This window comes from Xanthomonas sp. NCPPB 901, from assembly GCF_056725085.1.
Genome location: NZ_CM161511.1, coordinates 157,501 through 384,335, shown reverse-complemented (window position 1 = coordinate 384,335; position 226,835 = coordinate 157,501). Strand labels below are relative to the sequence as shown.

Sequence of the window (226,835 nt, the reverse complement as noted above, 5' to 3'; positions counted from 1 at the left end):
TGGCGTTCAATCCTGGCGGTTGAGCCGCGCAACATCACGCGCGTGCCCGGCAGCCGCCGGGCACGCAGCCAGCGTCCAGGCGCAACACGGCGCCGACCGCAACGCTTCGATCAAACCGGTCAGGACGTCGGGGTCATGCCCGCGCTGCGCACCGACGCGCCGAAGCGCCCCTTGCGCCAAGCCACCCAGGTCGCGATCGCGCCCACCACCGTACACACCAGCAGACCCGGCAGCGAAGCCTCCGGTCCGAACGCGCCACCGCTCAGCCATTCCGGCACCCCGGCGTGCGCCGTGCTGCGCGCGATCGCCGGCCCCATGTCGGTCCCCGACACCGCCGCGCCGAACAGATAGCCCTGGGTGAAGTTCCAGGCCGCATGCACACCGATGGAGACCCAGAGCCGGCCGGTGAGCACGTAGAAGGCGCCCAGCATGACGCCCGCCTCCACCGCGATGCACAGCGCGGCGAACACGCTCGCGTTCGGATTGCCGAGATGGGCCAGGCCAAACAGCGCCGCCGACAGCGCGAACGCCGGCCATGGCCCGAACGCGCGCCACAGCAGGCGCAACAGGATCGCACGCAGCATCAGCTCTTCGACCATGCCGGCCTGCAGCGCCTTGCCGAGCGCACCCCACGCCGGCGCGGGTCCGGTCCAGCGGATCGCGTACACGCCGAACGCCGCCATGAGCGCCATCACCGCCGCGAACATCGCCGCGCCCAGCAGCAGCCCCAAGGCCAATTGCGATGGCGCCGCGCGCCAGGCGAGTTCCGCTGGCCAGCGGCGCTCGCCCAGGCGGACCGCCACCGCGTAGAAGAGGGCGGCCGTCACTGCCGTGGCATACGGCGCGACGCGCTCCGCGCCCGTCGGCAACAGCCTGGCACACAGCACCGGTACCGCCGTCGCCACGACCACCATCAACGCCAGCAACGCGATCGCCCAGGCCACCGCCCTCAGCCAGCGCAGGCTGCCCGGCCGCAGGATGCACGCCTCGCCCAGTTCCAGCAGGCGCCTGGTGCCGGCAGCCGTCCTTGCTCGGGCATCGTGTGGGTCTGGGGACATGCATGGGCTCGCTGCGGAGGAAGCGTCAGCAAGACGGACACATCCGCTGCGCGCAGCGAGTGTGCATCACGCGCGCCGTCCCTGCGCGCGCCTCGGTCACGACGGCCGGGCAGCGCGCGGACCGTCCGCGCGCTGCCGCCTGCTCAACTGGAGATCGCCAACTGCTCCTGCCGGTAGCGGCGCACCGCCGCCAGCCACAACAGCGCGGCCAGGCCGAAGCCGGTCAACAGGTACACCGCCCAGATCTGCGGATCGATCGCCTCGCGGCGGATGATCTTCATCAGCATCTGGTTCTGCGCCAGGAACGGCACCGCGAACTGCCACAGCGTGGTCTTCAGCGGATACACCATCAACGCATAGCCGGGCAGCATCGGCAGCAGCATCAGCCAGGTCATGTGGCTCTGCGCCTCCTTCATGCTCTTGGCCGACGCCGCCAGGTAGGTCAGCAGCGAGGTGCCGATGAACAGCATCGGCAACAGCACGAACAGCATCTGCAGCATCGCCACGAAGCCGACGTTGAGCTGGCGGCCGATGCCGCTGGCCACCTGCGCGCTGAGCTTGAACGCGAGCAGGGTCAGCAGCAGCGACACCAGGCCGACCATGCAGGCCGCGGCGATCTTGCCGCTGACGATGGCGCTGCGCGAGGCCGGCGTGGCCAGCAGCGGCTCCAGCGATTGCCGCTCGCGTTCGCCGGCGGTGGCGTCGAGGATCAGGTAGGCGCCGCCGATGAACGAGGTGATGGTCAGCAGCACCGGCAGCAGCATCGCCAGCAACGCGCCGCGCTTGGCCTCGGGCGTGGCCAGGTCCTGCAACGCCACGTCCAGCGGCCGCGACACCTGCGAGTCGATGCCGCGCGCCAGCAGGCGCAAGGCGCCGACCTGCTGGCCGTACATGCTCAACGCGGCCTGCACCCGCTGGGTCGGGATGTCGGCATCGCGGCGGGTGCTGTCCTTGATGATCTCCACCAGCGCCGGGCGTCCTTCGTGCCAGGCGTTGGCGTAGTCCTCGTCGATCTTCAGCGCCAGGTCCACGTCCTGGCTGCGGATCGCCCCGGTCAGGTCCTTCGGCGGCGCGACCGCGTTCAGGCCCTGCGCGGCGAGGAAGGCGACCAGGTTCGGCGCGCGTTCGCGGCCGATCACCGGAATGTCCAGCGGCTTGTCGATCTGGGTGCGCACGCGGCTCTCGGCCAGCGCGCCCATGCCCAGGATCAGCGCCGGGTACAGCAGCGGGCCGAGCAGCAGGGCCAACGCCAGGGTGCGGCGATCGCGCGAGAGGTCGCGCAACTCCTTGCGCATCACGGTGAATACGGTACGGAGCAGGCTCATGCGTGCAGTCCCTCGTCGCTGCCGATCGCCTTGACGAAGGCGTCTTCCAGGTTGGATTCGCCGGTCAGGGCGCGCAGTTCGTCGGCGGTGCCGGCGGCCACCACCGTGCCCTTGGCGATGATGACGATGCGATCGCACAGCGCCGCCACCTCCTGCATGATGTGGCTGGAGAAGATCACGCAGCGTCCTTCCTCGCGCAGTTCGCGCAGGAACCCGCGCAGCGCCCGCGTGGTCATCACGTCCAGGCCGTTGGTGGGTTCGTCCAGGATCACGTTGCGCGGGTCGTGGACCAGCGCGCGGGCGATCGCGGTCTTGGTGCGCTGGCCCTGGCTGAAGCCCTCGGTCTGGCGGTCGAGGATGTCGTCCATGTCCAGCGCCTTCGACAGCAGCCGGGTGCGCTCGGCGATGCGCGCCGCCGACAGCCCGTGCAGCTCGCCGAAATAGGCGATGTTCTCGCGCGCGGTCAGCCGCTTGTACACGCCGCGCGCATCCGGCAGCACGCCCAGCGCGCGCCGCACCGCCATCGGGTCCTGACCCACGTCGACGCCGTCCACGCGCACCTGGCCCTGGTCCGGCGCCATCAGCGTGTACAGCATGCGCAAGGTGGTGGTCTTGCCGGCGCCGTTGGGGCCGAGCAGGCCGGTGATCTGGCCGTCGGCGGCCTGGAAGCTGACCCCTTGCACGGCCTGCACGGCGCCGGCGCGGGTCTTGAATGCCTTGTGCAGATTGTCGGCGACGATCATGCCTGCCCCTCCCTGTCGAACGCTGCGCAGCTCATGGTTCCCATCCGTTGAATGAAGTGAAGGCCGGCACGCCGCTCATCGCGTCCAGGCAGGTGGCATCGAGGTGCTTGGCATCGGCGGTTTCGAAGAACTGGCCGAGCAGCTTGGGCATGCAGCCCAGGGTCATGGTGCCGTGGCCCTGGCCGCGCACCACCAGGTGGCGGCCGTTGGGCAGGCCCTTCAGCACGCGCGCCGCATAGCGCGGCGGCGTCACCGGATCCAGCTGGCCGGAGGTCAACAACACCGGCAGGGTGGAGGTAAACGGCGCGGTGAAATCGGCCGGGCGGGTGCCGGTCGGCCACACCGGGCAGGCGGCGAAGAACATCTGCGCCACTTCCGGGCCGAGCAGCGTGTCGTGGGTTTGTGGCGCGCGATAGCGGTCGGCGTCCTCGGCGCAGATCACCGACCACTGCATGCCGCGGTTCATCTGCCCGTCCAACTGCCCGCCCATCATCCGCGCCAGCGACATCAGCGGCCCGTAGCGGCCGTTGGCGGCTTCGTCCAGCACCAGCGGCAGCAGCGATGCGGTCTGCGGCGCATAGGAGAACGAGAACGCCAGGCTGGTGACGGTATCGGCGGTGACCCGGTCGTGGCGGCTCTCGCCGCTGGCCGGATCGCGGTAGTCCACCTCCACCGGCGCCCGGCGCAGCCGCGCCACCACCGCGCGCAACTGCGCGCGGGTATCGATGGGAAAGCGCTTGGCGCAGGCCGGATCGGCCTTGCATTGCTCGGCCTGCAGCGCGATCGCATCCTCGAAGGTGGTGGCGAACTCGCCGCCGACCACCAGATCGTTCGGCGCCACCCCGTCGATGACCACGCTGCGCACGTGCGGCGCATAGCGGCGCGCGTACTGCTGGGCGACGCGGGTGCCGTAGGAGCCGCCGATCAGGTTGATCTTGTCCACGCCCAGCGCGGCGCGCACCGCATCCAGATCGCCGATCGCCTGGGTGGTGGTGTAGTAGCGCGGATCGGCGCGGCCCTGCAGCGACTGCGCGCAGCGCCGCGCGTAGTCGACCAGTTCGGCGGCGGTGGGCGCACGCGCCGGATCGGCCAGCGGCATCTCCTTGCCGTCCGGCCCCAGGCAGCTCAGCGGATTGGACTGGCCGGTGCCGCGCTGGTCGATCAGGAACACGTCGCGGCGCTTGCGGGTTTCGCGCAGCGCCATGTCGACGATGCTGGCGACCTGGGTGGCGGCCTGGCCGGGACCGCCGGCCAGGAAGAACACCGGGTCCGGGTCGCTGCCGCCCTCCCCGGTGATCGGCAGCCAGGCGATGTTGAGGTCGATCTTGCGGCCGTTCGGCGCCGCCGGATTCTCCGCCACCGCCATGCGCGTGCACTGCGCCGCGACGTTGTTGGAGGCGACCGGATTGGTCAGCGTGCACGGGTGGAAGCGCAGCGCGCCGTAGCTGCGCTCGGACGTCTGCGGCGCCGGTGCCTGGGCCGCCTGGCAGGCGGCGAGCAGCAGGGTGGCCGCCGCGATGGCGAACGGCCGGGAGGGGTGTCGCATGGTTCGCATCCTTGAGTTCATGGCTTGCAGAATGCCATGCCGGAACATGGCGTCGTCGGGGCCCGGTGGGGCGTGGAACGGCGTGCGCGCTTACTCGGCCTCGTCGAACAGGAACACCTGTTCGATGCTGTGCGCGAACAGCCGCGCGATACGGAACGCCAGCGGCAGGCTCGGATCGTACTTGCCGGTCTCCAGCGCATTGATGGTCTGCCGCGACACGCCCAGCCGCTCGCCCAGTTCGCCCTGCGACCAGCCGTGCGCCTCGCGCAGCTCGCGGATCCGGCTGTTCATTGGTAGCGGCGCGCGTTCGCGACCTTGACCACCCCATAGGTCATGCACAGCGCCGGGAACACCCACAGCATCGCCGCCGAAGCCGGCAACGCGATCACCTGCGCTGCCTGCAGGAAGCCGGCGGCCATGTAGCCGCCGCAGGTCAGGCCGGCGGCGATGGCGATGGACTCCAGCTCGATGCGCCGCTGCAGTTCGTCGGAGTCGCGCACGAAGCGCGCCACCGCGCGGATCACCAGCGCCAGCAGCACGGCCGGCAGCAGCGCGATGACCGCACGCAGCCACAGCGCGTCGACGCTGTCGAGCAGGCGCTGCCAGAGCAGCATCACCACCGCATAGGCCGCCATCGGCGGAGAGAACTCGCGGTAATAGCGCCGCGCCAGCGCCCGCGTGGCGCTGTCGCCCAGACTGCCCGGCGACCACCACAGCAGCACCGCCATGAACAGCCCGCCGATGCCGACGCCGATGCACACCCCACGCAGGTAGTCGCTGCCGCCGAGCGGGAGCCATGCGCCCGCCGCCAGCGCTGCCAGACTCACGCACAGCACCACGATCGCATTGCGCTTGCAGTTGCCCATGACCTGTCCCCGATGCTCGGCCTGTCCCCGATCCGTCGCCATTCCGGCGACCGCGCCCTGGCGCGTCGACCTTGCTCCTGTCAAGCACGCTTGACAGGAGAATGCGCGTCGCGTGCGTGTCTGTCAAGCGTCCTTTACAGGAGAACCGAAAGACACCGGCGGCCGATGCAATTGGCCCCTCCCCCACCGGGAGAGGGGTTGGGGTGAGGGTACGGGCGCGAAGCGCGCTTGGTGTTCGGGAGCTCGCGGCTTCGCCCTGGACGGACCCTTCACAGTAAAGCGGTCGCGACTGAAGCCGCTCCTGCGTACGCGGATGTCCGGCGCCGGTGGCGACCGCTACTTGCTGCTGACGTACTTCTCGCGGCGGATGTGCTGCACCGGCAGGCCGGCTTCCTTCAGCGCATCGAAGCAGGCATCGACCATGTTCGGATTGCCGCACAGGTAGGCGATGTCGCCCTCGGCCTGCGGCGCGAATTCGTCCAGGAACTGCTGCACGTAGCCATGCCGCACGTCGGCATGCGGCGCCTCCGGCAGCTCGCGCGAGAAGCACGGCACGAAGCGGAAACCCGGATGCGCCTCGGCGAAGGCGCGGAACTCGTCGCCGTACAGCAGCTCGGCCGGAGTCCGCGCGCCCAGCAGCAGCACCACCTCCACGCCACGCTCGGCCATCGCCGCTTCCAGCAGCGGCAGCATCGAGCGGTACGGGGTGACGCCGGTGCCGGTGGCGATCAGCAGGTAGCGACGGTTGGCGTCGCCCGGCTGCAGGCAGAAGCGCCCGTACGGGCCGCTGGCGCAGACCTGGCCGCCGATCTCCAGCGACTCGAACAAGGCCGTGGCGGCGCCGCCGGCGACGAAGCTGACCGCGATCTCGACCGTGGCATCGGCCGGCTGCGCCGGATCGTGGCGGGTGGCCAGCGAGTAGCTGCGCTTGGTGGCGGTGCCGTCGGCGTAGTGGAAGTGCACCTGCACGAACTGGCCGGGCACGAACGGCAGGGGTTGGCCGTCGTCGCGGACGAAACGGTAGTGGCCGACGGCCGGGGCCAGCATGTGGCGATCGACCAGCTTCAGCGGGAATTGGGCAGGCACGGAGATGCAACAGTCTGTGGCCGGGGGCGACCCCACGAGGTCTTCTATAATAGCGGCTGCACTTCTCCAGCGCCGTCGATGCGGCGCGAAGGCCCGCCTTGACTCCTGCATCCGCTCCTTCCCCGCAGACGCCGGCGCCCGCCCTGCGCGTGCGCGACCTGCGCAAGACCTACGACAACGGCGTACAAGCCCTGCACGGCGTGTCGCTGGACGTCCTGCCCGGCGACTTCTTCGCCCTGCTGGGCCCCAACGGCGCCGGCAAGTCCACCCTGATCGGCATCATCAGTTCGCTGGTCAACCTCAGCGCCGGCCAGGTCGAGGTGTTCGGCACCGACCTGAGCGCGCAGCGCAGCGCGGCCATGCGCCTGATCGGCCTGGTGCCGCAGGAAATCAACTTCAACCTGTTCGAGCAGCCCTTCGACATCCTGGTCAACTACGCCGGCTTCTACGGCATGCCGCGCGCCGAGGCCGAGCGCATGGCCGAGATCGAACTCAAGCGCGCGCACCTGTGGGAAAAAGCGCACGTGATGAGCCGCACCCTGTCCGGCGGCATGAAGCGGCGGCTGATGATCGCCCGCGCGATGATGACCCGGCCGCGCCTGCTGATCCTGGACGAACCCACCGCCGGCGTGGACATCGAGATCCGCCGCGACATGTGGCGCGTGCTGCGCGAGATCAACGCCGCCGGCACCACCATCATCCTCACCACGCACTACCTGGAGGAAGCGGAGAGCCTGTGCCGCAACCTGGCGATCATCGACCGCGGCCGCATCGTCGAGCAGGGCCCGATGCGCGCGTTGCTGGCCAAGCTGGACGTGGAAGGCTTCCTGCTGGACATCGACGGCGAGCTGCCGGCGCAGCTGCCGGCGATCGAGGGAACCACCCTGCTGGCGCAGGACGCGCATACCCTGGACCTGGACATGCCGCGGGCGATGGACCTCAACCGCGTGTTCGCCGCGCTGGGCGACGCCGGCATCCGCGTGCGCTCCATGCGCACCAAGAGCAATCGCCTGGAGGAACTGTTCGTGCGCCTCACCGGCGAGCACCGCGACGCCGCTGCGGCCACGACCGGCGCGGCCACGCCGTCCGCCACTCCCTGATGCCCCCACGGCGACGACCATGACCACCCAGACCGATACCAACCTCCCCGTTTCCGACACCACCCCCGCCCAGCGCAACTGGGTCGCGCTGGGCACCATCGTGCGCCGCGAGGTCAAGCGCATCCTGCGCATCTGGGGCCAGACCCTGGTGCCGCCGGCGATCACCATGACCCTGTACTTCCTGATCTTCGGCGGCCTGATCGGCTCGCGCGTGGGCGACATGGGCGGCTACAGCTACATGCAGTTCATCGTCCCCGGCCTGGTGATGATGAGCGTGATCCAGAACAGCTACGGCAACATCAGCTCCAGCTTCTTCGGCGCCAAGTTCGGCCGCCACGTCGAGGAACTGCTGGTCAGCCCCATGCCCAACTGGGTGATCCTGTGGGGCTACGTCGCCGGCGCGGTGCTGCGCGGGCTGATGGTCGGCGTGATCGTGCTGATCATCGCCATGTTCTTCACCCCGGTGCGCATCCCGCACCCGCTGGTGACGCTGACCACGGTGCTGCTGGGCGCGACCATCTTCTCCCTGGCCGGCTTCATCAACGCGGTCTACGCGAAGAAGTTCGACGACGTGGCGATCGTGCCGACCTTCATCCTGACCCCGCTGACCTACCTGGGCGGCGTGTTCTACTCGGTCAAGCTGCTGCCCGGCTGGGCCGAGGCCGCGACCCACGCCAACCCGATCTTCTACATGGTCAACGCCTTCCGCTACGGCCTGCTCGGCAGCAGCGACGTGCCGCTGTGGGTGGCCTACAGCCTGATGCTGGGCTTCGTGGCGGTGCTGGCGGCGCTGGCGCTGTGGTTGCTGCGGCGTGGGGTGGGGTTGCGGAGCTGATCCTGTTTGCTTCTTGAACGCCCCCCGCTAGCGCCCCCAAACGGGGTTGGGCGTTACGCATGGCATTGCTATCCTCCGGGCCACAGGGGTTTCACCGGCCCGCTCGCCGCGGGCCGCACGAGGAGCAAGGAATGAACCGATACACGGCAGTCATCGCGGCAGCAGTGCTGGCATGTGCCAGCGGCGGGGTTCACGCTCAGGACGACGGGATCGTCAATTTTGGCAAGATCGTCGGCGGCAACGCCGAGAACGGCAAGGCCTGCGGCGCCAGCCAGGCGCAGATCGATGCCTACAAGACCAAGCAGAAGCAGGTGATGCAGGGCATGTACGCACAGGTCAAGAATTTCGGCAGCGACTTCGACAACGGCTACAAGCAGGGCCAGCAAACCATGCAGAAGGCGCACGCCGCAGGCACCTACAAGCCTGACGCTGCGATCTGCAAGCAACTCTTGAGCGAGATGCGCTGAGCGCTCCCCGTCCGCACCCGAGACCCCCCGATGACCGCGATCACTCCCACGGCGCGCCGCGCCGCTCTCAGCGCCTGCCTGCTCCTGATTGCCGCCGCTGCCGGCTGCAAACGCACCGACCCGCAGCAGGCAACCGAAGTCCCCGCCCCGGCGGCGAGCGCCGCGACGCCAACCGCATCCGCGCCGGCGGCAGCGCCCGCCGCTGAAACGGCGCACCGCTTCGATGCCGCCAACATGCCTGTCTCCGAGACCCCGCTCGGCAGCTTTCCGTACCTCGGCCTGCCTGAAGGCTACGTCACCCAAAATGCGCCTGTTCGCAACGATTTCGATCGCGCGCCGTTCTGGACCGGCGACCGCGTCGAATGGGTGGAGGGCAAGGTCTATGCCGCCGCGCTCGGCACCGCCGAAGGCAAGCCTTTTTCGGGTGTGGAACTGAACCGCAATATCCAGACGCTGGTGGAATCGTTGGGCGGGCAGCGCATCGCCAGCGGACCGATTCCCGCCGATGCGGCCAAGGCCATCGGCGACAGCAAGGCGGCGGTAACCTATGTCGATGGCATCGGCGACATCTATAACGAGCCAACCGATACGTTCGTCATCCATCGCGCCGATCGCGACATCTGGATCCAAGTCTGCAGCGGCCCCAGCAGCGGTGGTCTTCTGATCGCCGAAACCAAGCCCTTCCAAGCCACCGCCAAGGTGCTGCCCGCAGACGCATTGCAGCAGCAACTGGCAAGTGCAGGCAAGGTCGCCATCCAGGTGAACTTCGCCTCGGATGCAGCCCAGATACTTCCGGACTCCAAGCCCCAACTGGAACAGGTCCTGCAGTTGCTCAAATCCGACAGCGGCTTGCGCCTGGCGGTCAATGGGCACACCGACAACAGCGGCGACGCAGCCCATAACAAGTCACTGTCCGAGGCGCGCGCTGGCGCCGTCGTGACCTACCTGACCGGCGCCGGCATCGCCGCCGATCGCCTGCATGCGGCAGGATTCGGCCAGGAACAGCCGATCGCGCCGAATACCACCGAGGAAGGCAAGGCGCGTAACCGGCGGGTCGAGTTGGTCAAGCTCTGAGCCACCGACAGGCGTGCCTGCGTACGCTTCTTTGTCCAGGGCTGCGTTGTAACGCCCGCTCTGCGCCACAACGGCGCTAACAGGATGGCGGTAGGCGGGCGCGTCGCAGCGGGCGTAGCGCCGCGGGCGCTGTTGCCGTCTGCACCGTCTTCCGCTGCAGTAAGACGGCGATCAGCCGACGTCCCTTCCTCGGCTAACTGACATCAACCACGACAGATTTTTGACTTAAACCACAGAAACTGTCATCTCCTTCAGTAAATGGCGCGCTGCGACACTTCGCAGCCGGACCTGTGTATCGGTGGTCGCGTGCCTGAGATTTGACAGATTATGTGATATGCACTCCATTTAGCGTCAATTTATTAACGCCATTTTTCTTGTAACGGCAATATCTTGACGCTACATTGGCGCCGTCCGCATCCGTTCTCGTTCGATGCATCCGCGGGCCAGAGATCAGCTTCATCTCTGTGAATGATTTCACTTACATCACCCACTCGCCACACGTTGCCGCGCGGGACGCATGTGTGCTGCCGGTCATCGGGCGAAAGAGCCAAGGAGAGGATTCAGATGAAGAACCATCGCCGTCACATCGGGTTTGGCCGCAAGCAGCTGGGTCAAGGCATGACCGAGTACATCATCATCACCGCCCTGATCGCGATCGCCGCGATTGCCGCTGTCACCTTCTTCGGCGGCACCGTTCGCAGCCAGGTCGCGGGCATGTCGAAGGAACTGGCGGGCCAGAGCGCCACGCAGTCGATCAACCGCGCCAAGAACCAGTCCAACAGCGCACAGCAGGAAGCTGACAAGACCAAGGGCATGGACGCGTACAACAACAAGTAATTCTGTTGTTGCCTGATGTCCTAGGTACCTGGGCAGTCACGCTGCCCAGGCCCTTCCTCTATTTTCCGACATGCCGGTGACGCCGCTGTAGGAAGTGCATTCGGCAAAGGAACTGCAGATGCGTGCAGCGATCGCGATTGCCAAATCACGTGTGCCGCCCCGCCTGGACGGGAAGCGCAGCATGGCCGGCCAGGCCATGGTGCTGGGGTTGGTCCTGATCCTCGTGCTATGCGTCGGCGCCATCGTGCTGTTCGACAGCGGGCAGTCGGTCAACAAGAAAGTCGAGCTCACCAACGCCGCCGATGCGGCCGCGTACAGCGTCGCGGTGCAGCAGGCGCGTGCGCTCAATTTCGCTGCCTACATGAATCGCGCGCGGGTGGCCAACGAAGTGGCGATCGCACAGACGATCAGCCTGTATTCGTGGATGAACCAGCTGCAGATGACCACGATCACGATGCGCGTCACCATGAATGTGTTGTCGCTGATCCCGTACGTCGGCGCGGTGTTCAGAGTGATCGCGACCGCCTTCCAGACAGCGGAAAACATCTTGAAAGGCATTCGAACTGCCTTTCAGCCGTTCGCACAAGGCATCATCGCCGTGCTTGACGAACTCAACGGCATCTTCGCCACGTCGGCGGCGTCGGTGATAGAAGGCGTGTCCCGTGTGGACGGCATGCTGATCGCAAGGGATGTCGTGCAACGAAACTCGGCAAATGCGAGCCTGGGGACAGTAGGCACAGGTGTGCTCGCCGAGCAGTTGCTCACCGCAGAAAGCAAGTTCCTCGATTTCAACAGGATTCCGCGCACGACCGGCACAGGCAGTGCGGCGCAGCGCAATGGTGCCGATCGCTTCCGCAATGTGGTGATGCAGTCGCGCGACGATTTCAGCAAGGACCGCGGCGATCGGGTGGGCATCGGGCTGATCAACTTCGAGAGCACAGGCGGCACCGACATGGTCGACTACAACCGCTGGGCGGCGCTGGACACCATGTCGATGGACGTCAAGATCTGGCCGATCGTGGACATCGATCTGCCGATGGGCTGGGGCGGTGCGCAAGCAGTCGACCGCTATCGCAACCAGCGCTTCCTCAACGGCTTCGGCAATGGTCAAGGCTGGTATTCCGACTGGGACAAGCGCCGCTACCGCCCCTACGGCGACAGCCTGCGCAAGAACCGCCTGGTCAGCCGCCTGGTCGAAGGCGATGCGAACGTCAGGGCCGCCAAGGGCCAGCACAAGAACGCTTTTTTCACCAGCTACAACGGCCTTCGCGACTATCACGACGTCAAGAAAAACATGGCCATGCGTCCATATTCCGGCAATGGCACCCAGATCTTCGACGAGAACGCCGGCCCGGTGTTCAGCGTGTACGCGGAAACCGAAATGCGCAACGCGCGCACCAGCGAGACCGTCGGCATCGGCAACGCCGCGGGGTCGCGTATGGCCATGCAGAACAAGGCGCAAAACGGCAAGCTGAGCGCACTGTCCTCGGCGCAGGTGTACTTCAACCGGCCGCCCAACTATGCATTGTTCCGCCGCGGCGACAACAAGGTCGAGTCGGGCAATCTGTTCAGTCCGTACTGGCAGGCGCGCCTGGTCGATACGCCGAACGCGATCAAGGCCGTCGTCGCAGGAACCGGTGCACTATGAGGTCGACGTTGCTCCGCTGCCGCAAGAGTGCCTTGGGGGCACTGCTCCTGACCTTGTGCAGCTGCAGCGCCACGGCGGTGGATGCCGACGGCGTGGAGGATACCCGCAGTTCGATGCCGCCGATCCACGTTCGGCAGACCGTGGAAATGACCCGCAATGGCGTCAACGAAGCGCGAGAGAACTACTTGGCGACGCTGCGCGACTGCCAGGCGGGCGGACTGCAAAGCCGTCCGCTGTCAGATCAGGACGTTGCACTGCTCGGCACGACCCGCTACGAACTCTGGTTCGATCGTGATACCGAGGTCGTCCGCGAGACCAGTTGGAACGTCGCAAACGACGGCGCCGGTGGCACCTGCCTGTTCCGGCTGGAGACGACCGGCAACCAGGAAACCACCACTGCCAGCCGCTACCAGCAGGTGGATCTGGCGACGGGCGAGAAAACCGACGAGGCGGCACCGCAGGACGCGCTGATCCGCACGCCGGTAGAGAAGAGCGCTCCCGCCGCGCTGTCCGACTTCCGAGGCCCGACCCAACGCAGCGTTGCCGGTCAGCCCTGCAACGAATGGGTCAAGCCGACCGGACTACGTCAGTGCGTCTGGTCGGCCGGAACGAAATGGGGATTCACCTCCGAGCCTCTGAACGACCATCGCCCCAACCGCGGCTTCATTGTCCTGGAACAAACACCCGGCGCCGATGCGGACTACAAGGTCACCACCCAGGTGATCAGCGTCGGCAAGGCATTCGACTCCGCCGCGCTCGAAGCACCGCGCGCATCGGGGAAGATCAACTAGGAGGGTCGCAAGCATGCGCCAGCGTCGACAACCGCGATTGCGCGGACGCCAGGACGGCCAGAGCCTCACCGAGGCGGCGGTGCTGTGCGCCGTCCTGGTTCCGCTGTTCCTGTTGATCCCGATCGTGGGCAAGTACATCCATTTGCGCCAGGCCACCCAGCAGGCGGCGCGCGCCGCCGCCTGGGAGGCCACAGTGGCGAAGGACTACACCCTGCCATCCGCCACGCGCATGCGCGACCTGACGGTGGACCGGCATTTCGGCAAGGCGGATACACCGATCGTGAGCCGCGCCAGCACCGGCGCTGCGCGCGATCGTGTCGACAACCCGCTGCTGAACACCTTCTCCAACCAACCGCTGCTGGAACGCGGCGACATCCGGGTCAACGCCTACAAGAACGAGCGGTCCTCCGGCATCCTCGATCGCCTCAGCAGTCTGATCAGCAAGATTCCCGGCAACTTCCCGCCGAACGACAAAGGGCTGGTGACGTCCAACCTGAGCGTCAGCGTGCAGGACCTCAAGCTCGCCAACGGCGGCAGTGCGGCGTTCCTGGAACCGTTCGACCAGCTTGGGCTGCGCATGCAGGGCAGCAACAGCCTGTTGACCGACCCCTGGAATGCAGCCGGACCGGGCACTGCCAAGAATCCGGCCAAGCGTTCCGTCATCGGTCAGGTACGCACGCTGGTACCCGGCTCTTACCTGAGCGACTCGGCGCAGCTGTTCGATCCACTCAAGATCATCCCGATCGTCGGCACCATCAGTCGATTCGAGCCGGGCTACATCGCCCCCGACGTTGTGCCCGTGGACAAGCTGGAACCCTATGCCCCGCCGCGCTGAGCCCGTGGTTCGCCTGATCCTGGCGCTGTTGGTCCTGCTGGCGCCGGCGGCCGCGTGCGCCGCGGAGTGGCCCGACGTGCCCGAGCCCGACGACGCGAAGAGCGAGTGGGTGTCCAAGCACATGATCTACAACGGTCTGCATATGCGCGCGTCGCGCTATACGAGCCAGCAGTCGCCGCAGCAGTTGATCGCCTTCTATTCGAAGCAGTGGCCCGGGCAGGTCACGGTCAACGACGTCGGCAGCAAGACCATTGTCGGCCACGCCCAGGGCGAGCATTACATCACCATCGAGCTCAACGGCGCCGGTACGGGCAGCGAAGCGCAGGTCGGCATCGTGCGCCTGCTCAAGGAGAAGCCGCGGACTGCGCCGGGTGCGGACTTCATGAAGCCGTCCGGCACCACGGTCGTCAACGACATCCAGTATCTGGACAACCCCGGACGTACGCTCGCGATGGAAAGCACGTTATCGCCGTATCAGAGCGAGGCCTTCTATCGCAATCGGCTACCGGCCGAAGGTTGGACGGCGCAATCCTCGGCGACGGCCTGTTCGATGATTTCCAACAGTTGCGTCAGCAGCTACAGCAAGGGCAAGCAGCAGATGACCCTGACCTTCAACCGCCGCGAGAAGGGCACCTCGATCGTGGTCAATCAGCTACAGCAATGAGGACGAACGCCGTGAGATCCGCCTTCCCGCCCTCCGCCCTGCAACAACGCGGCGCGGCCCTGATCGAGTACAGCATCGTCACCATGCTGGCGGTCATCGTGCTCGTGGCGCAGCCGAACATCATCCTGGAACTGATCGATTCGCTGCGCAAGGCGTACGCCAGCTTCACCTATGCGCTGTCGCTGGGGTGGCTATGAAGGCGCCTGCATTCAAGCCGAACCGCAACCTGCTGTTCATCGTGGTCGCCCTGGGCCTCGGCGCCCTGGCGGCCTTCGTCGCGGTGCGCTACGTCCAGAGCGCCGTGGCCGCGCGAACCAAGGATGTCGGCCAGACCGTCGCGGTGGCCGTGCCCAAATCCGACATGGCACCGGGGACGGTGGTCACCACGTCCGATCTGGCCGTCCGCGAGGTGCCTGCCGACCTGCAGCCCGCCGATGCGGTGACGCCGGAGAACGTGGACCAGTTCAGCGGTCGCATGCTGCGCGCGCCCGTCCGCCAGGGCGCTCCGCTGGGCGCCAGCGCGTTGGTGCCGCTGTACGACCAGTTCTCGCGCGTGATCAAGCCGGGCGCCGTCGGCTACACCCTACCCGTGGACGAAACCAACTCGATCTCCGGCATGATCGCGCCTGGCGACCATGTCGATATCCTGCTGACCGTTGAACAGGAAAACGCCGGCTCGCGCGTCATCCCGCTGCTGGAAAACATCAACGTCCTAGCGACCGGCAACCGTGTCGGCGACACGCCCGTACAGGAAGACCAGCAAGGTTTCTCCAACATCACCCTGGAACTGAGCCCGCAGCAGGCAGAGCGCCTGACGGTGGCGGCCAAGGCGGGGGCGATGCGAGTGATGCTGCGCCAGGTTGAGGACCGGAACTCGTTCGGCCTCAACGGCATGACCCAGAAAGAGTTGCTCGGCACCGCCAAGCCCGGCGGCAGCAGCGGCGTGGAATTCATCATCGGAGGCAAAGGCTGACGCATGCGCAGGACTACATGGAGTGTTTTTTTCCTTCCCATGCTCGCCGCAGCGACCATGACCATGAACAGCGACGTCCAGGCGCAGCAGCAATCCGGCCTCGTGCCGGTGCCGGTCAGGGTCGCGCCCGACACGAGAACGCAGCCGCAAGCGCAGGCCACGGGAAATCAGTCGCCGGTGCCGATGAACGGCAATTTCCCTGCGCCTGTCCCGAATCCTGCGTACCAGCGCGCCGCCGGCAACGCCGACGTCACACCGCTGCCCGAGCGCGCCCGCATCTATGCCGGCCAGGCCGCCGTGCACAGCCTTCCGCAGGCATTGAAGCGGGTGGCCGTCGGCAATGGCGAATTGGTCCAGGTGACCAATATCGGCAAGCGTGAGTTGGTCATCATCGGCCAGAAGCCAGGTGCGACCAGCGTGCATCTGTGGTTGCAGGATGGGCGCCAGATCGATGTACCGGTCGAAGTCATGGACGGCAATGCCAGCGCCACGGTGGAAACCATCCGCACGCTACTGGCCGACGTACCGAATCTGGGCGTGCATGCGGTCGCCGACCGCGTGGTGATCACCGGCCAGGACATCAATCCTGGCGTGGCTAAGCGCATCGAAGCACTGATGAAGCTGTATCCGAGCGTGCTCGACTTCACCTCCGCCGATCCGGTGGGGATGCGCCCGATGGTGCTGATGGACGTGAAGATCATGGAGTTCGACAGCAATGCCCTGGAAGAACTGGGCATCCAATGGGACAACGTGATCCAGGGCCCGGTCGGCGGACTGCTGAAGGACTTCACCACCAACGATTACTACCGGATCAATCCTTCGGGCACTCCGGCGGCGGGCGTGGTCCTGCCCAATCGCGTGCCCGGCACCCAAGCCTTCTTCGGTATCGCCACCCAGATCGGCTCGGCGATCAACCTGCTGATGAACAAGGGCAAGGCGTTCCTGCTGGCGTCGCCGCAACTCAGTGCGCGCAGCGGCGGCCAGGCCAAGTTCCTGGTCGGCGGCGAGGTGCCGATCCCGATCCCGCAGGGGTTCGGTCAAGTAACCGTGGATTTCAAGGAATACGGCATCAAGCTGGACATCGAGCCGCTGGTCAATGGCAACCAGGAGATCTCCACCCGTCTGCTGGCGGAAGTCAGCCGTGTCGATCCCACTGTCACCGTACAGGGCGTGCCTGGCTTCACCACCCGCCGTACCGAGTCCGAACTGAACGTCAAGGCGGGCCAGACCATCGTCGTTTCCGGCCTAATCGATTCCAGCGCGCAACAAGACGCCAAGAAGCTTCCCCTGCTGGGCGAGATTCCGATCCTGGGCAAGCTGTTCCGCTCCGACGGCTTCCGCGGCAACCGGACCGAACTGGTGATGTTCGTGACCCCGCGCATCCTCACCCCCGATTCGGCAGAGAACCAGGAAGGCCTGGAGCGCGGACGCCGCATCCAGGAGCGTGGCAGGGAAGCGATGCCCAAGCGCAGCAAGGACTACGTCCAGTAATCGTCCCGACTCGTAGACAGACGCCATGTTCAATATCCTGATCGACACACCCAACCGCGACCGCCGCCACGTCCGCTGCCTGCATCGCGAATGCGGTATCGGCCGCGGCGATGGCAATCTGGTCGTCCTGCAGGGCTGGAGCATTGCGCAGCAACATGCGGCGTTGAAACGCGAGGACACCGGCATCTTCATCGAGACGCTGGGCGGCCGCGCATCGGTGCTGGTCAACGGCGAAAAGGTGACCGGCAGCCGTGGCCCGCTGAGCAGCCGCGACCTGGTGCAGATCGGCGACTATCGCCTGCAAGTCGTCGGCGACGAGCCCGACGCGGCACCGGCCGCCAGGCAGGATGCCGGCGCCTTCAACGCGCCGGCGGCGCCGATCGAGGAGCACGTCGCCGCCGCAGCCAATCAGCCGATCGCCGAGCCGCAGCAGCAACTGGCGCGGCCGCAGGACCTGCCGCCGGACATCGCGGTCTACCGCGCGAAGGTCCATGCCGCGCTAGTCAAGCAGATGGATCTGCGACGCCTGGACGTGCGCAGCATGGGCGACGACACGCTGCGCGCGACCACGATCAGCCTGATCGACGACGTGCTGGAGCGGGAGTTCGCCGACCTGCCCAAGACCGTCAATCGTCGGCGCTTGGCCAAGGAGGTGCTGGACGAGGCGATCGGCCTGGGGCCGCTGGAGGACCTGATCGAGGACAACACGGTGACCGAAATCATGGTCAACGCCTACGACCAGATCTTCATCGAGCGCGCCGGCCGCATCGAGCAGTCCGCGGTGTGCTTCACCAGCGACCGCGCCGTGCTGTCGGCGATCGAACGCATCGTCACCCCGCTCGGCCGCCGCATCGACGAGAGCTCGCCGATGGTCGACGCGCGCCTGAAGGACGGCTCGCGCGTCAACGCGATCATTCCTCCGATCGCCCTGCGCGGGCCCAGCATCAGTATCCGTAAGTTCGCCAAGCGCAAGCTGGAAGGAAAGGATCTCATCGACTTCGGCTCGCTCAACGCGCCGATGCTGGAATTCCTCACGATGGCGGTGCGCGAGCGACGCAATATCGTCGTGACCGGCGGCACCGGCTCCGGCAAGACGACACTGCTGAACATCCTGTCCAACTTCATTCCCGACACCGACCGCATCGTCACCATCGAGGATGCAGCCGAGTTGAAGCTGGTCCAGCCGAACCTGGTCGCGTTGGAGGCGCGCCCGCCGAACATGGAAGGCAAGGGCCATATCTCCATTCGCGACCTGGTCCGCAATGCGCTGCGCATGCGTCCGGATCGCATCGTGGTCGGCGAGTGCCGCGGCGGCGAGGCGCTGGACATGTTGCAGGCGATGAACACCGGCCACGAAGGCTCGCTGACCACAGCGCACGCCAACAATCCGCGCGAAGCGCTGTCTCGCCTGGAAGTGATGGTGATGATGGCCGGCATGGAGCTGCCGATGACGGTGGTTCGCGAACAGATCGCCTCTGCCGTCGACCTGATCGTGCACCAGAAGCGCTTCCCTTGCGGATCACGCAAGGTCAGCCACATCACGGAAATCACCGGTGTGGAAAGCGGCACCATCCAGTTGCAGGATGTCTTCCTGTTCAAGGCCAGGTCCAATAGCGGCCGCGACGGCAAGGTCAGCGGAGAGTTCATGGCCACCGGCGCGGTGCCGGAGTTCTACGAAGAGCTCTCCGAGCGCGGCGTTCCGGTAGACCTGTCGATCTTCCGCAACGGCGGCCAGGGCAATGGATAACATCTGGCTGGTCGCCCTGCTCGCATTCAGTTGCGTCACTGTCTCCGGGCTGCTGCTGGTCCGGGCCAGTGCGAGCTTCATGCAGCGCTACCATGAGCGCTTCGTCGACCAGGCGCGGCTGAACCTGGCGGACATGTTCCTGTTCGTCGATCCGCAGATGCTCTTCGTCGCCAATGGCGTGCTGCTTCTGCTGATCCCGTTGTTGCTGTGGCTGATCAGCGGCAACCTGCTGCTGCCGATCGTGGCGGTGATCGTACTGGCGATCGCGCCACGCAAGGTCTATCTGTGGCTCAAGCAGCGCCGGCTCGATCAGATCCAGCAGCAGCTTCCGGACAGCCTGCTGATGATGTCCGGCAGCCTGCGCGCCGGTGTCGGTTTCAATCCTGCGCTGGAGGCACTGGCGCACGATGGGCAACCGCCGCTGGCGCAGGAACTGGCGCTGGTCCTGCGCGAACAGCACATGGGCGTGCGCACCGACGAAGCGCTGGAAAACTTCGCCAACCGCGTCCCCATCCCGGACGTGAAGCTGTTCGTCGCCGCCGTCGGCATCTCGCGCGAGGTCGGCGGCAATCTCGCCGAAAGCCTGTCCACCCTTGCCGAAACGCTGCGCCGCAAGCTGATCATGGAAGGCAAGGTCAAGGCGTTGACCGCGCAGGGTCGGTTGCAGGGCATCGTGATGGCCATGCTGCCGGCGGGACTGGTGGGGTTCCTGGTGCTGTTCTATCCGGAAACCATGAACCCGATGTTCCATACCCTGCTCGGCTGGTGCGTCATTGCCTTGATGTGCGTGCTCGAATACCTGGGCTACCGCATGTGCCGCAAGATCATGACGATCGACATATGAACTGGATGCTTGCCCTGGTCGCCCTGTTGGCCGTCACCGCCGTCGGTCTGGTGCTGTTCGCGTTGCGCGGCATATTGCAGGCGGTCCCGCAGGACGATCGCAACTATCAGGATCCCCTGCCGTCGGTCCTGCGACTGCTGTGGCCGCTGGTCACCGCCGCCACGCATGTGGTCGGGCCACGCCTAAAGTCCTCCCAGCTGGAGCGCGCCCATCGCAGCCTGCAATCGGCTGGGCAGGACTTCGTGCTGACGCCCGAAGAGCTCTACGGCACCCGCATCGTCGCGGCCGGCACCGTCAGTGCGGTATTCGCCGTTTTCGTGATGCTGCTCGGCAAGCTCAGCTTCGGCGCGCTGTGCATGTGTCTGTTGTTCGGCATTCCATTGGGCTGGATGTATCCGACCTTGTGGCTGGGCGAGCGGCGCAAACAGCGTAGCAAGCATGTCGTGCGCGACCTGCCGACCTTCCTGGATTTCATTACCATGGCGGTGGAGGCCGGCCTCAACATCACCGGCGCGATCGAGCAATCGGTGCAGAAGGGCCCGCCGGGTCCGTTGGCGCAGGAGTTTTCGCGCATGCTGCGCGATCTGCGGGCCGGCCTGCCGCGCGCCGAAGCGCTGCGGCGCATGGCCGACCGCATGGATATCTCGCAGATCTCCAATTTCACCAGTGCCCTGATTCAGGCCGACCGGGTCGGCGCCAGCCTCAGCGAGACCCTCCGCTCGCAGGCCATGCAACGCCGCGAAGAGCGCTTCCTGCGCGCAGAGAAACTGGCACTGGAAGCGCCGGTCAAGATGATGCTACCGCTGGTGCTGTTCTTCTTTCCGTTGATCTTCGTGGTGCTGGCGTACTTCATCTACCTGCAGATGAAGCAGCAGGGGATCCTGTGAAGTGCGGCACGCTCCGACGCGAAGGGCAGGTGCTGCTGCACAGCGTATGGCGCGCTGACACCTGGTGGCTGCGGCTGCGCGGCCTGCTTGGACGCGCACCGCTGCGGCCGGGGGAAGGCCTGCTGATCGAGCCGTGCAACAGCGTGCATACCCTGGCCATGACATACCCGCTCGATCTGCTGTTCTTCGATCGCGACGGCAACGTCTTGGACTGGCGCGAAGGCGTGCGCCCTTGGCGCGGCGCCCTGTGCCTGCGCGCCCACGCCACACTTGAACTGCCACCCGGTACGATGCAGGCGCTGCAGCCTGTGCGTGGCGAGCATCTGGTGTGGTGGCCGGCGGAATCGTCCATCGCGACCGGCATCGTCGCTCCTGCAGGAGAACGCTCATGATCGCATTGCGCTATTCACCGCAGCACCAACGCGGTCAATCCCTGATCGAATTCTGCGTCGTCGTCCCAACCTTCCTCTTCCTGGTCCTGGTGATCTTCCAGTTCGTGCTCATCTACCGGACCAAAAGCGTGCTGGACTATGCCGCCTTTCAAGCGGCCCGGGCCGGCGCCGTCAACGGGGCCAGAAAGAACGACATGGCAGATGCGCTGGCAGGCGGCTTGACGCCGCTGTTCGTGCAGTCCCCCGATGTCGCCAATGTGCTGGTGACCAAGCAGAAGATCCGCTACACCGAGGTGCAGTTATTTTCCAGGATCGAGGTCATTGCGCCGACCCGCGCCGCCTTCAATGAGTTCCGCGAACGCCAGTATGACGGCCACTATGCGCTTCCCAACGACAGCCTAGCGTTCCGCAACGCCAACGTCGGTGGCAGCCAGGTCAATGTGCAGGATGCCAACATCCTCAAGATCAAGGTCACCTACAACATGCCATTGATCGTCCCCTTCGTCGACCGCGTCATCGTCGGCCTGTCGGATTTGGTCAGCGGCGGCGAAAGCTACACGCCTGCCTCGATGCTGTTCGAAGAGCCGATCAGCGGCCATCGCCGTCTGCCCATCGAGTCCTATGCCGTGGTGCGCATGCAGTCCCCCATCTACGAAGCCGGCAATCTTGATCATTGAGCGGCCGCTCTCGGTCTTGCTGGCCAGCTTGCTGCTTGCGGCTTCAGCCGCCGCATCCGCGCAGGCGCAGGAAGACGCAGCGGAGCCGCTACAGGCGCGCCTGCAGGCGCGCGCCTACGGCGTCGGCCCGCTGGGCCCGAAGCAGGCGGGCGATGCGGTCCAGCTGGAGGTGCGCTTGCGTGGCGATGCCATCCGCATCGACTTCGTCGGCGCGCAGGCGCCCGATGCCTATCTGATCAACCCGGGGACGCGCGGCCGCGGCTGGCTTGTCAGCCAATCCGGCGACTATCGCCTGCCCGTCGCAGACGCCAGCGGCCCCTATTGGTACGATCCCGCCGATCCTTGTGCCAGGATCGGCGGGCGCTGCGCGCCGGCACCCGGCGAATTCATCGCCGGCCGTCTGGCTGCGGGATGGCGCTACGATGCTGCGCAAGGCCCGGACGGCACGACATCCGGTACGCTATGGCTCGATCGCAGCGGCCTGCTGCTTGGTTATCGCGGCAAGGTCGGCAACCGTCGCGAGGAGCGCAGCTTGCGCGTGGATGCGGTAAGTTTCGAGGCCGTTCCCGCCGAGGTCGTCACGCCCCCCGAGGGCTTGCGTACACCGGAAGCCTCCAGGCCGCTGCACTGAGCGCCTGTCCCCCTTCGCGATCCACATCTCATGCGTATCCTGATTCTCGGTGCCGGCGCGACCGGCGGTTATTTCGGCGGACGCCTGGCCCAGGCCGGGGTCGACGTCAGCTTCCTGGTGCGGCCGTCGCGGGCCGCGCGCCTGCAACGCGACGGCCTGCGCATCCGCAGTCCGCGCGGCGATGCGGCGATCGCGGTGACCACGCTCACCGCCGAGACGCTGCCTAGCGCCGCGCAGGCGCGGCCGTTCGATCTGGTGCTGCTCAGTTGCAAGGCCTACGACCTGGACAGCGCGCTGGACGCGGTGGCGCCGGCCGTGCACCACGGTACCAGCGTGTTGCCGATCCTCAACGGCCTGCGCCACTACCCGGTGCTGGATGCGCGCTTCGGCGCGGAGCGGGTGATCGGCGGGCTGTGCTTCATCAGCGCGGTGCTCGACGCCGACGGCGCGATCCAGCACCTGGCCAAGCCGGCCTCGCTGACCTTCGGCGAGCGCGACGGGCGCGGCGCCGACAGCGCGCGCGTGCGTGCCCTGGCCGACGCCTGCGCGCAGGCCGGCGTGGATCACCTGGCCGCGCCGCGGATCGCGCAGGAGCAATGGATCAAGTACACCTTCCTCACCGCGCTGGCTGCGGCCACCTGCCTGATGCGCGCGCCGATCGGGCGCATCGTCGCCAGCGACGACGGCGTGGCGCTGGTCCGCGGCCTGTACGCCGAATGCACCGCGGTGGCCGCGGCCGCCGGCGAAGCGGTGCCCGAGGCGGCGCAGGCCAGCGCGCTGCACCTGCTGACCCAGCCCGGCTCGCCGATGAAGGCCTCGATGCTGCGCGACCTGGAAGCCGGGCAACAGGTGGAAGCGCAGCAGATCGTCGGCGACATGCTGGCCCGCGCCCGCGCCGCCGGCCACGCGGCGCCGCTGCTGATGGCCGCGTACTGCCACCTGCAGGCGTATCAGGCCGGCCTCCCCGCACGCTGACGCGCATGGGGAGAGAGCGATGCGCGGTACGGGCGCGTCCGTCGCGCCCGCCGCGGCGGGCGGCGTGCGGGACCATCGTGCCCGCGTGCCGCCCCAAGGCCGCCACGCGTCTTCGCGCGCCGCTGACGCACTCCACGCCTATGCTCGCCCACCACACAGGGGCAAGCGACGGGCACGCGCATGGAAAAACTGTTCCGCGGCGGGCATTTCCTGATCATCGTAATGTTCCTGCTGTGCGCGGCGGGATTGATCTGCATGGCCGTGCTGGAGCTGTGGCACGGCCTGACCCCGGGCGGCGAACTGGTGGTGCGCGACCGCTTCAACGTGGTGCTGGAGGCGATCGGATTGCTCACCGTGGCGTTGGTGACCCTGGAGCTGGGCCAGACCATCTACGAGGAAGAGGTGCAGCGCGACGTCAAGGTCAGCGGACCGACCCGGGTGCGCCGCTACCTGTCGCGGTTCTTCGTGGTCATCGTCATCGCCCTGGCGATCGAGACCCTGGTGTCGATCTTCGAACTGATGCACGACGATCCGTCCAAGCTGCCCTACGCCGCGGCGGTCGGCCTGTGCGCGGCGCTGCTGCTGATCGCCTGGGGCGTGTTCGTCAAGCTCAACCGCAGTGCCGAGGAACTGGAGCCGGAAGCCATGGCCGAAGCCAAGCGCGAGGATGCGCAGGTCGATTGACGCGGGTGAGTGCCGCCCGGGCAGGCCGACTCACGTTACCCGAGTAGGAGCGGCATCAGCCGCGACGAATGACGCCCAACGCCGACTGACACCATCAGGCGTCGGGACTGAAGTCCCTCCCACACGAAAATCCCAACCCACTCCGTGCATCGGCCAGTAGGGTCGCGCAAAGGGTCGGCATGGCTGCCGTGCCATCAGCCGCGACGAGGTGCCCGGTCGCGACTGAAGCCGTTCCTACAAAAGATGCGGGCAGCGCCCGTTTTTACGACTCCCGACTCCCGAATCCCAACTCCTTCCCGAAACCCGCCGCGCCGACTTGCTCAGCCCGGCGTCGGCAAACGGAAGAACGTCCGCGCGGCGGCAGTGCTGGAAGCAGCGACCGTGGCCACGTCCTCGCCGCGATCGCGCGCCAGCTCCTCGACGATGTGCGCCAGGAACGCCGGTTCGTTGCGCCGGTCCTTGGGCGTGGGCTTGAGCGTGCGCGGCAGCAGGTACGGCGCGTCGGTCTCGATCATCAACCGGTTGGCGGGAATGTGCTTCACCAGCTCACGCAGGTGCGCGCCGCGGCGCTCGTCGCACAGCCAGCCGGTGATGCCGATGTACCAGTCGCGATCCAGGTAGTCGAACAGTTCCTCGCGGCTGCCGGTGAAGCAGTGCACCACCGCCGGCCCGAGCTTGCCGTCGAACTGGCGCATCAATGCCATGAAGTCGGCATGGGCGTCGCGCTGGTGCAGGAATAGCGGCTTGCCGGTATCCACCGCCAAATGCAGTTGCCGCTCGAACGCGCGGTGCTGTGCCGGGCGCGGCGAAAAGTCACGGAAATAATCCAGGCCGCACTCGCCCACCGCCACCACTTCGGCATGCAGGTGCAGCGCGCGCAGTTCGGCGTCGCACTCGGCGGTGTACTCCACCGCGTGGTGCGGATGCACGCCGGCGGTGGCGTACAGCACGCCCGGGTGCTGCTGCGCCAGCTGCAGCGCCAGCGGCGAGTGTTCGCGGCTGGCGCCGGTGACCACCAGCTGCGCGACGCCGGCGGCATGGGCGCGCTGCAGCACCGCGTCGCGGTCGCGGTCGAAGGACTCGTGGGTAAGGTTGGCGCCGATGTCGATCAGGGTCATGCGGTTGCGCGGAAATCCGTCGGGAACGCCGCCGATTGTACGGGCCACGCCCCTGCCGCCGCTCTACAGCGGCGCGGCGGCCCCGTATCCTTGGCCGATGACGTCCGCCGTGTTTCCGATCGATCCGTTGCTGCCGCAGATCCGCGACAGCCTCGCCGCCCATCCGCGCCTGGTGCTGGAAGCACCGCCCGGCGCCGGCAAGACCACCCAGGTGCCGCCGGCGCTGCTCGACGCGCCCTGGCTGCAGGGACGGCGCATCGTCATGCTGGAGCCGCGCCGGGTCGCCGCGCGCAGCGCCGCCACCTTCATGGCCCGGCAGCGCGGCGAAGCGCCGGGCGAGACCGTGGGCTACCGCATCCGCTTCGAGAACAAGGTGTCCGCGCGTACCCGCATCGAGGTGGTCACCGAGGGCATCCTGACCCGCATGCTGCAGGACGACCCGATGCTCGACGGAGTCGGCGCGCTGCTGTTCGACGAATTCCACGAGCGCCACCTGGCCGCGGACCTGGGCCTGGCCCTGGCCCTGGACGTGCAGGCGCAGGTGCGCGAGGACCTGCGCATCGTGGTGATGTCGGCGACGCTCGATGGCGAGCGGCTGGCGCAGTTCCTCGACGCACCGCGGCTGTCCAGCGCCGGGCGCAGCTTCCCGGTGGAGATCGCGCACTTCCCGGCGCGACGCGAGGAGTCGCTGGAAGCGCAGACCCGGCGCGCGGTCGAGCACGCGCTGCAGCAGCATCCAGGCGACCTGCTGGTGTTCCTGCCCGGGCAGCGCGAGATCGGGCGGGTGCAGGCGGCGCTGGAGGCGGCCGGTGTGGGCGGCGGCGCAGCGCCAGGAGACGGTGCATCGGGCCCGACCCCAGCAGACACCGCTTCCGGCGCACCCGCATCCGGCGCTGCGCGCCACCTTCTCCCGCGGGGAGAAGGGAGCGGGGTCGAGGTGTTGCCGCTGCATGGCGAGCTGCCGGTGGAGCAGCAGAGCAAGGTGCTGCAGCCCGATCCGCAGGGCCGGCGGCGGGTGGTGCTGGCGACCAATGTGGCCGAGTCCTCAGTGACGCTGCCCGGGGTGCGCGTGGTGATCGACGCCGGGTTGGCGCGCGAGCCGCACTACGATCCCAACAGCGGCTTCTCGCGACTGGACGTGGCCGCCATCGCCCAGGCCTCGGCCGACCAGCGCGCCGGGCGCGCCGGGCGCGTCGCCAGCGGCTGGGCCTATCGGCTGTGGCCGCAGTCGCAGCGCCTGGAGGCGCAGCGCCGCGCCGAGATCCTGCAGGTGGAACTGGCCGGGCTGGCACTGGAGCTGGCCGCCTGGGGCAGCGATGGCCTGCGCTTCGTCGATCCGCCGCCGCCCGGCGCGCTGGCCGCCGCCCGCGAGTTGCTGCAGCGGCTGGGCGCGCTCGGCGCGAACGGCACCATCACCGCCAGCGGCCGGCGCATGCTCGCGCTGGGTACCCATCCACGCCTGGCGGCGATGCTGCTGGCTGCCCACGATGCGCGCGCGCAAGCGCTGGCCTGCGACCTCGCCGCCCTGATCGAAGCGCGCGACCCGCTGCGCCAGGGTGGCGATGCGCTGGCCGCACGCTGGCGCGCCCTGGCCGCGTTCCGTCGCGGCCGCGTCCCGCACGACGCCAACCGCGGCGCGCTGGCGGCGATCGACGCGGCCGCCAGGCAGTGGCGGCGGCGCCTGCGCAGCGATGCCGCCGCGCCGGACAGCGTGGAGGCGCATGCGCTCGGCGATCTGCTGGCCCACGCCTTTCCCGACCGCATCGGCACCCGCCACCCCAGCGATCCGCTGCGCTACCAGTTGGCCAACGGCCGCAGCCTGCGTCTGTTCGAGCACAGCGACCTGCGCGGCGAGCCCTGGCTGGTCGCCACCGAACTGCGCCACGACGCCAAGGACGCGCTGCTGCTGCGCGCCGCGCCGGTGGACGAGACCTACCTGCGCGCACAGTTTCCGCAACGCTTCGTGCAGGACGACGTGGTGCGCTGGGACCCCGAGCGGCGCGCGCTCAGCGCGCTGCGCGAGACCCGCTTCGATCGCATCGTGCTCGACAGCCGCCCCGCTGGCCGGGTCGAGCCGGCGCAGGCGGCCGCGGCGCTCACCGAGGCGGTGCGCGAACTGGGGCTGCAGGCGCTGCCCTGGAGCGAGGGCCTGTCGCAGTGGCGCGCGCGGGTGGCCGGACTGCGCCAGTGGATGCCGGAACTGGACCTGCCGGACCTGGGCGACGCCGCGCTGCTGGACAGCCTCGACGACTGGCTGCGCCCGGCCTTCGCCGGCAAGACCCGGCTCGACGCGCTCGGCGAAGACGAGTTGGGCGAGGCGCTGAAGACGCGGCTGCCGTGGGACCGCCGCCAGGCCATCGACCGCCATGCACCGGTACGCATCGCCGTGCCCTCGGGCATGGAGCGGCGCATCGACTACAGCCTGGACCACGCCGGGCAGCCGCAGCCGCCGGTGCTGGCGGTCAAGCTGCAGGAACTGTTCGGCCTGGCCGATACGCCGCGCATCGCCGATGGCCGCGTGCCGCTGCTGCTGCATCTGCTCTCGCCGGGCGGACGGCCGCTGCAGGTCACCCAGGACCTGCGCAACTTCTGGTCCAGCACCTACCCGGAAGTGAAGAAGGAAATGAAGGGCCGCTACCCGCGCCACCCGTGGCCGGACGACCCCTGGACCGCCACCGCCAGCCACCGCGCCAAGCCGCGCGGCACCTAGGGCGTGCCATCGATCCCGCGCGGGCCGCGCGGTGATGGCGCGCGCCTGCGGCAGGGACCAGGCAGGCAGCGAACGCCCGTGCACGCCCGAGCGACAACGCGGCCATGGGTGTGCGCAAGCGGCCCGTCGGGTTGCGCCTGGCAGGCGCGCGCGCGGCCGGCGCCGCGGCTCGACCCGATAGCCGGTCGGGCACTGCGCCACGCACTGACGACGGTGCGCCCGGCACGCCCACCGCGGCGTGCCCGGGCCTGATGACGCAGCGCACGCGCACGGCCGGCATTCAGCCCGCAGACGAATCCGCGGCGCAGCGCTAACGCCCCGTATACGGTGCGCGGGCGACACTGCACTCCTTCATTCCTGCCAGAAGGGACGCCCATGAGCAAGCTGACCATCATCACCGACCGCGCCCTGGATCTCGCCAGCCACGCCGGCGACAGCCTCAAGCATCTCGGCCCGCAGGCGAACAAGTGGCTGCAGTCGGGCAAGGCGGTGAGCGCGCTCAAGGCCGGTGCCGCGCTGGGTGCGGTGAAGACCGGCACCAAGGTCGCGCGCTCCGCGGTGCGCCGTAACCCGGCCGTGGCCATCGCCGCCGCCGCGGTGGGCATCGGCCTGCTCGGCTATGCCATCTACCGCAAGCGCCAGCGCGACAAGGGCGCGCCGATCGAAGGCAATGCGCAGCGCATCGAAGCCGCCAGCAAGCGCGGCAACTCCGGTGCCCGCCGCAGCGCTGCCAGCACCCGCAGCACGCGCCGCAATGCGGCCGCGCAGGATGCCGCCACCGAAGAGTGAGATGCGCCGGCTGCCAGCGACGGCAGCCGCGGGGCAAGACGCAGCGACCGGGAGAGATCCCGGTCGCTTTTTTTATGGGCTGGCGGCACGTCGCTTCCCACGTAGGCGCGGTTTCACGGCACTTCCAGTAACTCCGGGACGCATCTTGTAGGAGCGGCTTCAGCCGCGACACGACGTTCCCGGTCAACCGTCGCGGCTGCAGCCGCTCCTACGCGCGCACGCCTGTGCATGCGCGCCAATGCACCTCGCACGCTACAGCGCGCGCCACGCGCCCGGCGCCAATCCGTCCAACCGGTGCGCGCCCATCGCCGCGCGCACCAGGCGCAGGGTCGGCAAGCCCACCGCCGCGGTCATCCGCCGCACCTGGCGGTTGCGGCCTTCGCGCAGCACCACCTGCAACCAGGCATCGGGCACGCGCTTGCGGAAGCGCACCGGCGGATCGCGCGGCCACAGCGCCGGCGCCGTCTCCAGCAGGCGCACCTCGGCCGGCGCGGTCGGGCCGTCGTTCAACAGCACGCCGTCGCGCAGGCGCTGCAACTGCTCCGCTTGCGGCGCGCCCTCCACCTGTACCCAGTAGGTCTTGGGCTGCTTGTGCCGCGGATCGGTGAGACGGTGCGCCAGCGCGCCGTCGTCGGTGAGCAGCAGCAGGCCTTCGCTGTCGTAGTCCAGGCGTCCGGCCGCGTATACGTCGGCGGGCAGGCCGAACTCGGCCAGGGTGCGCCGCGGCGGGTCGCTGCGATCGGTGAACTGGCACAGCACGTTGAAGGGCTTGTTGAAGGCGATCAGCATCGGCGGGAACGGCGGCGGGACCTGCGCCGCACGGCGCGGCGCGGGCATTGTCCCATGCGCCCGCGCCGCCCCGCCCGCGTGCCGGCTCAGCGCTTGACGAACTTCAGGGTCATTCGGTCGCTCTCGCCGATCGCCTGGTACTTGGCGGCGTCGGCGGCGTCGTGCTGGTTGCTCGGCGGCAGCGTCCACACGCCGCCCGGATAGTCCTTGGTATCGCGCGGATTGGCGTTGACCTCGCTCTTGCCGGCCAGCTTGAAGCCGGCCGCCTCGGCCATGGCGATCACCTGCGCCTGGCCGACATAGCCGCTCTTGTCGTCGGCCGGCACATCGGCCTTGGCGCGGTGTTCGACCACGCCGAGCACGCCGCCGGGCTTGAGCACCTGGTAGAAGCCCTTGAACATGCCCTCGGCCTGGCCGGCCATGCGCCAGTTGTGCACGTTGCGGAAGGTCAGCACCAGGTCGGCCGAGCCGGGCGGGCCGAACACCGGCGCGTTCGGCGCATACGCCACGATGCGCGCGCGGTCGTACTGCGCCGGCGCCGCAGCGAATTTCTGCTCCAGGCCGGCACGCGCCTTCTGCTGGTAGTCGCGGCCGCGGCCTTCCGGCACGGCCGCCGGATCGACCACCGCGGCGATGTACTGGCCGCGCTGGCGCAGGTACGGCGCCAGGATCTCCGCGTACCAGCCACTCCCCGGAGTGACCTCGATCACCGTCTGGGTCGGGGTGATGCCGAAGAACGCCAGGGTCTGGCCGGGATGGCGATAGGCGTCGCGCGCGACGTTGGCGCGATCGCGCCAGCTGCCGTCGACCGCCGCCTGCAGCGCCGCGTCGGGTGCCGGCAACGTGGCGGTGTCGGCGGGCTTGATCGCCTGTGCGGCGGGCGCGAGCAACGCGGTGACGACGGCCAGGGTGCAGGCGCAGGCGAGCGAGGTTCGAAGCGTCATGGAAGGCATCCGTAATAGGAAGTGGCGCGAGCCTAGCACGCACCCCGGCAAGGCCGGATGTTGCGCTCCCGTTAGCGCGAATCACGCCGACGGAACGCTGTTTTCGCGAGCATTGGCCGATCCGTCGATCCACCGCGACTATCCTTTCCTCTTTCCCCACAGTGGAGCGTTTTCCATGCTGCACACGCGCGAACTCGGCCGCTCCGGCCTGCATGCGGCACCGTTGGCGTTCGGCGGCAACGTGTTCGGCTGGAGCGCCGACGCCACGACCTCCTTCGCCCTGCTCGATGCCTTCGTCGAGGCCGGCTGCAACCTCATCGACACCGCCGACATCTACTCGGCCTGGGTGCCCGGCAACCATGGCGGCGAATCGGAAACGCTGATCGGGCAGTGGCTCAAGCGCAGCGGCAAGCGCGACAAGGTGCTGATCGCGACCAAGGTCGGCAAGTGGGCCGAACGTCCCGGCCTGTCCGCCGACAACATCGCCGCCGCCGCGGAGGACTCGCTGCAGCGCCTGCAGACCGACGTCATCGACCTGTACCAGGCGCACGAGGACGACGACGCGGTGCCGCTGGAAGCCTCGCTGGCGGCCTTCGGCCGGCTGATCGAACAAGGCAAGGTGCGCGCGATCGGCGCCTCCAATTACAGCGCCGCGCGCCTGTCCGAAGCGCTGAAAGTGTCCGCGCAATACGGCCTGCCCCGCTACGAGACGCTGCAGCCGGAGTACAACCTGTACGACCGTGCCGGCTACGAGGCCGAACTGGAGCCGCTGGTGCGCGAACAGGGCCTGGGCGTGCTGTGCTACTACGCGCTGGCCAGCGGCTTCCTCAGCGGCAAGTACCGCCGCACCGAAGACGCCGGCAAGAGCCAGGCGCGCGGCGCCAGTGTGGTCGCGCGCTACCTCAACGCGCGCGGCCTGCGCATCCTCGCCGCGCTCGACGACATCGCCGGCAAGCATGCCGCCACGCCGACCCAGGTGGCGCTGGCATGGTTGATGGCGCGGCCCGGCATCGTCGCGCCGATCGCCAGCGCAACCAGCCTGGAACAGCTGCAGGACCTGCTCGCCGCCGCACGCCTGCAGTTGTCCACCGAGGACATCGCGCAATTGAATACCGCAAGCGAGGAAACCGCATGACCGCTCCCACCCAGACCACCCGCATCGTGCTCGCCTCGCGCCCGCAAGGCGCGCCGGGCACGGACAACTTCCGCATCGAACAGGCGCCGCTGGCGCCGCCCGGCCCCGGCCAGGTGTTGCTGCGCAACCGCTGGCTGTCGCTGGACCCGTACATGCGCGGGCGCATGAGCGATGCGCCCTCCTACGCGCCGCCGGTGCAACTGGGCGAGACCATGGTCGGCAGCACCGTGGCCGAGGTGCTGCAATCCAATTCCCCCGACCACGCGCCGGGCGATCTGGTGCTGGTGCAGAACGGCGGCTGGCAAACCCATCTGGTCGTCGACGGCGCCGACCTGCGGCGCAAGCTCGACCCCGCCTCGCCGCTGCCGCCGAGCACCGCGCTCGGCGTGTACGGCATGCCCGGCTTCACCGCCTACGCCGGCCTGCACGAGATCGGCAAGCCGCAGCCGGGCGAAACCGTCGCGGTGGCCGCAGCCACCGGCCCGGTCGGCGCCACGGTGGCGCAGATCGCCAAGCTGCGCGGGGCGAAGGTGATCGCCATCGCCGGCGGCGCGGAGAAGTGCCGCTACCTGCGCGAGGAGCTGGGCGTGGACGTGGCCCTGGACCACCGCGCCGACGACTTCGCCGCGCAACTGCGCGCCGCCGCGACCGACGGCATCGACGTGTACTTCGAGAACGTCGGCGGCCACGTGTTCGATGCGGTGCTGCCGCTGCTCAACGATTTCGCGCGCGTGCCGGTCTGCGGCACCATCGCCACCTACAACGCCAACGGCGCGTTGCCGCCGGGGCCGGACCGGCTCCCGGCGCTGATGGGCCAGGTACTGCGCCAGCGCCTGACCCTGCGCGGCTTCATCGTCGGCGACTTCGTCAAGCTGTACCCGGAGTTCCTGCGCGAGATGGGCGCCTGGCTGGCCGACGGCCGCGTGCGCTACCGCGAACACGTCGTCGACGGGCTGGAGAACGCGCCGCAGGCCTTCATCGACATGCTGAGCGGCGGCAACTTCGGCAAGCTGGTGGTGCGGTTGGGCGACTGAGGCGGCAGGCCTGAGGCGGTGTCTTCGGTGAAGGACCTCCGATTCGACCCGCCGAATCCTCCTACGCGTACCGCACCCCAACTTCGGCGCGTCGCGGCTGAAGCCGCTCCCACACCTGCGGCACCGGCACTGTCGGAAGCTGACCTGTGGGAGGGACTTCAGTCCCGACGCGACGAATCCTCCCTCCCGTACCGCATTCCAACCTCCGCGCGTCGCGGCTGAAGCCGCTCCCACACGTGCGACACCGGCACTGTCGGGAGCTGACCTGTGGGAGGGACTTCAGTCCCGACGCGCCGAATCCTCCCTCTCGTACCGCCCTCAACCTCCGCGCGTCGCGGCCGAAGCCGCTCTCACACCTACGGCACCGGCACTGTCGGAAGCTGAGCTGTGGGAGGGACTTCAGTCCCGACGCGACGAATCCTCCCTCCCGTACCGCATTCCAACCTCCGCGCGTCGCGGCTGAAGCCGCTCCCATACGTGCGGCATCGGCACTGTCGGAAGCTGACCTGTGGGAGGGACTTCAGTCCCGACGCGACCAATCCTCCCTCTCGTACCGCATTCCAACCTCCGCGCGTCGCGGCTGAAGCCGCTCCCACACGTGCGGCACCGGCACTGTCGGGAGCTGACCTGTGGGAGGGACTTCAGTCCCGACGCGACCAATCCTCATGCTCGTACAGCATCCCAGTCCCGCACGTCGCGGCCGAAGCCCTCCTCCCTGTTTTTCATGGCGCAGGACGACGGTCCTCGCCACGGCATCGACGCCCGCGGATGCAGCCACTACCATCGGACGCATCGCCGCCGCCGCCGCTTCCATGTCCGACTCCCCGCGTCCCCCTCGCGCACGCCGCACCGCGCGCACCGCCACTGCCCCGACTCCGCCCGAGCGCGGCCTGGCCGCGGAACTGATGCGGCGCATCGGCGAATGCGAAGGCGACCCGAACTTCATGACCTCGCTGGCGCGCGGCCTGGCCGTGCTCAGCGCCTTCGGCCAGCACAGCCGCGACGTCAGCATGGCCCAGCTCAGCGCCGACACCGGCATCCCGCGTGCGGCGGTGCGACGCGTGCTCTACACCCTGGAGAAGCTGGGCTACGCCGGCACCCACGGCCGCGGCTACGTGCTGCTGCCGCGCGCGCTGGGCATCGGCAGCGGCTACCTGTCCACCGCCGCGCTGTCGGTGGCGGCGCAGCCGGTGCTGGACGCGCTGCGCGATACGCTGCACGAGTCCTGCTCGCTGGGCGTGCTCGACGGCGACGACCTGCTGTACGTGGCGCGCGCGGAGACGGTGCGGATCATGTCGATCGGCCTGCGCGCCGGCAGCCGCCTGCCGGCCTACTGCACCTCGATGGGCCGGGTGCTGCTGGCGGCGCAGCCGGGCGACACCTTGAACAGCTACCTGGAGCGCAACCCGCTGCGCCCGCGGACCGAGCGCACCGTCACCGACCGCGCGCAGTTCCAGGCCTTGCTCGAACGCGTGCAGCGCGACGGCTATGCGGTGGTGGACCAGGAACTGGAGATCGGCCTGCGCTCGGTGGCGGTGCCGGTGCGCAACCGCCAGGACCGCGTGGTGGCCGCGCTCAATGTCGGCAGCTCGGTGGCGCGGATGACCCTGGGCAGCCTGCAGGGCACGGTGTTGCCGGCGCTGCGGCAGGCGGCGCAGCGCCTGAGCCGGGTGCTGGACTGAGCGCCGCCGGCGCCGTACCGACCCGCCGCGTCGCCCACCAGAACAGCAGCGCCAGCAGGCTGACCGCCGCCCCCAGGCGGCACACGCCGGTCCACCCGGCCTGGGCATAGGTCGCGGTCGTGGCGATCGCGCCCAGTCCGCTGCCCACCGCTTAGAACAGCATGTACAGGCCGATCAGCCGGCCGTGCGCCTGCGGGTGGCCGCGCAGGATCATGCTCTGGCTGGTCACGTGCAGCGCCTGCCCGGCCAGGTCGAGCAGGACGATCCCCAACACCAGCGCGGCGAGCGACTGCTGCAGCCGCGACAGCGGCCACCAGGCCAGCACCAACAGCACCAGCGCTGCGGCGCTGGTGCGCTGGGCATGGCCGCGGTCGGCCCAGTGCCCGGCGCGCGCGGCCGCCAGCGCGCCGACCACGCCGGCCAGGCCGAACGCGCCGATGACGGTGTGCGGGAACGCATAGGGCGGCGCGCGCAACGGCAGCACCAGCGCGCTCCAGAAGATGTTGAACGCCGCGAACATCAACAGCGCCAGCACGCCGCGTACCTGCAGCACCCGCTCTTGCCGCAGCAGGGTCAGCATGGACGCGATCAGGCGCGCATAGCGCAGCGGCTGCGACGGCACCGGCAGCGCCGGCAACCAGCGCCACAGCGGCAGCGCGAGCGCCAGCATCAGCGCCGCGGCGCCGGCATAGACCCCGCGCCAGCCGGCCAGTTCGCTGACGCCGCCGGCGACCACCCGCGCCAGCAACAGGCCGATGAACACCCCGCCCTGCGCCGCGCCGACCACCCGTCCCTGCTCCTGCGGCGCCGCCGCGCTGGCCGCGTAGGCGATCAAGCGCCCTGGGTCATCGCCGTGCCCAGCATGCCGACCGCGAGCATGCCGACCAGCAAGGCCGGCGCCGACCGCGCCACGCTCACCGTCGCCAGTGCCGCCACCAACCCCAACGCCTGCATCGCCATCAGGCGGCGACGCTCCAGCAGGTCGCCCAGCGGCACCAGCAGCAACAGGGCCAGCGCGCAGCCCACCTGCGCGGCGCTGACCACCCCGCCCACCGCCGCCGGGCGGATGCCGAGATCCGCCGCCAGCGCGTCCAGCAACGGCTGCGCGTAGTACACGTTGGCCACGCTCAGGCCGCTGGCGACGGCGAACAGCCAGACCAGGCGACGCGGCATGCAGGGCGCAGCGGTGACGGATTGCATGATCGAAGGCTCGCCCGTTCCAGTTTCAAAACGAAACTTGTTTCAGGCTAGGTCGATAGGTTTTAAAATGCAACCACTTCCGCCGAGCGCCTACCAGGAACGCCGATGCCGCCCCGCCCCGCCATGCCCGCGTCGCCCTGCCCGGTGGCGCGCAGCGCCGACCTGATCGGCGACCGCTGGTCGCTGCTGATCGTGCGCGATGCCTTCGATGGGGTGCGCCGCTTCGGCGACTTCCAGCGCAGCCTGGGCATGGCGCGCAACATCCTGGCCGACCGGCTGCGCAAGCTGGTCGAGGCCGGCGTCCTGGAAACGCGCGAGGCCTCCGACGGCAGCGCCTACCGCGAGTACGCGCTGAGCGCCAAGGGCGAGGACCTGTTCGCGGTGGTGCTGGCGCTGCGGCAGTGGGGCGAACGGCATCTGTTCGAGCACGGCGAGCGCCATTCGGTGCTGATCGACACGCGCAACGGCAAGCCGGTCGCGCGCATGCTGCCGCGCGCCGCCGACGGCACGCGGCTGAGCCCGGCGGTCACCGTCGTGCGGAAGGTGCGCTGAGCGCGCGGGGCGCCCTAGGCGCCGCCTTCGGCGGCCTGCTCGGCCAGGATCGGCGCGGCCAGGGCGAAGGCGTGGTTGGCCGCGGGCACGCCGCAATAGATCGCCGCCTGCAGCAGCACTTCCTTGATCTCGTCGGCGCTGACGCCGTTGTTGCGCGCCGCGCGCACGTGCAGCTTGAATTCCTCGTCGTGGCCGCGCGCCACCATCATCGCCAGGGTCAGCAGCGAACGCGTATGCCGCGGCAGGCCCTCGCGGGTCCACACCGTGCCCCAGGCGGTGCGGGTGATGAACTCCTGGAACTCTTCGGTGAACGGGGTGCGCGCGGCCAGCGAGCGGTCGACATGGGCATCGCCGAGCACGGCGCGGCGCACCTGCAGGCCGGCGGCGTAGCGTTCGTTCTCGTCCATCGGGTCGACTCCTGAGTGTGGGAAAAGGCGGGCGCGGTTACTGCAGCAGGAAGCGCAGCAGCGCGTCGTTGAAGGCGTGCGGCGATTCGACGTTGCACAGGTGGCGCCCGTGCACCTCGGTGTAGCCGCCCTGCGCCACCTGGGTGGCGATGGCCTGCAGATCGGCCGGCGGGCACACCGGATCGTCGTGCCCGGCCACCGCCAGCACCGGCATGCGGATCTCGCCCAGGCGTTCGCGGAAGTCGGCCTCGGCCAGCGCCTGGCAGCAGCCGATGTAGGCCTGCGCGTCGGTGGCGCGGAAGCTGTCCAGGATCGCCTCGACCGCCGCCGGCTGCGCTTCGGCGAAGGCCGGGGTGAACCAGCGCGTGCGGGTGCCCTCGCACAGCGGCGCCAGGCCCGCGGCGCGGACCTGGTCGATGCGCGCCTGCCAGCTCTCGGCGCTGCCGATCCTGGCCGCGGTCGCGCACAGGGTCAGGCTGAGCAGGCGCTCGCCCGCGTGCAGGCCCAGCCATTGTCCGGTCAGCCCGCCGATCGACAGGCCGCAGAAATGGCTGCGCTCGATCGACAGCGCGTCCAGCAGCGCCAGCACGTCGCCGCCGAGATCGGCCATGGCGTACGGCGCCGGCGCGGCGGTGGAGGCGCCGTGGCCGCGGCGGTCGTAGCGCAGCACGCGGAAATGCGGCGCCAGCGCCGCGATCTGCGCGTCCCACATGTGCAGGTCGGTGCCGAGCGAATTGCACAGGGTCAGCCACGGACGGCCTTCGCTGCCGTCGATGCGGTAATGCAGACGATGCGTGGGCAGGTCGAGGATCGGCATGGGCGAGGCGCTCGCTGGAAAGGTGGAAGGGGCCGGCGCGGCACGGGACCGGGCGGCGCCGGCAAGTCTAGACCGGGTCGCCCGCGCTGCGGCAGACCGGCACCGCGCAGCGGCTCACGGATGCGCCTGCGCGGCGAGCACGCGCGCGATCCACACCGCGGCCATGCCGCGCCAGCTGTCGCCGGCGAACAGCGCGTCCAGGTCCGCAGGCGCCAGCACCGCGGTCACCTGCGGCTCCTCGGCCAGGACCGCGCGCAGGTGCTGCCGCGTAGCCAGCGCACGGCGCACCGCCGCCTCCACCAGCGCGTGCGCGGCGGCCTTGCCCAGCTGCGCGGCCAGGGTCACCGCCACGGCTTCCGCGTAGAGCAGACCGCCGTGGCTGTCCAGGTGCGCGGCCATGCGCGCGCGGTCCAGTTCCAGGCCCTCGATCAGCACGCGCACCTGCGCCAGGCTGCCGGCGCTCAGGCGCACCAGGTCCGGCAGGGTCTCCCATTCGGCATGCCAGCCGCCGACGGCACGTTCGTGCTCCTGCGGCAGCGCCGCGAACAGCGTCGCCAGCAGGCCCGGCGCGCGCGTGGCGGCGGCGATCGCGACCACGCAACCGACGGGATTGCGCTTGTGCGGCATCGCCGAGGAGCCGCCCTTGCCCGCTGCCGCTGGCTCGAACGCCTCGGCCACTTCCGACTGCATCAGCAGCGCGACGTCGCGGCCGATCTTGCCGAGGCTGCCGGCCAGCAGCGCGAACGCTGCACCGATCTCGCCGATGCGGTCGCGCGCCGCATGCCAGGGCAGCGCCGGCAGCGGCAGGCGCAGCTCCGCGGCCAGCGCCTCGGCCACGGCCAGGCCCTGCGACTGCAACGCGGCCAGGGTGCCGGCGGCGCCGCCGAACTGCAGCACCAGCGCATCCTCGCGCAGCGCCTGCAGGCGCCGACGACTGCGCTGCAGTGCGTCCAGCCAGCCGGCGGCCTTCAGCCCGAAGGTCACCGGCACCGCCTGCTGCAACAGGGTGCGTCCGGGAAGGCCGGTGTCGCGCTCGCGCTGCGCCAGTGCCGCCAGCGCCGCGCACAGCGCGTCCAGTTGCGCCTCCACATGGTCGAGCGCGGCGCGCAGCTGCAGCACCGCACCGCTGTCGATGATGTCCTGGCTGGTCGCGCCCCAGTGCACCCAGCGCGCAGCCGCGTCATCGGTGGCGGCGACCTGGGCGGTGAGCGCCTTGACCAGCGGGATCGCCGGATTGCCGGCCAGCGCGGTGGCGTCGGCGAGCGCGGGCACGTCGTAGCGCGCGGCCTCGCAGGCGGCGGCGATCGGTTCCGCGGCGCTGGCCGGGATCACCCCGCAACGCGCCTGCGCGCGTGCGAGCGCCGCTTCCACGTCGAGCATGGCCTGCAGACGCGCGCGGTCGTCGAACAGCGCGTCGACGGCCGGATCGCCGAACAGCGGACGCAACAGGGATTCGGAAACGCTCATCGGTTCGTACGCGGTGGGAAGATCACGCAGGGTAACCGCTGCGGCCTGTGCGCAATGTCTGCCGCACTCAGTAGCGGAAGAACACGGTCTCGTGCTCGCCCTGCATGCGCACATCCCATTGGTAGCGGTTGGGCGCCAGCGGTTGCGCGACCAGGGTGGCGCGGCGCTCGGCCGGCACCTGCGCCAGGATCGCGTCGCCGTCCAGGTCGTCGTCGCCGAAGTACAGCCGCGTCGGCGCGGCGCGCAGCAGGCCGCGCATGAACACCAGCACCACCAAGTGCGGCGCCTGCAGGCCCTTGGGCCCGGCGACGCGGCCGGGCTTGACCGTGCGGAAGGCGAAGCGGCCCTGCGCGTCGGTCGGCACCCGGCCCCAGCCGTGGAAGGCCGGATCGTGGTCGCCGCGGCGCGGATCGGCGGCATGGTCGTAGATGCCGGCAGCGTCGGCCTGCCAGATCTCCAGCAGCGCATCGCCGACCGGCGCGCCGTTGCCGTCGAACACGCTGCCGGCGATCTCCACGTGGGTGCCTTGCGCCTGCGCCGGTGCGATCTCGGTGCGGTACAGCGGTTCCAGCCCGATCCGGTAGTAGGGGCCGACCGTCTGCGAGGGGGTTGCCTGGAAACTCATCGCCTCACTCCCAAGGGGTCTGCTTGCGTCCGCGCAGGACGATGTCGAAACGGTAGCCCAGCGCGAACTCGTTGGCGGTGTTCTCCCAGTCGAACGCCGACACCATGCGCTCGCGCGCCTTGGGGTCCTCCACGCAGTTGAAGATCGGGTCGAACGCCAGCAGCGGATCGCCGGGGAAGTACATCTGCGTGACCAGGCGCTGGCCGATGCCGTCGCCGTGCAGCGAGAAATGGATGTGCGCCGGGCGCCAGGCGTTGTAGTGGTTGCGCCACGGATACGCGCCCGGCTTGATGGTGGTGAAGCGGTAACGGCCGTGATCGTCGGTCAGCACCTGGCCGGTACCGGTGAAGTTGGGATCCAGCGGCGCGTCGTGCTGGTCGCCGGCATGCAGGTAGCGGCCGGCGGCATTGCACTGCCAGACCTCGACCACGCTGTTGCGCACCGGCTTGCCGTTCTCGTCGAGCAGGCGCCCGCTGACGATGATGCGCTCGCCCAGCGGCGCGCCGGGAAAGCCGGCGGTGAGATCGGCGGCGTGCGCGCCCAGGGTGGTGCGGTCCAGGGTCGGGCCGGTCGCCTCGGACAGGGTCATCGGGATCGCGATCGGATCGCGGGTCGGGCCGCGCGCGCCGGTGGAGGCGTAAGGCGGATGCAGGTAGGCCGGTTGCGTGCCCGGATACGGGCGGCGATAGCCGAGCAGGGGATCGATGGGGGTGTCGTCGCGCATCGTGCGGTCTCGCTGGCTCCGCGCGGAGCCGGTTGGCTGGAAGAATGATGCAGGCGGGCGGGGCGCAGCGTCGATGGGGCGAGCGGCTACAGCCGCTCGATCGCCAGCGCCACGCCCTGGCCGACGCCGATGCACATGGTCGCAAGCCCGCGGCGGCCACCGCTGGCCTCGAGCTGGCGCAGCAAAGTCAGGACCAGGCGCGCGCCGCTCATGCCCAGCGGATGGCCGAGCGCGATCGCGCCGCCGTTGGCGTTGACGTGGGCGGCATCGTCGGCGACGCCCAGCTCGCGCAGGCAGGCCAGGCCCTGGGCGGCGAACGCCTCGTTGAGTTCGATCGCATCGAAGTCGCCGATGGACAGCCCCAGCCGCGCCAGCAGCTTGCGCGTGGCCGGCACCGGGCCGATGCCCATGTAGGCCGGCTCCACGCCGGCACTGGCCAAGCCCAGCACGCGCGCACGCGGGGTCAGGCCCAGCGCCTGCACCTGCTCGGCGTTGGCCAGCAGCAGGGCGGCGGCGCCGTCGTTGATGCCCGAGGCATTGCCGGCGGTGACCGTGCCGGGCTGGCGGAAGATCGGCTTGAGCCTGGCCAGGGCCTCCAGCGTGGTGTCGGCACGCGGATGCTCGTCGACGCGGACCTCGACGGTCTCGCCGCGCTTCCTGCCCGGGGCGGTCACCGGGGTGATCTCGCCGTCGAAGAAACCGGCGGCCTGCGCGGCGGCGGTGCGCTGCTGGCTGCGCAGCGCGAAGGCGTCCTGGTCTTCGCGCGAGATGCCGTAGCGCGCGGCCACGTTCTCGGCGGTCTCGCCCATCAGGTCCACGCCATAGCGCTGCTGCATCTTCGGATTGACGAAGCGCCAGCCCATGGTGGTGTCCTCGAGCTGCTGGTTGCGGGCGAAGGCGCTCTCCGCCTTGCCCATCACCCACGGCGCGCGCGACATCGACTCCACGCCGCCGGCGATGGCCAGGCCCAGTTCGCCGGCGCGCAGGCCGCGCGCGACCGTGCCGATGGCATCCAGGCCCGAACCGCACAGGCGGTTGACCGTGCTGCCCGGCACGCTGAACGGCAGGCCCGCCAGCAGCAGGCTCATGCGCGCGACGTTGCGGTTGTCCTCGCCGGCCTGGTTGGCGCAGCCCAGGTAGACGTCGTCGATGTGCGCAGGATCCAGTTGCGGATGCCGCGCCAGCAACGCCTGCAGCGGCACCGCGCCGAGATCGTCCGCACGCACCCCGGCCAGGGCGCCGCCGTAGCGGCCGATCGGCGTGCGGATGCCGTCGATGATGTAGGCCTCGTTCATGCCGCCTCCGTGGAATCGGCCAGGGTCAGCGCCAGCCCGGTGGCCTGGCGCAACTCGTCCAGGCTCACGCCCTCGACCAGTTCGAGCACGCGCGCGCCGTCCGGCCCCAGCGCGAACACGCCCAGGTCGGTGTACACGCGCGAGACGCAGCGCAACCCGGTCAGCGGGTAGCTGCACGCGCTCACCAGCTTGGGCTCGCCGCGCTTGGTCAGCAGTTCCATCATCACGTAGACCTGCTTGGCGCCGATCGCCAGGTCCATCGCGCCGCCGACCGCGGGGATGGCATCGGCCGCGCCGGTGCTCCAGTTGGCCAGGTCGCCGTGCACCGACACCTGGAACGCGCCGAGCACGCACACGTCCAGGCGCCCGCTGCGCATCATCGCGAACGAGTCGGCGTGGTGGAAATAGCAGCCGCCGGTCAGCAGCGTCACCGGCTGCTTGCCGGCGTTGATCAGGTCCAGGTCCTCCTGCCCCGGCGGCGGCGCCGGCCCCATGCCGAGCAGGCCGTTCTCGCTGTGCAGGAAGATCTCCTTGTCCGCCGGCAGGAAGTTGGCCACCGCGGTCGGCAGGCCGATGCCGAGGTTGACGTAGGCGCCCTCGGGGATGTCGCGCGCCACCCGCGCGGCCAGCGCGTTGCGGTCGATGCCGCGGCCGCTCAATGCGTGCATGCGTCCTCCTGCGTGGCGCTCACCGCCACCAGCCGTTGCACGAAGATGCCCGGGGTCACCACCGCTTCCGGGTCCAGCGCGCCCAGTTCCACCACCTTCTCCACCTGCACGATCGCGCAGGTCGCGGCCATCGCCATCAGCGGGCCGAAGTTGCGCGCGGTCTTGCGGTACACCAGGTTGCCCCAGCGGTCGCCATGGTGCGCCTTGATCAGCGCGAAATCGGCGCGGATCGGATACTCCAGCACGTAGTGGCGGCCGTCGATCTCGCGGGTCTCCTTGCCGGCGGCCAGCTCGGTGCCGTAGCCGGTGGGGGTGAAGATCGCGCCCAGGCCGTTGCCGGCGGCGTGGATGCGCGCGGCCAGGTTGCCCTGCGGCACCAGTTCCAGTTCCAGCTCGCCGGCGCGGTAGGCCGCGTCGAAGTGCTGCGAATCGCTCTGCCGCGGGAACGAGCACACGATCTTGCGCACGCGCTTGTGCTTGATCAGCGCGGCCAGCCCGGTCTCGCCGTTGCCGGCGTTGTTGTTGACGATGGTGAGCTCGCGCGCGCCCTGCGCGATCAGCGCGTCGATCAGCGCATCGGGCATGCCCGCGGTGCCGAAGCCGCCGATCATCACCGTGGCGCCATCGGGGATGTCGGCCACCGCGGCGGCGCACGAGGCCAGGGTCTTGTCGATCATCGGCGCCGCTCCGCCGTCGCCGGCCGGGGGCGCAGCGCACGGCGGCGCAGGCGCATTACGGGGTCTGCCACGACATCCTCCTCCAGGTCGCTCCGGGAGGCCACGTTAGGCCCGCTCCGGCGGGCGGTCAATCCGATTATCGGATGCACAGTTCGATAAACGAACAATTTAACGGCATGGCAACGGCATGCCGGTCCCGCCCTGTTGTATACATTCGCTCATCGCCCCACAGGGGGCGACGGCGTGAATGCGGTGTTAAGCCGCCGTCCGCCAGCAACACGCAAGGTTCTTCCCCAGCCTGTTGTATACACAATCGAGGTCGCCGCCATGCAGTCGTCCGCTCCGGCTTTTCCGCTCAATGCCTGGTACGCCATCGCCTGGGACCACGAGGTCAAGCACGCGCTGCTGCCGCGCAAGGTGTGCAACCTGGACATCGTGCTGTACCGCACCAGCAGCGGCCGCGTCGCCGCGCTCGAGGACGCCTGCTGGCACCGCCTGGTGCCGCTGTCGATGGGCCGGCTGCGCGGCGACGACGTGGTCTGCGGCTACCACGGCCTGGTCTACGACGCGAACGGGCGCTGCGTGCACATGCCCTCGCAGGACACCATCAATCCCTCCGCCTGCGTGCGCCGCTTCCCCACCGTGGAACGGCACCGCTACGTCTGGGTGTGGCCGGGCGATGCGGCGCTGGCCGATCCGGCGCTGGTGCCGGACCTGCACTGGAACGACGATCCGGCCTGGGCCGGCGACGGCCGCACCATCCACGTCAAGTGCGACTACCGGCTGGTGCTGGACAACCTGATGGACCTGACCCACGAGACCTTCGTGCACGGCTCCAGCATCGGCCAGGACGAGGTCGCCGAGGCGCCGTTCGACGTGGTCCACGGCGAACGCAGCACGGTGGTCTCGCGCTGGATGCTCGACATCGACCCGCCGCCGTTCTGGGCCTGGCAGATCGAACACGCGCACGGCTACCGCGGCAAGGTCGACCGCTGGCAGATCATCCGCTTCGAGGCGCCGTGCACCATCGCCATCGACGTCGGCGTGGCGGTGGCCGGCAGCGGCGCGCCGCAGGGCGACCGCTCGCGCGGAGTCAACGGCTACGTGCTCAACACCATCACCCCGGAAACCGACCGCACCTGCCACTACTTCTGGGCGTTCGCGCGCAACCACTCGCTGCACGAGCAATCGATCACCACGCGCCTGCGCGACGGCGTCACCGGCGTGTTCGGCGAGGACGAGCTGGTGCTGGAAGCGCAGCAGCGCGCCATCGACGCGCATCCGGACCACGTGTTCTACAACCTCAATGTCGATGCCGGCGGCATGTGGGCGCGGCGCCTGATCGAGCGCATGATCGCCGCCGAGCAGCGCAGCCAGGACCTGCACCTGCGCATGGTCGGATGAGCCGACGCCAGGTTCCGGGAGCCACCGCCATGTCCGCCGCGCATCCGTTCCGCTCCAGCGCCGCGCAGACCACCCGCGCCCTGCTGGAATTGCGCGAGCTGATCCTGGCCGGCGCGCTGCCCGCCGGCGAACGCCTGTCCGAGGTCGCCCTGGTGGAGCGCCTGGGCGCCTCGCGCACGCCGGTGCGCGCCGCCCTGCAGCGGCTGGCCGAGGAAGGCCTGGTGCAGCCGTTGCGCGGCGGCGGCTACGCGGTCCAGGCATTCGACGAGGCCGATGTGGACGACGCCATCGAATTGCGCGGCACCCTCGAGGGCCTGGCCGCGCGCCGCGCCGCCGAGCGCGGCGCCGAACCCGCCTTGCTGGCGCAGGCGCAGGCGCTGCTGGCGCGGATCGACGCGGTGCTGGCGACGCGGCCGCTGAGCGAGGACGCCTTCGCCGGCTACGTCGACTGCAACGCACAGCTGCACGCGCTGCTGTTCGAGATGGCCGGCAGCGCACTGCTGTCGCGCGAGTTCGCGCGGGTGACGCAGCTGCCGTTCGCCTCGCCCAGCAGCTTCGTGCTCGAGCGCGGCCAGGCCGCCACCGTGCTGTCGATCGCGCAGGACCAGCACCGCCAGGTGCTGGACGCGATCGTGCGCCGCGAAGGCGCGCGCGCCGAAGCGTTGATGCGCGAGCACGCGCGGCTGGCACAGCGCAACGCCCACCATGCCCTGCACGACCACAACGCGCTGGGACAGATCCCCGGCATCCGCCTGCTGCGGCGACACCCACCCGCCTGAGCGTCGCGGCCGCCCGCATCCTGCCTCCGCCTCCCCTTCCCGCCTGCCGGACCCCGCCATGCGCAAAGACACCCAGTGGACCACCGCCCGCGTCGTCGCCATCGCCACGCCCTGCCAGGACGTGCGCGAGATCGTGCTCGACCCGGGCAACGCCGGCCGCCCGTTCACCGTGGGCAGCCACCTCGGCGTGCGCGTGCGTATCGGCGACGCCTGGGACGAACGCTCCTATTCGCTGGTCGGCGAACCCGCGGCCGACGGCCACTACCGCATCGCGGTGCGCGCGGTGCCCGACAGCCGCGGCGGTTCGCGGGCGATGTGGGCGCTGGCGCCGGGCGCGGACCTGGAGATCTCCGCACCCAACAACCACTTCGCGCTGGACGAGACCGCCGAGCACATCGTCCTGGTCGCCGGCGGCATCGGCATCACCCCGATCCTGGGCATGGCGCAGCGGCTGGCGCGCGGACGCATTCCGTTCCGTCTGCTCTACGCCGGCCGCAGCCGCGCCAGCATGGCCTACCTGGACCACCTGCAGGAGCTGCTCGGCGAGCGCCTGCAGCTGTTCTGCCCGGAACATCTGGGCCAGCTCGACCTGGCCGCGCAGATCGCGCAGTGGCCGCGCAACGCCGACGTCTACGCCTGCGGCCCGCTGCCGCTGCTGGACGAACTGCGGCAGCGTTGGCGCGACGACGGCCGTGCCCGCGCGCGCCTGCACTTCGAGACCTTCGGCAACAGCGGCAGCGCGCCGGCGCAACCGTTCGTGGTGCAGGTGCCGGCGCTGGGCAAGACCGTGCAGGTCGCCGAGAACCAGTCGCTGCTGGATGCGCTGAGCGCGGCCGGCGTGGAGGTCATGGCCGATTGCCGCCGCGGCGAATGCGGCCTGTGCGTGGTCGAGGTGCTGGAGGCCGCCGCACCGCTGGACCATCGCGACGTGTTCCTCAGCGACGAACAACGCCACAGCAACCGCAAGCTGTGCGCCTGCGTCTCGCGCGCGCTCGGCGGCAGCCTCAGCATCGACACCGGCTACCGCGCCGACGCGTTCTGATCCGCACGCACGGCGCTGCACGCACGCACCGCCGGTGCCGCCCACAGCAGCGGGCGGCACCGGCGGGCGTGCAACGTCAACCGTGCGGCATCACTTGGTCGCCGCGTCCCAGTGCTCCTGGATCTTGCCGTTCTGGATGCGGAACATGTCGAACCAGGTGGTGGTGTAGGTCTTGCTGGCGTCCTTGGGATCGGGCAGCGTGCGCACCGACACCAGGGTCACGTAGTCGCCTTCGGCCAGGATCGCCACCAACGGCAACTGCACCCGCGGCTGGATCGGCGTCGGCTTGACGAAGGAGGTCAGGAACGCCAGGAACGCGTCGCGGCCGTTGGCCACGTTCGGGTTGTGCTGGATGTAGTCCTTGGCCATGTACAGCGGCGCATATTCGGTGTGTCCGGCTTCGAACACGATGCGCCAGAAATCGTAGACCAGCCGCTTGTTGGCGGTGGTGCGCCAGTCCTCGCCGTGCAGCAGCTGCGCATGGTCGGGATTGGCGGTGACCGCGGTCTGCGCGAACGCGGACGCGGCGGGAAGCGCAAGCAGCAGCGCCAGCAGACAGGCCTGAAAACGGATCTTCATGGAAGACGCTCCGATGGGGGAACAGGGGAATGCGCAATGACGATGCGCCGCCGCGATGCAAGGCAACGAGGGCACTTGCGCGGCTGCAGCGTAGCAACGCGCAGTGCCCGCGCGACGCAGGAAATCGCGAAAAACCGGCGGATTTACCGGCTTTCTTCCGGGTCTGGGAGAATCGCCACAGTTACCTCGACATCAGAAATGGCGCGGCAGCACGCACCTCAACGTGCGTGCACATGGCCTGGCGCAGCGACGCGCTGGCGAGCTGCCTCGTCGGCGATCGGCTCGCCCAATCGCCGTCATCGACAGCGACAATCGCTGGCGCTTCGATCGGGATTCGGGATTCGGGATTCGGGAGTCGGGATTGGGAAAAGCCGAAATGGGGACGATCAACGTTCGTAGAAAGATTGGGGCTCGGCTTTAGCGAATCCCCAATCCCGACTCCCCAATCCCCCTCCCTCAAACCGCCAACGGCAAACCCGCATAGTTCTCAGCGATGGTGGCGCGACCAGCGGCGCTGCCGAGCAGGTAGTCCAGCTCCGCATCGTGCAGGCGGCGGCTGAACGCGTCCTCGTCCGGGAAGCGATGCAGCATCGTGGTCATCCACCACGAGAAACGCTCGGCCTTCCACACGCGCTGCAGCGCCAACTCCGAATAGCGTTGCAGCGGTGCGTCGCTGCGCTCCTGCAGCGCCTGCGCGAACAGGTGCGCGAGCAGGCCGACGTCGCCGGCGGCCAGGTTCAGGCCCTTGGCGCCGGTCGGCGGCACGATGTGCGCGGCATCGCCGGCAAGGAACAGGCGGCCGTACTGCATGGGCTCGGCGACGTAGCTGCGCAGCGGCGCGATGCTCTTCTCCAGCGACGGGCCGGTGACCAGCGCCTGCGCCACGTCGTCGGGCAGGCGGCGGCGCAGTTCGTCCCAGAAGCGATCGTCCGACCAGTCCTCCACCCGCTCCTGCGCCGGCACCTGCACGTAGTAGCGGGTACGGGTGGGCGAGCGCATGCTGCACAGGGCGAAACCGCGCGCATGGCGCGCGTAGATCAGTTCGTCGGCCACCGGCGGGGTATCGGCCAGCACGCCCAGCCAGCCGAACGGATAGACCCGCTCGTACACGCGCAGCACCTCGGCCGGGATCGCGCGGCGGCTGACCCCGTGGAACCCGTCGCAGCCGACCACGTAGTCGCAGTCCAGCCGCCGCGCGGCGCCGTCCTGCACGAAACTCAGCCACGGCTGCGGCCCGTCGATGTCGTGCAACTGCACATCCTCGACCGAATAGAGCGTGGTCGCGCCGGCGGCCCGGCGCGCATCCATCAGGTCGCGGGTCACTTCGGTCTGGCCGTAGATGGTGACCGCGCGGCCGCCGCTGGCCGCACTCAGCGCGATGCGTTCGCGGCGCTGCTCCAGCGCCAGCTCGAAGCCATGGTGGACGATGCCCTCGCGCTGCATGCGCGCGCCGGCGCCGGCGGCGCACAGCAGGTCGGCGGTGCCCTGCTCCAGCACGCCGGCGCGGATCCGCGACAGCACGTGCTCCGGCGTCTGCCGCTCGACGATGACGGTGTCGATGCCGTGGCCGTGCAGCAACTGCCCGAGCAGCAGTCCGGCCGGGCCGGCGCCGACGATGGCGACCTGGGTACGCATGCATCCTCCGAAGGATGGAACCGATGCACAGTGTTCCGGCTGCGGTGCGTCGAGGACATGGATCATTGCGACCGATTCCGGTACTTTTCGCCGATGCCCCGTACCGCTTCAGCTGCCGTCACGTCACCGGTCACGGTCCCGGCCTTCCGCCTGTACGGCGAGACCGGCGATCGCGAGACGCCAGACCTGTTGCATTGGGAATCCATCGCCGCGCGCAGCCGCCTGCACGACTGGCACATCCGCCCGCACCGCCACGACGACCTGCTGCAATTGCTGTACCTGCAGCGCGGCAGCGCCGGTCTGCACTTGGACGGAACGCAGCAGCGCCTGCGCGGGCCGTGCCTGTTGCTGCTGCCGCCGCTGTGCGTGCACGGCTTCCGCTTCCAGCGCAACGTGCGCGGCCATATCGTGACCGTGTCGGCGCCGCTACGGCAGCGCCTGGCGGCGCAGTGGCCGAGCCTGGACGAAGCGCTGGCGCGGCCGGCGTGCCTGCCCGCGGGCGACCAGCACCCGATGCTGGACGCCTGCTTCGCCGCCATCGCCAGCGAACACGCGCAGCGCCGCCCCGGCCGCGAGCCGATGCTGCAGGCGCTAGCGACGCAGGTCTTGCTCTGGGCGGCGCGCGGCGCGCTGGCGCAGGCCCACGCCGATCCGCACGACGCCGATCGCGGCACGCGCCACCTGCGCGCCTACACCGCGCTGATCGACGCGCATTACCGCGAACACTGGCCGCTGGCCCGCTATGCGGACCGGCTCGGGCTGAGCCGCAGCCATCTCAACGCCCTGTGCCGGCGCCTGGCCGGCGCCTCGGCACTGGAACTGCTGCAGCGCCGGATCATGCTCGAAGCGCGGCGCAGCCTGGTCTACACCACGTTGACCGTGCAACAACTGGCCACGGTGCTGGGTTATGCGGATGCGGCGTATTTCAGCCGCTGCTTCCGCCGGCACGCCGGGTGTTCGCCGATCCAGTTCCGGCAGCGAAGCCAACAGAGCGGGAACCCGTCGTCGCAGGCGCGGTAGCGCACCTGCGGGAAAGGCTTCACTCTCTGCCCATTGGCTCGTACTGCACCTTCCATCTCCCCGCGTCGCGGCTGAAGCCGCTCCCACATCCGCAGCACCAGCACTGTCGGGGCACTGCACTGTGGGAGGGACTTCAGTCCCGACGCGCCGGCCCCGCCTCGCATCTTCATACCTCGCCGCGTCGCGGCTGAAGCCGCTCCCACATCTGCAGCACCCGCAATGTCGGGGCACTGACTGTGGGAGGGACTTCAGTCCCGACGCGCCGGCCCCGCTCCGCATCTTCATACCTCCCCGCGTCGCGGCTGAAGCCGCTCCCACATCCGCAGCACCCGCAATGTCGGGGGCACTGACTGTGGGAGGGACTTCAGTCCCGACGCGCCGGCCCCGCTCCGCATCTTCATACCTCGCCACGTCGCGGCTGAAGCCGCTCCCACATCCGCAGCACCAGCACTGTCAGGGCACTGACTGTGGGAGGGACTTCAGTCCCGACGCGCCGGCCCGCCCCGCATCTTCATACCTCGCCGCGTCGCGGCTGAAGCCGCTCCCACATCCGCAGCACCGGCACTGTCCGGGCACTGCACTGTGGGAGGGACTTCAGTCCCGACGCGCCGGCCCCGCTCCGCATCTTCATACCACCCCGCGTCGCGGCTGAAGCCGCTCCCACATCCGCAGCACCCGCAATGTCGGGGCACTGACTGTGGGAGGGACTTCAGTCCCGACGCGCCGGCCCCGCCTCGCATCTTCATACCTCCCCGCGTCGCGGCTGAAGCCGCTCCCACAATCCGCAGCACCAGCACTGTCAGGGCACTGCACTGTGGGAGGGACTTCAGTCCCGACGCGCCGGCCCCGCCTCGCATCTTCATACCTCGCCGCGTCGCGGCTGAAGCCGCTCCCACATCTACAGCACCAGCACTGTCGGGGCACTGCACTGTGGGAGGGACTTCAGTCCCGACGCGTTATCGATGGTCGGCCATTCCCGTGTCGGTCGTCGCGGCTTCAGCCGCGACCAGGGATTCCAACCCACACGCGAACCGGCCAAGCGCGATTCCTTTGCTTGATTCCTGTGCTGGTCGGCCAGACGCATCGCCGGGCGCCACACCGACGCCCGGCGAACCCACACTCAGAACGGATACTGCGGCGCGCTGTCCTGGATCGTCACCCATTGCCAGTGCGTGTACTGGCCCCAGTCGGCCGGGCCGCCCATGCTGGTGCCGTTGCCGGAGGCGCCGGTGCCGCCGAACGGGTTGGTGACTTCGTCGGCCACGGTCTGGTCGTTGATGTGCAGCAGGCCGGTGTGCAGACGTTCGCCCAGCGCCATCGCGCGGCCCACCGAGGCCGACAGGATGCCGGCCGACAGGCCGTACTCGGTCTGGTTGGCCAGCGCCACCGCCTCGTCGTCGCTGTCGAAGGCGATCACGTTGGCGACCGGGCCGAACACTTCCTCCTCGAACGCCGGCATGCCCGGCTGCACGTTCGACAGCACCGTGGCCGCGTAGAACAGGCCGTCGTGGGTGCCGCCGGCCTCGACCACGGCGCCCGCCGCCACCGAGGCATCGACCACCTCCTTGACGTGCTGCAGCTGGCGCTGGTCGATGATCGGGCCGAGCGCGACGTGCGCGGTGGCCGGGTCGCCGACCGGCAGATGCCGCGCCTTCTCCGCAAGGCGCCGGGTCAGTTCGGCGGCGATGCGGCGCTGGACCAGCACGCGGCCGGTAGCCATGCAGATCTGGCCCTGGTGGAAGTACGCGCCGAAGGCGATCGCCGACACCGCCTTGTCCAGGTCGGCATCGTCGAGCACGATCAGCGAATTCTTGCCGCCCAGCTCCAGCGCGGTCTTCTTCAGGTGCTTGCCGGCCAGCTCGCCGATGCGGCGGCCGGCGGCGGTGGAACCGGTGAACGCGATCATCGGCACGCCAGGCGCCTCGACCAGCGCCTGGCCGGCGTCCGCGCCGCCCGGCAGCACGTGCAGCAGGCCCTTCGGCAGGCCGGCCTGCTGCAGCACTTCGGCGATGACGAAGCCGCCAGCGTACGGCGTGCGCGGATCGGGCTTGAGCACCACCGCATTGCCGACCGCCAGCGCCGGCGCCACCGAGCGCAGCGACAGCACCAGCGGGAAGTTGAACGGCGAGATCACCCCGACCACGCCCAGCGGCAGGCGCCGCGCCAGGCTCAGCCGGCGCGGCGCGGTCGGCAGCACCTGGCCCTGCGCCTGCAGCGGCATCGCCGCGGCCTGCTGCAGCAGCACGATCGCCTCGCGCACCTCGTGCTCGCCCTTGGGTAGGATGCCGCCGGTCTCGCGGGCGATCAGCGCCGCGGCCGCGGCCGCGTGCTGCTGCAGCACCTGCGCGGCGCGATGGAACACCGCCGCGCGCTCGCGCGGCGGCGTGGCCGCCCAGGCGCGCTGCGCCTCGCGCGCCTGCGCCACCGCCGCGCTCACATCGGCCGCATTGGCCTGGCCGACGCGATGCAGCGGCGTGCCGCTGCCCGGTTCGATTACCTCGAGAACGCCGCCCTGGGCGGCGATCCACTCGCCATTGAAAATGCGCTCGCTCCAGGTGGACGCGGCGGCCAGGGGTTCGGTGCTGTGCATGCTGTGTACTCGCGTGGAAAGGAAAGAAGAGAGGGGCGCGCTCAGAGGGACGTGGCGGCCAGGCCGCCGTCCACCGGCAGGTTGACGCCGTTGATCCAGCGCGCCGCATCGGAGGCCAGGAACACCACCGCCTCGGCGACTTCGTCGGCATAGGCCGGACGCTTCATCTTGCCGGCGTCGGCCTGGACCCGCTCGGGCCCGAGCATGGTGACGAAATCGCCCAGGATCGGCGTGAACACCGGGCCCGGCGCGACGCTGTTGACGCGCACCGAATGCGCGGCGAACCAGTCGCGCGAGCGCAGCAGCGTCCACACGATCAGCGCCTCCTTGAAATACTGGTAGCACGTCGCCTGCGGCACCGGATGCGCCGCCAGCCAGTCGTGGCCGGCGGCGTAGCTGTCGGTGGCGGCCAGTTGCTTGTGCAGGTCCAGCCGTTGCGGCCACTCCGCGCCGAGGATCGAGGCGATGTTGATGATGCTGCCGCCGGGCACGATGCGCGGCAGCAGCGCCTGGCTGAGGTGGCGCAGGCCCAGGTAGTTGACCTTGGCCACCACGTCCACCGGTGCGGTGCCGGGCACGCCGGCGATGTTGGCCAGCGCATCGATGCGCTCGGGCAACTGCGCCACCAGCGCGTCGATCGAGGCCGGATCGCCCAGGTCGGCCTGGTGGAAGCCGTGCAGGGTCATGTTGACCGGCTGGCGATCGATGCCGATCACCGTGGCGCCGTGGAAGCGCGCCAGGCGCGCGACCTCGGCGCCGATGCCGGAGGCCACGCCGGTGACGAGGAGGGTCTTGTTGTGCAGGTTCATGGCAGCGCGTTTCCGTTGCGGGGTTGGGCGTCAGAAGACGTGGACGTATTGCAGGTTGACGTTGTCGCCGGAGGGCGCGTTCTTGACCTCCACCGGCATGTAGAAGTTGGCGTTGAAGATGTTCTTCTGGTCGATCCGCCACGACAGGCCCGGCCCCAGGTAGAACTGGGTCTGCTTGCTGTCGGCCACGCGCTGGCCGTTGGTGCGGTTGTCGCGCAGCTGCTTGAGGTAGTAGCCGTTGATGCCCAGGTGCAGGCCATTGACCACTTCCAGCGAGCTGGCGAAGTTGAGCCAGGCGGCGTCGCCGGCCTGGCCGTTGCGGAACACGAAGCCGTCGCCCTGCGGCACGTTGGAGGCCTTGTCGGCGCGGAAGTTGTAGATGTAGTTCAGGCGCCCGCTGATCTCCCAGCGCGGCGTGGGCAGGATGCTGAAGGCCCAGCTCGGCAGCACCGACCAGTAGCCCGCGCCCTGGTTGACGTCGCGGTTGCGGTCGAACTTGCCGATCGGCACCAGCGCATCCAGTTCGAAACGCTGCGAGAACACCGGGCGGCCGTCGCGGATCACCGGCGCCATCTGCAGGTACGGGCCGATGGTCAGGTCGCCCAGGCCGAGGCCGTTGTCGCGCAGCGCCACCGGGCTGTCGTACGCGAACGAGGTGTCCAGATCGACCAGCGCGGCCAGCGCGGTGATGCCGAGGGAGCCGCCGAACAACTTGTAGTCGCTGAGGTAGGCGACCTGGGTGACCCAGACCGAGGAACCGATGTGCGGATCGCGGAACACCGGCACGTCGTCGCCGTGCGCGTCCTTGATCGCATCGAAGTCGTAGCGGCGCAGGTACTGGATCGCGGTCCAGCCCGGATTGGGCTTGCTGAAGCCATCGAAGAAACTGGTCCCTCCGGTGTTGATGCCGGTCGGCAGGGTGGCGCTCTGCGGCACCGATTGCGCCGCGGCCGGCGCGACCCAGGCGATGGCCGACAGGGCGAGCAGGGACGCGCGGGCGCGGGCACGCGGCGACGACGGAACACGAAAACGGGCACGCTTCACGGGCAGGCACTCCAAGCAAAAGGGGAACGGCGGGGTGCGGGGGGACAGGAACGCGGACAGGCGCCGCCGTGCGCAGGGCGCGGCCACGCGGCGACGCGCGCGGTCAGCGGGACGCTGGCGGCGGGTCGGGAATCAGCAAGGAAAAAGGACGGACGGCAGGTGCCAGCCGCGCCGTGGGCGACCGCTACAGACGCTCGAGCGCGTCCACCTGGTCCAACCGGTCCAGCGCCTGCAGCAGCGCGCGTGCCGAGGTCGCCCCCAACGCGCCGCCGAGCTGCTGCTCCATGCGCACCACCTCGGCTTCGGCCTGCGCCAGCAGCGCCGTGCCGGGCGCGGTCAGGTGCAGGTGCTGCATGCGCCGATCCTGGCGCCCGCGCACCTGCCGCAGCAGTTTGCGCTTGACCAGGCGCGCCACGACGATGGCCAGGTTCGGCGGCGACACGCTCAGCACTTCGCCCAACTGGCGCTGATTGATGCCCGGGTTGGCGTCCACCAGCACCAGCAGCGAATACTCCACCGGTTTCAGCTCGAAGGCGCGCACGCACTCCTGGAACAGGCGCCGCACCTGCAGTTCGGTGCGGGTGATGCGGTAGCCGATCAGGCTGGTCAGGCGTCGCTGGTCCACGCTGTCCACCGTGTGCGGATCGGCGGGCAACGCGCTGCTGGACATCTCGGGACTGGGTTTCGAACTCACTGCGCTTCCTGCAAGGGGCTTCCTGCGAACAGGCCACGGCGGATGCGCGCGCATCCATCGGCGCCGGCCGGCAGCGCCGTCGCCGTTGCATTGTAGGGGCATGGCCGCGCATGGTCACAACGCCGCGTCCACGCGCCGCAGCAGCGCCCGGTACGGCGCGGACGCGCTCCACAGGCACAACGCGCCGAGCAGCGCCGCGCCCATGCACACCACGCCCAGCGACAAACCGACCTGGCGCTCGTCGCCGAGCACGTGATCGGTGCCCAGCGCCACCAGGTACGGGCCCAGGCCCAGCCCGATCAGGTTGACCAGCAGCAGGTAGATCGAGGTGACCTGGCCGCGCAGGCGGTTGGGGGTGACCGCCTGCAGGATCGCCGGCGCCAGCGCCACCGGCATGCCCAGCACGAACGTGGTCAGCGCGATCGCCGCCAGCGCCGGCCACGGCCCCGGCGCGACCGCGAACAGGGCGCTGCTGACCACCAGCAGCAAGGCCCCGACCAGCGAGATCTTCAGCGCCGCGTCGCGGTTGCCGCGCGCGGCCAGGCGGTCGGCGAGGAAGCCGCTGAACAGCATGCCGGCGATGCCGAAGGTGAGGATGATGATGCCGTAGGCCGGGCCGATCTCGCCCGGGGTCCACTGCCAGCGGCGGATGAAGGTGGCCGGCAGCCAGGCGGTGATGCCGAAGGTGATCATCGCGATCACGCCGTTGGCCAGGAACAGCGCCACGTACACCCGCGCGTTGTCGCGCAGATGGCTCAGGTCCGGGCGCACGCTGGGCACTGCCGCGGCCTGCTCGCGCCGCGCCGGCTCGCGCACCGTGGCCATCAGCGCGATCACCGCCAGCCCGGGCAGCGCGACCAGGATGAAGGCCGCCTGCCAGGGCCGGAAGCTGCCCAGCAACGGCAGCACCACCGTGCTCTCCTTGCTGGTGGCCGCGATCACCAGGCCGCCGACGATGAACGCCGCCGCCGAGCCGATGTAGACGCCGGAGGTGTAGACGCTCATCGCCCGCGCGCGCTTTTCCGGCGGGAAGTAGTCGGCCAGCATCGAGTACGCCGCCGGCGACAGCGAGGCCTCGCCGACGCCGACGAACACCCGCGCCATGAACAAGGTGAAGAAGCTGGTGACGTAGGCGCCGGCCGCGGTCGCCGCGATCCACACCACCACGCCCAGCACGATCAGGTTGCGGCGGTTGCGGCGGTCGGCGACGCGCCCCAGCATCACCCCGATCAGCGTATAGAACACCGCGAAGGCGAAGCCGTGGACCAGGCTGAAGGCCGAGTCGGACAACTGCAGGTCGCGCTTGATCGGCTGCACCAGCAGGCCCAGGATCTGCCGGTCGACGAAGGACAGGGTGTAGGCCAGCAACAGCACGAGCGTGACGTACCACGCATACAGCGGGCGGTACGGCGCAGGCGATAGCAGCGGATCGCGCATGGGAAGGCTCCGGCTCAGAAACGCAAGGTCAGGAAGGGGGCGATGTAGAAGTAGTCGCGGCCGCGGACCGCACCCTCGCGCAGGAACGGGCCGGCCTGGGTGTAGTGGGCGTACACGTCCAGGCTGGCGAAGGCGTTGAAGCGGTACTTCACCCACAGCACCGAGCGCGTGCCGATATCGCGCGCGTCGTTGGCGTCGCCCGGCTGCAGCACCCGCCAGCCGGCCGCGTAGACGCCGTCGTGCAGGCTCTGCCGCTGCAGCTTGAGCACGTACATGTCGATCCACAGCCGGTCGCTGGGACGCAGCACCAGTTCCGGGCCCACCGCACGCACGTTGCTGCTGATCATGCTGCCGTCGAACACCGAGGCGCGCGCGTACAGGCCGTTGAAGGTGTTCAGTTCGCCATCGCGCGGATCGCGGTCGCCGGAAGAGACCTCCATGCGCCAGCCCAGGCGCGGCGTCCACGCGGTCTTGGCGAAGGTGTAGCCGCCGAACAGCGTGCCCTGCCAGGCGCGCACGCGCTGGCCGGCGAAATGGCCGCGCTGGCCGATCAGTTCCAGGTCGTAGTCCCAGCCCTGCACGGCGCCGCTCAGCCGTGTGGACAGGGTGTGCCGATGCTCCTCGCCGACCACGCCGCCATAGCGGCGCCCGTCCTGCACGGTGTCCAGGTACAGGGTTTCCAGCAGCGCCGCCTTCGGCTGGCTGGGCGACAGCGGCACTTCGGCGTGCGCGCCCCACAGGCGCTGGTCGCGGTTGCTGCGGTCGTCGAAACTGCCGGTGCGGGTCAGCACCGGCCGCCCCCACAGCAGGCCGCCACTCCAGCGCGGCTGCCGGGTCAGCAGGCGCACCGCGTCGAACGGCATGCGCGAATTGGCCGGGTCGCGCGGGTCGAGCAGGCGCTGCCAGGCGTAGGCGATCTGCTGGCGACCGGCGCGCAGGCGCCAGGCAGGCTGCTGCTGTCCGTCGGACAGTTCGACGAAGCCCTGCGCCAGATCCAGCGGGTTACGGTCGGTGGCCTGCACCGGCCGCGTCTGCAGGCCGGCGACCCGGCTGTCGGCGAGTTCGCCGAACAGGCGCACGTAGGCCGAGGGCCGATAGTCGGCCCAAAGCCGCAGGCGCTGCTGCACGTAGCCGTGCGGATCGGTGGCGAAGCGGCCGAAGCCGGCATGCTCGCGGTAGTCGTACAGCGTGCGGCTCTCGCCGCCGAGGCTGAGCCAGCCGTCGCCGACCGGGATGTACTTCCACTTCTCCCAGCCCTCGCGCGGACGCTCGGCCAGCGCCGAATAGTCTTCCTGATCGGCCAGCAGCTTGCCCTGCGGGCCGTTGGGTTCGGCATCGGCCTGGGCGCAGCCGACGCTGCACAACACGGCCAGGCACACGGTACGTGGCGCACGAAGGGCGCGCGCATGAGACACAGTCATCGATTCCCTCCCAAGTCTCGAAGCCAGTGGTGCGAAGAAGCGCGATCCCGCTATTCGGTACCGCGGCCGGGCGGCCTGGTCATGACGGCGGCGCCGCGACCGCGCCCGGCGTGGTGCCGGCGTAGAGCTGTTCGACCAGCGCCGCACGGGCACGCAGCACGTTGCGCTGATTGATCGAACCCTTGTCGGTGATTTCGCCCGCTTCCAGGTTCGGCGGTTGTTCCAGCCACGCCGCGTGCGCGACATGGCTGGCACTGCCGGTGGCGCTGCGGTTGAGCGTGTCGAGCAGGCGCTGCAGCCAGGCGCGCACCGGGGGCGCCTGCAGGACCTGCGCCGCCCCGGCTTGCGCGGGCAGCCCCGCCAGCGCCTGCAGCGCGTCCAGCCGCGGGAACAGCAGCAGGCCGATGGCGTCGCGGTCGGCGCCGGTGACCACCACGTCCTGCACGTAGGCGGCGCCTTCCATCAGCACCCGCGTGCGCAACGGGCCGACGCTGACGAACACGCCGGAGGACAGCTTGAAGTCCTCGGCCAGGCGCCCGTCGAACAGCAGGCCGCGCTCGGGATGCTGCGGATCGATCGGCTTGAGCGCGTCGCCGGAGCGGTAGAAGCCTTCCTCGTCGAAGGCCTCGGCGCTCTGCTGCGGCGCGTTCCAGTAGCCGGGCATCACGTGCGGGCCGCGGAAGCGCGCTTCCAGCTTGTCGCCGACCGGCACCAGCTTGACCTCGCAGCCCGGCGCCGGCACGCCGACGTCGCCGGGCGTGTTGCTGGTGCCGTGGGTGAAGGTGCACGAGGGCGCGCACTCGGTCATGCCCAGGCCGGCAAGCATGCGGATGCGCTCGCCGCAATGCGCCTCGGCGATGCGCTCCAGGCGGTCCCAGACCTCCTGCGACAGCGCCGCGGCGGCGAAGAAGAACATGCGCATCCGCGACAGGAAGGTCTCGCGCAGCGCCGCATCCTGTTCCAGCGCCTGCGCCAGCTGCTCCCAGCCGCGCGGCACGCTCAGGTACACGGTGGGTGCGATCTCGCGCAGGTTGCGCAGGGTCTGCTCGAACAGCGCCGGGGTCGGCTTGCCGTCGTCGAGGTAGAAGCTGCCGCCGTTGTACAGGGCGATGCCGATGTTGTGGCTGCCGCCGAAGGTGTGGTTCCACGGCAGCCAGTCGACCAGCACCGGCGTCTCGCCGAGCACCGGGAAGGTCTGCAGCAGCATCTGCTGGTTCGCGCACAGCATGCGCTGGGTGGTGATCACCGCCTTGGGCAACAGGGTGGAGCCGGAGGTGAACAGGAACTTGGCGATGCTGTCCGGGCCGCAGGCGGCGAAGGCGGCATCCGCGGCGTCCAGCGCGCGCGGCGCCAACAGGTCCTCGAAGCGCAGGCAGGCGCGGTCGCCCAGCGCGCCGCGCACGCACACCGCCGGCACGTCGGCGGGAAACACCGCGGCGATGGCCGCGGCGAACGCGTCGCCGTCGCTGGCGAACAGCAGCCCGGGGCGCAGCACCTCGGCCACATGCCGCAGCTTGGCGAAGTCGCGCGACAGCAGCGCATAGCCCGGCGACACCGGGCAGTACGGAATGCCGGCGTACATCGCCGCGAACGCCAGCTGCAGGTGTTCCAGATCGTTGCCGGACAGGATCGCCAGCGGCCGCTGCGCCGACAGGCCCATGTCCAGCAGGTGCGCGGCGATGCGGCGGGTGCGCTCGAGCATCTGCGCGTAGCTCAGGCGCCGCCACTGCCCGTCCTCGTCGCGCTGCGCCACGAAGGTGGCATCGGGTGTGTGCAGCGCCCAGTGCTGCAGGCGTTGCAGCAGGTGCCTGGGCAGCGGCGCCAGGGGTTCGCGCGCGCGCAGGCGCAGCACGCCGTCGGCATCGCGGTGGACCTCGGTATCCGCGTGGCTCAGTCCGACAGGACGGTAGCACGCGGCGGTGGCAACGGACTCAGCGGCATTCATCGGAACCATCCGGAGAAGAGAGACGGCACGGCCAGCGGCAGCGCCGCCGCGGCCCCGCGGGGCCGCAGGCGACGCGCCGGGTCAGCGCTTGTAGGTCTGCAGACCGGGCTTGATGGTTTTGTCGTCCAGGAACTGCTTCAGGCCCTGTTGCCGGCCCTTCTCGGGATCGCGGTGATTGGACTGGTCGACCTTGGCGTACAGGTAGTCCTCGTTCTGCTCCCAGGTCAGTTCGCGGCAGCGCTTGAAGCCGTGCTTGGCGAAGCGCAGCACCACCGGGTTCTTCTGCTGCAGTTCCTGCGCCAGCTTGGTCACCTCGGCGCGCAGCTGCGCGCGCGGCACGCTGGCGTTGACCAGGCCCATCTGCGCCGCCTCGGGGCCGGTGAAGGTGCGTCCGGTCATGATGTAGAGCAGGGCGTTGCGGTGGCCCATGGTGTCGGCGACGGCCTTGCTGACCAGGTTGCCCGGGGGAATGCCCCAGTTGATCTCCGACAGGCCGAACACCGCCTCGTCGGCGGCGATGGCCAGGTCGCAGGCCACCAGCGGCGAGAACGCGCCGCCGAAGCACCAGCCGTTGACCGCGGCGATGGTCGGCTTGCTGTAGAAGCGCAGCAGGCGCCACTGCCACTGCGAACAGTCGCGGCGCATGCGCTCCTGCACGATCTCTTCCTTGCCGTCGGTCTCGCGGAAGTATTCCTTCAGGTCCATGCCGGCCGACCAGGATTCGCCGGCGCCGGTCAGCACCAGCACTTCGGCGCTGCTGTCCAGTTCCAGGGTCTCCAGCACGTCGATCATCTCGCGGTTGAGCGTGGGGCTCATCGCGTTGCGCTTGTCCGGGCGGTTCAGGGTGACCCAGGCGATGCCTGCGTCGATCTCGACTTGGACGGTCTGCCAGCGGTCTTGGTAGCTGCTCATGGATAGGCCTGCATGGGGAGGGGGAGGAGTGGATCACTTATGTCTGACAATAGTTATAGATCATCACCATTTCGGCGCAAGCTGCAGTGCAGCATGGCGCGGCGCGGTGGCGGGACCGTGTCGGCATGCCCGTGGGGCGGCGCCGCGGCAACCGCGAGACCACGATCCGCGGGGCGTCGAGAAGGGTGCAGGCCATCCCATGACGCCAGATCCGCGGAGGTGTCTGCGCGTGACTTCACGCGCGGCGAACGCAATCCTCACGGCCGGCGTTCAGTCCCGGGTTAGCATCCGGGCCACAGGGGATCGTCGACACCGGGGTGATGTCATGCACACCGTCTCCGCGCTTGACCAACCGACCCGCGCTCGCGCCAGCATCGATCTGGACGCCGAGATGGCGTACTGGCGGCAGGCCCATGCCGAGGGCCGCCTCGGCCACCAGGGTTTCGCCGACTACGCGCAGTTGCTGAAGATCGGCTACGACGTCTATCTGGCCTACCCGCGCGCCAACGAGGCGCAGCTGTATCGGGTACTGCAGGACGCCTACCACCAGTGCGCGCCGATGCTGTCGGTGCCATGGGACGAGGCGCGCTGGCTGGTCCGGCATGCCTGGCAGCACCTGGCGCATTCGAGCCGGCGTCACTGAGGGACAGGTCTTGCGGCGCGCGGCGCCACTCCCTTAGGAGCGGCTTCAACCGCGACCGAGCGTTCCCGGTGAAGCCCGTCGCGGCTGAAGCCGCTCCTGCAGCGAGGGCTTCCGTAGTGACGGGATGTGCGTGCAAGACGCCGTCTGTTGGCGCAGCGCGCGACAACCGGACAGCGCGGCGTCGCGCGTGCGCGGCACCTGCGCTGCACGCGCAACGGTTGCACGCCTCATGCGTGCTGCGCTCAACGCGTCGGCGGCGGCGAAGCGCTGCGCTCCTTCGCTGTCAGGCGGCCATGGAACGCGTTCGAGCCCTTGCCCGGCGCGGTCGCCGCCTGGCCCTCGCTGTGCTTGAGACGCTGCTTGCGCTGTTCGACCAGGCGGCTGGCCAGGGCCACGCGACGCCCGATCACCATGTCGGTCAGCCAGTCGATCAGGTAGCGCGTGTAGGCGGCCTGATGCGCCTTGTCGGTCAGCGCGTGATCGGCGCCGGCGATCGTGCGCGTGGTCAACGAGCGCGCGAGGGAGAACGCCGCCGCGTAGTTGCGCAGCACCTGCCCCGGCACGATCACGTCGCGCTCGGCCTCCACCAGCAGCACATCGCCGCCGAAGCGCGCGCAGGCGGCCAGGGCGCGGTTGTCGGTGGGCGCCACCGCACGGTGCCGGTACGGCATCAGCTCCGGATCGCGGTTCAGCGCCACCTTCGGCCCATCCCAGTGCGCGTCCTTGTACAGCGCCGGCGAGCGCAGCGCCAGCCATTCCACCGGCCGCTCCAGCGTCAGCAATGCAGCAAGGTAGCCGCCGTAGCTCAGGCCCACCACCGCGATCGCCTCCGGATCCACCTGCGGCGACGCCGCCAGGCGGTCGTAGGCGGCCTTGATGTCGTCCAGGTTCTGCGCGCGCGTCACCGTCTCGCGCATCGACGCCAAGCCCTCGTGGCCGCGCAGGTCGAAGGTCAGGCACACGCAGCCCAGGCCGGCCGCCTCGCGCGCGCGCACCAGGTTGTGGTGCTGGTTGCCGCCCCAGCCATGCACGAACAGCACGCCGGGCAGGCGATCGGTCGGGGTCAGCAGGGTGCCGCTCAGCGCCGTGCCGTCGACCGGGATGTCGATGCTGGAGAGTTCTGCTTCCATCGTCATTGCGCGCTGCGCATGTAGCGGTACTTGGTCAGCAGGCCGATCTGCGGCGCCTCGCCGACATAATAGACCTGGGCCCCGGCCGGGGGCGGCGGCTGCGCGCCGTAGCGCTCGACGGTGGCCGCGATCACCCGCTGCAGCGTCGGCGCCTGCTGGAACGCGGCGACCGCGGCCAGTTCCGCCGGCGTGGCGCCGCCCACGCGCCAGGACTGCTCCAGCACGCCGCAGACGGAGGTGCCGTCCTGCACGACTCCGTCGATCACGTCGTAGTTGCGCCGCGACGCGAAGAAGCCCGGATAGGCCGCGGCCACCAGACGGTCGTAGTCGCGCGCCTTCATGACCGCGGTGCGCTGCCGGGGCGGCAATGCCTGCTCCAGCAACGTCGCGAGGGTGCCGCGGATCACATGCAGTTCCGAGCCGCCATACGCCTCGCGGCCGCGGCCGTCGCGGGTGACCGTCTGCGTGCCGCAATAGGCGATGGTCACGCCGGCGCAGTGCATCTCACCGACGCTGAAGGTGGTGGGCTGCTGCAGATGCCGCTCCAGCACCACGCCGTGCCGGGTCAACTCCGCCGCGGGCAGCCGCGCCAGCGCCGCCTCCAGCGCCGATGCGTCGTCAAGCAGCACCTGCCCCATGCCGCCGACCCCGTGCGACAGCTTCAGCCGCACCGGCCCGCCCTGGCGCAGGCGCGCATACGCGCGCCGCGCGTCGGCCGCGTTGAAGGCGGTGTAGCCGGGCAGCGTCACCGCCGCCAGCGCCGCGCCCAGCGCCGGTTGCCACCCGGCCGGCGCCTGTGCGTCGGCGTCCACCAGGGGATGGCTGATCGCCTTGGTGGCGACGAAGGCATGCGGCACCACGCCGCCGAGCAGGTCGGCGGCGCTGCGCACGCCCAGGTGCGCGGCATGCGCGGCGGTCAGGGTCTCGTCCGGCACGTAGAACCCGCCGACGCCGGCGGCGACGCGGTCGTCGTGCAGCGGCAGGCGCATCAGCCGCGCCACCTCGGCGACCACCCAGGCATGGGTGACCGCCTCGTGACCCTCGGGCGAAGACCCACGCAGGTGGAAGGCGCGCACGTTGCTGTGCGCGGCGGGAACCGCCGCCTGCGCGGCCCCTTGCGGCACATCGGCAGGCCGGGGCGCCTCACCCATGTCCCACCCCACGCAGCAGCAGGACGATGACCAGGGCCAGGCCCAGCAGCAGGGCCGCCGCCGCCAACCAGCGGCCCAGGCGCAGTTGCCGCCACCATGCCGCCGCTTCGGACGCGCCGCTGGCGGTGGGACCGGGCGTCGGGTCGCGGCCGCGCGAGGCCGGTGGCGCGGCGGAGGGACGATCGTCGTGAGCCATGCGCCCAGGCTGTGGCGCATGCCGTGGTATGCGGGTGAACGCAGCGTGGTGCGCGCGTCAGCGCGTGTGCAGGACGCGCGTGCCGTGGCGATGCCGCGGCAAGAATCGCGCACGATGGGGCAGGATGCCGGCAGCGCTCGGCCGTTGCGACGATGCGGGCGTGGCGGCGCCCCGCCGTGTCTCAGGCGACCGCAGCGTGCGCGGGCAGTTGCGCGTCGATCCGGTGCTTGCCGGCCAGGGCCTGCATGCCCTGCAGCGTCGCCCGGATCGCACTGGCGTAGCCGCTGCGCCACAACTCGGCACGCGACTGCCGCGACGGGGCCGCATTCAGCGCCAGCGCGAAGACCTGCACGCGCGGATCGGCCAGCGCGGCGCGCTGCAGGAACGGCTGCTCCGGCGCGATCACGTCCACCGGCGCCAGCCACGCGTCGGCGACCAGGTCGGCGACACCGGCGCGGTGCGAGAGCTGATGCATGGCGCTGAGCGTCTCGTGCAGCATTTCCAGGCACGCCCACTGCCACAGCGCGGCCTTGTGCTGGGGGTCGGCCTGGTCCAGGGCGGACAAGGCGCCATCGACATGGTCGAGACGAAGATCCTGCATGGCCGACTCCACGGACACAGCGCTACGGTCCGCCCATTCTGCGCGGCGAAAGTGAGCGTAACGTGAGCCGTGCGGCGCGGCCGGCGTGCCTGCGGTCACAGCGTGCGCAACGCGGCCGGGCCGGGCGACGGGCCTTGCGTATACTGGCCCACCGCGCCGCTGTGCGCGTGCCCGCTCCTACGTTGTCGCTCATGACGCCACCCTGACACCCGCGCCTCGCATCGGTCCGCCTTCCACGGCAGGCCGCGGGTTACTGATTCGTCCATCGAACACAGCGCTGCCCCACGCCAGGGGCGGTGTCAGGAGCGTTTACCTTGAAATTCACCTCTTCCCTGCGCCAGTCCTGGTGCGGCAATCTCCGCGGCGACGTCCTCGCCGGCCTGGTCGTGGCACTGGCGCTGATTCCCGAGGCGATCGCGTTCTCGATCATCGCCGGGGTCGATCCCAAGATCGGCCTGTATGCCGCCTTCTGCATCTGCGTGACCATCGCCTTCGCCGGCGGGCGCCCCGGGATGATCTCCGCGGCCACCGGCGCGATGGCGCTGCTGATGATCGGCCTGGTCAAGCAGCACGGCCTGCCCTACCTGCTGGCGGCCACGCTGCTGACCGGCGTGCTGCAGATCCTGGCCGGGCTGTTCAAGCTCGGCGCGCTGATGCGCTTCGTCTCGCGTTCGGTGATCACCGGTTTCGTCAACGCGCTGGCGATCCTGATCTTGATGGCGCAACTGCCCGAACTGATCGGCGTGCCCGCGCCGGTGTATCCGCTGGTGGCGCTGGGCCTGCTGCTGATCTACGGCCTGCCGTGGCTGTCGCAGCGCAGCTTCCCCGGCATCGGCCTGTGGCTGCTGGTGCTGGGCGCGGCGTTGACCGCGGGCAGCATGGCGCCGTGGACGCTGCTGCCGGTGGCCGCGGGCGGCGCGGCGGCGCTGCTGCTCGGGCACCGCTGGACGCGCGGCCTGGCCGTGCCGTCGCCGCTGGTGGCGATCGTGCTGCTGACCGGGCTGGCCCTGTACTTCGGCATCCACGTGCCCACCGTCGGCGACAAGGGACAACTGCCCGATCGCCTGCCCAGCCTGGTGCTGCCGGCGGTGCCGTGGACGCTGGAGACGCTGCGGATCGTGTTCCCGGTCGCCGCGACGATGGCGGTGGTCGGCCTGCTCGAGTCGATGATGACCGCGCAGATCGTCGACGACATGACCGACACGCCCAGCGACAAGAACCGCGAATGCGTGGGCCAGGGCGTGGCCAACCTGGTCAGCGGCCTGTTCGGCGGCATGGCCGGCTGCGCGATGATCGGGCAGTCGGTGATCAACGTGAAGTCCGGCGGCCGCGGCCGCCTGTCCGCGCTGGTCGCCGGCAGCGTGCTGTTGCTGCTGGTGGTGTTCGCCGGCGCCTGGGTGCGGCAGATCCCGATGGCCGCGCTGGTGGCGGTGATGATCATGGTCTCGGTCGGCACCTTCAGCTGGCGCTCGCTGGCGCAGTTGCGCACCCACCCGGCCAGCTCCAGCGTGGTGATGCTCGGCACCGTCGCGGTGACCGTGGCCACCCACGACCTGGCACGCGGCGTGCTCACCGGTGTGTTGCTGTCGGCGCTGTTCTTCGCGCGCAAGGTCGGGCGCATGCTCGACATCGTCCGCAGCGAGGATGCCGATGGCGGCCATACCTACCGCATCCGCGGCCAACTGTTCTTCGCCTCGGCCGGCAGCTTCGCCGGCGCCTTCGACTTCGCCCATGCGCCGGCGCGCGTCACCCTGGACCTGAGTCACGCGCACGTCTGGGACATCAGCGCCATCGGCGCGCTGGACCAGGTGGTGCTGAAGTTCCGCCGCCACGGTGCACAGGTCCAGTTGGTGGGACTGAATCCGAGCAGCGCGGCAATGGTCGGGCGGCTGGGCACGCACCAGCGCGGCGACGTGGACAGCGTTCCCCTGCACTGACGGCGGACCAGGACCGTCGTGTCGCCGCGGCGACACGCCCCATCGCGCGGCCAACACGCCATTCGGCCGATCGCCGCGCGACGCCCTGTCGCACTCGCCTTCCCGCGGCGACACGGCGACGACATTGCCCGATTAGCATCGGTCTGCCGACCGCCTGCGCAGGAGACCCGCGATGCCGCTGGACCACTGGCAACTGCCGCCGCACGCCTGGGTGCCCAACCACCCGTTCCTGCCGGTGCTGCATTACCGGCAGTGCGTCGGCGCCCTGGATGCCGACGGCTTCGAACGCCGCTTCGGCGCGCATGGCTGGCCGCCGCAATGGCGCGACGGCATCTACGCCTACCACCACTACCATTCGACCGCGCACGAGGTGCTGGGCATCGCCCGCGGAACCGCCCGCGTGCTGCTCGGCGGCCCGGGCGGCATCGAGGTCGCACTCGCGGCCGGCGACGCGCTGCTGTTGCCGGCCGGTACCGGCCATTGCCGGCTGTCGGCCAGCGCCGACTTCCTGGTCGTCGGCGCCTATCCCGATGGGCAGGACTGGGACATCTGCCGGGACGCGCCCACGGCCGAAATGCTGCAACGGATCGCCAACGTGCCGTTCCCACGCAGCGATCCGCTGCTCGGGGCGGAGGGGCCGTTGCTGGAGCATTGGCTGAAAGAGAAGGCCGCGCGATAGGGCGACGAACTCCGGCATACTGCGGCGTCGCCGAGCGCGTCCCGGGGGTCGCCGTTGTGTCGCTTTCCGCAACGGCGCGCGGCGACGGCAGCGGTCCCACGAAACTTCCATTCCTACCCGATCCGCGAACATGAAAGTCCGCCGAAGGCAGCACTGCATCATCGAAATCGGGGACCTGCTGCTCCCCGACCTGTCGGCGCTGCTCAACGGATCGGTGACGCTCACGCGCAGCGTCGCCATCACGTTGCTGTGCCAGATCAGCGGCAAGCGGATTCCCCTGACGCCCGAGGCGCTGGCCCTCATGGCCGCGCTTCCGGGAGACGCCTGGACCGACGTAGGCGATCTCGAACAGCGCGCGGGCTGCAACGCTGAGTTCCTCGGCAAGATGATCGAGGACGGCATCGTCCTTTGCGATGCGCCGGACGGCGCCAGCGCCGCCTTGCTCGACGGCCAGGCCACGCTCGACGCCATCGGCTGGCATCCGCTGGCCAGCGTCTACCATCGCATGACCGCCTGGTCGGGCATCACCGGCGATGAAGGCAGCCGGGAGCACGGCAACGACGCAGAGCGCGCCCGGCTCGACAAGCACATCGCGGCGCATGGCGCGCTGCCGCCGCATTTTCCCAAGCGGCACGACGCGCTGGCGCATCTGCAATTGCCCGCGTCGCCACTGCAGGGCGACCTGGCCGACGTCCTGCAGCGCAGGCGCACCACGCGCCATTTCGACCGCACCCGGCCCCTGCCCATGGCAGCGCTGGCGCGCGTGCTGTTCGGCACCTTCGGCGCGATGGGCGTGGAGGAAATCGCGCCCGGGCACGTCGCAGTCCGCCGAACCAGCCCTTCCGGCGGAGCGCTGCACCCGATCGAGGCCTATCCCTTGATCATGGATGTGGAAGGCGTGGCGCCAGGTTTCTACCATTATGAATCCGACACGCACCGGCTTGCGAAGATAATCGACCTGAGCGCGTCCCAAGCACGCACCATGGCCTCGGATCTGACCATCGGCCAGCATTACTTCGCAGATTCCAGCGCGCTCGTCTTCCATGTCGCGCGACTGGATCGCCACCATTGGAAATACCGGCGCCACCCGAAGGCGTACAAGGCCGTGTTACTGGACTCGGGACATCTGAGCCAGACATTCTATTTACTGGCGGCAGAAAGCGGGCTCGGCGCATTCTATACCGCGGCCATCAACGACACCGATGCCGGGCGCCTGCTGGCGCTGGATCCGCTTGCCACGATGGTGATCGGCGCCAACGGCGTCGGCAACCTGGATGCCACGAAAAGTACGCTACACTTGAATCCCAGGCCGTTGCACGCAACGAATCATTCGCCTGGGCAATAACCCACCCATGAGCGCATACCAATGACCACTCTCGATAATGCACGGTCCTTAATGCAACGCCTCGCCAGCGACGACGCCTTTCGCGCCGCAGTGGAACAAGACCCCGTCGCGGCGTTCGCCGAGTATGGATTTACCCTTGACCCGAGCATTTTGCCGGGCGCGGTGAATCTCCCGAGCAAGGAAGAGATCGAAGCGAATCTGGAACTGCTGGCGAAGCAATTTGAGGGGAGCTTGGGCTGGGTGGTATTTTGTCGTTGAGCCGCTGCGGCAACCCCAGCGACTCGATCGAGGGCGGCCGTTCGGCCGCCCATTCTGCATAGACCCGACCGCGCCAGTCGACCGTCTTCAGCGCTGCCAGCGCATCGCCCACATCGCGGCCCAGCGCCGCTTCCGCCGCCAGCCGCTCGATCCTGGTCAGGGTCAGCGCCCATGGCTGGTCGAAAGGCTTCAACAGGTCCAGCGCTGCCTGTGGCTTGCCGGCCTGCAGGGCGATCCGGGCTTCGACGATGGTCGACAGATTCTTGAGCAAGGGATAGGGGGCGATGTCGATGATGGGCTGGGCCACGCTCAAGGCATGCCGGGCGATCTGCACATCGCCGTTGATGGCCGCCACGTAGCCCGCATAGAGCGCCGCGTTCGCCACCGCCGCCTGGGCCCGACCGGCACTGTTCTTCAAGCCGCTTTCCGCCTGCGCCACCAGTGTCTGCGCTTCCTGCAGCACCGCCTTCCTGTCCGCGGTGCGGCGCATGATCGCCAGCGCGGAAGTGCGTGCGCCCCAGTCGAACGGCAGGTCAGGGGCGCCGACCGCGGCCCTGAGCGCGGCAGCCTGGCGTGCGGCCGCGTCCCACTCGCCCTGATCGGCCAGGACATTGAGGTACGCCGCGGCCCGTTCGTTGGCCGCGAACGGCGGCTCTCCGGACACCGGATGCAACATGGCGACGGCGTCCTTGAACTTGAACTCGGCGGCCTCGACCAATGCGAACTGGACCGAGTTCTTGCGGAACCCCAAGGCCTCGGCCTGCCGATAGTCGCGCTCGGCCTCGGCCACCCGGCCCAGCGCCGAACCGGCGATGGCGCGGAAGTTGATCGCGACCGGACGGGTCACCGCCTGCGGCGCCGCAGCGCGATCGGCGTACTCGAACATTTCCCTGAACCGATTGCCGTCGCGCATGCTCGTCGCCGCATTGAACGCGGCGACGTGATAGTCCGGGTACAGCTGCGACAACGCGACCCATTTTTCCGGATAGTCCTTCTGCCATCCGAAGAACGCCACCTGCGCCAAGGCGTACAGACGTTCGCGATCGGTCAGCCTGCCGACGTCGGCGATCGCCTTGCTCATCTGTTGCTGCGCGGCGCGCACGTCGGTCTTGCTGTAGGCCACGCGCGCCAGGCCGATCTTGGCCATGGCGAAATCCGGGTCGATGTCCAGCGCCTGCCGGAACTGCAGTTCCGCCGCCTGCAGATCCTGTTCGGCGTAGGCCTTCTGCCCCAGCGAGAACGCGCGCAACGCATCCAGGTTGTCGGTGGTGACGCGCTCCAGCGGCGCCGAACTCTTCTCGATCGAGGCCACGCTCTCGCCGAAGGCCTTGCGCAGCGCGTCGCTGGCCTCGCCCAGCGCCGCGACCGCCGAGCCGGAGCCGCGCGCGGTCGCCGATTCGGTGACCACCGTGGCTTCGGTGTTCGGATCGACCACTTCGATACTGATGCGGATCTTGCCATCGGCATCGGACACCGTCGGCAGCAGCAGCGCGCGCGCCCCCGTGCGCTGCGCGACTTCGGCACCGAGCTTGCGGTCCACCGGGACGTTGGCGTCGCGGCCCATCATCTTCAACGCCTCGCGCACCCGCGCATCGGCCAGCACGTTGACGTAGCGCGACTGCTCCAGAGCGACCCGCAACGCCGCATCGATGGTGTCGTCGTACACGGTGTCGCCGGTCAGATTGTGCAGGTCCCCCACCACCACCCAGTCGCGCTCGGCGAAGGCGATGGCCGGCTGCGGGCGGGTGACGAACCAGATGCCGACTGCGCAGGCGGCGATCAGCGCGACCTCGGCGGCCAGCGCCGCCGGCCGGCGCCATAGCGGGATGTCGCGCCAGGCCTTGGGCGTGGGCCTGGGCGCGCGCAGCGGGGTGTGGCCGATCTCGCCGACTTCGTAGATCTCCAGCGGGGTCGGCACGCCCTTGAAGCGCCAGCGGCCGTGCGATTTCCACAGCAGGCGTTCGCCGCGCTCGCCCAGTTCGCGCGCGGCGCGGTGGGTCAGCGACTCGGCCACCGCCGAAAGCAGGATCTGCCCGGGCCGGGCCAGGGTCATCAGCCGTGCCGCGGTGGGCTTGGCCAGGCCTTCCACTTCCAGCGGCTTGGCGCCCACCCGCACCGCCGCGTCGCTGTTGCGCCAGGTCAGCACTTCGCCCACGTGCAGGCCGGCGCGCACTTTCAGGTCGAGCTTGCGCTGCGCGCCCAGGTCGCGCAGGCCGCGGCCGTAGTCCAGGGCGAAGCCGAGGCCGTCGATCGGCCGTTCGAACAGCAGCAACAGGCCGTCGGAGCGGTCGATCAGGCGCCCGCGCCAGCGCTGCTGCAGCTCCAGCACCAGCGCGTCGTGCAGCTTGAACAGCTCGGCGGCGTTGGCGTCGCCGAGCTTTTCCACCAGCGCCACCGAGTCGCACAGGTCGGTCAACAGCAGCGTGCGGAGCTGCGGGACCTCGGGCGGGGCGGGCGGGGCGTCGGTCATGGCGGCGGCTTGGCGGGGACGCGCTGGCTCAGCAGGAAACGGAGGCGAGGTCGTGCCAGTACAGGCGGTTGCCGCCCAGGCGCTTGGCCTCGTACAGCGCCGCATCGGCGTTGGCGTACCAGTCGTTCCAGTCCGACTGCGGATCGACCCGGCTGATGCCGATGCTGACCGGGCAGATGTGCGGCGCCGGATGCGGCACGCCCAGCAGGTTCTGCACGGTGGCGAGCACGAACTCGCCGATGCGGCGCAGGTCCTCGACGGTGCCGGCGGCGACCAGCAGGCAGAACTCGTCGCCGCCCAGGCGGCAGGCGGTGTCGTCCGGCCCGGCCACCGAGCGCAGGATGTTGGCGACGTTCTGCAGCACGCGGTCGCCGGCCAGGTGGCCGTGGGCGTCGTTGATGTGCTTGAAGCGGTCGCAGTCGATCAGCAGCAGGCCCGGTCCGGGCGAGCGGCCGTCGCGGCTGCATTCCTGCAGGCGCAGGATCAGCCCGCGGCGGTTGTGCAGGCCGGTGAGTTCGTCGGTGCGCACCAGCTCTTCGGTCTGGCTGAGCTGGTGGGTGGTGGTGTAGAGGTTGTCCAGCGCCGCTTCCAGGTCGCGGTTGCGACGGCGCAGCTGGCGGATCAGGGCCTGCTCGCTCATCACCACGCGCATGATGGTGCGACGGAGGAAGTAGGCGACCACGCCGGGGTCGCGCTCGACCAGGCGCTGGAAGTCGTCGTGGTCCAGTTCCACCAGGGCGCCGTCGCTGGCGGCGATGGCGTCGGCGCTGCGCATGTGGTTGCCGATCAGCAGGCCCAGTTCGCCGAAGAATTCGCCATGACCGAGATGCTTCACCAGCAGATCCTCGCCGAAATCCAGGTCGATCACGCCGCTGGTGATCACGAACATGGCGCTGCCGCCGTCGCCGCGACGGAACAACACGTCGCCGGCGCGCACCGCGCGGGCGCTGCCGAACTCGGAAAACAAGCGCAGTTCCGCGGCGGTCAGCACCGCCAGCTCATTCGGCTTCGGAGCGACCGCAGCAGCGTTGGAAATTGTGCCGCGTGCGGTGGATGCGGCGCTGTCGCAGCTCATCCGGCCCCCTAGTGTGACGTCGCTGGCCCTGTGCCCGGAGCATATCACCTACACGCGGCGCTCACGATACGTTTCACAGCCAATCTCGCCTCACAGGGAGACGCCGAGGCAAGCTGTCGCATGCGGTAGACACCGCCCGCCATCGGCGCCAGCGCGCGCGCAAAAAAAGCCCGGGCGAGCCCGGGCTTCCCACCTCCTGCCAGGGAGGGGCGATCGGTGCCTGGCTGCAGGTCAGGCCGCTTTCTCGCCATGGAACTGTTCTTCCTATCAAGGCTGGCCCCTTTGGAGGGTGAACCCTTGGCTTGTGCTGAGCCACTTATGGGATCAGCAAGACAGCGCGACCTGCCTATGACGGCTTGCCACGCTTGTTATGCTTGTAAAAGACATGGAGATTGCGATGACTTCTTCGGACAAGGATCGCACCCACACTGATCGGGACGCGTTCCCAAATGCCAGAAATCCGAATGGGCCAGGACTACCCATGCCTGAAGATGAAATTCTTTTCCAAGCAGATGCATGGAAAGAAAATGGGCGCGTCATTGGCGCCACTTTCAAAGTGGCAGGTCGACACCGCCACCTTCAATGGAAAGGTCAAGACCGGTCATGCTAGGTCACTGTCGCGCAAGGAAACGCGTTTGGGACAGCCTCTACAAACGGCACATCAACGAATGGCAGCGTGGGCTTCAGGACCACACAAGACCATTTTGAGTTCAGTGCATCGTTTACGCCTGGTGGCGAACTCAACGGTTCGGGCAAGGTCACTGTCGGTGCCGTTTCTTACGATTTTTCAAAAAGTTAGATTGGTACGACATTCAGCTTCGATAGTGGCACCAGTGCCTCAATTGGTAGAGGTTTCGATGGGTCGTGGAGCGCGAATTGGTCTTCACCCACAATAGGCGGAGTTCAAACTTCATTGGGTTTTTGGCTCAACTGGAGGTAGCCGGTCTATTAACACCAACTTCACACTTAAAAGTAATTGATATGCCATGGTGAAGCGCCTCCAGCGTTGGTTGATTAGGGGCGTTCACTCATTGCCACTGTGCTTAGAAATGCTAAATCCATCCCGCATTCTCCGCGTGTTATCAGCTACCGTTCTTATGGTGACACTTATTGGTTGCACGTCGATTCAGGGTGGCTTAGATCGCTTCGATGATTGGCTGGGCGAGCGAGGCACGCATGATGGACGGTATGTGGCCACCTGCTACGAGCCTGGCAACACGTTTGACGATACGACCGCTCCGCCGTGTGAACGCAGTATTAGACGGCATTGCCCGAATGGGTTCGACATATTGAGCGTAGGGGCCATGGAAAATCCTAACCCTCGCAGCTTCACCGAGAAGTACAAGGTTACGGCTGTCGCTCAGTGCAAGTGAAGTGCATCTGAATCACGCGCATTATCGCCGCTTGAATGACCGCCGAGCCATCATGGTTGGGAGGCTGTGCCTCGCCATTCGCAGGTTCTCGATGTGTCGAGATGCCCGCTGGCAGCGTCTGCCAGCGGCTGGCGTGCTGCACCAGCAGGCGTAGCAAAAAGGGGGCTGAAGCCCCCAACGTCAAAAAAAGCCCGGGCGAACCCGGGCTTCCCACCTCCTGCCAGGGAGGGGCGATCGGTGCCTGGCTGCAGGTCAGGCCGCTTTCTCGCCATGGAACTGTTCTTCCTCGGTCGACCCGGTCAGCGCGGTGGTCGAGGACTGACCCTGCTGGATCGCCTGGGTCACCGCGTCGAAGTAGCCGGTGCCGACCTCGCGCTGGTGCTTGACCGCGGTGAAGCCGCGGTCGGCGGCGGCGAACTCGGCCTCCTGCAGTTCGACGAAGGCGCTCATCTGCCGGCGCGCATAGCCGTGCGCCAGGTTGAACATCGAGTAGTTCAGCGCGTGGAAGCCGGCCAGGGTGATGAACTGGAACTTGTAGCCGTAGCTGGCGATCTCGCGCTGGAACCTGGCGATGGTGGCGTCGTCCAGGTTCTTCTTCCAGTTGAAGCTGGGCGAGCAGTTGTAGGCCAGCAGCTTGCCGGGGAACTTGGCGTGGATGGCCTCGGCGAACTTGCGCGCGAACTCCAGGTCCGGCTTGCCGGTCTCGCACCAGATCAGGTCGGCGTAGGGCGCGTAGGCCAGGCCGCGGCTGATCGCCTGGTCCAGGCCCTTGCGGGTGCGGAAGAAACCCTCGACGGTGCGCTCGCCGGTGGTGAACGGGCGATCGTTGGGGTCGATGTCGCTGGTCACCAGGTCGGCGGCCTCGGCATCGGTGCGCGCCACCAGCAGGGTCGGCACGCCCATCACGTCGGCGGCCAGGCGCGCGGCGTTCAACTTCTCGATCGCCTCGCGGGTCGGCACCAGCACCTTGCCGCCCATGTGCCCGCACTTCTTCACCGCGGCCAGCTGGTCCTCGAAGTGCACGCCGGCCGCGCCGGCCTCGATCATCGCCTTCATCAGCTCGAAGGCGTTGAGCACGCCGCCGAAGCCGGCCTCGGCGTCGGCCACGATCGGCTGCAGGAAGTCGATCTCGTCCTTGCCTTCGGCGTGGTGCAACTGGTCGGCGCGCAGCAGGGTGTTGTTGATGCGCTTGACCACCGCCGGCACCGAGTCGGCCGGGTACAGCGACTGGTCCGGATACATCTGCCCGGCGAGGTTGGCGTCGGCGGCCACCTGCCAGCCGGACAGGTAGATGGCGTTGAGTCCGGCCTTGACCTGCTGCATCGCCTGGTTGCCGGTCAGCGCGCCCAGCGCGTTGACGAAGTCCTTCTCGTGCAGGTACTTCCACAGCTTCTCGGCGCCGAGCCGGGCCAGCGAATGCTCCACGTGCACCGTGCCGCGCAGGCGCACCACGTCGGCGGCGGTGTAGTTGCGGGTGATCCCGGCCCAGCGCGGATCGGTGTCCCAGTCGCGCTGGATCTGTTCGGCGGTCTGCAGCGTGGTGGTGCTCATCTGGCGTTCTCCTCGAAAATGGATGCAGCGATGAAACGGTGGGGCAGTGGTCGGATTTAAGGCTTGGCCGGCACGGCAGGGATCCGATGCAGGGACACCGCTTTCACGATTCCCCATTCCCGACTCCCCACTCCCGGCCTCCCATCAATCGATCAACTGATAGGCCGGCAAGGTCAGGAAATCGGCCAACTCTTCGTCGCGGGTCAGGCGGTCGAGCAAGGCGATGGCCTCGTCCACCCGCGCCCCGCCCGGCAGCAGCGCGCGCTCGCCCAGGCGCGCCGGCAACTGCCGCAGGCAGGCCTCGAACAGGGCGAAGTCGATGGCGGTGCCGTCGTCCAGGTGCAGGCCGCCCACGTGCAGCCACTGCCACAGCTGGCTGCGGCTGATCTCGGCGGTGGCGGCGTCCTCCATCAGGTGGTGGATCGGCACGCAGCCGTTGCCGTCCAGCCACGCCGCCAGGTAGCGCACGCACACTTCGATGTTGCCCTCGAAGCCGGCGCGGGTGATGGTGCCGGCGGACGGGGCGATCAGCGTGTCGCGGTCGGCCTGCACGTCCTCGCGGCGCACCGCGTGCTGGTTCGGCGTGCGCATGTGCTCGTCGAACACCGCGCGGGCGATCGGGATCAGCGCCGGGTGCGCCACCCAGGTGCCGTCGTGGCCGGCGGTGACTTCGCGCAGCTTGTCCGCGCGCACCCGCGCCATCGCCTGCTCGTTGGCCGCCTCGTCGTGGCCGATCGGGATCTGCGCGGCCATGCCGCCCATCGCGTGCGCGCCGCGGCGGTGGCAGGTGCGGATCAGCAGTTCCGAATAGGCCTTCAGGAACGGCTGGGTCATGGTCACCTGGCCGCGCTCGGGCAGCACCCGGTCCGGATGCCGGCGGAAGGTCTTCAGGTAGGAAAAGATGTAGTCCCAGCGGCCGCAGTTCAGGCCGACGATGCGCCCGCGCAGCGCGTGCAGGATCTCGTCCATCTCGAACACCGCCGGCAGCGTCTCGATCAGCACGGTGACCTTGATCTGGCCCTGCGGCAGGCCGAGCATGTCCTCGATGTGGGCCAGCGCGGTCTCCCACAGCGCGGCCTCTTCCATCGACTGCAGCTTGGGCAGGTACAGGTACGGGCCGCGGTCCTTGGCCTGCAGCGCGCGGCCGTTGTGGAAGGCGAACAGCGCCGCGTCGAACAGGCCGGCGGCCAGCGGCTGGCCGTCGACCAGCAGGTGCTTCTCGTCCAGGTGCCAGCCGCGCGGGCGCACGATCAGCACCGCCTGTTCCTCGTAGGGACGCAGCGCATAGCGCTTGCCCGGGCTGCCGTCGCGCGCCGCCGGTGCGGTGAAGGTCAGGGTCCCGGCGACCGCCTCGGCCAGCGCGCGCTGGCCGGCGACCAGGTTGCGCCAGGTCGGCGCGGTCGAATCCTCGAAGTCGGCCATGTACACCTTGGCGCCGGAGTTCAGCGCGTTGATGACCATCTTCGGGTCGGTCGGGCCGGTGATCTCGACGCGGCGGTCCTGCAGCGCCGCCGGTAGCGGCGCCACCTGCCAGTCGCCGTCGCGGATCGCGCGGGTGTCGGCGCGGAAATCCGGCAGGCCGCCGGCGTCGAAGAACGCCTGGCGCTCGCGCCGCGCCGCCAGCCGCGCCTGACGCTCCGGCTCGATCGCCCGGTGCAGCGACACCAGCAGGGCCAGCAGCGGCGGCGGCAGCAGGGCGTCCTGGCCGGCCAGCGAGGTGGTCAGGGCGATGCCCGGCGTTGAACGCGTGGGGTCTGAGGCGACAGCGAAAGCAGGGGCGGACATGTGGGGATTCCTCGATGTTTCCGGGGCTCCACCGTGCTGCCAGCGCATGTATTTGACAAAGCAGTTTTGTCAATGCTTTATATAAGTCAGTCTTATATTCATCACGCCATGGCCACCGGTAGCGGCGCAACCCCGCGATTTCCTTACAAATCCGACCGGCTCAAGCCGCTGCGCGCGTTCTGCCAGACGGTGCGATTGGGCGCGGTATCGCGGGCCGCGGAGGCCTTGTTCGTCAGCCAGCCGGCGGTGACCCTGCAGTTGCAGGCGCTGGAACGGGAGCTGGGCGTGGTGCTGTTCGAACGCAGCGGCCGCCGCCTGGTGCCCAGCCGCGAGGGCCAGTTGCTGTACGAGATGGCGCAGCCGCTGGTGGAGAGCCTGGACCGGCTGGAAGCGGACTTCCGCGAGAAGGCGCGCGGGCTGGACGCCGGCGAACTGAACGTCGCCGCCAACAGCTCCACCATCCTGTACCTGCTGCCGAAGATCGTGGAGGCCTTCCGCGCCCGCCACCCGCAGGTGCGGCTGACCCTGCACAACGCGATCAGCGCCGACGGCACCGACCTGCTGCGCGAGGACGCGGTGGACCTGGCGGTCGGCTCGATGCTCGACGTGCCGGCCGACCTCAGCTACGCCCCGGTGTACCGCTTCGACCAGTTGCTGATCACCCCGCGCGACCACCCGCTGGCGCGCAAGCCGACGCTGACCCTGGAAGACCTGTCGCCGTACCCGCTGATCCTGCCGCCGCGGCGCCAGGTCACCTATCGCCTGGTCGACCTGGTGTTCCAGCAGGCGCGGGTGCCCTACACCGTGGCGCTGGAGGTCGGCGGCTGGGAGGTGATCAAGCAGTACGTGGCGATGGGCATGGGCGTGTCCATCGTCAGTTCGATCTGCCTCACCGACGCCGACCGCGCGCGCCTGGCCACCCGCGCCCTGGGCGATTACTTTCCCGCGCGCAGCTACGGCGTGGTGGTGCGCAAGGGCAAGTACCTGTCGCCGCAGGCACGCGCCTTCATCGAACTGATCCGGCCGGACCTGTTCACCCCGCGCGGCTACGACGAGAGCGGGCCGTCGGAGCGCTGAGCGCAGCGCCACGCGCCTCCCGGCCGCGCGCGCGGCTCAGCCCGGGCGATCCCAGTGCGGCGGCTGCCCGATCGCCTGGCGCAGCACCTGCGCCAGCCGCGCCACCCGCGCCGGCAACGGCGTCTGGCTCGGCACCAGCCACAACCACTGCTGCGGCCCCGACGGCAACGCCGCCTCGTGGAACAGCGCGCGCAGGCGATGCCGGCGCAGGTCCTCGCCGACCAGCCAGGTCGGCAGGCAGGCCACGCCCAGCCCATCCAGCGCGGCCAGGCGCAGGGTCTCCAGATCGTCGCAGCGCAGCCGCCGCGGCGGCAGCGCCACGTCCGCGCCGAGCACATGCCGCCAGCTGATGACCGTGTCGTCGTGGCGCTTGTCCAGCAACGCGTGCGTGGCCAGCGCCGGCAAGCGCTCGACCGGCCCGGCGCCATGCAGGTAGGCGGGACTGGCGCAGACCACCCGCCGCAACGGCGCCAGCCGTAGCGCGCCGGCCGGCGCCGGATCCGGACCGAGCCGGATCACCGCATCCAGGCGCCGGCGCAGCGGGATGTCGAACCGCTCCACCAGATCCAGATCGATGTGCAGCTGCGGGTGCCGCCGCGACAGGTCCGCCAGCAACGGCATCAGCTGCGTCCGGCCGAACGACGGCAGGCAGCTCAACCGCAGCGTCCCCGCGACCTCTCCTTGCAGCTGCGCCAATTCCGCGCGGGTCTCGGCCAGCCCGCCGAGCAGTTGCGCGGCACGCCCCTGCAGGACGCGCCCGGCGTCGGTGAGGATCAGGCTGCGGGTGGACCGGATCAGCAACTGCGCGCCCAACGCCTGTTCCAGCGCATCCAGCCCGCGGCTGAGCGAGGACACGGCCACGCCGCGATGACGGGCCGCGGCGGACAGGCTGCCGGCCTCGACCACGTCCAGAAACAGCTGCAGTTGGCCGAACAAGCGCTGGAAATCGTCCATCGTTGCAGTTTACGCAAAGCCGGATTGCACCGTTGCGCGCGCATCGTGGGCGCCCCGCCGCCGCTGCGCGGCCGCTTCCCGAGGAGTTCCCCATGCAGTCCGTTACCCGAGACGACATCGCGTTCGCCGCCGATGGCACCACCCTGCGCGGCTGGCTGTATCGCCCGGCCGTGGCCAGCCCGGCGCCGATCGTGGTGATGGCGCACGGCTGGTCGCTGGTCAAGGAGGCGTACCTGGACCGCTATGCCGAGGTGTTCGCCGCCGCCGGCCTGGCCGTGCTGGTGTACGACCACCGCGGCTTCGGCGACAGCGACGGCACGCCGCGGCAGGAGATCGACCCCTGGCGCCAGATCGAGGACTGCCGCCACGCGATCACCTTCGCCGGCAGCCTGGACGGCATCGACCCCACGCGCATCGGCGTATGGGGCACCAGCTACAGCGGCGCGCATGCCATGCAGGTGGCCGCCACCGATCGGCGCGTCAAGGCCGTGGTCGCGCAGGTGCCGGGCCTGGCCGGCTACCGCAACGGGCTGCGCCGCGGCAGCTACGAACGTGCCGAGGCGCTGCAGGCCGCATTCGCCGCCGACCGCCTGGCGGTACTGCGCGGCGGCGAACCCGCGCGCAAGGCGGTGGTCGGCACCGCCGACGCGCTCTTTCCCAGCGACGACGCCCGCGCGTTCTTCGAGGGCGCCGGCGCGATCGCACCGAACTGGCGCAACTGGACCACGCTGCGCTCGGCCGAGTGGAGCCGCGGCTACGAGCCGGCGAGCTTCGCCGCGGCGATCAGCCCGACGCCACTGCTGATGATCGTGGCCGACCGCGACTACATCTCCGGCACCGATTTCCAGTTGCAGGCCTATGCGCAGGCACTGGAACCGAAGCGGCTGCTGATGCTGCGCGGCGGCCACTTCGTGCCGTACGTCGAGCAGTTCGAGGCCTCCAGCGGCGCCGCACGCGACTGGTTCGTCGCACACCTGGCGCCGACGCCACGCGTCGGGACCTGATCCGCCTGCGCGGCGGCGGTGCTGGCGCTGGCGCGGCGCGACGGCGCCCGGGCGGCGACGCCGCCTGCTACCGTGGCGGCTGATCCCGCCGCAGGCCAGCGCCGCATGTCCCTGCCCTCCCGCTATGCCGAATGCGATGCGCCAGCGGCCCTGCGCGACCGGGTGCGCTGCAGTTGGCGCTTCCGCCAGGGCGAGGCGGATACCGCGCCCACGCAGGTGCTGCCCGACGGCTGCGTCGACCTGATCTGGGACGGCCGCGCGCTGTTCGTGGCCGGGCCGGATCGCCGCGCCACCGACGCCATGGTGGCGCCGGGCAGCGTGCTCACCGCGGTGCGGCTGGCGGCGGGGGCCGGGCCCAGCCTGCTCGGCGTGCCGCTGCATGCCATCGCCGACCAACGCGTGCCACTGGACGCGCTGTGGGGCAGACACGGCCGCGACTGGCAGGCGCGGCTGGAGGACGGCGCCGAGCCGCTGGCGGTGCTGCACGCGCTGTGCGCCAGCCGCCCGCTGCACAGCGACCGCGGCATGGCCTGGCTGTTCGCGCAGCTCGCCGATGCGACGCCGCCGCGGCTGGCCGCGCTGACCCGCACGCTGGGCGTCAGCGAACGCACGCTGCGCCGCCGCAGCCACGACGCGTTCGGCTACGGCGCCAAGACCCTGGAGCGCATCCTGCGCCTGCAGCGCTTCCTGGGCCTGGTGCGGCAGCATCCCAGCCTGACCGCGGCGGCCCTGGAGGCCGGCTACGGCGACGCCCCGCACCTGGTGCGCGACAGCCGGCAGCTGACCGGCCTGAGCCCGCGCGAACTGGTGCAGCGGCACGCGCGCTGACGGGTTCTGCGCATCGCGACGGCACGGCGCCCCCGCACGTTCTGTAGGAGCTTCAGCCGCGACAGGCGTTCCCGGGAACGCGCGTCGCGGCTGAAGCCGCTCCTACGGGATCGCATTGCGGCGAAAGCCGCCGGTACCGTGCGGCCGCACGCCCGCCACACCGCCACACCGACGCGCCGACGCGCCGATGCGCCGTGCGCAGAGCACCGTGTGACGCCGTTTGCTACCGTGCCGCCAGGCGCGAAGACAGGAGCGGAACATGGCCAGAGATGCAGGCTTGGAACACATGCTGCGCGACGTGCTCGGCGCGCACCCGGAGCTGACCGAGAAAGCGATGTTCGGTGGCTGGGCCTGGCTGCTGCACGGCCATCTGCTGTGCGGCGCGCGCGACGATGGTGTGCTGGTGCGGCTCGGCAAGGGCAACGACGCATGGGCGTTGGCGATGCCCGGGATCGTGCCGATGCTGTCGCGCGGCCGGGCAATGGCTGGCTGGGTTCGGGTCGCACCGGAGACCTTCGCCGACGACGCGCTGGCCGCGCGCCTGCTGCGCGAGGCCAGCGCCTTCGTGCGCACGCTGCCGGCGAAGCAAGGCCGTCCAGATCTTCGCGCAGGTCGACCGCGATTTCCGCGGGCGTAGCCCACCGACCAGAGTCGACTTCGACCACGCACCGATCGGGTGCCAATCGGCACCGACGGACCATGCGTCTGAGATCCGTCGCGTCGATCACCGGATGTCCGTGCCGCGATTCTCGAGGAACCCACGCGAACGTCACCGCACGCGGCTGGCGTGTCGTGCCGCCGATGCCGATCCACTGCCGCTCGGGATGCGTCGAACGCGGGAACAAACCCGCTGGCCGTTTTCGCCAAGCCGGCGCCGCCCGGATGAGGGAGACTGCCGGCTCTTCCACAGGAGTCGCCCATGTCCCGCGCCGAGCAGCATCACCGCATCGACTATCTCGAATTCGCCGTCGCCTCGATCGCCGCGGCCAAGGCCTTCTACGGCCAGGCCTTCGACTGGACCTTCCAGGACTACGGCCCGGACTACTGCGAGTTCCGCGACGGCCGCCTCAGCGGCGGCTTCTTCCACGGCACGCCGCAGCCCGGCGGCGCGCTGGTGGTGCTGTACTCCAACGACCTGGCCAGCACCCAGGCGCGCATCGAAGCCGCCGGCGGCCGCATCGTGCGCCCGGTCTTCGCCTTCCCGGGCGGCCGCCGCTTCCACTTCGCCGACCGCGACGGCTACGAACTGGCGGTGTGGTGCGAGGACTGACGCACCGCGGCCGTGCCAGCCGCGTCGCCCGCGGCACGCACCGGGACGCGATCGCTAGCCGGGATCGCGCGCGTAATGCCCGAGGAACATGTCGGCCGCCGACGCGGCCACCTGGGCCTGCTGCGCCGCGCTGAGCGGCGGCTGGCCCATGCTCACCTGCGGCCAGAACGCCATGCCCTTGATCAGCGCCTGCAGCTGCTGCGCGGCGAACTCCGGCTGCATGGGCTTGAGCCGGCCATCGGCCAGCGCCGCGCGCAGCCATACCAGCGTGCCCTCCTCCTTGCTGCCCAGGCGCGCGACCAGGTCGCGCGCGCGCGCGGGGGCGCGCATGCCTTCGACCATCGCCATCCGCGACAGGTCGACGAAGGCCGGATCGTCGAACAGCCGCAACTTCTGCTCCAGCAACTGCAGCAGTTGCGGGCGCAGCGGCTGCTGCGGGGCGTAAGGCACGCCGACCGTGTCCAGGCTGCGCTGCCATAGCTGCAGCAGGATCGCGTCGAACAGCGCGTCCTTGCTGGGGAAATGGTTGTAGACGGTGCGCTTGGACACGCCGGCGCTGGCCGCGATGCGGTCCATGCTGGTGGCCTCGAAGCCATGGCCACGGAACTCGGCGGTCGCCGCCTCCAGGATCGCCTGGCGCTTGCGCTCGGTCAGCCGTGCCGGAGCGGGCGTGGAAAGAGAAGCCATGGGCAGATGTTACACCGACCAGTTTACTTTCACGCAAAGAAAACTACACTGTGCAGTGTAATTGTCACGCCAGATCGCCCTTCAAGGATTGCCGCCATGTCCGCGTCCGCTTCCCCACTGTTCCATGTCCCGCTCTCGCATCTGGCGTCGCCGCAGTACCGGCGGGGCCGCTTCCGCAACGCCACCCCGGGCACCAGCGGCGCGCCCGGCCTGGCCGGGACGTTGCGGATCCTGTGGGATCTGCTGACCCGCAAGTCGGCCGAGTCGGTGCCGTCGCAGCCGCTGCCGGTGCTGCCGCTGACCGCCGAACAGCTGCTGGCGGCGCCCGACCGCAGCCTGTACCGGCTCGGCCATTCCACGGTGTTGCTCAAGCTGCGCGAGCGCTTGTGGCTGACCGACCCGGTGTTTTCCGAACGCGTCTCGCCGTTCCCGTTCGCCGGCCCGCGGCGCTTCCACGCCCCGCCGATCGCGCTGGACGCCTTGCCGCCGATCGCCGGGGTGATCCTCTCGCACGACCACTACGACCACCTGGACCGCGCCAGCATCCGCCGCCTGGCCGAGCGTGTCGGAACGTTCGTCACCCCGCTGGGCGTGGGCGACCTGCTGCGGCGCTGGGGCGTGGATCCGGCCAAGATCCGGCAGCTCGATTGGTGGCAGTCGACCACCGTGGACGGGGTCACCTTGACCGCCACCCCGGCGCAACACTTCTCCGGACGCGGCATGTTCGACCGCGGGCGCCGGCTGTGGTGCTCGTGGGCGATCGAGACGCGGGAACTGAAGCTGTTCTTCAGCGGCGACGGCGGCTACTCCGCAGGCTTCAAGGCGATCGGCGAGCGGCTGGGGCCCTTCGATGTGAGCCTGATCGAGAACGGCGCCTACGACGTGGACTGGCCGCACGTGCACATGCAGCCGGAGCAGACCCTGCAGGCGCACCTGGACATCGGCGGACGCACGCTGCTGCCGATCCACAACGGCACCTTCGACCTGGCGATGCATGCCTGGCACGAACCCTTCGAACGCCTGGCGGCGCTGGCCGATGCCGCCGGCGTGGCGCTGGCCACGCCGCGCATGGGCGAGCGCGTGGACCTGACGCAGCCGGCAAGCGGCGAGCGCTGGTGGCGCGCACTGACGCAGGCGGTGGCGCCGTGAGCCGCTGGACCCTAGCCGACCTGCCGTCGCAGCGCGACAAGATCGCCGTCGTCACCGGCGCCAGTCCCGGCGGACTGGGCTACGAGACCGCGCTGGCGCTGGCCGGCGCGGGCGCCAGCGTGGTGCTGGCGACGCGTAACCCGGGCAAGGCCGAGACCGCGCGGCAGGCAATCCTGGCCGCGCATCCGGCGGCCGACGTGCGCGTGGAAGCCCTGGACCTGGCGCAGCTGGCCTCGGTGGCCGCCTTCGCCGCGCGCATGGCGGCGCGCTCCCCGCGGCTGGATCTGCTGATCAACAACGCCGGCGTGATGGCACCGCCGCAGCGGCAGACCACCGCCGACGGCCTGGAACTGCAGTTCGGCAGCAACTACCTCGGCCACTTCGCGCTGACCGCGCAGTTGCTGCCGCTGCTGCGCGCCGCGCCGGCCGCGCGCGTGGTGAACCTGTCGAGCCTGGCGCACCGCCACGCCCGCATCGACTTCGACGACCTGCAGTGCGAACGCCCCTATCGGCCGTGGAAGGCCTATGGGCAGTCCAAGCTGGCGATGCTGATGTTTTCGCTGGAACTGCAACGGCGCAGCGACGCGCAGGGCTGGGGCGTACGTGCGATCGCCGCGCATCCCGGCATCGCCCAGACCGCGCTGGTCGCCAATGGCCCGGCGGTCGGCGGTCGCCGCACCGCGATCGGCGCGGCGACCAAGTGGCTGGCCCCCTGGATCAGCCATTCCGCCGCCGCCGGTGCGCTGCCCACGCTCTACGCCGCCACCTCGCCAAACGCCCAGCCCGGCGGGTACTACGGGCCCGACGGCCTGTTCGAGCTGAAAGGCGACCCGGCCCCGGCCAGGATCGCCCGGCAGGTACGCGACCCGCAGGTGGCCGCGCGGTTGTGGGAGGTGGCGTGCAGGCTGGCTGGTGTGGCGTTCTGACTGCACAGCGGCACCAGCAAGTTGCCTCCGTAGGAGCGGCTTCAGCCGTGACAGGCGTTACCGGGAACGCCCGTCGCGGCTGAAGCCGCTTCTACGGATCACGTCCCCCCGTTGCTAGAGGCGCTCTAAAGTCGCGCCCACTCCAGCCCCTCGCCACGGCGGTAGAACACCGCCAAAGCAGGAGCGCCGGACACCTGCATTCGCCGCTAGTATGGAGAGGACGGCCTGCTTGTCGGACATACCCAAGCCGATTCAGGACCTGCAGGGGACAACATGGACGATCTCTCGCCTTCGGATCTGAAAACGATCCTGCATTCCAAACGTGCCAATCTCTATTACCTGCAGCACTGCCGTGTGCTGGTGAATGGCGGCCGCGTCGAGTACGTCACCGACGCGGGCAAACGCGCGCTGTACTGGAACATCCCGATCGCCAACACGACGACGCTGTTGTTGGGAACCGGCACATCGGTCACCCAGGCGGCGATGCGTGAGCTAGCCAAGGCCGGTGTCCTGGTCGGGTTCTGCGGCGGTGGCGGCACTCCCCTGTTCTCTGCAAACGAAATGGATGTCGAGGTCGCCTGGTTCTCGCCGCAGAGCGAGTACCGCCCGACGGAGTACCTGCAGGCATGGGTCGGATTCTGGTTCGACGATGATCTCCGCCTGAGCGCAGCCAAGGCGTTCCAGCGTGCACGTGCACAGCGCATCGGCGAACAATGGCAGCAGCGTGCGTTGAAGGACGCCGGATTCACCCCCGAGCCGGCGCGGTTGCAGGCACTGTTGACGCGATCTACCAGCGCCATCGAGCTGGCACAGGACAACACGGCCCTGCTCACTGAGGAGGCGCGGTTGACCAAAGCCTTGTTCAAGCTGGCCGTCGATACCGTCGGCTACGGCGATTTCACCCGCGCCAAGCGCGGAACCGGCACCGATGCGGCCAATCGCTTCCTCGATCACGGCAACTACCTGGCCTATGGACTGGCGGCGAGCGCGACCTGGGTCCTCGGTCTGCCGCACGGTCTCGCCGTGCTTCACGGCAAGACCCGACGCGGCGGTCTGGTATTCGATACTGCCGATCTGGTCAAGGATGCCAGCATCCTGCCGCAGGCCTTTCTCTCCGCCATGCGCGGCGACGACGAGCAGGCGTTCCGGCAGCACTGCATCGAAGCGCTCGCGCGCAGCGAGTCGCTGGACTTCATGATCGACACACTGAAGAACGTGGCACTGGCAACCCAGGCGCTGCAACGCGGGCAGGCGCAATGAACGTCCTGCTGGTCTCCCAGTGCGACAAGCGCGCCCTCAAGGAAAGCCGCCGCATCCTGGACCAGTTCGCCGAGCGGCGTGGCGACCGCACCTGGCAGACGCCGATCACCCGCGCCGGCCTGGATACTCTGCGCAAGCTGCTGCGCCGCACCGCGCGCAAGAACACCGCGGTGGCCTGCCACTGGATTCGCGGCCTGGACCACAGCGAGCTGCTGTGGGTGGTCGGCGACGCCAGCCGGTTCAATCTCTACGGCGCAGTGCCTACCAACCGCACCGAGCGCAACATCCTGCGCCGCGAGGACGAGAACGACTGGCACTGCGCCGAGGACATCCGCCTGCTGGCGCAACTGGCAGCGCTGTTGCACGACCTGGGGAAGGCCAGCATCGCGTTCCAGGCGCGGCTGCGCGGTGCACTGCAGGAGCGCAACCTGTACCGTCACGAATGGGTGTCGCTGCGCCTGTTCCAGGCCTTCGTCGGCAAGGACGACGATGCCGGCTGGTTGCGGCGCCTGGCCGATGCCGAATCCGACCACGCGCCGCACTGGACAGCCGCAGGACGTTACCGGCGCGACGGGCTGGATGAGGCTCCTGGCTACCCGTTCCGCGAGCTGCCGCCCCTGGCTGCCACCGTCGCCTGGCTGATCCTGACCCATCACCGCCTGCCGCTTGCACCCTACGAGGAGGACGGTGTCCAGAGTTGGCTTGGCAGACGCGTGCGCCATGCCACGCCAAGCTGGCTGGACGAGCCGCTGTCGCTGGTCGAGCACCACTGGAACGAGGTCCGCGGCCAGGCCGATCGCGACCACGTGGCGACGTACTGGACACTGGCCGGTCCCCTGCCGGTCGCCACACCGGCATGGCGCACGCAAGCGGCGCGCCTGGCCAGGCGTCTGGACGCCTTGCGCACGCGCCGCCCAGACGGCTGGCTCGACAATCCCTACGTCATGCACCTGGCGCGACTCAGCCTGATGCTCGCCGATCACAGCTATTCGCGGTTGGGCCTGGACCGCGAGGATCGGCCGGTAGCCGAGCGAGCACGTCATCTCCAACAAGGGGCCAGGCTCTTCGCCAACAACACGCTCAACCGGGCCGGCACCATCGTGCACAACCAGTCCCTGGACGAGCATCTGCTGGGCGTCGCCCATACCGCGGGATTGATCGCACACACCCTGCCCGGCGTCGAACGGCACTTGCCGCGGCTGGCGCAGCACCGCGGCCTGCGCAAGCGCAGCGCCGATCCCCGCTTCGCCTGGCAGGACAAGGCTGCCGATCATGCAACGGCGCTGCGCGAGCCTGCGCGCGCGCATGGCGCCTTCATCGTCAACATGGCCTCGACCGGCTGCGGCAAGACCCTGGCCAACGCACGCATCCTCTACGCCCTGGCGGACCCACAGTTGGGCCTGCGCCTGACCTACGCGCTGGGCTTGCGCACGCTCACCCGGCAGACCGCCGACAGCTATCGCACCGATCTGCATCTCAGCGACGACGAACTGGCGATGCTGATCGGCGGCACCGCCAGCACGCCGTTGTTCGATCATCACGCACGGCAGGCCGCGGCCACCGGCTCGGCCTCGGCGCAGTCGTTGCTTGAGGAAGACAGCCACCTCGTCTACGAAGGCGCGGTAACCCAGCACCCGCTGCTGTCCCGGGCACTGCACGACCCGAAGATGCGCAAGCTGCTGTCCGCGCCGATGCTGGTCTGCACCGTCGACCACATGGTGCCGGCCACCGAATCGCTGCGTGGTGGCCGCCAGATCGCGCCGATGCTGCGATTGATGAGCGCCGATCTGATCCTCGACGAACTGGACGACTACGACATCGACGACCTGCCTGCGCTCGGGCGGCTCGTGCACTGGGCCGGCATGCTCGGCAGCCGCGTGCTGCTGTCGTCGGCCACGCTGCCTCCGGCCCTGGTCGAAGGCATGTACGCCGCCTACCGCGCCGGGCGTGCGCACTACCGGCGCAACCGCGGCGTGGATGGTGGCAGCGCCGATGCGCCGATCGAGGTCCCTTGCCTGTGGGCCGACGAGTTCGGCACGCACGGTGGCCCTTGCGCCGATGCGGCCGCCTTTGCCGCCGAGCATGCGCAGTTCGTCGCCAAGCGCGCGGGCAAGTTGCGCCAAGCGGCGCCACTGCGCCGCGGCGAACTGATTGCACTGCGGATCCAGGGCCGGCAACCGGAGCAGATCGCCGCCGAATTCGCCCAGCACGTGAGCGACGCGATCGTGCAATTGCACGGCGCACACGCGGAGTCCGACCCGGTCAGCGGCAAGCGCGTCAGCTTCGGTTTGGTGCGGATGGCCAACATCGACCCACTGATCGACGTGGCACGTGCGCTGTCCCGGCTTGGCGCTCCGCCTGGCGTCAGGCTGCATCTGTGCGTCTACCACGCGCGCTTCCCGCTGCTGCAGCGCTCGGCGATCGAACACCTGCTCGATACGGCGTTCGACCGGCGTCAGCCGGACGCGGTCTATCGCGCGCCGGCAATCCGCAGGGCGATCGACGCGCATCCGGAACAGGAGCAGGTGTTCGTGGTCCTCGCCTCGCCGGTGTGCGAGGTCGGCCGCGACTGGGATGCGGACTGGGCCGTGGCGGAGCCGTCCTCGCTGCGCTCGCTGATCCAGTTGGGCGGTCGCGTGCAACGCCACCGACGCACGCCCGGCACTGCGCCGAACCTGCTGATCTTCGATACCAACCTGCGCCACTTCCGCGGCACCGGTAGCGACAGCTTGGCCTATGTGCGCCCCGGGTTCGAGCAGCAGGACGCCAGCGGTCACCCCACCGACCGCTTCCGTCTGCAGACCCATCGGCTCGGCAAGCTGCTGCGCGAGGACGAGTACCGTGTGCTGACCTCGCTGCCGCGCATCCAGGTACCGGAACCACCCTTGCTTCCGCGCGAACGCCTTTGCGATCTAGAGCATGCGCGGCTACTCGAGGCGATGCAGTGCAACCCGCACTCCCCGCCGCAGAAGTCGCGGCGCAGCGCGCCGCCGTTCGTGCTCAACGCCGCCTCCGCCTGGCAGACCCCGCAGGCCATGCTCACCGGCGTCCTGCCGCAGCAGCAGCCGTTCCGCCGCGACACCATGGGGACGGCCACCCTGGTGCTGCTGCCGGACGAGGACGAGGAACGCCTGGTCCTGCATCGCATCGAACGCGATGGCGCGCGGCGCGGCGCCCCGCTGTACACGGCCGTGGAACAGAGCGAGTACGTGCGCATCTCACTCGAACACGGGCCGGGCATCAGCCCATGGGGCGCGTTCGACCTGATGGCCCTGCTCGCCGAGCAGGCCGGGCAACTCGACCTGACGCTGCGGGACTGCGGGGAACGGTTGATGACGGTGAACGTGCGGGAGCGGCAAAGCGGGAAGCAATGGGGGTACCACCCATTGCTTGGCTTCAAGGCTGGAGAATGAGCTTCACTTCTTTGGAGGTGCCACCAGAACAGTAACAGCGTGTTGTCTCGAGCAGTTGTAGCAGAAACCACCCAAGCAACTGAAAGGACTCGCAATGACAGAAGAATCGGAACATGCAAGACGCTCCGAACGCTTCCGCTCGGCCATCGCCGCCTTCATCGACGGGCGGCGCGAGGCCAAGCTGAAGGGCAAGGAGGACGAGGCCGGCACGGCATCCAAGTACGACTACGAAACCTGGCTGGCGGACGCAGCCCGGCGGGTCGGCCAGATCCAGGCCGTGACCCATGTGCTCAAGGCCACCCACCCTGACGCACGCGGCAGCAGCCTGCACGTCGATCCCGCCGGCTTGCCGGCGCACCGCGAGGTCGGCAGCCACCTGCTCGGCACGGGCTTTGCCGAGGACGTGGTCGGCAACGCGGCGGCACTGGACGTGTTCAAGCTGCTCAAACTGGAAGTCGATGGCCGGCGCCTGCTCGACTGGATGCAGGACGGCGACGACGACCTGCGCGCGGCGCTGCATGCCGATGCCGAGGTCGCCAGCCGCTGGATGGGCGCCTTCCGCACTCTGGTCCGCCGCGACGCGCAGCCGTCCTCGCATGAGGCCGCCAAGCAGGTCTACTGGCTGGTCGGCGAGGAACCGGAGGACGACCGCCACTACCACCTGCTGCAACCGCTGTTCTCCAGCAGCCTGGCCCACACCGTGCACGAAGACATCCGCGAGGCGCGCTTCGGCGAACGCAACACACAGGCGCGCCAGGCCTTCCGTGCCAAGCAGGCGTTCGACGGCGACTACCGCGACTACCGCAGCCTGGTGGCCCGCAAGCTCGGCGGCACCAAGCCGCAGAACATCAGCCAGCTCAACAGTGAGCGCGGCGGCATCAACTACCTGCTGGCCTCGTTGCCGCCGCGCTGGAACCGCGAGCGCCCACGCACCTTGCTGCGACTGGGCTCGGCGATGGAACGGTTCGCCTATTTCGAGGACGTACCGAAGCTGATCAAGGCGCTGGCCGATTTCCTGGCTACCGATCCTCCCAAGAACGACCACACAGAGTGGACCCGCCGTGCCATGGAAGACGAGTTGGTCAACAAGCTGGTGTTGTTCGCAGCGGAGACCGCCATGCGCTTCGAACCGGGCTGGAGCCGCGACCCACACTGCGAGCTGCCGCAATCCCAACAGTTGTGGCTAGACCCGGAGCGCGTGGCACTGCCGGTCCGCGTGGATCCTAAACACCCCGAATGGGAACAGCAGGATCTCGAATTCCGAGCGACCTATCACTATGGGGATTGGCAGAACGAGGTCGCCGGGCAATTCGCCACCTGGGTCAACGACCGGTTGCGGGACGCCGGCATCGTCGGCTTGGGCGACGACCAATGGCAGCATTGGGCCAGCATTGCCATCGTCGACGCCGCCTGGCCTGTCCCGATGCGCCGACGTGCGCCGAAGGAAGGTGCAGCATGAGCGAGTGCCCCTCCTTCGACCACCTGCTGGCAATCCCGCACCTGCGCGTGCAGAACGCCAACGCCGTGTCCAGCCCGCTCACCCACGGCTTCCCGTCGATCACCGCCTTCCTCGGCCTAATGTGGGCACTGGAACGCAAGGCACGCAAAGCCGGGTTGGATCTGGCCTTCAACGCTGTCGGCGTGATCTGCCATGACCACCAGGAACAGGTCACCGAGGCCGGCTTCGTCCAGGCGTTCCGGCTGACCCGTAACCCCGTGGACAAGGACGGCAAGACCGCCGCCATTATCGAGGAAGGCCGTATCCACCTGGAGCTGAGCCTGGTCTTCGCGGTGCATAGCGACCGCTGGTTGCGCGACCCGGCGAGCCACACGGCGGATCTGGCCATCGTGACCGACCTGCTCGCCGGCATGCGCATCGCCGGCGGTAGCCTGCTGCCAACGCGGCAACGCGAGCGCCCACGCCACCAGCCGCAAGTGATCCCCTGCACCGGTACGACCGCCGACCAGCAGGCGCTGTTCCGCAACCTGCAACTGCGGCTGCTGCCGGGCTTTGCCCTGGTGGCACGCGACGACCTGCTCGATGCCCGGCGGGCCGAACTGCAGCAGCACACACCCGATGCGACCAATCTGGATGCGTGGCTCTCGCTGTCGCGCATCAACTGGCGCTACGTGGACGCGGCCGACGGCAAGGGCGAGTGGCAAAACGACCGCAGCGGCCGCGGCTGGATCGTGCCGATCCCGGTCGGCTACGGCGCGCTCGGCGAAGTGCACGCGCCCGGCAGCGTCGCCAACGCCCGCGACGCCGAGACGCCATTCCGCTTCGTCGAAAGCCTGTACTCGGTGGGCGAGTGGATCAGCCCGCACCGCCTGCCGACGCCGCAACACCTGCTCTGGTACGCCGACAGCCAACCCGACGCTGGACTGTACCGCTGCCGCAACGACTACCGCCCCGCCGTCATCCCGACGGCCGACGATTTCGATTGATCGCCCATCACGACAAGGAATTCCATCATGGCCAACGACACCCTCAAGACTGCCTCCGTCCTCGCCTTCGAGCGCAAGCTGGACCCCTCCGATGCCCTGTTCTTCGCCGGCGCCTGGTCCGCACGCGATGCGGCCGGCGACTGGCAACCGGTCCGTGTCCGCGAGAAATCGGTGCGCGGCACCATCTCCAATCGGCTCAAGGACAAGAGCAAGGAGCAATCCGACCCCACCAAGCTGGATGCCGCCATCCAGAACCCCAACCTGCAGACCGTGGACGTGGCCGCCCTGCCGCTGGACGCCGACACCCTGAAGGTCCAGTTCACCCTGCGCGTACTCGGCGGCACCGGTGAGCCGTCCGCCTGCAACGATGCCGACTACCGCGCCAAACTTCGCGCCACCGTCGAGGGATACCGCCAACAGTACGGTTTCGGCGAACTGGCACGCCGCTACGCCGCCAATCTCGCCAACGGCCGCTTCCTGTGGCGCAACCGCGTCGGCGCCGAGCAGGTGGAGATCCAAATTGCTCACCTGCGCAACGGCGCGCCGAGCGCGCAGTGGACCTTCCAGGCGCACGACCATGGCCTGCGCGACCTGTCCGCGCCGGCCGACGCAGCCGGCGATCTAGATGCCCTTGCCTCCACCGTCGCCGACGGCCTGGCCGGCACCGCCCATGTGCTGCTGCAAGTCACCGCCTTCGTCCGCATCGGCGCCGGCCAGGAAGTGTTTCCCTCACAGGAACTGATCCTGGAACGCGGCCGCGGCGACAAGAGCAAGACGCTGTATGCCGTCGGCGAAGGCGACAAGGCCGTGGCCGCCATCCACTCGCAGAAAATCGGCAATGCGCTGCGCACCATCGACACCTGGTACCCCGGCGTCGAGGAGAACGGCGCGATCGCCGTCGAGCCCTATGGTTCGGTCACCACCCAAGGCAAGGCCTACCGGCAGCCCAAGGACAAGCAGGATTTCTACAACCTGCTCGACGCCTGGGTGATCAAGGACAAGGTCCCGAGCGTGGAGCAACAACATTTCGTGATCGCCACGCTGATCCGCGGCGGCGTGTTCGGCGACTCGAACTGAGGCACGGCCATGCAACACTATCTCGATCTCCGCCTTCGGCCCGATCCGGATCTGGCCCCGCATCAGTTGCTGGGCGCGCTGTACGCACGCCTGCACCGCGCCCTGGTGGAACTGGCCAGTAGCGGCATCGGCGTCAGCTTCCCCGGCTATGACGACGCGCTGCCGACCCTGGGGGCGCAGCTGCGCCTGCACGGCAACGACAGCGCGCTGCACAGCCTGATGGCGACGGCCTGGCTGCGGGGCATGCACGATCACCTGCACATCGCCGACATCGCCGAGGTGCCCGCCACCGCACAGCATCGGCAGGTGACGCGCGTCCAGGCCAAGAGCAGTCCCGAACGCCTGCGCCGACGCGCCATGCGCCGGCACGGCTTGAGCGCCGGGGCGGCGGCCGAACGCATCCCGGACACCGCGGCCGAACGATTGCGGCTGCCGTTCGTGGTGCTGGGCAGCCGCAGCACCGGCCAAGCCGCGTTCCCTTTGTTCGTGCGGCATGGCCCCCTGCTGCAGGAACCGATGGCTGGTACGTTCAACAGCTACGGGCTCAGCCACGGGGCAACCATTCCCTGGTTCTGACCCTTTTTCCCAGGCACGTCGAGTGCCCCATTGAAATCAAGCACTTGGCAGCCGGCTCCAGCAAAGGGGTCGGCTGCTTTTCTTTGCAGGTTTCCTTTTCCTGTCAAAGACTTGGAGAATGGCGAGGCTAGTTCACTGCCGTGTAGGCAGCTCAGAAAACCGCCTTGGCAGGCTTGATCTTCTGAGCCGCGTTCACTGCCGTGTAGGCAGCTCAGAAATATAAAAATACCTGTAGTTGGTATCAAGACTCGTTCACTGCCGTGTAGGCAGCTCAGAAATATAGCGGATCTGGCAACACTGGGGGGCAGCCGTTCACTGCCGTGTAGGCAGCTCAGAAAGGCATATGGTCGGCGCCTGAGCATGCGATGCAGTTCACTGCCGTGTAGGCAGCTCAGAAATCATCCGCATTCGCTACGAGGACGGCGGCGGTGTTCACTGCCGTGTAGGCAGCTCAGAAAGATAGCGAAATGCTCGCGGTCAAGGGGCTCGAGTTCACTGCCGTGTAGGCAGCTCAGAAAGCGACGAGATTCGCTTCGAAGTGGACGTTCTGGTTCACTGCCGTGTAGGCAGCTCAGAAATGTACGACGCTCCACGACCCGTTGCCATATTGGTTCACTGCCGTGTAGGCAGCTCAGAAAATCGACCCAGTCGCGCAGCGCCTTGCCGTCCTGTTCACTGCCGTGTAGGCAGCTCAGAAAGTCAGGCGCCCTCACCTGCGCCTGGGGACACTGTTCACTGCCGTGTAGGCAGCTCAGAAAAGTGGCGCATTGATTGCAACACGCGTCGCAACGTTCACTGCCGTGTAGGCAGCTCAGAAAGCCCATACCTTCGACGCGCACGGTGTTCACGTGTTCACTGCCGTGTAGGCAGCTCAGAAAGGCAGGTGGCCGCATGAGCGCCGTCCGCCAGGGTTCACTGCCGTGTAGGCAGCTCAGAAAACATGGTGGCCGGTGATCTGATATGGCCGCGGGTTCACTGCCGTGTAGGCAGCTCAGAAAGTGATGATGAAGGCGATGGGGTTCGAACGGCCGTTCACTGCCGTGTAGGCAGCTCAGAAAATCGTGGGGACGTGGACTGTCGGATTGGTCGCGTTCACTGCCGTGTAGGCAGCTCAGAAAATACGGCCGAAAGAGACAGCATCTTCTTTTCAGTTCACTGCCGTGTAGGCAGCTCAGAAATTCGTAGTGGTGTCCACGCGGGTGTACTTCAGGTTCACTGCCGTGTAGGCAGCTCAGAAAAGCAAGGCCAACGGCAGCAACTCGCGCGCCGGGTTCACTGCCGTGTAGGCAGCTCAGAAATTGGCGTCGGCCCATTCGGCTTTGGTCGCGAAGTTCACTGCCGTGTAGGCAGCTCAGAAAACGCCCAAGCCTTGCCCATCGCCTCGCTCAGCGTTCACTGCCGTGTAGGCAGCTCAGAAAGGTGTGCTGCATCGGCCCGCGGCCGCGGTACGGTTCACTGCCGTGTAGGCAGCTCAGAAAGGCCGGCCACGCTTAGGCACGATCTGCTCTGAGTTCACTGCCGTGTAGGCAGCTCAGAAAAGGAACGGAGAAGGCGCCATGAGCGAAATCCGGTTCACTGCCGTGTAGGCAGCTCAGAAATTCGCGAGCATCAGGAAAAAGCTCACGGCGCTGTTCACTGCCGTGTAGGCAGCTCAGAAAAATCAACGCCAGCAGCATCAAGATGATGACGAGTTCACTGCCGTGTAGGCAGCTCAGAAACGCCGGCCCGCAACCCGCCGCCGCAGGGCGACGTTCACTGCCGTGTAGGCAGCTCAGAAATGGAACAAGGCTGTCGAACTGTTCGTTCAATCGTTCACTGCCGTGTAGGCAGCTCAGAAAAGGACGATGATCGCCATCGCGACGACGTAGGCGTTCACTGCCGTGTAGGCAGCTCAGAAAACACGCACAGCCCGCAAGGAGGGCGACATGGAGTTCACTGCCGTGTAGGCAGCTCAGAAAAGACTTTCCTGGGGGCGCACACCTGCCATGAAGTTCACTGCCGTGTAGGCAGCTCAGAAATGATGGTTACGGAAAATAAAGGTCTCATCTCTGTTCACTGCCGTGTAGGCAGCTCAGAAATCGATGCGGTAGTCCTCGTCGCCGTCCTTCCCGTTCACTGCCGTGTAGGCAGCTCAGAAAACCCAGGGCTTGGGCGTGTAGACGTACAGCTCGTTCACTGCCGTGTAGGCAGCTCAGAAAAAGCGGTAGATCAGCACCCGCCCCTCCACCCAGTTCACTGCCGTGTAGGCAGCTCAGAAAATGGTACGCGCGGCATTCGAGGAGGCCTGAGCGTTCACTGCCGTGTAGGCAGCTCAGAAAGACAGGCGGCTAAATGATCGAACTAGCAGATTGTTCACTGCCGTGTAGGCAGCTCAGAAATATCGGTACAGCACGCTAAGAGATAGGAAAGAGTTCACTGCCGTGTAGGCAGCTCAGAAATCGAGGCGGTTACCGAGGGCAGGATTCAGTTCGTTCACTGCCGTGTAGGCAGCTCAGAAAACGATGATGATGAGCTACGGCACCTTCGTGTTGTTCACTGCCGTGTAGGCAGCTCAGAAATGACCGCCCCCGCCATTTTTTTCGTCATGACGGTTCACTGCCGTGTAGGCAGCTCAGAAATCGTATGCGGCTGCGAATGCCTCAGCCCCAGGGTTCACTGCCGTGTAGGCAGCTCAGAAAGACGATGAGGCAGACGCACTGGCGGCCGCACGGTTCACTGCCGTGTAGGCAGCTCAGAAAAGGTCGGGCATGACGACGAGATCCGCAGCCAGGTTCACTGCCGTGTAGGCAGCTCAGAAATTTCGGGGCCGTGAGTCCATCGGATGCCGCGAGTTCACTGCCGTGTGGGCAGCTCAGAAATCACGGGAGCGCGGCGCCGGCCGCCGGAGCCGGTTCACTGCCGTGTAGGCAGCTCAGAAATAATTCGAGCGCGGCATCGCGATAGTCCAAATGTTAACTGCCGTGTAGGCAGCTCAGAAAGAACGAAACCCGCGTAGGTGCGCTGATACAGGGTTCACTGCCGTGTAGGCAGCTCAGAAAAATTTCCAGCTTCAACCAGTCCAGTTCCGCCATGTTCGCTGCCGTGTAGGCAGCTCAGAAACAGCCAGGGCCGCGCTGGCATCCTGATCGTGTGTTCACTGCCGTGTAGGCAGCTCAGAAATCGATCTCCCAAGGGTGGGGCAGCTCCACCGCGTTCACTGCCGCGTAGGCAGCTCAGAAAATCGCCTCCAGGGATTGGACGTGGAGCAAGCTGTTCACTGCCGCGTAGGCAGCTCAGAAAGTCGGCCTCAACAGTTGGTCGCACCGCGGCGAGTTCACTGCCGCGTAGGCAGCTCAGAAATCGACGCGCACGTAGACCTTCTCCGGGATCTGGTTCGCTGCCGCGTAGGCAGCTCACAAAGATGAGGGCGAAACGGTCACGTGTAAATTCTGGTTCATTGCCGAGTAGGCAGCTCAGAAAAGCCGCGCGACGTACTGCACCGCGGTCTTCCGGTTCACTGCCATGTAGACAGCTCAGAAATGCAGCCGCATGAGATAGTCCACGCCGGCCTGGTTCACTGCCGCGTAGGCAGCTCAGAAAAGGAAAACCCGGACGGCTCGCTCTACGCCCCGTTCACTGCCGTGCAGGCAGCTCAGAAATGCATGCCGACCGTGGCGGCGGGCTGGGTATCGTTCACTGCCACGCAGGCAGCTCATAGTTGATCCACGACATCGACCGACTAAAGATCATGTTCACTGCCGCACAGGCGACTCGAAATCGGCCAGTCCGCTCGGCCTGGGACCGTTATGGCGTTGGCCGCAGCGAAGCGTCGTTTGAACTCCTCTTTCTCGCTTTCGCAGCAGGCACCCCTCTCCCAGGCAATTAACCTTCCAAGCCACCTGCGCGACAACAGAGATTGCTCGCCTATCGGCACCATGCTACGGTCCGTCGGCCCCACTCAGGAAGTGGAGTTCGTCGTACGCAAGTCAACATGGAGAGTGACATGAAGCATTGGACGTCGGTTTTCCTGGTGGCAGTTGCCTGGCTGGGAATCAGCAGCCCGGCACTGGCGTCGGACCTGGTGAGTCTCTGCACCACGTGCACCACACCCGCCTCGTTCCAGAACGCCGCCAAAGCCGAAATCGGTCGCGTTGGAGGCACCTACGATGTTCTGGTGGTCAATCCCGACACCAAGACCACGATGCTTTTCTCGATCCTGTTCAACCCGAACGCCGGCGGCGGAAGTCCACAGGCCCAGACGGAGCCGAAGGCCGTTGCCCCAGGCAAGGCGATGTCGCTCTCCAACCAAGCCTATACGGGCGTCACCGCACGTCAGGCGGAAGTCGACGCAATCGCAGCAGCCGGGCCTGGAGACAAATGGCAGATCGACCAGTGGAACGCAAGTAGCCAAGAAGCGGCAGAAGTCGGAGCCATCATCGACCTGACGAAGACAGATCAGGTGATCGTGATGCCCAACAGTGATTACTACGGTTCTTTCGTTGGGCGCAACGCGGAAGCCACGTCGCTGGAGATCTTCAAAGCATTGACCGAGAAGAATCCCGCATGGGCTGGCAGGGGTCTCAAGGCTGCATTCCGGCAGTTGCTGTCGAACAAGATGAAGCAGTTCTTCGGCAAGGACCCGCGTGTGTGTGCGGTCTTCAACAATGGGGACAGTGCATGCTTCGAGATCAACTTTGCGGCACCAAGCGCGGATAAGTACATTGCCGGCACGGCTCGGGCCGTGGATGGCAGCCCGCTTCCCGATGCGGGTTCGGGGAGTGCCGGAGGCGGTGGCGATCCGATGGTGGTCGATTGGAACCCGCCAAACGTCGCCTATGGTGCCCGTGGCTCCACCGGCCGCGCCGGTGAGGTCTGGCTGTTCTGTGCCACCTCGGCGGGTGTGGTGCTCAAGTGCTGGCTCCAGGTCCTATGAGGAAATCGATGAAACTCTCGACAATTGGCTTGGCCTTGGCCGCAAGCGCAGTTGGCGCGGTCGTCGGAGGCGCGGTGGGCGGTAGTTATGCGCTTTCCCGTGCCGACGCATCCGCCGCCGCCTGGCATTGGCTGGACACATCGATGGTGCTCGCCAGCACTGACGGATCGCCCAAGAACGCCGAGCAACAACGGGATTCGCTCAATGCGAACTTCGTAGCGCAAACCCGCCTGCTCGCGCGCGCCCTAGGCAACGTGAAAGACGACGCGTTGAAAGCCCGCGTGATCGAGCGGGCCAAGTCGCTCTCTGCCCACCCCGAATCGATTGCCGAGACGCCGCTGACCCTGGGCCAACGGAAGGAAGCCCTCGCCGCGCTTTCCTGCCTCGCTAACGCTTCTGACCGAGACGCCTTGCGACGTTGCGAAGACGGCTGATGTAACGGCCAGTAAAAGAAGGAGTCCGGACACGCGCCTTGCGTCGGCACGGCTTGAGCGCCGACGCGGCAGCCGAACGCATCCCGGACACCGCGGCCGAACGATTGCGGCTGCCGTTCGTGGTGCTGGGCAGCCGCAGCACCGGCCAGGCCGCGTTTTCCCTGTTCGTGCGGCATGGGCCCCTGCTGCAGGAACCGGTGCCTGGCACGTTCAACACTTACGGACTCAGCGGCGGGGCCACCATTCCCTGGTTCTGACCCTTTTTCCTTTTCGCTTCGAGCGCTCTACTAAAATCAAGCACTTGGCAGCCGGCTCCAGCAAAGGGGTCGGCTGCTTTTCTTTTGCCATTTCCTTTCGGCATCAAAGGCTTGGAGAATAGAGGGACTAGTTCACTGCCGTGTAGGCAGCTCAGAAATGGCGAAGCGTTACGACGCCATCGCGAAGCCGGTTCACTGCCGTGTAGGCAGCTCAGAAAGACCCTTACAAGGTCGTGGCTGACACCGTCCCGTTCACTGCCGTGTAGGCAGCTCAGAAAATGCGCGTGTGCCTAGTGGTCGAATAGGCGAAGTTCACTGCCGTGTAGGCAGCTCAGAAAAGATCAAGCCGCGCCTTGCTGTCGCTCCTTCGGTTCACTGCCGTGTAGGCAGCTCAGAAAAGACACCAATAAGGATCTGCCGCCAGGGGTTCGTTCACTGCCGTGTAGGCAGCTCAGAAAGCCGTCCCAAGTTTCGTTAGGGCATTGGCCTCGTTCACTGCCGTGTAGGCAGCTCAGAAAGGTAGGCAGCCGCTCGCTCCGCGTCGGTCTTTGTTCACTGCCGTGTAGGCAGCTCAGAAAAGTACACCTACGAGATCCTGGTCGACATGATCGTTCACTGCCGTGTAGGCAGCTCAGAAACTCGAGCACATCCGGGACACCATTTCCGTTTGGTTCACTGCCGTGTAGGCAGCTCAGAAAATGACGTGCCGCCCCTCGACTCGGCGGCGCGCGTTCACTGCCGTGTAGGCAGCTCAGAAAAGATCCAGGAGGCCCATGTAGCTGATGTCGAGGTTCACTGCCGTGTAGGCAGCTCAGAAACGCCTCCCTTCCAACATCCGTAACCAGTCCAAGTTCACTGCCGTGTAGGCAGCTCAGAAATGCTGGACCGGCTCAATCCAGATTACCTCGCTGTTCACTGCCGTGTAGGCAGCTCAGAAAGATTCCAGGCGCGTGCGCACGCGCTGCAGCGCGTTCACTGCCGTGTAGGCAGCTCAGAAAGCAGCGCAGCCGCAGGCCGAGAAGCATCCGGAGTTCACTGCCGTGTAGGCAGCTCAGAAAGTCACCCGTGGCGTCACCGTCGGCGACGTGATGTTCACTGCCGTGTAGGCAGCTCAGAAAGATGCGCTGAAGGGTGCGGAGGACGAGAGGTTGTTCACTGCCGTGTAGGCAGCTCAGAAAATCCTGATCCCTAGTGATGCCCCACTTCCCGCGTTCACTGCCGTGTAGGCAGCTCAGAAATTCCCGATGGCGCTGTGGCGCTCGTTGATGAGGTTCACTGCCGTGTAGGCAGCTCAGAAATCCCCGCTGCTTCATCGTGCATCTCCCTGCTTGTTCACTGCCGTGTAGGCAGCTCAGAAAATGGCGGCAGCTACGGTTTCGGTGCTCACCATGTTCACTGCCGTGTAGGCAGCTCAGAAACATCTTCGGCCGCGCCGCCAAGACGTACAGGCGTTCACTGCCGTGTAGGCAGCTCAGAAATCGAACGCATAACGACATTGCATTCCGAGCACGTTCGCTGCCGTGTAGGCAGCTCAGAAAAGTGCTCGAAAGCATTCACGCGCGGGTTGCAGGTTCACTGCCGTGTAGGCAGCTCAGAAATGCGAGGCGAGGGCGGCGGTCAGAGCGGCCAGGTTCACTGCCGTGTAGGCAGCTCAGAAAAACTCGCAGCCGTGCTGGCTGGCCTGCGCTATGTTCACTGCCGTGTAGGCAGCTCAGAAATGACCCGGGTGGTCGAGGACTCCGGCGTCCTGGTTCACTGCCGTGTAGGCAGCTCAGAAAAGCGACAGCCGACCCTTCAGCTCACGGCGGCAGTTCACTGCCGTGTAGGCAGCTCAGAAAAAGGCCGCCAGCTGCGGCTTGTCGCTGAATCGGTTCACTGCCGTGTAGGCAGCTCAGAAAGACGAGCCAGTAGGGCCAGCTCATTGCGCACCGTTCACTGCCGTGTAGGCAGCTCAGAAAATTGCGCACCGCCTTGCTGTCGATCAGCGCCAGTTCACTGCCGTGTAGGCAGCTCAGAAAACCATCAACACGAACGTGCGCAACGCCTACCTGTTCACTGCCGTGTAGGCAGCTCAGAAAATCTCTGCGCGCTGCTGTTTTGGGTTCTCTGCGTTCACTGCCGTGTAGGCAGCTCAGAAACCCACCGGCTGGCGGGCGGCGAGGGCGGCACGGTTCACTGCCGTGTAGGCAGCTCAGAAAAGGTCGTCGTAGGGAATAACCGCGACCGGCGAGTTCACTGCCGCGTAGGCAGCTCAGAAAACAAGGTCTACTACCTAACGCTGCCAGACGGCTTTCACTGCCGTGTAGGCAGATCAGAAAAGCCAGACGGATTGCGACCGGCGCATGGGCGAGTTCACTGCCGTGTAGGCAGCTCAGAAACACGGGTTGAAGTCGCTGAGCGCGGTCTTGGCGTTCACTGCCGTGTAGGCAGCTCAGAAAACGGCCCTCATGTTTGCGCGGCTCGCCCGCAAGTTCACTGCCGCGTAGGCAGCTCAGAAAGGTCGCTGCCGGCTCAAAGCGAGACGGTCAGGTTCACCGCAGAAAATCTCTCATATCCACTATTGACACGCACACCAGCCAGTCGCAATCTTGACCCAAGGAGCGTCGAAACTCCTCACGTAGCGGTACCCACCTCCGACAAACCGGTGGGTTTTTTGTGCCTGCATGCCTTGCAAGCGCAAGCCGACGCGATGCCTGCGTCGGGAGGGCGGCTAATACAACACCCTTCGGGGAAATACGCCCGCCGGCTACGTGCGGTTTCGAACCTCCCGACTTCCCGTCCGCCATGCGTGGTGGGCGGACCCCTTCATGGAACGAGGAGGCAACGATGTCGCACGATCGTTTGGACGACGAAGACATGCCCGGCTATTTCCTGCCGGAGGACAGCCAGTTCCGGCTGGCGAAGCTGCGCGATCACGTGCGGTTCCTGGTCCGGCTGGCGCAGCCGCGGACGCGGGCCGAGGAGCATGCCGCCGAACCCAAGGTGCGCATGGGCGAACTGGCGCTGTGTCTGGAGCTGTTGGCCGACCAGGTGGAGTTGGTGCTGGACGCGCTGTCCTATCCTGCGCAGCAGACCCATACGACACGTGGCGCCCGGCCCGATGCCACCACTGAGATAGCCCCGGACGTGGAAGGTGGCGCGTTCCGGGTGACGCGTGAGCAGATCGACCAGCTCACGCTGTTGACCGAGACCATCTCAACTCATGCCCGCGCAGGGGCAGCCGGCGATATAACCGAGCAGGACCGCCTGGCGCTGCCGGAGGACGCGGCGATCTGCGCTGCAGCGAACACGATACGGGCGCTGCTGCTGCAGATCGTGCGCCAGCCGCTGCGCGTGCCAACGCCCAAGGGCGTGCGTGAGGAGCGGACGGTCTATGCGCTGCCCACGAAAGGCGGGCGACTGCATTGATCCCGACAAGATTGGAGTGAGGCACGGATGCTTCGCCTGCAAAGACTGGCCTCGCGTTGCTGGGCAGACCCAAGTTGCAGCGCGCACCAGCGTGCGCGCAAAAGGAAAGGCAGCACGGGACGGCAATTGCGACAGTGTACGCACCGCGGCGGGCCAGTGACGAAAGCGTGGCGCCGTTTCATCGCAGACACACGCCCAAACCATGCACCACGGCAACTCACTTGCAGTCTGGAAATTCACCCAAAGTGACGACGCGAGCGAGATTTTCCTCGCTTTTGCCATCGCGCCCCTCGTCGCCATCCAAGTACACGATCAACGCTCCTTTGCCGTCGCGACGCACCGTGTAAAGCGGTTCGTTCCGATCGGAGTACACCACCAGCTTTTCATTTTCGACATGTGTCGAGAACAAGGCCGGCGTCAAAGGTCCGCCCTCGTAGCGCTGGATCAACAGCCGAGTGCCATCAACAGCGGACAGGATCCATATCGTCGTACCCACCAAATCCCCCGCGTCCTCGGCCCAGCAGACATTTGAAAAGCTCTCCGGTCTCGCTTCGCCGAAATGTGCCGAACCCGCCGCCACGCCCATCAGAAGCACCACGCCAACCATCATGTTTCGAGACTCCCGGAGAGCTGATGAATCATTCGGCAGCAAGCATGCCGCATCCATCGACACACCACGGCCTTGGCAGCCTGGGCCGCGCCTCTTTTCGCGCGATGCGGCTGCGTAGACCGGCACGCAGCAGCATCGGTGACTTTCGCCACTGCGAAAGTGCACCCCAACAAAAAACGGGATGGCCGCAAGGCCATCCCGTTCTCGACACACCCGATCGGCGCAGCGCCGATCAGTTGGTCAGGCCGCGGTTTTCCAGCAGCGGCTCGACGCTGGGGTCCTTGCCGCGGAAGTCGCGGTACAGGGTGGCCAGGTCTTCGGTATTGCCGCGCGAGAGGATCTTGGCGCGGAAGATGTCGCCGTTGGCGCGGGTCAGGCCGCCGTGCTCCTTGAACCACTGGAAGGCGTCGTCGTCGAGCACTTCCGCCCAGAAGTAGGCGTAGTAGCCGGCCGAGTAGCCGCCGCCCCAGATGTGGTCGAAATAGGTGGTGCGGTAGCGCGGCGGCACGTCGGCCAGGTCCACCTTGTACTTCTTCAGCGAGTCGGTCTCGAACTTGTCCACATCCTGCAGCGGCGCGTCGGCCGGCAGGGTGTGCCAGGACAGGTCCAGCAGCGCCGCCGACAGGTACTCGGTGGTGGCGTAGCCCTGGTTGAAGGTACGCGACTTCTTGATCTTCTCCACCAGGTCGGCCGGCATCGCTTCGCCGGTCTGGTAGTGCTTGGCGTAATGCGCGAACACCTTCGGATCCGACGCCCAGTGCTCGTTGAACTGCGAGGGGAACTCGACGAAGTCGCGCGAGGTGGCGGTGCCGGCCAGGGTCGGGTACTTCACGTTGGAGAACATGCCGTGCAGCGCATGGCCGAACTCGTGGAACATGGTGGTGACGTCGTCGAAGCTCAGCAGCGCCGGCTGGCCCGGGGCGGGCTTGGTGAAGTTGCAGACGTTGTAGACCACCGGCTTGGTGCCGGTCAGGCCGTTCTGGCCGACGAACTCGTCCATCCAGGCGCCGCCGGACTTGCTGTCGCGCTTGAAGTAGTCGGTGTAGAACAGCGCCAGCGACTTGCCGTCCTTGTCGAACACTTCGTAGACCTTCATCCCGTCGTGGTAGGTGGGGATGTCGGTGCGTTCCTTGAAGGTGATGCCGTACAGCTGGTTGGCGGCGTAGAAGACGCCGTTCTGCAGCACGTTGTCCAGTTCGAAGTACGGCTTGATCTGCGCTTCGTCGAGGTCGTACTTGGCCTTGCGCACCTGCTCGGCGTAGAAGTCCCAGTCGGCGGCGGTGAGCTTGAAGCCGCCCTTCTGCGCGTCGATCACCTTCTGCATCTCCGCGGCCTCGCTGCGCGCCTTGGCGGTGGCGGCGGGCACGGTGTCGGTGAGCAGCTTCAGCGCCGCGGCCGGGGTCTTGGCCATCTGGTCGCTCAGGCTGTAGGCGGCGTAGCTGTCGAAGCCGAGCAGCTTGGCCTTCTGCGCGCGCAGCTGGGCCAGGCGCTGCACGGTCTGGCGGGTGTCGTTGGCATCGCCCTTCTCGGCGCGCGACTGCGAGGCGGCCATCACCTGCAGGCGCAGGTCGCGGTCCTTCAGCGAGGCCAGCACCGGCTGCTGGGTGGTGTTCTGCAGGGCCAGCAGGTATTTGCCGTCGAGCTTGCGCGCGGTGGCGTCCTGCGCGGCCGAGGCGATGTCGCCGTCGGACATGCCGTCGAGCTTGGCCTTGTCGTCCACCACCACGGCACCGGCGGCGGTGGCCGCGACCAGCTTGGTGTGGAACTGCGTGGCCAGGGTGGTCTCTTCGACGTTGAGCTTGCGCAGGGTGGCCTTGTCGGCGTCGGACAGCTGCGCGCCGGCGCGCACGAACTCCTGGTATTCGTACTCGACCAGGCGCTTCTGCTCCGGGTCCAGGTTCAGCGTGTCGCGCTGGTCGTACAGGCTCTTGATGCGCGCGAACAGCTTCGGGTCCAGGCTGATCTCGTCCTGGTGCGCGGCCAGCTTGGGCGCGATCTCTTCCTGGATCTTCTGGCGGGCCTCGTTGGTGTCGGCCTGGACCAGGCCGAAGAAGATGCGCGACACGCGGGTCAGGGTCTCGCCGCTGCGCTCCATCGCTTCCAGGGTGTTGGCGAAGGTGGCCGGTTCCGGGTTGTCGGCGATCTTGCGGATCTCGGCCAGGTGCTGCTTCATGCCTTCTTCGAACGCCGGCAGGAAATCGCTGTCCTTGATCTTGTCGAACGGCGGCGCCTGGAACGGCAGCGGGCTGGGGGTCAGCAGCGGGTTGGCGGCGGCGGCGGGCTGCGCGGCGGCCGGGGCGGCGGGAGCGGCGGGCACGGGGGTGGACTCCTTACCGGAACAGGCGGCCAGCGCCAGGCTGATGGCAGCGGCCAGAACGACGTTACGCGACATGAGGTGGAACTCCTGAGAGGACCTTGGGGCCAAGACAGCCGTCCACGTTACCGGGTTTGCATGGCAGCGGCATGTGCCATTGGCTCGGGCCGGCGGCCCAGCCAGCCGGCGTACAGATCGTCGCGCGCCGGGCCTGCGCGGGCCGCCGCCGCCCCGTCCGCGGACACGGCGGCGCGGCGGCCCTGCGAAGGCGATCGCGCGTCCCGGGGCGGTGCCGGCGGCCCCGGGAAACGCGCCCCTCACTGCCCGCCGGGCAGCGGCAACGCCTCGTCCTTGAAGATGGCCACGTGCGGCACGCCGTCGGCGCCGATCCAGCCGCGGTACATGCCTTCGGTGTTGAACGGGAAGGCGACGCTGCCGTCGGCGCCCAGCGCGATCGCGCCGCCGTCGCCGCCGGCCTTGGGGATCTGCTGGTCGATCACCGCGTCGGCGGCCTGGGCCAGGCTCTGCCCGGCGTACTTCACCCGCGCGCAGATGTCGTAGGCGGCCACCGCGCGGATGTAGAACTCGCCCCAGCCGGTGCCGGACACCGCGCAGCGGCTGTCGGCAAAGGTGCCGGCACCGATGATCGGCGAGTCGCCGACGCGGCCGTAGCGCTTGTTGGTCATGCCGCCGGTGGAGGTGCCGGCGGCCAGGTTGCCCTGCTGGTCCAGCGCCAGCGCGCCGACCGTGCCGAAGTGCTTGGCGGTTTCCAGGTCGGCGTGCGCCTGCTTGTTGGCCTCTTCCTTCAATGCCTGCTGCAGTTGCTGCCAACGCTTCTCGGTGCGGAAGTACGACGGATCGACCAGGGCGATCCCGTGCTGCTTTGCGAAGACCTCGGCGCCGTCGCCGACCAGCATCACGTGCTCGGACTGGTCCATCACCGCACGCGCCAGCTGGATCGGATTCTTCACCCGGTGCACGCCGGCCACCGCGCCGGCCTTGCCGGTGCGGCCGTCCATGATCGCCGCATCCAGTTCGTTGCGGCCGTCGTGGGTGAACACCGCGCCCTTGCCGGCGTTGAACTGCGGCGAGTCCTCCAGCACGGTGATCGCCGCGGCGACCGCGTCCGTCGCCGGCTTGCCCTGTGCCAGCAGCGCCTGCCCGGTGCGCAGCGCGGTCTCCATCGCCGCGCGTGCCTCGGCCAGGTCGGCGGCGCTGCTGCTGGCGCGCTCGACGCCGGCGCCGCCATGGATCACCAGGGTGGTGGCCGGGATCTCGCGCATGCGCCCGTCCTGCACCGCGTAGTAGCGGTGGAACACCGGCGCCTCGACGCGGCCGTCGGGCAGGTGCAGGGTCGAGCCGGGGCCGACGCCGACGGTCTCGATGCGGGCGGCCTGCAGCGGCTGCCCGGCCGGGGTGGGCGGCGTCAGCGGCCCGGCGACCACGGTGGCCACCGCCTGCGGATCGGTGGCGTAGACCCGCGCGCTGCCGTCGCCTTCCACCGCCAGCGCCGCACTCTCGTCCACGCCCAGGCCGATCAGCGGCGCGCCCTTGGGCGCCAGCGTGGCCGCCTTGGCGCGGAACGCGAACAGGCGGCCGAGGCGGTCGCGCTCGCGGAAATGGGTGTCGGTGATGACCCGCTTGAGCAGGTCCAGGTGCAGGAAGTCGGTCTCGATAGTGACCGCCGGCCCCAGCGGGTCGGCCAGCGCCGCCGGGCTGGTGAGGCTGCCGCCGTCCATCGCCCCGTACAGGTATTCGCCCAGCATCGCCAGGCCGGCGCTGGTGCCGCCCAGCGGCTTGCCGGCGCGCACGTGCGCGTCCAGCGCCTCGGCCACCGGGGTGTCCTTCCAGTAGCGCACGTAGCGCGACTGGTCGCCGCCGGCGATGAAGATGCCGTCGGCGCGGGCCAGCGCGCGCAGCAGCGCCGGATCGCTGGAGGCGCCGCGGCCGCTGAACACGAAGGTCTCCACCGAGGCCACGCCGCCGACCTGGCGGTAGAACTCCTCGCCCACCTCGCCCGCCTGCGAGGCGCGCAGCACCACCACGTGGCCATGCCCGGCCTTGGCCATGAACCAGCGCAGCGCGTCGTAGTTGCGGTCGCCGCCGCCCATCAGCAGCAGGCCGGGCGACACCGGGCCGGGCGTGGGCGCGGCCGGATCGCCGACCAGGTACTGGCGGTAATCGCGCGCCACGGCGGGCGTGGCCAGGCACAGGCCCAGCAGCAGCGACATCCAGGGCCGGAACATGCCGACGGAACGGGTCATGCGGATCTCCTCGGGAAACGGGCGGGCAGGCGAGCGGGCGGCTCGTTGCTGACTGGGGACGAACGGCGGCACGGTTTCCCCCCGCCGCGCCACCCTCCCACGTTCGCGGACGCGGCACGTGCCCGCACGCGCCGGCGATCGGCTAATGTGGAATCCATGTCCGCTTCCCTCGACGATTGGTTCGTCCAAGAAATCCTCGTCCACGAGCAGGCGCTCGGCGGCTACCTGCGGCGCTGCTGGCCGCATCGCGAGGAATGGCACGACCTGCGCCAGGAAGTCTACGTGCGCGTCTACGAGGCCGCCGGCAAGGCGCGGCCGAGCCAGCCCAAGGCGTTCCTGTTCGCCACCGCGCGGCACCTGATGACCGACCGGCTGCGCCGCAACCGGGTGGTGTCGATCGAGGCGGTGGGGGATCTGGAGTCGATGCACGTCCTGGTAGATGAGCTGTCGCCGGAACGCTGGTGCGGCGGACGGCAGGTGCTGGGCCGGCTGGCCGCGGCCTTCGACCGGTTGCCGGACCGCTGCCGCAGCGTGGTCTGGCTGCGGCGGGTCGAGGAACTGCCGCAGAAGGAGGTGGCCGTGCGCCTGGGAATCAGCGAGAAGAGCGTGGAAAAGCAAGTGGCCCGGGGCATGCGCCTGCTGGCCGATCATCTTCATGACGACGAGGGCGCGGCGGCGCCGGCGACGCCGTTGCAGGCGCGGGCACGCGATGGACAGCAGGTGGATTGAGGCGCGTGCGGCGGCCTGGCTGGCGCGGCGCGACCGCGGCGACTGGACCGACGCACGGCAGGCGCGCCTGGATGCCTGGCTGGCCGCATCCACCGCGCACCGGGTGGCGTTCCTGCGCCTGCAGGCCGCCTGGCAGGAGAGCGGGCGCCTGCAGGCGCTGGGCGCGGGCCAGCGCGATGAGCAGGTGCCCGAACGCGGCCGCTGGCAGGGCCTGGGCGGCCGCAGCGCGGTGGCGCCGGCCGCGACTGCCGCACCGGACCTTGGCGACCTGCGTTTCGCCCCGCGGCCACGCGCGCGGCCGCGACGGCGCTGGCCGGCCGCGCTGGCGGCGGCGTTGCTCTGCGCCGCGGTCCTGGCCCTGGGCGGGCGGCATGCCGCCGAACCGGCGCCGACCGCCTACGCCAGCGTCACCGGCCAACTGCGCCCTGTGGCCCTGGCCGACGGCTCGCAGGCCACGCTGAGCAGCGACAGCCGCATCGCGGTGGCGCTGTCGCGCGCGCAGCGGCACATCGACCTGCAGCGCGGCGAGGCGTTCTTCGCGGTGAGCAAGGACCCGGGCCGGCCGTTCGTGGTCGCCAGCGGCGCGCGCCAGGTGGTGGCGGTGGGCACGCGTTTCGCGGTGCGCCGCGACGCCGACGCGCTGCGCGTGGTGGTCACCGAGGGCACCGTGCGGCTGGAATCGGCCGGTGCGCCGCAGGCGCCGCCGCTGCTGCTGCACGCCGGCAGCATCGCCCAGGCCGGCCCGCACGGGGTGCTGGTGCGCCGGGTCGCGCTGGCCGAGGCCGAGCGCATGCTGGACTGGCGCAGCGGCTACCTGAGTTTCGACGACACCCCGCTGCAGGCGGCGGTGGCCGAGTTCAACCGCTACAACACGGTCAAGCTGCAGGTCGCCGATGCCGGCGCCGCGGCGCTGCGGGTCGGCGGCAACGTGCGCTGGTCCAACGTCGACGCGTTCGTGCGCCTGCTCGAACAGGGCTTCCCGATCCGCGCCGAGCGCCGCGGCGACACGGTGCTGTTGCACAGCCGGTAGGCCGCCCCGCGCGGGGGAGGTGCGGTGGCGGGGGGATTTGCCGGTCTCGTTCGTCCTGGAGCTACGAAGGCGCGCTGCGCGCCTGTTTGGGGGAGAAAACTCGATGCGGTATCCGATGCGTGCCCTGCTGCTGAGCATGGCCTGTGCGAGCGCCTGTGCGGCGCAGGCACAACCCGTTGCCGTGGCCGCCACCGGCACGGTGGATGTCCCCGCCGGCCCACTGCGTGCGGCGCTGGCCGCCTTGGCGCGGCAATCCGGCGCGCAGCTGATCTATCGCGCCGACCAGATGGGCGAAGCCCGCAGCGGCGGCGCGCACGGCCAGTTGGACACGGCGCAGGCGCTGCAGCAGGTGCTGCGCGGCAGCGGCTTCATCGCCCAGCGCGACGCCTCCGGCGCGTGGCTGGTGCGGCGCCAGGCACCGGCCCCGGCCCGCGCGCAACCGGCCCGTGTCGCCGCGCCACCGCTGGCGGCGGCCGACGCCCCCGTGGCGCAACTGGACACCCTGCGCGTCACCGGTTCGCGCATTCCGCGCACGCAGGTGGAAGGCCCGGCGCCGATCAGCGTGATCAGCGCCGAGCAGATCAAGGCCAACGGCTTCACCTCGGTGCCGGACGTGCTGCGCGCGATGACCCAGAACGGCGGCGAGACGCAGAGCCCGCAGTCGGCCAGCGGCGCCGACTTCTCGCCCGGCGCGCAGCAGGTGGACCTGCGCGGACTCGGCCCCAACCACACCCTGGTGCTGGTCAACGGCCGCCGCATCGCCGACTTCCCGATGCCGTTCAAGGGCCGCAGCAACTTCACCGACATTTCCAACATCCCGCTGGGCATGATCGACCGCATCGAGATCCTGACCGGCAGCGCCTCGGCGATCTACGGCTCGGACGCGATCTCCGGCGTGGTCAACTTCATCCTCAAGAAGCAGGCCGACGGCACCACGCTGGACTACCGCTTCGGCGACACCACCCGCGGCGGCGGCGAAAGCTTCAACCTCAGCCTCAGCAGCGGCTGGTCGCGCGGCAACTTCGATGCGGTGTTCGGCGCCGAGCTGGTGTCGCAGACGCCGCTGTGGGCCTACCAGCGCAGCCGCCAGGACAGCACCCTGGATGGCCCCACCGCGCGCGCGCAGGTGCCGCGGCGCACCTTCCTGCGCACGGACTACGACGACGACTATGTGGATCCGGGCGCGGACACCTGCGCGGCGGTGTCCGCGCTCAACGGCGGCAGCACCGGTTACGCCACCCGCCCGGGCTACGGCGCGTTCTGCGGCAGCAGCGCCTCGATCGGCTACGGCACCATCACCAACCGGCGCCGCGGCCTCAACGGCTACGCCTCGCTGCGCTACGCCTTCGACAACGGCAGCGAGTGGTTCGCCGACGTGCAACTGGGCTACCACGAGCTGTCGCTGTTCCGCGACGTGACCCAGTGGGGCTACATGGCCCCGGACGGCAACGAGCAGGGCTACTTCTACAACCAGGCCACCGGCCAGGTGGAAGCCTGGGGCCGCCAGTTCAGCCCGGAGGAAATGGGCGGCCTCAACGCCGGCACCATCCGCACCCGGCAGAAGACCTTCAGCGTCACCACCGGCTTCAAGGGCCGCCTGGGCGCGGACTGGGACTACGAGGCCAGCCTCAGCCACTCGCAGTACCAGGCCACGATCAGCTGGCCGCAGATCGTCGCCGCCCGCGCCAACGCGCTGTTCCTCGGCCCACAGCTGGGCGTGGACAACGACTCGGGGCTGCCGATCTTCGACGCCGACCCGCAGCGCCTGTACACGCCGCTTAGCCGCGCCGAATACGACAGCATCGCCAAGCGCACCGTGTACCAACCGCGCTCGCGCACCGACACCCTCGCCTTCACCGCCACCAACACCGCGCTGTTCGCGCTGCCCGGCGGCGATGCCGGCCTGTCCGCAACCGCCGAGTTCGGCAACCAGGGCTACGCCCTGCGCCCGGATCCGCTGGCCACGCAGTACTACTACTACAGTTGGAAGGACTCCGACGGCCACGGCAGCCGCAATCGTTGGGCGCTGGCCAGCGAGCTGCGCCTGCCGGTGCTGTCGACGGTGTCGCTGAGCCTGGCCGGGCGCTACGACCAGTACCGCTTCGCCGGCCGCTCGCTGGGCAAGTTCACCTACAGCGGCGGGCTGGAATGGCGGCCGGTGGCGTCGCTGCTGGTACGCGGCTCCTACGGCACCGCGTTCCGCGCGCCCGACCTGCACTACGTGTACGCCGGCCCGGGCAACGACGAGACCACCGGCGTGGACTACTACCGCTGCGCCAGCGAGGAACCGGGCGTGGCGATCCAGGACTGCAGCTACAACGAGGAAGCGGTGATCCGCGGCCGCAGCGGCAACCGCGCGCTGAACCCGGAGAACAGCACCTCGTGGACCGCCGGCCTGGTGTGGTCGCCAATCGCCGACCTGGACCTGTCGCTGGACTACTTCGACATCGACATGCGCGACCAGGTGCAGGACCTGCGCGTGGACCAGGTGCTGCGCGACGAGGCCGACTGCCGCCTCGGCGTGCTGCAGGCCACCTCCACCACCTGCCGGCAGGCGCTGGCACGGGTCACCCGCAGCGCCGATGGCCGCCTGTACGGGGTCTACGTCAACCCGATCAACATCGCCCGCGAACGCACCAACGGCATCGACCTGAGCACGCAGTACCGTCTCGACACCGGCATCGGCACCTTCCGCCTGAGCGGCAACTACACCTGGGTGCGCCGCCACGACATCCAGGTGTACGCCGGCGAAGCGATGGTGGACGAGTTCGCGGTCAACAGCGGCTACGACATCCCGCGCACCAAGGCCAGCGCCAGCGTGTCGTGGGAGCGCAACGCCTGGACCGCGACGCTGCACGGCGAGCGCCTTGGCCGGCTGCCGAGCTCGGACTCCTACGACCAGGTCTACGACCCGGCGAGCGGCGACAGCCCATGGATCGGCGCCACCTACCGCTACAACGCGTCGCTGCAGTACCGCTTTACCGACCACGCGCAGCTGTCGCTGACGGTGACCAACCTGTTCGACACGATGCCGCCGCACGACCGCACCTACACGACGTATCCGTACTACGACGTGTCCTGGTTCGACACCGTGGGCCGCAGCGTGTACCTGCAGTACACGCAGAAGTTCGGCGGCAGCGCGCTGTAGCGCCCGGGGGCGAAACCTGCATGTGGGAGCGGCGTCAGCCGCGACGAGCGAAAGCGAATGGTCGGCTGATACCGCCCGTCGTCGGGACTGAAGTCCCTCCCACAGTGCGGTCTTCCGGCGATGCTGGCACCGCACTTGTGGGAGCGGCTTCAGCCGCGACGAGTGAAGCCCAAAACCACCAGGCCCTTCCTGCGTCGGACTGAAGTCCCTCACACAGTGCGGTCTTCCGGCGATGCTGGCGCCGCACTTGTGGGAGCGGCTTCAGCCGCGACGAGTGAAGCCCAGAACCACCAGGCCCTTGCTGCGTCGGACTGAAGTCCCTCACACAGTGCAGTCTTCCGGCAATACTGTGCGCCACACTTGTGGGAGCGGCTTCAGCCGCGACGAGTGAAGCCCAAAACCACCAGGCCCTTCCTGCGTCGGACTGAAGTCCCTCACACAGTGCGGTCTTCCGGCAATACTGACGCCACACTTGTGGGAGCGGCTTCAGCCGCGACGAGTGAAGCTCAAAGCCACTCGGCACCTTCCTGTGTCGGACTGAAATCCCTCACACAGTGCGGTCTTCCGGCAATACTGTGCGCCACACTTGTGGGAGCGGCTTCAGCCGCGACGAGTGAAGCTCAAAGCCACTCGGCACCTTCCTGCGTCGGACTGAAGTCCCTCACACAGTGCGGTCTTCCGGCAATACTGACGCCACACTTGTGGGAGCGGCTTCAGCCGCGACGAGTGAAGCCCAAAGCCACTCGGCACCTTCCTGTGTCGGACTGAAGTCCCTCACACAGTGCAGTCTTCCGGCAATACTGACGCCACACTTGTGGGAGCGGCTTCAGCCGCGACGAGTGAAGCCCAAAACCACCTGGCACCTTCCCGCATCGGGACTGAAGTCCCTCCCACAACGCTTCCGACCCATGCACCGTAGGAGCGGCTTCAGCCGCGCCTACGAGATCGGTTGGTGCGGCTGGATAAAACGGCGGATGCGCGCCGCCGTCAGCCGCCGCTGCCCGTCACAACGTATCGCGATGCTTGCCGCGCCACGGCCGGTACCAGGTGCGGATCGCGGCGATGTCGGCCTGCATGTCCTCGCTGGTCCACATCACTTCGCCAAGGCCGACGGTGCGGCTGGGGTAGTCGAAGTACACCGGGAAAATCGGCACCTGCGCGCCGTGGGCGATCTTCCAGAACCCGGTCTTCCACTTCTCCACGCGCTTGCGCGTGCCCTCGGGCGTGATCACGTACCACATGCGCTCGGCACCGCGGATCAGCGCCACCGCCTGTTCCACCACCCCGCGCGGCGACTTGCGGTCCAGCGGGATGCCGCCGAGCTTGCGCAGCAGCGGCCCCAGCGGCCACCAGAACAGTTGGGTCTTGCCCAGCACGCGCACCTCGAAGCCCACCGCGAACTTGACCGCGAAGCCCAGGAACCCGTCCCAGTTGGACGAATGCGGCGCCACGATCATCACCAGTTTCGGCACGTTGGGGAACTCGCCCACCACCCGCCAGCCGGTCAACCGCAAGGCGGTGCGGCCGAGCCAGCGCATGAAGCGGCTGGGCTTGACCATCGGCATGTTCGGGGGCGCTGCGGGCAGGCGGTAATCGCGTTCGGTCAAAAGTCACTCCCAGCGGCCGGGCGAGCGGCCGCGTTTGATCTGGCTGCGCTCGCGCTTGGCGTCCAGGCGTCGCAGCTTGGCACCGTGCGAGGGTTTGGTGGCGATGCGCCGCTTCGGCACCGACAGCCCGGCAACGATGAACTCGGCCAGGCGCTGGCGCGCATCGTCGCGGTTGCGGTCCTGGGTACGGAAGCGCTGCGCATCGATCACCAGCACGCCGTCGGCGGTGATGCGGCGGTCGCGGCGTGCCAGCAGGCGCGCGCGCAGCGGCTCCGGCAGCGACGGCGAGCCGGCCAGGTCGAAGCGCAACTCGACCGCGGTGGCGACCTTGTTGACGTTCTGCCCGCCGGCGCCGCTGGCGCGCACGAAGCGCTCGACGATTTCGTCCTCCGGAATCGTCAGGCTGCTCGAGATGTGGATGGCCCCGTTACCCATGACGCGGATTGTAGGGCATCCGCCCGACCGCCCGGTTTCCGCGCCGGCGCTGGCTGAACGGGCCAGGGCGCGCGCCCCGGCCCGCGGGCTGCGCCGCTTCCGTGGCGATTGCCGTATTCTGGCCGCCGGTCATCGCCCTGCAGGATGCTCCATGTCCCCGACTCCGCGCTTCTTCCGTTGGCCGCAGCGCCTGCTGCTGGCCTTGCTGCTGGCCCTGGCCGCCGTCCCGGCGCTGGCCGAACCGCCTAGCGACGCCGACGTCAACCGCCTGCTGTCGGCCTCGCGCGCGCAGAACATGCTCGACACCATGCTGCCGCAGATCGAGGCCATGCAGCGCCAGCAGTTCGCCCAGCTCACCGCGCAGCACCCGCTCGACGCCGCCCAGCAGCAGAAGCTGCAGCGGATCCAGGAGCGCACCCAGGCCACCGTGCGCAAGGCGCTGTCCTGGCAGGAGATGCGCCCGCTCTACGTCAACCTGTACAAGCAGACCTTCTCCAAGCAGGATGTGCTGGCGATGGCCGAGTTCTACGAGAGCCCGGCCGGGCAGAGCCTGCTCGACAAGACCCCGCAGCTGATGCAGAGCCTGATGGGCGCGATCCAGCAGAAGATGACTCCGCTGTTCGCCGACCTGCAGAAGGACCTGGAGCAGACGGTGAACGCACCGCCGGCCAAGTAACGCGCGCAGCGCCGCCCTTGCACCGTCGTAGGAGCGGCTGAAGCCGCTCCTACAGTGGCTGGTCGGGCGGTACAGAAAAACATCTGCGCGGATCACGCCACGCCCGCATTGCGCGATCAGATGCGGTGTTGATCAGTTATCGATCAGGACATACTCCGCCGTTTCGCGATCGCCCCAGGCAGAACAGTCCCCTGTTCCATGCACGGTGACCGCCTTGCCTTGTGCGACTGCGCTCAGCAGCAGGGCGTACTGGGCCCTTCCCGAGTTGGTCGTCAACGACAACGACCACGGTGTGCTCGAGCATGCTGGCGCGTTCGTGTGCGGGCCATCCAGGGTGAAGAACACGACGTCGTGCGAGTGCGCGATGACCTGTATCACCTTTCCCGCTCCGTCTCCTGCCGACGCGGAACATGGCAGCACGCAAAAAATCGAGACAGCAAAGACCGCGCAAAACTTGTTCCACATACATCCCCCTAGAAACAACCGAATGCAGCAAGGCACACTAGACGGAGGCCAAGCCCATTGCCATCCGGCCAGGGAAGCGCCGGCACTGCGCATGCAAGCGATCAGCCTCGAACGGATCATCCCCGTGGCAGCGTAACGTGCTGCGACAGAATCCTCGCGGTAGGTGCAGCCTATCCCGCAGCACCCCTATCCCGCCTGCGCCTGCCAAGGCCCGGCATCCCAGCCAAACAACCCGAACGCCCGCACGAACTCCGCATCCAGCGGCGCCGTGACCGCGATCCGCTGCCCGTCCGGATGCGGAAACGCCAGGCGTTCGGCGTGCAGCAGCATGCGGTGCACGCCCTGCATGCGGAAGATGCGGTTGTGGCGGCCATCGCCATGGCTGGTGTCGCCGATCAGGTGGTGCGAGAGGTGCTTGAGATGGCGGCGGATCTGCCGGAAGCGCCCGGTCACCGGGCTGCAGCGCAGCAGCGCGTAGCGCGAGGTGGCGAACTCGCCCGAGGGCACCGGCAGTTCGCCGCAGGCCAAGCGCTCGAAGCGGGTCTGCGCCGGTTTCTTCAGCGGCTTGCCGGGGCCGCCGTCGAGGTCGTGGTCGACGACGAAGCGTTCCTCCGCCGGCCAGCCGCGGCAGATCGCCAGATAATCCTTGTCCACTTCGCCCCCCATCAGCGCCTTGCCCAGCACGCTGGCGGTATCACGATCGAAGGCCAGCAGCAGGCAGCCGCTGGTGGCGCGGTCGAGCCGGTGCACCAGGAAGATCGGCCGGCCCAGCTGCGCACGCAGGCGATCGGCGAGGAAATCGTCCTCGCCGCGGGCCAGCTTGCTGTCGTGGACCATCAGCCTGGCGGGCTTGTCGACCACGGCGAGTAGTGCGTCCTGGTACAGGATCTGCAAAGGGGGATCGGTATTCACCCGCGGATTATCCGTGCCGCATCGGCGCGCCACAATGCGCGCTGCGTGCATGCGTCCACGCGCGCGATGCGTCGATGCGAACGCAGCTGCCTCGCGGCAAATGCGCGGCCGTGCCTTTGCGTTTGCGTGGCATGTCGCTGCGCCGCGGTGGTCCGCCGACGCCCGGGAGACAGCGCCCTCCGAGGCCGACGCCTACGCGTCCTTGACCGCCAGCAGTTCGCCGTTGCCGACCGGCAGCGTGGTGCAGGTGAATGCCGCATCGGCCTGCAGCAGCGCGGCGAACGGCGCCATCTCCGCCACGTGCGACAGCGCGTTGTCCACCACCAGCAACCCGCCCGGCCGCAACACGCGGCGCAGCTGCGGCCACCAGTCGCAGTACAGCGTGCGCTCGGCGTCCAGGAACAGCAGATCGAATGCGGCCGACGCGGCGTCGGCCAGCCAAGCGCCGGCATCGGCGTGGACCAGCTCGACGCAGCCTTCCACGCGGGCGCGGGCGAAGTTGCGCTGCGCCAGCGCGATCTTGTGCGCGGCGTATTCCAGCGTGATCACGCTGCCGCCCAGCGCCGCCGCGGCCTCGGCCAGCCACAGCGTGGAATAGCCGTTGGAGGTGCCGATCTCCAGCACCCGCCGCGCGCCGGCGGCGCGCACCAGCACCGCCAGCAGTTCGCCGGTGTCCGGGGTGATGTTGAGCAGGCGCTGCGCGCGCTCGGCCTGGCCGGCGTCGTGGCGCGGCCCCTCCGCGCCGAGTTCGGTCCGCACCGCCAGCAGTTGGGTGCGGTCGAGGGTGCCTGCGGTCAACGCCGCCACCATGCCGAGAGCAACGCCACAGCGCCGGCGCCGCCGCTGATCCAGGCCCACAGCGACACCCCGCCCAGCTGCGGGCCACCGGCATCGAGCGCGTACAGCAGCGTGGCCACGGTGAGCAGGCCGACGCCAGCGATCGCCGCCACCACCCGCCGCTGCATGCGCCGCACCAGCAGGTTGAGTTCGAACAGGTCGCGCGAGCGCATCGACAGCTCGTGCCGGCCCTCGACCTGCTGGCGCAGCCAGCCGTGGATCAGCCGCGGCATGTCCGGCGCGTGGGTCATGATCTCCGGCAGGCGCTTGCGCAGTTCGTGCAGCGCCCGCTGCGGGCTGTAGCGCTCGATCAGGATGCGCTCGAGCACCGGCCGCGCCACCGCCCAGATGTCCAGTTCCGGGTCGAGCTGGCGGCCCACGCCTTCGATGTTGAGCAGGGTCTTCTGCAACAGGATCAGCTGCGGCTGCAGGGTCAGCTGGTAGCGCTGGGCCACGCGGAACAGCTTGATCAGCACCTCGGCCAGCGAGATCTGCGACAGCGGCCGGGTGAAGTACGGCTCGCACACCGAGCGCGCCGCCGCCTCCAGCTCGTCGATGCGCACGTTGGCCGGCATCCAGCCGGCCTCCACGTGCAGCTCGGCCATGCGCCGGTAGTCCTTGTTGAAGATGGCCATGAAGTTCTCGGCCAGGTAGTACTGATCTTCCTGCGAGAGCTGGCCCATGATGCCGAAATCCAGCGCGATGAAGCGCGGGTTGTCGCGGCGCGCCGGGTCGCTGTCCACCCAGATGTTGCCGGCGTGCGCATCGGCGTGGAAGAAGTTGTCGCGGAACACCTGGGTGTAGAACACCCGCACGCCCTTGGCCGCCAGCGCGCGGCGGTCGATGCCGGCGGCGTCCAGCGAGACGATGTCGTCGGACGGGATGCCGCGCACCCGCTCCAGGGTCAGCGCGCGCTCGGCGGTGTGGGTCCAGATCACCTCGGGCACGTACAGGTCGTCCGAGTGCAGCCAGAAGCGGCGCAGCACGCTGGCGTTGGCGCCCTCGCGCTGCAGGTCCAGCTCCGCGGCCAGGGTGGTCTCGATCTCGGCCACCACCTCGCGCGGGCGGATCTTGTCGGCGCGCGGATGGGTGCGCTCGACCAGCGCGGCGGCCGATTTCAGCAAGGCGATGTCGGCGTCGATCTGCCGCTCGATGTCCGGGCGCAGCACCTTGACCACCACTTCGCGGCCGTCGTGCAACGTGGCCGCATGCACCTGCGCGATCGAGGCCGACGCCAGCGGTTCGGTGTCGAAACTGGCGAAGGCCACCGCGATCGGCCGCCCCAGCGCCTGCTCGACGATGCGCCGCGCGGCCTCGCCGTCGAACGGGCGCACCCGGTCCTGCAGCAGGGTCAGCTCCTCGGCCACGTCCGGCGGCATCAGGTCGCGGCGGGTGGACAGGATCTGCCCGAACTTGACGAAGATCGGCCCCAGGTCCTGCAGCGCCAGGCGCAGGCGCGCCCCGCGCGACTGTGCGGCGATGTCGGGGCTGGCGCGCGGCACGAACGGCTTGGCCAGGCGCAACCAGCGTTCGGCCGGAGTGCCGTCGAGCAGGTCGTCCAGGCGGTAGCGCAGGATCACCCGGCCGATACGGCTGGCGCGGAACATCGCCTTCATGCGCCGCGCTCCGGCTGCAGCCGCGCCACCCGCGCGGCCAGGCGCTCGATGTCGTCGCGCAGCACGTCGACGTCGTCGTAGAAGGCGTCCAGTTCGGCACGTGCGACCACGTCGCGCGATTCCTCGGTGACGTACTCGGCCGCGCTCTGCGCCAGGTCCTGCGCGCTGCGCCGGGCCTGCTGCAGGGCCGAGCGCGCGGTGTTGGCCACCTGCACGCCGAGCACCTCGCCGAACACCTGCACGAACGGCCGCTGCCAGTCCGGGTCGAAGCGCGTCGCCAGCTGCTGCAGGCGCCGCGCCAGTTCGGCATCGCCGGAGACCCGCACCCGCCCGCCCGGGCCGCCGGTGCGCCGCGCCTGGGCCAGGAACGGCAACTGCGCGAACAGGCCGCCTAGCGTGCTGCGCACCGCCAGCTCCGGCTCCTGCGCCGGATCCACCGGGCCGACCCGCAGCTGCGTGCCGTCGACGCGGATCTGCAATGCCAGCGCCGGCGCCTCCAGGGTCAGCGCCACGCGCTGGCCATCGAGGTCGCGCAAGGCCTCGCCGGTTTCCGGGTCCAGCGCCAGCGCGCGATTGAGCGCCGCTTCCAGCGCGCGGCCGGCCAGGGGCTTGAGAGCATCGAAGGGGGATCCAGACATGCCCGCATTCTAGCGGCAGACACGTCGCCAGGCCGTGCGCAGGGCGAGACAGATGCCAGCCCATGCGGCCGCCCGCCGCTACTGCGCCTGCGCACCGCCCAGGTGCCGGCTCAGGAATGCCAGCAACTGCGTGTAGTACGCGCGCCGGTGCGGCTCGGTATAGAAACCGTGGCCTTCGTTCGGGAAGTACAGCGACTCCACGGGCACCCCTGCCTTCTTCAATGCCTGCTCCATGCGCTCGGTGTGCTCGACCGGCGCACGTTCGTCCTTGCCGCCGGCGGCCAGGAACACCGGTACCCGGATCTTCGCCGCCAGATTGACCGGCGAACGTGCGGCCAAGCTGCCGCGCTCGCCCAGCCAGTCGCCGGCCCAACTCCTGGCCCAGCGCGCACGCCTGGCCTGGTCGCGGTACATGTTCTCCAGGTCGTAGACGCCAACGTAGCCGGCCGCGCAGCGGTACAGCTCTGGTTCCTTCGCCGCGCCCATCAGTGCAGCATAGGCGCCGTAGCTGGCACCGTAGATGCAGATATGCTTGCTATCCGCGATCCCCTGGTTAATCGCCCAATGCGTGGCGTCCGTGAGATCGTCCTGCATGCTGCCGCCCCATTCCTTGGCGCCAGCCTGGGTATAGGCGCGGCCGTAATTGCCCGAGCCGCGGTAGTTGACCCGCAACACCGCGTAGCCGGCGGCCGCCAGCAGTTGCGCATCGTCATCGAATTCCCAGCCATCGAAGATGCCGAACGGGCCGCCATGGGGCAGCAGCACCATCGGCAGCGGCTTGCCGGCCTCGGCGTTCAACGGCAGGGTCAGATAGCCGTGCAGCGCCATGCCGTCGCGCGCCTTGAAGCCAATCTCACGGCTGTGCGGCATCTTGTCGGGCGCGAACCATTCGCGCCGGCTGAACACGTGTGCGGCGTGCTTGCTGGTGGTGTCGTACAGGTAGTAGTCGCCGTTGTTGCGGTCGCTCCACACATACACCATGGCCAGCCGTCGATCGGCGGTGGCGGACGTGACGAACACGGCATCGCCATTGAAGGCATTTTCCAGCGAGCGATACAGCCGCGCCGTCGGTGCGTTGTCGTCAAAGAAAACGTTGCGCACACGGTCGCTCATGAACGACACGCCGATCGGGGTTTTGCCGTCCAGATCGCGCAGAATCCGGTACGGGTCGACCTTGTCGTCGCGGATCAGCGTGGTGGTGCGGTCGTTGTGCGGATCCCAGGACACCACCGCGTCGGGACCGTTGGCCTGTTCCACCTGCAGATAGGCGGTGCCATCGTCGGCCGAAAATCCTAGCGGGAAGCTGCGATGGCCACTGCGCGCTTCGTCGTTGACCAACTGCCACGGACTGGCGTCGTCGTTGCGGTAAAACAGCTTGCTATTGTTGGCGACATCGGCGCCTTGGGCAAAGCGCACGTGCCCCGCGTGATCGGTGACGAAATCCGCACGCGGCACCGGCACGCTTGCCACCGCGGTGCGACGACGGTTGTAGATGTCCAGCTTTTCGACACGGATCTTGGGATCGCTGCTCTGCTCCACCACAGAGACCAGCACCGAACGCGGATCGCTCGACAGGGTATCCAGCATGAACACCGACGGATCGAGGCTGGACTTGAAGGTCGCGCCGTTGACGTTCTCGTTGATCCCATAAGGGCTGGCGAGCAGGCGGGAATTCTTGCCGTCGGCATCCACGGCATGCAACTGGCCGATGGCCGTTGGCTGGTCGCGGGTACCATAACGCTCGGCCATCGACACCACGATGCGTTCATCGTTGGCCCACCAGAAGTCGTCCACCACAGAGTCGGCCGGTCCCATGATCTTGGCCGAAATCTCCTTGTCGCTGCGACGCACCACCGCCAGCACGGTACGGTCCTCCAACGGCGCAGTGACAGCGTAATAGGCGCCGGTCGGCGAGATCTTTACCCTGTCAAACCGATCGTGCTGCAGATACGGCGTCAAATCCAATGTCGGCGATTGCGCATGCGCGCCCGTACTGCAGGCCAGCGCAATGCCTGCGCACACGATCCACTGTCGCATTGTCCAGCCCCTGTCCCCTGAGCGGCCTATGCTGACAAGTGCGGCGGACGCCGTCCACCCCCAGTTCCCACCCGACTGAGGCGAGCGGGCCGGACGTCGGGGCGGAACGAGGCCCGGTCGCGCATTCCCCGACCCCAGAAACGACTTGCCCGCGGCGCAGGGCGCCGCGGGCAAGTCTTGACGTTCGCTGGTGCGCGGAGGACTACACCTTGCCGCGGCGGAACATCGAGATCACCGCCAGGATCAGGAACACCACGAACAGGATCCAGGCGATGTTGGTCGCCGCGCCGGCGATGCCGCTGAAACCGAGCACCGCGGCGATGATGGCGATCACGAAGAAGATGATGGCGTAATGCAGCATGGCAATATCCAGAAAGTTGTCGTGCCGAATCGGCGCGGCATCATCTTCGGCAACCCGCGGTCGTCAGCGGGTGACGGAGGTGTCGTGGTGCCATGAGGACGCCAGCCGCTGCAGGCCTTGCGCGATCGTCACCTGCGGCACGTAGCCGAAATCGCGCCGCGCCGGTTCCATGCTGTACCAGTGTGGGGTGCAGAGCTGTTCGGCCAGGAACCGCGTCAGCGGCGGCTCGCCGCGCAGGCGCAGCAGCGGCCACAGGGTCTCGCAGGCGGCGCCGATGCGGTAGGCGGCCTTGAAGGAGAGCGTCTTGGTCACCGCCGGCGCACCGACCGCGGCCAGCAGCCTGTTGAGCAGCTCGCGCATCGGCAACGGCTCGCCGTTGGAAATGAAGTAGGCCTTGCCGGCGCAGGGCGCGCCCACCGCCAGATGCTCGAAGGCGTCGAAGTGCGCCTGCGCGGCATTGTCGATGTAGGTGGAATCGACCTTGTTGTCGCCGCCGCCGACTAGGCGCACGCGCCCGGCCTGCGCGCGCGCCACCAGCTTGGGCAGGATCTGGTTGTCGCCCGGCCCCCAGATCAGCCGCGGGCGCAGCGCCACCACCGCCAGTTGCGCGTCGTTGGCGGCCAGCACCATGCGTTCGGCGATCGCCTTGGTCGCCGCGTACGGCGCCTGGAAGTTCTCGCCGTAGGGCACCTGGTCCGCGCCCAGGCCTTCGACCGGGTGGGTGGCACGGTGGGTCACGCTGGGCGTGGAGGTGTAGATCAGGCGCCCGACGCCATGCGCCCGACAGGCGGCCAGCACGTGCTCGGTACCGACCACGTTGGGCTGGTAGTAGCTGTCGTAGCTGCCCCAGGCACCGGCCTTGGCGGCGTTGTGGAACACCGCGTCGGCGCCGGCCAGCGCATGCTGCAGCGCCTGCGCGTCGGCCAGGTCGCCACGCACCTGGGCCACGCCCAGCGCCTGCAGCTCCGGGTAGTGGCCGCGGTTGTAGCTGACCACCTGGTACCCGCGCGCGACCAGCCCGCGACACAGCGCCTGGCCGAGGAAGCCACCACCGCCTGTCACCACGATCTTCATCGCCACACTCCAGTGTCGGGGCGGCCATTCTGGGGCCGGCCATGCTTGGCGCCAATCTCGCCCTGCAGCGCAGGCGCGCCGGGCGGCACGCCGCGCGCCCTCATTTGCATTGTTCCGCGGCCCACAGCGCCAGCTTCTCGCGGCCGATCTTGGCGTTGTGGCGGATGTCCACCGGGAACCCCGGGTGGCTCAAAAAGTCGACGATGCCGGCGGTGTGCGCATACGCGGCCGCGGTGGCGCGCAGTTGTTGCTGGAGCGCCTGCAGCTCCGGGCCGCTCGACAGCATGGTGTTCACTTCCAGCTCGTAGCACAGCACCGGGCGCTGCCGGCCGGGTTCGCCGATGCCGACCAGGGCGGTGCGGCCGATGCCCGGCAGCGCGTTGAAGATCGGCTCCACCTGTTCGGTGTACAGCGGCCCCTGCGCGGTCTCCACGCGCTGGGTCTTGCGCCCGCAGAACCACAGGCGGCCCTGCGCGTCGAAATAGCCGACGTCGCCCATGCGGTGCACGATGCGTTCGCTGCCGTCGTCCAGGCGCTCGCGGATCTTGGCCAGGCGCGTGGCCGCGTCGCGATTGAAATAGGTGTCGGTGGCGGTCGGGCCGGCGACGGTGATCTCGCCGACGGTGCCGGTCGGGACTTCGCGCACGCCGCTCCACTCGGGAATCGCGGCGTCGTCGATGGCGATGATGCGCACCTGGTTGGGCGGCACCACCGTGCCGACGCAGGTGCCGGCGCCGCGCTCGGTGGCCGCGCGGGTGTCCTGCAACGCGCGGCCCTCGATCACCGCCACCGGCAGGCACTCGGTGGCGCCGTAGGGCGTCCAGAACCGCCCATCCTCCGGCAACAGGCTGCGGATCCGCGCCACCACGTCCGGCGGCACCGGCGCGCCGGCCGAGGTGGCGCAGCGCACGTTGGTCAACGGCTTGCCGTAGTCGGCCAGCACCCGCATCAGCGCCGGCGAGCCGAACAGCTGGGTCACGCCGAAGCGCTGCATCGCATCGTGCAGCTTGCGCGGATCGACCTTGGCCGGACGCGTCGGGTCCATGTCCGGAATCACCGAGGTCAGCCCCAGCGCCGGGTCGAACAGCGCGAACGGCGGGAAGGTCGGCAGGTCGATCCCGCCGGGCTGCATGTCGAAGGCATTGCGCATCAGCTCGATCTGGCCGACGAAATGCCGGTGCCGGTAGACCACGCCCTTGGGCACACCGGTGGAGCCGCTGGTGAACAGGATCGCGGCGACGTCGTCCGCGGCGGTGTCGGCCAGCTGGCTGCCGGCGCCCTGGCCGGCACGCTCGAGCCGCGCCAGGGTGGTGCCGCCCCAGGCCCAGCGCCGGCCGACGGTGACGATGCGTGTGGCCGAGCGCGCCCAGCCGAGCAGGCGCCGCGCCAGCTGCGCCAGCGGAATGCCGATGAAGGCCTCCGGCTGCGCCTCGTCCAGGCATTGCTTGAGCGCGCGCCGGTCGATGCCCGGATCGACCAGCACCGGCACCGCGCCGGCCTTGAACAGCGCGAACATCAGCAGGAAGAACTCCGGCGACGGCCGCACCATCACCACGGTCCGGGTGCCGCGGCCGATGCCGTAGCCGCCCAGCCCGGCGGCAATGGCATCGCTGCGCGCGTCCAGTTGCGCATAGCTCAGGGTCACGTCGTAGGCCGCCATGCCGCCGGGGCCCGGCCGGCCGGGGCAACGCATGGCGATCTGGTCCGGACGCTCGCGCGCCAGCCGCGGCAGCGTGGCCGCGATATTGCAGGTCGTGGTCATGCGCCGATTATCGCCGATGCGCCGGGCCGCAGCCGACATGCCGCCCGCGGCGGCGATGGCTGAATGCCGGTGTGCTTGCAGCGCGCCGCGGTTCGGTCAGAATGCCGCGCCCCCCACCGCTGTTCGCCGCGCAAGGCCCGGCCGCCATGTCCCATCCCTGCCTCACCTGCGGCGCCTGCTGCGCCTACTTCCGCGTCAGTTTCCACTGGAGCGAGGCCGATCCCGCGCTGGGCGGCAGGGTCCCGTTCGAGCTGACCGAACCGCTGCGCACCCATGAGCGGGTGATGCGCGGCACCTCGCAGGCGCAGCCGCGCTGCATCGCCCTGGACGCCGACATCGGCCGCTACAGCCGCTGCAGCATCCACGAGCGGCGCCCGTCGGTGTGCGCGGCGGTGCCGGCCTCGCTGGAGTTCGGCGAACGCAGCGCGCAGTGCGACAAGTCGCGACTGGCGCATGGGCTGCCGCTGCTGACCCCGGCCGACTGGGACGGCGTGGTCGAACGCAATCTGCCCGACGCCTGAGCGGCGGCGCCACCCGCACGGCGGGAATACCGTAGGAGCGGCTTCAGCCGCGACCGGCTTTACCGGTGAAGCCCGGTCGCGGCTGAAGCCGCTCCTACGAGAACTCGAGCAAACGGCTCGCCTGGCGGCATCCGGCGTGACGCATGCTGCCCCCAGCGCATCGCATCGACTCAGCGATGCTTCCAGCCGGTCGGCACCGGATTGGTCACGGTGTTCTTTTCCAGGGTGTAGGTGCCGTTCTGCTGGGCGATGGCCTCGCCGGTGTCGACGATCGCATTCTGGATGAAGACGTTGCGGTCCTCGCCGCGGATGAAGGTCAACTGGTGGAAGGCGGTCTTGTTGCCCCAGTCCTCCGACGGCAGCGAGATGAAGCGGATCGTATAGGTCTGGTCGTCGAAGCTGCCCTGCAGCACGTACACGCCGTAGTGGTTCTCGCCCTGCGAGATGATCTTGTACATGCCGTTGCTGTAGTAATAGATCTCCGCATCGGGAAACGGCTTCTTGTCGTACAGCTTGCGGTAGTGCAGTACCTGTTTCCAGGTGGGCTGGCCGAACCCGACCGTCAGTGTCTTGCCGTCCGCGGACGTGGTCAGGTCTTCCGCATGCGCGCCAGGCACGCTCATCGCCATCAACAACATCGCCATCGTCATCGCTTTCACTCTCTGTCTCCGGTCGCAGTACGTGCATCGGCCACTGGGCACGATGCGCACGTCGGCGGCGACTGTACACAGCCCACTATGTTGCAGCACGGCAGTCGGTAGCAGTTTGCGTGCGCCCGTGTAGACGATCTGCGGCGCAGCGACGACGCCATCGCGGCGTACCTTGCGGCAATGCCTTCCCCGCATGTCCTGCGCGTCAATGCGACGCACGGCCGGGAGACGCCGGCATCACGCCGGCGTGCGCACTCAGGACAGCGGATGCGCGTCCAGGAAGCGGCGGATCGCCGGCACCAGCACCTCGTGCTTGTCTTCCAGCACGTAGTGGTTGGCGTCCTCGAAGGCCATCACCTCGGCCTGCGGCAGCGCGCGGCGGAAGCCTTCCAGGAAATGATGGTCGAAGCAGATGTCGCGCAGGCCCCAGCCGATGAAGGCCGGACGATCGGCGAACGACGGCAACGCCCGCTCGGCCCGCTCCAGCAACGACCAGGCCTTGTCCGCCGGCGACAGCGGGATGTCCTGCATGAAGCGAATGGTGGAGATGCGGTTGGCCCAGTTGTCGTACGGCGCCACGTAGGCGCGACGCACGTCAGCGGGCATGCGCCGCGACACGCCCAGCCACGACGCGCCCGAGGAGAACGCGTTGAAGGTGCGGATGAACCACTCGCCCGGGCGCCAGTGCCGGCCCATCGCGATCTGCCACGGCATCGGCTTGGCCGCCGGCAGCGGGAACGCCGCGGTATTGGTGATGACCAGGCGCCGCACCTGCGCATGGTGCGACAACGCCCAGCCGAAGCCGATCATGCCGCCCCAGTCGTGCACCGCCAGCGTCACCGGCCCGTCGATGCGCAGATGCCGCAGCAGCGCGTCGAGGTCGTCCACACGCGACTGCAGGGTGTAGTCGTAACCCGGCCGCGCGCCCGGCGCATCGTCCGGCTTGTCCGACAGGCCCATGCCGATGTGGTCGGGCACGATGCAGCGGTAGCGGTCCGACAGCCCGCTCACCAGCGTGCGCCACAGATAGCTCCACGACGGATTGCCGTGCAGCATCACCACCACCTCGCCGTCGCGCGGACCTTCGTCGAGATAGGACATCTGCAGTCCCGGGCGGACCTCGAAGCGCTGCGGGGTGAAGGGGTAGCCGGGGTAGTTCATGCGGGAGCGCTTCTCGGGAATGGAGACGAAATGAAATGGTGCATCGCTCGCAACGCCTGCGTCGGTGGCGAAGGCGCCGTGACGCTTCAGCCGGAGCCCGTTGCATCGGCGCCGCGCCCGAGCAATTCGAACAGGGGAAGATTCACATAATAGTTGTTACGGCCGACCCGCCGCTTCTCCAATACCCCGTCCTTTGCCAGCACATCGAGATACTTGGTCGCGGTCAGACGGGAGACGCCGAGATCGCGCTGCACGAACTCCACCCGCGTGTAGGGGTGGTTGAACAGATTGTTGATCAGGTCCTGGCTGTAGAACCGGTAGTGCTCGCGCACGCGCTGCTTGGTGTCCTGCAGCAGCGCCTTGATCGCGACGATGGTGGCGACCGTCTCGGCGGCGGTGATGGCGACGGCATCGAGCATGTACAGCACCCAGTCCTCCCAGGCATCGTGTTCGCGCACGGCCTGCAGCAACCGGTAGTACTCGGGCTTGGTCCGGACGATGTGCCGGCTGAGGTACAGCACAGGAATATCGAGCAGACGCTCCTTGACCAGGTACAGCACATTGAGGATGCGCCCGCTGCGGCCGTTGCCGTCGTAGAACGGATGGATGCTTTCGAACTGGTGATGGATCAGCGCCATCTTCACCAGCGGGTCCACTGCGAACGGAGGGTCATCGTGGATGAAACGCTCCAGTTCGCCCATCAACCGGACGATCTCGTCGGCGCCTTGCGGCGGTTCGTACACCACGCGTCCCAGACTGTCGCGCAACGCCGTTCCGGGCAGCTTGCGAAAGCCGGCGCGGTTGCATTCGAGTTGTTCCTGGAGACCGACGACGGTATTGAGGGTCAACAGACCCGACGCACGTACCTGTTCGAATCCCGCCCGCAGCGCTTGGCGATAGCGCAGCACTTCCTTGATTGCAGTCGCGGTGGCGTCGGCCGGGTTGTCTTCGCGGTACAGGTCGTCCTGGGTGGTGACGATGTTCTCGATCGCCGAACTGTCCCGTGCTTCCTGCAGGGTCAACGTATTGATCAGGATGTTCTGGTTCGGGATGCTGGCGGCGACGCCTTTCAGCTCCGCCAGATTGCGGCTGGCGGTCGTGAGCCGCTTCAGGATCGCCGTGGTTTCGAAGCGGACGGGATCCAGCTGCTGTAAGGCGGAGATGGGCATCGCGGCCGCCACATGCAAAGAAAAGCGAAGTTTAGATGCATTTTTGCATGGACATGCATAATTTCAGACAGAAATTATGCATGTTTGCAGCACAGCGCACCGCAATGCGGCTCTTGCTTACCAAACCACCTCGGCCATCGAGCAGTTCAGGCCCGAGCCGATGCCCATCAGCGCGATCCGGTCGCCCTTCTTCAGGCGGCCCAACTCGCGCAGCTTGCTCAGCACGATCGGCACGCTGGCCGGGCCGATGTTGCCGTGTTCGCCGAAGATGGTCATGACCTTCTTCGGGTCGATGCCGAAATTCTTGATGAAGGCCTGAGTGTGCGGCTGGCTGACCTGGTGGATGACGTACTGGTCCAGTTCGTCCACCGCCCAGCCCAGCGCCTGGCGCGCGGCGGCGAAGGTCTTCTGGGCCAGCTTGATGCCTTCGATCAGCAACATGCGGGTATCGGTGACCATCCGGTCCAGGTTGCCCCGGCACAGGGCGTTCCACTGCGTCGCCGAGCGGGTCACGCCGCCGCGGTAGCGCGGTGCGTCCGGCACCAGTTCGGCACGCGCCATCACCATGGCCGCGGCGCCGCAGCCCAGGGTCAGCGCGGCCAGTTCGTCGCGGAACTCGTCGGCGGTCACGTCCGGCGAGGTCATCCGCTCCAGGGTCTTCTCGTACACCAGGTTGGCGGTTTCGCCGTCGACCACCAGCGCGTAGTCGATCTCGCCGCGCTCGATCATCCGCGCCGCGATGTCCATGCCGTTGATGAAGGCCAGGCAGGCATTGGCGACGTCGAAGGTCATGCACTGCTCGCTCACGCCCAGGTTGCCGGAGACGATGCTGGCGGTGGACGGCTCCAGGTAGTCGCGGCTGACCGAGGTGTTGACCAGCAGCCCGATCTGCCCGGCCTCGATGCCGGCATCGCTGATCGCCTTGCGCGCGGCCAGCGTCGCCGCGTCGGAAGCCTGCATGTCCTGATCCCACATGCGCCGCGCGTGGATGCCGGCGATGTCGCCGAGCACGTCGGCGCGGATCCCCAGCCGGTCGTAGGTCGGCTGCAGGCGCTCGTTGATCTGCTTGGAGGTGAGCGTGTGCGGCGCATCGATATGCGCCAGTCCCGCGATGGAGACGTTGTTGAAGAGCATCGAGGTGTACGCCAGGGTCAGGCGAGGGGGCGCCAATTCTAGCGGCTGCGGGGGTTTACCGCATCTTTAACAAATCCACGCAAAGCGTATGGTCTGAGCGGTTCAGCGGCCGCCGCACTGGTAGGCGGTGAAACGCTGGTCGCCGTCGACCGGGTCGCCCATCGCCTGCACGGTGTTGGCGCCAACCCCGGGCGCCTCGTTGCGGGCCAGAGTCTCCAGCTCCTCGCGCACCCGCAACGGGTTGCGCTGGTAGAAGCCGACGCTGCTCTTCACCGACACCACCACCTCGCCGCGCTTCTCGCAGCCGCTGGCGGCCTGCCCCGGGGGCAGCACCCGTACCCCCTTGCCCTCCGGCGCCATCGGCACCCAGGTGCAGCCGGCGAGCGTGGCGAGCAGGACGAGCGCGATGGGAAGACGCATGGACGGGACCGTTGGCAGGTGAATGCGGATTGTGCCGCAAAACGCTGAATCGGCCATGACAAGGTCAGCGCGGTCGCTCCCGGCCGCGGCGCGCGCCGGCCATCGCCGCCGCACGCCCGCCCCGATCAGCGCGGCGCCGCGGTCGCTGCCGCGCCGCCCTGCGGCACCCCGTCAGCGTCGATCACCGTGACCTCGCCCAGCTTCAGCGCGCGCACCGGCGCCTCGATCTGCTTCAGGTCGCCCACCACCACCCAGGTCAGGCCGTTCGGGTCGAGCATCGACGCCGCCTCGCGCACCTGCGCCGGGGTCATCGCCTCGATCTCGGCCTTGCGCTTGAACACGTAGTCGTCGGGACGGCCATAGCGGACGATGCCGCCGATCGCGCCCATCACCGCGCTGGCGGTCTCGTAGGCACCGGGCAGGCTCAGGGTCTGGATGTTGCGGATCCGCGCCACCTCCTCCGCCGTCGGCGGTGCCTTGCCATTGGCGAAGGCGCTGATCTCCTTGGACATCTCCTGCAGCGCCGGAGCGGTCTTGTCGATCTGCACCGGCGCCGAGGCGGTCCACGGCCGCTGGCCGAGCGCGCTGGCCGCGCCGCTGCGCGCGCCGTAGGACCAATGCTTGTTCTCGCGCAGGTTCATGTTCAGGCGCGAGGTGAAATCGCCGCCGATCACGCCGTTGGCCATGTCGAAACGGACCGAGGCCGGATCGGTGGTCGGCGGCACCAGCTCCGAGGCGAACAGGTTGGCCTGTACCGCACCGGGCTGGTCGATCAGGTACACGCGCGGCTTGGCCGGCCGCGCCACCCCGGCCGGCGCCGGCACCGACGGCGTGGGACCCTCGCCCTTCCAATCGCCGAATTGCGCGTCCAGCAGCGGCACGATCTCGCCCAGGGTGGTGTCGCCGACCACGATCAGGGTGGCGTTCTCCGGACGCACCCAGTCGCGGTGGAAGTCCACCAGGTCCTCGCGCTGCAGGGCCGCGATCGCCGCCTCGGTACCGGTGCCGCTGAACGGGATCGCGTACGGGTGGCCGGCGCCGTACAGCAGCGGCGGCAGCACCCGCATGGCGACGCCGTTGGGCTGCGCCTTCTCCTGGCGGATGCCGGCGATCCAGCTGGCGCGGATCCGCTCGATCTCGTTCGGCGCGAAGCGCGGCCGCTGCAGCATGTCCGCATACAGCGCCAACGACGGCGCCAGGTTCTCCTTCAGGGCCGACAGATAGGCATTGCTGCCGTCCAGCGAGGCGCCGGCGGACAGCGTGGCGCCCAGAGCATCGGCGGCATCGGCGAACGCCAGCGCGTCGCGGTCGCCGGCGCCCTCGTCGAGCATGCCCATGGCGAAGCTGGCCGTGCCCGGCTTGCGCCCCTGGTCGGCGCTGTAGCCGCCCTGGAACTCGTAGCTGAACTGCACCACCGGCACGTCGTGGCGCTCGGCCAGGATCAGCGTGCTGCCGTTCTTCAGCGTGGCGCGCTGCAGCGCCGGAAACTTCAGTTGCGGGAACTGGGTGGTCCTGGGCGGGCCGGCGCTGCGGTCGACCACGCTGGGCAGGGTGCGGTACTTGGGGTCGACCGGCGGCGGGTTCAGCGGCGCCGGTTGCACCGTCGGCTCCTCGGCCAGGGCCACGCGCTCGCCCGGCTGCACCAGCAAGGTGTAGTCGCCCTTGCCCAGCCACTTGCGGCCGACCGCGGTCAGCTCGCGCGGGCGGGTGTTGGCGATGGTCGCCAGCGAGGTGCGGAAGCAGCCGGGGTCGCCGGTGTACACCGCGCATTCGGCCAGCACGTCGGCCTTGCCGCCGAAGCCGCCGATGCGCTCGACGCCGCGGATGAAGCCGGCGCGGAAGGCGGTCTTGGCACGCGCCAGTTCGGCCTTGTCCGGCCCCTTGTCCAGCAACCGGCGCACTTCCTCGTCGATCGCGGCCTCGACCCTGGCCGGGTCCACGCCCTGCTTGACCATGGCGATGATGCCGAAGCCGGAGCCAAGCTGCGACGGCCACACCGAGGCGCTGATCCGATCGACCAGCTTGTCCTCGTGGACCAGGCGCCGATCCAGCCGCGAGGACTTGGCGCCGCCCAGCACCTGCGCCAGCAACTGCAGCCGGTCGACGTCCTCGGTGCCGATCTGCGCCACGTTCCAGACGCGGTAGATCCGCGTCTGCGGCACCTTGTCGGTCATGGTCTCGCGGGTGGACTGGCTGCGCTGGGCCACGTCGACCTTGGGCTGGGCCATGCTCGGGCCGGCCGGGATGTCGCCGAAGTAGCGCGTCACCTTCTCCTTGGCCGTGGCCGCGTCGATGTCGCCGGCCAGCACCAGCACCGCGTTGTTGGGCCCGTACCAGGTGCGGAACCACTGCTTGACGTCGGCCAGCGAAGCCGCGTTGAGGTCGTTCATCGAGCCGATGACGGTGTGGTGGTACGGGTGGCCGGCCGGGTACAGCGCGCGGCTCAGCCGGCTCCAGGCCTGGCCATACGGCTGGTTCTCGCCCTGGCGCTTCTCGTTCTGCACCACTCCGCGCTGTTCGTCCAGCGCGGCCTGGTCGATGGCGCCGAGCAGGTGGCCCATGCGGTCCGATTCCATCCACAGCGCCATGTCCAGCGCGGTGGTCGGCACGTTCTCGAAGTAATTGGTGCGGTCGCTGTTGGTGGTGCCGTTCTGGTCGGTGACGCCGACCTGCTTGAACGGCTCGAAGAACTCGCCGTGGTGGTTCTCGCTGCCCTGGAACATCAGGTGCTCGAACAGATGCGCGAACCCGGTACGCCCGGCCGGCTCGTCCTTGGCGCCCACGTGGTACCAGAGGTTCACCGCCACGATCGGCGCCTTGCGATCGGTGTGCACCACCACCCGCAGTCCGTTGGGCAGGGTGAACTGCTCATAGGCGATATCCACCGACGTGGCGGCGGCGGGCCGGGCCGCCGTCGAGGGCGGCGCATAGCTCAGCGCACCGAGCGCGGCGAACAGAGCGACGGCCAGCAGGGCGCCACGCGGGCGGGTCGAGACGGTCATGCAGATCCTTCTTCCTTGGGGGCCGGCGAAACAGCCGGTGAACGCCGATCGTACCGGGCGTATCGCGCTACGCGTATTCCCGCGTTGTCGATGACGTCCTGCTTCCATGGCGCCGCCACCGCGCCACCAGCGGATCGGCGGCCGCCGCAGTGTCCGCGGCCGGCGTACGCAAGCGCCCGGGTGTCCGCCCGCGGACACTCAAGGAAATAAATTCCTCTTGAAATACAAATACTTAGATTTGGCACGCGGTGTGCTTGAACACCCTCGAACGAAAAAGCCAGCGGCATCAAAGTGAATGAAAGATTAATAAAACTGCGGAGCGCGAAAAAGTTCTTGCAGCCCCTGATTAGGTGTACTACTTTACTACCACACCACTTATCAACGACACCAACGAGGCCCACCATGAAAACCACCACCCTGCTCCTGACCGCTGCCATCGCCGCCCTGTTCGCCGCGCCGTCCTTCGCCGCCGCGCCGATCGCCACCCTCGCGACCGTGCAGGTGCGTCCGTCCGCAGACCAGATCGCCCAGCGCGCCGCCGAACAGGCCAGCGGCATCGCCACCCTGGCGGCGGTGCAGGTGCGCCCCTCCGCCGAGCAGATCGCCCAGCGCGCGGCCGAACTGTCCAGCCACATCACCACCCTGGCCGCGGTGCAGGTGCGCCCGTCGGCCGAGCAGCGCGCCGAGCGCAACCTGGAACAGGCCGCCGGCCAGCACGTGGTCACCCTGGCCACCGTGCAGGTGCGTCCGGAGACGGACACGGGCAGCATGCTGGCGATCGGCGACGTGGTCGGCGAGACGCTGGACACCGCGATGCTGCAGTTGCAGCCGAGCCTGCAGAAGCTGAGCCAGAACCTGGCGGTCGGCCTGGTGCGCTGAACCGGCAGCAAGGCCTCCGCGCCGGCGCGTACACTGCGCCGATGATCGCGACCCCAACGCTGCACGTTCTGCTGTACCAGCCTGAGATTCCGCCCAACACGGGCAACGTCATCCGCCTCTGCGCCAATACCGGCGCGCAACTGCACCTGATCGAGCCGCTGGGCTTCGACCTCGGCGACCGCCAGCTCAAGCGCGCCGGCCTGGACTACCACGAATACGCCCGACTGCAGGTCCACGCGTCGCTGGACGCGGCCCTGCAGGCCACCGCTCCGCGCCGCCTGTTCGCCCTCAGCACCCGCAGCAGCACCCGCTACGACACGCCCGCCTTCGCCGACGGCGACGCCTTCCTGTTCGGCCCGGAAACCCGCGGCCTGCCCGACGCCGTGCTGGAGCAGGTGCCCGACGCGCAGCGCCTGCGCCTGCCGATGCAACCGCACAACCGCAGCCTCAACCTGTCCAACGCGGTCGCGGTGGTGGTGTTCGAGGCGTGGCGGCAACTGGGCTTTCCCGGCGCCGACTGAGCGCCGGCGGCGCCCGCCGGCACGCACTGGCGCCTGCGCGGATCAGGACAGGTCGTGCAGGTCCTTGCCCAGCGCCGGCCCCAGGCGCCAGTCGGAGAAGCGCACGGACAATCCCTCGCGCTCCGGCGTGCAGGTCATCGGGCCGACCAGATAGGTGGACGCGACCGGGAACGGACACAGCCGCACCAGCGGCCAGTACGTCCCGTCGCGCGAGACCTGCAGGCGCAACACCCCTTGGTCCATGGTGGCGCGCATCCAGAAGTCCGCGGCATCCGCGCCGTACGGGCCGGTGGCCCAGTCCGAGCGACCGTCGGTCAACACGCTGCTGAGCATCGGCCGGCCGTCGCTCAATTCGATGCCGGCCTTCACCCAGCGGCGCTCGTCGACCCGGACCATCAGGCCGGCCTGATCGTAGAGCTGCTCGAACCTGGCACGGACGCGCAGCTGGCAGGTGAAGCGCGCCGGCGCGGCGATACCCAGGAAATGCCCGCTGTCGCGGGTGAATCCGTAGTGGGTCTCGCGCCAGAAATCGCCGCCCTTGTCGGTGACGACCTCGAGCACGCCGCCGGGCAGGCGCCGATGGATCCTGGGCGCATTGAGCCACGTGCCCGCCTCCCAGCCGGAAGGCGCCGCGGCGCACGTCCCGGTGGCCAGCGCGACGCCACCGGCGGCGAGCCCGCCCAGCGTCGCCCGGCGGCCGATATCCACGTCCCGCTCCCCGGCATTGGCCATCGCGCTGCTCCTCACGTCGCTGGTGGCGAGGCGCCATCGGGGCGATGGCGTTCATCGACCTCGTCGGCGAATTTGTACATCCGTACCAATTGAGGCGTCAACCGCGACCTGCGATCATCGGCCTTCGTCGAAACAGCGTTGGACAGGCATGAGCGGCAGGACCTGGCGCCAGGATCCGCACCGGAAGGAGGCGATCGAGCTGGCCGCGCTGCGGGTGATCCTGGACCACGGCGTCGCGGGCACCACCTTCCGCAAGGTCGCCGAGGAAGCCGGCGTTCCGCTCAGCGCCACCACCTACTACTTCGGCTCGATGCACGACCTGCTGGTGGCCGCGTTCACCCGGTTTTCCCAGGACGTGTCCAGCGACTTCGCCGCCGAGATCCGCGCCGCGCAGAGTCACGCGCAGGCCCTGGACGCGGTGGTGAACATCATCTTCGCCGAGGGAACGGCGTCCCCGCGCGTGTTGCTGCTGAGCTACGAACTGTATGCCTTCGCCCGCCGGCATCCGGAGATGACCGCGATCATGCGGCAGTGGATGGCCAGGAGCCGGGCGGCCCTGGAAACGCATTTCTCCGCCACGGCGTCCGCTGCCATCGATGCCTTCATCGAAGGCGCGACGATCCACCGCTCGGTGGTGCCGATGGGCAGGCAGCGCGTGCGCGAGGCGATAGAGAAGCTCGCCGCGCTGTAGACGGCGATGACGGGGCGGACTTGGAAATCGCGCTGTCCCCGGGCGAAGCACGGCCCCGATACGCCGCCGGGTTCTGTATGGTCATTGCGCCGGGGCGTCGCCGCACGGCGGTGCGCGCACGGATGGCCGGGCCGATCCGGCGCACGGCGGACCAAGAAACACGCGACTGCTGCGCATCCTCGCCTCCTGTCAGCAGCGCTTTCGGGTGCGCTGTGAACTGCATCCCTACGACGCAGCGTCATTTCTGAACAGGGCGTTTAATTTATGTACTAGTCAGTTTGGGATTCAGGGCGAGTTCGGGTCGCTAACGGATAATTTACATATCGGCAGCGAACGGCCCCACGCCTCAGCGCCGACAAACCAATAACGAAGGTACCCGATTATGAAGACCTCTCTGCTTGCTCTCGGCCTCCTGGCCACCCTGCCGTTCGCCGCTTCGGCTGCCGAAGGCCTTTCCTACAACTACGTCGAGGGCGGCTACGTCAAGACCGACGCCAGCGGCGGCGACGCCGACGGCTGGGCCGTCAAGGGTTCCTACGCGTTCCACCCGAACTTCAGCGTGTTCGGCGACTTCAACCGCCAGAAGACCGATTTCGGCGACGTGCGCGTTGACCAGTGGCGCATCGGCGCCGGCTACAACCACGAGATCGCGACCAGCACCGACCTGGTGACCCGCGTTGCCTACAACCGCTTCGACCCGGAATACGGCACCAAGTTCAACGGCTGGAGCGCCGAAGCCGGTATCCGCACCGCGTTCAACCCGTACCTGGAAGTCTATGCGCTGGGCGGCTACGAAGACTACGCGAAGAAGGACGGCATCAATCCGGAAGGCCAGTTCTACGGCCGCCTGGGCGCCCAGGCCAAGCTGAACCAGAACTGGGGCCTCAGCGCCGACCTGAAGATGGACCGCCACGGCGACAAGGAATGGTTCGTCGGCCCGCGCTTCAGCTGGTAAGCGTTGCCTAGCGCCGCGCGCGTCGGCTCTCTCTCCCGCCGCACGCGGCTCGGAAAGCCCGGTCTCACGACCGGGCTTTTTTTTGTCCGTACGCGCCGGGCGTCGATGGCGCGTTGGCGTGCGGAAACGAAAACGCCCGGCTTGGCCGGGCGTTTTCGTATGCGGCAGGTGGCCGGATCAACTGAACAGGGTAGTCGGGTACTCGGGCTTCTGTTCGCGCGCCAGCAATTGCTGCAGGCCGACCGCCGGGGTCAGTTCGCCGTGCAGGACCGCGCGCACCGCGTTGGAGATCGGCAGGTCAATGCCGTGGCGCTCGGCCTGGCGCATCACCTCGTCGGCGGTCTGCACCGACTCGACCACCTGGCCGATCGCGCGCACCGCCTCCTGCAGCGGCTGCCCACGGCCCAGCGCCAGGCCCAGCCGGCGGTTGCGCGACAGGTCGCCGGTGCAGGTGAGCACCAGGTCGCCCAGCCCGGCCAGGCCCATCAGGGTTTCCGGCTTGGCGCCGATCGCCGCGGCCAGCCGCAGCATCTCGTTGAGGCCGCGGGTGATCAGGCCGGCGCGGGCGTTGAGGCCCAGCTCCATGCCGTCGGCCACGCCGGTGGCCACCGCCAACACGTTCTTCATCGCCCCGCCCAGCTCGGCGCCGACCATGTCGTCGCCGGTGTAGGCGCGGAAGGTCGGGCCGTGCATCGCGTCGGCGACCTGCTGCGCGAACGCGGCATCGCCGTGCACGGTCACCGCGGTCGGCAGGTCCAGGGCCACTTCTTTGGCGAAGGACGGGCCGGTGACCACCGCCAGCGGCACGTCCTCGCCCAGGATTTCCTGCGCCACTTCGTGCAGGAAACGCCCGGACCCGGGCTCGAAGCCCTTGGTCGCCCAGGCCACGCCGGCCTGCGCCGGGCGCAGCGGCGCCAACTGGCGCAGGGTCTCGGTGAACGCATGCGACGGCACCACCACCAGGATCCAGTCGGCGCCGTCGATGGCCGCCGCCAGCTCGGTGGTCGCCTGCAAGCCCTCCGGCAGCGCGATCCCCGGCAGGTAGCGCGGGTTCTCGTGGCGCTGCCCGATGGCCTCGGCGACCGCGGCATCGCGGCCCCACAGCACGGTCGGATACCCGTGCCGTGCGGTCAGCGACGCCAGCGCCGTGCCCCAGGAGCCGGCACCGAGGACGGCGATCTTCTTCTTGGCGTTATCGCGCATGCGCAACGGCGGACGCGCTCAGGCGTTGCCGGCCGGCTCCGAGTCGGCCAGCGACTGGCCCTCGCCCTGCTGCGCGCGCTGGCGCAGGGTCTCGGCGTACAGGGCCTCGAAGTTGATCGGCTGCAGGAAGAACGGCGGGAAGCCGCCGGCCTGGATCAGGTCGCTGACCAGCGAGCGCACGTACGGGAACAGGATGCTCGGGCACTGGGTGCCGAGCAGCACGTCCACCGCCTGCGGGTCCAGGCCGACCAGGCCGAACACGCCGGCTTGCTGCACTTCGGCCACGTAGGCGGTCTTGCCGCCGGCGGTGCAGGTCAGGGTCACGGCCAGCACCACTTCGAAGGCCTGCTCGTTGAGCTGCTGCACGCGCTGGTTGAGGTTGAGCTGCAGTTCCGGCTGCGCGTTGTCGTTGAACACCGACGGCGCGTTGGGGGACTCGAAGGACACGTCCTTGACGTAGATCTTCTCGATGGTGAAAGCGGGGCCGGCCGCGGCGTCGGCCGGCGCCGCGGCGCCGTTGTTGGTGAGGTCGGACATTGCTTGACTCCGGTGGATTCGGTGACAGAAAGAAACGGGATTATCACACGCCGGCCGCGCCCCTCGAGGCCGCGCCGGACGCGGTGTCTCAGCGGCCCTTGACCAGCGGCAGCTCGGCCTGCTGCCAGGCGGCGATGCCGCCCTCCAGCACGTAGACCTGCTCGAAGCCGGCCTTCTTCAGCTGCTTGGCGGCGCCGTCGGCGGTGGTGCCGGTGCGGCACACCAGCACCACCGGCTGCGCCTTGGCGTTGGCCACCAGCTTGTGCTCGGGACCGAACTGGCTGGCGGTGGCGTTGCGGCTGCCGGCGATGTGACCCTTCTCGAAGTCGGCCGCGGCCGACAGGTCGACCAGCACCGCGTTGCCGGCGTTGATCAGGCGGGTCAGCTCGGCCGGCCGCAGGCTCTTGTAGCCACGGAACAGGCGCGCCACTTCGGTGACGATCAGGGCGATGGTCAGGCCCACCAGGGCCAGGGCCAGCATCGGGTTGCGGCCAGCGAAGGCCAGCAGTTCTTCGAAGTTCACGGGACTCGGGGGCGGGAAGCGGGCGCCGATTGTCGCACAGCTCGGCGACCGCGCTACTGGCCGTTCCACAGGTCCGGCAGGCCGTCCTGCAGCCACCAGGTCTTGGCCTCGGGGTCCCAGCGCCAGCGCTCGCGGTAGCGGACGATGCGCTCGGCCTGGGTATTGCGGTTGATCACGCCCAGCTCGATCTCGCGCAGCGCCTGGCCGTCGCCGACCGCGGCAGCGCCGACCTTGTAGGAAGACACCTGGATCTGCCGGTAGCGCTCCAGTTGCAGGTCGGTCAGCGGGTGCGCCAGGCGGTAGGCCGGATCCACCGCCTGCCAGGCGGTTTCGAACTCGCTCCAGCGGACCGCGGCGGCATAGGCGGTCTGCAGGTCGTCGAGCTTGCGCTGTTGCGCGCGGCTGCCGGCCACGGCCGCGCCGGTGCAGCCCAGCAGCAACAGCAGCGCGAGCGCGCGGAACATCGAAGACATGGCAGGGTCCGGGTGGCGGCGCGCGGGGCGCGCGATCCGCGCATCCTACCCTTTGGCGATGGCCACGAAGCGACCGCTGAGGGTGGCCGCCGCCGCCGCGCCGGGCGCACCGACCTGGGCCTGGATGCCGATGCGGGCGCGGCCGCGCTGGCGGAAGGTGTTCACGAACACCTCCCAGTCGCCCGCCGCGTCGGCATTGGCCTGGGCGTGCAGGTCGGCGTACAGCGGCGCCAGGTAGCGCACCTGACTGTCGGCGACGTAGACGTCGGCCTGCAGGCCGGCGCGGTGCAGCTCGCAGTTGATCAGCCCCCAGCCGGCCAGGGTCATCACCGAGCCCAGGCTGCCGCCGAAGGCGTTGCCCTTGTCGTTGATGTTGGCCGCCAGCGGCGCGACCACGTGCAGGCGCTGGTCGGCATAGCGGTCCAATGCGACCTGCAGCGCCGCCACCGGCGGCATGGCCTGGAACTGCCGTTGCAACTCCTGCTGAAACGCCTCGAAGGAAAGATCCGCTGCCATGGTGCGATTGTGCTGCCGGTGGGGGCTCGCATAATGCCTGGCATGAGCGCGCATGCAACCGCCGCCCCGGCCTGGACCCTGATCTCGCTGCGCCCGCAGGGCGAGCACGCGCCGCTGCGGCGGGCCGCGGCGCGCTGCGGTGGACGGGTGCTGGCGGTGTCGCCATGGCGGCTGCGCCCGCGCGCCGATCCCGCCACCCGCGCGGCCCTGGCCGCGGCGCTGGACGCGCCGCGGGTCATCGTCAGCAGCCCGGCCGCAGTACGCGCGGCGGCGGCGCTGCAGCCGCTGGCGGCACGCCCTGGCCAGTGCTGGCTGGCGGTGGGCGCGGGCACGGCGCGGGCGTTGCGCCAGCACGGCGTGGCCGACGTGGCGACACCGGCGCGGATGGATAGCGACGGCCTGCTGGCGCTGCCGGAACTGGCGGCATCCGCCCTGCCGGTAGGACTGATCACCGCCCCCGGCGGGCGCGGGCTGATCGCCGCGCACCTGCAAGCGCGCGGTACGCCGCTGCTGCGGGCCGATGTGTACGTACGCGAACCGGTGCGGCTGCGCCCGGCCGACCTCGCCCGCCTGCGTGTGGCCGCACCCGGGGTGCTGGCGCTGAGCAGCGGCGAGGCGCTGCAGCAAGTGCTGGCGCAGTTGCCCGAGGATCTGGCGCAGGCCTGGCGCGCGCGGCCGGTGGTCGCGGCCAGTGCGCGCCTGGCGGCCCTGGCCGCGGACCTTGGCTTCGTCGATGTCGCGCAGGCGGCCGGGCCGATGCCGCAGCACCTGGTCGCTGCTGCCGCTGCGATCGTGACGCGCTCGCCACCTCGCTGAACGCGGGCCGGCACCCGGGTTGCAGCCACGGTGCCGCTCACGCCATGCTCCGGCGGTGCCGCGCCGCCCGCCGCCTTGCTCGCGACGGGCGACGAACCCCCAGGACGCTGCCGATGACCGACGAAATCCCGATCACGCCTCGCCGTTCCACGCGCTGGATCTGGTTGCTGCTGGTGCTCGCCACGCTCGCCGCGTTGGCGTTCGCCGGCTGGCGTGGCTGGGACTGGTGGCAGGCGCACAGCGCGCGCGAACTGGCCCAGCAGTCGGACCTGCAGCAGCAACTGCAGGCCTTGCAGCAGGCCCAGGACAGCCTGCGCCGCGACCAGCGCGCCACCGCGCAGCGGCTGCAGGACGCGGCCAGCACCAACCGCGTGCTGCGCGACGAGATGCTCGGGCTGAGCCAGCGCAGCGCGCTGCTGGAGGCCAATGTCGCCAAGCTCGCCGACTCCAACCGCCACGGCGCGCAGGCACTGCGCCTGGACGAGGTCGAACTGCTGCTCAACCAGGGCCAGCAGCGGCTGCTGCTGGCCGGCGACGCGGCCGGGGCGCGGCGCGCCTACGCCCTGGCCAGCGGCGTGCTGGACGGCATCGACGATCCGCAATTCCTCAACCTGCGGCAGGCGCTGCTGCAGGAACGCACCGCCCTGGATGCGCTGGGCGACGGGCCGCAGGCACGCCTGGCGGCGCAACTGGATGCCTTCGCCGCCAGCTTGTCCACGTTGCCCACGCAACTGCCGGAGAGCGCGCAACAGCCGCTGTGGCAGCGCCTGCTAGCGCCGCTGGTGAAGATCCGTCCTTCGCAGGGCGGCGTACTGGCCGCCGGCTCGGAGCGCGTCGCCGCCCACGATGCGCTGCAGCTCGACCTGACCCTGGCGCGCGCGGCGCTGGAACGCGGCGACACGCGCGGCTATCGCAGCGCGCTGGGCGATGCCGGGCGCTGGCTGGCGCGGCTGTGGCCGGAGTCGCCGCAGCTGCGCGAACGCCGCGCCGCGCTGCGCACCCTGGCCAACGCCGATCTGCGCCCGACCATTCCCGAACTCGGCACCACCCTGCAGCAGTTGCGCGCGATGCGCGACGCAAGGAGCCCGTCATGAAATCGCTTCGTTCCCTGATCGTGCTGTTAATCGTCATCGCGCTGGGCGTGATCGGTGCGCAATGGCTGGGACAGGACCCGGTGCGCCAGCTGGGCGAGGTGATCGTGCGCATCGGCGGCACCGACTACATCGCCTCGCTGCCGCAGGCCTCGCTGCTGCTGGTGATCGCGTTCTTGGCGCTGTGGCTGCTGTGGAACGTGCTGAGCTTTCCGTTCCGCGCCTGGGGCCGGCGCCGCCGCAAGCAGTCGCGCGCGCGCCTGCTCGATGGCCTGGCCGCCGCCCATGCCGGCCAGTGGACGCGGGCCGAGAAGCAACTCAATGCCGCTGCGGAGGATCCGGAGGTCAGCGCCATCGCCCTGATCGCCGCGGTGCGCGCGGCCGATGCGCGCGGCGACCGCGAGGCGACCGAGCGCCACCTGCGGCGCCTGGCCGAACGCGATGCCGCCGCGCATGCGCTGCTGCAGGCCGAACTGCATCTGGAGCAGCAGCGCCCGGTCGATGCGATCAATGCGTTGGACGTGGCCGCGGCGCAGCCGCTGCCGCCGCGCGGACTGTTGCTGCGCACCGAGGCGCTGACCCGCATCGGCCGTGCCGGCGAGGCCTATGGCCAGCTCGGCGCGATCCGCCAGCAGCAGGCCTTGCCGCTGGAGGCGATCACCACGCTGGAAACGCGCCTGGCCGCGGCCTCGCTGGATCAGGCCGCCGATGCCAATGCCCTGGCCGAGCGTTGGGAGAGCCTGCCCAAATCGCTGCGTAGCGAGCCGGCGGTGGTCGCCGCCTATGCAGTGCGCGCGGCGGCGCTGCGCTGGGACGATGCGGCGCTGCGCAGCCTGGAACAGGCCCTGGACACGCGCTGGGACGAAGGCCTGGCCGCGCTGTACGGACGCCTGCCGGTGGAGAAGTACGACTCGCGCCGCGCCAGTGCGCAGCGCTGGCTGCAGGCGCATCCGGACAGCCCGGCGCTGCTGCTGACCCTGGCGCGCCTGGCCCGCCACCAGCAGCAATGGCCGCAGGCCGAGGAATTCCTGCACCGCGCGCTGGCACTCGGCGCCGGCGCCGAGGCCTGGGAGGTATTCGGCGACGGCTACGCCGACGCCGGCGACATGCTCGCGGCGCAGCGCTGCTACGCCAATGCGCTGCGCGTGCAGCGCGGCGAGCCCACCCAGCCGCTGCCGGAACCGGTCGCGCCGGTGACCGCGATCGCGCCGGAGCCGGGCGGTACGGAACGCCGCGACGAGCATGGGTTTCCGCGTCTGCAGGACTGAGCGCGGGACACACAGGGGAAGAAGAGCGGCTTCAGTACACCTCGAATACCCTGCTTTCGCCACGCATGACGCTGTCTCGTAGGAGCGGTTTCAGCCGCGACGGGCGTTCCCGGTAAGCCCGTCGCGGCTGAAGCCGCTCCTACGCGGTCCCCGCGAGACCGCGCTGCGGCACCGCTGTTCCGTTGCAAAAGCGCGTCACGGAGATCGCTGGACGCAACTGCGCCTCGTGCACCGATCAACGCCCGGACAGCAGGCCGCGTCCACCGGCTCAGCGCCGCAAATAGGGCGGCAGCATCGGCAGGCGCGCCAGGAACTCCGGCGCCAGGCCCTTGTAGCGCGCATAGCGCTCGTCCATCCGGCGCGGCACCAGGATGCGCGCACCGAACATGCCCCAGATCAGCATGACCAGGAACACCGCCGTTCCCACCCCGAACCCGAGATCGCCGCCAATGGCGAATCCCAGCAGCGGAGCGGCAACGAAGGCGCCCACCCCCAGCAGGATGAACCGGATGCGTCGGCGCCGATGCTCTGCGCACATCCCGAGCACGTGGCTGCTGCGCTTGCGTGCGACCAGCGCCGCGATCGCATAGACCAGGATGCTCACCAGGATCAGCACGTACCAGCCCGGCGCGTGCCAGTAGAAGGTGCGCTTCTTCAGCTCGTCGTTGCGTAGCGCCACCCCACACTTCACGCAGTGCGGCGGGAACGGCGTGTCGCGCAGGCACAACAGCTCGTTGCCATCGCGCCACAGCGTCTCGCCCGGCAACGGCGGCGGCTGGCTGGACGGCGTGGCGACGCTTGGCGCCTGGTACGGATTGAAACTGCCCTGCTCGGTCATGGCCTGCGCCCCCTGCGCACCGTGGCGCCCGCGTGGCGCGGGCGACTCCGGGGCATGGTAGCGCGACGGAAGCGGCGCGATCAGCGCCGGCGGCGCAACCGGGCAAGGACCGGTGGTCGCGCCGGGGCGCCCAGCGGGGGCGGTCGCACGCGTGCGTGCGTGCGGCCAGGCTCAGCGTTCGACGATCGCCACCACGCCCATGCCGCCGGCGGTGCAGATCGAGATCAGCGCGCGGCCGCCGCCGCGTTCGACCAGCTGCTTGGCGACAGTGGCGACGATACGCGCGCCGGTCGCGGCGAACGGATGGCCGGTGGCCAGCGACGAGCCCAGCGGGTTGATCTTGGCCGGGTCGATCTGCCCCAGCGGCGCGTCCAGGCCCAGCCGGGTGCGGCAGTAGTCCTCGCTCTCCCAGGCGCGCAGGGTGCACAGCACCTGCGCGGCGAAGGCCTCGTGGATCTCGTAGATGTCGAAGTCCTGCAGGCGCAGGCCATGGCGCTTGAGCATCTCCGGCACGGCCACGGTCGGCGCCATCAGCAGGCCTTCGCCGTGCACGAAATCCACCGCCGACACCTGCGCATCGCGCAGGTAGGCCATCGGCGCATGGCCGTGCGCCTGCGCCCATTCTTCCGAGGCCAGCAGCACCGCGGCGGCGCCATCGGTCAGCGGGGTCGAGTTGGCCGCGGTCAAGGTGCCGCGGCCGCTGACCTTGTCGAACGCCGGCTTCAGCGTGGCCAGCTTCTCCAGCGAGGTGTCCGGACGCAGGATGTTGTCGCGCTCCACGCCGCGGAACGGCGCGATCAGGTCGGCGAAGAAGCCGCGCTCGTAGGCGGCGGCCAGCTTGTGGTGCGAGGACACCGCCCAGGCGTCCTGCGAATCGCGCGAGATGTTCCACTGCTTGGCCATGTCCTCGCAGTGGTCGCCCATGCTCTTGCCGGTGCGCGGCTCGGCCACGCCCGGGAACTCGGGCTTGAGCTCGGCGAACTTGAAGCCGCGGGTCAGCGCGCGCAGCTTGTCGCCGGCGCTCTTGGCGCGGTTGGCCGCCAGCAGCCGCGCGCGCAGCTTCTTGCCGTAGACGATCGGCACCTCGGAGGTGGTGTCCGAGCCGCCGCCGATGCCCGACTCGATCTGCCCCAGCGCGATCTTGTTGGCCACGGTGATGACGCTGTCCAGGCTGGTGCCGCAGGCGCGCTGCAGGGTGATGCCCGGGGTCAGCGGCGACAGCCCGGAGGACAGCGCGGCTTCGCGGCCCAGGTTCCAGTCGCTGGAGTGCTTGATCACGGCACCCATCGCCACTTCGCCCAATTGCTGCCCGTGCAGGCCGTAACGCTCGACCAGCGCGCCCAGCGTGCGCACCGACATGCCGAGGTTCCCGACATCCGCGTACGCCGTGTTCTGCCGGCAAAACGGAATGCGGACGCCGCCGAGGATGGCGACGGGACGGGCTGCTGGCATGGGATTACCTCGCGCGAGGGGAGTCGGGGACATGGCCTGCACGTTAGCGCAGGCATAATGAAGCGAGTGTAGCTATGCGCCCGCGACGGGCCAACCGCCAATCCCATGACCCAAGCCTTCGCCAACAGCCACGCCCGCGGGGTGATCGCCCTGGAACTGTCCTCCGGGCGCGAACCGGCGCATCCGGCGCTGCCGCACGCGCAGGCCGCCGAACTGGCCGAGAAGGTCGGCCGCGACCTGGCGCAGCTGGTACCGGCGGTGCGCGAGCTGGACCTGAGCCTGGCCGGCGCGCATTTCGACCCGGCCGAGGCGCTGCGCCCGGGCTGGCCGCTGCACCGGCGCCTGGAGGAACTCGGCGCCCGCGCGCCGGGCCGCGCCGACGGCCCACGCCTGCTGGCCTTCGGCAGCGATGCCGACGGCAGCGTGCCATTGCCGTTCCAGGCCGACGCCGGCCTGCGCGGCGGCGCGCTGCGGATCGTGCCGTTCCTGCTCAGCGGCCCCGACCACACCGTGCAGGCGGTGGCTGCGGCACTGGAAGAGGTGCTGCTGGCGCAGGGCATGGCCCAGGCCGATACCGCGCTGCTGGCGCAGCAAGGCTTTGGCGCGCAGGTCGAGCATGCCCGCTACCTCACCGGCAACGACTTGGCGGCGATGATGTCGATGCAGTACGACAACCAGGGCCTGGCGCCGCTGTGGCCGCTGATCGAGACCGCGCTGCTGGCGCCGGACCAGGAAGAATGGCTGCAGGCCCCGCCCGAGCCGCTGCTGCGCTACCGCGGCGGCGAGGTGCGCATGGCCCTGTTCGATCCGGCCAGCTGGTGCGCCCACTACGCCTACGACCGCCAGGACTGCGAGCGCCTGCAGCGGGTCTACGAGCAGTATCTGGCACGGCAGCGGCAACTGGCCGCGGTGCTGGAAGCCCACGGCCTGCCGGTGCTGTACGTGCACTGCGAGAGCGGGCAGGACGCGAAGCAGGCGTTGCTGGCGGCCTGAGCGGCGTCGGCACGGCTACCGGCGCTTGCATCGCCCGGCCGGAGCGAGCGCGCCGGCATGCGCTTCGAGCCGGTGCGCGATTCGTACAGAGTGCGATGCCTGTTCTGCTTCAGGCCTGCCATGGCGACATGCAGTGGGACACCGGCGTGTTTCATCATCCGCGGCACTGTCTGAGCACCGTGGCGTCGCAGCGGTGCGCAGACGCTTGATTCTGAGCGAGAGCATCCATGCAAAACGTGTTGACGGTCGAAGCGCTGTGCGCAAGCCGGCACGCGGGCGAACACCTCAAGTTCGTCCACTTCTGGGGGCACACGCCGAAGCAGCCCGGCCTTATCGACCGTAGCTGCTTCAGCCAATGGTTCGAAGCGCCTTTTGTGCTCGATTCGGTGTCTTACCCGACGGCCGAGCACTACATGATGGCCGGCAAGGCGCGGCTATTCGGCGATCACGCAGCCTGCGCCCGCATTCTGGCCGCAGCGCACCCCGGGGAGGCCAAGGCGATCGGGCGGGAGGTCCACGGTTTCGATGAATTCACCTGGCGCAGTGCCCGCATGCAGTTGGTCATCGAGGGCAACGTGGGCAAGTTCGGTCAGCATGCAGCGCTGAGAGCGTTCCTGCTGGGGACCGGGGATCGTGTGCTGGTCGAGGCGAGTCCGGTCGACCGGATCTGGGGCATCGGCTTGGCGGCAGACGACCCGCGCGCAGTCGATCCTACGATGTGGCAAGGTGAAAACCTGCTGGGCTTCGCCCTGATGCAGGTCCGCCAACAGCTAGAGGAATCCGGTCGTCCCTGATCGCAACGGGCGAGCCGGCCGACGTCATTGGACCGCGACCTGTCCCGCCTCAAGCCGGTTCCCGGATCTCAGCAGCGTTTAGGCACGTTGCCGTCCAAGGCCCGCAGTGCCGACGCCCGCAACGCGGACGCCGGCAGCGTGACGTGACGGCATTCGCGCACGCTTACTGCGCCGGCGCAGCCGCCGCGTCGCCCTTGATCACGCCGCAGGCCAGGCGGCCGCCGGCGTTGCCGGTGGGCTGGCTCTTGTAGTCGTCCGGGTCGGCGTGGACGATCACCGCGTGGTTGAGGATATCGAAGCCGTCGCCCTTGCCGATGTTGACGTTGTTGGACACCGCCGCATCGATGGTCGCCTTGCCCTCGGCGTCGGCCTTGAGGTTCGGCATGTCGCCGCCGTGGTGCGGATCGCTGCCGACCTGGCCGTGCTCGGTCTTGGCCGGGTTGAAGTGGCCGCCGGCGCTGCTGCCGTCGGGCGCGCTGCAATCGCCGAACTCATGGATGTGGAAGCCGTGCTCGCTGTTGGGCTTGAGCCCGGTGATGGTGCCGGTGACGTGCACGGCGCCGTCGACGGTGGTGAACTTGACCTCGCCGGCCACTGCGTTGCCCTGGGTCGGGCTGAGCGAGGCGCTGGCGCTGCCGGTGGCGTTGGGGGCGGCCGGCGGCGCGCTGGCCGCGGGGGCGGCGGCGGGTTCGGGGGTCGGCGCCGGCGTGGCCGCCGGTTCGTCGCGCTTGCAGGCGCTCAGCGCCAGGGTGGTGGCCAGGAACAGCAGACTGGGAAGGGTACGACGCACGGGGTTCTCCTTCATTACAGAGCCGCAGGATGCGGACGGACCTCCCAGGCGGACCCGGGCGGAAGTAGCGATGCGATGTCAGCGCAGCGGGCGGATCACGCCGCAGGCCACGCGTGCGCCGGCGTTGCCGGCCGGCTGGCTGCGGTAGTCGTCCGGATCGGCATGCGCGACCAGTGCGCGGCCGACGATGTCGTTGGCGGCGCCGCCGCCGAGCACCACGCCGCGCAGCAGCACGTCGACCTGGGCGGTGCCGTCGGCATTGGCGGTGAGGTTGTCCATGTCGCCGGCGTGGTGCGGGCCGTTGCCGGCGCGGCCATGCGGCGCGCCGAGCGGATTGAAGTGGCCGCCGGCGCTGCTGGCATCGGCCGCGCTGCAGTCGCCGCGCTCGTGCACGTGGAAGGCGAAGCTGCGGTTGGGTTGCAGGCCGCCGAGCGTACCGGTGATGCGCACGCCGCCGGGGGCGGCGACCAGGGAAAGCTTGCCGCTGACCAGGCTGCCGGACGCCGGCGCCAGCACGGCCTGCGCCTGCTGCACGGTGCCGGCGCTGGGCAGCGGCGGCGCCTTGGACGGCGGCGGCGGGGCCTTGGGCGGCGCGCTGCTGCACGCGGCCAGCATCAGCAGGGCGCTCGCGGCGAGGGGCAATCCGTAACGCATCGACATCGACTCCTGTGTCAGGACGAAATTAGAGGGGCAGCCGTGCAGACCTCATGAAGGCGCACGGCGTGCAGTCTAGTCGGGTGGGATTGGGGATTGGGGATTGGGGATTGGGGATGACCAGCCTGCGGCTGTTGAGAACCGGGATTCGCGAAAGCGTAACGCCATGTAGCTCGGCGCAATGCCCTGTCAGGCACACCGCAGCAAGGGTTTCACGCAGCGGGCGACGCCCGCCCAAGGGACCTCGCCGTTGCGAATCCCCAATCCCGACTCCCCAATCCCACCCCTCAGCGCCGCCGCCGCCCCGGCCCCAGCTTGCGGGTGACGGTGTTGCGGCCCACGCCCAGGCGCGCGGCGGCTTCGGCGCGGCGGCCCTGGGTGAAGCGCAGGGCCACTTCCAGCAGCGCCTTGTCGAAGCGCTCGCGGGCCTCGGCATGCAGGCCCTCGGCGCCGTCGGCCAGGCGCTGCTGCGCCCAGGCCGACAGCTGCGTGTCCCACTCGCCGCCGTCGCCGCTGCGTTCGCGGCGGCCGCCGCGCAGCAGCGCCGCTTCGACGTCGCCGGCGTCGATGATCTCCGCCGGCGCCAGCGCGGCCAGGCGCCAGCACACGTTCTCCAGCTCGCGCACGTTGCCCGGCCACGGATAGGCGCGCAGCGCGTCCAGCGCCGCCGGCGCCAGCCGCTTGGGCGGGGTGTCGAGCTTGCGCGCGGCCATCGCCAGGAAGTTCTCGGCCAGTTGCGGCACGTCGGCGCGGCGCTCGCGCAGCGGCGGCAACTGCAGCCGCACCACGTCCAGGCGGTGCAGCAGGTCGGCGCGGAAGCGGCCCTGTTCGACCAGCGCCTCCAGATCCTGGTGGGTGGCGGCGATGACCCGCACGTCGACCCGGATCAGTTCGCGGCCGCCGACGCGGAAGAATTCGTTCTCGGCCAGCACGCGCAGCAGGCGGGTCTGCAGCGGCAGCGGCATGTCGCCGATCTCGTCGAGGAACAGGGTGCCGCCGTCGGCCTGCTCGAAGCGGCCGATGTGGCGGCGCTGCGCGCCGGTGAAGGCGCCGGCCTCGTGGCCGAACAGTTCGCTCTCCAGCAGTTCGGCCGGGATCGCGGCGGTGTTGAGCGCCACGAACGGCTTGCGCGCGCGCGGCGACTCGGTGTGCAGCGCGTGCGCGACCAGCTCCTTGCCGGTGCCGGTCTCGCCGTTGATCAGCACCGACAGCGGCGCCTGCGCCAGCCGGCCGATGGCGCGGAACAGCGCGCGCATCGCCGGGGTGTCGCCGATCAGTTCGGTGCTGCCCTGCCCGGCCGGCGCCGCCGCCGCCGGCGCCGCGGCACTGCCGGCATCGGGCAGCGCGCGCGCGGCCAGCGCCACCGCGTCGTCCAGGTCGAAGGGCTTGGACAGGAACTCGTGGGCGCCGCCGCGGAACGCGCCGGCGGTGCTGGCCACGTCGGTGTAGGCGGACATCACGATCACCGGCAGTTGCGGATGCGCGGCCTTGAGCTTGTCCAGCAGCACCAGGCCATCGTCGCCGGGCATGCGCACGTCGGTGAACAGCAGGTCGGGCATGGGCCGCTGCGCCAGCGCCTGCAGCGCGGCGGCGGCGCTGTCGAAGCCGTCGACGCTGTAGCCGGCATCGCGCAGGGCGGTGGACAGCACGAAGCGCACCGAACGGTCGTCGTCGACCACCCAGATACGTTGCGTTCCTTGCAGGGAGTCGGTCATCGCAGTGCTCCTAATCGGAATCCGCTGCGCTCTGCGGCAGCAGCAGGGTGAACACGGTGTGGCCGGGGCGGGAGCGGTAGGTCAGCGAGCCGGCATGCTCGCGCGCCACCTGCTGGGCCAGCGCCAGGCCCAGGCCACTGCCTTCGGCGCGGCCGCTGACCAGCGGCAGGAACAGGTGTTCGGCCAGCTCCTCTGGCACGCCGCGGCCGTCGTCGACGATCTCCAGGCGCAGCCCGCGCGCATGCACGCGGTCGCGGATGCGCTGGCCGTGCTCGACGCGGGTGCGCAGGGTGACCTGCGCGGCGCCGGCCTGGATCGCGTTGCGCACCAGGTTCCACACCGCCTGGGTGAGGCGGTCGGCGTCGCCGAGGAATTCGGGAATGCTGGGGTCGTAGTCGCGCTGCAGGCGTACCGACCAGCCGCCTTCGTTCTCGGCCAGGCGCAGGACCCGCTCCAGCACCGCATGGATGTTGAGCATGGCGTGCGGCCGCGCCGGCGCCGGCGACAGCAGTTGGTCGAGCAGGCTGTTGAGGCGCTCGATCTCCGCGCCGATCAGCTCGATCAGTTCGCGTTCGTCCTCGTCGCGGTGCTGGGCGCGTCGCGCCAGCAGCTGCGCCGCGCCCTTGAGCCCGGCCAGCGGATTGCGCAGTTCGTGGGCCAGGCCCTTCAGTGCCGCGCTGAGCGCGTTCGGCAGGGCCTGCGCCGGGTCCAGCGTGGGGAACTCGTCGACCGGGTGCGCTTCCAGCAGCCAGCCGCCGTCGTCCAGCCGCGACAGCCAGCCCTCGGCGAAGCGCGGCGGCTCCCCGGGCACGGCCAGGGCCATGCGGTGCAGGCGCAGCACGTCGCGCTCGTCGTTGCGCAGGAACCGCGCCAGCGCATCGCCCTGCACTTCCAGCGAGGCCAGCGGCTGGTCGAGCAGGCGCCGTACGCTGACCCCGAGCCAGCGCGCGAAGGCGGGGTTGGCGCCGCGCAGGCGGCCGTCGGCATCGGCCCAGACCACCGGGGTACCGAGTGCGGAAAGCGGGGGCGGCGTGCTGTTCATGGCCATTGCACCAATGTAGTGCAAAGCCTGGCGGTCGGCACGGGGCGGCGACGCGTGACGCGGACCACAATCCCGCCACCGGCGCGGCGCGGGACCGCCTCCGGGCCGGCGGACAGTGCTGCTTGGCCTTGGATCGCGCTGCAGAGCGCGGTGTTGCGGGGACAGGGGGGTGTGGCGAGGCGAATGGCCACGCGGAATACCTCGATCGCTGGAGAATGGCCGGCGCTTCCCCCCAGGAAGCGCCGGCGAAAGCCGCGGTCGCGTGGGCCGGCCACCAGCACCGGCCGCACGCATTGCGACAAGGCCCGCGACCGCCGTCGCGGGCCGACGAACCTCAGGACTCGTAGGCGGATTCGCCATGCGAGGTGATGTCCAGGCCCTCGCGCTCGGCGTCTTCCGACACGCGCAGGCCGAACACCAGCTTGGCGATCAGGAAGCCGACCACCGAGACCACGCCGATCCAGCCGACGGTGATCAGCACGCCTTCGGCCTGCACTACCACCTGGTGGCCCATGGTCACGCCCTCGGCATAGCCCATGCCGCCCAGCGCCTTGTCGGTGAACACGCCGGTGAGGATCGCACCGACGATGCCGCCGACGCCGTGCACGCCGAACACGTCCAGGGTGTCATCGGCATTGAGCAGCTTCTTCAGCCCGGTCACGCCCCACACGCAGATCACCCCGGCCGCCACGCCGATGGCGATGGCACCGAACGGTCCGACGGTCCCTGCGGCCGGGGTGATGCCGACCAGGCCGGCGACCATGCCCGAAGCCACGCCCAGCGCCGAGGACTTGCCCTTGACCACCTTCTCGGTCAGCGACCAGGCCAGCACCGCCGCGGCGGTGGCCAGCAGGGTGTTGAGGAAGGCCAGCGCCGCGGTGGCGTTGGCTTCCAGCGCCGAGCCGGCGTTGAAGCCGAACCAGCCCACCCACAGCAGCGAGGCGCCGACGAAGGTCAGGGTCACGTTGTGCGGCTTCAGCGCGTTGTGGCCGAAGCCCAGGCGCTTGCCGACGAAGTAGGAACCGACCAGGCCGGCGACACCGGCGTTGATGTGGACCACGGTGCCGCCGGCGAAGTCCAGCGCGCCCTTGCCGAACAGGAAGCCCGGGGCCGACCACACCATGTGCGCCAGCGGCAGGTAGCCGAAGGTGAACCAGATGACCACGAACAGCAGCACCGCGGCGAACTTCACCCGCTCGGCGAAGGCGCCGACGATCAGCGCGCCGGTGATGCCGGCGAAGGTCAGCTGGAACGCGACGAACACGTACTCCGGCAGCTTGAAGCCCTTGGAGAAGGTGTCGGCCAGCGTGGTGGTGTCGACCCCGGCCAGCAGCGCCTTGTGCAGCGTGCCGATGAACGGACCGCCGTCGGCGAACGCCAGACTGTAGCCGTAGACCACCCACAGCACCGCGATCAGCGAGAACACCACGCCGACCTGGATCAGCACCGACAGCACGTTCTTGGCGCGGACCATGCCGCCGTAGAACAGCGCCAGGCCGGGCACCACCATCAGCAGCACCAGCAGCGTGGAGGTGAGCATCCAGGCGACGTCGCCCTTGTCCACCACCGGCGCGGCGGCGGCCGCGGCCGGCGCGGCGGCCGGCGCCGGTGGCGGCGTCAGTTGTTCGGTGACCACATCCGGCGTCGGCGCCGGGGTGACTTCGGCCTGGGCAAAGGCCTTGCCGGGCACGCCGATCGCCATCGCGCTGACCAGCATCAGCATGCACACCGCATAGAACCGGGCTTTCCACCCGGCGAACAGACCTGTCTTCATGAAGGGCTCCAAGGTGGGGTTAGAGCGCATCGGCGCCGATTTCGCCGGTACGGATACGGACGACCTGCTCGATGGCGGTGACGAAGATCTTGCCGTCGCCGATCTTGCCGGTGCCGGCCGCGCCCTGGATCGCCTCGACCACGGCATCCAGACGTTCGTCGGTCACCACGGTCTCGATCTTGATCTTGGGCAGGAAGTCGACGACGTATTCGGCACCCCGATACAACTCGGTGTGGCCCTTCTGCCGACCGAAGCCCTTGACCTCGGTGACGGTGATGCCGGACACCCCAGCCTGCGACAAGGCCTCGCGGACCTCGTCGAGCTTGAATGGCCGGATGATGGCGGTGATCAGTTTCATGCGCATACCCCGTTGGTGGAAGGAACCGGCCGCCGAAGGCCGACCGGCACTGGGCCCATCGACCGCGCCGCGAACGGCGCGGGTGTTGCTGCGCGATGCGTTCCGTGGATCACGCCGAGGCCCACCGCACCCACGGTGCGGCGGCGACGGCGACGTGGGAGGGAACGTGTCCCACGGCACGCAAGCGCTGTGTTGCGCGATACATCCCCTGGACGAGCGATGACGCGATGACGGACGCGGACCACCTGCGCGGCTCCCCAGCCGGGCAGGTGGCGGCGATGGCGAAGGAGGGAGGGGAAGCCTTCGCCATCGCCGCGCGTGGAACTCAGTTGGCGTAGTACAGCTGGTATTCCAGCGGGTGCGTGGCCGCGCGGAACTTGGTCACTTCCTGCATCTTCAGCGCGATGTAGCCGTCGATGAAGTCGTCGGTGAACACGCCGCCGGCCTTGAGGAACTCGCGGTCGGCGTCCAGCGCTTCCAGCGCCTGGTCGAGGCTGGAGCACACCTGCGGGATCTGCTTCTCCTCTTCCGGCGGCAGGTCGTACAGGTCCTTGTCGCTGGGCGCGCCCGGGTCGATCTGGTTCTTGATGCCGTCCAGGCCGGCCATCATCAGCGCGGCGAAGGTCAGGTAGCCGGACTGCAACGGATCCGGGAAACGGATCTCGATGCGGCGCGCCTTCGGGTTGGACACCCACGGAATGCGGCACGAGGCCGAGCGGTTGCGCGCCGAGTAGGCCAGCATCACCGGCGCCTCGAAGCCCGGGACCAGGCGCTTGTAGCTGTTGGTGCCGGAGTTGGTGAAGGCGTTGATCGCCTTGGCGTGCTTGAAGATGCCGCCGATGTACCACAGCGCCATCTGCGACAGGCCGCCGTAGCCGTCGCCGGAGAACAGGTTGGTGCCGCCCTTGGCCAGCGACTGGTGCACGTGCATGCCCGAGCCGTTGTCGCCGACGATCGGCTTGGGCATGAAGGTCGCGGTCTTGCCGTTGCGGTAGGCGACGTTCTTGATGATGTACTTGAGCATCATCAGCTCGTCGGCCTTCTTCACCAGCGAGTTGAACTTGGTGCCGATCTCGCACTGGCCGGCGGTGGCCACTTCGTGGTGGTGCACTTCGACTTCGATGCCGACCTGCTCCAGGGTCTTGCACATCTCCGCGCGCAGGTCCTGCAGCGAGTCGGTCGGCGGCACCGGGAAGTAGCCGCCCTTGACCGCCGGACGGTAGCCGCTGTTGCCGCCTTCGATCTTGCTGCCGCTGCTCCAGGCCGCTTCTTCCGAATCGATCTTGAAGAAGGTGTGGCCCATCTCGTTGCCGAAGCGCACGCCGTCGAAGATGAAGAATTCCGGCTCCGGGCCGAAGAACGCCTGGTCGGCGATGCCGCTGGACTTCAGGTAGGCCTCGGCGCGCTTGGCCACGCCGCGCGGGTCGCGGCCGTAGCTCTGCATGGTGGCCGGGTCGAGGATGTCGCAGGTCAGCACCAGGGTCGGATCGGCCATGAACGGATCGACGAAGGCGGTTTCGGCGTCGGGCAGCAGGACCATGTCCGACTCGTTGATGCCCTTCCAGCCGGCGATCGAGCTGCCGTCGAACATCTTGCCTTCCTCGAACAGCGCCGGCTCGATGATGCTGACCGGGAAGGTGACGTGCTGCTGCACGCCGCGCATGTCGACGAAGCGCAGGTCGACGAACTCGATCTTGTTGTCCTTGACCAGCTTCTCAATAGTTTCCACAGACATCGATGCAACCTCGGGTTGTGAAGGGCGTGGGCGAGTATCAGCAATCGCCATGCCAATCATGTGGCACTCACAAGCCCTTGATTCTGCTGAAGCGTGCACGCGAACGATGCAACTGCACTGCACTTTACTGGTGCATTCACGCCTGAACGCACCAAAATGGCGCGCAAGCGGATGCTCTATCCTTGCGCAGCTTCCCCTCCCCCAAACGCGACCCTCTTCCCCCATGAGCGATCTGCTGTCGGCCCTGCTGCTGGGCATCATCGAAGGCCTGACCGAATTCCTGCCCATCTCCAGCACCGGGCACCTGTTGATCGCCGAGCGCTGGCTCGGCCACCGTTCGGACTTCTTCAACATCGTGATCCAGGCCGGCGCGATCCTGGCCACCACCCTGGTGTTCCGGCAGCGCCTGTGGGACCTGGCCACCGGCCTGGGCGACCGCGCCAACCGCGACTACGCGTTCAAGCTGGGCGCGGCCTTTCTGGTGACCGCGGTGGTCGGCCTGGTGGTGCGCAAGGCCGGCTGGCAGTTGCCCGACAATGTGGAGCCGGTGGCCTGGGCGCTGGTGATCGGCGGCGTGTGGATGCTGGTGGCCGAGTACTTCGCCGCACGCCTACCGGAACGCGAGACGGTGACCTGGACGGTGGCGATCGCGGTCGGCCTGGCGCAGGTGGTGGCCGGCGTGTTTCCCGGTACCTCGCGTTCGGCGGCGACGATCTTTCTGGCGATGCTGCTGGGCCTGAGCAAGCGCTCGGCCGCGGCCGAGTTCGCCTTCCTGCTCGGCATCCCGACCATGTTCGCGGCCAGTGCGTACTCGTTCCTGGAGTTGTACAAGGACGGCGGGCTGGGCAACGAGAACTGGGGCGACGTGGCGCTGGCCTTCGTCGCCTCGATGGTGACCGGCTTCGTGGTGGTGAAGTGGCTGCTGGGCTACATCAAGTCGCACCGCTTCACCGCGTTCGCGGTGTACCGCATCGTGCTGGGCGCGGCGCTGCTGCTGTGGTTGCCGGCGGCGTGAGGGGTTAAGTCGGCGAGGCGCTGCGCGCTCCGGACCCTCACCCCAACCCCTCTCCCGGTGGGAGAGGGGCTACGGCTTCGCCCTTGTCTCCTTGAGAGAGGGGCTTTGGCTCACTTCGCTGCTGGATTGAGGCTGTAGGTACCGTACAGGCTGGCCTCTGCCAGCACATGGCCCTGCATCGCGCGCAGGGCGTCGGCCGCAGTGAAACGCGCCGGGACGTCCAAGCGCGCCACGTCCAGCGCGAACAGGCGGAAGAAATAGCGATGCACGCGCAGGTCGTTGGCCGGCGGGTACGGGCCGTCGTAGCCGTAGTAGTCGCCGCCCATCGCCGCGTCGCCGGCGAACCAGTCGGTGTAGCTGTTCAGTCCCTGCCGCGCACCGTCCAGGCCGGGCGGGTGCTGCTTGCCCTTGGCGACCACGCCGTCGCTGGCGCTGCCCTCGGCGATCGCGCGCAGGTCGGCCGGCAGGTCCACCGCCACCCAATGCACGAATTCGGTGCGCGGCTGTGCGACCGGGATCTGGACGTCGTCGCGGCCGACCATCTCGGCCACGGTCGGCACGTCCGGATCGACGCACAGCAGGGCGAAGGATTGGGTGCCGGCCGGCACCGCGTCCCAGGCCAGGTGGGGGTTGCGGTTGCCGCCGAAGCCGTCGGCCTGGCCCATCGCGTAGGTCGCCGGGATGGGATGGCCGGGCTGCAGGCTGTCACTGCGAAGACGCATGCGGGAAGCTCCGTGGGAAATCAGGTTTCAGGGTAGCCAAGGCGGACCGCCACCGGCGTCAGCAGCGCGAACGCGGCGGACAGCGGGCCGGCATAGGCGCGCCAATGGCCGGCGGCCAGGCGCGGCGGGCCGACCGTGGCGATGGCCGGGAACGGCACGCCGAACGCCTGCTCCAGCGCCGCCGCCACGCCGGCCGGATCGTGCTCGGTGCCGTCCAGGCGCACCAGATGATGCGGATACAGATCCTGCTCGTGCAGGTCGGCGACCTGCGCCAGCACCGCCGCCAGCCACTGCGCGCCGGTTTCCGGCGAGGCCAGGCCCAGCGGCGCCGGGGCGCCGTTGGCCAGCCAGTCCAGCAGCATGTCGCGCGGATCGCGCAGCACCACCAGCAGCCGCCCTTCCGGCAGGTGCGGGCGCAGCGCGCGCAGCAGCGCGTTGTCCCACCACAGCAGCCAGTCGACGATGTTGCCGTCGGCGACGCCGCGTGCCGGCAGCTGCGCGCGCCACTCGGCGACCAGCGCCGCGCCGTCGAGCGCACCGCTGTCCAGTTCCTCGACGCTGCGGAAGCGCTGCAGGCCGTCGGTCGGCGGCTGCGGGCCGAAGCGGTCGCCGCGCAGCACCGGGCTGGCCGCGTCGATCACCGCGATCACCCGCTCCACGCCACTGCCCGGCGCGCCCCACACGAACAGCGGCCGCGCCTGGTTCTGCGGGTCGATCGGGGCCAGCGGCGGCCATTGCGCCGGGGCCTGGCCCAGCGGCGGCAGCGGCAGCCGGTGCGGCAACTGCTCCTGCTGGAAGGCCACCCAGGTCGCCAACGCGTCCTGCGGACGTCCGGCGGCATCCTGCACCGCCGCCAGCCACGGCCGCACCACGGTGCGGTCCTGTTCGGGCATGCGCTGCATCAGGCCGCGCACGTGGTCGATCGCGGCGTCGTGCTCGCCGCGCTCCAGCAGCGCCTCGACCAGGCGTTCCTCGCCGCTGAGCCGGCCCGGTTCCAGCGCTACGATGCGCTGCGCCACGGCCTCGCCCTGGTCGCGCTCGCCGGCCATGTCGTGCACGCGCAGCTGCGCTTCCAACGCCGGCACGTGCGCCGGCATCGCCGCCTGCCAGCGCGCGATCAGCGCGCGCGCCTCCGGCCCGCCCACCGGCTCCAGCGCCAGCCGCGCCAGCCACAGGTCGTGGGCGTCGGTGGTGGTGGCCAGCGCCGCTTCCAGGGTGGCGCGGGCATCGTCGATCGTGCCCAGGCGCTGCCAGGCGATCAACGCCGCATGCAGGGTGCGGCGATCGTCCGGCGCCACCGCCAGGGTGCGGCGCAGGTGCTCCAGCGCCTCGGCCGGGCGGTCGGCCTGCAAGGCGTATTCGCCGGCCAGCCGGCGCATGTTGGGGGTGTCGCCGGCCGGATCGGCCAGCACCGTCTCCAGCGCGGTGATGGCGTCGTCCAGGCGGCCCTGGCGGTAGGCCAGCTGCGCGACCAGCGCCATCATCGCCGCGCCGGTGCCCGGGGTGAGCGCGGCGACGCGGCGGAACGCGGTCTCGGCGAAGGCGAAGTGCTGCTTGTCCAGGTAGGCGAAGCCCAGCGCGTAGAGCAGGCGCGGATCGTCCGGCAGGGCATTGCTGGCGCGCGCGAGCAGCGCCAGCGCGCGGTCGGCGTCGCCACGGCGCAGCGCCAGCATGCCGTCCACGCCGAGCAGCTGCGGATGCTCCGGCTGCAGGCGCGCGGCGGTGCGGCTGAGCCGCTCCACTTCGTCCAGGTCGCCGCGGCCCAGCGCCAGGTGCGCGCGCATCACGTAGGCGAGGAATTCGTTGGGATCCAGCGCCGCGGTCTGCGCCAGCGCGTCCTCGGCCTGGGCCAGGTCGTTGGCGCTGACCAGCATGCCGGCGCGCAGCAGGTGCAGGCTGGCGTCTTCCGGGGCCAGCGCGATCGCGCGGCCGATGCTGTCCAGGGACGCGGCCGTCTCGCCGTGCTGCTGTTGCGCCAGCGCCAGCCAGCGCAGGGCCTGCGGGTCGTCGGCGGCCTCGGCGGCCCAGGTCTGGGCGAGACGCAGCGCGTCGGCGGTGTCCTGGCGGCGCAGGGCGTCGAGAATGGGCTGGTGCATGGAGTTCCGGCTCGGGGCAAACCCGCATTGTAGCGGGAGCATCGGGCCGCTCTGCGCGGGCGCGTGCGGCCGCACGGGGGCACGGACGTTGCCGGGAGCGGCCCTGTCGCCGGCGCCACGAGGAGGAGACGTCGCGGACGGCGACCCGCGCCGGGAATGCTGGCCTGCGCAGATCGCCGAGTGCGCGGGGGTCGCGCTACGTGGTGGCAACGGTGGTGCGAGAACGGCGGAAGGCGCGTCGCAGCGCGCCGCACCCGGACGCGGTGTGCGCCTGCCCTGCCTGGCTGGCGCAAGCCCGCCGCGGGCGAGGTCGCCCGCCGGCTACGCCTCCACCAGCCCCTCGGTCAGCCGCTCGGCCACCCAGCGTTCGGCGAAACCGTCGCCGCGCGCATTCTCGATGAAGCCGCAATGGCCGCCCCAGCGTGCGATCTCCAGCCGCGCCACCTCGGGCAGGCGCCAGTTGCGGAAGTCGTCCAGCGGGATCACCGGGTCGTCCTCGGCCATCAGGATGTCGGCCGGCACGCTGAGGCCGAGCAGGCGCTCGCCGGCGATGCAGTAGCTGTCGAAGTAGGCGTCTAGGCTGGCGAAGCCGGCATGGCGCTCGGCCAGCCAGGCCATCAGCCCGCGCATGTCCAGCGCCAGGGTGGCGTCGTCGTAGCCGTGGCGGTCGGGGAACAGTTCGCGCTTGCGCAGCAGCGACTCGCGCCACTTGCGGCGGAAATACCAGTCGTAGAACTGCGGGCCGTTCTCGATCCGCTGCATGGTGGTGGCCGGGTCCAGCAACGGGCACACCGCGGCGACGTGGCGCAGCGGCAGGCCCGCGGACGGCGCGCGCAGCGCCAGGCGCAGGGCGAAATTGCCGCCCAGCGAATAGCCGGCCGCCAGCAGCGTCGGCGCCGGGAACCGCTGCCACAGGTCGCAGGCGGCGTTGACCACTTCGTCCAGGCGCTCGGAGTGGAACAGGTCCACGTTGAGGTGGTGGGTGCCGCCGTGGTCGCGGAAGTTGAGCCGGAACACCTGGTAGCCCAGCGCCAGCATCTTCGCCGCGGTCAGGCGCATGTAGCTGGAATCGGCGCTGCCTTCCCAGCCGTGCAGCAGCAGCACGGTGCCGCGCGGCGGGGCGCCGGCCGGCACGCTGAGCCAGCCCTGCAGGCGCACGCCGTCGCCGCCGTCGAGGATGTGCGAGGTGGTGGTGGCGCCGCTGGCGGCCAGCAGCTGCTCGCCACGGCGCACACGCAGCAGGCTGGAACCCAGGACCGATTGGACGTGCGGGTTGCGCAGCCAGCGTGGGGGGGAGTAATCGGTTGCGTTCATGGAGAGCGAGCTTGCGCCTGCCGACTGGAGTAATCGGTCAGGTGCGATCCGTTCGGTGTCGCCCCGTTCAGGGTTGTGCCATTGCCGTGACGATGCGCGCGCGCGACGTCTCGGCGATGCGCCGGCGCCCCTCCACGTCCTGCAGCCGGATCGGCTCCAGGAAATGCACCTCGGCCACCCGCCCCGGCTCGCCGAGCAGACGCAGGAAGTTGGCGAAGAAACTCTCGTGCGGCCCGAACGCGACGATCTGCTGCGCCGAGCCGCCGGCGCCGTAGCGCAGCGCCACCGGCTGCACCGCCACCTCGGCCTCGACCGCGGCCTGGAAGATGCGCGCGTGGAACGGCCCCACGTCCTGGCCGCTGCGGGTGCGCCCTTCCGGGAACACCCCGACCGAGCGCCCGGAACGCAGCCGCTCCAGCATCGCCTGCAGCACCCCGCCCAGCGACTCGGTGCTGCCGCGCTGGTGGAAGATGGTCTGCCCACGCGTGGCCAGCCAGCCGACCAGCGGCCAGCCGGCGATCTCGCGCTTGGCGACGAAGCCCATCATGCGCTGGCTGTGCAGCATCACGATGTCGATCCAGCTGACGTGGTTGGCGACGAACAGCGCCGGGTTGGGCAGCGGCGTGCCGATGCGGCGCACGCGCAGGCCGAAGATGCGCAGCAGCCAGGTCGACCACCAGCAGACCACGCGGTCGCCGAAGGACTCGGTGCCGGCGCGGCCGGGCGACAGCGCCATGCACACCAGCAGGAACGGCAGCGACAACAGCACGTGCAACGCCAGCAGCGGCACGCGGTAGCCGTAACGAACCCAGCGCAGCGCCCCACCGTATTGGCGCATGGCGGGTGGGGAGAACTCGCTCATTGGGATAAGGGTACCGGAAGCGGGGGCCTAACGGAGAATTGTGTCACCCTGAAGACGCGCGCGCCGCGCGCACGGCGTCAGCCGCGGTCCACCACCGCCAGGGTTAGCCGCGACACGCACACCGGCTTGCCCGCCGCGTCCTCGATGTGGATCTCCCACACCTGGGTGGACCGGCCCACGTGCAGCGGCCGCGCCGTGCCGGTGACCGTGCCGCTGCGCGCGCTGCGCAGGTGGTTGGCGTTGATCTCCAGGCCCACGCAGATCCGCCCCGGCTGCACGCACAGGTTGCCGGCGGTGCTGCCCAGGGTCTCGGCCAGCACCACCGACGCGCCGCCGTGCAGCAGCCCGTACGGCTGCCGCGTGCGCGCATCCACCGGCATCGTCGCCCGCAGCCAGTCCGGCCCGGCCTCGGTGAAGACGATGCCCAGGTGCGCGATCAGGGTGTCGCGGCAATCGGCGTTGAGGACGGCGAGATCGGCGGGTTCGCGAAAGGACATTGGGGGGGCCGGGATTGGGGATTGGGGATTGGGGATTGGCAACAGCGGCATCCCCGGCACTGACATTATCGCGCCTGCAGGGGGCATCCGGTCGCGGGGACTTGCTTTTGCGGCTCCCGGCTTTTCAGCAGCCGAATGGCTGCTCATCCCCAATCCCGAATCCCCAATCCCCGCCCCTCAAAGAATCGGCACCAGCCCCGAGCCGAACGCCGTCAGCATCCGCACCAGCAGCCACTTGGGGCCGACGTTGACCTCGGGGAAGTCGCCGACCGCGCTGTAGCAGCGATGGAAGCCCGGGTCGCGCCGGGTCAGCGGCGCCGGGCAGTCGGGGCCGGGCTGGAATTCGTAGTCGGTGGCGTAGCGCCAGGGCCAGAAATCCAGCACCGGCAGCGCCTCGGAGACCTTGCCCATGCTGTAGTTCAGGCCCGACAGCACCGGCGGCTTGACCCGCGGCGCCACCACCCAGGAGTTCTCCGGCTCGATGTCGCGGCCGATGCTGGCCGCCAGCGCCTGCGCGAACGCCGGATCGTCGACGATCACCGCGCCCTCGGTGTTGTAGGTCTCGCTGCGCGGGTCGAAGTTGTGGGTGCCGATCACGCCGACGCGGCGGTCCACCACCAGCGACTTGGCATGCAGGCCCATGCGCGCGCCCTCGCGGGTCACCGGCAGCGGCCGGTTGGCGATGCGCCGGCTCAGGTAGGACGGGCGGGTCTCGGTGCGCAGCACGCGGCGCGCGACCTGGCTGCCGTCGCCGCGGCCGCCGGACGGCCCGCCACTGCCGCTGCCGAGCAGCGAACTGCGCCCGGCGGCGCTGCCGCCCAGCAACGTGTTGCGCCCGCTGCCGGCAGCCTCGCCGCGCTCGCCGCCGGCCGGCGCGGACGGCACCTCGCCCTGCAACGGCGCCGGCAGCAGGTTGGCGTAGTCCACCGGCGCATCCAGCGGGAACGGCTTGTATTCGTAGATGTCGAAGCCCAGTTCGCGCAGGTTGCGGCGCTTGTACTTGTAGGACAGCGCGTACACCACCGGGTTGTCGGTGGCGGCCAGGCTGTTGGTGGCCACCACCACGCGCGGCGGCGGGGTGCGCTTGCGCAGGTCGCGGAAGATCTCCTGCGCCGGGTCCGACAGCACCAGGTACGGCGTCTGCAGCATGATTTCCTCGCGCGCGCCGGCGATCAGCCGGTCGAGCCTGGGCGCAGTGGAAATGGCCTTGGGGCCGTGTTCGCGGCGGTGCTTCTGCGGCAGGTCGGCGACGTAGTCCACATGCTTGACCGGCAACGCCGGCAACACGAAGGCGTTCTCGACGAAGGCCGGATCGGCCGCCTCCTCGCTGACCCGCTGCACCCGCTCCGGACGCAGGAACTGCGCCGGCGGCATCGCCGGCACGCCCTCGCGCAGCAGCAGCCTGCCGACGTCGTTGAGCCGCGCCACCGGCACGCTGCGCCGCGCCGCCCAGTAGGCGTCGAAGTTGGCGGCCATGGTGCGTGCCACCGGGCCGGCGACCAGCACGTCGCGGTCGCGGAAGTTGTACTCGGCGTCCCAGTCGAAGTAATCGTCCTGGTAGTTGCGCCCGCCGACCACCCCGATCGCATCGTCGATCACCAGCAGCTTGTTGTGCATGCGCTGGTTGAAGCGGCGGAAGCAGCACAGCACGCTGGCGGCGTAGTGGAAATAGTTGGGCTTGGCCAGGCCGAAGGTGGGGTTGTAGATGCGCAGCGAGAAGTTCTCGTGCGCGCCGGCCAGCGCGCCGAGGATCTGCAGGTCGGAGATCGCCGAGAGCTGGTCGATCAGCACCCGCACCTTGACCCCGCGCCGCGCCGCGGCCAGCAGTTCGTCCATCACCAGCCGCGCGCTGTCGTCCTTGTCGAAGATGTAGGTCTGCAGGTCGATGCTGCGGCTGGCGCTGCGGATCAGGTTGACCCGCGCCACCAGCGCCTCTTCGCCGTGGTCGAGGATGGTGGCGTAGTGCCGCGGGGCGCCGTCGGCGGACTGGGCGAAGGCCTTGCCGGCCAGCCCGCGCAGCGGCGAGGCCAACGCGCAATGGTCCCCGCGCGTGCAGTCGAGTTGGCGGTCGCGCGCGGCCTCGGCGATCGCCACGGCGCGGTTGTGCTGCGCCTGCGACAGGCTCGCGCAGCCGCTGCCCAGCAGCAGCGCCACCACCACCAGCACCCGCATCCATCGCGATGTCACCGAGTGGCCGCCTCGGTCAGGCGTGCGCGCAGCACGAACGTGACCCGGTCGCTCAAGGCCAGATCCCATTTGTCCATTCCGTAACGTCCACGCAATACCGTACCGCGGCTGATGACGTCGCAATCATAGCCTGGGCGGGTGCATGCGGCCGGCATGACGGTCAGCGTCTCGGGGTGGCTGACCCCGCGGATGCTCAGGGTGCCGGGGATCGGCCCGCCCCTGCCCAGCACCTGCGGCGAGAACGGCTGCGAATCGAAGGACACGGTCGGGTAGCGCGGCGCGTCGAAGAAGTCCTCGCCGCGCATCCAGCTGGTGTAGCGCGGCTTGCCGGGGATCTCCACGTAGGCGGTGAACAGGCGCAGGCGCACCTGGTGGCGGCCGTCGGGCAGCACCTGCACGGTGCCCTCGTAGCGCGGGAAGAAGCCTTCGATGCGCTGGCCGAAGCGGGTGCGGATCTCGAAACCGAAGCGCGACTGCGCCGGGTCCAGGCCGTACTCGCCCGGCGCCAACAACGCCGGCTGCACCTGCGCATGGCCGACGGCGCACAGCAGGCACAACGGCAGCAGCGCGGCGCGCAGCGCCGGACGCAGTGCCCTGCGCAGCCGGCTCAGGGCCACCAGAACGCGGTCAACCGCGCCACGCCCGGCTCGATCGCCGCGTCATGCGGCACCCCGAGCACGGCGACGCTGGCGGTGGGCATGCCGCGGTAGTCGCCCGACTGGCCGCTGTGCATCAGCGCCGCCAGCCGCTCCAGGCCCGGATTGTGGCCGACCAGCAGCAGCCGCTCGACGTCGCGATGGCCGTCCAGCAGATCGGCCAGGGTGCCCGAGGTGGCCTCGTAGATGCGCGGCTCCAGGCGCTGCTCGACGTAGCCGGTCAGGCCCAGCACCGCCTCCAGGGTCTCGCGCGCGCGCCGCGCCGGCGAACACAGCACCCGGTCCGGCACCAGCCGCTGCTCCAGCAGCCAACGCCCGGCGGCCTCGGCCTCGGCCAGGCCGTGCGGGGACAGCGGCCGGTCGAAATCGGCCTGGCCGGTGTCGGCCGGCTCGGCGTGGGCATGGCGCAGCAGGATCACTTCTCGCAAAACGATGGTCATCGGTCAGGCCTTCTTGAGCCACTTGAGCAACGGTTCCCAGTCCTGCTGGTGGTCGCGGACCTGGGCGGAGCGGTAATCGAACAGGCTGCGGCCCAGCCCCACCAGCACCACGTAGGCCTGGCTGTCGCGCAGTTGCGCCACCACCGGATACGGCCACTGGCCCAGCATCTCCAACGCCTGCTGGGTGGCGTGGGTCCAGGGCTTGCTGCGATTGAGCACCAGCCCGACCGGCAGCTTGCGCTGGTGCACCCGCGGCACCTTGGCCAGGGTGTTGAGGAAGCCGACGGTGGCGTCGATGTCCAGCGCCGACGGCATCACCGGGACCACCACCGCGTCGGCCTCGTCGAGGAAGTGCGCCAGATCCTCGGCCATGGCGCCGGCGGCGGCGTCGACGATCACCCGCTGCGCGTCGTCGGGCAGCGCCGCGCGCCAGGTGCGCTTGCGACTGGCGTCGATCGGCAGCACCGCGCTGTCCAGCCCGGCGCGGCGTTCGGCCCAACGCGTCGAGGAGCCCTGCGGATCGGCATCGGCCAACACCGTGCGCTTGCCGGCCAGCGCATAGAACGCCGCCAGGTGCGTGGCGACCGTGGTCTTGCCCACGCCGCCCTTGGAGCCGGCCACCAGGATCGTCTTCATGCACGCCTCGCTTCCGGGGAAGAAGCCGGAGCGTACACCGGCCCTACGTCAGCCGGTAGTCAACATGCAGCACGCCGGCCGGCAGCACGCCGGCCGGCGCCGGGCTTGCTATCGTGGCGGCCCCCTTCGCCTTCCGATGCCATGAGCGAGCTGCAGGACCTGGTCGCGCTGATCCGCGCCAACACGCCCCTGATCGTGATCGAGACGCAGGAAGAGGCGCGCATCGTCGATCTGTTCCGGCAGGCGCTGATGCAGGTCTGGCGCGCCCTGCACCGCTGGTCGATCACCGAGGGCCTGCGCCGCATCGACCTGGACCGCGAAGACCCGCCGAGCGGGCCGCCGGACGCCAGCGCGGTGCTGCAGGCGATCAAGCAGGCCGAGCAGCGCGGCATCTACCTGTTGCTCGACGTCACCCCGTACCTGGGCTACGCCAGCCACCAGCGCCTGCTGCGCGACATCGTCGAGCGCCGCCACTGCCAGCCGCACGTGCTGGTGCTGATCGGCACGCGGATCGAACTGCCGCCCGAACTCGAGGCGCTGGCGACCCGCTTCAATCCGCGCCTGCCCGACGCCAACGCGCTGCTGAAGATGGTGCAGGAGGAGGCGCAGGGCTACGCGCGCGAATTCGGCGGACGCCGGGTCGAGGTCGACGGCGAGGCGGTCAAGCAGATCCTGCGCAACCTGCGCGGACTCAGCCTGATCGACGCGCGGCGCATCGCCCGGCAACTGATCTACGCCGACGGCGCGCTCAACGCCGCGGACCTGCCGCAGCTGGCCAAGCTCAAGTTCGAACTGCTCAACCGCAGCGGCCATCTGCAGTACGACAACGATGCCACGCGCTTCGAGGACGTGGCCGGCGCGCGCCGGCTCAAGCAGTGGATCGCGCAGCGCCGCGCGGTGTTCGCCGGCACCGCGCCGCCGGGGCTGGACCCGCCCAAGGGCGTGCTGCTGCTCGGCGTGCAGGGCTGCGGCAAGTCGATGCTGGCCAAGGCCACCGCGGCCGGGTTCGGCGTGCCGCTGCTGCGCCTGGACATGGGCGCGCTGTACGCCAAGTACCACGGCGAGACCGAGAAGAACCTGCGCGACGCGCTGGCCGCGGTCGAGCAACTGGCGCCGTGCGTGCTGTGGATGGACGAGATCGAGAAGGGCCTGGCCAGCGGCGGCGAGGACGGCGGCGTGTCGCGGCGCGTGCTCGGCACGCTGCTGACCTGGATGGCCGAACGCGGCAGCGCCGACGGCAGCGCCGGCGTGTTCATCGTCGCCACCGCCAACCAGGTGCACGAGCTGCCGGCCGAGCTGCTGCGCAAGGGCCGCTTCGACGAGATCTTCTTCGTCGACCTGCCCGACGCGCAGGCCCGGGTGGAGCTGTTGCGCCTGCATCTGACCCGGCGCCAGCTGCACGCCGACGCGTTCGCGCTGTCGCCCTTGGCCGCCGCCGCCGACGGGTTCTCCGGCGCGGAGATCGAGCAGGCGATCGTCTCCGGGCTGTATGCCGCGCATGCCGAACAGCGGCCGCTGGACACCGAGCTGCTGATGCAGGAGATCCGCACTACCCGACCGCTGTCGGTGCTGATGGCCGAACAGGTGCAGGCCTTGCGCAGTTGGGCCAGCGGGCGCACGGTGCCGGCGGATTAGCCACCTGAAAAGGCGCAGGTGACCGCATTGGTCTGCCGCACTCTGCCGGCACAGCAGACGCGTGGCCGGCTGCCATCGGCGAGTCCCGCCGCCGTCGGGGGCAAAGCACTGGGCTGCTTCACTGGCCACCCAACTCAAAATTGAAATGGGATAAAAATCACAAAATTCATCGAAGCATTCGGTTCCCACGCGGTATGATCGCCAACGGACTGACTGAATGTCATGAGCCTCAGGCTCAAATCAATCCAGGCTGGGGGCCAGGCAAAAGGATGAATGCCGACTCGATCGCGAGCAGAATTCGCTCCGCACGTAAAAGCCGAGGGTTATCGCAAACCCAGCTCTCGAAGCTTATTGGGGTCAATCGCGCCACGATTGGTCACTGGGAGCGCAATGAAAGCTTCTCACCTAATCGCTCCCATCTGCAGGCTTTAAGCAAGGCGCTGCACGTCAGCCTGGACTGGCTCGCGCTCGGGCTCGATGCACCCGTGCCAAGAATGCCTGTCGATTCCCGCGCCAAACTGGAGTTCAAGATGGTTGAACTCTCAAAACATCTTCCCACCTCGTTTCTCGTGATCGTCGTTGCGTTGATGGAAAATGCGGAAATGTACCTGTGATACCAGTCCGCGGGATCCGCGTGGAGTGATCGCCTCCTGACTCCAGTGGCGCGACATGTTCTTCCGGGCTCGCATAGCGCGTCTGGCACCCATCCGGGTGAGGAAGACGCGGCAAGCCAGGCCGCCGCCGCGACAGACCATCCAAAAGGACACGGCGCATCCAGCATCGACATGACGCGTGACGCGCACGTCGTTCGTGCTGCAGATCCCTTGTCCCCCAGCCCCCGTGCAGCGAGCAACGTCTGCGCCACGCCGGAGCCGACGCAAAAATTCCGGCAGCGCCCGAGGCCACCTCGCCATGCAGGCAGGCCGCCGCGGGTACCGGCGCACAATGGCTGTCGGCCCGACATTGGCGAAAACTGCCGCAGTGCCTCGACATCCCTCGATGCCGGCATGCCAGACCTGCTGTGCATTGCACAGCAACCCGCTTGAATCGCAGTGATCGATGCGCTCTAGTCCGGCAGGCGGCAGCGTGACGCGACATCACTGTCCGCGTATCACGCTTGATGCGCCATTTAATGAGCGCGGCAGGACCGCAAAACTGATGTCCACTCTCACAACCAAGGGAATTTCATCATGACGGACAACCGCAACCTTTCCAAAACGCTGTCGACCCTCACCATGCTCGTGGTGGGTGCTTCGGCCGGCTCGGCACTCGCCAATCCGGCATCGACTGCGCCCAGCGTGGACCAGTCCCTGTCCATGGCCACGTCGATGACGAGCCTCAACGCGCTCGCCATGGCAGAGTTCGAAGAGTCGGCGAAATCCAGCAACCTGCTCGCGGTTTCGGACGGGCACCACGACGACTCCATCGGCTCCCATCACCATCACTCCATCGTCGATTCGGCCGCCCCGGCGCAGCTCGGCAGCGATGCCGGACAGTTCGACGTCTGAGCAATAGCTTGCAGCGGAGCGGGCCAACCCAACGGCTCGCTCCGTCAAGAACCGGACATCGTCCTCATTCGCGCATGGAGCACGCTTGATGAACGCGCAAGTCAAATCGCCTGATATCGACATCAGCAGACCTCTCTGCCTGATGGAATTGACCAAGGCAACCGAGCGAGCCGAGCACATCGTGGACGGCATCGCCTGGGCACGTCTCCACCGCATGCGCACACGCATGCATGACGCGCTTCGTGACCACGAGCAGGATGGGTTCGTCGGCACGATCCGTGAACTCTACCAGTCGCTGCCCGCGGAACGGCAAGCCCGCGTGCTCCTGAGTTCCGAATTCTGCGAATGCTATTTGGCGATGGATGCTGCGCGCAAGCGCCAACATGAACCGGGCGCGCGCTCCTTCGAGGCAACGCAAGAGATTGGCCGTGCCATGGCATCGCTTCATGGACTGGTATCACGCGAATGCGCTATCGCGGACCTCGCAAGCGGCGCTCAGGACGCATATCTCAGAGAGTGCCGTCAATGGACCGTCTATAGCCCCCTTGGCGACTGTTTTGCCGAACGCGATGTCCATGGCCATTGGGCCGTGCATGAAGTCACCAAGGTAGGTGGCTGCATTGCCATCGACCTGGACAGCCCATCTGCAAGACACCACGAGCCAAGATCCGGCGTACTGAGTCAGGCCTGTTTGCCGCTCTCCGCCCAGGAGCGCGACGATGTGATCGCGAAAATCACGCGCGCCCTCGAACTGATCGATCGGGCAGAGCCGCTCTACGGGATGATCATTCGCAACTTCGTGCGCCGCATCGTCGTGCGCAAATCGCAGGAGCGGACCGACACCGGACCGAGGCACTACGGCTCGGAGCATGTTCCGAGGCAGCCGGGCTCGCTGCGCCTGCTGAACATCCACCAGCACGAACTCAGCGTCGAAGCGTGCATGGAAAGCATCATGCACGAAAGCACGCACAACTTTCTGGCTGCGTGGGAGTTGGCAAATGGGTTCTTTGTCGCCAACGACTACAACTACCGGGTGGTCTCGCCCTGGTCCGGCAACCAAATTCCGAACTCGTCGTTCATCCATGCCGTCTTCGTCTACTACATCTGCCACCGCCTGCTGAAACGCCACCTGGAAATGGAGAGCGGCACCGACAAATCGGTGCGCGATCACATCCACAAGCGACTCGCCGTGTGCGCGGCTGGCTTTCTCATCGAACAGCCACTGAGCGAAAACATCATGTCCAGCAAGCGCCTGAATCGCGATATAGCCGAGATGATCGACACACTGCAAACCGACATGAAGCGCGAATACGCCTATCGGGGACGTCGATGAGCCACCAAACATTGATTGTGTACTCGAACAGCGAAGACCCGGTCGCCGCCTGTGGGGCGGCCTGCGCGGCAAGCCAGCAGGTCAGCGTCATGCACGTCGACGAACTGTTGCCCTTTCTGTCGACCCATGCCTGGCCCCAGATTCTAGAGCTGCAGGTGCCGGCAGAAATTCGCGATCGTTTCAGGGATGCGCGCATCATAAATCGTGTTTTCAGCCTTTCAGGCACGCAACTCATTGCGTTTCTGCGCAAGCATCAGGTCGACGAGCGGTGGTTACACATCAGACTGCAGGATCTATTCCTGCTCGGGCGCTCGCTCGCCCACGACACCGGGGTGAGGGGTGTTTCGAAGTCCCTGCTTCCTCTAAACGCCCAGTGGTTCGGCATCAGGCGCGCGTTGCCGAATCTGCAGGTTCCCAGATTTTCCTATGCATTCGGCTACGAACGTTCGGACCTCACGGAATTTTCCTCTCCCCTACAGAAATCCGTATGGTCGCTTTTCGATTGGCGGGAGGAGCGCCACCTGCCGGCGAGCGAAGCGGACCGTCATCAGTTCCACGTAGAGCGCCCAATCGGCACGCCGGTGATTTTATATTTTCTTGGAGATGACTTCCATACGGTGCATTTCCCACAGGAAGCCGTCGATGTCGACCATGCTCGAATAGCATCGATCAGCTGTGCTGCCCGTTCGGCCTTCCATTCCGAACTCGGCGAGGTGCTGCTCTACGCTGAAGGCACGGACCTGCGTTTCTACGCCTTCTCCCCTTATCTGCTGTCGGTCGCGTCCAAGCCCAGCTTTGGGACGGAATTGGAAGAATGGCTGCGGTCTGGCCGCACTGTGAATTCAGTCGAATGGAGCGATCCGAATGCTGCGTCTAGGTTCTGCCATTGAGCAGTTGCTTCTGATACGGGAGCGAATGGGGTGGTTGTATGGCAGCGAAGACCTATGTGTTCTTCTGTACAGCATCGTCAAACGTGAGCGCCCGTCGCTGATCATCGAACTCGGCACGGGCTTGGGCGTGTCCACGGCGTGGATGGCCGCAGCCTTGAAGGAAAACGCCCGTGGCTTAATCCACACCTACGATAACGGGTCGCACTACCTCAGCGAACCCTCCAAACGCTTTCTGGCGGATATGGATGCCCCCATTTCGGAACTCGCCTCCGCTAAGAGCGGCGGAATCACCTTCGAGGGATTCATCGGTAATCTAATGCGCTGGGCCGGAGTGGAAGAGCATGTGGTCGTCCACCACCAGGACATCCAGTTTCAGGAGGTCGCTCGAGACAAGGCCTTTCTGCAAGGCGTCGACCTGTTGTTCTCGGATTTCAATCATGCGCCCGAAAGCATCCAGAAACTGCTCGGGGCATTCCTGCCATCGATGGCTCCTACCTCATCCATCTTCATCGATAGCGCGTCGACCCACCGCCTGAGCTATCTCGCCCTGGAGCGCATCGTTGCGGACCTGAATCGAAACAAGCTGCCTGTCGGCCTCACCGAGCACCTCAGCGACGAACAGTTCTCGACACTGGCGCGGCGTGTGCAAGGGTCGCACTTTCGCCTGATGCACTTGGTGGAGACGCATAGCCGGGCCCAGAATAGCACCGCATGGCTACGCATTGAACCAGTCGACATTGTCCCCACCAATGCGACATTCTTCCACTGAAGGGACAGTCAGAGACGAGTTCGGCATGTATCTGTACTACCTGCGACTGGCGCGGCGCAATGTCCTGAAAACCAGAGGCATGAGTGCAGCGCTTGTCCTGGCGCTGGCCCTGGGGGTCGGCGCAAGTATGGCGATGATCACGGTTGTCCGGGTCATGACCTGGGACCCTCTTCCCGGACGCAACGAGCACCTCTTTCACCCCTATCTCGACCCCTTGCCTGTTTCCTATCAGACAAAGCCGTCGCTGGACCCGCGGATCGCGCTGACCTGGACAGATGCGCAGGAACTGTTGCGCCGAGGCCCGGCGAAGGCACAAGTTGCGCTCGCATCGGGGCATCTGCTGGTCAATCCCCAGCGAGGGGTAGCGGCGCCCTTCTTCGTCGACGGACAGTACGCGACCCCGAATCTCTTCTCGATGTTCGGCTTGACGGTCCTGGAAGGACGCACCTGGACGGAAGAGGAAGAGCAGGAACGGGCCCGCGTCGTGGTGATCAGCGAGTCACTCAGAGACAGGATGGCAGTTGCAGGCACGCTGATCGGACGCCAGATCCTGCTCGGCGGGCAAGCCTTTCGCGTGATCGGCACCGTGGCCAACTGGACACCGCGTCCGCGATTCCATACGGACCTTCAGCGCGACGCCTTCAAAGGCCAGGACGACTTCTTCATTCCGCTGCGTACGGCAATCGACCTGCGCTTGAAGATCGGCAACGACATGTTCTCCTGGGCGTCTACCGCCAGTGCCAACAAGATGGAGGATTCACGAACTGCATGGCTGCAATTCTGGATCCAGGCGCAGACCCCACAGGAACGGGACGACTATCTTCGGTTCCTCGAAAACTACGTCCAGGAACAGATTCGTTCGGGCCGTTTTGAACGCCATCATCACCCCCGTTTGCAACGACTTCATGACTTCCTGGTGGAGCGCAAGATCATTCCGGACGAGATCAAGCTGCAGCTCGGCCTGTCGATTGCCTTCCTGTTCGTCTGCCTTATCAACATCTGCGCCTTGCTGTTTTCGCGCTTCATCAGAAGAACGCATGAAGTCGCTGTGCGGCGTGCGCTTGGCGCCAGGCGCAGGGACATCGTCATCCAGCTCTATACCGAGGCCTTGGTCATCGGTGCTTTCGGCGGCCTGATCGGCCTGTTGATCGCCAATGCCGGGCTCTACCTGATCCGGCTGCAACCGGAGGACTACGCAAATCTCGCGGTGATGGACTGGCCCATGGTGGCCTTGACCATGCTGCTTGCCTGTGCGGCGAGTCTGGTTGCGGCTACCTTGCCAGCGTTGCGTGCCGCCTCTACCCGAATCGTCATGCAGGTCAAGGCAGCAGAATGAGTGCCTCTCAACTACCGATTATCCTCCGCAGCTTGCTCAGACATCGCCTGCTGGTCGCCATCGTGCTGCTTCAGGTCGTGATCACCACCGCGGCAGTGACGAACATCGTATTCCTACTGACGCGCCGTGTGCAGACGCTGACTTACCAGACCGGCCTGGAGGAAAGCGGCTTGGCGGTGATTGAAACCGACTTCGTCGGCGATGCGGCCACGCACGTCAGCGCATCGGTGCGCGCAGATCTTGAGGCGCTCCGGCAGATCCCCGGAGTGAGCGCAGTGGCCGCGACCGACTCGCTGCCCCTTAGCCAGAACAACTGGACGGTCGGAGTCACCAACAAGGTCTCGGATCAGAACAATCTCGCAGGCCTCATCGAGGCGGAACCCACCATCTACGGGGTATCCCACAATGCGCTCGGCGTACTTGGACTGCGTCTTGTCGGCGGCTCGGATTTCTCCCCGGGAGCCTATGTCCCGATGGCGGCCGACAATGATTACGCCGGTCTCTACGCGGCCGGCGAGGCCATCATCTCCGACGCGCTGGCAAAGAAGTTGTTTCCCTCCGAAAGTGCTGTGGGCAAGACATTCTACGTCGACGGCAAGCATGCACTGCATGTCGTCGGCGTCGTTCAACACCTCTCGAGACCGCTGCTCCGTACAGATGCCGACAACGACCTGAGCATGCTGCTCCCATTGGTGCCCGATGGCCATCGCGTGATCTACGCCATCCGGTCCGATCCGACCAGACTTCAGGCTGTGCTCAGCTCCGGATTGCGTTCACTGCAGGCACTGGAGGCAAATCGACTGATTCCCCGCGCCATGCGCTTCACTGACCTGCGCTCGGACTATTTCCGGCGCGACAGGACCATGGCGATCATCTTTCTCAGTGCCGGCGCCTCGCTGTTGCTGGTCACTGGTATCGGCATCCATGGCATTGCCAGTTTTTGGGTAAGGCAGCGTTATCTGCATATCGGCATTCGCAGAGCGCTTGGAGCTTCTTACAAGGACATCGTCAGATACTTCCTGCTCGAGAACCTGTTGCTGACCGGCTCTGGCGCCATGCTGGGCACGATTCTGGCGGTTCTGGTGAACGTGCAGGTCTCGCGACTCTATGCCGTACCCAGAATCGATCCCTTGTTCCTGCTGGTGGGCTTTCCGTTGATCTGCGCCTTGGGTCAGGCGGCGGCGTGGCTTCCGGCGAGTCGTGCGGCCAAAAGCGCCCCCATCGTGACCTTGAGAAGCGCCTAGGGCCTGTCATCAATCCCGGAAGGCCGCGTTAGCACTGCAATGCAAGGCCCCCAGGTTTGCGTCGCGTGTCGCGGGCCTGGCCTCCAGGTCAAGCCATGCGGCGCGAAGATGGCGGCCTTGCAGCGTCAACCCGAAGGGCCGCTCTTGCGCGTGCCCAGGACTGCGTCCTTGCTCGGGCACGCGCAAGGACGGCGCGACCTGCCCGGGATTTGGTGACAAGCCCTAGGTAAGATGGCATGCCGTGCATTCGGTGGAAGGCAGATGATCGACAAGATATCGCTATGGATTTCCCGGTACTGGCTGCTCGCGCTGTGCTCGTATATCTCGCCCGCTCACTCCGCCGCCAATGCGCCGTTGCCGCAGTCCCCCGGCTCTCGCTCCGCCGACGCGTCCAGATTCTTTGCCTCCTCTGCGGAGGAACTTGCCTCGCGCAGGGCGCTTGAGGGGCGCCTTACGCAGCTTCAGCACCGGACTGAACTGGCGTCGGCGACGCAAGAGGCATTTTCCGAATTCGAGCGCATTTTTGGCGACTGCCTGAAGCACTACGCCTATCACGAACTGATCCATGCGCGCGACACCGACGACGCAGCGGCGGGACAAGCACTGGATCAGACGGAGGCACTCTGTTCGCAGGCATCCGGCGACGCCAAACGCGAGCTGCTGCGCGCGTCCGCGACAGCGCCCTGGACGCAACCGTATGCCTATCTGCGCATGAAAGCCGAGCGTGACCAAGTGCACAGGCTTTCTCAGGACAACGATGCTCTTGCGCAAGCGTCGGAGAACGCGCTGGATCGTTTACAGGGTCTCTATGGCTTGACGCTTCGCTCCACCGATTTTTCCAGCATCCGCTCCGGCGATCGGTCGCTCAACGCGTTCTTCGACTACAAAACACTGATGGCCTCTCCCGAGGCCTCGACCCGACAGGCAGCCTGGGAGAGTTATTGGTCCGGCCTTCAGTCCAGGAAACAGATCTTGGCGGAGATTCTGCTGGGAATCGTCGATCTCAAGAACGGCACAGCCGTTGCCAGGGGATACGGGAATGCCGCCGATGCTGCGTATTCGACCATGGGACTCACGTCGGCGGACGTGAAGACCACTGTTCTGGCCATGCAGCAGCATTCTCCATCTCTAAAGGCATACCAAGCGTTGCTGGGTGCGGCGACCACGGCCGACAAGCCGGAAGCCTTGCATCCCTGGGATGTGACCGCCCCGCAAGGCGACGCACACCACACACTCTCGCTCTCCCAACTGCAACAGGTGGCGCGTCGCGCGACTAATCGATTGGGCGAACGTCATGCGGCAGAGATCTCGGCGATTCTGGACCCGGATGGTCGGCGCATGGATGTCTCCACGCAGCGTGGAGCCCGGGCGATGGACGCCTTCTCCATCACCGCTCCTGGAACCCCATCCATTCTGTTCGTCGGATATCGCCGACCAGATCTGGAAAGCGATGTCGAAATCGTGCACGAAGCCGCCCATGCAGTGCATGGGCAGTTCATGAACGCGCACAGCGCATCTCCCTTGAACCGCAACGGCCCGGCTTGGCTGATGGAGGCGTTTGCGATCCTCGACGAGCTGCTGTTCCGCGACCAGCTTGCCCGGGATGCGAAGGATCCAAGGATGCAGGAGTATTACCGCAAAAGCCTGGTAAACGATCTGGCGTTGCAACTGTTCACATCCGCCGAAGAGGCGCAGCTCGAAGACGCGATCTATCGTGGTGTTCTGGACCACAGCATCGGCTCCGCGTCCGACCTCGATGCGCTTACCGCATCCATCCTGTCCGACTACGAACTTTGGCCACACCAGCATCCAGAGCTTGCCGGGGCGTGGGAAAGCAAGCGGCTCTTCTATCAGGACCCGCTCTATCTGGCGAACTATCTCTATGCCGGCCTGATCGCGGTCAAGCTCTACACGCTGAGCCAGGAGGATAGCGCCGACTTCCGGCTCCGCTACTCGGAAGCACTGGGGCGCGGTTTCGAAGCAGACCCCGTGCGCATCGCCGAGCAACTGCTCGGCGAGAAGCTGGATTGGGCGAAGCTGGTCGACGACGACGTGCGGGTCTTCGATACCCAAGTGCGCCAGTGGCGGACGTTGCGCGACCGCATCGAACGTCCCGCTACCGCAACGCCCCCAACAACCACGCCCAGGCCGGCAAGGTCACCAGCGACAGCAGAATCCCGTAACCGACCAGGGCCGCGGCCAGGCGCGGGGCGAGGCGATGCGAGATCGCCAGCAACGCGGCGGTGATCATGGTCGGCATCGCCGATTCCAGCACGTTGGCCTGCAGCGCCTGCCCGCGCAGGCCCAGCGCCCACGACAGCGGCCAGGCCAGGGCGGGCAGCAGCAGCAGTTTCAGCATCAGGCCGGCGGCGAGCGGCGCCAGTTCCTCGCGCGGCAGCCGCAACTGGAGCGAGAAGCCGACCGCCAGCATCACCAGCGGCAGCATCGCGTCGGACAGGTGCTGCAGGCCGGAGGCGATCCAGGCCGGCGGCTGCGCCGGCATCAGCGTCAACGCGAACGCCAGCGCCCATAGCGGCGGGAAGCGCAGCATGCGCTGCAGGGTCTGCCGCGGCGACGGCGGCGCCTCGCCGCTGTAGCGCGCCAGCACGTACAGGCCGAAGCTGGACAGCAGCACGAAGGTACCGAACTGGTCGTAGACCACCGCATACGGCAGCGTCGCCTCGCCGAGCAGGGCGCGCACCATCGGGTAGCCGATGAAGCTGGTGTTGCCCAGCGCCACGCACAGCAGCAGCACCGCCTGCTGCTCGCGGCGCAGCCGCAGCGGACCGCGCAGGGCCAGCATCGCCAGCGCGCTGACCCCGGTCAGCAGCCATGGGGTGAGCACCAGCCCAAGCAGTTGCAGATCCAGTTGCAGGCGCGGCACGTAGATCAGCACCGAGGCCGGCAGGCACAGGTACAGCACCACGCCGTTGAGCACTTCGGTGGTGTTGGCCGGCAGGACGCGCAGGCGCGCGAACAGCTTGCCGAGCGCCAGCATGGCCAGAATCAGGGCAAAGGCATCGAAGGCCATCGGGACAACGCAACTCGACGAGACTCGGCGCGTATCATCGCATGCGCTGCGTGGACGCGATGGAGGCGCGGCCGCGTCCACGTGCCGGCGCATGGCACAGCAAGATGGCGATCGCGCTCCGCAACGCGGCGGACGCGGCGGTCCACCAGCGCCGCGGTGGCCAAGCCTGCGAGGGCAGCATCACGCGCGGCGCGATGCGTTGGGACGCCCACGTGCGTTGTGCGTCGAACGGCAGGGAACGCGACGGCGCCCTCCATGCGCGCCGTCGACGCTCGCCTCGAGGCGCGCTCCGTCCCGCCTCAGATGGCGCGTTGTGCGCCCGTCAGGGCCAGGCCGGCGGCGCTGCCTTCCAGGCGGCCTGCACTTCGGCAAGAGTGGCGCGCTCGTCGTCGCGCCAGGCCGGCAGCAACGCGGCGAAATCCGCGCCCGCGCCCCACTTGTCGGGCCAGGTCCGCACCGCCGCGGCGTACCACTTCACCGCCTCGTCCTTGCGCTGCAAGCGCCACAACACCAGCGCCAGGGTCGGCGGGATCCAGTCCGGCGCCGCCGGACGGCCGTTGACCAGGGCGCTCCACTGCGCCAGCGCGCGCGCCGGGTCGCCGGCACGCAGCAGGTCCCAGCCATAGTTCCACTGCACCTGGCGCCGCTGCACGCCGGCCGGCAGCCCATGCAGCGCGGCCTGGTACAACTGCTCGCCCAGTTCCTGGCGACCGCCGGCCATGGCGATGCCGGCCAGCTGCGCGCGCGCCTCGTTGGCGTTGGGGTCGCGCTGCACGGTACTGGCCAGACGATCCACCAGCGCCTCGCCGCTGCCGGCGATGGCGGTGACCGGACGGGTGGTGCCGCGGTCCTCGTCGAAATAGAACTCTTTCGGTGCCGGCAATGCCTGCGCCCGCACGCTGGCCGCGGTGGCCAGACCGATGCAGGCCAGCATCGCGGCCACTGCGTATGTGTATGCCTTCACTGCTGCAATCCCCTGGAGGTGATCCCCTCACCCAGGGCCAATCCTACCCCGCCCGCGCCGGCATGGACGAGAACCGGCGCAAAAATCGCCGCTGATACAATTGGAGCGATCGCGCGCGGCCGGTGCTGCGCGCCCGCCAGCCTTCCATTTCCGGGCAAGCCATGAACCGCATCGCCGATCCGCGTCCATCGTCCTCCCCCGCCGCAGCGGCTGCCGACGGCGTGGATACCAGCTACACGCTGGAAGACAAGTACACCCGTACCGACGGCCGCATCTACCTGTCCGGCGTGCAGGCGCTGGTGCGGCTGCCGCTGATGCAGCAGCTGCGCGACCGCGCCGCCGGGCTGAACACCGGCGGCTTCGTCAGCGGCTACCGCGGCAGCCCGCTGGGCGGGTTCGACCTGGAACTGTGGCGCGCGCGCAAGCACCTGGACGCGGCCAACGTGGTGTTCAAGCCCGGGCTCAACGAGGACCTGGGCGCGACCATGGTCTGGGGCACGCAGCAGACCAACCTGTTCCCCGGCGCGCGCGTGGATGGCGTGTACGCCATGTGGTACGGCAAGGGCCCGGGCGTGGACCGTTGCGGCGACGTGTTCAAGCACGGCAACGCCGCCGGTACCTCGCGCCACGGCGGCGTGCTGGCGCTGGCCGCCGACGACCATGCCTGCCGCAGCTCGACCCTGCCGCACGGCTCGGAGGACGAGTTCGTCAGCGCGATGATGCCGGTGCTCAATCCGGCCGGGGTGCAGGACATCCTCGACATGGGCCTGCTCGGCTGGGCGATGAGCCGCTACACCGGGCGCTGGATCGGCTTCAAGACCATCGCCGAGACGGTCGAATCCTCGGCCTCGGTGCAGGTGGACCCGTTCGCGCGGCAGATCGTGTTGCCGGAGGATTTCGAACTGCCGCCGGGCGGCCTCAACATCCGCTGGCCGGATCCGCCGCTGGACCAGGAAATGCGCCTGCACCGTTACGCGGTGCGCGCCGCGCAGGCCTTCGCCCGCGCCAACGGCATCGACCGCACGGTGATGGACGCGCCGCAGGCGCGGCTGGGCATCGTCACCACCGGCAAGAGCTACCTGGACGCGCTGCAGGCGCTGGAGTACCTGGGCCTGGACGCGGACGCCTGCGCGCGCATCGGCATCCGCGTGTACAAGGTCGGCATGACCTGGCCGCTGGAGCCGCTGGGCATCGCCGCGTTCGCGCGTGGGTTGCAGGACATCGTCGTGGTGGAGGAGAAGAAGGCCTTCATCGAGCGGCAGATGAAGGAGCAGTTCTACAACTGGCCGCCCAGCGCCGGCCCGCGCCCGAGCATCGTCGGCAAGTACGACGAGGCCGGCGAATGGATCCTGCCGTCCACCGGCGAACTGACCCCGGCCACCATCGCCGGGGTGATCGGCAAGCGCATCCTGCGCCTGCCGCAGTCGGCCGCGCTCGACACCGCGTCGATCGAGCAGCGCTTGCGCTGGATGGACGCCAAGGAAGCGGAGATGGCGCTGCCGCGCGCCAACTTCCCGCGCGTGCCGCACTACTGCTCCGGCTGTCCGCACAACACCTCCACGGTGGTGCCGGAGGGGTCGCGGGCGATGGCCGGCATCGGCTGCCACTACATGGTGACGTGGATGGACCGCGCCACCGACACCTTCACCCACATGGGCGGCGAAGGCGTCACCTGGGCCGGGCAGGCGCCGTTCACCGACACCCCGCACGTGTTCCAGAACCTGGGCGACGGCACCTACTTCCACAGCGGCTCGCTGGCGATCCGCCAGTCGATCGCCGCCGGGGTCAACATCACCTACAAGATCCTCTACAACGACGCGGTGGCGATGACCGGCGGGCAGCCGGTGGACGGCACCCTCAGCGTGCCCGACATCGCCCGGCAGATGCGCGCCGAAGGCGTGCACACCATCGCCCTGGTCAGCGACGACATCGGCAAGTGGACGCGGCGCCGCGAGCTGTTCCCCAGCGACGTGGAGTTCCACGACCGCAGCGAGCTGGACGCGGTGCAGCGGCGCCTGCGCGAGGTCAAGGGCACCAGCGTGCTGATCTACGACCAGACCTGCGCCACCGAGAAGCGGCGCCGGCGCAAGCGCGGCAAGCTGGCCGATCCGCCCAAGCGCGTGCTGGTCAACTCGCTGGTCTGCGAAGGCTGCGGCGATTGCGGCGAGAAGAGCTTCTGCGTGTCGGTGCTGCCGAAGGAGACCGAATACGGGCGCAAGCGCCAGATCGACCAGTCCAGCTGCAACAAGGACTACTCCTGCGTGTCCGGGTTCTGCCCCAGCTTCGTCACCGTGCATGGCGGGCAACCGCGCAAGGGCCGCAAGGCCGACGCCGCGGCGCTGCTGGCGCAACTGCCGGCACCGACCTTCCGCAGCGACCTGAGCCAGCCCTGGAACATCCTCATCACCGGCGTCGGCGGCACCGGTGTGGTCACCATCGGCGCGCTGCTGGGCATGGCCGGGCACCTGGAAGGCAAGGGCGCCAGCGTGCTCGACCAGACCGGCCTGGCGCAGAAGGGCGGCGCGGTCACCACGCATATCCGCATTGCGCGGCAACCGGAGGACCTGCACGCGGTGCGCATCGCCGCCGGCGAGGCCGACCTGGTGCTGGGCTGCGACATGGTGGTGGTCAACGACTACTGGGCGCTGTCGAAGGTGCGCGGCGACCGCTCGCAGGTGGTGCTGAACAGCTACGAGGCGATGCCCGGCACCTTCACCACGCATCCGGACATGCAGTTCCCGGCGGCCGAGATCATCGCCGGCGTGCGCCTGGCATTGGGCGGGCGCGATCCGCTGCTGCTCGACGCCACGCAACTGGCCACCGCCCTGCTCGGCGACGCCATCGCCAGCAACCTGTTCATGCTCGGCTACGCCTGGCAGCAGGGCCTGGTGCCGCTGTCGCATGCGGCGCTGATGCGCGCGATCGAGCTCAACGGCGCGGCGGTGGCGATGAACCAGCAGGCCTTCGCTTGGGGCCGCCTGGCGGCGCTGGACCTGCCGGCGGTGCAGCGCGCGGCCGGCCTGCCCGACCCGGCCGCGGCCGAGCGCGACGGCCAGGCGCCGGGCCTGCAGCAACTGCCGCCAGGCGAGTGGGAAGGCCACGAGGCCGGCGCCAGCGCCGCGCCGCGCAATCCGTCCAACCCGCGTCCGCCGCGCGAGCTGCCGGCGGCCGCCGACAGCGGCGAGGCCGGGCACGCGCCGCTGGACGACAGCCGCCTGTCGCGCTCGCTGCACGAGTTGATCGCGCGCCGCCATGCCTGCCTGGTCGATTACCAGGACGCCGCCTACGCCGCGCGCTACACCGCGCTGGTGGAACGCGTGCGTGCCGCCGAGCAGCGCGTCGCCCCGGCCTCGACCGCGCTGACCGAAGCGGTGGCGCGCTACGCGTTCAAGCTGATGGCCTACAAGGACGAGTACGAAGTGGCGCGGCTGTACACCAGCGGTGCGTTCGCGCAGCAGGTGCAGGCGCAGTTCGAAGGCGACTACCGCCTGCGCTTCCACCTGGCGCCGCCGCTGCTGGCGAAGAAGGACGCGCAGGGACGGCTGCGCAAGCGCGAATACGGCCCGTGGATGTTCACTGCGTTCAAGTGGCTGGCCAAGCTGCGCCGGCTGCGCGGCGGCGCCTTCGACGTGTTCGGCTACAGCGCCGAGCGGCGCGGCGAACGGCAGTTGATCGTGGACTACGTCGCCACCGTGGACGAACTGCTGCAGCGGCTGCAGGCGGACAACCTGGCGCTGGCGGTGCAGATCGCCAGCATCCCGGAACACATCCGCGGCTATGGCCACGTCAAGGAAGCGCACCTGCACGACGCCAAGCAGCGCGAAGCGCGGCTGCTGGCGACCTGGCGCAATCCGAAGGCGCTGCATATCGTGCAGGCGGCCTGAGGCAGCCAGGCGCATTGGCATCGCCGTGGGGGGCGGTGCCGGTACGTGGCGCGATGACGCAGGCCAAGGGATGCTTGGTGTGCGGCGTAGAAGCGTCGCGGCTGAAGCCGCTCCTGCAACACCATCATCCGCTTTGCGTAGGAGCGGCTTCAGCCGCGACCTCGGATGTCGTCATCGCGCCGGACTGCCGAATGACTTCCGGGGAACATCTTTGGACCACTGCCCGTGTGGCAAGGTCGCGTGGTCCTGATTCTCAGGTACCGGCAACACCGCGCGTCGGGACTGAAGTCCCTCCCACAGAAAACATTCCCACATACGGCGCAGCGGCCGCGCGCATGCGGCCGCTGCGTCGAAGGAAGCCGCGATTCAATCGGGCGCCGCTGGCGGCATCCCGACCGAACGCGCGGCGACATCAGACCCGCGGATCGGGCGGATTGCCGCGGCCGGGGCGATCGTAGCGATCCGAATCGAAGGCTTCGCGCACGGCGGCCTTGGCCTGCGCCCAGCTCAGCCGCGAGCGGTCCTTGACGCGTTCCCAGCCGCTTTCCAGATCCGATTCCAGGCGGTCGTCCCAGACGCGGTCGCGGTAGCGGCTGCGCGCCTGCACGCCGTAGCGGTAGGCCGGGCGGTAGTCGTCGTAGCTGCTGTCGGTCCCGCGGTAATCCACGCTGTCGAAGCGCTCGGCATAGTAGCGGTCGCTGTCCTCGTAGGTGCGGTAGGTGGCGTCGGCGCGCTGCCAGGAATCGCGTGCGGCCAGCCGCGCCTCGTCCCATTCCAGGCGCGAGTCGCCGCGGCGCTTGCCCCAGTCGTGCGACAGTTCGCGCTCGTGTTCGTCCCAGCTGCGCGAGGGATCCTGCTCGCGCGCCTGCAGGCCCAGGCCATAGGCCGCGGCGTAGTCGCGGTCGTAGTCGTAATCGGCCTTGGCGTAGTCGCGGTTGCGGTACTCCTCGCGCCAGTACGCGTCCTCGCCGGTGGGGTCGATGCGCTCGGCCACGCCCTTGCCCGCCGCCGCGCCGGCGACCACGCCGACCGCCGCGCCGATCAAGGTGCCGAGCGGCCCGAACACGGTGCCGGCCAGCGCGCCCGCGGCCACGCCGCCGGCGGTGCCCCCGATGCCGACCCCGACCGGATGCGAGCCCGGCGTACCGGAGATCGGGTCGCGATTGAGATCGCGGGCTTTGTCGTTGTTGTCCATGAGAACGCTCCGTCGCGAATGAAGGAAGCACCGGCCGCAGGCACGTCTGGCGGCGGCGGGTGTCGGCGCACAGTGGCAAGCGCGCGGTGAATCCGCCGTGGCATCGCGGTGAATTCGCCATGAGGGAGGCGGTGCGCCATCGTCACCTGGACGCAACACGTGGACGTCAGGGCGGTGGCATGGCATTGCCCGGCCTCGACGCAGCGGGATCTCCGCGGCTTCGTCAGCGAGCGGCGATCAGGCACAACATCGCGACGACATTGCTGACGCCCTCAGATCGGGCGTTCCAACACGTTGCTGTGCAGCATGGCAATAAGCAGCCATCCGTACCGCCGCAGCCGGCATTGCGCGTGATCCACGACGCATCGCGGGCCACCACGCGGTGCAAGACAAACCGCGTCCGCACACCGCGGTGGATGTGTGTCGACATGCGTACGCGGCGATGACGACGCCAGGCGTTCGCACACGCCCTGGCCGGATACGCGGCCGCGGCCGGCCGCGCCTACCCGCGGCGCCAGACCAGGCAGCGGTTATTGGCCGGCATCGCCACATCCTCCTGCAACACCAGGCCCTGCGCCCGCGCCAGCGCGTCCACCGCCTCGGCATCGCGGATGCCGCTGGCCGGGTCGCGCGTCTTCAGCCATGCGTCGAAGTCGCGGTTGCTGTCGCTGGTGAAGACGCCGCCGTAGTTGAACGGCCCGTACGCCACCAGCATGCCGTCGGCGCTGTCGGCCAGCAGCCGGCCGACGCCGGCGAAGAACGCCTGCACCGCGTCCCAGCCCATGATGTGCAGGGTATTGGCGGTGAACACCGCATCGTAGCCGGCGCGCGGCCACGGCCCCTCGCGCACGTCCAGCGCCAGCGCCGGCGGCGTGTTCGGCAGGCCCGCGGCCGCCAGCCACTGCGCGACGCCGGGCAGATGCTCGGCGCGCTCGCTGCATTGCCAGGTCAGCTGCGGCAGCGCCGCGGCGAAATGCACCGCGTGCTGGCCGGTACCGCTGCCGATCTCCAGCACCCGGCGGCGGTCGGCGAAGTGCCGGTGCAGCACCTGCAGGATCGGATCCCGATTGCGGTCGCAGGAAGGGGCGTAGGGTCGATCGCTCATCGTGTCGTGCACCCGTGCGCGCCGAAGCAGACCAGGGCGCCGCGGCACGGCGCGCGTGGCGGCGGCTGCGGGTTCATCCGCGCGAGCGCACGAAGATGCGCTTGCCGCCGCCCTCGTTGCCGCGCTCCTCCAGTTCGAAGTGCGCCGACAGCCGGCGCAGCAGGTCGCTGAGCTTCTTGTGCCCGTACAGGCGCGGATCGAAATCCGGACGCACCTTGTTCAGATAGCCGCCGACGCTGCCGAGTCCGGCCCAGCCCTGGTCGTCGGAGGCTTCCTCGATGGCCTGGCGCAGCAGGGTCAGCGGCGCCGCCGCCTTGGTCTCGGTCGGTACCGGCGCCGGCTCCGGTTTCGCCGGTGTCGCGGCCGGCTTCTTGCGGCCCTTGGCCGCCGGCTTGGCGGCCGCGGCGGCAGGCTTGGCCGGCTCGGCGGCGCTGGCCTCGCTGCGCAGCACTTCGGTGTAGATGAACTTGTCGCAGGCCTGCACGAACGCGTCCGGGGTCTTGCGCTCGCCGAAGCCGTACACGGTCGGCCCTTCCTCGCGCAGGCGCTGCGCCAGGCGGGTGAAGTCGCTGTCGCTGGAGACCAGGCAGAACCCATCGAAGCGGCCGGTGTAGAGCAGGTCCATCGCGTCGATGATCAGCGAACTGTCGGTGGCGTTCTTGCCGCTGGTATAGGCGAACTGCTGTACCGGGCTGATCGAGTGCTTCAGCAGCGCCTGCTTCCACTGGGTCATGCGCGTGCTGGTGAAATCGCCGTAGATACGCTTGACGCTGGCCACGCCGTACTTGGCGACCTCGGCGAGCAGGCCTGCGATCACCGACGGCTGCGCGTTGTCGGCGTCGATCAGCACCGCCAGCCGCGGCTGGTCGTCGTCGCTGTCGGAACGGTGGCGGGTTTTCATGGCGTGCACCTGCGGCAAAGAGATTGAAAGAAGCGTCGCAACACCCGCCACTGTGCCAGCGCGCGCACGCCGCGGCCAGCACGATATGGCACCGGCGCGGCTCAGCGCCCCGCCGGCAAGGCCTCGTAGGCCTGGCGCACCGCCGCCTCGCCGTAGCGGCGCTCCAGCCGGCGCACGATGAAGTGGCCGCGCGCCATCGCCTGGAAGTGCGAGATGAACACCGTGTTGAGCAGCGCGCCGCTGGCCGCGCCGACCAGCGGCACCGCCTGCGCCGCCAGCTTCTCGCTGACCGTGACCGAGAACTTGGCGGCGATGCGCGACAGCAGCGACACCAGCACCGGCGCGCCCTTGCTGCCCAGGCCGTGCGCGGCGATGTACTGCGCCGCGGCGCTGAGCTGCTGCGCCATCGCCGCGCGCACCGCGAAGTAGCCCGATTCGCTGCCGTCGTCGCGATGGCTGCGGCCGCCATGCGCCAGCACCTCCAGGCAAGCCAGGGCAGTGGCCGGGTCATCCAGGCGCTCGCCCTCGGCGCGGGCGATATCGGCGATGGAGCGCAGCATCAGCGTGGTGGTCACGGGCAACTCCACCACCAGCCCGGGCAGGCCGAAGAAGCCGCCGGCGGCGCCGGTCGCCGCCACCGCGGCACCGTGCAGGCGCGGGCGCGCGCGCTCCGGCGCCTGCGCACGCAGGGTCAGCAGCGCCGAGCGCAGCGCCACCCGCAGCGCGCGCTGGCTGACCGCATCGATGCGCGAGGACAACGGCTTGGGGATGCGCTTGCTGATCAGCGCCTCGATCGGCGCGCCCACCGCATTGGCGATCTTCGCGGCCAGGCCCGGGTGTTCCAGCAGTGCGCGCGCCTGGGCCAGGTCGCGGTGGTCGGCGGCGTCCATCACGGGAACGGGCAGTAGCGAGGTCATGGCCGAAGCTCGTGGCGAGGGAGGCGACAGCATGCACCGGGCGGCAGCGGCGTGGTGTCGAGGGCCGATGACCGGTGCGGGACGTTCAGGAACCGACCGTGCCTGCGCGCCTAGATCCGCTCCAGCGCGCGCTGGTGGGTGCGCGGCCCGAACCGGCCCACCACCGCGGCGGCCAGCACCAGGCTGGCGGCGATGAAGCCCAGCACGCCGCGGTGGCCGCTGCGCTCCAGCAGCACGCCGATCAGCAGGCTGCTGGCGGCGGTGGACAGACGGCTGAAGGAATAGCAGAAGCCCACCGCGCGGGCGCGCAGCGCGGTAGGGAACAGTTCGGCCTGGTAGCCGTGGTAGGCGAAGCTCATCCAGGCATTGCAGAAGGTCACCGCCGCACCGCAGGCGATCAGCGGCAGCGGCTGGTGCTGCCAGGCGAACAGCAGGCCGAACAGCACCGCGCCCAGGGCCGACGCCACCACCTGCCACTTGTTTTCCCAGCGCTGCGCCACCCTCAGCAGCAGCAGCGGCGCCAGCGGATAGGCCAGCGAGATGGCGAAGGCGTAGCCAAGCCCGTGCACGCTGTCGGCGCCCTGCCGCGCCAGCAGTGCCGGCAACCAGTTGCCGAAGCCGAAGAAGCCGATCGCCTGGAAGATGTGGAAGGCCACCAGCATCGCCATGCGCCGCCGGTACGGCGCCTGCCACAGCAGGGACAGTCTCGGCGTCGCCACGGCCGACGTCGGCTCCGGCTCCGGCGCCGGCAGCGGCCGCCCAAGGTCGGCGGCGCAGCGCGCCTCCAGCCGCTGCAGCACCGCGTCGGCGTCGGCATGCCGGCCCCGCGTGGCCAGCCAGCGCGGCGACTCCGGCAGGCGGCTGCGCAGCCACCATACCGCCAGCGCGAAGCCGCCACTGAGCAACGCCACCCAGCGCCAGCCGCTCACGCCCAGCGGCGCGTGCGGCACCAGCGCCCAGGCGCTCAGCGCCACCGCCGGCACCGCCAGGAACTGCACGCAGAACGCCAGCGCGAACGCCGCGCCGCGCATCTGCCGCGGCACCATTTCCGACAGGTAGGTGTCGATGGTGACCAGTTCGATCCCCAGGCCGATGCCGACCACGCCGCGCCACAGGATCACCCCCAGCGCGCTGTGCTGCAGGCCCATCGCCACGGTGGCCACGCTGTACCAGAGCAGCGCGAAGGAGAACACCGCGCGGCGCCCGAAGCGATCGACCAGCGGGCTGAGCAGGCTCGCCCCGAGGAACAGGCCCAGGAACGTCGCCGAGGCGAACGCCGCCTGGTCGGCGATGCCGAACACCCCGGCCGCGCCCTCGGCGAAGATCCCGTCGCGCAGCAGGCCGGGGCTGAGGTAGGCGGTCTGGAACAGGTCGTACAGTTCGAAGAAGCCGCCCAGCGCCAGCAGCGCGACCAGGCGCCACAGGGTCCGGGTCGGCGGCAGGCGTTCCAGGCGCGCCGCGACCAGGGCGACGGGATCGGAGGCGGCAACGGCGGCATCGCGCATGCGGACAGGTCCTGGGGGAAGGAAACGCGCCGCGGCATGCTGCACGATCCGCCGGCGCGCGCGCCACCGCCACGGGCGAAAACTGCCGACCGTGCCGCGTTGGCGTTCAGCCGGATGCAGGGTTCGTCGCCGCAGGTCGGTGCGGGCAGCGCGTCGGCGCAGCAACCGGCTGTCCTGTTCGCGCCCGGGCACGAACACGCGCTGGCGAAACGCACAGGTCCGCGGATCGGTGCGCTGCAGGTCGTCGTCGCGGCACAGGCGACGCACGGGCACCGCGCATCACCTGCTTCCGCGACACTCAAGCCGGAGGCCGCCTGCCCTGGTAGGAGCGGCTTCAGCCGCGACGGGCGTTCCCGGGAATGCCAATCGCGGCTGAAGCCGCTCCTACGGGACGCGTCCCCGCAGTGATGCAAGGTGCCCGCCAAGCACTCCGTGCGCGCCTTCCAGGCGGACGCATCGCAGCGGGTGCGGGCGTTTGCTACGGTAGCCGCGCCGCCATCGGGGGAAGGCCATCGACATGTTCAGGACACTCGCAACGCTGGCGCTGCTGGCGTCCGCCGGGCTGGCCGCAGCGCAGGCGCCGGGCACGCGCAGCTACGCCAACCCGATCGACCTGGATTACCGCTACAACTTCGAGCAACTCAACGAAGGCATCTCCTATCGCACCGGCGCCGACCCGGTGTTCGTGCGCTTCGGCGATGCCTACTACCTGTTCCAGACCCTGGCCGACGGCTACTGGCGCTCCAGCAACCTGCTCGACTGGCAGTTCGTGACGCCCAGCCGCTGGCCGTTCGAGAGCATCGTCGCGCCGGCAGTGGTCGCCGACGGCGACCGGTTGGTGATCATGCAGTCGGCCTTCGAACCGCGCCCGCTGCTGCAGACCCGCGACCCGGCCAGCGGCAAACTCGACTTCCTGACCCGGCTGCTGCCCAAGCTGCCGCGCGCCCAGCCGATCGGCACCGAAATGAAGGGCCGGCCGCTCAGCGACGTGCCGCCCGGCCCCTGGGACCCGGACCTGTTCATCGACGACGACGGCCAGTGGTACCTGTACTGGGGGTCGTCGGACCGCTACCCGCTGTACGGCATCGCCATGGACCGCAGCGCGCAAGGGGTCGCCTTCCGCGGCGTACCGACGCCGCTGCTCGCGCTTGACCCGGCGCGGCACGGCTGGGAGCGCTTCGGCCCCGACCACCGCGGCGCCCGCTTCCCCGACGGCAGCCCGATCGGCAGTTACCTGGAAGGCGCGTGGATGACCAAGACCGGCGGCCGCTACTACCTGCAGTACGGCGCACCGGGCAGCGAGTACAACGCCTACGCCAACGGCGTGTACGTCGGCGAGCATCCGCTCGGCCCCTTCACCTACGCCGCCTACAACCCGGTGGCGTACAAGCCCGGCGGCTTCATGCAGGGCGCCGGCCACGGCTCCACCTTCCAGGACATGCACGGCAACTGGTGGAACAGCGGCACCGCCTGGATCGGCGCCAACTGGACCTTCGAACGGCGCATCGTGCTGTTCCCCGCCGCGTTCTCCGCCGACGGGCAGATGCGCGTGTCCACCCGCTTCGGCGATTTCCCGCACTGGATGCCGGAAGGCCCGGTGGCCGACCCGGAGGCGCTGTTCACCGGCTGGATGCTGCTGTCCTACCGCAAACCGTCCAGCGCCTCGTCGACGCTGGACGGCTTCGCCGCCGACCGCGCCACCGACGAGGACCCACGCAGCTACTGGGTGGCTGCGCGCAACGCACCGGGCGAGACCCTCACCGTCGACCTGGGCGGAGAGCGCAGCGTGCGCGCGGTGCAGGTCAACTTCGCCGACTACCGCGCCGGCCGCTACGGCGATGCGCCGGACATCTACACCGCGTTCCGGCTGCAGCATTCGCGCGACGGCCGCCATTGGCTGCCGCTGGCCGAGGTCGGCGACGGCGCCGACCGCCGCGACCGGCCCAACGCCTACCTGCAACTGCCCGCGCCGGTGCGCACCCGCTACCTCCGCTACGTGCACGGCCACGTCGGCGCCGCCCATCTGGCGATCAGCGACCTGCGCGTGTTCGGCAACGCCGACGGCGCCCCGCCGCCGGCACCCACCGGCGTCGCCGCGCGCCGCGATGCCGACCGCCGCAATGCCCATGTGCAGTGGCAGGCGGTGCCCGGCGCCGTCGGCTACAACGTGCGCTGGGGCCTGCGCGCCGACCGCCTCACCCTCACCTACCAGGTGTTCGCCGACCGCGGCACCGACCTGGAGATCCGCGCGCTGAACGTCGACCAGGACTACGTGTTCGCCGTCGAAGCCTTCGACGAACGCGGTGTCTCCCCGCTGAGCGCCCCCATCGCCGTGCCATGAAGCCATCACCGCCCTTCCCGTATGCTTGGCGCCACCTCGACCGCGCGCCGCGATGCGGCGTGCGGGAGGATCGGCTGCCGATCGAAGGAGAAGGACGATGCACCAGCACCAGGGACCCCAGGGCCAGCGCCGGCTGCGCGCATGGCTGATCGCCGCGGTGATCGCCGGCGTGTGCGGCAACGCCGCCGCGCAGCAGATCGACCCGCGCGATGCGCAACTGCAGCAACAGCAGCGCCTGCTGCAGCAGCAGGCCGAACAGATCCAGCGGATGCGGCAGCAACTGCAGCAGATGCCGCCGCCCGGCGCCGGGCCCGATGCCCCGCGCGATGGCCTGTCCGCCACCTACCACGATTGCCGCAAGCAGGCGCAGGGCCTGGACGAGAGCCGCCGCTGCATCCAGCGCGAGCAACGCGTGCAGCAGGAACGCCTGGACCGCGCCTACGACAGGCTGCGCTACCGCCTCAGCGGCAGCGACCGCTCCCGGCTGATGGATGCGCAGTACACCTGGCAGCAGTCCAACGCCCAGGCCGCGGACCTGGACAGGGCACTCGGCGCCCGCGGCCAGGAGGCGGGCCTGCAAAGCGCCGAAGCCAGCCTGCGCCGGATCAGCTCCCGCGCCGACGAACTGGAAGGCTATACGCGCGGCGGGCGTTGAGGACAGCTACGGTTTAGGCAAACTACCGGACGATACGTGACAAGCGCACTGCGCTGGCGATTGTCCGGGCAGCGAGGCCACTGTTAGGTTTTTTCCAACGCGTTGCACGGAGGCAGGACATGCCAGGCATGGAAAGGCGGGATCCGATTCGCAAGCGGAGCGCGCTGACACAACTGCCGCACGGATGCCCTCCATCCGCGCTTCGATGGTCCGCTGCACGCCGGTTGGCCACACGGTGCTTCGGCGCCTTGTCCGCTGTCGCGCTGGGTGCCGCAGCCGCAGCAGTGCCGCCCCTGCCATCGGGTGCGGATTTGCTGGCGTTGCAGCGCGACGCGCTGCGCCCGAGCTATTCTCAGTGCCTCGCCAAGGCGACGCAGCAGGACGCGCGGGAACGCTGCGTCGACGAGGAGTTCGTCTATCAGGACAGCGAGTTGAACCGGGTCTACCGCGCCCGCATGGCGGCCCTTCCTTCCGGAAAGGAACGCGCGGCGTTACAAGGTGCACAGCGCCAATGGATCGCGCAGATCTACCAGGACCGTTGCAAGCTGCCGGAGCAGGCAAGCCCGGCGATGCGCCTGGATGCGAAGCAATGCAGATTGGCCACGACGATCAGCCGACTGCGCCAACTGAACGATCCGCGGTTCGTCGCGACGGCCAGCGCCGCCAAGCCAATGGCGCCGTTGCGGGATGCGACCTCGGTGGCGAAGGCGTTCACCGCCGTGGGGCTGCCGGATGCTGCGGGACAGGTCGCCTTCTCGCTGGGGGATCTAAGCCTACAGATCGAAGACGCACATTGTCGCGACACTGGCGGGCTGCTACTGCGCTGCGCGCCCGCGATGGTCGTGGTGCAGCGCCCGGCGGGCAAGCAGTCCATTCCCGTCCCGTCGCTGGTCTTTTTGAACAAGACAGCGGACCGGCAGGATTATGTCGCCGCCTACCGCGGCCCCATCGCTCAACAGGATGAACAGAGCGAGGGCCTGCGCTATACCGCGATCGTGTCGGACATCAATGGTGACGGCTACGACGATCTGCTGTTGTGGACCGACTTTTCCGGCCCCCTCGGCGCGCCCGCCTACACCTATTATTTGTTCGACCCAAAGACTCGGCGCTTTGTGAAAAGTGAGAAGCTCGCGCAGGCCACGCGCGGCCTCACACTCTCCGGGATCAGCGGCACAACCCTGCACCTGTGGTCCGAACAAGGACAGTGCAAGCGCACCATGGTCGCGATTGCATTGCGTGGAACGACACCGACACGGCAGTCCAGCAAGGCCATCGATTCCTGCAAATAGCCAGGCCAGTGCGGCGTTACGACAGCAAGGTGCAAAGAGACAAGGACATCCCATGAGCGACGGATACGGCAAGCAAAACGCGGGATTCGGACTGACACGCGAACAATCGGTCGACCTGATCGTCCGCAGCTGCCTGGATCACGGTGTCACCGACACCCGGCAGATCGCGTATGTGCTGGCGACAGCTCAGCACGAATCCAGAGACTTCCAGGCACCTGAAGAGGACTGGGGGCGAAAGCAGGCAGTGACGCTGTCCTATCACGGTGGCGAAGCCTATTACGGCCGCGGCTATGCGCATCTCACCCATGTCGAGTTGTACGAAAAGCTCGGCGAGAAGGCCGGGCTAGGCCGCGAACTCGTGCAATCGCCAGGCCGGGCCGCGGAACCTGCCATTGCGACGAAGATCCTCGTCGCTGACACGGCACCCGCCGATGGCGTCGCGACATCGGACCCTGCAGTCTCACGAAACCTTGGAGAGCGTTCCGATGCACGCCTACGACATCGAACCCGGAGACTGGCACGGCGGCGCGCCCGTTGCCGACAGCGACGGCTGGTGCTTCGGCCTGCCGCCGGGCATCGCCGCGGCGCAATGGCCGCTGGATCCGTGGAGCGGCTATCCGATGCAGCACGGCTTCACCCTGCGGCTGCCACCGGACTACCGCGTGCACGGCCCGGACATCGTCGCGGTGTCGTTCTTCGCCACCGCGCCGGACCATAACGACGGCGGCCCGGCCGGAACAGTGGACGGGATGCACGCCGCGATCGCCACGCCCGCGCAGGCGCTGGCCGACCCGGCACTGCAACCGTTCCGCGAACGCGCGCTGCAGGCCCACCCGAGGCTGCGGCGCATGCAGGACCTTCTGGACTGCGCCTATGCGCTGATCCTGCTGCGGCAGGAAGAGGTGGATGGCGCGCCATGCCGGCCGCCGCCGCTGGTGGACAGCCCGTTGCTGCAGCAGACGCCGCCGCCGGAATGGCTGCAGGTCGGAAGCGCGACAGTATGCGAGGCGTGGGACGCGCGCAGCGCGCCGCTGCCGCAGGCGCCGGACCGTTTCGCCCTGCATCGTCCGCTGCGGCTGCGCCTGCGCGAGCACGATCCCAATGCCGGGGTGCCGCCGCGCGAGACAGTCGGCGACGCGCCCGATCCCGGCGGCTATCAGCCGTTCTACTACTGGAAGGACGGCGTGGTCAGCCGCGAGCACTACCGAGAACACGACTGGGCCGCCGGCCACGCCATCAACCACCTCGGCGGCACCATGCGCCCGGTACAGGGCATCCCCGACTTCAGCCCGTACTACATCGAGTTCGACGAGGCCTTCGGCGGCTACAACTTCGGCGGCGGCATCGCGCAACTGGACATCCAGGGCCTGCGATTGGACTGGGCCTGCGACTGAGGTCGCCGAGCCGGGCGACGCTTGCGCGGCGGCGCATCTCACTGCCCCGCCGCGCAACCCCCACCCTGTTCCGCGCACACCTTCATGGCCCGTTGCAGTTCGGCCTCGGTCAGCTGCGGCGGCGGCCGCGCGATGGCGGCCTGGACCTGGTCAGGGCCGCCGGTCAGCGCGTGCAGGCCCTTGGCCGCCTTGCCGGCCAGGTAGTAGACGCCGAGCGCGATGTAGCCGCCACTCTGGCTGACCTGCTCCACCGAGGGCGGCGGCCGCCAGTCCTTGTCGAAGCGGTTGGGCGGTGGGGTCACCGGATTCTTGAACCGGTACAGGTCCAGCGGCTCGCCCTCGTCCGGCGGCAGCGCGCGTACTTCGCCGAGCGTCTGGATGTCGTCCTTGGCAGCGTCGGTGGCCGGCGGCGTGGCGACCGATGCCGCGGGCGGCGCGGCGGCATCGGTCGCAGGCGCGGCCTGTTGCGCCTGCGCCTGTACGCACGCCGCCAGCAACGCGACGGCCAGCACCGCGCGCAGGCGCCGGCCGATCGGATCCGCTGTGTCCATGCTGTCCATGGCGCCCGAGCTTACGGACGCGGCGCGGTCATCTCTAGCGCGCCCGCGCCGCCGTTCACGTCGGCGACAGCGGCCGCAGGCACAGCCAGATCGCGCACCAGTGCGCCAGTGCGCCGCCGAGCACGTGCGCATGCCAGATCGCGCGGTTGTAGAGCATCGACTTGCGCACGTAGAAGGCCACGCCCACCGTGTAGATCGCCCCGCCAGCGGCGATCAACCACAGCACCGGGGTGTCCAGCCCAGCCACGATCGGCTTGACCGCGACCATCCCGGCCCAGCCCAGCAACAGGTAGATCGCCACCCAGAAGCCCTTGGCGATGCCGGGCAGGAACAGCTTGGCGAACACCCCGAACAACGCCACGCCCCATACCGCCAGGGTCATCGACCAGACCCAGGCACCGGACAGCGCCAGCACGAAGAACGGCGTGTAGGAGCCGGCGATCATCACGAAGATGCCGGCGTGGTCGAGCTTGCGCAGCACCGGTTGGCGCTGCGGCGGGGCGAAGTTGTACGCCGCCGAGCAGGCGAACATGGTCAGCAGGCCCAGCGCGTAGATGCTGGTGGCCACGATCAGCGCGTCGTTGGCATGGGCGCGCCAGACCAGCAGCGCGCCGCCGACCACGGCCAGCAGCAGGCCGGCGGCGTGCACGAGCAGGTCGGCGCGGCGGGCGGCGGCGCTGCGGTAGTGCGGGACTGGCGGGGAAGTCGATGCGGGCAAGGCGATCTTCGGCACTTCGGGAAGGGCATGCCGTGGTGCTGGGGGGACGCACAGGATACGCGTCCGGCCCCGTGCGCTGCAGCGCCGGCGCTTATCGGTGCCTGCAGGCAGGTACGGCTGTACCGTCGCCGTCGCGCATGGGCGCGATGCTTGAAGCCTTCACAGGGCCGGGTTTACATTCTGCCCGACCGATGGAAGGAGCCACGCCGATGACCGCGCCGCGACGGCTGCTGTCCCTCCTGCATCCTCTCCCGTTCGCCTTGCTTGCAGGATGTGCCATGACCGAGCCCCCTGTGTCCGAAGCCCAGTTCGCCCAGCGCGTCGAGACGCTGCTCGGTGGACGCGACGCGACGATCGTGGAAGCCGCCAAGCTGACCGATTTCCCCTGGACGTCGTTGTGCTTCGAGCGCCACGACACCCTGCAATTGCGGTTCAAGGACGATGCGCACGAACGCGTGCTGTCGTTGCCCTATACGCAGTTCTTCGTCGACGAGGCGCATGTGCCGCAGTCGCTGGAGGACGCATGCGTCACGCCCGATCAACGCATTCTCATCCGCAAGAAGTATCCCGATTACACAGGCCCGATCGAGTTCCTGAAGCCAGCGGAGCGCTGAGCATGGTCGACATCACCGATCCCAGGGGCGCCAAGCGCGAGATCGAGCAGGAAGCGTATCGGCACTATGAGCAGCTCAGCGGCGTCCATCTGGCGCGCCGCGCCGATGGCAGCATCCAGCCGCAGGGCCACAACGACGCGCTGGATGCGTTCCGTCATGCCTATACCAGCGGACGCGTCACCCAGATCGCTTTCGGCCAGCAATGGATCGCGCGCAAGTTCGGCAACGATGCCGAGATCGGCCCGGCCCATCGGAACGATCCCTACGAACACCGCATGGATCTGTGGAACAACGAGGCCGGCCGACGCATCGGCGACCGCACTGCCGGCGCCGACGCACTGGCTCGGGAGACCTACGCCGCGCTGCAGCGCGGCGACCTCGTGAAAGGACTGGACGATCCGCGGCTGAAGCAGCTCTATCCTGAAGATCCGCGTCTGACGTTGGCCGCGGGAGACCCGCAACGCGACCTCGTCGATCAGGCGGCCGTCGACCGGATCAATCGCGACGTGGCCAAGCTGCAGGATCGGGCCCTGGACCGGTTTCCGCCGCACCATCCGGATCGCGCCTACTTCGATGCCTTGCGCGATCGCCTGCCTGGGAGCATCTCCGATACGAAGGTGGCGCAGGCGCTCGTCGCCGCCAAGACCGCCGGTATCGCGCGGGTCGACCAGCTCGGGGCGGTGACGCTGCAAGAGGATCAGATCTTCATTGCAGGCCGGACGCCGGGATTTCGCGCGCAGGTGGACGCCCAGACCCAGGCACCGCCGATCCGCGACAGCGCGTCTCAGGCCGAACAGCAGCACGCCGTGCAGACCTACGAGCAAGCGCAGCCTCCGACCCAGGGACAGGCGCGCGGCTACTAGCGGCCAACGTGCGCGCAGCGCGACCGCGCTGGCGCTACGTCGCAGCCAAGCGGCCCGCCCCTTGCCAATCCCCGGTCGCCCGGCAAACCGTCGCCGCGCAAGCACCCCGCCTGAATCCGCTCAGCCTGTGCGCCTCGCCTCGGCGGTCGCCGTCTCATACCCTGAGACGCGATTTCGCTTCCCTGTTCCGCTTTGAGAGCCGTGCCGATGCCCGCCCACGCCCTAGCCCCGCGCACCGAGGACGCCGAGCGCGCCCTGTCCACCACCGACGGGATGCCCTCGCGCGACGGCGCCCTGCTCAGCGCGCGGCTGGAGCGCCGCTACCACGACCGCATCACCGGCAGCTTCACCATTCCCGGCCAGGCCGGCCGCTACGCGCCGATCCCGGACGACGTGCCGCCGGCCCTGGCCGCCGCACTGCGCGAACGCGGCATCGCGCAGCTGTACAGCCACCAGGCCGAGGCCTGGGACGCCGCGCAGCGCGGCGAGCACGTGGCCATCGTCACCCCCACCGCCTCGGGCAAGTCGCTGTGCTACACGCTGCCGGTGGTGGCCGCGGCGATGACCGCGCAGGCCAAGGCGCTGTACCTGTTCCCGACCAAGGCGCTGGCGCAGGACCAGGTCGCCGAGCTGCTGGACCTCAACCGCGCCGGCGACCTGGGGGTGAAGGCCTTCACCTTCGACGGCGACACCCCGGGCGATGCGCGCCAGGCGATCCGCCTGCACGGCGACATCGTGGTCAGCAACCCGGACATGCTGCACCAGGCGATCCTGCCGCATCACACCAAGTGGGCGCAGTTCTTCGAGAACCTGCGCTACGTGGTGATCGACGAGATCCATACCTACCGCGGCGTGTTCGGCAGCCATGTCGCCAACGTGCTGCGCCGGCTCAAGCGCATCTGCGCGTTCTACGGGGCCACGCCGCAGTTCATCCTGTGCTCGGCCACCATCGGCAACCCGCGTGCGCACGCCGAGGCGCTGATCGAGCAGCGCGTGCACGCCATCACCGACTCCGGCGCGCCCAGCGGCGACAAGCACGTGCTGCTGTGGAATCCGCCGGTGGTCAACGCCGACCTGGGCCTGCGCGCCTCGGCGCGCTCGCAGAGCAACCGCATCGCCCGCATCGCGATCAAGTCCGGGCTGAAGACCCTGGTGTTCGCGCAGACCCGGCTGATGGTGGAGGTGCTGACCAAGTACCTGAAGGACATCTTCGACCACGACCCGCGCAAGCCGCCGCGCATCCGCGCCTACCGCGGCGGCTACCTGCCCAGCGAGCGCCGCGAGGCCGAGCGGGCGATGCGCGCCGGCAGCATCGACGGCATCGTCTCCACCTCGGCGCTGGAGCTGGGCGTGGACATCGGCGCGCTGGACGTGGTGGTGCTCAACGGCTATCCCGGCAGCGTCGCCGCCACCTGGCAGCGCTTCGGCCGCGCCGGGCGCCGCCAGCAGCCGGCGCTGGGCGTGCTGGTGGCCAGCTCGCAACCGCTGGACCAGTACGTGGTGCGGCATCCGGACTTCTTCGCCGACGCCTCGCCCGAGCACGCGCGCATCGCCCCGGACCAGCCGCTGATCCTGTTCGACCACATCCGCTGCGCCGCGTTCGAACTGACCTTCGTCGCCGGCGAGGCGTTCGGGCCGGTCGACCCGGCGGTGTTCCTGGAAGCGCTGGCCGAAAGCGAGGTGGTGCACCAGGAAGGCGACCGCTGGGAGTGGATCGCCGACAGCTACCCGGCCAATGCGGTAAGCCTGCGCTCGGTGGCCGACGGCAACTTCGTGGTGGTGGACAAGACCGACGGCAAGCAGCAGATCATCGCCGAGGTGGACTATTCCGCCGCCGCGCTGACCCTGTACGAAGGCGCCATCCACATGGTGCAGAGCACGCCGTACCAGGTGGAAAAGCTGGACTGGGAAGGCCGCAAGGCCTACGTCACCCGCACCCACGTGGACTACTACACCGACAGCATCGACTTCACCAAGCTCAAGGTGCTGGACCGCTTCGACGGCGGCGCGGCCGGCCGCGGCGACGCGCACCACGGCGAGGTGCACGTGGTGCGGCGCGTGGCCGGCTACAAGAAGATCCGCTACTACACCCACGAGAACATCGGCTACGGCCCGGTCAACCTGCCCGACCAGGAGCTGCACACCACCGCGGTGTGGTGGCAGTTGCCGCAGGCCACCCTGCTCAAGGCGTTCGGCAGCAAGCAGGACGCGCTGGACGGCTTCCTTGGCGCGGCCTACGCGCTGCACGTGGTCGCCACGGTGGCGGTGATGGCCGACGCGCGCGACCTGCAGCAGGCGGTAGGCGACGGCGATGGCGCCTGGTTCGCGGTGGCCGACGCCAAGGGCCGCGGCCAGTTGCGCGGCGGCGACAGCGGCGAGCCGGCCAGCGTCGAACTGCAGCAGTTCGTGCCCACCGTGTACCTGTACGACAACTTCCCCGGCGGCGTCGGCCTGAGCGAGCCGTTGTGGCGGCGCCAGGCCGAACTGGTGCAGCGCGCGCGCGAACTGGTGCAGGGCTGCGACTGCGTGGCCGGCTGCCCGGCCTGCGTCGGCCCGGTGCTGGCCGCGCAGGAAGCCAGCGCGACCACGCCCAGGGCGCTGGCGCTGCGCGTGCTGCAGTTGTTGCTGGACGACCTGGACGATGCGGCGCTGGACGCGCACGGCGCGATCACCATCGCCACCGATGCCGATGCCGATGCCGACGCGCTGCCGGAGTGGAGCGCATGAGCATCAGCCTGGAGCGCCTGCGCGCGCTGCGCCGGCAGGCCGGCGACGCCAGCGCCGAGCGCAGGCCGGCGTCCTCCGGCAGCCCCAGCGCGGCCGACGCGCCTCGCGCCTCGCGCACGGACGCGGTCGCGGCGGCGCCCACGCAGGCACCGCGGCAGGCAGCGGCACAACCGCGCGCCGTCGCAGCGCCTGCCGCCGCGACGGCGGCGGCAGGCAGTCGCGCCACTCCCGCGCGCGGCGGCACCGACACCGCCGTGGCGCCGCCCATCGCCATCGCCCCATTCGACCGCGGTGGGACCGATGTGTCTGCGTTGCGGCGCCTGCTCGGCCTGCGCGAGCGCGCGGTCGCGCCCGCCGCCGCGGCGGCCGCACGCAGGCCGGCGGCGGCGCCGGACCGGCATCTGCCCGGCGTGGAGATCGCCCCCGGCTTGCACCTGATCGAGGCGTTCCTGCCGCAGCCGGTCCCGGCCGGCGCACTGTCGCTGGCCTTCGCCCGCCGCGAGGACGCGGTGGCGCCGACCGACCTGCTGTTCTTCGACACCGAGACCACCGGCCTGGCCGGCGGCACCGGCACCCGCGCCTTCATGATCGGCGCGGCCGACTGGACCGTGCATCCGGCCGATGGCCCGGGCCTGCGCATCCGCCAGTTGCTGATGGCCACGATGGGCGCGGAGAAGGCGATGCTGGAAGCGTTCCGCGCCTGGCTGCGGCCAGGCACGGTGCTGTCCAGCTACAACGGCCGCTGCTACGACGCGCCGTTGCTGAAGACCCGCTACCGGCTGGCGCGCTGCGCCGATCCGCTGTCGGCGCTGGACCACGTGGACCTGCTGCATCCCACCCGCCGCCGCTACCGCGGCACCTGGGAGAACTGCAAGCTCGCCACCATCGAGCGGCAGTTGCTGCGCGTGGTGCGCGAGGACGACCTGCCCGGTGCCGAAGCGCCGGCGGCGTGGCTGGGCTACCTGCGCGGCGGCAGCGCGCGCAACCTGCGCCGCGTCGCCGCGCACAACCACCAGGACGTGGTCACGCTGGCGCTACTGCTGCAGCGCCTGGTCGCCGCCGAGGCCGAAGAGCGTGCGCTGGCGGCTGCTTCGGCGTAGTCGCTGCACGTAGCCGGCGGAATCACTCCAGCCGTTGCGCGCTGCCGGCGACGATGGCCGCATCGAGCAGGCGGTCGACCTCGCGATCGATCTGCGCGCTCAATTCGCCCTGGCGTGCGCCCAGTTCGCCCTGCTGCCGGCCCAGCGCGGCCTGCTGTTCGCCGAGCGCGCGCATCTTCGCCGACAGCGCGTCCTGGCGCTGCGCAAGCGCCGCCTGGGCATTCGCCTGCGCCTTGGCAGCGACGGCGTCCATGTCGATGCGCGCCAGCGCCCGCGCCGCGGCCTCCTGCGCCAGCTTGCCCTGTTCCCGGCCCAGCTCGCCCTGCTCGCGGCCCAGTGCCCCCTGGCGCTTGCCGAGCTCGCCCTGCTGTGCACCCAGTTTGCCGATCGGCTCGAACAGCGCGTCGAAGCGTGCCAGCAGCGCAGGATCGTGCACCACATAACGCTTGCCGCCGCGGCGGAACCACAGGCCATCGCCCTGGGTCTCGCGCTTCATGCTGGCGAGTTCGTCGCTGCTGCCACTCATCGTCGAATGGTTGCCCTTGACCCGGACATACGACTGTTCGATTTGGCCGTTGTGGGTCTTCTGCATCGACCGCGTGCTGATCCGCGAGCCGATGGCCGGCGGAGCAGCCGGGACGGCCGGTGCCGGGGGCGCAAGCGGCGCGGGCGGCGGCAACGGTGCGGCCGGCGGCGGCGCGCGACGCGAGGTCGTCGCAGAAGCGGCGGAGGTGGCAGACATCGCCGAGGTCGCCGCACGCGGCGGCAGCGGCGTCCCGGGCACGTTGGCGGCACGGGCAGCGGCGCCGTCATCCATGGCCGTGTCGTTGTCCGTGTCCGCATCATCGGCGGCGTCGGCCGCCTTCTCCGCTGCTTCGGCGGCTGCATCGGCAGCTGCCTCGGCGGCCTCGGCAGCCGCATCGGCCGCCTCGGCTGCGGCGTCGGCCTCGGCGGCGGTCGGTGCCGCTGCATGAGCGGAACCCGACTTGCTGGCAGGCGCGACGGAATGGCCGGGCTGCGCCACCAGGCGCAACGGCGCCACGCCAAGCACGGTCACTGCGGTCAGGATCAGGGCCGCGCCCAGGCGCGGAAAAGCGGACGTGGTCTGCAGCATCAGCAATCTCCGTTTCAGGCTCAGGAAGGTCGGCGAAGCGCTGGCCAGGCCAGCGCTGGGCCGCGGCGCCACGCCCAGCTGCACCAGCAGCCGTGCGTAGTCGTGACGGCAATGGCGGTGACCTGCGACCACCGCCGCATCGCAGGCCGCCTCGCGGGCCAGGGCGTACTCGCGCCCGGCCAGGTGCACCAGCGGATGGAAGAAGAACAGGTGCTGCGCCAGCGCCGGCAGCAGGCCCCACCACAGGTCGCGGCGCTGCAGGTGCACCAGCTCGTGGGTCAGCGCCATGTCCAGATCGTCGGCGCGCAGGCTGGCCATGCGCCGCGCCGGCAGCAGCAGCACCGGCCGCCACGGCCCGATCAGCTGCGGCGAATCGGTGTGCGCGCACAGCCGCAGCTGTGGCGGCCGGCGCAGGCCGTGGGCCTCGGCCGCCAGGCGCAGCGCGCCGAGCAGGGCGGCGTCGGTGCACGGCGCCGCCGCGCGGGCACGCTGGCGGCTGCGGCGGTAGGCCAGGACGCTGTGCGCACTGCAGACCAGCACCCCGGCCAGCCACAGCGCCACCAGCGCCTGCGCCCAGGGCAAGGCCGCGGCGGAGGCCGGGGCCGACGGCACGGCGATCGGAGACATGGCGGTGGCGACCGTGGCGTTGACGTTGACCTGCATGGCGGCCCGCGTTGCCCCGGTCGCGGTCGCGGTCGGCATCGTGTCGCGTGAGGCCGGCGTTGGCAGCGTGGCGACCATCGCCACCGGTGCGGCGACCGTCGCCGACGCCGGCGTGGCGGGCAGCACCGGCAAGTGCACCGCACCGGCCCACAGCAAGCCGAGCACGCCCTGCGCCGCGACCAGCCACCACAGCCGGCAGCGCGTGGCCGCCGGCAGGGTCGGCAGCCAGCGGCACAGCGCCCAGATCAGCGCGACCAGCACCACCGTCTGCACGCTGGTCGCCAGCAGCCGCGACAGCAGACCTTCGAACACGTCCGTCCCCAACAGGCTGTGCATGGCTCAGTCCTCCCGCCGTTGCGATTGCAGTTTGGCCACCAGGGCCTCCAGTTCGGCCAGCTCCGCGTCGCTGACCTCGGCGCGCTGCGACATCCACGCCACGAACGGCGATACCGAACCCTGCAGGGTCTTCTCGACGAAGCTGCCGACCGCGCTGCGCACCACGTCGTCCTGGCCGCTGGTGGCGGCGTAGCGGTACACCCCCTGCACCTGGCGGCGGCGCAGATAGGCCTTGGCGCGCAGGCGCTCCATCATCGTCAGCACCGTCGAGCGCGCCAGCCCGCGCGCCTCGCCGAACCCGGCGGCGACCTCGCCGACGCTGGCATCGCCCTGTTCGGCGATGTACTGCAGCAGGGCCAGTTCCTGATCCCCGATCGATTTGCGGCGCATCCGTCCACTCCGATGACTACACGTGTCGGCAAAACTACCCGTGACGACAAGTGTCGTCAATAGGTCGCAGGTCATGGAGCCGGCGGTCGGCGCCAGGCCTGACGCTGGCGTCCGTCCGCGCGGCCGGCAGCGCCCATCGCATGCCGGCGGATGCCGGTTCCGGCCGGGGCATTCGGTCGTCCATGCCGCGCGCACGCGTGCGGCGCGAAGTCCGCACCCACCGCCACCATGCACGCAGCCGCGGTAGACGCGCGCTGCGATCCGACGCTGTTCGTGCAGCCCCACGCACGCCCTATACCCAGGTATCGCCGCACATGCGCGTGGCAGGCAGGGCTGTACCAACGCGCAATGGTGCAAGCGCACATGCGATGCAAGAATTTCCTGCATCGCTTCACGTCGCTGTCGTCACCTCGGGAAGCGCGCTGTGGCGCGGATGTGCCGTTCGCCTCCACCGATCCGGAGCGGGCCGCCGCTGCCGCGCGCCATCGCCGTGATCCGCGCCGCACCGCGGCGCCCTGCCATCGCAAACACACAGCCAGCCGGGCGCCGCCGCGACGCGGCGGTCCTGCGCTGGGCGAGTGTCTGCGCCACCTCACCCACTCCACGCCGGATCCGACCATGACCGCGATGTCCTCCCGCCTCCACGCCGCCCTGCCGCCGTCCGCACCGCATCGTTCCCCGCGGGCGTGCACGCCGTCGTTGCTGTCCGCAACGCTGGGCGCCTGCCTCGCCGCCGCCTCTGCGCACGCCGCGGAGGCGGCCGCCAACGTCGACGCCGACAGCGCGCCGACCACGCTGTCCGCGCTGGACGTGGTGGCCTCGCCGCATGCGGCGGCGGTGGCGCCCACCCAGGTGGTCGGCCCGAACCGCTATGTGATCAATGCCGGCGACATGGACGCCGACATCGCCGGCAGCAACGGCCTGGCGCGGCTGAAGACCGTGCCCGGCGCCAGCTATACCGCCACCGATGGCCTGGGCCTGGACGTCTCGGCCACCAGCCTGTTCGTGCGCGGCTTCCGCATGAACGAAATGGGCATCACCTTCGAAGGCGTGCCGTTGAACGACAGCGGTTTCCTGTCGTTGACCGGGACCAGCGTGGTCAACGTCGGCGTGCCGGATGCGATCGGCAGCATCACCGTCAGCCCGGGCGCGGCACCGGTGAGCGTGTTCTCCAGCAGCGCCAACGGCGGGGCGCTGGAGTATCGCCTGGGCGATCCCAAGGACACGCCCGGCCTGCGCCTGAAGCAAGGGCTGGGCAGCGACGCGACCCGGGTCACCACGGTCTCTGCGCAGAGCGGGCAACTCGGCGCCGATGGCCCGAAGGTGCAGGTCGACCTGCAGCGACTGGGCGCCGACAAGTACCAGGGCGGCGGCACCCAGCGCTTCCTGCGCGGCGACCTGAAGGCGACGCAGGACGTGGCCTGGGGCACGTTCACGCTGTTCCTGTCCGCCAGCCATGCGGCGATGTGGGGCTACAACAACCTGTCCTTCGACATGCTCGGCAAGCTCGGCTGGCGCGCCGACAGCTTCTATCCCGACTACGCCAGGGCCTATGCCGTCGCCCTGCCGCAGAACGCCGGCGCCTCCTGCGGCGCCTATACATGCGGCACGCTGGCCGGGCTGTTGCCGTACGACACCGGCCAGGTCACCGACGACCGCATCGCCTCGCTTGCGCACGACTTCCATATCTCCGACGCGCTCAGCGGACGCGTGCAGGTCTACGGCGCACGCAGCCGCACCCACGCCACGCTGAGCGATCCGACCACGCCCTCGCCCAACGGTGCACCGTTCTCCGAGCAGGTGCAGGCGCCGCGCCTGCAACGCGCCGGCGGCCTGTTCAGCCTGACCTATCTGCACGGCCGGCACACGCTCAGCGCCGGCCTCTGGCAGGAGCAAAGCAACGCCGACGCGGCGACCGCGTGGTACACCGAGCCGCTGCTGGGGCAGGGCCGGCCGCTGCGCACCACCGGGCCGTGGGACACGTACGGCCCGGCGTTCAAGACCGACAACGTCTCGCACTGGACGACCCGCGCGCGCCAGGCCTACGTGCACGACGACATCGCGCTGAGCGACACCCTGGTGCTGGGCCTGGGCGCCAAGGCGGTGGATTTCCGCACCAGCGGCGGCGGTGTCGGCGATGCGCCGGACCGGCCGGCGGCCGGCACGCTGCGCGCCAGGAGCGCGTTCCTGCCACACCTGTCGCTGTTCTGGAGTCCGACCGCGCAGACCGATGGCTTCATCGACCTGGGCAGCGCCATGAACGGCTTCCGCGTCGCCCAGCGCGGCAACATCGGCTACACCGCCTCGGCCTGGACCGTCCCCGACCAGGCCACCTTCGATCGCCTGGCCGGCCACCTGCAGCCGGAGCAGGACTGGAACCTCACCCTCGGCGGCACCCATCGCTTCGACCGCGCCACCGTCACCGCGGACGTGTTCTACGGCGACATCCGCCATCGCCTGCTGTCGGCCGCCGTCGGCACCCAGTTCGCGCAGGTCAATACCGTGCAGGTGATGCCGAAGATGCACACGTTCGGCGCCGACCTCGGCGTGACCGTCGACCTGACGCCGCACCTGCAGTTCTACCAGGGCGTGGCGCTGGCGCGCTCGGTCTACGACCGCGCCATCGTCGTCGACGGCAGCGTCTATCCGATCCAGGGCAAGGCGCAGCCGGGCTATCCGCAAGTGTCGCTGGTCAGCGACCTGTCGGCGCATCTGCGCCACTGGCGGCTCGGCGCCACCAGCACCGAATACCTGCATCAGCCCTTCACCTACGAGAACGACCTGCGCGTGCCGGCGTTCTGGCAGGTCAACGCGTACACGGCCTACACGCTGGGCCAGGACAGCCCGCTGCCGGGCCTGGAACTGCGCCTGGACGTGAGCAACCTGCTCGACCGCCACAACATCGGCACCGCCAACATCGCCGGCTCGGCGTTCGCCGGCGACTACCAGACGCTGCAAAGCAGCGCGCCGCGGCAAGTGCTGTTCAGCACGTCGCTGGCGTTCTGAGCGCCAGCACAGGTGCGCCCGCCGGCGGGCGCGCATGCATGCGGCCCACACGGCGTTCACGTCGGTGCCACGCTGGCGCGACTAGAAGTTTGCGCAACGGTCCGCCGACGCATGCCGCGTCCGTCGGCTTCGCCGCCGCGCTGCGGCGCGCCCTCCACGACCGCAGCGGCTTCTGGACGACAGGACATCGGCATGAGCGACGACACCCGCAACACCGGTTCGCCGGACCGCGACCGCATCAACCTCCACGAAGACTACGAAGTGCGTTACTGGACGCAGGCGCTGGGCGTGTCCGCCGAGGAACTGCGCGCCGCGGTGCAGGCGGTGGGCAGCAGCGCCGCGGCGGTACGCGCGCACTTGCGCAAGTAGCCGCGGCATGAGCCTGGCCGACTACCGCCGCAAGCGCCGCTTCGACAAGACCCGCGAGCCGGAGCCCGGCAAGCCGGCGCCGGCGGGGCAGCGGCCGATCTTCGTCGTGCAGCTGCACCATGCCAGCCGCCGCCATTACGACTTCCGCCTGCAAGTCGGCGATGCGCTGAAGAGCTGGGCGGTGCCGAAGGGGCCGAGCTACGACCCCAAGGTCAAGCGCATGGCGGTGGAGGTGGAAGACCATCCGCTGGACTACGCCACGTTCGAGGGCGAGATCCCGCAGGGCGAGTACGGCGGCGGCCATGTCGCCCAGTTCGATCGCGGCGTATGGAGCAGCGCGGACGACCCGGAAGCGCAACTGGCCAAGGGCCATCTGCGCTTCGAACTGTTCGGCGACAAGCTCAAGGGCGGCTGGCACCTGGTGCGCTCGGGCAAGCCGGCGCGGCAACCGCAGTGGCTGCTGTTCAAGGACGACGATGCCTTCGCCGGCGACCTGGAGGCGGACGACCTGCTGGCCGGCGTCACCGCGGCGCCTGCGCAGGACGTCAAGCGCGCCGGCGCCGGCAAACCGAACAAGCGCAAGGCCACGGTCGTCGCCGCACCGGCGCGCAAGGGCCGCCGACCGAACTGGGCCCGGCTGGCCCAGGCGCTGCCGGGCGCGGTGCTGGCCGCGGCACCGGACCGGCCGTTCGCCCCGCAGCTGGCCCGGCTCGGCGACGCACCGCCGCAGGGCGCGCAGTGGATCCACGAGATCAAGTGGGACGGCTACCGGATCCTGGCTACCGTCGCCGATGGCGTGGTGCGGCTGTGGTCGCGCAACGCGATCGAGTGGACCGACAAGATTCCCGAGATCCGCGACGCCATCGCCGCGCTCGGCCTGCGCGCGGCGGCGCTGGACGGCGAACTGATCGCCGGCAAGGGGACAAAAGAGGACTTCAACCTGCTGCAGGCGGTGCTGTCCGGCGAGCGCCAGGGCACGCTGGCGCTGGCCTTGTTCGACCTGCTGCACCTGGACGGCATCGACATCGCCGCCGCACCGCTGTCCGAGCGCAAGGCGCTGCTGCAGCGGCTGCTGCAGGGCGCCGATACGCACCTGGCCTTCAGTTCGCACATCGACGGCGATGGCGACGCCGCGTTCCAGCTCGCCGGCGCGCAGCACTTCGAGGGCATCGTCTCCAAGCGCGCCGACCGCGGTTACCACGGCGGCCGCAGCGACGACTGGCGCAAGACCAAGCAACTGCGCTCGGACGAATTCGCGGTGGTCGGCTACACCGCGCCCAAGGGCAGCCGCAGCGGCTTCGGTGCGCTGCTGCTGGCGCGGCCCGATCCCGAGCACGGCTGGCTGTACGCCGGACGGGTCGGCTCCGGCTTCTCCGATGCGCTGCTGCGCGAACTGAGCGCGCTGATCGGCAAGGCCGGCAGCGCCACACCCAGCGTGCACGTGCCGACCACCGAGACCGACCTGCGCAGCGCGCGCTGGTTCGCGCCGCGCTTCGTGGTGGAAGTGTTCTACCGCGGCATCGGCGGGCAGCAGTTGCTGCGCCAGGCCTCGCTGAAGGCGGTGCGCCCGGACAAGGACATCGCCGACCTCGGCAGCGAAGGCGAGGCGCCAGCACCGCGCGCGGCGGCGGCGAGGGCGACGCCGCCGGCCAGCAAAGCAAAGACAGACAAAACGGCCAAGGCGACCAAAGCGACCAAAGCGACCAAAACGGCAAAGGCGGTCGACGCGAAGGCCGCCGGCGCCAAACGTGGCAAGCGCGGCGTGGCGGCTGCCGGCAGCGCGCGCACGCCGCCGGCGCTGTCCAGCCCGGGCCGGGTCGTGTTCCCCGACATCGGCGCGACCAAGCGCGAGGTCTGGGACTACTACAGCGCGGTGATGGACCACCTGCTGCCGGAAATCGCCGGCCGCCCGCTGTCGATCATCCGCTGCCCGGGCGGGGCCGAGCGCCCGTGCTTCTTCCAGAAGCACCACACCGCCGGATTGGAGCTGGTGTCGTCGGTGCGCTTGAAGGAGGAGAGCGGCACCCAGGCCGAGTATCTGGTGGTCGAGGACGCCGCCGGGCTGCTGGAGCTGGTGCAGTTCAACGCACTGGAGTTCCACCCGTGGGGCGCGCATGCCGCGCACCCGGAGCGTGCCGACCGCGTGGTGTTCGACCTGGACCCGGGGCCGGACGTGCCCTTCGCCGAGGTCAAGCGCGCGGCCACCGACATCCGCAAGCTGCTCGCGCAACTGGACCTGGAGTCGTTCCTGCGCGTGTCCGGCGGCAAGGGCCTGCATGTGGTGGTGCCGCTGGCGCCGGGCTGCGACTGGGACCTCACCAAGCGCTTCGCGCACGGCTTCGCCGACGCGCTGGCGCAGTCGCAACCGGAACGCTTCCTCGCCACCGCCAGCAAGCGCCTGCGCAACCAGCGCATCTTCGTCGACTACCTGCGCAACGGCCGCGGCGCCACCGCGGTGGCCTCGTACTCGCTACGCGCGCGCGCCGGCGCACCGGTGGCGATGCCGCTGGCCTGGAACGACCTGCCCAAGCTGCACCGCGCCGATGCCTTCAAGCTGCGCGACGTGCCGGCCAAGTTGAAGCGGCGACGCAAGGATCCCTGGGCCGGCATCGACGCACTGAAGCAGAACCTGTCGCGCTGGGCCAAAGCGGAGTAAGTGAAGCCCCTCTCTCCCCGGGAGAGGGGTTGGGGTGAGGGTCCGGGCGCCAGAACACCCTACCGACAGCCCCTCATCCCGTCGGCCCTCCCATCACCGGCAGGATCGCGCCATTGATGTAGCTGGCGGTAATGGGCGACGCCAGGAACACGTACGCCGGCGACAATTCCTCCGGCTGCGCCGGGCGCCCCATCGGGTTCTGCTTGCCGAACTCGGCGACCTGCTCGGCGGGCTTGTCGGCGGGATTGAGCGGCGTCCATACCGGCCCCGGCGCGACCGCGTTGACGCGGATGCCGCGCGGCTGCAACTGGCTGGCCAGGGCCATGGTGAAGGCGTGGATCGCGCCCTTGGTCGCCGAATAATCCAGCAGCGACTTGCTGCCGAACAGCCCGGTCTCCGAACCGCTGTTGACGATCGCCGAACCGCGCTTGAGATGCGGCAGCGCCGCGCGCGCCATATGGAAATAGCCAGCGATGTTGGTCTGCAGGGTCTCCTGCAGATGTTCCTCGCGCAGGTCCTCCAACGCATCGCAATGCAGCTGGAAGGCGGCGTTGTTGACCAGCACATCGAGTCCGCCGAAGGCGCGCACGGTCTGCGCCACCGCGTCTTCGCAGAACGCCGGGTCCTTCACGTCGCCGGCGATGGTGATGCAGCGGCGGCCTTCGTGCTCCACGTGCTGGCGGGTGACCTGCGCATCCGCGTGTTCGTCCAGGTACAGCACCGCCACATCCGCACCCTCGCGCGCGAACAGCACCGCCACCGCGCGACCGATGCCCGAGTCGGCGCCGGTCACGATCGCGCTCATGCCGCGCAGCTTGCCGCTGCCCACGTACTCCGGCGCCTCGAAGCGCGGCGGCAGCGCCAGGTCGTGTTCGTTGCCCGGCTTGGCCAGGTGCTGCTTGGGCATGCGCTGCGGCTGCTTGCGCGGTCCGGCCTGGCCGGCATCGCCGCGCTTGGCGCGCTTGGGCGTGGGCTTGGCGTCGCCCGCATCGACCGCGCGCTGCAGCGCGCGCTGCCGCTGCGCGGTCTTGGCGCTGGACGACGGGGTGGCGCTGCGCTTGGTCGGGGCGGACGGGGTGGCGGCGGGACGCTTGCGGGAGGCCATCGGCAGTACTCCGGTGTCGGGAGGAGGACGCGGAGGACGCAGCCCTCCTCGAAGGAAGCAGGAAGGTGGAAAGCAGAAGCGGACTCAGGCGCGGTCGGCCAGGCCGCTGACGCCGGCATACTGGGCGCAGTGCGCGCAGCAGAACATGCGCTCGCCGACCTGCACGCCATGGCCGACGATGCGGCAATCGCAGTGGCTGCAGTGCGGGGCGAAGGCGTGGATCGCGCACTCGAAGGAATCGAAGGTGCCGCTGCGCCCGCCCTGGGTCAGGGTGAAGGCCTGGTCGTAGTCGTTTCCGCAGACATCGCAGGTGGCCATGATCGGCTCCGGTTGCTGGGGGGATCCCGAGTCTGGCCCCGCCCGCGGCCACGATCGGTGAAACCACCGACGGGGTCTCTTCATGCGGCGCAAACACGCGCCGCGACAGGCTCGCGCCATCGATCGAAGGAGACGCCCCATGATCCGCCACCCGCTCGCCCGCCTCGCCCCGTTCGCCGCCGTGCTGCTGCTCGGCGCCTGCAGCACCACCCAGGTCGCGCAGGTGCAGCCGATCGACGGCGTCATCTCCGGCCAATGCCATATCGACAAGGTGCGCGGCGCGGTCGGCCTGGCCGCCTCGCGCATGACGGTCGAACGCGCGCGCGTCGACAGCGACAGCCTCAAGGTGCAGGTGGTCGAGAGCAGCGTCGCCGACAACGGCGCCACCTCCAGCGGCGTGGACAGCGCCAACCGCGGCGCGCGCGAAACCGGCGGCGACCGCCTGACCATCGAGATCGGCCCGACCAACAACATCACCACCGTGTATTGCGGCTGATCCGCGCCGCGCGCCGGGCCGCCGCGCCCGCGCGCGGCGTCGCGGTGCTCAGGCGCGCTTGCGCACCGCAGGCGCGGCCTTGCGCTTGGCGCGGGGACTGCTGCCCTGCACGCTCGCCGCCTTGCGCGGGGCACGTGCGGCCTTGCGCAGCGGCGGCGCCTTGCTCGCGGTGCGGCCGGCGGCCTTGGCCGCCTTGCGCGCCGCCGTGCGTGCCCGCCCCAGATACTTCAGCGTGATCAGATCCCACTGCCGCTCGCCGCGCACGCCCTCGCACAGGCCGTGCAGGCGCCCGCAGCGCCAGCCGTCGAACACGCACGGGTCGATGTAGGCCTTGCGGCACACCGCCGGGGTATTGCCCAGCGCCTCGGCCACTTCGCGGATCACCGCGTTCTGCGCCTGCGCCAGCGCGCGCTCGCCACCGCTGTCCGGCAACGGCAGGGCGGCCAGCCGCTGCAGGGCGGCGCGGGTGCCGCCCCAGGTGCGGAAGTCCTTGGCGGTGAAGCTCTCGCCCATCGCCTCGCGCAGGTAGTCGTTGACCTCGCCCGAGTCCACCGGCTGCAACTGGCCGTCGTCGTCGCGGTACTGGAACAACGCCTGCCCGGGCAGTTGCTGGCAGCCGCGGATCAGCTTGACCAGGTGCACGTCGTCGACCTCGATGTCGTGCTCCTGGCCGCCCTTGCCGCGGAACTGCAGCCGCGCGCGGCCGCCCTTGACGAAGGCCAGGTGGCGGTTGCGCAGCGTGGTCAGGCCGTAGGAGCGGTTGCTGCGCGCGTATTCGGCGTTGCCCACGCGCACCAGGGTCTCGGCCATCAGCGCCACCACCATCGCCAGCACCTTGTCGCGCGGGTAGCCGGGCAGCGCCAGGTCGCGGCGCAGGCGCCGGCGCAGCCGCGGCAGCGCCTGGCCGAAGGCGACGATGCGCTCGAACTTGCCGTCGCCGCGCACCTGCGCCCAGTCGGGGTGGTAGCGATACTGCTTGCGCCGGCGCGCGTCGCGGCCGGTGGCCTGCAGGTGGCCGTTGTCGCGCGCGCAGATCCACACCTCGGTGTAGGCCGGCGGGATCGCCAGCTGGCGGATGCGCTGCAGGGTGGCGGCGTCGCGCACCGCGCTGCCGTCGGGCATGCGGTAGCCGAAGCCCTTGCCGGCACGGCGCCGGGCGATGCCCGGTTCCTGGTCGCTGACGTAGACCAGGCCCGCGCTGCTGGCGGCCTGGCGGGACTGCCGGGCACGCGCCGCATCGGCCGCGGCGGTGGAACGGGACGCGTTGGACATCGGACCTCCGGAAGCCGGAACCGCGGCCCGCGCCGCCGGTTCCACGAGCCCGGATTGTCGGCAGCGCAGCGGCTACGGCGCGTGATGCCGGGGACGCCGCGCCGCTTAACGTGTGACGAATGCGCCGTGTCCCATGCTGCCACGGTGGAACGTGCGTCGCGCCGGCAGACACCGCAACGGCCGTCGGTGCGTCGGCGGCGCCGTTCGCCGCCGATGGCCGCGGCCGGTCTCAAAGCGCGACGCACGTTCTAGCGCGGGTGATGCCCGTGCAGGCGAGATGCGTTGGCGGTGCGCGGTGCGGAACTGGCGGGAGGCGCGGGGCAAGGCAGACCGCGCGGCGCCGGCGCCGCGCCGCGGGCGGCCAACCCGCCGGGAAGCGCCCTGTGCCGCGGGAGACCGCGGGGCGCGCCGTGTTGCAGGCGGCCCGCCGGGCCACGGTCTCAACGCGCCACCGGACGCTTCGCGCTCGTCTCAACGGCATCACACGCTCTATGCTGGCCCCCATCTTCCCTCCATCCATCAGGAGCCCCGATGAGTACACCCCTTTCCTCCCGTGCGTCCACGCGTGCCGGCCTGCTCGGCACGGCCTGCCTGGCGCTGGCCCTGGCCGCCTGCGGCGCGCCGCCGCCGGACGAGCAGGAACAGGTGACCGCCAAGGCGCAGGCCGCCGCGCAGCAGGCCGCCGCGCCGGATCCGGCCAACGCCCCGGACGCCCCGCCGGTGGGCAGTTGCGACGCCTCGCAGGCACAGGGCCTGGTCGGGCAGACCTTCGAGCCGGCGCTGCTGGACCAGGCGCGCAGCGACACCGGCGCCAAGACCGCCCGCGTGCTCAAGCCGAACCAGGTGGTGACCATGGAGTTCAACGGCGAACGGCTCAACATCGAGGTCGACGAGAAGAACCAGATCACCGGCGTGCGCTGCGGCTAGGCCGCCGCCCGGGCCCCCGGCGCGGCGGCGGCGACAGCGCCGCCGCCGGCGCCGAAGTTGCAGGTGTAACGGTGTGTTGCGGCACCGCACCAACTATGTTTTAGTCGGGATTCCGGTGACCTCAAGAAGCGCTCCAGGATAGAGCGGGGGCGAGTGTCGCCGCGTTCCTTCGGATCGCTTTCAGAGGCAGACATGGCCCCCCGCAACCGCCACGGGCTCTACGACCCCCAAGACGAGCGCGATGCCTGTGGTTTCGGCATGGTCGCGCAACTCGACGACCAACCTTCGCGGGCGCTGGTGGATACCGCCATTGCCGCTCTGTCGCGCATGACCCATCGCGGCGGCGTCGCCGCCGACGGCCTCACCGGCGACGGCTGCGGCCTGCTGATCCGCAAGCCCGAGCCGTTCCTGCGCGCGCTGGCGCGCGAGGCCGGCCTGAATGTCGGCGCGCGCTTCGCCGCCGGCCAGGTGTTCCTGCCGCGCGACGATGCCGATGCCGCCGCGCGCTGCCGCCAGGTGCTGGAAGAGGAGCTGCGGCGCGTCGGCACCCAGCCGTGCGGCTGGCGCCTCACCCCCACCGACGACAGCGTCTGCGGGCAACTGGCCAAGGACACCCTGCCGCGCATCGAACAGGTGTTCGTCGACGCCGGCGCCGAGCAGGGCGAGGACGCCTTCGCCCTGGCCCTGTTCCTGGCGCGCCGCCGCGCCGAGCAGCGCCTGCGCGACGTCGCCGATTTCTACGTCACCACGCTCTCGCCCAACGGCATCAGCTACAAGGGCATGGTGCTGCCGGACAAGCTCAGCACGTTCTACCCGGACCTGCAGCGCAACGACCTGGCCTCCAGCGCCATCGTGTTCCACCAGCGCTTCTCCACCAACACGCTGCCGCGCTGGCCGCTGGCGCACCCGTTCCGGCTGCTCGCGCACAACGGCGAGATCAACACCATCGAGGGCAACCGGCACTGGGCGCAGGCGCGCAGCAAGGTGTGGAAGACCCCGCGCTTCGACATCGCCGAGTTCGATCCGGTGATCTCCATGCACGGCTCCGATTCGCAGAGCCTGGACAACATGCTCGAGCTGCTGGTCGCCGGCGGCATGGACCTGCTGCAGGCGCTGCGCATCCTGGTGCCGCCGGCCACGCAATCGCTGGAGTTCAAGGACGCCGACCTGGCCGCGTTCTACGAGTTCTACGGCCTCAACACCGAGCCGTGGGACGGCCCGGCCGGCATCGTCGCCTGCGACGGCCGCTACGCCGCGTGCATGCTCGACCGCAACGGCCTGCGCCCGGCGCGCTGGATGCTGACCTCCGACCGGCATTTCCTGGTCGCTTCCGAAGCCGGCGTGTGGGAACTGCCGGCCGAGCGCGTCACCCGCAAGGGCAAGCTCGGCCCCGGCGAGATGATGGCCATCGACCTCAAGCGCGGCGACCTGCTCGACTCCGACGCCATCGACCGCATCAACCGCGGCCGCGCCCCGTACAAGCAGTGGCTGCAGCAGGGCGTGACCTACCTGCAGACCGAACTGATCGACCCCTCGCTGGTCGAGGAGCCGTTCGACGAGCGCACCCTGCGCAGCTACCACAAACTGTTCCAGCTCAGCACCGAGGAAGTGGAGCAGGTGCTGCGGCCGCTGGCCGAGACCGAGCAGGAAGCCACCGGCTCGATGGGCGACGACACCCCGATGGCGGTGCTCAGCCGCCACACCCGGCCGCTGTACGACTACTTCCGCCAGGCCTTCGCGCAGGTCACCAACCCGCCGATCGACCCGCTGCGGGAAGACTGCGTGATGTCGCTGACCACCCAGCTCGGCAAGGAGACCAACATCTTCCATGCCGGCCCGGAGACGGTGAACCACGTCATCCTCAACTCGCCGGTGCTCAGCCAGCGCAAGCTGCGGCAGTTGCTGAAGATGCCGCAGTACCAGACCCGCAACGCGCAGATCGACCTGTCCTACAGCGTCGAGGAAGGCCTGGAGGCCGGCCTGAAGCGCATCTGCGCCGAGGCCGAACAGGCCGCGCGCGACGGCAAGGTCATGCTGCTGCTGACCGACCGCTACCCGGTGCCGGAGCGGCCGATGGCGCATGCGCTGCTGGCCACCGGCGCGGTGCACCACCACCTCTCGCGGGTCGGCCTGCGCTGCGACGTCAATCTGATCATCGAGACCGGCACCGCCCGTGATCCGCACCACATGGCCTGCCTGCTCGGCTTCGGCGCCACCGCGGTGTATCCGTACCTGGCCTACCAGACCCTGTTCGACCTGGGCCGGCGCGGCATCCTCATGCTCAAGAGCGGCGGCGAGCAGACCCAGATCGGCCGCAAGTACCGCAAGGGCATCTACAAGGGCCTGTCCAAGATCATCTCCAAGATGGGCATCTGCACCATCGCCAGCTACCGCGGCGCGCAGTTGTTCGAGATCGTCGGGCTGGATCCGGACGTGGTCGCGCTGTGCTTCCCCGACACCGCCGCGCGCATCGGCGGCGTCGGCCTGGCGCGGCTGGACACCGAGGCGCGGCAGCTGACCGCGCGCGCCTGGAACGACCTGCTCAAGCCGGAAGTGGGCGGCCTGCTCAAGTACGTGCACGGCGGCGAGTACCACATGTACAACCCGGACGTGGTGCTGACCCTGCAGCGCGCCACGCGCAGCGGCCTGCAAGCCGACTGGGACGCCTACGCGGCCGCGGTGCACGGGCGTCCGCCCTCCGCCCTGCGCGACCTGCTGCAGCTCAAGCGCGCCGCCACGCCGACGCCGCTGGACGAGGTCGCCCCGGCCGAGGACCTGCTGCGCCGCTTCGACACCGCCGCGATCAGCCTCGGCGCGCTGTCGCCGGAGGCGCACGAGGCGCTGGCGATCGCGATGAACCGCCTCGGCGGGCGCAGCAATTCCGGCGAAGGCGGCGAAGACCCGGCGCGCTACGGCACCGAGAAGCGCTCCAAGATCAAGCAGGTGGCCTCCGGCCGCTTCGGCGTCACCCCCGAGTACCTGGTCAACGCCGAGGTGCTGCAGATCAAGGTCGCGCAGGGCGCCAAGCCCGGCGAAGGCGGCCAGCTGCCGGGGCACAAGGTCAACGAACTGATCGCGCGGCTGCGCTACGCCAAGCCGGGCATCGGCCTGATCTCGCCGCCGCCGCACCACGACATCTATTCGATCGAAGACCTGGCGCAGCTGATCTACGACCTCAAGCAGGTCAATCCGGGCGCACTGGTGTCGGTGAAGCTGGTCAGCCATGCCGGCGTGGGCACCATCGCCGCCGGCGTGGTCAAGGCCGGCGCCGACCTGATCACCGTGTCCGGCCACGACGGCGGCACCGGCGCCAGCCCGGTCAGCTCGATCCGCTACGCCGGCGTGCCGTGGGAACTGGGCGTAGCCGAGTCGCACCAGGCGCTGGTCGCCAACGACCTGCGCGCGCGCACCATCCTGCAGACCGACGGCGGCCTGAAGACCGGACTGGACGTGGTCAAGGCGGCGATCCTGGGCGCGGACAGCTTCGGCTTCGGCACCGGGCCGATGATCGTGCTCGGCTGCAAGTACCTGCGCATCTGCCACCTCAACAACTGCGCCACCGGCGTGGCCACCCAGGACGAGCGCCTGCGCGCCAACCACTTCGTCGGCCTGCCCGAGCGCGTGGAGAACTTCTTCCGCCTGCTGGCCGAGGAAGTGCGGCAGTGGCTGTCGTACCTGGGCGTGCGCTCGCTGGACGAGATCGTCGGCCGCACCGAACTGCTGCAGCAGCTGGACGTGTCGCCGCGCGAAGGCGTGCGCGTGGACCTGTCGCGGCTGCTCAAGGACGTGCGCCACGACGGCGGCCACTGCGCCGCGCAGCGCCTGTACGAATCCCCCGACAGCCTGGCCACGCAGATGGACGGCCTGCTCGCCGACGCCATCGCGCACAAGCGCGGCGGCGACCATCGCTTCCTGATCCACAACACCGACCGTTCGATCGGCGCGCGCCTGTCCGGCGCCATCGCCCGCGTCCACGGCAACCACGGCATGGACGATGCGCCGCTGACCCTGCGCTTCCGCGGCTCGGCCGGGCAGAGCTTCGGCGCGTTCAACGCCGGCGGCCTGCACCTGGAACTGGAAGGCGAAGCCAACGACTACGTGGGCAAGGGCATGGCCGGCGGCCGCCTGGTGGTGCGCCCGCCGCGCGGCGCGCGCTTCGAGGCGCGCAGCACCGCGATCATCGGCAACACCTGCCTGTACGGCGCCACCGGCGGCGAGCTGTTCGCCGCCGGCCGTGCCGGCGAGCGCTTCGCGGTGCGCAACTCCGGCGCGCTGGCGGTGATCGAAGGCGCCGGCGACCACTGCTGCGAGTACATGACCGACGGCATCGTGCTGGTGCTGGGCAAGGTCGGGCTGAACTTCGGCGCCGGTTTCACCGGCGGCCTGGCCTACGTGCTCGACGTGGACCGCGATTTCGTCGACCGCTACAACCACGAACTGATCGACATCCACCGCATCTCCGCCGAGGGCTTCGAGAGCCACCGCCAGCACCTGCACAAGCTGATCAGCCGCCACCGCGAACTGACCGGCAGCATCTGGGCGCAGCAGATCCTCGACGAGTTCCGCGACTATGTCGGCAAGTTCTGGCTGGTCAAGCCGAAGGCGGCGAGCATCGAGTCGTTGACCGAGTCGCTGCGGCGCGCCGCTTGATGGCGGCGCCGGGAATCGGGAATGGAGCATCGGGAATGGTAAAGGCCCGGTTCTCCCCGTTTCCTACCGCGCACGCAGATTCGCTTTTGCCATTCCCCATTCCCCATTCCCGGTTCCCCACACCATGAGCCGCAAGCACGCCTTCCAGTTCCTCGACCTGCCCCGGCAGATGCCGCAACGCATTCCGGTGGAACTGCGCACCTCCGGCGACTGGAACGAGCTGTACGGCAAGTTCGACAAGGCCGACGCGCAGTACCAGGCCGGGCGCTGCCTGGATTGCGGCAACCCGTACTGCAGCTGGAAGTGCCCGGTGCACAACGCCATCCCGCAGTGGCTGCAGCTGGTGCAGGAGAACCGCATCGAAGAGGCCGCGGCGCTGTGCCACAGCACCAACCCGCTGCCGGAAGTGTGCGGCCGGGTGTGCCCGCAGGACCGCCTGTGCGAAGGCAGCTGCACGCTGGAGGAATTCGGCGCGGTCACCATCGGCGCGGTCGAGAAGTACATCGTCGACACCGCCCTGCACAACGGCTGGCGCCCGGACCTGAGCCAGGTCGAGCCCACCGGCAAGCGCGTGGCGGTGATCGGCGCCGGCCCGGCCGGGCTCAGCTGCGCCGACCGCCTGGCGCGCGCCGGCATCCAGGCGGTGGTGTACGACCGCTACGAGCAGATCGGCGGCCTGCTGCAGTTCGGCATCCCCAGCTTCAAGCTGGACAAGAGCGTGATCGGCAAGCGCCGCGAAGTGCTCGAAGGCATGGGCGTGCAGTTCCGCCTGGGCGTGGAGATCGGCCGCGACGTGAGCCTGGAACAGCTGCTCGGCGAGTACGACGCGGTGTTCCTGGGCACCGGTGCCTACCGCTACACCGACGGCGGCCTGCCCGGGCAGGACCTGCCCGGCGTGCTGCCGGCGCTGCCGTTCCTGGTGCAGAACAGCCGCATCGTCGGCGGCAACGATCCCTGGGGCCGGCCGATCGCCGGCTGGGAAGACAAGATCGCGCTGCCCGACCTCAGCGGCAAGCGCGTGGTGGTGCTGGGCGGCGGCGACACCGGCATGGACTGCGTGCGCAGCGCGATCCGCCTGGGCGCGGCCAAGGTCACCTGCGCCTACCGCCGCGACGAGGCCAACATGCCCGGCTCGGCGCGCGAGGTGGCCAACGCGCGCGAGGAAGGCGTGCGTTTCCTGTTCAATCGCCAGCCGCTGGCGGTGGAAGCCGATGCCGCCGGCAACCTGGCCGGCGTGCGCGTGGTGCAGACCCGCCTCGGCGAGCCGGACGCGCGCGGGCGCCAGGCCGCGGTGCCGGTGGAAGGCAGCGAATCGCTGCTGGACGCGGACGTGGTCATCATCGCCTTCGGCTTCTCGCCGAGCGTGCCCGAGTGGCTGGCCGCGCAAGGCGTGGAAGGCAGCGCCAACGGCCGCATCCTCGCCGGCGGCAGCGAACCCGATGGCAGCGGCCGCCTGCCGTACCAGACCACCAACCCGAAGCTGTTCGCCGGCGGCGACGCGGTGCGCGGCGCCGATCTGGTGGTGACCGCGGTGGCCGAAGGCCGCGATGCCGCGGCCAGCATCGCCGCCTGGATCGGCAACCGCCTGCCGGTGACCACCCAGGCCGCCGCCTGAGCGCCCGCGCGCGGCGCCGTCGGCCGCGCGCGAGCACGTCTCTACCTGGCCAGCGACGTCCACAGCGACCGCCTGGGCGATACCGCGCGGCGCTTCCCGCATCGCGCGGCCCGGGACTGCCGTCACGCCGATGCCGTCGGTTGCACCACAGGCCTCGCGTGGAGGCGGACACAGGCCGCGCGCAGCGGCCGAGCCAGGTGAATGGCGAGCTAACATCGGTACGTTCATGCTGGCGGTCGCAAGGGCGATCCTTGCACGCTTGTGCCTGCCCTCCCGTGCTGCCCCGACCGGGATGGCGCCTCCCCTCCCCCAAGGAAGCTCCCCCCATGTCGCTTTCCTCGTCGTGTTCCCCGCGTTGGCGTTCCCTGCCGCTGGCGCTGCTGCTCGCCGTCGCCTGCAACGCCGCCGCCGAAGGCCGCAGCGTGCTCAAGTACGCCGGCGTCAACCTGGCCGGCGCCGAGTTCAACTCCGCCAAGAAACCCGGCGTGCTGTACAAGGACTACACCTACCCGACCGCCAGCGACTACGCCTACTTCGCCAGCAAGGGCATGAACACCATCCGCCTGCCGTTCCTGTGGGAACGCCTGCAGCCCACCGCCAAGGGCGAGTTCGATCCGGCGCAACTGGCACTGTTGAAGAAGGCGGTGGAGCAGGCCAAGGCCAACCACCTGTACCTGATCCTGGATCCGCACAACTACGCCAAGTACAACGGCGCGCTGGTCGGCAGCGAGGGCGCCCCGGACGCGGTGTTCGCCGATTTCTGGCGGCGCCTGGCCGACGCATTCAAGGGCGACGACCACGTCATCTTCGGGCTGATGAACGAACCCAATGCGGTGTCCTCCACCCAATGGGCCAGCGCCGCACAGGCGGCGATCGACGCCATTCGCAAGGCCGGCGCCGACAACCTGATCCTGGTCCCCGGCACGCTGTGGAGCGGCGCGCATAGCTGGCTCAAAACCATCAACGGCGCGTCCAACGCGGTGGCGCTGCAACCGCTCAAGGATCCGCGCAACCGCATCGCGTTCGAGGCGCATCAGTACCTGGACGACGACAGCAGCGGCACCAAGCGCGAATGCGTCGGTGCCAGCGCCGGGCCCGACCGGCTGGCCGGCTTCGTCAACTGGCTGCGCGAGAACAAGAAGGTCGGCTTCATCGGCGAGTTCGCCACCCCCGACACGCCGCTGTGCAACCAGGCGCTGGAGAACATGCTCAGCTACATGCAGAAGAACGACGACGTCCTCCTCGGCTGGACCTGGTGGGCCGCCGGCGCGTGGTGGAAGCCCGACTATCCGTTCAACGTGCAGCCCGGCAAGGATGGCAGCGAGAAGCCGCAGATGGCGATCCTGTCCAAGTACGCCCGCGAGATCACCGGCAAGAAGTGAGCCGCCGTTGCCGGCGCCGCGTGCCGGCAACGCCCTGCGCATCCCCGCACCTCGGCGTGCAGCGTCGGCCACGCGCACGCCCGGCATCGTGCGCGCAGCGCTAGATCCAGTACCGGTTCGCGCTGCCAATCGCGGCACAGATCCATGCTTGCGCGGCTGCGATGCATCGCCTCGCCATCGGCAATGCACTACGGTGTACGCACACCGTTGTCATCAGCCCGGCCGGCCGTCCTCGATCGACCGGGTCCCCCCCTGATGCCGAAGGAGGCCCCCCATGATCGTGCGCAGCTTGCGTCGGCGGTCGTGGCACGCCTGGCGTGCCGTCCTGCTGCTCTGCCTGTCCGTTCCGCTGCCGTCGTTGCAGGCGCAGGAGGCGCTGCGCTTTGCCGGCGTCAACCTGTCCGGCGCCGAGATCACGCCGTCGAAGATCCCCGGCACCGTCGGCGTCGACTACACCTATCCGCGCAGCAGCGACTACACGTATTTCGCCGGCAAGGGCATGAACCTGCTGCGCCTGCCGGTGCGCTGGGAACGCCTGCAACCGCAGCCGCGCGGCCCGCTCGACGCGGCGCAACTGGCGCTGATCGACGACGCCGTGCGCCAGGCCAAGGCGCAGGGCATGTATTTGATCGTGGACATCCACAACTACGCGCGGTACGACGGCCGCCTGATCGGCAGCAGCGACCTGCCGGTCGCCGCCTTCGTCGACCTCTGGCAGCGCCTGGCGCATGCCTACGGCAGCGACAATGCGGTGGTGTTCGGGCTGATGAACGAGCCGCACGGGATCACCCCGGCCGCGTGGGCCGCCGCCGCACAGGCCACCGTAGATGCGATCCGCGACACCGGCGCCAGCAACCTGATCCTGGTGCCGGGCGCGCTGTGGACCGGCGCGCATAGCTGGTACACGCCGGTGGACGGCACCTCCAACGCCAGCGCGTTGGCGTCGCTGCACGATCCGCTGCAGCGCGTGGCGATCGAAGTGCACCAATACCTCGATGCCGATTCCAGCGGCACCAGCCCGGTCTGCGTCAGCGACGACATCGGCGCCGAACGCCTGCGTGCGTTCACCGGATGGTTGCAGGAGACCGGCCACCTCGGCTTCCTCGGCGAATTCGCCGGCGCCGACAATCCGGTCTGCCGGCGCGCACTGGACGGCATGCTCGCCGACATCGCGCAGCATCCGACGCTGTGGCTGGGCTGGAGCTATTGGGCCGGTGGCGCCTGGTGGCGCGAGGACTATCCGTTCAACGTGCAGCCCGACGCCGACGGCCGCGACCGGCCGCAGATGGCGATCCTCGCCCCCTGGGCGCAGCGCATCACGCGCTGAGTGCAGTGGCGTAGGCGCGCGCCACATCGCATCGCAGTGGCACCGTGCCGTCGCAGTGTCGAACTGCGACGCACGGCACTGCCTGTTCGCGATGACTGCACGCGCTCTGGCATGGCGGTTGCAGCGTTGCGCATGGCCGCGCACGCCGCATCGCGGCGCCGGCCGCTCTTTCCCCACGAAGGATCCGCCATGCCACGCAAGACCCGTACTTCCCATTTCTCGCAGCGCTGGCGCCGCGCCGCGCTGTGCCTGACGCTGGCGGCCTGCATGCCGCTGGCCCAGGCCCAGCAGACGCTGCGCTATGCCGGCATCAACCTGGCCGGCGCGGAGTTCAATTCGGCAAAGAAGCCGGGCGTGCTGTTCAAGGACTATGTGTATCCCACCGACGCCGACTATGCGTATACCGCCGCGCAGGGCATGAACATCGTGCGCCTGCCGTTCCTGTGGGAGCGGCTGCAGCCGCTGGCCAACGGCCCGCTGGACACCGCGCAACTCGACGCGTTGCGTACCGCGGTCGAGCGCGCCAAGCACTACGACCTGCAGCTGATCCTGGACGTGCACAACTACGCCAAGTACGACGGCGTGCGCATTGGCGGCGACGCGGTGCCGGCGGCGGCGCTGGCCGATCTGTGGCGACGCCTGGCGCTGGTCTTCGGCAACGACCCGACCGTGGTGTTCGGGCTGATGAACGAACCAAACGGGCTTGCCTCCGGTGACTGGGCCGCCATCGCCCAACAGGCCATCGATGCGATCCGCGGCACCGGCGCCGACAACCTGATCCTGGTCCCCGGCACCGCCTTCAGCGGTGCGCACAGCTGGAACAGCACCTGGTACGGCGTGTCCAACGCGCAGGCCTTGCTCGCGGTGCGCGACCCAGCCGGCAACCTGGCGTTCGAGGTACATCAGTACCTGGATCCCGACTCCTCCGGCACCAGCCCCACCTGTGTCGGCACCGGCATCGGTGCCGAACGCCTGCAGGCGTTCACCCAGTGGCTGCGCGCCAACGGCTATCGCGGCTTCCTCGGCGAGTTCGGCGGCAGCAGCGACCCCACCTGCCTGGCCGCGCTCGACACCATGCTCGGCTACGTCCACGACAACGGCGACGTGTGGCTGGGCTGGACCGCCTGGGCCGGCGGCGCGTGGTGGCGCAGCGACTATGCGTTCAACCTGCAGCCGGACAAGAACGGCGCCGATAAGCCGCAGATGGACGTGCTGGCGGTACGCGCGCAGCAAGTCACGCAGTGACCGCAGCAAGGCCAGGGTCCGCCGCGGCGGTGTGGCGATCGCGCGGCGATTGAGTCGGTACCGCGATCGGGCGCAGACTGTCGCACCTCTTCCGCACGGATCGACGCATGCGCCTGGGCCTGGCCGCCAACCGACTGCACCACCAGGGCAAGGATGCCGCGCTGTTCCGCTGGCTGCGCGCCAGCGAAGCCGGCATCCGCGAACTGCAGCTCGGCCTGCACGCGATCGGCCGCACCCACGAGGCGATCGTCCGCGCCGGGTTGCTGGCCGGCTATGCCGGCCTCAAGCGCTATCCGTTCGGCCGCGAGGGTGGCCTGATGAAGCTGGTGGCCGAAGTGGTCGGCCTGGAGGGCGCCGAGCGGACCCTCGACGGCGCCATCTACCTGATCGATCCGGTCGACCCGTCCTCGATCTTTCCCGAGGCGATCGCGCTCAAGCGCCAGTGCGTGATCCACGGCAAGCCGTTCATTTCCACCGTGGCCAGTGCCCGCGACTGGGTGGAGATGGAGCGCATCCATGCCGCGCTGCCACCGGACCGTGGCGCCGACGATCTGTACGCGCTGCAGCGGCAGACCCTGGCGCTGATCGCGCACGACGCGATGAAGCCGCAGATGCTGGCCTTTGCGAGCGAGCACTTCGAACTACTGTCGCGCTTCGCCGAGCGCGTGGCCACCGGCACCACCGGTCAGCGGCTCAACGAACTGGCCTGGAGCCGTGGCTGGCCGCAAGGCCAGGAGTGGGTGCACCGCTACCAGAGCGGTCCGATGGGCGGCGACGCGCAGATCGCCGATCGCGTGCTGGAACGGCGCTGCCACCGCGCGATCTTCTTCGAGGATCCGCACGTGGCGCGCCAGCACGAGGCCGACATCCAGTTGCTGGAACGCGCGGTGACCACAGTCACCGACAGCGCCGTGTGCATCACCTCGCCGGTGATCGCCGCGCGCTGGGCGCAGGCCGCCGCACGCCGGCCTGAGTCGGCCTGAGGCCTCCGGACCGACGCGATCGCCTCGCGCGCGGACCGTCGACAGGACACGCCGCGACCACCGGTTGCGCCCGGGGGCAGAGCGCGTACAAGGCCAGCCTGCGGCCGAGCGCGACACTGCCGCTGACGTCCACCGCTGTGGCCCGTGACGCGCACGCATCCCGGCGACAACGCAGCGGTTTGGGCCATCCGCCGTTCACCGCAAGGTGCCTACAGTCGCTGCGACATTGCTCGCCGACCCTGGCTCCGGAGATCGCCATGCCTCGTCCATCGCACGCCGTTCTCGGCGTGATGCTTGCCGGATTCGCGCTGGCGCACAGCGCGCCCGCCGCCGCGGTGCAGCGGCTGTGGCCGACCACCGAGCAGTGGCAACGGCTGCACGCCGCGGCCGCCACCGATCCGGCCTGGCGCGAGATCGAAGCGGCGCAGGCCCGGCTGGCCGATGCGGCACGTGCACAGGGTGCGCACCCGCTCGACAACCTGAGCACCGGCGGACGCCTGCGCGGCGATCCGGTGAAGGCGGCGACCGAGGCCAGCCTGGGCGACATGCCGCGCATCCAGGCGCTGGCGCTGCGCTACGCCCTCGATGGCACGCGCGCCGACGCGCTGGCCGCCGGCGACCAGCTCGCGCAATGGGCCGCGCGCAATGTGCCCAACGGCAACCCGATCGACGAGACCGGGCTGGAACCGGCGATCTTCGCTTACCGCATCGTTCGTCCAGCGCTACCCGACGCACAGCGCCGTGGCATCGATGCGTGGATGCGACGCATCGCCGACGCCGAGATCGGCTCGCGCGATCTCAAGCGCAAGACCGCCACCAACAATTGGCACAGCCACCGCCTGAAGACCCTCGGCATGATCGGCGCCGCGCTCGACGACACCCGATTGTTGGACTACGCCCGCAGCGGCTTTCGCCAGCAGATCGCCGACAACCTGCTGCCCGACGGCCGCAGCATCGATTTCGTCGAACGCGATGCGCTGTCCTATCACGTCTACGACCTGCGCCCGCTGGTGACGCTGGCGCTGCTGTTCTCCGAGCGCGGCGAGGATCTCTATCACTGGCGCGCGCCGAATGGCGCATCGCTGGCGCGCAGCGTCGACTGGCTGCTGCCGTATCTGCGCGGCGAGCGCAGCCACGCCGAGTTCGTCGGCAGCCAGGTCCCCTTCGACAAGGCGCGCTCGGACAACGGCGAAGCCGGCCACGTCATCGGCACGCCGTACGCGGCCGAGGGCGCACTGCCACTGCTGATGCTTGCCGCGGCCTACGATCCGGCCTGCGCCCGCCTGGCCCAGCAACTCGATCACGGCACGGCGTCCTTGCGGCTGTCGATCAGCACATTGCCGGATTCGCGGCGCTAGCGCCGTCGTACCTCCGCAAGCATCGGAACGTCTTCATCCAGCGGCGGCCTCGCGGAGGGACTGCAACGCGACTACAGCGGCACGCGCCATTGCGCATCTTCAATGCAGTGGTGTCGGGGCATCGCAGATCGGTCTGGGGCGCGATGCCTCGGTCCGTTTCCTGATCTGACCATGCAAGCACGCCGCGCGGCGGAGCGGCGCATGTCCTGTCCGCACCACCAATGACGCCTTCAGGACACCTCGATGCACCTGCTTCCGCCCCCCTGGGGCGGGCCCCTGATTGAGCTGTGGGAGCGGCGTCAGCCGCGATGGGCTTTACCGGTGAGGGCAGGCGCCGCTGCCAATGGGTCCATTTCAGCCTGACGATGCGGCCACGCGCGGCAGTGCGCTTTTCCCAGGCGCAATAAAAAATCCCCGTCCTTGAGGGACGGGGATTTGGGGTAAAGCCCCTGGCGATGACCTACTCTCGCATGGCTTGAGCCACACTACCATCGGCGCAGCTGCGTTTCACTTCCGAGTTCGGGATGGGATCGGGTGGTTCCACAGCGCTAATTTCACCAGGGAGACGGTTGGAGTGTCGCCGCGTGCGGTACTCGGTCGATGGACCGAGGACGGCATGGGCGCCAGCCTCTCATAGGGTGTGATGTAGCGAGCGAGTGAGAGCGATCGACGTGTGTCGCGCTAAGGGATGCTTATGAGGAAGCATCTTGAGGTTATATGGTCAAGCCGCACGGATCATTAGTATCAGTTAGCTCAATGCATTGCTGCACTTACACACCTGACCTATCAACCACGTAGTCTACATGGTTCCTTAAGGGGACTTGTGTCCCGGGAGATCTCATCTTGAGGCGCGCTTCCCGCTTAGATGCTTTCAGCGGTTATCGCTTCCGAACATAGCTACCCGGCAATGCCACTGGCGTGACAACCGGAACACCAGAGGTTCGTCCACTCCGGTCCTCTCGTACTAGGAGCAGCCCCTCTCAAATCTCCAACGCCCATGGCAGATAGGGACCGAACTGTCTCACGACGTTCTGAACCCAGCTCGCGTACCACTTTAAATGGCGAACAGCCATACCCTTGGGACCGACTACAGCCCCAGGATGTGATGAGCCGACATCGAGGTGCCAAACACCGCCGTCGATATGAACTCTTGGGCGGTATCAGCCTGTTATCCCCGGAGTACCTTTTATCCGTTGAGCGATGGCCCTTCCATACAGAACCACCGGATCACTAAGACCTACTTTCGTACCTGCTTGATCCGTCGATCTTGCAGTCAAGCACGCTTATGCCTTTGCACACAGTGCGCGATGTCCGACCGCGCTGAGCGTACCTTCGTGCTCCTCCGTTACTCTTTAGGAGGAGACCGCCCCAGTCAAACTACCCACCATACACGGTCCCCGATCCGGATAACGGACCTAGGTTAGAACGTCAAGCACGACAGGGTGGTATTTCAAGGATGGCTCCACCACAGCTAGCGCCATGGTTTCATAGCCTCCCACCTATCCTACACAGACGAACTCAACGTTCAGTGTAAAGCTATAGTAAAGGTTCACGGGGTCTTTCCGTCTTGCCACGGGAACGCTGCATCTTCACAGCGATTTCAATTTCACTGAGTCTCGGGTGGAGACAGCGCCGCTGTCGTTACGCCATTCGTGCAGGTCGGAACTTACCCGACAAGGAATTTCGCTACCTTAGGACCGTTATAGTTACGGCCGCCGTTTACTGGGGCTTCGATCAAGAGCTTCGCCTTGCGGCTGACCCCATCAATTAACCTTCCAGCACCGGGCAGGCGTCACACCCTATACGT

The 226,835-nt window shown here is 69.1% G+C and carries 193 protein-coding genes, 2 rRNA genes, 5 pseudogenes and 2 CRISPR repeat arrays (2 of these 202 only partly in view); of the genes and pseudogenes, 99 read left to right on the top strand and 101 right to left on the bottom strand.

Annotated features, from left to right (window positions below):
- Positions 1-23 carry the 3' end of an energy transducer TonB gene (locus tag AC1PME_RS01645; RefSeq protein ID WP_307547903.1) on the top strand. Its footprint begins 976 nt before the window's first position, so only the last 23 of its 999 coding nucleotides appear in the window; its start codon lies beyond the left edge, outside the window; its stop codon occupies positions 21-23.
- 96 nt (positions 24-119) lie between these two features.
- Here the strand turns inward: AC1PME_RS01645 and AC1PME_RS01640 are convergent, their stop codons facing one another.
- The 7 genes from AC1PME_RS01640 to AC1PME_RS01610 form a co-directional block, all read right to left on the bottom strand.
- Positions 120-1,058, bottom strand: a complete 939-nt coding sequence (locus AC1PME_RS01640) for a CPBP family intramembrane glutamic endopeptidase (RefSeq protein ID WP_481097099.1) — start codon at positions 1,056-1,058, stop codon at positions 120-122.
- 143 nt (positions 1,059-1,201) lie between these two features.
- Entirely contained in the window at positions 1,202-2,383 is a 1,182-nt protein-coding gene (locus AC1PME_RS01635) for an ABC transporter permease (RefSeq protein ID WP_254459973.1), read from the bottom strand.
- On the bottom strand, positions 2,380-3,126 hold the full coding sequence (locus tag AC1PME_RS01630) for an ABC transporter ATP-binding protein (protein WP_481097098.1): 747 nt from the start codon (positions 3,124-3,126) through the stop codon (positions 2,380-2,382). The genes AC1PME_RS01635 and AC1PME_RS01630 overlap by 4 nt, the downstream gene beginning before the upstream one ends.
- Positions 3,127-3,157: 31 nt before the next feature.
- Complete coding sequence (locus AC1PME_RS01625) at positions 3,158-4,672, bottom strand: alpha/beta hydrolase (protein WP_481097097.1); 1,515 nt, start codon at positions 4,670-4,672, stop codon at positions 3,158-3,160.
- Positions 4,673-4,762: 90 nt separating this feature from the next.
- Positions 4,763-4,963 carry a helix-turn-helix transcriptional regulator gene (locus AC1PME_RS01620; protein WP_010340539.1) on the bottom strand — a complete coding sequence of 67 codons (201 nt, stop codon included), beginning with the start codon at positions 4,961-4,963 and terminating at the stop codon, positions 4,763-4,765.
- Positions 4,960-5,538, bottom strand: a complete 579-nt coding sequence (locus AC1PME_RS01615) for a hypothetical protein (protein WP_481097096.1) — start codon at positions 5,536-5,538, stop codon at positions 4,960-4,962. Before AC1PME_RS01615 ends, AC1PME_RS01620 begins: the two co-directional genes overlap by 4 nt.
- Before the next feature lie 336 nt (positions 5,539-5,874).
- Positions 5,875-6,585 carry an FAD-binding oxidoreductase gene (locus AC1PME_RS01610; protein WP_481098049.1) on the bottom strand — a complete coding sequence of 237 codons (711 nt, stop codon included), beginning with the start codon at positions 6,583-6,585 and terminating at the stop codon, positions 5,875-5,877.
- A 137-nt stretch (positions 6,586-6,722) separates the two neighbouring features.
- Between AC1PME_RS01610 and AC1PME_RS01605 the strand changes: the two genes are divergently transcribed.
- From AC1PME_RS01605 to AC1PME_RS01510, 20 genes are all read left to right on the top strand, one after another.
- On the top strand, positions 6,723-7,724 hold the full coding sequence (locus AC1PME_RS01605) for an ABC transporter ATP-binding protein (RefSeq protein WP_481097095.1): 1,002 nt from the start codon (positions 6,723-6,725) through the stop codon (positions 7,722-7,724).
- Positions 7,725-7,743: 19 nt separating this feature from the next.
- Entirely contained in the window at positions 7,744-8,559 is an 816-nt protein-coding gene (locus AC1PME_RS01600) for an ABC transporter permease (protein WP_481097094.1), read from the top strand.
- Positions 8,560-8,618: 59 nt separating this feature from the next.
- A complete protein-coding gene (locus AC1PME_RS01595) occupies positions 8,619-9,026 on the top strand; it encodes a hypothetical protein (RefSeq protein ID WP_481097093.1) in 408 nt (135 codons plus the stop codon).
- A gap of 30 nt (positions 9,027-9,056) precedes the next feature.
- Positions 9,057-10,100: an OmpA family protein gene (locus AC1PME_RS01590; protein WP_481097092.1), complete on the top strand. Its 1,044-nt coding sequence runs from the start codon at positions 9,057-9,059 to the stop codon at positions 10,098-10,100.
- 564 nt (positions 10,101-10,664) lie between these two features.
- On the top strand, positions 10,665-10,937 hold the full coding sequence (locus AC1PME_RS01585; RefSeq protein ID WP_152236810.1) for a pilus assembly protein: 273 nt from the start codon (positions 10,665-10,667) through the stop codon (positions 10,935-10,937).
- Between the two features lie 118 nt (positions 10,938-11,055).
- On the top strand, positions 11,056-12,585 hold the full coding sequence (locus AC1PME_RS01580; RefSeq protein WP_254459965.1) for a pilus assembly protein TadG-related protein: 1,530 nt from the start codon (positions 11,056-11,058) through the stop codon (positions 12,583-12,585).
- The gene (locus AC1PME_RS01575; RefSeq protein ID WP_481097091.1) at positions 12,582-13,376 is read left to right on the top strand and encodes a hypothetical protein; all 795 of its coding nucleotides are present in this window, start codon (positions 12,582-12,584) and stop codon (positions 13,374-13,376) included. The genes AC1PME_RS01580 and AC1PME_RS01575 overlap by 4 nt, the downstream gene beginning before the upstream one ends.
- A 13-nt stretch (positions 13,377-13,389) precedes the next feature.
- Positions 13,390-14,211, top strand: coding sequence for a TadE/TadG family type IV pilus assembly protein (locus AC1PME_RS01570; protein WP_481097090.1), 822 nt, complete (start codon positions 13,390-13,392; stop codon positions 14,209-14,211).
- Positions 14,195-14,875 (top strand): hypothetical protein, encoded by a 681-nt coding sequence (locus AC1PME_RS01565; protein WP_254459962.1) that lies wholly within the window; start codon positions 14,195-14,197, stop codon positions 14,873-14,875. The genes AC1PME_RS01570 and AC1PME_RS01565 overlap by 17 nt, the downstream gene beginning before the upstream one ends.
- 11 nt (positions 14,876-14,886) lie before the next feature.
- Complete coding sequence (locus tag AC1PME_RS01560; RefSeq protein WP_481097089.1) at positions 14,887-15,072, top strand: hypothetical protein; 186 nt, start codon at positions 14,887-14,889, stop codon at positions 15,070-15,072.
- A complete protein-coding gene (gene cpaB / locus AC1PME_RS01555; protein ID WP_254459960.1) occupies positions 15,069-15,848 on the top strand; it encodes a Flp pilus assembly protein CpaB in 780 nt (259 codons plus the stop codon). The genes AC1PME_RS01560 and cpaB overlap by 4 nt, the downstream gene beginning before the upstream one ends.
- Before the next feature lie 57 nt (positions 15,849-15,905).
- Positions 15,906-17,339: a type II and III secretion system protein family protein gene (locus AC1PME_RS01550; protein WP_481097088.1), complete on the top strand. Its 1,434-nt coding sequence runs from the start codon at positions 15,906-15,908 to the stop codon at positions 17,337-17,339.
- 25 nt (positions 17,340-17,364) lie between these two features.
- Positions 17,365-19,086 (top strand): TadA family conjugal transfer-associated ATPase, encoded by a 1,722-nt coding sequence (locus tag AC1PME_RS01545; protein WP_254459958.1) that lies wholly within the window; start codon positions 17,365-17,367, stop codon positions 19,084-19,086.
- Positions 19,079-19,930 (top strand): type II secretion system F family protein, encoded by an 852-nt coding sequence (locus AC1PME_RS01540; protein WP_254459957.1) that lies wholly within the window; start codon positions 19,079-19,081, stop codon positions 19,928-19,930. The genes AC1PME_RS01545 and AC1PME_RS01540 overlap by 8 nt, the downstream gene beginning before the upstream one ends.
- Positions 19,927-20,817 (top strand): type II secretion system F family protein, encoded by an 891-nt coding sequence (locus tag AC1PME_RS01535; protein WP_481098048.1) that lies wholly within the window; start codon positions 19,927-19,929, stop codon positions 20,815-20,817. The genes AC1PME_RS01540 and AC1PME_RS01535 overlap by 4 nt, the downstream gene beginning before the upstream one ends.
- 29 nt (positions 20,818-20,846) lie before the next feature.
- Complete coding sequence (locus AC1PME_RS01530) at positions 20,847-21,209, top strand: DUF192 domain-containing protein (protein ID WP_481097087.1); 363 nt, start codon at positions 20,847-20,849, stop codon at positions 21,207-21,209.
- Complete coding sequence (locus AC1PME_RS01525) at positions 21,206-21,886, top strand: TadE/TadG family type IV pilus assembly protein (RefSeq protein WP_254459954.1); 681 nt, start codon at positions 21,206-21,208, stop codon at positions 21,884-21,886. The genes AC1PME_RS01530 and AC1PME_RS01525 overlap by 4 nt, the downstream gene beginning before the upstream one ends.
- Complete coding sequence (locus AC1PME_RS01520; RefSeq protein WP_481097086.1) at positions 21,876-22,517, top strand: hypothetical protein; 642 nt, start codon at positions 21,876-21,878, stop codon at positions 22,515-22,517. Before AC1PME_RS01525 ends, AC1PME_RS01520 begins: the two co-directional genes overlap by 11 nt.
- 30 nt (positions 22,518-22,547) lie before the next feature.
- The gene (panE, locus tag AC1PME_RS01515) at positions 22,548-23,492 is read left to right on the top strand and encodes a 2-dehydropantoate 2-reductase (RefSeq protein WP_481097085.1); all 945 of its coding nucleotides are present in this window, start codon (positions 22,548-22,550) and stop codon (positions 23,490-23,492) included.
- A 180-nt stretch (positions 23,493-23,672) separates the two neighbouring features.
- Entirely contained in the window at positions 23,673-24,176 is a 504-nt protein-coding gene (locus tag AC1PME_RS01510) for a hypothetical protein (RefSeq protein WP_481097084.1), read from the top strand.
- Positions 24,177-24,496: 320 nt separating this feature from the next.
- On the opposite strand, the gene AC1PME_RS01505 is transcribed toward AC1PME_RS01510, so the two are convergent.
- A complete protein-coding gene (locus tag AC1PME_RS01505) occupies positions 24,497-25,294 on the bottom strand; it encodes a TatD family hydrolase (protein WP_481098047.1) in 798 nt (265 codons plus the stop codon).
- Positions 25,295-25,391: 97 nt separating this feature from the next.
- Between AC1PME_RS01505 and hrpB the strand changes: the two genes are divergently transcribed.
- Together hrpB and AC1PME_RS01495 are read left to right on the top strand one after the other, a co-directional pair.
- Complete coding sequence (hrpB, locus tag AC1PME_RS01500; RefSeq protein ID WP_481097083.1) at positions 25,392-28,004, top strand: ATP-dependent helicase HrpB; 2,613 nt, start codon at positions 25,392-25,394, stop codon at positions 28,002-28,004.
- A 375-nt stretch (positions 28,005-28,379) separates the two neighbouring features.
- Positions 28,380-28,793, top strand: a complete 414-nt coding sequence (locus AC1PME_RS01495) for a hypothetical protein (protein WP_481097082.1) — start codon at positions 28,380-28,382, stop codon at positions 28,791-28,793.
- 252 nt (positions 28,794-29,045) lie between these two features.
- Here AC1PME_RS01495 and AC1PME_RS01490 read toward each other — a convergent pair whose 3' ends face one another.
- Both AC1PME_RS01490 and AC1PME_RS01485 read right to left on the bottom strand, forming a co-directional pair.
- Entirely contained in the window at positions 29,046-29,582 is a 537-nt protein-coding gene (locus tag AC1PME_RS01490) for a pseudouridine synthase (RefSeq protein ID WP_254461313.1), read from the bottom strand.
- 86 nt (positions 29,583-29,668) lie between these two features.
- Positions 29,669-30,526: a class I SAM-dependent methyltransferase gene (locus AC1PME_RS01485; RefSeq protein ID WP_481097081.1), complete on the bottom strand. Its 858-nt coding sequence runs from the start codon at positions 30,524-30,526 to the stop codon at positions 29,669-29,671.
- A 175-nt stretch (positions 30,527-30,701) separates the two neighbouring features.
- Here AC1PME_RS01485 and AC1PME_RS01480 point away from each other — a divergent pair, with 175 nt between their 5' ends.
- The 3 genes from AC1PME_RS01480 (at position 30,702) to AC1PME_RS01470 (ending at position 34,377) form a co-directional block, all read left to right on the top strand.
- Positions 30,702-31,661: an aldo/keto reductase gene (locus tag AC1PME_RS01480; protein ID WP_481097080.1), complete on the top strand. Its 960-nt coding sequence runs from the start codon at positions 30,702-30,704 to the stop codon at positions 31,659-31,661.
- On the top strand, positions 31,658-32,695 hold the full coding sequence (locus AC1PME_RS01475) for an NADP-dependent oxidoreductase (RefSeq protein ID WP_481097079.1): 1,038 nt from the start codon (positions 31,658-31,660) through the stop codon (positions 32,693-32,695). The genes AC1PME_RS01480 and AC1PME_RS01475 overlap by 4 nt, the downstream gene beginning before the upstream one ends.
- 812 nt (positions 32,696-33,507) lie before the next feature.
- Positions 33,508-34,377, top strand: a complete 870-nt coding sequence (locus AC1PME_RS01470; protein ID WP_481097078.1) for an IclR family transcriptional regulator domain-containing protein — start codon at positions 33,508-33,510, stop codon at positions 34,375-34,377.
- Between the two features lie 151 nt (positions 34,378-34,528).
- On the opposite strand, the gene AC1PME_RS01465 is transcribed toward AC1PME_RS01470, so the two are convergent.
- Together AC1PME_RS01465 and AC1PME_RS01460 are read right to left on the bottom strand one after the other, a co-directional pair.
- Entirely contained in the window at positions 34,529-35,212 is a 684-nt protein-coding gene (locus AC1PME_RS01465; protein WP_481097077.1) for an MFS transporter, read from the bottom strand.
- Positions 35,209-35,550: a hypothetical protein gene (locus tag AC1PME_RS01460; protein ID WP_481097076.1), complete on the bottom strand. Its 342-nt coding sequence runs from the start codon at positions 35,548-35,550 to the stop codon at positions 35,209-35,211. The genes AC1PME_RS01465 and AC1PME_RS01460 overlap by 4 nt, the downstream gene beginning before the upstream one ends.
- 132 nt (positions 35,551-35,682) lie before the next feature.
- Between AC1PME_RS01460 and AC1PME_RS01455 the strand changes: the two genes are divergently transcribed.
- Positions 35,683-36,129, top strand: a complete 447-nt coding sequence (locus tag AC1PME_RS01455) for a winged helix-turn-helix transcriptional regulator (protein WP_481097075.1) — start codon at positions 35,683-35,685, stop codon at positions 36,127-36,129.
- A 14-nt stretch (positions 36,130-36,143) separates the two neighbouring features.
- Here AC1PME_RS01455 and pcaC read toward each other — a convergent pair whose 3' ends face one another.
- From pcaC to AC1PME_RS01415, 8 genes are all read right to left on the bottom strand, one after another.
- On the bottom strand, positions 36,144-36,536 hold the full coding sequence (pcaC, locus tag AC1PME_RS01450) for a 4-carboxymuconolactone decarboxylase (protein WP_152235697.1): 393 nt from the start codon (positions 36,534-36,536) through the stop codon (positions 36,144-36,146).
- 37 nt (positions 36,537-36,573) lie between these two features.
- Positions 36,574-37,353 (bottom strand): 3-oxoadipate enol-lactonase, encoded by a 780-nt coding sequence (gene pcaD, locus AC1PME_RS01445; RefSeq protein ID WP_481097074.1) that lies wholly within the window; start codon positions 37,351-37,353, stop codon positions 36,574-36,576.
- A gap of 114 nt (positions 37,354-37,467) precedes the next feature.
- Positions 37,468-38,820 carry a 3-carboxy-cis,cis-muconate cycloisomerase gene (locus AC1PME_RS01440; RefSeq protein ID WP_481097073.1) on the bottom strand — a complete coding sequence of 451 codons (1,353 nt, stop codon included), beginning with the start codon at positions 38,818-38,820 and terminating at the stop codon, positions 37,468-37,470.
- Positions 38,821-38,887: 67 nt separating this feature from the next.
- A complete protein-coding gene (gene pcaG, locus AC1PME_RS01435) occupies positions 38,888-39,445 on the bottom strand; it encodes a protocatechuate 3,4-dioxygenase subunit alpha (RefSeq protein ID WP_307547853.1) in 558 nt (185 codons plus the stop codon).
- Between the two features lie 4 nt (positions 39,446-39,449).
- A complete protein-coding gene (gene pcaH, locus AC1PME_RS01430; RefSeq protein ID WP_481097072.1) occupies positions 39,450-40,169 on the bottom strand; it encodes a protocatechuate 3,4-dioxygenase subunit beta in 720 nt (239 codons plus the stop codon).
- Positions 40,170-40,255: 86 nt separating this feature from the next.
- Positions 40,256-41,464, bottom strand: a complete 1,209-nt coding sequence (gene pcaF / locus AC1PME_RS01425) for a 3-oxoadipyl-CoA thiolase (protein WP_481097071.1) — start codon at positions 41,462-41,464, stop codon at positions 40,256-40,258.
- A complete protein-coding gene (locus tag AC1PME_RS01420) occupies positions 41,461-42,132 on the bottom strand; it encodes a 3-oxoacid CoA-transferase subunit B (RefSeq protein ID WP_254459938.1) in 672 nt (223 codons plus the stop codon). The genes pcaF and AC1PME_RS01420 overlap by 4 nt, the downstream gene beginning before the upstream one ends.
- Entirely contained in the window at positions 42,120-42,809 is a 690-nt protein-coding gene (locus AC1PME_RS01415) for a 3-oxoacid CoA-transferase subunit A (RefSeq protein ID WP_254459937.1), read from the bottom strand. Before AC1PME_RS01415 ends, AC1PME_RS01420 begins: the two co-directional genes overlap by 13 nt.
- A gap of 327 nt (positions 42,810-43,136) precedes the next feature.
- Between AC1PME_RS01415 and AC1PME_RS01410 the strand changes: the two genes are divergently transcribed.
- The 3 genes from AC1PME_RS01410 to AC1PME_RS01400 are packed head-to-tail and all read left to right on the top strand — an operon-like array spanning position 43,137 to position 46,034.
- Positions 43,137-44,213, top strand: a complete 1,077-nt coding sequence (locus AC1PME_RS01410) for an aromatic ring-hydroxylating dioxygenase subunit alpha (protein WP_254459936.1) — start codon at positions 43,137-43,139, stop codon at positions 44,211-44,213.
- A gap of 29 nt (positions 44,214-44,242) precedes the next feature.
- The gene (locus tag AC1PME_RS01405) at positions 44,243-44,992 is read left to right on the top strand and encodes a GntR family transcriptional regulator (RefSeq protein ID WP_307547844.1); all 750 of its coding nucleotides are present in this window, start codon (positions 44,243-44,245) and stop codon (positions 44,990-44,992) included.
- A 58-nt stretch (positions 44,993-45,050) separates the two neighbouring features.
- On the top strand, positions 45,051-46,034 hold the full coding sequence (locus AC1PME_RS01400) for a PDR/VanB family oxidoreductase (protein WP_481097070.1): 984 nt from the start codon (positions 45,051-45,053) through the stop codon (positions 46,032-46,034).
- 90 nt (positions 46,035-46,124) lie between these two features.
- On the opposite strand, the gene AC1PME_RS01395 is transcribed toward AC1PME_RS01400, so the two are convergent.
- Both AC1PME_RS01395 and pobA read right to left on the bottom strand, forming a co-directional pair.
- Entirely contained in the window at positions 46,125-46,613 is a 489-nt protein-coding gene (locus AC1PME_RS01395) for a nuclear transport factor 2 family protein (RefSeq protein ID WP_254459933.1), read from the bottom strand.
- Positions 46,614-47,069: 456 nt separating this feature from the next.
- Entirely contained in the window at positions 47,070-48,248 is a 1,179-nt protein-coding gene (pobA, locus tag AC1PME_RS01390) for a 4-hydroxybenzoate 3-monooxygenase (protein WP_481097069.1), read from the bottom strand.
- A gap of 93 nt (positions 48,249-48,341) precedes the next feature.
- On the opposite strand from pobA, the gene AC1PME_RS01385 reads away from it, so the two are divergent.
- Entirely contained in the window at positions 48,342-49,268 is a 927-nt protein-coding gene (locus tag AC1PME_RS01385) for a helix-turn-helix domain-containing protein (protein ID WP_481097068.1), read from the top strand.
- Between the two features lie 1,120 nt (positions 49,269-50,388).
- Here the strand turns inward: AC1PME_RS01385 and AC1PME_RS01380 are convergent.
- The 8 genes from AC1PME_RS01380 to AC1PME_RS01345 all read right to left on the bottom strand — a co-directional run bounded on the left by AC1PME_RS01380 (position 50,389) and on the right by AC1PME_RS01345 (position 60,120).
- Entirely contained in the window at positions 50,389-51,858 is a 1,470-nt protein-coding gene (locus AC1PME_RS01380) for a benzaldehyde dehydrogenase (RefSeq protein WP_481097067.1), read from the bottom strand.
- A gap of 41 nt (positions 51,859-51,899) precedes the next feature.
- The gene (locus AC1PME_RS01375) at positions 51,900-52,667 is read right to left on the bottom strand and encodes a coniferyl-alcohol dehydrogenase (RefSeq protein WP_481097066.1); all 768 of its coding nucleotides are present in this window, start codon (positions 52,665-52,667) and stop codon (positions 51,900-51,902) included.
- A 30-nt stretch (positions 52,668-52,697) separates the two neighbouring features.
- Positions 52,698-53,711 (bottom strand): SphA family protein, encoded by a 1,014-nt coding sequence (locus AC1PME_RS01370; protein ID WP_429002478.1) that lies wholly within the window; start codon positions 53,709-53,711, stop codon positions 52,698-52,700.
- A 184-nt stretch (positions 53,712-53,895) separates the two neighbouring features.
- Positions 53,896-54,381 carry a MarR family winged helix-turn-helix transcriptional regulator gene (locus AC1PME_RS01365; RefSeq protein ID WP_481098046.1) on the bottom strand — a complete coding sequence of 162 codons (486 nt, stop codon included), beginning with the start codon at positions 54,379-54,381 and terminating at the stop codon, positions 53,896-53,898.
- 138 nt (positions 54,382-54,519) lie between these two features.
- Positions 54,520-55,842, bottom strand: coding sequence for a spinster family MFS transporter (locus AC1PME_RS01360; RefSeq protein WP_481097065.1), 1,323 nt, complete (start codon positions 55,840-55,842; stop codon positions 54,520-54,522).
- A 14-nt stretch (positions 55,843-55,856) separates the two neighbouring features.
- Positions 55,857-57,263: an alginate export family protein gene (locus tag AC1PME_RS01355; protein ID WP_481097064.1), complete on the bottom strand. Its 1,407-nt coding sequence runs from the start codon at positions 57,261-57,263 to the stop codon at positions 55,857-55,859.
- Between the two features lie 79 nt (positions 57,264-57,342).
- Complete coding sequence (locus tag AC1PME_RS01350; RefSeq protein ID WP_481097063.1) at positions 57,343-59,208, bottom strand: feruloyl-CoA synthase; 1,866 nt, start codon at positions 59,206-59,208, stop codon at positions 57,343-57,345.
- Positions 59,209-59,289: 81 nt separating this feature from the next.
- Positions 59,290-60,120 (bottom strand): p-hydroxycinnamoyl CoA hydratase/lyase, encoded by an 831-nt coding sequence (locus AC1PME_RS01345; protein WP_254459924.1) that lies wholly within the window; start codon positions 60,118-60,120, stop codon positions 59,290-59,292.
- A 325-nt stretch (positions 60,121-60,445) separates the two neighbouring features.
- Here AC1PME_RS01345 and AC1PME_RS01340 point away from each other — a divergent pair, with 325 nt between their 5' ends.
- Positions 60,446-60,763 carry a hypothetical protein gene (locus tag AC1PME_RS01340; RefSeq protein WP_307547823.1) on the top strand — a complete coding sequence of 106 codons (318 nt, stop codon included), beginning with the start codon at positions 60,446-60,448 and terminating at the stop codon, positions 60,761-60,763.
- A gap of 242 nt (positions 60,764-61,005) precedes the next feature.
- On the opposite strand, the gene AC1PME_RS01335 is transcribed toward AC1PME_RS01340, so the two are convergent.
- From AC1PME_RS01335 to AC1PME_RS01320, 4 genes are all read right to left on the bottom strand, one after another.
- Entirely contained in the window at positions 61,006-61,893 is an 888-nt protein-coding gene (locus AC1PME_RS01335; protein WP_481098045.1) for an alpha/beta hydrolase family protein, read from the bottom strand.
- Between the two features lie 2 nt (positions 61,894-61,895).
- The gene (locus tag AC1PME_RS01330) at positions 61,896-63,044 is read right to left on the bottom strand and encodes a DUF3182 family protein (RefSeq protein ID WP_481097062.1); all 1,149 of its coding nucleotides are present in this window, start codon (positions 63,042-63,044) and stop codon (positions 61,896-61,898) included.
- Entirely contained in the window at positions 63,037-63,240 is a 204-nt protein-coding gene (locus AC1PME_RS01325; protein WP_481097061.1) for a hypothetical protein, read from the bottom strand. The genes AC1PME_RS01330 and AC1PME_RS01325 overlap by 8 nt, the downstream gene beginning before the upstream one ends.
- A 181-nt stretch (positions 63,241-63,421) precedes the next feature.
- Positions 63,422-63,841 carry a hypothetical protein gene (locus tag AC1PME_RS01320; protein ID WP_254459920.1) on the bottom strand — a complete coding sequence of 140 codons (420 nt, stop codon included), beginning with the start codon at positions 63,839-63,841 and terminating at the stop codon, positions 63,422-63,424.
- Between the two features lie 314 nt (positions 63,842-64,155).
- Here AC1PME_RS01320 and AC1PME_RS01315 point away from each other — a divergent pair, with 314 nt between their 5' ends.
- From AC1PME_RS01315 to AC1PME_RS01300, 4 genes and pseudogenes are all read left to right on the top strand, one after another.
- The gene (locus AC1PME_RS01315) at positions 64,156-65,778 is read left to right on the top strand and encodes a SulP family inorganic anion transporter (RefSeq protein WP_481097060.1); all 1,623 of its coding nucleotides are present in this window, start codon (positions 64,156-64,158) and stop codon (positions 65,776-65,778) included.
- A 172-nt stretch (positions 65,779-65,950) separates the two neighbouring features.
- Positions 65,951-66,457, top strand: coding sequence for a cupin (locus tag AC1PME_RS01310; protein WP_481097059.1), 507 nt, complete (start codon positions 65,951-65,953; stop codon positions 66,455-66,457).
- A 130-nt stretch (positions 66,458-66,587) separates the two neighbouring features.
- Positions 66,588-67,802 carry a putative peptide maturation dehydrogenase gene (locus AC1PME_RS01305; protein WP_481097058.1) on the top strand — a complete coding sequence of 405 codons (1,215 nt, stop codon included), beginning with the start codon at positions 66,588-66,590 and terminating at the stop codon, positions 67,800-67,802.
- A 21-nt stretch (positions 67,803-67,823) separates the two neighbouring features.
- Positions 67,824-67,994 (top strand): annotated as a pseudogene (locus AC1PME_RS01300) (NHLP-related RiPP peptide); the annotation flags it as partial.
- On the opposite strand, the gene AC1PME_RS01295 reads toward AC1PME_RS01300, so the two are convergent.
- The 4 genes from AC1PME_RS01295 to aceB form a co-directional block, all read right to left on the bottom strand.
- Positions 67,933-70,530: a putative peptide modification system cyclase gene (locus tag AC1PME_RS01295; RefSeq protein WP_481097057.1), complete on the bottom strand. Its 2,598-nt coding sequence runs from the start codon at positions 70,528-70,530 to the stop codon at positions 67,933-67,935. The pseudogene AC1PME_RS01300 and the gene AC1PME_RS01295 sit on opposite strands and share 62 nt — an antisense overlap.
- 28 nt (positions 70,531-70,558) lie before the next feature.
- On the bottom strand, positions 70,559-71,605 hold the full coding sequence (locus AC1PME_RS01290; protein WP_481097056.1) for a GGDEF domain-containing protein: 1,047 nt from the start codon (positions 71,603-71,605) through the stop codon (positions 70,559-70,561).
- 1,625 nt (positions 71,606-73,230) lie between these two features.
- The gene (gene aceA / locus AC1PME_RS01285) at positions 73,231-74,529 is read right to left on the bottom strand and encodes an isocitrate lyase (RefSeq protein ID WP_481097055.1); all 1,299 of its coding nucleotides are present in this window, start codon (positions 74,527-74,529) and stop codon (positions 73,231-73,233) included.
- Positions 74,530-74,673: 144 nt separating this feature from the next.
- Complete coding sequence (aceB, locus tag AC1PME_RS01280; protein WP_481097054.1) at positions 74,674-76,314, bottom strand: malate synthase A; 1,641 nt, start codon at positions 76,312-76,314, stop codon at positions 74,674-74,676.
- 108 nt (positions 76,315-76,422) lie between these two features.
- On the opposite strand from aceB, the gene AC1PME_RS01275 reads away from it, so the two are divergent.
- The gene (locus AC1PME_RS01275) at positions 76,423-77,391 is read left to right on the top strand and encodes a LysR family transcriptional regulator (RefSeq protein ID WP_481097053.1); all 969 of its coding nucleotides are present in this window, start codon (positions 76,423-76,425) and stop codon (positions 77,389-77,391) included.
- Between the two features lie 36 nt (positions 77,392-77,427).
- On the opposite strand, the gene AC1PME_RS01270 is transcribed toward AC1PME_RS01275, so the two are convergent.
- Positions 77,428-78,345, bottom strand: a complete 918-nt coding sequence (locus tag AC1PME_RS01270; protein WP_481097052.1) for a LysR family transcriptional regulator — start codon at positions 78,343-78,345, stop codon at positions 77,428-77,430.
- A 92-nt stretch (positions 78,346-78,437) separates the two neighbouring features.
- On the opposite strand from AC1PME_RS01270, the gene AC1PME_RS01265 reads away from it, so the two are divergent.
- The 4 genes from AC1PME_RS01265 to AC1PME_RS01250 all read left to right on the top strand — a co-directional run bounded on the left by AC1PME_RS01265 (position 78,438) and on the right by AC1PME_RS01250 (position 81,447).
- Positions 78,438-79,349 (top strand): alpha/beta hydrolase, encoded by a 912-nt coding sequence (locus tag AC1PME_RS01265; protein ID WP_481097051.1) that lies wholly within the window; start codon positions 78,438-78,440, stop codon positions 79,347-79,349.
- A gap of 105 nt (positions 79,350-79,454) precedes the next feature.
- Positions 79,455-80,177: a helix-turn-helix domain-containing protein gene (locus AC1PME_RS01260; protein ID WP_307547801.1), complete on the top strand. Its 723-nt coding sequence runs from the start codon at positions 79,455-79,457 to the stop codon at positions 80,175-80,177.
- 286 nt (positions 80,178-80,463) lie between these two features.
- Positions 80,464-80,814, top strand: coding sequence for a TfoX/Sxy family protein (locus AC1PME_RS01255; RefSeq protein ID WP_481097050.1), 351 nt, complete (start codon positions 80,464-80,466; stop codon positions 80,812-80,814).
- A 282-nt stretch (positions 80,815-81,096) separates the two neighbouring features.
- Positions 81,097-81,447, top strand: coding sequence for a VOC family protein (locus AC1PME_RS01250; protein ID WP_254459907.1), 351 nt, complete (start codon positions 81,097-81,099; stop codon positions 81,445-81,447).
- A gap of 54 nt (positions 81,448-81,501) precedes the next feature.
- Here the strand turns inward: AC1PME_RS01250 and AC1PME_RS01245 are convergent, their stop codons facing one another.
- On the bottom strand, positions 81,502-82,134 hold the full coding sequence (locus tag AC1PME_RS01245; protein WP_481097049.1) for a TetR/AcrR family transcriptional regulator: 633 nt from the start codon (positions 82,132-82,134) through the stop codon (positions 81,502-81,504).
- 96 nt (positions 82,135-82,230) lie between these two features.
- On the opposite strand from AC1PME_RS01245, the gene AC1PME_RS01240 reads away from it, so the two are divergent.
- The 12 genes from AC1PME_RS01240 (at position 82,231) to AC1PME_RS01185 (ending at position 101,991) form a co-directional block, all read left to right on the top strand.
- The gene (locus AC1PME_RS01240; RefSeq protein ID WP_481097048.1) at positions 82,231-83,283 is read left to right on the top strand and encodes an MBL fold metallo-hydrolase; all 1,053 of its coding nucleotides are present in this window, start codon (positions 82,231-82,233) and stop codon (positions 83,281-83,283) included.
- Positions 83,280-84,209, top strand: a complete 930-nt coding sequence (locus tag AC1PME_RS01235) for an SDR family oxidoreductase (RefSeq protein WP_481097047.1) — start codon at positions 83,280-83,282, stop codon at positions 84,207-84,209. Before AC1PME_RS01240 ends, AC1PME_RS01235 begins: the two co-directional genes overlap by 4 nt.
- Before the next feature lie 273 nt (positions 84,210-84,482).
- A complete protein-coding gene (cas1f, locus tag AC1PME_RS01230; protein WP_307547789.1) occupies positions 84,483-85,469 on the top strand; it encodes a type I-F CRISPR-associated endonuclease Cas1f in 987 nt (328 codons plus the stop codon).
- Positions 85,466-88,882, top strand: a complete 3,417-nt coding sequence (cas3f, locus tag AC1PME_RS01225; RefSeq protein ID WP_481097046.1) for a type I-F CRISPR-associated helicase Cas3f — start codon at positions 85,466-85,468, stop codon at positions 88,880-88,882. The genes cas1f and cas3f overlap by 4 nt, the downstream gene beginning before the upstream one ends.
- Positions 88,883-88,976: 94 nt before the next feature.
- A complete protein-coding gene (gene csy1 / locus AC1PME_RS01220) occupies positions 88,977-90,341 on the top strand; it encodes a type I-F CRISPR-associated protein Csy1 (RefSeq protein ID WP_481097045.1) in 1,365 nt (454 codons plus the stop codon).
- Positions 90,338-91,327 (top strand): type I-F CRISPR-associated protein Csy2, encoded by a 990-nt coding sequence (gene csy2 / locus AC1PME_RS01215; protein WP_481097044.1) that lies wholly within the window; start codon positions 90,338-90,340, stop codon positions 91,325-91,327. The genes csy1 and csy2 overlap by 4 nt, the downstream gene beginning before the upstream one ends.
- A 27-nt stretch (positions 91,328-91,354) precedes the next feature.
- Positions 91,355-92,404 (top strand): type I-F CRISPR-associated protein Csy3, encoded by a 1,050-nt coding sequence (csy3, locus tag AC1PME_RS01210; protein WP_481097043.1) that lies wholly within the window; start codon positions 91,355-91,357, stop codon positions 92,402-92,404.
- 9 nt (positions 92,405-92,413) lie between these two features.
- Positions 92,414-92,980 (top strand): type I-F CRISPR-associated endoribonuclease Cas6/Csy4, encoded by a 567-nt coding sequence (cas6f, locus tag AC1PME_RS01205; protein WP_481097042.1) that lies wholly within the window; start codon positions 92,414-92,416, stop codon positions 92,978-92,980.
- Between the two features lie 130 nt (positions 92,981-93,110).
- A CRISPR array of direct repeats spans positions 93,111-96,618; the repeat unit is 28 nt; unit sequence GTTCACTGCCGTGTAGGCAGCTCAGAAA.
- A gap of 344 nt (positions 96,619-96,962) precedes the next feature.
- The gene (locus AC1PME_RS01200; protein ID WP_307547777.1) at positions 96,963-97,892 is read left to right on the top strand and encodes a hypothetical protein; all 930 of its coding nucleotides are present in this window, start codon (positions 96,963-96,965) and stop codon (positions 97,890-97,892) included.
- An 8-nt stretch (positions 97,893-97,900) separates the two neighbouring features.
- Complete coding sequence (locus tag AC1PME_RS01195) at positions 97,901-98,326, top strand: hypothetical protein (RefSeq protein ID WP_481097041.1); 426 nt, start codon at positions 97,901-97,903, stop codon at positions 98,324-98,326.
- A 38-nt stretch (positions 98,327-98,364) separates the two neighbouring features.
- The gene (gene cas6f, locus AC1PME_RS01190; RefSeq protein ID WP_481097040.1) at positions 98,365-98,583 is read left to right on the top strand and encodes a type I-F CRISPR-associated endoribonuclease Cas6/Csy4; all 219 of its coding nucleotides are present in this window, start codon (positions 98,365-98,367) and stop codon (positions 98,581-98,583) included.
- 130 nt (positions 98,584-98,713) lie between these two features.
- A CRISPR array of direct repeats spans positions 98,714-101,081; the repeat unit is 28 nt; unit sequence GTTCACTGCCGTGTAGGCAGCTCAGAAA.
- A gap of 328 nt (positions 101,082-101,409) precedes the next feature.
- Positions 101,410-101,991: an XAC0095 family protein gene (locus tag AC1PME_RS01185; RefSeq protein ID WP_481097039.1), complete on the top strand. Its 582-nt coding sequence runs from the start codon at positions 101,410-101,412 to the stop codon at positions 101,989-101,991.
- 217 nt (positions 101,992-102,208) lie between these two features.
- Here the strand turns inward: AC1PME_RS01185 and AC1PME_RS01180 are convergent, their stop codons facing one another.
- The 4 genes and pseudogenes from AC1PME_RS01180 to AC1PME_RS01165 form a co-directional block, all read right to left on the bottom strand.
- A complete protein-coding gene (locus tag AC1PME_RS01180; RefSeq protein ID WP_481097038.1) occupies positions 102,209-102,601 on the bottom strand; it encodes a hypothetical protein in 393 nt (130 codons plus the stop codon).
- 232 nt (positions 102,602-102,833) lie between these two features.
- Entirely contained in the window at positions 102,834-104,993 is a 2,160-nt protein-coding gene (gene dcp, locus AC1PME_RS01175; protein WP_254459899.1) for a peptidyl-dipeptidase Dcp, read from the bottom strand.
- 239 nt (positions 104,994-105,232) lie between these two features.
- Positions 105,233-106,198: an isoaspartyl peptidase/L-asparaginase family protein gene (locus AC1PME_RS01170; RefSeq protein ID WP_481098044.1), complete on the bottom strand. Its 966-nt coding sequence runs from the start codon at positions 106,196-106,198 to the stop codon at positions 105,233-105,235.
- A 264-nt stretch (positions 106,199-106,462) separates the two neighbouring features.
- Positions 106,463-106,984, bottom strand: a pseudogene (locus AC1PME_RS01165) (cyanophycinase); the annotation flags it as partial.
- Between the two features lie 351 nt (positions 106,985-107,335).
- On the opposite strand from AC1PME_RS01165, the gene AC1PME_RS01160 reads away from it, so the two are divergent.
- The 3 genes from AC1PME_RS01160 to AC1PME_RS01150 all read left to right on the top strand — a co-directional run bounded on the left by AC1PME_RS01160 (position 107,336) and on the right by AC1PME_RS01150 (position 112,086).
- Positions 107,336-107,908 carry an RNA polymerase sigma factor gene (locus tag AC1PME_RS01160; RefSeq protein WP_254459898.1) on the top strand — a complete coding sequence of 191 codons (573 nt, stop codon included), beginning with the start codon at positions 107,336-107,338 and terminating at the stop codon, positions 107,906-107,908.
- On the top strand, positions 107,889-108,938 hold the full coding sequence (locus tag AC1PME_RS01155) for a FecR family protein (RefSeq protein WP_307547766.1): 1,050 nt from the start codon (positions 107,889-107,891) through the stop codon (positions 108,936-108,938). Before AC1PME_RS01160 ends, AC1PME_RS01155 begins: the two co-directional genes overlap by 20 nt.
- Before the next feature lie 403 nt (positions 108,939-109,341).
- Positions 109,342-112,086 carry a TonB-dependent receptor domain-containing protein gene (locus tag AC1PME_RS01150; RefSeq protein WP_481098043.1) on the top strand — a complete coding sequence of 915 codons (2,745 nt, stop codon included), beginning with the start codon at positions 109,342-109,344 and terminating at the stop codon, positions 112,084-112,086.
- Positions 112,087-113,090: 1,004 nt separating this feature from the next.
- Here AC1PME_RS01150 and AC1PME_RS01145 read toward each other — a convergent pair.
- Positions 113,091-113,645: a lysophospholipid acyltransferase family protein gene (locus tag AC1PME_RS01145; RefSeq protein WP_481098042.1), complete on the bottom strand. Its 555-nt coding sequence runs from the start codon at positions 113,643-113,645 to the stop codon at positions 113,091-113,093.
- Between the two features lie 51 nt (positions 113,646-113,696).
- Positions 113,697-114,128, bottom strand: coding sequence for an alternative ribosome rescue aminoacyl-tRNA hydrolase ArfB (gene arfB, locus AC1PME_RS01140; RefSeq protein WP_254459895.1), 432 nt, complete (start codon positions 114,126-114,128; stop codon positions 113,697-113,699).
- Positions 114,129-114,279: 151 nt separating this feature from the next.
- On the opposite strand from arfB, the gene AC1PME_RS01135 reads away from it, so the two are divergent.
- Positions 114,280-114,804: a DUF2059 domain-containing protein gene (locus tag AC1PME_RS01135; RefSeq protein ID WP_481097037.1), complete on the top strand. Its 525-nt coding sequence runs from the start codon at positions 114,280-114,282 to the stop codon at positions 114,802-114,804.
- 132 nt (positions 114,805-114,936) lie between these two features.
- On the opposite strand, the gene AC1PME_RS01130 is transcribed toward AC1PME_RS01135, so the two are convergent.
- The 9 genes from AC1PME_RS01130 to oleC form a co-directional block, all read right to left on the bottom strand.
- Positions 114,937-115,269: a hypothetical protein gene (locus AC1PME_RS01130; protein WP_481097036.1), complete on the bottom strand. Its 333-nt coding sequence runs from the start codon at positions 115,267-115,269 to the stop codon at positions 114,937-114,939.
- Positions 115,270-115,455: 186 nt separating this feature from the next.
- A complete protein-coding gene (locus AC1PME_RS01125; protein WP_481097035.1) occupies positions 115,456-116,232 on the bottom strand; it encodes a pseudouridine synthase in 777 nt (258 codons plus the stop codon).
- A 141-nt stretch (positions 116,233-116,373) separates the two neighbouring features.
- Positions 116,374-116,991, bottom strand: a complete 618-nt coding sequence (locus AC1PME_RS01120; protein WP_481097034.1) for an O-methyltransferase — start codon at positions 116,989-116,991, stop codon at positions 116,374-116,376.
- Positions 116,976-118,634, bottom strand: a complete 1,659-nt coding sequence (ubiB, locus tag AC1PME_RS01115; protein WP_254459891.1) for a ubiquinone biosynthesis regulatory protein kinase UbiB — start codon at positions 118,632-118,634, stop codon at positions 116,976-116,978. Before ubiB ends, AC1PME_RS01120 begins: the two co-directional genes overlap by 16 nt.
- Entirely contained in the window at positions 118,631-119,272 is a 642-nt protein-coding gene (locus AC1PME_RS01110; RefSeq protein ID WP_307547753.1) for a ubiquinone biosynthesis accessory factor UbiJ, read from the bottom strand. Before AC1PME_RS01110 ends, ubiB begins: the two co-directional genes overlap by 4 nt.
- 78 nt (positions 119,273-119,350) lie before the next feature.
- Complete coding sequence (locus AC1PME_RS01105; protein WP_481097033.1) at positions 119,351-121,309, bottom strand: alpha/beta hydrolase family protein; 1,959 nt, start codon at positions 121,307-121,309, stop codon at positions 119,351-119,353.
- Positions 121,310-121,511: 202 nt separating this feature from the next.
- A complete protein-coding gene (locus AC1PME_RS01100; RefSeq protein WP_003468167.1) occupies positions 121,512-121,670 on the bottom strand; it encodes a DUF1328 domain-containing protein in 159 nt (52 codons plus the stop codon).
- A gap of 63 nt (positions 121,671-121,733) precedes the next feature.
- The gene (gene oleD / locus AC1PME_RS01095) at positions 121,734-122,744 is read right to left on the bottom strand and encodes a 2-alkyl-3-oxoalkanoate reductase (RefSeq protein ID WP_481097032.1); all 1,011 of its coding nucleotides are present in this window, start codon (positions 122,742-122,744) and stop codon (positions 121,734-121,736) included.
- A gap of 100 nt (positions 122,745-122,844) precedes the next feature.
- Complete coding sequence (gene oleC, locus AC1PME_RS01090; protein WP_481097031.1) at positions 122,845-124,506, bottom strand: olefin beta-lactone synthetase; 1,662 nt, start codon at positions 124,504-124,506, stop codon at positions 122,845-122,847.
- 146 nt (positions 124,507-124,652) lie between these two features.
- Here oleC and AC1PME_RS01085 point away from each other — a divergent pair, with 146 nt between their 5' ends.
- Positions 124,653-125,027, top strand: coding sequence for a YkgJ family cysteine cluster protein (locus AC1PME_RS01085; RefSeq protein ID WP_043095431.1), 375 nt, complete (start codon positions 124,653-124,655; stop codon positions 125,025-125,027).
- A 170-nt stretch (positions 125,028-125,197) separates the two neighbouring features.
- Here the strand turns inward: AC1PME_RS01085 and AC1PME_RS01080 are convergent, their stop codons facing one another.
- From AC1PME_RS01080 to AC1PME_RS01055, 6 genes are all read right to left on the bottom strand, one after another.
- Positions 125,198-125,677 (bottom strand): hypothetical protein, encoded by a 480-nt coding sequence (locus AC1PME_RS01080; RefSeq protein ID WP_254461305.1) that lies wholly within the window; start codon positions 125,675-125,677, stop codon positions 125,198-125,200.
- Between the two features lie 255 nt (positions 125,678-125,932).
- Positions 125,933-126,838 (bottom strand): alpha/beta fold hydrolase, encoded by a 906-nt coding sequence (locus AC1PME_RS01075; RefSeq protein WP_254459886.1) that lies wholly within the window; start codon positions 126,836-126,838, stop codon positions 125,933-125,935.
- Positions 126,839-126,924: 86 nt separating this feature from the next.
- On the bottom strand, positions 126,925-128,007 hold the full coding sequence (locus AC1PME_RS01070) for a Fic family protein (protein ID WP_481097030.1): 1,083 nt from the start codon (positions 128,005-128,007) through the stop codon (positions 126,925-126,927).
- 117 nt (positions 128,008-128,124) lie between these two features.
- A complete protein-coding gene (locus tag AC1PME_RS01065) occupies positions 128,125-129,141 on the bottom strand; it encodes a 3-oxoacyl-ACP synthase III (protein WP_254461304.1) in 1,017 nt (338 codons plus the stop codon).
- Positions 129,142-129,243: 102 nt separating this feature from the next.
- Positions 129,244-129,561, bottom strand: coding sequence for a DUF4156 domain-containing protein (locus tag AC1PME_RS01060; protein WP_209030407.1), 318 nt, complete (start codon positions 129,559-129,561; stop codon positions 129,244-129,246).
- Positions 129,562-129,686: 125 nt separating this feature from the next.
- Positions 129,687-132,563 carry a M16 family metallopeptidase gene (locus tag AC1PME_RS01055; RefSeq protein WP_481097029.1) on the bottom strand — a complete coding sequence of 959 codons (2,877 nt, stop codon included), beginning with the start codon at positions 132,561-132,563 and terminating at the stop codon, positions 129,687-129,689.
- 402 nt (positions 132,564-132,965) lie between these two features.
- On the opposite strand from AC1PME_RS01055, the gene AC1PME_RS01050 reads away from it, so the two are divergent.
- Positions 132,966-133,442 (top strand): hypothetical protein, encoded by a 477-nt coding sequence (locus tag AC1PME_RS01050; protein ID WP_481097028.1) that lies wholly within the window; start codon positions 132,966-132,968, stop codon positions 133,440-133,442.
- A gap of 41 nt (positions 133,443-133,483) precedes the next feature.
- Positions 133,484-133,963, top strand: a complete 480-nt coding sequence (locus tag AC1PME_RS01045) for a tRNA (cytidine(34)-2'-O)-methyltransferase (protein WP_307547736.1) — start codon at positions 133,484-133,486, stop codon at positions 133,961-133,963.
- A 42-nt stretch (positions 133,964-134,005) separates the two neighbouring features.
- On the opposite strand, the gene AC1PME_RS01040 is transcribed toward AC1PME_RS01045, so the two are convergent.
- A complete protein-coding gene (locus AC1PME_RS01040) occupies positions 134,006-134,695 on the bottom strand; it encodes a DUF1349 domain-containing protein (RefSeq protein WP_481097027.1) in 690 nt (229 codons plus the stop codon).
- A 148-nt stretch (positions 134,696-134,843) separates the two neighbouring features.
- Between AC1PME_RS01040 and AC1PME_RS01035 the strand changes: the two genes are divergently transcribed.
- Together AC1PME_RS01035 and AC1PME_RS01030 are read left to right on the top strand one after the other, a co-directional pair.
- Positions 134,844-135,386, top strand: coding sequence for a TetR/AcrR family transcriptional regulator (locus AC1PME_RS01035; RefSeq protein ID WP_254459880.1), 543 nt, complete (start codon positions 134,844-134,846; stop codon positions 135,384-135,386).
- Between the two features lie 382 nt (positions 135,387-135,768).
- Entirely contained in the window at positions 135,769-136,341 is a 573-nt protein-coding gene (locus AC1PME_RS01030; RefSeq protein ID WP_010340063.1) for an OmpO family porin, read from the top strand.
- A 177-nt stretch (positions 136,342-136,518) separates the two neighbouring features.
- On the opposite strand, the gene AC1PME_RS01025 is transcribed toward AC1PME_RS01030, so the two are convergent.
- The 5 genes from AC1PME_RS01025 to AC1PME_RS01005 all read right to left on the bottom strand — a co-directional run bounded on the left by AC1PME_RS01025 (position 136,519) and on the right by AC1PME_RS01005 (position 139,593).
- A complete protein-coding gene (locus AC1PME_RS01025) occupies positions 136,519-137,544 on the bottom strand; it encodes an NAD(P)H-dependent glycerol-3-phosphate dehydrogenase (RefSeq protein WP_254459879.1) in 1,026 nt (341 codons plus the stop codon).
- Between the two features lie 18 nt (positions 137,545-137,562).
- A complete protein-coding gene (secB, locus tag AC1PME_RS01020; protein WP_017907745.1) occupies positions 137,563-138,081 on the bottom strand; it encodes a protein-export chaperone SecB in 519 nt (172 codons plus the stop codon).
- Between the two features lie 88 nt (positions 138,082-138,169).
- Positions 138,170-138,604 carry a rhodanese-like domain-containing protein gene (locus AC1PME_RS01015; protein ID WP_254459878.1) on the bottom strand — a complete coding sequence of 145 codons (435 nt, stop codon included), beginning with the start codon at positions 138,602-138,604 and terminating at the stop codon, positions 138,170-138,172.
- A gap of 53 nt (positions 138,605-138,657) precedes the next feature.
- A complete protein-coding gene (locus tag AC1PME_RS01010) occupies positions 138,658-139,077 on the bottom strand; it encodes a hypothetical protein (RefSeq protein ID WP_254459877.1) in 420 nt (139 codons plus the stop codon).
- Between the two features lie 45 nt (positions 139,078-139,122).
- Entirely contained in the window at positions 139,123-139,593 is a 471-nt protein-coding gene (locus AC1PME_RS01005) for a YiiD C-terminal domain-containing protein (protein WP_481097026.1), read from the bottom strand.
- A gap of 42 nt (positions 139,594-139,635) precedes the next feature.
- On the opposite strand from AC1PME_RS01005, the gene AC1PME_RS01000 reads away from it, so the two are divergent.
- The 3 genes from AC1PME_RS01000 (at position 139,636) to AC1PME_RS00990 (ending at position 142,768) form a co-directional block, all read left to right on the top strand.
- A complete protein-coding gene (locus AC1PME_RS01000) occupies positions 139,636-140,409 on the top strand; it encodes a uroporphyrinogen-III synthase (protein WP_481097025.1) in 774 nt (257 codons plus the stop codon).
- 113 nt (positions 140,410-140,522) lie between these two features.
- Positions 140,523-141,503, top strand: a complete 981-nt coding sequence (locus AC1PME_RS00995) for a uroporphyrinogen-III C-methyltransferase (RefSeq protein ID WP_254459874.1) — start codon at positions 140,523-140,525, stop codon at positions 141,501-141,503.
- Entirely contained in the window at positions 141,500-142,768 is a 1,269-nt protein-coding gene (locus AC1PME_RS00990) for a heme biosynthesis HemY N-terminal domain-containing protein (protein WP_307547723.1), read from the top strand. The genes AC1PME_RS00995 and AC1PME_RS00990 overlap by 4 nt, the downstream gene beginning before the upstream one ends.
- Before the next feature lie 268 nt (positions 142,769-143,036).
- On the opposite strand, the gene AC1PME_RS00985 is transcribed toward AC1PME_RS00990, so the two are convergent.
- On the bottom strand, positions 143,037-143,606 hold the full coding sequence (locus tag AC1PME_RS00985) for a hypothetical protein (RefSeq protein ID WP_254459872.1): 570 nt from the start codon (positions 143,604-143,606) through the stop codon (positions 143,037-143,039).
- A 171-nt stretch (positions 143,607-143,777) separates the two neighbouring features.
- Positions 143,778-145,058 (bottom strand): acetyl-CoA C-acetyltransferase, encoded by a 1,281-nt coding sequence (locus AC1PME_RS00980; protein WP_254459871.1) that lies wholly within the window; start codon positions 145,056-145,058, stop codon positions 143,778-143,780.
- Between the two features lie 105 nt (positions 145,059-145,163).
- Here AC1PME_RS00980 and AC1PME_RS00975 point away from each other — a divergent pair, with 105 nt between their 5' ends.
- Together AC1PME_RS00975 and AC1PME_RS00970 are read left to right on the top strand one after the other, a co-directional pair.
- The gene (locus AC1PME_RS00975; RefSeq protein ID WP_481097024.1) at positions 145,164-146,051 is read left to right on the top strand and encodes a hypothetical protein; all 888 of its coding nucleotides are present in this window, start codon (positions 145,164-145,166) and stop codon (positions 146,049-146,051) included.
- A gap of 227 nt (positions 146,052-146,278) precedes the next feature.
- Positions 146,279-146,845: an NADAR family protein gene (locus tag AC1PME_RS00970; protein WP_254459869.1), complete on the top strand. Its 567-nt coding sequence runs from the start codon at positions 146,279-146,281 to the stop codon at positions 146,843-146,845.
- A 163-nt stretch (positions 146,846-147,008) separates the two neighbouring features.
- On the opposite strand, the gene AC1PME_RS00965 is transcribed toward AC1PME_RS00970, so the two are convergent.
- The 7 genes from AC1PME_RS00965 to glnA all read right to left on the bottom strand — a co-directional run bounded on the left by AC1PME_RS00965 (position 147,009) and on the right by glnA (position 154,913).
- On the bottom strand, positions 147,009-147,650 hold the full coding sequence (locus tag AC1PME_RS00965; RefSeq protein WP_307547715.1) for a superoxide dismutase family protein: 642 nt from the start codon (positions 147,648-147,650) through the stop codon (positions 147,009-147,011).
- A 63-nt stretch (positions 147,651-147,713) separates the two neighbouring features.
- Entirely contained in the window at positions 147,714-148,289 is a 576-nt protein-coding gene (locus AC1PME_RS00960) for a superoxide dismutase family protein (protein WP_307547713.1), read from the bottom strand.
- A 287-nt stretch (positions 148,290-148,576) separates the two neighbouring features.
- Entirely contained in the window at positions 148,577-150,004 is a 1,428-nt protein-coding gene (gene ntrC, locus AC1PME_RS00955; RefSeq protein ID WP_481097023.1) for a nitrogen regulation protein NR(I), read from the bottom strand.
- A gap of 10 nt (positions 150,005-150,014) precedes the next feature.
- Entirely contained in the window at positions 150,015-151,046 is a 1,032-nt protein-coding gene (locus tag AC1PME_RS00950; protein WP_429002474.1) for a two-component system sensor histidine kinase NtrB, read from the bottom strand.
- 334 nt (positions 151,047-151,380) lie between these two features.
- Positions 151,381-152,820: an ammonium transporter gene (amt, locus tag AC1PME_RS00945; RefSeq protein ID WP_481097022.1), complete on the bottom strand. Its 1,440-nt coding sequence runs from the start codon at positions 152,818-152,820 to the stop codon at positions 151,381-151,383.
- A 19-nt stretch (positions 152,821-152,839) separates the two neighbouring features.
- The gene (locus AC1PME_RS00940; protein WP_010341076.1) at positions 152,840-153,178 is read right to left on the bottom strand and encodes a P-II family nitrogen regulator; all 339 of its coding nucleotides are present in this window, start codon (positions 153,176-153,178) and stop codon (positions 152,840-152,842) included.
- 325 nt (positions 153,179-153,503) lie between these two features.
- Complete coding sequence (gene glnA, locus AC1PME_RS00935) at positions 153,504-154,913, bottom strand: type I glutamate--ammonia ligase (RefSeq protein ID WP_307547705.1); 1,410 nt, start codon at positions 154,911-154,913, stop codon at positions 153,504-153,506.
- A 223-nt stretch (positions 154,914-155,136) separates the two neighbouring features.
- On the opposite strand from glnA, the gene AC1PME_RS00930 reads away from it, so the two are divergent.
- Positions 155,137-155,928 carry an undecaprenyl-diphosphate phosphatase gene (locus AC1PME_RS00930; protein WP_307547703.1) on the top strand — a complete coding sequence of 264 codons (792 nt, stop codon included), beginning with the start codon at positions 155,137-155,139 and terminating at the stop codon, positions 155,926-155,928.
- 110 nt (positions 155,929-156,038) lie between these two features.
- Here AC1PME_RS00930 and AC1PME_RS00925 read toward each other — a convergent pair whose 3' ends face one another.
- From AC1PME_RS00925 to AC1PME_RS00885, 9 genes are all read right to left on the bottom strand, one after another.
- The gene (locus tag AC1PME_RS00925; RefSeq protein ID WP_481097021.1) at positions 156,039-156,650 is read right to left on the bottom strand and encodes a YbhB/YbcL family Raf kinase inhibitor-like protein; all 612 of its coding nucleotides are present in this window, start codon (positions 156,648-156,650) and stop codon (positions 156,039-156,041) included.
- 20 nt (positions 156,651-156,670) lie between these two features.
- Complete coding sequence (locus AC1PME_RS00920) at positions 156,671-158,746, bottom strand: tetratricopeptide repeat protein (RefSeq protein ID WP_481097020.1); 2,076 nt, start codon at positions 158,744-158,746, stop codon at positions 156,671-156,673.
- 321 nt (positions 158,747-159,067) lie between these two features.
- Positions 159,068-160,060: a YheT family hydrolase gene (locus AC1PME_RS00915; protein ID WP_254459860.1), complete on the bottom strand. Its 993-nt coding sequence runs from the start codon at positions 160,058-160,060 to the stop codon at positions 159,068-159,070.
- Positions 160,061-160,127: 67 nt separating this feature from the next.
- Entirely contained in the window at positions 160,128-160,922 is a 795-nt protein-coding gene (locus AC1PME_RS00910; RefSeq protein WP_254459859.1) for a lysophospholipid acyltransferase family protein, read from the bottom strand.
- Positions 160,923-160,999: 77 nt separating this feature from the next.
- Positions 161,000-161,419, bottom strand: a complete 420-nt coding sequence (locus AC1PME_RS00905; protein ID WP_254459858.1) for a hotdog fold thioesterase — start codon at positions 161,417-161,419, stop codon at positions 161,000-161,002.
- Between the two features lie 177 nt (positions 161,420-161,596).
- Positions 161,597-163,591, bottom strand: coding sequence for a phospholipase D family protein (locus tag AC1PME_RS00900; protein ID WP_307552792.1), 1,995 nt, complete (start codon positions 163,589-163,591; stop codon positions 161,597-161,599).
- Between the two features lie 11 nt (positions 163,592-163,602).
- Positions 163,603-164,154 (bottom strand): YceI family protein, encoded by a 552-nt coding sequence (locus tag AC1PME_RS00895; RefSeq protein WP_254461302.1) that lies wholly within the window; start codon positions 164,152-164,154, stop codon positions 163,603-163,605.
- Positions 164,155-164,213: 59 nt separating this feature from the next.
- Positions 164,214-164,690 (bottom strand): SixA phosphatase family protein, encoded by a 477-nt coding sequence (locus AC1PME_RS00890; RefSeq protein ID WP_160947952.1) that lies wholly within the window; start codon positions 164,688-164,690, stop codon positions 164,214-164,216.
- Positions 164,691-164,705: 15 nt separating this feature from the next.
- Positions 164,706-165,338, bottom strand: coding sequence for a ParA family protein (locus AC1PME_RS00885; protein WP_307547694.1), 633 nt, complete (start codon positions 165,336-165,338; stop codon positions 164,706-164,708).
- 141 nt (positions 165,339-165,479) lie between these two features.
- Here AC1PME_RS00885 and AC1PME_RS00880 point away from each other — a divergent pair, with 141 nt between their 5' ends.
- From AC1PME_RS00880 to AC1PME_RS00840, 9 genes and pseudogenes are all read left to right on the top strand, one after another.
- Positions 165,480-166,973 (top strand): AAA family ATPase, encoded by a 1,494-nt coding sequence (locus AC1PME_RS00880; protein WP_481097019.1) that lies wholly within the window; start codon positions 165,480-165,482, stop codon positions 166,971-166,973.
- Between the two features lie 269 nt (positions 166,974-167,242).
- Positions 167,243-167,587: a helix-turn-helix domain-containing protein gene (locus AC1PME_RS00875; RefSeq protein ID WP_254459855.1), complete on the top strand. Its 345-nt coding sequence runs from the start codon at positions 167,243-167,245 to the stop codon at positions 167,585-167,587.
- Positions 167,588-168,163: 576 nt separating this feature from the next.
- Positions 168,164-168,481, top strand: a complete 318-nt coding sequence (locus tag AC1PME_RS00870) for a hypothetical protein (protein ID WP_254459854.1) — start codon at positions 168,164-168,166, stop codon at positions 168,479-168,481.
- A gap of 88 nt (positions 168,482-168,569) precedes the next feature.
- Positions 168,570-169,814: a hypothetical protein gene (locus AC1PME_RS00865; RefSeq protein WP_481097018.1), complete on the top strand. Its 1,245-nt coding sequence runs from the start codon at positions 168,570-168,572 to the stop codon at positions 169,812-169,814.
- Complete coding sequence (locus tag AC1PME_RS00860; protein WP_254459852.1) at positions 169,811-170,704, top strand: hypothetical protein; 894 nt, start codon at positions 169,811-169,813, stop codon at positions 170,702-170,704. The genes AC1PME_RS00865 and AC1PME_RS00860 overlap by 4 nt, the downstream gene beginning before the upstream one ends.
- Positions 170,679-171,473, top strand: a complete 795-nt coding sequence (locus AC1PME_RS00855) for a class I SAM-dependent methyltransferase (RefSeq protein ID WP_481097017.1) — start codon at positions 170,679-170,681, stop codon at positions 171,471-171,473. Before AC1PME_RS00860 ends, AC1PME_RS00855 begins: the two co-directional genes overlap by 26 nt.
- 25 nt (positions 171,474-171,498) lie before the next feature.
- Positions 171,499-172,809, top strand: a complete 1,311-nt coding sequence (locus AC1PME_RS00850; RefSeq protein WP_481097016.1) for an ABC transporter permease — start codon at positions 171,499-171,501, stop codon at positions 172,807-172,809.
- Positions 172,806-174,053 (top strand): ABC transporter permease, encoded by a 1,248-nt coding sequence (locus AC1PME_RS00845; protein WP_481097015.1) that lies wholly within the window; start codon positions 172,806-172,808, stop codon positions 174,051-174,053. Before AC1PME_RS00850 ends, AC1PME_RS00845 begins: the two co-directional genes overlap by 4 nt.
- Positions 174,054-174,284: 231 nt before the next feature.
- Positions 174,285-175,241, top strand: a pseudogene (locus tag AC1PME_RS00840) (gluzincin family metallopeptidase); the annotation flags it as partial.
- A gap of 928 nt (positions 175,242-176,169) precedes the next feature.
- Here AC1PME_RS00840 and AC1PME_RS00835 read toward each other — a convergent pair.
- A complete protein-coding gene (locus AC1PME_RS00835) occupies positions 176,170-177,084 on the bottom strand; it encodes an AEC family transporter (protein WP_481097014.1) in 915 nt (304 codons plus the stop codon).
- Between the two features lie 322 nt (positions 177,085-177,406).
- Positions 177,407-178,018 (bottom strand): tetratricopeptide repeat protein, encoded by a 612-nt coding sequence (locus tag AC1PME_RS00830; protein ID WP_254461300.1) that lies wholly within the window; start codon positions 178,016-178,018, stop codon positions 177,407-177,409.
- Positions 178,019-178,209: 191 nt separating this feature from the next.
- Here AC1PME_RS00830 and AC1PME_RS00825 point away from each other — a divergent pair, with 191 nt between their 5' ends.
- Entirely contained in the window at positions 178,210-181,932 is a 3,723-nt protein-coding gene (locus AC1PME_RS00825; RefSeq protein WP_481097013.1) for an indolepyruvate ferredoxin oxidoreductase family protein, read from the top strand.
- Positions 181,933-182,344: 412 nt separating this feature from the next.
- On the opposite strand, the gene AC1PME_RS00820 is transcribed toward AC1PME_RS00825, so the two are convergent.
- From AC1PME_RS00820 to AC1PME_RS00800, 5 genes are all read right to left on the bottom strand, one after another.
- Positions 182,345-183,127 carry a hypothetical protein gene (locus AC1PME_RS00820; protein WP_481097012.1) on the bottom strand — a complete coding sequence of 261 codons (783 nt, stop codon included), beginning with the start codon at positions 183,125-183,127 and terminating at the stop codon, positions 182,345-182,347.
- Positions 183,128-183,629: 502 nt separating this feature from the next.
- Positions 183,630-184,232: a DUF938 domain-containing protein gene (locus AC1PME_RS00815; RefSeq protein WP_481097011.1), complete on the bottom strand. Its 603-nt coding sequence runs from the start codon at positions 184,230-184,232 to the stop codon at positions 183,630-183,632.
- A gap of 73 nt (positions 184,233-184,305) precedes the next feature.
- A complete protein-coding gene (locus tag AC1PME_RS00810) occupies positions 184,306-185,133 on the bottom strand; it encodes an NYN domain-containing protein (RefSeq protein ID WP_481097010.1) in 828 nt (275 codons plus the stop codon).
- Between the two features lie 101 nt (positions 185,134-185,234).
- Positions 185,235-186,050, bottom strand: coding sequence for an EcsC family protein (locus tag AC1PME_RS00805; protein WP_254459844.1), 816 nt, complete (start codon positions 186,048-186,050; stop codon positions 185,235-185,237).
- Between the two features lie 110 nt (positions 186,051-186,160).
- Positions 186,161-187,555: an MFS transporter gene (locus AC1PME_RS00800; protein WP_481097009.1), complete on the bottom strand. Its 1,395-nt coding sequence runs from the start codon at positions 187,553-187,555 to the stop codon at positions 186,161-186,163.
- 36 nt (positions 187,556-187,591) lie between these two features.
- Between AC1PME_RS00800 and AC1PME_RS00795 the strand changes: the two genes are divergently transcribed.
- From AC1PME_RS00795 to AC1PME_RS00775, 5 genes are all read left to right on the top strand, one after another.
- Entirely contained in the window at positions 187,592-187,963 is a 372-nt protein-coding gene (locus tag AC1PME_RS00795) for a hypothetical protein (protein WP_481097008.1), read from the top strand.
- A 109-nt stretch (positions 187,964-188,072) separates the two neighbouring features.
- Entirely contained in the window at positions 188,073-189,896 is a 1,824-nt protein-coding gene (locus tag AC1PME_RS00790) for a family 43 glycosylhydrolase (protein WP_481097007.1), read from the top strand.
- A gap of 97 nt (positions 189,897-189,993) precedes the next feature.
- Complete coding sequence (locus AC1PME_RS00785; protein WP_481097006.1) at positions 189,994-190,551, top strand: lysozyme inhibitor LprI family protein; 558 nt, start codon at positions 189,994-189,996, stop codon at positions 190,549-190,551.
- Positions 190,552-190,799: 248 nt separating this feature from the next.
- Positions 190,800-191,840, top strand: coding sequence for a lysozyme inhibitor LprI family protein (locus tag AC1PME_RS00780; RefSeq protein ID WP_481097005.1), 1,041 nt, complete (start codon positions 190,800-190,802; stop codon positions 191,838-191,840).
- A 485-nt stretch (positions 191,841-192,325) separates the two neighbouring features.
- On the top strand, positions 192,326-193,234 hold the full coding sequence (locus AC1PME_RS00775) for a hypothetical protein (protein ID WP_481097004.1): 909 nt from the start codon (positions 192,326-192,328) through the stop codon (positions 193,232-193,234).
- Between the two features lie 38 nt (positions 193,235-193,272).
- On the opposite strand, the gene AC1PME_RS00770 is transcribed toward AC1PME_RS00775, so the two are convergent.
- Both AC1PME_RS00770 and trhA read right to left on the bottom strand, forming a co-directional pair.
- On the bottom strand, positions 193,273-193,785 hold the full coding sequence (locus tag AC1PME_RS00770; protein ID WP_307547677.1) for a hypothetical protein: 513 nt from the start codon (positions 193,783-193,785) through the stop codon (positions 193,273-193,275).
- 64 nt (positions 193,786-193,849) lie between these two features.
- Entirely contained in the window at positions 193,850-194,512 is a 663-nt protein-coding gene (trhA, locus tag AC1PME_RS00765) for a PAQR family membrane homeostasis protein TrhA (protein WP_481097003.1), read from the bottom strand.
- 278 nt (positions 194,513-194,790) lie between these two features.
- On the opposite strand from trhA, the gene AC1PME_RS00760 reads away from it, so the two are divergent.
- The 4 genes and pseudogenes from AC1PME_RS00760 to AC1PME_RS00745 all read left to right on the top strand — a co-directional run.
- On the top strand, positions 194,791-195,126 hold the full coding sequence (locus AC1PME_RS00760) for a hypothetical protein (RefSeq protein WP_254459834.1): 336 nt from the start codon (positions 194,791-194,793) through the stop codon (positions 195,124-195,126).
- A 2-nt stretch (positions 195,127-195,128) separates the two neighbouring features.
- A complete protein-coding gene (locus tag AC1PME_RS00755) occupies positions 195,129-195,989 on the top strand; it encodes a DUF6973 domain-containing protein (RefSeq protein ID WP_481097002.1) in 861 nt (286 codons plus the stop codon).
- Between the two features lie 207 nt (positions 195,990-196,196).
- Positions 196,197-198,716: a DEAD/DEAH box helicase gene (locus tag AC1PME_RS00750; RefSeq protein WP_481097001.1), complete on the top strand. Its 2,520-nt coding sequence runs from the start codon at positions 196,197-196,199 to the stop codon at positions 198,714-198,716.
- A gap of 311 nt (positions 198,717-199,027) precedes the next feature.
- A pseudogene (locus tag AC1PME_RS00745) lies at positions 199,028-199,816 on the top strand (ribonuclease H-like domain-containing protein); the annotation flags it as partial.
- 847 nt (positions 199,817-200,663) lie between these two features.
- Here AC1PME_RS00745 and AC1PME_RS00740 read toward each other — a convergent pair.
- Positions 200,664-201,929: pseudogene (locus AC1PME_RS00740) on the bottom strand (M56 family metallopeptidase); the annotation flags it as partial.
- Between the two features lie 3 nt (positions 201,930-201,932).
- The gene (locus AC1PME_RS00735) at positions 201,933-202,319 is read right to left on the bottom strand and encodes a BlaI/MecI/CopY family transcriptional regulator (RefSeq protein ID WP_254459829.1); all 387 of its coding nucleotides are present in this window, start codon (positions 202,317-202,319) and stop codon (positions 201,933-201,935) included.
- Positions 202,320-202,946: 627 nt separating this feature from the next.
- Here AC1PME_RS00735 and AC1PME_RS00730 point away from each other — a divergent pair.
- The 3 genes from AC1PME_RS00730 (at position 202,947) to ligD (ending at position 208,350) form a co-directional block, all read left to right on the top strand.
- Positions 202,947-205,325 (top strand): TonB-dependent receptor, encoded by a 2,379-nt coding sequence (locus tag AC1PME_RS00730; protein ID WP_481097000.1) that lies wholly within the window; start codon positions 202,947-202,949, stop codon positions 205,323-205,325.
- A gap of 192 nt (positions 205,326-205,517) precedes the next feature.
- Positions 205,518-205,694 (top strand): DUF3606 domain-containing protein, encoded by a 177-nt coding sequence (locus AC1PME_RS00725; protein WP_160964736.1) that lies wholly within the window; start codon positions 205,518-205,520, stop codon positions 205,692-205,694.
- 7 nt (positions 205,695-205,701) lie between these two features.
- Positions 205,702-208,350, top strand: coding sequence for a DNA ligase D (gene ligD / locus AC1PME_RS00720; protein WP_481096999.1), 2,649 nt, complete (start codon positions 205,702-205,704; stop codon positions 208,348-208,350).
- A 73-nt stretch (positions 208,351-208,423) separates the two neighbouring features.
- Here the strand turns inward: ligD and AC1PME_RS00715 are convergent, their stop codons facing one another.
- Together AC1PME_RS00715 and AC1PME_RS00710 are read right to left on the bottom strand one after the other, a co-directional pair.
- Positions 208,424-209,455: an SDR family oxidoreductase gene (locus AC1PME_RS00715; protein WP_481096998.1), complete on the bottom strand. Its 1,032-nt coding sequence runs from the start codon at positions 209,453-209,455 to the stop codon at positions 208,424-208,426.
- An 84-nt stretch (positions 209,456-209,539) separates the two neighbouring features.
- Positions 209,540-209,773, bottom strand: coding sequence for a hypothetical protein (locus AC1PME_RS00710; RefSeq protein WP_481096997.1), 234 nt, complete (start codon positions 209,771-209,773; stop codon positions 209,540-209,542).
- Positions 209,774-209,912: 139 nt separating this feature from the next.
- Here AC1PME_RS00710 and AC1PME_RS00705 point away from each other — a divergent pair, with 139 nt between their 5' ends.
- Positions 209,913-210,269: a hypothetical protein gene (locus AC1PME_RS00705; RefSeq protein ID WP_481096996.1), complete on the top strand. Its 357-nt coding sequence runs from the start codon at positions 209,913-209,915 to the stop codon at positions 210,267-210,269.
- A 48-nt stretch (positions 210,270-210,317) separates the two neighbouring features.
- Here AC1PME_RS00705 and AC1PME_RS00700 read toward each other — a convergent pair whose 3' ends face one another.
- Positions 210,318-211,610: a DNA topoisomerase IB gene (locus tag AC1PME_RS00700; protein WP_481098041.1), complete on the bottom strand. Its 1,293-nt coding sequence runs from the start codon at positions 211,608-211,610 to the stop codon at positions 210,318-210,320.
- Positions 211,611-212,072: 462 nt separating this feature from the next.
- Here AC1PME_RS00700 and AC1PME_RS00695 point away from each other — a divergent pair, with 462 nt between their 5' ends.
- The 8 genes from AC1PME_RS00695 (at position 212,073) to AC1PME_RS00660 (ending at position 225,028) form a co-directional block, all read left to right on the top strand.
- Positions 212,073-212,468 carry an I78 family peptidase inhibitor gene (locus tag AC1PME_RS00695; protein ID WP_254459822.1) on the top strand — a complete coding sequence of 132 codons (396 nt, stop codon included), beginning with the start codon at positions 212,073-212,075 and terminating at the stop codon, positions 212,466-212,468.
- A gap of 192 nt (positions 212,469-212,660) precedes the next feature.
- Positions 212,661-217,118: a glutamate synthase large subunit gene (gene gltB, locus AC1PME_RS00690; RefSeq protein ID WP_254459821.1), complete on the top strand. Its 4,458-nt coding sequence runs from the start codon at positions 212,661-212,663 to the stop codon at positions 217,116-217,118.
- Positions 217,119-217,242: 124 nt separating this feature from the next.
- On the top strand, positions 217,243-218,733 hold the full coding sequence (locus AC1PME_RS00685; protein ID WP_481096995.1) for an FAD-dependent oxidoreductase: 1,491 nt from the start codon (positions 217,243-217,245) through the stop codon (positions 218,731-218,733).
- A 326-nt stretch (positions 218,734-219,059) separates the two neighbouring features.
- Positions 219,060-220,115 carry a glycoside hydrolase family 5 protein gene (locus tag AC1PME_RS00680; RefSeq protein ID WP_481096994.1) on the top strand — a complete coding sequence of 352 codons (1,056 nt, stop codon included), beginning with the start codon at positions 219,060-219,062 and terminating at the stop codon, positions 220,113-220,115.
- Positions 220,116-220,389: 274 nt separating this feature from the next.
- The gene (locus AC1PME_RS00675; protein WP_254459818.1) at positions 220,390-221,442 is read left to right on the top strand and encodes a glycoside hydrolase family 5 protein; all 1,053 of its coding nucleotides are present in this window, start codon (positions 220,390-220,392) and stop codon (positions 221,440-221,442) included.
- Between the two features lie 189 nt (positions 221,443-221,631).
- Positions 221,632-222,687: a glycoside hydrolase family 5 protein gene (locus tag AC1PME_RS00670; RefSeq protein WP_481096993.1), complete on the top strand. Its 1,056-nt coding sequence runs from the start codon at positions 221,632-221,634 to the stop codon at positions 222,685-222,687.
- A gap of 107 nt (positions 222,688-222,794) precedes the next feature.
- Positions 222,795-223,670 (top strand): methylglyoxal synthase, encoded by an 876-nt coding sequence (locus tag AC1PME_RS00665; RefSeq protein ID WP_307547650.1) that lies wholly within the window; start codon positions 222,795-222,797, stop codon positions 223,668-223,670.
- Between the two features lie 179 nt (positions 223,671-223,849).
- Complete coding sequence (locus AC1PME_RS00660) at positions 223,850-225,028, top strand: alginate lyase family protein (RefSeq protein WP_481096992.1); 1,179 nt, start codon at positions 223,850-223,852, stop codon at positions 225,026-225,028.
- Between the two features lie 447 nt (positions 225,029-225,475).
- Here the strand turns inward: AC1PME_RS00660 and rrf are convergent.
- Positions 225,476-225,590 (bottom strand): 5S ribosomal RNA (rrf, locus tag AC1PME_RS00655).
- A gap of 155 nt (positions 225,591-225,745) precedes the next feature.
- Positions 225,746-226,835 (bottom strand): 23S ribosomal RNA (locus tag AC1PME_RS00650); it runs 1,790 nt beyond the window's last position.

What these genes read in the sequence shown, in the direction of transcription:
- AC1PME_RS00960 (WP_307547713.1), bottom strand. Translation starts at nt 148,289, where the DNA reads ATGCGTTACGGATTGCCCCTCGCCGCGAGCGCCCTGCTGATGCTGGCC.
- aceB (WP_481097054.1), bottom strand. Translation starts at nt 76,314, where the DNA reads ATGTCCGCCCCTGCTTTCGCTGTCGCCTCAGACCCCACGCGTTCAACG.
- AC1PME_RS01505 (WP_481098047.1), bottom strand. Translation starts at nt 25,294, where the DNA reads ATGACCCTGATCGACATCGGCGCCAACCTTACCCACGAGTCCTTCGAC.
- AC1PME_RS01590 (WP_481097092.1), top strand. Translation starts at nt 9,057, where the DNA reads ATGACCGCGATCACTCCCACGGCGCGCCGCGCCGCTCTCAGCGCCTGC.
- AC1PME_RS00900 (WP_307552792.1), bottom strand. Translation starts at nt 163,591, where the DNA reads ATGCGGGTGCTGGTGGTGGTGGCGCTGCTGCTGGGCAGCGGCTGCGCG.
- AC1PME_RS01495 (WP_481097082.1), top strand. Translation starts at nt 28,380, where the DNA reads ATGAGCAAGCTGACCATCATCACCGACCGCGCCCTGGATCTCGCCAGC.
- AC1PME_RS00990 (WP_307547723.1), top strand. Translation starts at nt 141,500, where the DNA reads ATGAAATCGCTTCGTTCCCTGATCGTGCTGTTAATCGTCATCGCGCTG.
- AC1PME_RS00910 (WP_254459859.1), bottom strand. Translation starts at nt 160,922, where the DNA reads ATGAGCGAGTTCTCCCCACCCGCCATGCGCCAATACGGTGGGGCGCTG.
- AC1PME_RS01480 (WP_481097080.1), top strand. Translation starts at nt 30,702, where the DNA reads ATGCTGCACACGCGCGAACTCGGCCGCTCCGGCCTGCATGCGGCACCG.
- AC1PME_RS01180 (WP_481097038.1), bottom strand. Translation starts at nt 102,601, where the DNA reads ATGATGGTTGGCGTGGTGCTTCTGATGGGCGTGGCGGCGGGTTCGGCA.
- AC1PME_RS01460 (WP_481097076.1), bottom strand. Translation starts at nt 35,550, where the DNA reads ATGCCGCGTCGCCTGGTCTGGCTGTTCGCCGTCGCCAGCGGCCTGAGC.
- AC1PME_RS00730 (WP_481097000.1), top strand. Translation starts at nt 202,947, where the DNA reads ATGTCCTCCCGCCTCCACGCCGCCCTGCCGCCGTCCGCACCGCATCGT.
- csy1 (WP_481097045.1), top strand. Translation starts at nt 88,977, where the DNA reads ATGACAGAAGAATCGGAACATGCAAGACGCTCCGAACGCTTCCGCTCG.
- AC1PME_RS01130 (WP_481097036.1), bottom strand. Translation starts at nt 115,269, where the DNA reads ATGTGGAACAAGTTTTGCGCGGTCTTTGCTGTCTCGATTTTTTGCGTG.
- AC1PME_RS00850 (WP_481097016.1), top strand. Translation starts at nt 171,499, where the DNA reads ATGTATCTGTACTACCTGCGACTGGCGCGGCGCAATGTCCTGAAAACC.
- AC1PME_RS01350 (WP_481097063.1), bottom strand. Translation starts at nt 59,208, where the DNA reads ATGAATGCCGCTGAGTCCGTTGCCACCGCCGCGTGCTACCGTCCTGTC.
- csy2 (WP_481097044.1), top strand. Translation starts at nt 90,338, where the DNA reads ATGAGCGAGTGCCCCTCCTTCGACCACCTGCTGGCAATCCCGCACCTG.
- AC1PME_RS00970 (WP_254459869.1), top strand. Translation starts at nt 146,279, where the DNA reads ATGCAAAACGTGTTGACGGTCGAAGCGCTGTGCGCAAGCCGGCACGCG.
- AC1PME_RS00705 (WP_481096996.1), top strand. Translation starts at nt 209,913, where the DNA reads ATGATCCGCCACCCGCTCGCCCGCCTCGCCCCGTTCGCCGCCGTGCTG.
- AC1PME_RS01085 (WP_043095431.1), top strand. Translation starts at nt 124,653, where the DNA reads ATGTCCCATCCCTGCCTCACCTGCGGCGCCTGCTGCGCCTACTTCCGC.
- AC1PME_RS01420 (WP_254459938.1), bottom strand. Translation starts at nt 42,132, where the DNA reads ATGCACGCATTGAGCGGCCGCGGCATCGACCGCAACGCGCTGGCCGCG.
- pcaG (WP_307547853.1), bottom strand. Translation starts at nt 39,445, where the DNA reads ATGAGTTTCCAGGCAACCCCCTCGCAGACGGTCGGCCCCTACTACCGG.
- AC1PME_RS01010 (WP_254459877.1), bottom strand. Translation starts at nt 139,077, where the DNA reads ATGTCTTCGATGTTCCGCGCGCTCGCGCTGCTGTTGCTGCTGGGCTGC.
- AC1PME_RS01270 (WP_481097052.1), bottom strand. Translation starts at nt 78,345, where the DNA reads ATGGACGATTTCCAGCGCTTGTTCGGCCAACTGCAGCTGTTTCTGGAC.
- AC1PME_RS01195 (WP_481097041.1), top strand. Translation starts at nt 97,901, where the DNA reads ATGAAACTCTCGACAATTGGCTTGGCCTTGGCCGCAAGCGCAGTTGGC.
- aceA (WP_481097055.1), bottom strand. Translation starts at nt 74,529, where the DNA reads ATGAGCACCACCACGCTGCAGACCGCCGAACAGATCCAGCGCGACTGG.
- hrpB (WP_481097083.1), top strand. Translation starts at nt 25,392, where the DNA reads ATGACGTCCGCCGTGTTTCCGATCGATCCGTTGCTGCCGCAGATCCGC.
- AC1PME_RS00855 (WP_481097017.1), top strand. Translation starts at nt 170,679, where the DNA reads ATGCTGCGTCTAGGTTCTGCCATTGAGCAGTTGCTTCTGATACGGGAG.
- AC1PME_RS00805 (WP_254459844.1), bottom strand. Translation starts at nt 186,050, where the DNA reads ATGACCTCGCTACTGCCCGTTCCCGTGATGGACGCCGCCGACCACCGC.
- dcp (WP_254459899.1), bottom strand. Translation starts at nt 104,993, where the DNA reads ATGTCGCGTAACGTCGTTCTGGCCGCTGCCATCAGCCTGGCGCTGGCC.
- cpaB (WP_254459960.1), top strand. Translation starts at nt 15,069, where the DNA reads ATGAAGGCGCCTGCATTCAAGCCGAACCGCAACCTGCTGTTCATCGTG.
- AC1PME_RS00925 (WP_481097021.1), bottom strand. Translation starts at nt 156,650, where the DNA reads ATGCGTCTTCGCAGTGACAGCCTGCAGCCCGGCCATCCCATCCCGGCG.
- AC1PME_RS00980 (WP_254459871.1), bottom strand. Translation starts at nt 145,058, where the DNA reads ATGCCAGCAGCCCGTCCCGTCGCCATCCTCGGCGGCGTCCGCATTCCG.
- AC1PME_RS01375 (WP_481097066.1), bottom strand. Translation starts at nt 52,667, where the DNA reads ATGAACCTGCACAACAAGACCCTCCTCGTCACCGGCGTGGCCTCCGGC.
- AC1PME_RS01475 (WP_481097079.1), top strand. Translation starts at nt 31,658, where the DNA reads ATGACCGCTCCCACCCAGACCACCCGCATCGTGCTCGCCTCGCGCCCG.
- AC1PME_RS01580 (WP_254459965.1), top strand. Translation starts at nt 11,056, where the DNA reads ATGCGTGCAGCGATCGCGATTGCCAAATCACGTGTGCCGCCCCGCCTG.
- AC1PME_RS00760 (WP_254459834.1), top strand. Translation starts at nt 194,791, where the DNA reads ATGACCGAGCCCCCTGTGTCCGAAGCCCAGTTCGCCCAGCGCGTCGAG.
- AC1PME_RS01540 (WP_254459957.1), top strand. Translation starts at nt 19,079, where the DNA reads ATGGATAACATCTGGCTGGTCGCCCTGCTCGCATTCAGTTGCGTCACT.
- AC1PME_RS00985 (WP_254459872.1), bottom strand. Translation starts at nt 143,606, where the DNA reads ATGACCGAGCAGGGCAGTTTCAATCCGTACCAGGCGCCAAGCGTCGCC.
- AC1PME_RS01050 (WP_481097028.1), top strand. Translation starts at nt 132,966, where the DNA reads ATGAAAACCACCACCCTGCTCCTGACCGCTGCCATCGCCGCCCTGTTC.
- AC1PME_RS01545 (WP_254459958.1), top strand. Translation starts at nt 17,365, where the DNA reads ATGTTCAATATCCTGATCGACACACCCAACCGCGACCGCCGCCACGTC.
- AC1PME_RS00995 (WP_254459874.1), top strand. Translation starts at nt 140,523, where the DNA reads ATGACCGACGAAATCCCGATCACGCCTCGCCGTTCCACGCGCTGGATC.
- AC1PME_RS01380 (WP_481097067.1), bottom strand. Translation starts at nt 51,858, where the DNA reads ATGCACAGCACCGAACCCCTGGCCGCCGCGTCCACCTGGAGCGAGCGC.
- AC1PME_RS00670 (WP_481096993.1), top strand. Translation starts at nt 221,632, where the DNA reads ATGCCACGCAAGACCCGTACTTCCCATTTCTCGCAGCGCTGGCGCCGC.
- AC1PME_RS00680 (WP_481096994.1), top strand. Translation starts at nt 219,060, where the DNA reads ATGTCGCTTTCCTCGTCGTGTTCCCCGCGTTGGCGTTCCCTGCCGCTG.
- AC1PME_RS01365 (WP_481098046.1), bottom strand. Translation starts at nt 54,381, where the DNA reads ATGTCCAGCAGCGCGTTGCCCGCCGATCCGCACACGGTGGACAGCGTG.
- AC1PME_RS01100 (WP_003468167.1), bottom strand. Translation starts at nt 121,670, where the DNA reads ATGCTGCATTACGCCATCATCTTCTTCGTGATCGCCATCATCGCCGCG.
- AC1PME_RS01000 (WP_481097025.1), top strand. Translation starts at nt 139,636, where the DNA reads ATGAGCGCGCATGCAACCGCCGCCCCGGCCTGGACCCTGATCTCGCTG.
- AC1PME_RS01535 (WP_481098048.1), top strand. Translation starts at nt 19,927, where the DNA reads ATGAACTGGATGCTTGCCCTGGTCGCCCTGTTGGCCGTCACCGCCGTC.
- pobA (WP_481097069.1), bottom strand. Translation starts at nt 48,248, where the DNA reads ATGCGTACCCAGGTCGCCATCGTCGGCGCCGGCCCGGCCGGACTGCTG.
- AC1PME_RS01070 (WP_481097030.1), bottom strand. Translation starts at nt 128,007, where the DNA reads ATGCCCATCTCCGCCTTACAGCAGCTGGATCCCGTCCGCTTCGAAACC.
- AC1PME_RS01615 (WP_481097096.1), bottom strand. Translation starts at nt 5,538, where the DNA reads ATGGGCAACTGCAAGCGCAATGCGATCGTGGTGCTGTGCGTGAGTCTG.
- AC1PME_RS01060 (WP_209030407.1), bottom strand. Translation starts at nt 129,561, where the DNA reads ATGCGTCTTCCCATCGCGCTCGTCCTGCTCGCCACGCTCGCCGGCTGC.
- AC1PME_RS01510 (WP_481097084.1), top strand. Translation starts at nt 23,673, where the DNA reads ATGGAAAAACTGTTCCGCGGCGGGCATTTCCTGATCATCGTAATGTTC.
- AC1PME_RS00835 (WP_481097014.1), bottom strand. Translation starts at nt 177,084, where the DNA reads ATGGCCTTCGATGCCTTTGCCCTGATTCTGGCCATGCTGGCGCTCGGC.
- AC1PME_RS01415 (WP_254459937.1), bottom strand. Translation starts at nt 42,809, where the DNA reads ATGATCGACAAGACCCTGGCCTCGTGCGCCGCCGCGGTGGCCGACATC.
- AC1PME_RS01490 (WP_254461313.1), bottom strand. Translation starts at nt 29,582, where the DNA reads ATGCTGATCGCCTTCAACAAGCCCTTCAACGTGCTGTGCCAGTTCACC.
- AC1PME_RS01240 (WP_481097048.1), top strand. Translation starts at nt 82,231, where the DNA reads ATGTCCGCGTCCGCTTCCCCACTGTTCCATGTCCCGCTCTCGCATCTG.
- AC1PME_RS01340 (WP_307547823.1), top strand. Translation starts at nt 60,446, where the DNA reads ATGCACACCGTCTCCGCGCTTGACCAACCGACCCGCGCTCGCGCCAGC.
- AC1PME_RS00820 (WP_481097012.1), bottom strand. Translation starts at nt 183,127, where the DNA reads ATGGACAACAACGACAAAGCCCGCGATCTCAATCGCGACCCGATCTCC.
- cas3f (WP_481097046.1), top strand. Translation starts at nt 85,466, where the DNA reads ATGAACGTCCTGCTGGTCTCCCAGTGCGACAAGCGCGCCCTCAAGGAA.
- AC1PME_RS01310 (WP_481097059.1), top strand. Translation starts at nt 65,951, where the DNA reads ATGCCGCTGGACCACTGGCAACTGCCGCCGCACGCCTGGGTGCCCAAC.
- AC1PME_RS00940 (WP_010341076.1), bottom strand. Translation starts at nt 153,178, where the DNA reads ATGAAACTGATCACCGCCATCATCCGGCCATTCAAGCTCGACGAGGTC.
- AC1PME_RS00715 (WP_481096998.1), bottom strand. Translation starts at nt 209,455, where the DNA reads ATGGCCTCCCGCAAGCGTCCCGCCGCCACCCCGTCCGCCCCGACCAAG.
- AC1PME_RS00830 (WP_254461300.1), bottom strand. Translation starts at nt 178,018, where the DNA reads ATGCTGGCCTGCATCGGTCTGGCCACCGCGGCCAGCGTGCGGGCGCAG.
- AC1PME_RS01640 (WP_481097099.1), bottom strand. Translation starts at nt 1,058, where the DNA reads ATGTCCCCAGACCCACACGATGCCCGAGCAAGGACGGCTGCCGGCACC.
- AC1PME_RS00685 (WP_481096995.1), top strand. Translation starts at nt 217,243, where the DNA reads ATGAGCCGCAAGCACGCCTTCCAGTTCCTCGACCTGCCCCGGCAGATG.
- AC1PME_RS01395 (WP_254459933.1), bottom strand. Translation starts at nt 46,613, where the DNA reads ATGAAGATCCGTTTTCAGGCCTGTCTGCTGGCGCTGCTGCTTGCGCTT.
- AC1PME_RS00950 (WP_429002474.1), bottom strand. Translation starts at nt 151,046, where the DNA reads ATGAACAGCACGCCGCCCCCGCTTTCCGCACTCGGTACCCCGGTGGTC.
- AC1PME_RS00860 (WP_254459852.1), top strand. Translation starts at nt 169,811, where the DNA reads ATGAGCCACCAAACATTGATTGTGTACTCGAACAGCGAAGACCCGGTC.
- AC1PME_RS01055 (WP_481097029.1), bottom strand. Translation starts at nt 132,563, where the DNA reads ATGACCGTCTCGACCCGCCCGCGTGGCGCCCTGCTGGCCGTCGCTCTG.
- AC1PME_RS00795 (WP_481097008.1), top strand. Translation starts at nt 187,592, where the DNA reads ATGCTGCACGATCCGCCGGCGCGCGCGCCACCGCCACGGGCGAAAACT.
- AC1PME_RS01600 (WP_481097094.1), top strand. Translation starts at nt 7,744, where the DNA reads ATGACCACCCAGACCGATACCAACCTCCCCGTTTCCGACACCACCCCC.
- AC1PME_RS01470 (WP_481097078.1), top strand. Translation starts at nt 33,508, where the DNA reads ATGTCCGACTCCCCGCGTCCCCCTCGCGCACGCCGCACCGCGCGCACC.
- AC1PME_RS01360 (WP_481097065.1), bottom strand. Translation starts at nt 55,842, where the DNA reads ATGCGCGATCCGCTGCTATCGCCTGCGCCGTACCGCCCGCTGTATGCG.
- AC1PME_RS00875 (WP_254459855.1), top strand. Translation starts at nt 167,243, where the DNA reads ATGAATGCCGACTCGATCGCGAGCAGAATTCGCTCCGCACGTAAAAGC.
- ligD (WP_481096999.1), top strand. Translation starts at nt 205,702, where the DNA reads ATGAGCCTGGCCGACTACCGCCGCAAGCGCCGCTTCGACAAGACCCGC.
- AC1PME_RS01275 (WP_481097053.1), top strand. Translation starts at nt 76,423, where the DNA reads ATGGCCACCGGTAGCGGCGCAACCCCGCGATTTCCTTACAAATCCGAC.
- AC1PME_RS00725 (WP_160964736.1), top strand. Translation starts at nt 205,518, where the DNA reads ATGAGCGACGACACCCGCAACACCGGTTCGCCGGACCGCGACCGCATC.
- AC1PME_RS01325 (WP_481097061.1), bottom strand. Translation starts at nt 63,240, where the DNA reads ATGGCTCACGACGATCGTCCCTCCGCCGCGCCACCGGCCTCGCGCGGC.
- AC1PME_RS00710 (WP_481096997.1), bottom strand. Translation starts at nt 209,773, where the DNA reads ATGGCCACCTGCGATGTCTGCGGAAACGACTACGACCAGGCCTTCACC.
- AC1PME_RS01005 (WP_481097026.1), bottom strand. Translation starts at nt 139,593, where the DNA reads ATGGCAGCGGATCTTTCCTTCGAGGCGTTTCAGCAGGAGTTGCAACGG.
- AC1PME_RS01185 (WP_481097039.1), top strand. Translation starts at nt 101,410, where the DNA reads ATGTCGCACGATCGTTTGGACGACGAAGACATGCCCGGCTATTTCCTG.
- AC1PME_RS00965 (WP_307547715.1), bottom strand. Translation starts at nt 147,650, where the DNA reads ATGAAGGAGAACCCCGTGCGTCGTACCCTTCCCAGTCTGCTGTTCCTG.
- AC1PME_RS01295 (WP_481097057.1), bottom strand. Translation starts at nt 70,530, where the DNA reads ATGACCGACGCCCCGCCCGCCCCGCCCGAGGTCCCGCAGCTCCGCACG.
- amt (WP_481097022.1), bottom strand. Translation starts at nt 152,820, where the DNA reads ATGAAGACAGGTCTGTTCGCCGGGTGGAAAGCCCGGTTCTATGCGGTG.
- AC1PME_RS01570 (WP_481097090.1), top strand. Translation starts at nt 13,390, where the DNA reads ATGCGCCAGCGTCGACAACCGCGATTGCGCGGACGCCAGGACGGCCAG.
- AC1PME_RS01040 (WP_481097027.1), bottom strand. Translation starts at nt 134,695, where the DNA reads ATGGCCAATGCCGGGGAGCGGGACGTGGATATCGGCCGCCGGGCGACG.
- AC1PME_RS01630 (WP_481097098.1), bottom strand. Translation starts at nt 3,126, where the DNA reads ATGATCGTCGCCGACAATCTGCACAAGGCATTCAAGACCCGCGCCGGC.
- oleD (WP_481097032.1), bottom strand. Translation starts at nt 122,744, where the DNA reads ATGAAGATCGTGGTGACAGGCGGTGGTGGCTTCCTCGGCCAGGCGCTG.
- AC1PME_RS00825 (WP_481097013.1), top strand. Translation starts at nt 178,210, where the DNA reads ATGAACCGCATCGCCGATCCGCGTCCATCGTCCTCCCCCGCCGCAGCG.
- AC1PME_RS01025 (WP_254459879.1), bottom strand. Translation starts at nt 137,544, where the DNA reads ATGCGCGATAACGCCAAGAAGAAGATCGCCGTCCTCGGTGCCGGCTCC.
- AC1PME_RS01345 (WP_254459924.1), bottom strand. Translation starts at nt 60,120, where the DNA reads ATGAGCAGCTACCAAGACCGCTGGCAGACCGTCCAAGTCGAGATCGAC.
- AC1PME_RS01125 (WP_481097035.1), bottom strand. Translation starts at nt 116,232, where the DNA reads ATGCACGCAGCGCGCATTGTGGCGCGCCGATGCGGCACGGATAATCCG.
- AC1PME_RS01255 (WP_481097050.1), top strand. Translation starts at nt 80,464, where the DNA reads ATGCTGCGCGACGTGCTCGGCGCGCACCCGGAGCTGACCGAGAAAGCG.
- AC1PME_RS00845 (WP_481097015.1), top strand. Translation starts at nt 172,806, where the DNA reads ATGAGTGCCTCTCAACTACCGATTATCCTCCGCAGCTTGCTCAGACAT.
- AC1PME_RS01290 (WP_481097056.1), bottom strand. Translation starts at nt 71,605, where the DNA reads ATGAGCTGCGACAGCGCCGCATCCACCGCACGCGGCACAATTTCCAAC.
- AC1PME_RS00785 (WP_481097006.1), top strand. Translation starts at nt 189,994, where the DNA reads ATGCACCAGCACCAGGGACCCCAGGGCCAGCGCCGGCTGCGCGCATGG.
- secB (WP_017907745.1), bottom strand. Translation starts at nt 138,081, where the DNA reads ATGTCCGACCTCACCAACAACGGCGCCGCGGCGCCGGCCGACGCCGCG.
- AC1PME_RS01135 (WP_481097037.1), top strand. Translation starts at nt 114,280, where the DNA reads ATGTCCCCGACTCCGCGCTTCTTCCGTTGGCCGCAGCGCCTGCTGCTG.
- AC1PME_RS00800 (WP_481097009.1), bottom strand. Translation starts at nt 187,555, where the DNA reads ATGCGCGATGCCGCCGTTGCCGCCTCCGATCCCGTCGCCCTGGTCGCG.
- AC1PME_RS01440 (WP_481097073.1), bottom strand. Translation starts at nt 38,820, where the DNA reads ATGAGCGTTTCCGAATCCCTGTTGCGTCCGCTGTTCGGCGATCCGGCC.
- AC1PME_RS01120 (WP_481097034.1), bottom strand. Translation starts at nt 116,991, where the DNA reads ATGGTGGCGGCGTTGACCGCAGGCACCCTCGACCGCACCCAACTGCTG.
- AC1PME_RS01620 (WP_010340539.1), bottom strand. Translation starts at nt 4,963, where the DNA reads ATGAACAGCCGGATCCGCGAGCTGCGCGAGGCGCACGGCTGGTCGCAG.
- AC1PME_RS00775 (WP_481097004.1), top strand. Translation starts at nt 192,326, where the DNA reads ATGCACGCCTACGACATCGAACCCGGAGACTGGCACGGCGGCGCGCCC.
- AC1PME_RS00905 (WP_254459858.1), bottom strand. Translation starts at nt 161,419, where the DNA reads ATGTCCTTTCGCGAACCCGCCGATCTCGCCGTCCTCAACGCCGATTGC.
- AC1PME_RS01385 (WP_481097068.1), top strand. Translation starts at nt 48,342, where the DNA reads ATGCCCCGTACCGCTTCAGCTGCCGTCACGTCACCGGTCACGGTCCCG.
- AC1PME_RS01265 (WP_481097051.1), top strand. Translation starts at nt 78,438, where the DNA reads ATGCAGTCCGTTACCCGAGACGACATCGCGTTCGCCGCCGATGGCACC.
- AC1PME_RS00865 (WP_481097018.1), top strand. Translation starts at nt 168,570, where the DNA reads ATGAACGCGCAAGTCAAATCGCCTGATATCGACATCAGCAGACCTCTC.
- AC1PME_RS00770 (WP_307547677.1), bottom strand. Translation starts at nt 193,785, where the DNA reads ATGGACACAGCGGATCCGATCGGCCGGCGCCTGCGCGCGGTGCTGGCC.
- AC1PME_RS01330 (WP_481097062.1), bottom strand. Translation starts at nt 63,044, where the DNA reads ATGGGTGAGGCGCCCCGGCCTGCCGATGTGCCGCAAGGGGCCGCGCAG.
- AC1PME_RS01565 (WP_254459962.1), top strand. Translation starts at nt 14,195, where the DNA reads ATGCCCCGCCGCGCTGAGCCCGTGGTTCGCCTGATCCTGGCGCTGTTG.
- AC1PME_RS01575 (WP_481097091.1), top strand. Translation starts at nt 12,582, where the DNA reads ATGAGGTCGACGTTGCTCCGCTGCCGCAAGAGTGCCTTGGGGGCACTG.
- AC1PME_RS01035 (WP_254459880.1), top strand. Translation starts at nt 134,844, where the DNA reads ATGAGCGGCAGGACCTGGCGCCAGGATCCGCACCGGAAGGAGGCGATC.
- AC1PME_RS00810 (WP_481097010.1), bottom strand. Translation starts at nt 185,133, where the DNA reads ATGAAAACCCGCCACCGTTCCGACAGCGACGACGACCAGCCGCGGCTG.
- AC1PME_RS00790 (WP_481097007.1), top strand. Translation starts at nt 188,073, where the DNA reads ATGTTCAGGACACTCGCAACGCTGGCGCTGCTGGCGTCCGCCGGGCTG.
- AC1PME_RS00675 (WP_254459818.1), top strand. Translation starts at nt 220,390, where the DNA reads ATGATCGTGCGCAGCTTGCGTCGGCGGTCGTGGCACGCCTGGCGTGCC.
- AC1PME_RS00930 (WP_307547703.1), top strand. Translation starts at nt 155,137, where the DNA reads ATGAGCGATCTGCTGTCGGCCCTGCTGCTGGGCATCATCGAAGGCCTG.
- AC1PME_RS01335 (WP_481098045.1), bottom strand. Translation starts at nt 61,893, where the DNA reads ATGGAAGCAGAACTCTCCAGCATCGACATCCCGGTCGACGGCACGGCG.
- AC1PME_RS01400 (WP_481097070.1), top strand. Translation starts at nt 45,051, where the DNA reads ATGCGCAAAGACACCCAGTGGACCACCGCCCGCGTCGTCGCCATCGCC.
- glnA (WP_307547705.1), bottom strand. Translation starts at nt 154,913, where the DNA reads ATGTCTGTGGAAACTATTGAGAAGCTGGTCAAGGACAACAAGATCGAG.
- AC1PME_RS01170 (WP_481098044.1), bottom strand. Translation starts at nt 106,198, where the DNA reads ATGCGCGAGATCCCGGCCACCACCCTGGTGATCCATGGCGGCGCCGGC.
- AC1PME_RS00975 (WP_481097024.1), top strand. Translation starts at nt 145,164, where the DNA reads ATGACCCAAGCCTTCGCCAACAGCCACGCCCGCGGGGTGATCGCCCTG.
- AC1PME_RS01485 (WP_481097081.1), bottom strand. Translation starts at nt 30,526, where the DNA reads ATGACGCTTCGAACCTCGCTCGCCTGCGCCTGCACCCTGGCCGTCGTC.
- AC1PME_RS01160 (WP_254459898.1), top strand. Translation starts at nt 107,336, where the DNA reads ATGTCCGCTTCCCTCGACGATTGGTTCGTCCAAGAAATCCTCGTCCAC.
- AC1PME_RS01045 (WP_307547736.1), top strand. Translation starts at nt 133,484, where the DNA reads ATGATCGCGACCCCAACGCTGCACGTTCTGCTGTACCAGCCTGAGATT.
- AC1PME_RS01625 (WP_481097097.1), bottom strand. Translation starts at nt 4,672, where the DNA reads ATGCGACACCCCTCCCGGCCGTTCGCCATCGCGGCGGCCACCCTGCTG.
- AC1PME_RS01260 (WP_307547801.1), top strand. Translation starts at nt 79,455, where the DNA reads ATGTCCCTGCCCTCCCGCTATGCCGAATGCGATGCGCCAGCGGCCCTG.
- AC1PME_RS01410 (WP_254459936.1), top strand. Translation starts at nt 43,137, where the DNA reads ATGCAGTCGTCCGCTCCGGCTTTTCCGCTCAATGCCTGGTACGCCATC.
- cas1f (WP_307547789.1), top strand. Translation starts at nt 84,483, where the DNA reads ATGGACGATCTCTCGCCTTCGGATCTGAAAACGATCCTGCATTCCAAA.
- pcaF (WP_481097071.1), bottom strand. Translation starts at nt 41,464, where the DNA reads ATGAACGAGGCCTACATCATCGACGGCATCCGCACGCCGATCGGCCGC.
- AC1PME_RS00755 (WP_481097002.1), top strand. Translation starts at nt 195,129, where the DNA reads ATGGTCGACATCACCGATCCCAGGGGCGCCAAGCGCGAGATCGAGCAG.
- panE (WP_481097085.1), top strand. Translation starts at nt 22,548, where the DNA reads ATGCGTATCCTGATTCTCGGTGCCGGCGCGACCGGCGGTTATTTCGGC.
- AC1PME_RS01550 (WP_481097088.1), top strand. Translation starts at nt 15,906, where the DNA reads ATGACCATGAACAGCGACGTCCAGGCGCAGCAGCAATCCGGCCTCGTG.
- AC1PME_RS01405 (WP_307547844.1), top strand. Translation starts at nt 44,243, where the DNA reads ATGTCCGCCGCGCATCCGTTCCGCTCCAGCGCCGCGCAGACCACCCGC.
- AC1PME_RS00735 (WP_254459829.1), bottom strand. Translation starts at nt 202,319, where the DNA reads ATGCGCCGCAAATCGATCGGGGATCAGGAACTGGCCCTGCTGCAGTAC.
- AC1PME_RS01250 (WP_254459907.1), top strand. Translation starts at nt 81,097, where the DNA reads ATGTCCCGCGCCGAGCAGCATCACCGCATCGACTATCTCGAATTCGCC.
- pcaH (WP_481097072.1), bottom strand. Translation starts at nt 40,169, where the DNA reads ATGCGCGACGACACCCCCATCGATCCCCTGCTCGGCTATCGCCGCCCG.
- AC1PME_RS01455 (WP_481097075.1), top strand. Translation starts at nt 35,683, where the DNA reads ATGCCGCCCCGCCCCGCCATGCCCGCGTCGCCCTGCCCGGTGGCGCGC.
- AC1PME_RS00920 (WP_481097020.1), bottom strand. Translation starts at nt 158,746, where the DNA reads ATGCACCAGCCCATTCTCGACGCCCTGCGCCGCCAGGACACCGCCGAC.
- AC1PME_RS01320 (WP_254459920.1), bottom strand. Translation starts at nt 63,841, where the DNA reads ATGCAGGATCTTCGTCTCGACCATGTCGATGGCGCCTTGTCCGCCCTG.
- cas6f (WP_481097042.1), top strand. Translation starts at nt 92,414, where the DNA reads ATGCAACACTATCTCGATCTCCGCCTTCGGCCCGATCCGGATCTGGCC.
- AC1PME_RS01105 (WP_481097033.1), bottom strand. Translation starts at nt 121,309, where the DNA reads ATGCGACAGTGGATCGTGTGCGCAGGCATTGCGCTGGCCTGCAGTACG.
- ntrC (WP_481097023.1), bottom strand. Translation starts at nt 150,004, where the DNA reads ATGACCGACTCCCTGCAAGGAACGCAACGTATCTGGGTGGTCGACGAC.
- pcaC (WP_152235697.1), bottom strand. Translation starts at nt 36,536, where the DNA reads ATGGACGAGAACGAACGCTACGCCGCCGGCCTGCAGGTGCGCCGCGCC.
- AC1PME_RS01355 (WP_481097064.1), bottom strand. Translation starts at nt 57,263, where the DNA reads ATGACTGTGTCTCATGCGCGCGCCCTTCGTGCGCCACGTACCGTGTGC.
- AC1PME_RS01145 (WP_481098042.1), bottom strand. Translation starts at nt 113,645, where the DNA reads ATGGTCAAGCCCAGCCGCTTCATGCGCTGGCTCGGCCGCACCGCCTTG.
- AC1PME_RS00695 (WP_254459822.1), top strand. Translation starts at nt 212,073, where the DNA reads ATGAGTACACCCCTTTCCTCCCGTGCGTCCACGCGTGCCGGCCTGCTC.
- AC1PME_RS01525 (WP_254459954.1), top strand. Translation starts at nt 21,206, where the DNA reads ATGATCGCATTGCGCTATTCACCGCAGCACCAACGCGGTCAATCCCTG.
- AC1PME_RS00815 (WP_481097011.1), bottom strand. Translation starts at nt 184,232, where the DNA reads ATGAGCGATCGACCCTACGCCCCTTCCTGCGACCGCAATCGGGATCCG.
- AC1PME_RS00870 (WP_254459854.1), top strand. Translation starts at nt 168,164, where the DNA reads ATGACGGACAACCGCAACCTTTCCAAAACGCTGTCGACCCTCACCATG.
- AC1PME_RS01075 (WP_254459886.1), bottom strand. Translation starts at nt 126,838, where the DNA reads ATGAACTACCCCGGCTACCCCTTCACCCCGCAGCGCTTCGAGGTCCGC.
- AC1PME_RS01030 (WP_010340063.1), top strand. Translation starts at nt 135,769, where the DNA reads ATGAAGACCTCTCTGCTTGCTCTCGGCCTCCTGGCCACCCTGCCGTTC.
- AC1PME_RS01585 (WP_152236810.1), top strand. Translation starts at nt 10,665, where the DNA reads ATGAAGAACCATCGCCGTCACATCGGGTTTGGCCGCAAGCAGCTGGGT.
- gltB (WP_254459821.1), top strand. Translation starts at nt 212,661, where the DNA reads ATGGCCCCCCGCAACCGCCACGGGCTCTACGACCCCCAAGACGAGCGC.
- AC1PME_RS01080 (WP_254461305.1), bottom strand. Translation starts at nt 125,677, where the DNA reads ATGACGATGGCGATGTTGTTGATGGCGATGAGCGTGCCTGGCGCGCAT.
- AC1PME_RS01110 (WP_307547753.1), bottom strand. Translation starts at nt 119,272, where the DNA reads ATGTCTGGATCCCCCTTCGATGCTCTCAAGCCCCTGGCCGGCCGCGCG.
- AC1PME_RS01200 (WP_307547777.1), top strand. Translation starts at nt 96,963, where the DNA reads ATGAAGCATTGGACGTCGGTTTTCCTGGTGGCAGTTGCCTGGCTGGGA.
- ubiB (WP_254459891.1), bottom strand. Translation starts at nt 118,634, where the DNA reads ATGAAGGCGATGTTCCGCGCCAGCCGTATCGGCCGGGTGATCCTGCGC.
- AC1PME_RS00880 (WP_481097019.1), top strand. Translation starts at nt 165,480, where the DNA reads ATGAGCGAGCTGCAGGACCTGGTCGCGCTGATCCGCGCCAACACGCCC.
- AC1PME_RS01065 (WP_254461304.1), bottom strand. Translation starts at nt 129,141, where the DNA reads ATGCTCTTCAACAACGTCTCCATCGCGGGACTGGCGCATATCGATGCG.
- AC1PME_RS01245 (WP_481097049.1), bottom strand. Translation starts at nt 82,134, where the DNA reads ATGGCTTCTCTTTCCACGCCCGCTCCGGCACGGCTGACCGAGCGCAAG.
- AC1PME_RS00750 (WP_481097001.1), top strand. Translation starts at nt 196,197, where the DNA reads ATGCCCGCCCACGCCCTAGCCCCGCGCACCGAGGACGCCGAGCGCGCC.
- arfB (WP_254459895.1), bottom strand. Translation starts at nt 114,128, where the DNA reads ATGGGTAACGGGGCCATCCACATCTCGAGCAGCCTGACGATTCCGGAG.
- AC1PME_RS01595 (WP_481097093.1), top strand. Translation starts at nt 8,619, where the DNA reads ATGGCATTGCTATCCTCCGGGCCACAGGGGTTTCACCGGCCCGCTCGC.
- AC1PME_RS01155 (WP_307547766.1), top strand. Translation starts at nt 107,889, where the DNA reads ATGGACAGCAGGTGGATTGAGGCGCGTGCGGCGGCCTGGCTGGCGCGG.
- pcaD (WP_481097074.1), bottom strand. Translation starts at nt 37,353, where the DNA reads ATGCCGATCCTCGACCTGCCCACGCATCGTCTGCATTACCGCATCGAC.
- csy3 (WP_481097043.1), top strand. Translation starts at nt 91,355, where the DNA reads ATGGCCAACGACACCCTCAAGACTGCCTCCGTCCTCGCCTTCGAGCGC.
- AC1PME_RS00915 (WP_254459860.1), bottom strand. Translation starts at nt 160,060, where the DNA reads ATGAACGCAACCGATTACTCCCCCCCACGCTGGCTGCGCAACCCGCAC.
- oleC (WP_481097031.1), bottom strand. Translation starts at nt 124,506, where the DNA reads ATGACCACGACCTGCAATATCGCGGCCACGCTGCCGCGGCTGGCGCGC.
- AC1PME_RS01610 (WP_481098049.1), bottom strand. Translation starts at nt 6,585, where the DNA reads ATGCTGGCCCCGGCCGTCGGCCACTACCGTTTCGTCCGCGACGACGGC.
- AC1PME_RS00665 (WP_307547650.1), top strand. Translation starts at nt 222,795, where the DNA reads ATGCGCCTGGGCCTGGCCGCCAACCGACTGCACCACCAGGGCAAGGAT.
- AC1PME_RS01305 (WP_481097058.1), top strand. Translation starts at nt 66,588, where the DNA reads ATGAAAGTCCGCCGAAGGCAGCACTGCATCATCGAAATCGGGGACCTG.
- AC1PME_RS00885 (WP_307547694.1), bottom strand. Translation starts at nt 165,338, where the DNA reads ATGAAGACGATCCTGGTGGCCGGCTCCAAGGGCGGCGTGGGCAAGACC.
- AC1PME_RS01635 (WP_254459973.1), bottom strand. Translation starts at nt 2,383, where the DNA reads ATGAGCCTGCTCCGTACCGTATTCACCGTGATGCGCAAGGAGTTGCGC.